The organism is Actinoalloteichus sp. GBA129-24 (assembly GCF_001941645.1).
Lineage (GTDB): Bacteria > Actinomycetota > Actinomycetes > Mycobacteriales > Pseudonocardiaceae > Actinoalloteichus_A > Actinoalloteichus_A fjordicus.
The window spans coordinates 57,672-288,357 of record NZ_CP016077.1; the positions used below are offsets into that span (position 1 = coordinate 57,672).

At 69.5% G+C, this 230,686-nt stretch carries 208 protein-coding genes, 8 tRNA genes, 1 other RNA gene and 1 pseudogene (2 of these 218 only partly in view); 117 read left to right on the forward strand and 101 right to left on the reverse strand.

The window, feature by feature from the left end; genetic code table 11:
* The 3 genes in view from UA75_RS00250 to UA75_RS00260 are tightly spaced (at most 32 nt apart) and all read left to right on the forward strand, a layout consistent with a single transcriptional unit that may run on beyond the window.
* A protein-coding gene (locus UA75_RS00250; RefSeq protein WP_157433915.1) for an ATP-binding cassette domain-containing protein crosses the window boundary here: on the forward strand, positions 1-800 show its 3' portion. Its footprint begins 409 nt before the window's first position; 800 of the gene's 1,209 nt are visible here — the last part of the coding sequence; its start codon lies off the left edge, out of view; it ends in the stop codon at positions 798-800.
* A 32-nt stretch (positions 801-832) separates the two neighbouring features.
* Positions 833-1,579, forward strand: coding sequence for an ABC transporter permease (locus UA75_RS00255; RefSeq protein ID WP_075743240.1), 747 nt, complete (start codon positions 833-835; stop codon positions 1,577-1,579).
* Positions 1,576-2,568: a glycine betaine ABC transporter substrate-binding protein gene (locus UA75_RS00260; RefSeq protein WP_075737841.1), complete on the forward strand. Its 993-nt coding sequence runs from the start codon at positions 1,576-1,578 to the stop codon at positions 2,566-2,568. Before UA75_RS00255 ends, UA75_RS00260 begins: the two co-directional genes overlap by 4 nt.
* Positions 2,569-2,952: 384 nt before the next feature.
* On the opposite strand, the gene UA75_RS00265 is transcribed toward UA75_RS00260, so the two are convergent.
* Complete coding sequence (locus tag UA75_RS00265) at positions 2,953-3,486, reverse strand: DUF6474 family protein (protein ID WP_198042887.1); 534 nt, start codon at positions 3,484-3,486, stop codon at positions 2,953-2,955.
* A gap of 172 nt (positions 3,487-3,658) precedes the next feature.
* Between UA75_RS00265 and UA75_RS00270 the strand changes: the two genes are divergently transcribed.
* Complete coding sequence (locus tag UA75_RS00270) at positions 3,659-5,371, forward strand: TM0106 family RecB-like putative nuclease (RefSeq protein WP_075737845.1); 1,713 nt, start codon at positions 3,659-3,661, stop codon at positions 5,369-5,371.
* A gap of 273 nt (positions 5,372-5,644) precedes the next feature.
* Here UA75_RS00270 and UA75_RS00275 read toward each other — a convergent pair whose 3' ends face one another.
* Positions 5,645-6,403, reverse strand: a complete 759-nt coding sequence (locus UA75_RS00275; RefSeq protein WP_075743242.1) for an SDR family NAD(P)-dependent oxidoreductase — start codon at positions 6,401-6,403, stop codon at positions 5,645-5,647.
* Positions 6,404-6,494: 91 nt separating this feature from the next.
* Entirely contained in the window at positions 6,495-7,457 is a 963-nt protein-coding gene (locus UA75_RS00280; protein WP_075737847.1) for an aldo/keto reductase, read from the reverse strand.
* Between the two features lie 116 nt (positions 7,458-7,573).
* On the opposite strand from UA75_RS00280, the gene UA75_RS00285 reads away from it, so the two are divergent.
* The 3 genes from UA75_RS00285 to UA75_RS00295 all read left to right on the forward strand — a co-directional run bounded on the left by UA75_RS00285 (position 7,574) and on the right by UA75_RS00295 (position 10,278).
* On the forward strand, positions 7,574-7,969 hold the full coding sequence (locus UA75_RS00285; RefSeq protein ID WP_075737849.1) for a MerR family transcriptional regulator: 396 nt from the start codon (positions 7,574-7,576) through the stop codon (positions 7,967-7,969).
* Positions 7,970-8,219: 250 nt separating this feature from the next.
* Entirely contained in the window at positions 8,220-8,762 is a 543-nt protein-coding gene (locus UA75_RS00290; protein WP_075737851.1) for a PepSY domain-containing protein, read from the forward strand.
* Between the two features lie 214 nt (positions 8,763-8,976).
* Entirely contained in the window at positions 8,977-10,278 is a 1,302-nt protein-coding gene (locus tag UA75_RS00295; RefSeq protein ID WP_075737853.1) for an alginate O-acetyltransferase AlgX-related protein, read from the forward strand.
* Here the strand turns inward: UA75_RS00295 and UA75_RS00300 are convergent.
* The 5 genes from UA75_RS00300 to UA75_RS00320 form a co-directional block, all read right to left on the reverse strand.
* Positions 10,244-11,704 (reverse strand): acyltransferase family protein, encoded by a 1,461-nt coding sequence (locus tag UA75_RS00300; protein WP_075737855.1) that lies wholly within the window; start codon positions 11,702-11,704, stop codon positions 10,244-10,246. The two genes, UA75_RS00295 and UA75_RS00300, sit on opposite strands and share 35 nt — an antisense overlap.
* A gap of 133 nt (positions 11,705-11,837) precedes the next feature.
* Positions 11,838-12,959, reverse strand: coding sequence for a hypothetical protein (locus UA75_RS00305; RefSeq protein WP_075737857.1), 1,122 nt, complete (start codon positions 12,957-12,959; stop codon positions 11,838-11,840).
* A gap of 4 nt (positions 12,960-12,963) precedes the next feature.
* The gene (locus UA75_RS00310; protein WP_075737859.1) at positions 12,964-16,719 is read right to left on the reverse strand and encodes an FkbM family methyltransferase; all 3,756 of its coding nucleotides are present in this window, start codon (positions 16,717-16,719) and stop codon (positions 12,964-12,966) included.
* Positions 16,712-17,935, reverse strand: coding sequence for a hypothetical protein (locus tag UA75_RS00315; RefSeq protein WP_075737861.1), 1,224 nt, complete (start codon positions 17,933-17,935; stop codon positions 16,712-16,714). Before UA75_RS00315 ends, UA75_RS00310 begins: the two co-directional genes overlap by 8 nt.
* A 281-nt stretch (positions 17,936-18,216) precedes the next feature.
* The gene (locus UA75_RS00320; protein ID WP_075737863.1) at positions 18,217-19,761 is read right to left on the reverse strand and encodes a hypothetical protein; all 1,545 of its coding nucleotides are present in this window, start codon (positions 19,759-19,761) and stop codon (positions 18,217-18,219) included.
* A 301-nt stretch (positions 19,762-20,062) separates the two neighbouring features.
* On the opposite strand from UA75_RS00320, the gene msrA reads away from it, so the two are divergent.
* Positions 20,063-20,737 (forward strand): peptide-methionine (S)-S-oxide reductase MsrA, encoded by a 675-nt coding sequence (msrA, locus tag UA75_RS00325; protein ID WP_075737865.1) that lies wholly within the window; start codon positions 20,063-20,065, stop codon positions 20,735-20,737.
* Between the two features lie 116 nt (positions 20,738-20,853).
* On the opposite strand, the gene UA75_RS00330 is transcribed toward msrA, so the two are convergent.
* From UA75_RS00330 to UA75_RS00340, 3 genes are all read right to left on the reverse strand, one after another.
* On the reverse strand, positions 20,854-21,114 hold the full coding sequence (locus UA75_RS00330; protein ID WP_075737867.1) for a Txe/YoeB family addiction module toxin: 261 nt from the start codon (positions 21,112-21,114) through the stop codon (positions 20,854-20,856).
* Positions 21,111-21,362, reverse strand: a complete 252-nt coding sequence (locus UA75_RS00335; protein WP_075737869.1) for a type II toxin-antitoxin system Phd/YefM family antitoxin — start codon at positions 21,360-21,362, stop codon at positions 21,111-21,113. Before UA75_RS00335 ends, UA75_RS00330 begins: the two co-directional genes overlap by 4 nt.
* 183 nt (positions 21,363-21,545) lie before the next feature.
* Complete coding sequence (locus tag UA75_RS00340; protein WP_075737871.1) at positions 21,546-22,331, reverse strand: hypothetical protein; 786 nt, start codon at positions 22,329-22,331, stop codon at positions 21,546-21,548.
* A gap of 1,123 nt (positions 22,332-23,454) precedes the next feature.
* Between UA75_RS00340 and UA75_RS00350 the strand changes: the two genes are divergently transcribed.
* On the forward strand, positions 23,455-27,222 hold the full coding sequence (locus tag UA75_RS00350; protein ID WP_157433916.1) for a S8 family serine peptidase: 3,768 nt from the start codon (positions 23,455-23,457) through the stop codon (positions 27,220-27,222).
* 31 nt (positions 27,223-27,253) lie between these two features.
* Here the strand turns inward: UA75_RS00350 and UA75_RS00355 are convergent, their stop codons facing one another.
* The 3 genes from UA75_RS00355 to UA75_RS00365 all read right to left on the reverse strand — a co-directional run bounded on the left by UA75_RS00355 (position 27,254) and on the right by UA75_RS00365 (position 29,091).
* Positions 27,254-28,372, reverse strand: coding sequence for an acyltransferase family protein (locus UA75_RS00355; RefSeq protein WP_075737877.1), 1,119 nt, complete (start codon positions 28,370-28,372; stop codon positions 27,254-27,256).
* Positions 28,373-28,462: 90 nt separating this feature from the next.
* Positions 28,463-28,534 (reverse strand) — tRNA-Gly (locus tag UA75_RS00360).
* A gap of 89 nt (positions 28,535-28,623) precedes the next feature.
* The gene (locus UA75_RS00365; protein ID WP_318533280.1) at positions 28,624-29,091 is read right to left on the reverse strand and encodes a PPOX class F420-dependent oxidoreductase; all 468 of its coding nucleotides are present in this window, start codon (positions 29,089-29,091) and stop codon (positions 28,624-28,626) included.
* Positions 29,092-29,258: 167 nt separating this feature from the next.
* Here UA75_RS00365 and UA75_RS00370 point away from each other — a divergent pair, with 167 nt between their 5' ends.
* Complete coding sequence (locus UA75_RS00370; RefSeq protein WP_075737879.1) at positions 29,259-29,702, forward strand: DUF983 domain-containing protein; 444 nt, start codon at positions 29,259-29,261, stop codon at positions 29,700-29,702.
* 225 nt (positions 29,703-29,927) lie between these two features.
* Positions 29,928-30,791 (forward strand): DNA-formamidopyrimidine glycosylase family protein, encoded by an 864-nt coding sequence (locus UA75_RS00375; RefSeq protein WP_075743244.1) that lies wholly within the window; start codon positions 29,928-29,930, stop codon positions 30,789-30,791.
* Positions 30,792-31,098: 307 nt separating this feature from the next.
* Here the strand turns inward: UA75_RS00375 and UA75_RS00380 are convergent, their stop codons facing one another.
* Together UA75_RS00380 and UA75_RS00385 are read right to left on the reverse strand one after the other, a co-directional pair.
* Positions 31,099-31,974: a DUF4328 domain-containing protein gene (locus UA75_RS00380; RefSeq protein ID WP_198042888.1), complete on the reverse strand. Its 876-nt coding sequence runs from the start codon at positions 31,972-31,974 to the stop codon at positions 31,099-31,101.
* Between the two features lie 37 nt (positions 31,975-32,011).
* Entirely contained in the window at positions 32,012-32,359 is a 348-nt protein-coding gene (locus UA75_RS00385; RefSeq protein ID WP_075743245.1) for a rhodanese-like domain-containing protein, read from the reverse strand.
* 106 nt (positions 32,360-32,465) lie between these two features.
* On the opposite strand from UA75_RS00385, the gene UA75_RS00390 reads away from it, so the two are divergent.
* On the forward strand, positions 32,466-33,266 hold the full coding sequence (locus UA75_RS00390; RefSeq protein WP_075737883.1) for an SAM-dependent methyltransferase: 801 nt from the start codon (positions 32,466-32,468) through the stop codon (positions 33,264-33,266).
* Positions 33,267-33,587: 321 nt separating this feature from the next.
* Here the strand turns inward: UA75_RS00390 and UA75_RS00395 are convergent, their stop codons facing one another.
* The 10 genes from UA75_RS00395 to UA75_RS00440 form a co-directional block, all read right to left on the reverse strand.
* The gene (locus tag UA75_RS00395; protein WP_075737885.1) at positions 33,588-34,523 is read right to left on the reverse strand and encodes a hypothetical protein; all 936 of its coding nucleotides are present in this window, start codon (positions 34,521-34,523) and stop codon (positions 33,588-33,590) included.
* Entirely contained in the window at positions 34,520-35,035 is a 516-nt protein-coding gene (locus UA75_RS00400) for a SigE family RNA polymerase sigma factor (RefSeq protein ID WP_075737887.1), read from the reverse strand. The genes UA75_RS00395 and UA75_RS00400 overlap by 4 nt, the downstream gene beginning before the upstream one ends.
* A 186-nt stretch (positions 35,036-35,221) precedes the next feature.
* Complete coding sequence (locus tag UA75_RS00405) at positions 35,222-36,841, reverse strand: cation acetate symporter (protein WP_075737889.1); 1,620 nt, start codon at positions 36,839-36,841, stop codon at positions 35,222-35,224.
* A complete protein-coding gene (locus tag UA75_RS00410) occupies positions 36,838-37,188 on the reverse strand; it encodes a DUF485 domain-containing protein (protein ID WP_075737891.1) in 351 nt (116 codons plus the stop codon). The genes UA75_RS00405 and UA75_RS00410 overlap by 4 nt, the downstream gene beginning before the upstream one ends.
* Positions 37,189-37,577: 389 nt before the next feature.
* Positions 37,578-39,395, reverse strand: a complete 1,818-nt coding sequence (locus UA75_RS00415) for a cation acetate symporter (protein WP_198042889.1) — start codon at positions 39,393-39,395, stop codon at positions 37,578-37,580.
* Between the two features lie 187 nt (positions 39,396-39,582).
* Positions 39,583-40,008 carry a hypothetical protein gene (locus UA75_RS00420; protein WP_232237577.1) on the reverse strand — a complete coding sequence of 142 codons (426 nt, stop codon included), beginning with the start codon at positions 40,006-40,008 and terminating at the stop codon, positions 39,583-39,585.
* The gene (locus UA75_RS00425; RefSeq protein WP_075737893.1) at positions 40,005-40,829 is read right to left on the reverse strand and encodes a LytR/AlgR family response regulator transcription factor; all 825 of its coding nucleotides are present in this window, start codon (positions 40,827-40,829) and stop codon (positions 40,005-40,007) included. The genes UA75_RS00420 and UA75_RS00425 overlap by 4 nt, the downstream gene beginning before the upstream one ends.
* A 102-nt stretch (positions 40,830-40,931) precedes the next feature.
* Complete coding sequence (locus tag UA75_RS00430) at positions 40,932-41,837, reverse strand: S49 family peptidase (protein ID WP_075737895.1); 906 nt, start codon at positions 41,835-41,837, stop codon at positions 40,932-40,934.
* 300 nt (positions 41,838-42,137) lie between these two features.
* Positions 42,138-43,535, reverse strand: a complete 1,398-nt coding sequence (locus UA75_RS00435; RefSeq protein WP_083682818.1) for a sensor histidine kinase — start codon at positions 43,533-43,535, stop codon at positions 42,138-42,140.
* 111 nt (positions 43,536-43,646) lie between these two features.
* Positions 43,647-44,861, reverse strand: coding sequence for a cytochrome P450 (locus UA75_RS00440; RefSeq protein ID WP_075737897.1), 1,215 nt, complete (start codon positions 44,859-44,861; stop codon positions 43,647-43,649).
* Between the two features lie 258 nt (positions 44,862-45,119).
* Between UA75_RS00440 and UA75_RS00445 the strand changes: the two genes are divergently transcribed.
* The 3 genes from UA75_RS00445 (at position 45,120) to UA75_RS00455 (ending at position 47,560) form a co-directional block, all read left to right on the forward strand.
* Positions 45,120-45,563 carry an SgcJ/EcaC family oxidoreductase gene (locus tag UA75_RS00445; protein ID WP_075737899.1) on the forward strand — a complete coding sequence of 148 codons (444 nt, stop codon included), beginning with the start codon at positions 45,120-45,122 and terminating at the stop codon, positions 45,561-45,563.
* A 177-nt stretch (positions 45,564-45,740) separates the two neighbouring features.
* Positions 45,741-46,568, forward strand: a complete 828-nt coding sequence (locus tag UA75_RS00450; RefSeq protein WP_075743248.1) for a glycerophosphodiester phosphodiesterase — start codon at positions 45,741-45,743, stop codon at positions 46,566-46,568.
* Positions 46,569-46,594: 26 nt separating this feature from the next.
* Positions 46,595-47,560 (forward strand): DUF5926 family protein, encoded by a 966-nt coding sequence (locus tag UA75_RS00455; protein WP_075737901.1) that lies wholly within the window; start codon positions 46,595-46,597, stop codon positions 47,558-47,560.
* 208 nt (positions 47,561-47,768) lie between these two features.
* On the opposite strand, the gene UA75_RS00460 is transcribed toward UA75_RS00455, so the two are convergent.
* From UA75_RS00460 to UA75_RS32370, 5 genes are all read right to left on the reverse strand, one after another.
* The gene (locus tag UA75_RS00460) at positions 47,769-48,575 is read right to left on the reverse strand and encodes an ESX secretion-associated protein EspG (RefSeq protein ID WP_075737903.1); all 807 of its coding nucleotides are present in this window, start codon (positions 48,573-48,575) and stop codon (positions 47,769-47,771) included.
* 674 nt (positions 48,576-49,249) lie between these two features.
* A complete protein-coding gene (locus tag UA75_RS00465; protein ID WP_075737905.1) occupies positions 49,250-50,059 on the reverse strand; it encodes an ESX secretion-associated protein EspG in 810 nt (269 codons plus the stop codon).
* Between the two features lie 3 nt (positions 50,060-50,062).
* Positions 50,063-51,379: a hypothetical protein gene (locus UA75_RS32365; RefSeq protein ID WP_157433918.1), complete on the reverse strand. Its 1,317-nt coding sequence runs from the start codon at positions 51,377-51,379 to the stop codon at positions 50,063-50,065.
* 18 nt (positions 51,380-51,397) lie between these two features.
* Positions 51,398-52,015, reverse strand: coding sequence for a DUF3558 domain-containing protein (locus UA75_RS00470; RefSeq protein WP_075737907.1), 618 nt, complete (start codon positions 52,013-52,015; stop codon positions 51,398-51,400).
* A gap of 12 nt (positions 52,016-52,027) precedes the next feature.
* A complete protein-coding gene (locus tag UA75_RS32370; protein WP_075763680.1) occupies positions 52,028-52,366 on the reverse strand; it encodes a hypothetical protein in 339 nt (112 codons plus the stop codon).
* 320 nt (positions 52,367-52,686) lie between these two features.
* Here UA75_RS32370 and UA75_RS00480 point away from each other — a divergent pair, with 320 nt between their 5' ends.
* Positions 52,687-54,162, forward strand: a complete 1,476-nt coding sequence (locus UA75_RS00480; RefSeq protein WP_075737911.1) for a UvrD-helicase domain-containing protein — start codon at positions 52,687-52,689, stop codon at positions 54,160-54,162.
* A gap of 339 nt (positions 54,163-54,501) precedes the next feature.
* Here the strand turns inward: UA75_RS00480 and UA75_RS00490 are convergent, their stop codons facing one another.
* Both UA75_RS00490 and UA75_RS00495 read right to left on the reverse strand, forming a co-directional pair.
* Positions 54,502-55,062: a ferritin gene (locus UA75_RS00490; protein WP_075737915.1), complete on the reverse strand. Its 561-nt coding sequence runs from the start codon at positions 55,060-55,062 to the stop codon at positions 54,502-54,504.
* Positions 55,063-55,238: 176 nt separating this feature from the next.
* Positions 55,239-56,468, reverse strand: a complete 1,230-nt coding sequence (locus tag UA75_RS00495) for an arginine deiminase (protein ID WP_232237578.1) — start codon at positions 56,466-56,468, stop codon at positions 55,239-55,241.
* A 94-nt stretch (positions 56,469-56,562) separates the two neighbouring features.
* On the opposite strand from UA75_RS00495, the gene UA75_RS00500 reads away from it, so the two are divergent.
* Positions 56,563-57,177, forward strand: coding sequence for a DM13 domain-containing protein (locus UA75_RS00500; protein WP_232237579.1), 615 nt, complete (start codon positions 56,563-56,565; stop codon positions 57,175-57,177).
* 95 nt (positions 57,178-57,272) lie between these two features.
* On the forward strand, positions 57,273-57,491 hold the full coding sequence (locus tag UA75_RS33660; RefSeq protein WP_198042890.1) for a hypothetical protein: 219 nt from the start codon (positions 57,273-57,275) through the stop codon (positions 57,489-57,491).
* Between the two features lie 43 nt (positions 57,492-57,534).
* Here the strand turns inward: UA75_RS33660 and UA75_RS00510 are convergent, their stop codons facing one another.
* The 3 genes from UA75_RS00510 to UA75_RS00520 form a co-directional block, all read right to left on the reverse strand.
* On the reverse strand, positions 57,535-58,359 hold the full coding sequence (locus tag UA75_RS00510) for a CPBP family intramembrane glutamic endopeptidase (protein ID WP_404799957.1): 825 nt from the start codon (positions 58,357-58,359) through the stop codon (positions 57,535-57,537).
* A gap of 16 nt (positions 58,360-58,375) precedes the next feature.
* Entirely contained in the window at positions 58,376-59,146 is a 771-nt protein-coding gene (locus UA75_RS00515) for a DUF2470 domain-containing protein (RefSeq protein WP_232237580.1), read from the reverse strand.
* A gap of 314 nt (positions 59,147-59,460) precedes the next feature.
* Positions 59,461-60,645 (reverse strand): homogentisate 1,2-dioxygenase, encoded by a 1,185-nt coding sequence (locus tag UA75_RS00520; protein ID WP_075737921.1) that lies wholly within the window; start codon positions 60,643-60,645, stop codon positions 59,461-59,463.
* A gap of 68 nt (positions 60,646-60,713) precedes the next feature.
* Here UA75_RS00520 and UA75_RS00525 point away from each other — a divergent pair, with 68 nt between their 5' ends.
* The 7 genes from UA75_RS00525 (at position 60,714) to UA75_RS00560 (ending at position 71,871) form a co-directional block, all read left to right on the forward strand.
* Positions 60,714-61,580: a hypothetical protein gene (locus UA75_RS00525; RefSeq protein WP_265737131.1), complete on the forward strand. Its 867-nt coding sequence runs from the start codon at positions 60,714-60,716 to the stop codon at positions 61,578-61,580.
* Positions 61,581-61,782: 202 nt separating this feature from the next.
* Positions 61,783-62,988, forward strand: coding sequence for a fumarylacetoacetase (gene fahA, locus UA75_RS00530; RefSeq protein WP_075737925.1), 1,206 nt, complete (start codon positions 61,783-61,785; stop codon positions 62,986-62,988).
* 17 nt (positions 62,989-63,005) lie between these two features.
* Complete coding sequence (locus tag UA75_RS00535) at positions 63,006-63,707, forward strand: IclR family transcriptional regulator (RefSeq protein WP_083683872.1); 702 nt, start codon at positions 63,006-63,008, stop codon at positions 63,705-63,707.
* 211 nt (positions 63,708-63,918) lie between these two features.
* The gene (locus UA75_RS00540; RefSeq protein ID WP_075737927.1) at positions 63,919-65,484 is read left to right on the forward strand and encodes a cytochrome ubiquinol oxidase subunit I; all 1,566 of its coding nucleotides are present in this window, start codon (positions 63,919-63,921) and stop codon (positions 65,482-65,484) included.
* A gap of 213 nt (positions 65,485-65,697) precedes the next feature.
* Positions 65,698-66,705, forward strand: a complete 1,008-nt coding sequence (gene cydB / locus UA75_RS00550; protein ID WP_075737931.1) for a cytochrome d ubiquinol oxidase subunit II — start codon at positions 65,698-65,700, stop codon at positions 66,703-66,705.
* Positions 66,702-70,535 carry a thiol reductant ABC exporter subunit CydC gene (gene cydC / locus UA75_RS35015; protein WP_157433919.1) on the forward strand — a complete coding sequence of 1,278 codons (3,834 nt, stop codon included), beginning with the start codon at positions 66,702-66,704 and terminating at the stop codon, positions 70,533-70,535. Before cydB ends, cydC begins: the two co-directional genes overlap by 4 nt.
* Before the next feature lie 175 nt (positions 70,536-70,710).
* Positions 70,711-71,871, forward strand: coding sequence for a GAF domain-containing sensor histidine kinase (locus UA75_RS00560; protein WP_075737935.1), 1,161 nt, complete (start codon positions 70,711-70,713; stop codon positions 71,869-71,871).
* A gap of 94 nt (positions 71,872-71,965) precedes the next feature.
* Here the strand turns inward: UA75_RS00560 and UA75_RS00565 are convergent, their stop codons facing one another.
* Positions 71,966-72,598 (reverse strand): response regulator, encoded by a 633-nt coding sequence (locus tag UA75_RS00565; protein WP_075737937.1) that lies wholly within the window; start codon positions 72,596-72,598, stop codon positions 71,966-71,968.
* A gap of 134 nt (positions 72,599-72,732) precedes the next feature.
* Here UA75_RS00565 and UA75_RS00570 point away from each other — a divergent pair, with 134 nt between their 5' ends.
* A complete protein-coding gene (locus UA75_RS00570) occupies positions 72,733-73,269 on the forward strand; it encodes an Hsp20/alpha crystallin family protein (RefSeq protein ID WP_075737939.1) in 537 nt (178 codons plus the stop codon).
* Between the two features lie 684 nt (positions 73,270-73,953).
* Here the strand turns inward: UA75_RS00570 and UA75_RS00575 are convergent.
* Positions 73,954-74,532, reverse strand: coding sequence for a macro domain-containing protein (locus UA75_RS00575; protein WP_232237581.1), 579 nt, complete (start codon positions 74,530-74,532; stop codon positions 73,954-73,956).
* 203 nt (positions 74,533-74,735) lie between these two features.
* On the opposite strand from UA75_RS00575, the gene pheA reads away from it, so the two are divergent.
* Both pheA and UA75_RS00585 read left to right on the forward strand, forming a co-directional pair.
* Positions 74,736-75,737: a prephenate dehydratase gene (pheA, locus tag UA75_RS00580; RefSeq protein WP_075737943.1), complete on the forward strand. Its 1,002-nt coding sequence runs from the start codon at positions 74,736-74,738 to the stop codon at positions 75,735-75,737.
* A gap of 5 nt (positions 75,738-75,742) precedes the next feature.
* A complete protein-coding gene (locus UA75_RS00585; protein ID WP_075743253.1) occupies positions 75,743-76,360 on the forward strand; it encodes a histidine phosphatase family protein in 618 nt (205 codons plus the stop codon).
* 277 nt (positions 76,361-76,637) lie between these two features.
* Here UA75_RS00585 and UA75_RS00590 read toward each other — a convergent pair whose 3' ends face one another.
* Both UA75_RS00590 and UA75_RS00595 read right to left on the reverse strand, forming a co-directional pair.
* Entirely contained in the window at positions 76,638-76,988 is a 351-nt protein-coding gene (locus UA75_RS00590; RefSeq protein ID WP_075737945.1) for a metallopeptidase family protein, read from the reverse strand.
* Positions 76,978-78,231, reverse strand: a complete 1,254-nt coding sequence (locus UA75_RS00595; RefSeq protein ID WP_075737947.1) for a septum formation family protein — start codon at positions 78,229-78,231, stop codon at positions 76,978-76,980. The genes UA75_RS00590 and UA75_RS00595 overlap by 11 nt, the downstream gene beginning before the upstream one ends.
* 262 nt (positions 78,232-78,493) lie before the next feature.
* Between UA75_RS00595 and UA75_RS00600 the strand changes: the two genes are divergently transcribed.
* The 3 genes from UA75_RS00600 (at position 78,494) to UA75_RS00610 (ending at position 81,050) form a co-directional block, all read left to right on the forward strand.
* Positions 78,494-79,129 carry a hypothetical protein gene (locus UA75_RS00600; RefSeq protein WP_318533281.1) on the forward strand — a complete coding sequence of 212 codons (636 nt, stop codon included), beginning with the start codon at positions 78,494-78,496 and terminating at the stop codon, positions 79,127-79,129.
* A 4-nt stretch (positions 79,130-79,133) separates the two neighbouring features.
* Positions 79,134-80,297 (forward strand): glutathionylspermidine synthase family protein, encoded by a 1,164-nt coding sequence (locus UA75_RS00605; protein ID WP_075737949.1) that lies wholly within the window; start codon positions 79,134-79,136, stop codon positions 80,295-80,297.
* Between the two features lie 282 nt (positions 80,298-80,579).
* Positions 80,580-81,050: a DUF350 domain-containing protein gene (locus tag UA75_RS00610; RefSeq protein ID WP_075737951.1), complete on the forward strand. Its 471-nt coding sequence runs from the start codon at positions 80,580-80,582 to the stop codon at positions 81,048-81,050.
* Positions 81,051-81,147: 97 nt separating this feature from the next.
* Here UA75_RS00610 and UA75_RS00615 read toward each other — a convergent pair whose 3' ends face one another.
* On the reverse strand, positions 81,148-81,834 hold the full coding sequence (locus tag UA75_RS00615) for an endonuclease (protein WP_232237582.1): 687 nt from the start codon (positions 81,832-81,834) through the stop codon (positions 81,148-81,150).
* A gap of 303 nt (positions 81,835-82,137) precedes the next feature.
* On the opposite strand from UA75_RS00615, the gene UA75_RS00620 reads away from it, so the two are divergent.
* Positions 82,138-82,707: a helix-turn-helix domain-containing protein gene (locus tag UA75_RS00620; RefSeq protein ID WP_075737953.1), complete on the forward strand. Its 570-nt coding sequence runs from the start codon at positions 82,138-82,140 to the stop codon at positions 82,705-82,707.
* Positions 82,708-82,815: 108 nt separating this feature from the next.
* On the opposite strand, the gene UA75_RS00625 is transcribed toward UA75_RS00620, so the two are convergent.
* A complete protein-coding gene (locus UA75_RS00625; protein WP_075737955.1) occupies positions 82,816-83,703 on the reverse strand; it encodes an LLM class flavin-dependent oxidoreductase in 888 nt (295 codons plus the stop codon).
* A 239-nt stretch (positions 83,704-83,942) separates the two neighbouring features.
* On the opposite strand from UA75_RS00625, the gene UA75_RS34855 reads away from it, so the two are divergent.
* From UA75_RS34855 to UA75_RS00635, 3 genes are all read left to right on the forward strand, one after another.
* Positions 83,943-84,074, forward strand: a complete 132-nt coding sequence (locus UA75_RS34855) for a hypothetical protein (protein ID WP_257787494.1) — start codon at positions 83,943-83,945, stop codon at positions 84,072-84,074.
* Between the two features lie 3 nt (positions 84,075-84,077).
* Positions 84,078-85,025 carry an HAD family hydrolase gene (locus UA75_RS00630; RefSeq protein WP_083682822.1) on the forward strand — a complete coding sequence of 316 codons (948 nt, stop codon included), beginning with the start codon at positions 84,078-84,080 and terminating at the stop codon, positions 85,023-85,025.
* Positions 85,026-85,180: 155 nt separating this feature from the next.
* Positions 85,181-86,113, forward strand: a complete 933-nt coding sequence (locus UA75_RS00635) for an NAD-dependent epimerase/dehydratase family protein (RefSeq protein WP_075737957.1) — start codon at positions 85,181-85,183, stop codon at positions 86,111-86,113.
* A 266-nt stretch (positions 86,114-86,379) separates the two neighbouring features.
* Here UA75_RS00635 and UA75_RS00640 read toward each other — a convergent pair whose 3' ends face one another.
* From UA75_RS00640 to UA75_RS00660, 5 genes are all read right to left on the reverse strand, one after another.
* On the reverse strand, positions 86,380-86,748 hold the full coding sequence (locus UA75_RS00640) for a DUF2304 domain-containing protein (RefSeq protein ID WP_075737959.1): 369 nt from the start codon (positions 86,746-86,748) through the stop codon (positions 86,380-86,382).
* 4 nt (positions 86,749-86,752) lie between these two features.
* On the reverse strand, positions 86,753-87,439 hold the full coding sequence (locus UA75_RS00645) for a glycosyltransferase family 2 protein (protein ID WP_075737961.1): 687 nt from the start codon (positions 87,437-87,439) through the stop codon (positions 86,753-86,755).
* 132 nt (positions 87,440-87,571) lie between these two features.
* Positions 87,572-89,191: a lipopolysaccharide biosynthesis protein gene (locus UA75_RS00650; RefSeq protein WP_157433921.1), complete on the reverse strand. Its 1,620-nt coding sequence runs from the start codon at positions 89,189-89,191 to the stop codon at positions 87,572-87,574.
* Positions 89,192-89,432: 241 nt separating this feature from the next.
* Entirely contained in the window at positions 89,433-90,338 is a 906-nt protein-coding gene (locus UA75_RS00655) for a glycosyltransferase family 2 protein (protein WP_232237583.1), read from the reverse strand.
* 946 nt (positions 90,339-91,284) lie between these two features.
* Entirely contained in the window at positions 91,285-93,279 is a 1,995-nt protein-coding gene (locus UA75_RS00660) for a DUF6541 family protein (protein ID WP_075737966.1), read from the reverse strand.
* A gap of 187 nt (positions 93,280-93,466) precedes the next feature.
* On the opposite strand from UA75_RS00660, the gene lhgO reads away from it, so the two are divergent.
* From lhgO to UA75_RS00680, 4 genes are all read left to right on the forward strand, one after another.
* Complete coding sequence (gene lhgO, locus UA75_RS00665; RefSeq protein ID WP_075737968.1) at positions 93,467-94,660, forward strand: L-2-hydroxyglutarate oxidase; 1,194 nt, start codon at positions 93,467-93,469, stop codon at positions 94,658-94,660.
* Between the two features lie 701 nt (positions 94,661-95,361).
* Complete coding sequence (locus UA75_RS32380) at positions 95,362-95,523, forward strand: hypothetical protein (RefSeq protein ID WP_157433922.1); 162 nt, start codon at positions 95,362-95,364, stop codon at positions 95,521-95,523.
* Positions 95,524-96,458: 935 nt separating this feature from the next.
* Positions 96,459-97,646 (forward strand): UDP-galactopyranose mutase, encoded by a 1,188-nt coding sequence (gene glf / locus UA75_RS00675; protein WP_075737972.1) that lies wholly within the window; start codon positions 96,459-96,461, stop codon positions 97,644-97,646.
* 3 nt (positions 97,647-97,649) lie between these two features.
* Positions 97,650-99,668 carry a glycosyltransferase gene (locus UA75_RS00680; RefSeq protein ID WP_083682823.1) on the forward strand — a complete coding sequence of 673 codons (2,019 nt, stop codon included), beginning with the start codon at positions 97,650-97,652 and terminating at the stop codon, positions 99,666-99,668.
* A gap of 178 nt (positions 99,669-99,846) precedes the next feature.
* Here the strand turns inward: UA75_RS00680 and UA75_RS00685 are convergent, their stop codons facing one another.
* From UA75_RS00685 to UA75_RS00705, 5 genes are all read right to left on the reverse strand, one after another.
* Positions 99,847-100,101 (reverse strand): hypothetical protein, encoded by a 255-nt coding sequence (locus tag UA75_RS00685; RefSeq protein WP_075737974.1) that lies wholly within the window; start codon positions 100,099-100,101, stop codon positions 99,847-99,849.
* Between the two features lie 257 nt (positions 100,102-100,358).
* Positions 100,359-101,306 (reverse strand): glycosyltransferase, encoded by a 948-nt coding sequence (locus UA75_RS00690; RefSeq protein ID WP_075737976.1) that lies wholly within the window; start codon positions 101,304-101,306, stop codon positions 100,359-100,361.
* Positions 101,303-102,121 (reverse strand): ABC transporter ATP-binding protein, encoded by an 819-nt coding sequence (locus UA75_RS00695; protein ID WP_075737978.1) that lies wholly within the window; start codon positions 102,119-102,121, stop codon positions 101,303-101,305. The genes UA75_RS00690 and UA75_RS00695 overlap by 4 nt, the downstream gene beginning before the upstream one ends.
* Positions 102,122-102,136: 15 nt before the next feature.
* Complete coding sequence (locus tag UA75_RS00700) at positions 102,137-102,997, reverse strand: ABC transporter permease (RefSeq protein ID WP_075743258.1); 861 nt, start codon at positions 102,995-102,997, stop codon at positions 102,137-102,139.
* A 121-nt stretch (positions 102,998-103,118) separates the two neighbouring features.
* On the reverse strand, positions 103,119-103,706 hold the full coding sequence (locus UA75_RS00705; protein WP_075737980.1) for a bacterial proteasome activator family protein: 588 nt from the start codon (positions 103,704-103,706) through the stop codon (positions 103,119-103,121).
* Between the two features lie 361 nt (positions 103,707-104,067).
* On the opposite strand from UA75_RS00705, the gene UA75_RS00710 reads away from it, so the two are divergent.
* Entirely contained in the window at positions 104,068-105,267 is a 1,200-nt protein-coding gene (locus tag UA75_RS00710) for a cysteine desulfurase-like protein (RefSeq protein ID WP_075737982.1), read from the forward strand.
* 359 nt (positions 105,268-105,626) lie between these two features.
* Positions 105,627-106,289 (forward strand): class I SAM-dependent methyltransferase, encoded by a 663-nt coding sequence (locus UA75_RS00715; protein WP_075737984.1) that lies wholly within the window; start codon positions 105,627-105,629, stop codon positions 106,287-106,289.
* Between the two features lie 241 nt (positions 106,290-106,530).
* Here UA75_RS00715 and UA75_RS00720 read toward each other — a convergent pair whose 3' ends face one another.
* A complete protein-coding gene (locus UA75_RS00720; RefSeq protein ID WP_075737986.1) occupies positions 106,531-107,517 on the reverse strand; it encodes an NAD(P)H-quinone oxidoreductase in 987 nt (328 codons plus the stop codon).
* Between the two features lie 582 nt (positions 107,518-108,099).
* Here UA75_RS00720 and UA75_RS00725 point away from each other — a divergent pair.
* The 4 genes from UA75_RS00725 to UA75_RS00740 all read left to right on the forward strand — a co-directional run bounded on the left by UA75_RS00725 (position 108,100) and on the right by UA75_RS00740 (position 112,427).
* Complete coding sequence (locus UA75_RS00725; protein ID WP_075737988.1) at positions 108,100-109,620, forward strand: M28 family peptidase; 1,521 nt, start codon at positions 108,100-108,102, stop codon at positions 109,618-109,620.
* 422 nt (positions 109,621-110,042) lie between these two features.
* The gene (locus UA75_RS00730) at positions 110,043-111,191 is read left to right on the forward strand and encodes an endonuclease/exonuclease/phosphatase family protein (protein ID WP_083683874.1); all 1,149 of its coding nucleotides are present in this window, start codon (positions 110,043-110,045) and stop codon (positions 111,189-111,191) included.
* Positions 111,192-111,882: 691 nt separating this feature from the next.
* Positions 111,883-112,314, forward strand: a complete 432-nt coding sequence (locus UA75_RS00735; RefSeq protein ID WP_157434533.1) for a MarR family winged helix-turn-helix transcriptional regulator — start codon at positions 111,883-111,885, stop codon at positions 112,312-112,314.
* A gap of 28 nt (positions 112,315-112,342) precedes the next feature.
* Positions 112,343-112,427: transfer RNA gene (locus UA75_RS00740), tRNA-Ser, on the forward strand.
* Between the two features lie 184 nt (positions 112,428-112,611).
* On the opposite strand, the gene UA75_RS34255 is transcribed toward UA75_RS00740, so the two are convergent.
* From UA75_RS34255 to UA75_RS00755, 4 genes are all read right to left on the reverse strand, one after another.
* Entirely contained in the window at positions 112,612-113,229 is a 618-nt protein-coding gene (locus UA75_RS34255) for a hypothetical protein (RefSeq protein WP_232237584.1), read from the reverse strand.
* Positions 113,172-114,089: an FtsK/SpoIIIE domain-containing protein gene (locus UA75_RS34260; protein ID WP_232237585.1), complete on the reverse strand. Its 918-nt coding sequence runs from the start codon at positions 114,087-114,089 to the stop codon at positions 113,172-113,174. Before UA75_RS34260 ends, UA75_RS34255 begins: the two co-directional genes overlap by 58 nt.
* Positions 114,090-114,303: 214 nt before the next feature.
* A complete protein-coding gene (locus UA75_RS00750; RefSeq protein WP_075737990.1) occupies positions 114,304-114,726 on the reverse strand; it encodes a hypothetical protein in 423 nt (140 codons plus the stop codon).
* 112 nt (positions 114,727-114,838) lie between these two features.
* A complete protein-coding gene (locus UA75_RS00755; protein WP_232237586.1) occupies positions 114,839-115,621 on the reverse strand; it encodes a GntR family transcriptional regulator in 783 nt (260 codons plus the stop codon).
* A 67-nt stretch (positions 115,622-115,688) separates the two neighbouring features.
* Between UA75_RS00755 and UA75_RS00760 the strand changes: the two genes are divergently transcribed.
* From UA75_RS00760 to UA75_RS00775, 4 genes are all read left to right on the forward strand, one after another.
* Positions 115,689-116,132: an NUDIX hydrolase gene (locus tag UA75_RS00760; RefSeq protein WP_075737992.1), complete on the forward strand. Its 444-nt coding sequence runs from the start codon at positions 115,689-115,691 to the stop codon at positions 116,130-116,132.
* A gap of 360 nt (positions 116,133-116,492) precedes the next feature.
* Positions 116,493-116,627: transfer RNA gene (locus UA75_RS32385), tRNA-Ser, on the forward strand.
* A 491-nt stretch (positions 116,628-117,118) separates the two neighbouring features.
* Entirely contained in the window at positions 117,119-117,343 is a 225-nt protein-coding gene (locus tag UA75_RS00770; RefSeq protein WP_075737996.1) for a DUF2188 domain-containing protein, read from the forward strand.
* Between the two features lie 185 nt (positions 117,344-117,528).
* The gene (locus tag UA75_RS00775; RefSeq protein ID WP_075737998.1) at positions 117,529-118,767 is read left to right on the forward strand and encodes a hypothetical protein; all 1,239 of its coding nucleotides are present in this window, start codon (positions 117,529-117,531) and stop codon (positions 118,765-118,767) included.
* A 366-nt stretch (positions 118,768-119,133) separates the two neighbouring features.
* On the opposite strand, the gene UA75_RS00780 is transcribed toward UA75_RS00775, so the two are convergent.
* On the reverse strand, positions 119,134-119,430 hold the full coding sequence (locus tag UA75_RS00780; RefSeq protein WP_075738000.1) for a hypothetical protein: 297 nt from the start codon (positions 119,428-119,430) through the stop codon (positions 119,134-119,136).
* Positions 119,431-119,560: 130 nt separating this feature from the next.
* Positions 119,561-120,628: a histidinol-phosphate transaminase gene (gene hisC, locus UA75_RS00785; protein WP_075738002.1), complete on the reverse strand. Its 1,068-nt coding sequence runs from the start codon at positions 120,626-120,628 to the stop codon at positions 119,561-119,563.
* Between the two features lie 303 nt (positions 120,629-120,931).
* On the opposite strand from hisC, the gene UA75_RS00790 reads away from it, so the two are divergent.
* The 7 genes from UA75_RS00790 (at position 120,932) to UA75_RS00820 (ending at position 127,897) form a co-directional block, all read left to right on the forward strand.
* A complete protein-coding gene (locus UA75_RS00790; RefSeq protein ID WP_075738004.1) occupies positions 120,932-121,639 on the forward strand; it encodes a dienelactone hydrolase family protein in 708 nt (235 codons plus the stop codon).
* Between the two features lie 89 nt (positions 121,640-121,728).
* Positions 121,729-123,810: an acetoacetate--CoA ligase gene (locus tag UA75_RS00795; RefSeq protein ID WP_075738006.1), complete on the forward strand. Its 2,082-nt coding sequence runs from the start codon at positions 121,729-121,731 to the stop codon at positions 123,808-123,810.
* Between the two features lie 67 nt (positions 123,811-123,877).
* Positions 123,878-123,968, forward strand: a tRNA-Ser gene (locus UA75_RS00800).
* Between the two features lie 37 nt (positions 123,969-124,005).
* Positions 124,006-124,078: transfer RNA gene (locus tag UA75_RS00805), tRNA-Arg, on the forward strand.
* 1,292 nt (positions 124,079-125,370) lie between these two features.
* The gene (locus UA75_RS00810; RefSeq protein ID WP_075738008.1) at positions 125,371-126,624 is read left to right on the forward strand and encodes a thioester domain-containing protein; all 1,254 of its coding nucleotides are present in this window, start codon (positions 125,371-125,373) and stop codon (positions 126,622-126,624) included.
* A gap of 425 nt (positions 126,625-127,049) precedes the next feature.
* Positions 127,050-127,223 (forward strand): antitoxin, encoded by a 174-nt coding sequence (locus UA75_RS00815; RefSeq protein WP_075738010.1) that lies wholly within the window; start codon positions 127,050-127,052, stop codon positions 127,221-127,223.
* Positions 127,220-127,897: a putative glycolipid-binding domain-containing protein gene (locus UA75_RS00820; RefSeq protein ID WP_083682825.1), complete on the forward strand. Its 678-nt coding sequence runs from the start codon at positions 127,220-127,222 to the stop codon at positions 127,895-127,897. The genes UA75_RS00815 and UA75_RS00820 overlap by 4 nt, the downstream gene beginning before the upstream one ends.
* A 214-nt stretch (positions 127,898-128,111) precedes the next feature.
* Here UA75_RS00820 and UA75_RS00825 read toward each other — a convergent pair whose 3' ends face one another.
* From UA75_RS00825 to UA75_RS00835, 3 genes are all read right to left on the reverse strand, one after another.
* A complete protein-coding gene (locus UA75_RS00825; RefSeq protein ID WP_075738012.1) occupies positions 128,112-129,311 on the reverse strand; it encodes a thiolase family protein in 1,200 nt (399 codons plus the stop codon).
* 296 nt (positions 129,312-129,607) lie between these two features.
* The gene (locus UA75_RS00830; RefSeq protein WP_075738014.1) at positions 129,608-131,476 is read right to left on the reverse strand and encodes a fibronectin type III domain-containing protein; all 1,869 of its coding nucleotides are present in this window, start codon (positions 131,474-131,476) and stop codon (positions 129,608-129,610) included.
* A gap of 17 nt (positions 131,477-131,493) precedes the next feature.
* Positions 131,494-132,480 (reverse strand): prephenate dehydrogenase, encoded by a 987-nt coding sequence (locus tag UA75_RS00835; RefSeq protein WP_198042892.1) that lies wholly within the window; start codon positions 132,478-132,480, stop codon positions 131,494-131,496.
* A 244-nt stretch (positions 132,481-132,724) separates the two neighbouring features.
* On the opposite strand from UA75_RS00835, the gene UA75_RS00840 reads away from it, so the two are divergent.
* The 5 genes from UA75_RS00840 to UA75_RS00860 all read left to right on the forward strand — a co-directional run bounded on the left by UA75_RS00840 (position 132,725) and on the right by UA75_RS00860 (position 134,982).
* A complete protein-coding gene (locus UA75_RS00840) occupies positions 132,725-133,213 on the forward strand; it encodes a tRNA adenosine deaminase-associated protein (RefSeq protein ID WP_075738016.1) in 489 nt (162 codons plus the stop codon).
* Entirely contained in the window at positions 133,206-133,685 is a 480-nt protein-coding gene (gene tadA, locus UA75_RS00845; RefSeq protein WP_075738018.1) for a tRNA adenosine(34) deaminase TadA, read from the forward strand. The genes UA75_RS00840 and tadA overlap by 8 nt, the downstream gene beginning before the upstream one ends.
* A gap of 118 nt (positions 133,686-133,803) precedes the next feature.
* Positions 133,804-134,019: a CsbD family protein gene (locus tag UA75_RS00850; protein WP_075738020.1), complete on the forward strand. Its 216-nt coding sequence runs from the start codon at positions 133,804-133,806 to the stop codon at positions 134,017-134,019.
* A 188-nt stretch (positions 134,020-134,207) separates the two neighbouring features.
* Positions 134,208-134,828 carry an RNA polymerase sigma factor gene (locus tag UA75_RS00855; RefSeq protein ID WP_083682826.1) on the forward strand — a complete coding sequence of 207 codons (621 nt, stop codon included), beginning with the start codon at positions 134,208-134,210 and terminating at the stop codon, positions 134,826-134,828.
* A gap of 67 nt (positions 134,829-134,895) precedes the next feature.
* Positions 134,896-134,982 (forward strand) — tRNA-Ser (locus tag UA75_RS00860).
* Between the two features lie 268 nt (positions 134,983-135,250).
* On the opposite strand, the gene UA75_RS00865 is transcribed toward UA75_RS00860, so the two are convergent.
* A complete protein-coding gene (locus UA75_RS00865; RefSeq protein WP_075738022.1) occupies positions 135,251-136,885 on the reverse strand; it encodes an LLM class flavin-dependent oxidoreductase in 1,635 nt (544 codons plus the stop codon).
* A 37-nt stretch (positions 136,886-136,922) separates the two neighbouring features.
* On the reverse strand, positions 136,923-137,582 hold the full coding sequence (locus tag UA75_RS00870) for an FMN-dependent NADH-azoreductase (protein WP_075738024.1): 660 nt from the start codon (positions 137,580-137,582) through the stop codon (positions 136,923-136,925).
* A 119-nt stretch (positions 137,583-137,701) separates the two neighbouring features.
* Here UA75_RS00870 and UA75_RS00875 point away from each other — a divergent pair, with 119 nt between their 5' ends.
* The 4 genes from UA75_RS00875 to UA75_RS00890 all read left to right on the forward strand — a co-directional run bounded on the left by UA75_RS00875 (position 137,702) and on the right by UA75_RS00890 (position 142,822).
* Positions 137,702-138,214, forward strand: a complete 513-nt coding sequence (locus UA75_RS00875; protein WP_075738026.1) for a MarR family winged helix-turn-helix transcriptional regulator — start codon at positions 137,702-137,704, stop codon at positions 138,212-138,214.
* 304 nt (positions 138,215-138,518) lie between these two features.
* The gene (locus tag UA75_RS00880) at positions 138,519-138,911 is read left to right on the forward strand and encodes a GNAT family N-acetyltransferase (protein WP_075738028.1); all 393 of its coding nucleotides are present in this window, start codon (positions 138,519-138,521) and stop codon (positions 138,909-138,911) included.
* Positions 138,912-139,147: 236 nt separating this feature from the next.
* On the forward strand, positions 139,148-141,880 hold the full coding sequence (locus tag UA75_RS00885; RefSeq protein WP_157433923.1) for an endonuclease/exonuclease/phosphatase family protein: 2,733 nt from the start codon (positions 139,148-139,150) through the stop codon (positions 141,878-141,880).
* Between the two features lie 453 nt (positions 141,881-142,333).
* Entirely contained in the window at positions 142,334-142,822 is a 489-nt protein-coding gene (locus UA75_RS00890; RefSeq protein ID WP_198044214.1) for a hypothetical protein, read from the forward strand.
* A 304-nt stretch (positions 142,823-143,126) separates the two neighbouring features.
* Here UA75_RS00890 and UA75_RS00895 read toward each other — a convergent pair whose 3' ends face one another.
* The 3 genes from UA75_RS00895 to UA75_RS00905 are packed head-to-tail and all read right to left on the reverse strand — an operon-like array spanning position 143,127 to position 146,234.
* Positions 143,127-143,975, reverse strand: a complete 849-nt coding sequence (locus UA75_RS00895; protein ID WP_083690604.1) for a DeoR/GlpR family DNA-binding transcription regulator — start codon at positions 143,973-143,975, stop codon at positions 143,127-143,129.
* A gap of 13 nt (positions 143,976-143,988) precedes the next feature.
* Complete coding sequence (pdxA, locus tag UA75_RS00900; RefSeq protein WP_198042894.1) at positions 143,989-144,993, reverse strand: 4-hydroxythreonine-4-phosphate dehydrogenase PdxA; 1,005 nt, start codon at positions 144,991-144,993, stop codon at positions 143,989-143,991.
* Positions 144,990-146,234 (reverse strand): nucleotide-binding domain containing protein, encoded by a 1,245-nt coding sequence (locus UA75_RS00905; RefSeq protein ID WP_075738032.1) that lies wholly within the window; start codon positions 146,232-146,234, stop codon positions 144,990-144,992. Before UA75_RS00905 ends, pdxA begins: the two co-directional genes overlap by 4 nt.
* 156 nt (positions 146,235-146,390) lie before the next feature.
* Between UA75_RS00905 and UA75_RS00910 the strand changes: the two genes are divergently transcribed.
* The 13 genes from UA75_RS00910 to UA75_RS00970 all read left to right on the forward strand — a co-directional run bounded on the left by UA75_RS00910 (position 146,391) and on the right by UA75_RS00970 (position 159,234).
* Positions 146,391-147,947 (forward strand): ABC transporter substrate-binding protein, encoded by a 1,557-nt coding sequence (locus UA75_RS00910; RefSeq protein ID WP_232237588.1) that lies wholly within the window; start codon positions 146,391-146,393, stop codon positions 147,945-147,947.
* Between the two features lies 1 nt (position 147,948).
* Positions 147,949-148,884: an ABC transporter permease gene (locus tag UA75_RS00915; protein WP_157433924.1), complete on the forward strand. Its 936-nt coding sequence runs from the start codon at positions 147,949-147,951 to the stop codon at positions 148,882-148,884.
* On the forward strand, positions 148,881-149,780 hold the full coding sequence (locus UA75_RS00920; RefSeq protein WP_075738036.1) for an ABC transporter permease: 900 nt from the start codon (positions 148,881-148,883) through the stop codon (positions 149,778-149,780). Before UA75_RS00915 ends, UA75_RS00920 begins: the two co-directional genes overlap by 4 nt.
* Positions 149,777-150,583 (forward strand): ABC transporter ATP-binding protein, encoded by an 807-nt coding sequence (locus UA75_RS34265; protein ID WP_075738038.1) that lies wholly within the window; start codon positions 149,777-149,779, stop codon positions 150,581-150,583. The genes UA75_RS00920 and UA75_RS34265 overlap by 4 nt, the downstream gene beginning before the upstream one ends.
* Positions 150,580-151,428 carry a dipeptide/oligopeptide/nickel ABC transporter ATP-binding protein gene (locus UA75_RS34270; RefSeq protein WP_075738040.1) on the forward strand — a complete coding sequence of 283 codons (849 nt, stop codon included), beginning with the start codon at positions 150,580-150,582 and terminating at the stop codon, positions 151,426-151,428. The genes UA75_RS34265 and UA75_RS34270 overlap by 4 nt, the downstream gene beginning before the upstream one ends.
* A complete protein-coding gene (locus tag UA75_RS00935) occupies positions 151,425-152,378 on the forward strand; it encodes an aldo/keto reductase (protein ID WP_075738042.1) in 954 nt (317 codons plus the stop codon). The genes UA75_RS34270 and UA75_RS00935 overlap by 4 nt, the downstream gene beginning before the upstream one ends.
* 23 nt (positions 152,379-152,401) lie before the next feature.
* Entirely contained in the window at positions 152,402-153,169 is a 768-nt protein-coding gene (locus UA75_RS00940; RefSeq protein ID WP_075738044.1) for an HpcH/HpaI aldolase family protein, read from the forward strand.
* Positions 153,166-154,350 carry a sialidase family protein gene (locus UA75_RS00945; RefSeq protein ID WP_075738046.1) on the forward strand — a complete coding sequence of 395 codons (1,185 nt, stop codon included), beginning with the start codon at positions 153,166-153,168 and terminating at the stop codon, positions 154,348-154,350. The genes UA75_RS00940 and UA75_RS00945 overlap by 4 nt, the downstream gene beginning before the upstream one ends.
* Positions 154,347-155,288 carry a phosphoglycerate dehydrogenase gene (locus UA75_RS00950; RefSeq protein WP_075738048.1) on the forward strand — a complete coding sequence of 314 codons (942 nt, stop codon included), beginning with the start codon at positions 154,347-154,349 and terminating at the stop codon, positions 155,286-155,288. The genes UA75_RS00945 and UA75_RS00950 overlap by 4 nt, the downstream gene beginning before the upstream one ends.
* A gap of 27 nt (positions 155,289-155,315) precedes the next feature.
* On the forward strand, positions 155,316-156,476 hold the full coding sequence (locus UA75_RS00955; RefSeq protein WP_075738050.1) for an enolase C-terminal domain-like protein: 1,161 nt from the start codon (positions 155,316-155,318) through the stop codon (positions 156,474-156,476).
* Positions 156,476-157,882 carry an Nramp family divalent metal transporter gene (locus UA75_RS00960; protein WP_075738052.1) on the forward strand — a complete coding sequence of 469 codons (1,407 nt, stop codon included), beginning with the start codon at positions 156,476-156,478 and terminating at the stop codon, positions 157,880-157,882. Before UA75_RS00955 ends, UA75_RS00960 begins: the two co-directional genes overlap by 1 nt.
* A gap of 379 nt (positions 157,883-158,261) precedes the next feature.
* A complete protein-coding gene (locus UA75_RS00965) occupies positions 158,262-158,603 on the forward strand; it encodes a hypothetical protein (RefSeq protein ID WP_157433925.1) in 342 nt (113 codons plus the stop codon).
* A 79-nt stretch (positions 158,604-158,682) separates the two neighbouring features.
* Positions 158,683-159,234, forward strand: coding sequence for a DUF3558 domain-containing protein (locus tag UA75_RS00970; protein WP_198042895.1), 552 nt, complete (start codon positions 158,683-158,685; stop codon positions 159,232-159,234).
* A 208-nt stretch (positions 159,235-159,442) separates the two neighbouring features.
* Here the strand turns inward: UA75_RS00970 and UA75_RS32390 are convergent, their stop codons facing one another.
* Positions 159,443-159,739 carry a hypothetical protein gene (locus tag UA75_RS32390; protein WP_157433926.1) on the reverse strand — a complete coding sequence of 99 codons (297 nt, stop codon included), beginning with the start codon at positions 159,737-159,739 and terminating at the stop codon, positions 159,443-159,445.
* A gap of 738 nt (positions 159,740-160,477) precedes the next feature.
* Here UA75_RS32390 and UA75_RS32395 point away from each other — a divergent pair.
* Positions 160,478-160,651 carry a hypothetical protein gene (locus UA75_RS32395; RefSeq protein ID WP_157433927.1) on the forward strand — a complete coding sequence of 58 codons (174 nt, stop codon included), beginning with the start codon at positions 160,478-160,480 and terminating at the stop codon, positions 160,649-160,651.
* Between the two features lie 341 nt (positions 160,652-160,992).
* Here the strand turns inward: UA75_RS32395 and UA75_RS00975 are convergent.
* The 4 genes from UA75_RS00975 to UA75_RS00990 form a co-directional block, all read right to left on the reverse strand.
* Positions 160,993-161,077, reverse strand: a tRNA-Ser gene (locus tag UA75_RS00975).
* Positions 161,078-161,266: 189 nt separating this feature from the next.
* Positions 161,267-162,298, reverse strand: coding sequence for an ABC transporter permease (locus tag UA75_RS00980; RefSeq protein ID WP_083682828.1), 1,032 nt, complete (start codon positions 162,296-162,298; stop codon positions 161,267-161,269).
* A 14-nt stretch (positions 162,299-162,312) separates the two neighbouring features.
* A complete protein-coding gene (locus UA75_RS00985) occupies positions 162,313-163,815 on the reverse strand; it encodes a sugar ABC transporter ATP-binding protein (RefSeq protein ID WP_075738058.1) in 1,503 nt (500 codons plus the stop codon).
* Entirely contained in the window at positions 163,812-164,846 is a 1,035-nt protein-coding gene (locus UA75_RS00990) for a sugar-binding protein (RefSeq protein WP_075738060.1), read from the reverse strand. Before UA75_RS00990 ends, UA75_RS00985 begins: the two co-directional genes overlap by 4 nt.
* 434 nt (positions 164,847-165,280) lie before the next feature.
* Between UA75_RS00990 and UA75_RS00995 the strand changes: the two genes are divergently transcribed.
* From UA75_RS00995 to UA75_RS01045, 11 genes are all read left to right on the forward strand, one after another.
* Positions 165,281-166,252: a glycoside hydrolase family 43 protein gene (locus UA75_RS00995; RefSeq protein ID WP_083682830.1), complete on the forward strand. Its 972-nt coding sequence runs from the start codon at positions 165,281-165,283 to the stop codon at positions 166,250-166,252.
* A 259-nt stretch (positions 166,253-166,511) separates the two neighbouring features.
* Positions 166,512-166,606: signal recognition particle sRNA small type (ffs, locus tag UA75_RS01000), an RNA gene on the forward strand.
* A gap of 206 nt (positions 166,607-166,812) precedes the next feature.
* On the forward strand, positions 166,813-169,038 hold the full coding sequence (locus tag UA75_RS01005; protein WP_083682831.1) for a DNA polymerase III subunit gamma and tau: 2,226 nt from the start codon (positions 166,813-166,815) through the stop codon (positions 169,036-169,038).
* Between the two features lie 371 nt (positions 169,039-169,409).
* On the forward strand, positions 169,410-169,772 hold the full coding sequence (locus tag UA75_RS01010) for a YbaB/EbfC family nucleoid-associated protein (protein ID WP_232251145.1): 363 nt from the start codon (positions 169,410-169,412) through the stop codon (positions 169,770-169,772).
* An 83-nt stretch (positions 169,773-169,855) separates the two neighbouring features.
* Positions 169,856-170,464, forward strand: coding sequence for a recombination mediator RecR (gene recR, locus UA75_RS01015; RefSeq protein ID WP_075738066.1), 609 nt, complete (start codon positions 169,856-169,858; stop codon positions 170,462-170,464).
* A complete protein-coding gene (locus UA75_RS01020) occupies positions 170,461-171,132 on the forward strand; it encodes a uridine kinase (RefSeq protein ID WP_318533282.1) in 672 nt (223 codons plus the stop codon). Before recR ends, UA75_RS01020 begins: the two co-directional genes overlap by 4 nt.
* 131 nt (positions 171,133-171,263) lie before the next feature.
* Positions 171,264-172,958, forward strand: coding sequence for an ABC transporter substrate-binding protein (locus UA75_RS01025; protein WP_075738068.1), 1,695 nt, complete (start codon positions 171,264-171,266; stop codon positions 172,956-172,958).
* A 40-nt stretch (positions 172,959-172,998) separates the two neighbouring features.
* Positions 172,999-174,009 (forward strand): ABC transporter permease, encoded by a 1,011-nt coding sequence (locus UA75_RS01030; RefSeq protein WP_075738070.1) that lies wholly within the window; start codon positions 172,999-173,001, stop codon positions 174,007-174,009.
* Complete coding sequence (locus UA75_RS01035; RefSeq protein WP_075738072.1) at positions 174,009-174,944, forward strand: ABC transporter permease; 936 nt, start codon at positions 174,009-174,011, stop codon at positions 174,942-174,944. Before UA75_RS01030 ends, UA75_RS01035 begins: the two co-directional genes overlap by 1 nt.
* Positions 174,945-174,946: 2 nt before the next feature.
* The gene (locus UA75_RS01040) at positions 174,947-175,942 is read left to right on the forward strand and encodes an ABC transporter ATP-binding protein (RefSeq protein WP_075738074.1); all 996 of its coding nucleotides are present in this window, start codon (positions 174,947-174,949) and stop codon (positions 175,940-175,942) included.
* 128 nt (positions 175,943-176,070) lie between these two features.
* Positions 176,071-177,120: an ABC transporter ATP-binding protein gene (locus tag UA75_RS01045; protein ID WP_232237784.1), complete on the forward strand. Its 1,050-nt coding sequence runs from the start codon at positions 176,071-176,073 to the stop codon at positions 177,118-177,120.
* 131 nt (positions 177,121-177,251) lie between these two features.
* Here UA75_RS01045 and UA75_RS01050 read toward each other — a convergent pair whose 3' ends face one another.
* Together UA75_RS01050 and leuA are read right to left on the reverse strand one after the other, a co-directional pair.
* Complete coding sequence (locus UA75_RS01050) at positions 177,252-177,482, reverse strand: hypothetical protein (protein WP_083682833.1); 231 nt, start codon at positions 177,480-177,482, stop codon at positions 177,252-177,254.
* A 286-nt stretch (positions 177,483-177,768) separates the two neighbouring features.
* Positions 177,769-179,571: a 2-isopropylmalate synthase gene (gene leuA, locus UA75_RS01055; RefSeq protein WP_075738078.1), complete on the reverse strand. Its 1,803-nt coding sequence runs from the start codon at positions 179,569-179,571 to the stop codon at positions 177,769-177,771.
* A 305-nt stretch (positions 179,572-179,876) separates the two neighbouring features.
* Here leuA and UA75_RS01060 point away from each other — a divergent pair, with 305 nt between their 5' ends.
* A complete protein-coding gene (locus UA75_RS01060) occupies positions 179,877-180,161 on the forward strand; it encodes a hypothetical protein (RefSeq protein WP_075738080.1) in 285 nt (94 codons plus the stop codon).
* A 129-nt stretch (positions 180,162-180,290) separates the two neighbouring features.
* On the opposite strand, the gene UA75_RS01065 is transcribed toward UA75_RS01060, so the two are convergent.
* Both UA75_RS01065 and UA75_RS01070 read right to left on the reverse strand, forming a co-directional pair.
* The gene (locus UA75_RS01065) at positions 180,291-180,914 is read right to left on the reverse strand and encodes a nitroreductase family protein (RefSeq protein ID WP_075738082.1); all 624 of its coding nucleotides are present in this window, start codon (positions 180,912-180,914) and stop codon (positions 180,291-180,293) included.
* Between the two features lie 177 nt (positions 180,915-181,091).
* Positions 181,092-182,333 carry a glycosyltransferase family 39 protein gene (locus UA75_RS01070; RefSeq protein ID WP_232237590.1) on the reverse strand — a complete coding sequence of 414 codons (1,242 nt, stop codon included), beginning with the start codon at positions 182,331-182,333 and terminating at the stop codon, positions 181,092-181,094.
* A gap of 185 nt (positions 182,334-182,518) precedes the next feature.
* Between UA75_RS01070 and UA75_RS01075 the strand changes: the two genes are divergently transcribed.
* The 4 genes from UA75_RS01075 to UA75_RS01090 all read left to right on the forward strand — a co-directional run bounded on the left by UA75_RS01075 (position 182,519) and on the right by UA75_RS01090 (position 187,016).
* Entirely contained in the window at positions 182,519-183,784 is a 1,266-nt protein-coding gene (locus tag UA75_RS01075; protein WP_075738084.1) for an aspartate kinase, read from the forward strand.
* Positions 183,785-183,804: 20 nt separating this feature from the next.
* Positions 183,805-184,890, forward strand: a complete 1,086-nt coding sequence (locus UA75_RS01080) for an aspartate-semialdehyde dehydrogenase (protein WP_075743273.1) — start codon at positions 183,805-183,807, stop codon at positions 184,888-184,890.
* Between the two features lie 177 nt (positions 184,891-185,067).
* A complete protein-coding gene (locus tag UA75_RS01085; RefSeq protein WP_075738086.1) occupies positions 185,068-185,520 on the forward strand; it encodes a Fur family transcriptional regulator in 453 nt (150 codons plus the stop codon).
* A gap of 44 nt (positions 185,521-185,564) precedes the next feature.
* Entirely contained in the window at positions 185,565-187,016 is a 1,452-nt protein-coding gene (locus UA75_RS01090) for a catalase (RefSeq protein ID WP_075743274.1), read from the forward strand.
* Between the two features lie 440 nt (positions 187,017-187,456).
* Here the strand turns inward: UA75_RS01090 and UA75_RS01095 are convergent, their stop codons facing one another.
* Complete coding sequence (locus UA75_RS01095) at positions 187,457-187,660, reverse strand: hypothetical protein (protein ID WP_157433929.1); 204 nt, start codon at positions 187,658-187,660, stop codon at positions 187,457-187,459.
* Positions 187,661-187,898: 238 nt separating this feature from the next.
* Here UA75_RS01095 and UA75_RS01100 point away from each other — a divergent pair, with 238 nt between their 5' ends.
* The 4 genes from UA75_RS01100 (at position 187,899) to UA75_RS01115 (ending at position 191,422) form a co-directional block, all read left to right on the forward strand.
* Positions 187,899-188,459, forward strand: a complete 561-nt coding sequence (locus UA75_RS01100; RefSeq protein WP_075738090.1) for an NADPH-dependent FMN reductase — start codon at positions 187,899-187,901, stop codon at positions 188,457-188,459.
* Positions 188,460-188,749: 290 nt separating this feature from the next.
* Complete coding sequence (locus UA75_RS01105) at positions 188,750-189,175, forward strand: organic hydroperoxide resistance protein (RefSeq protein WP_075738092.1); 426 nt, start codon at positions 188,750-188,752, stop codon at positions 189,173-189,175.
* 79 nt (positions 189,176-189,254) lie between these two features.
* Positions 189,255-189,746, forward strand: coding sequence for a Dps family protein (locus tag UA75_RS01110; RefSeq protein WP_075738094.1), 492 nt, complete (start codon positions 189,255-189,257; stop codon positions 189,744-189,746).
* 485 nt (positions 189,747-190,231) lie between these two features.
* Positions 190,232-191,422, forward strand: a complete 1,191-nt coding sequence (locus UA75_RS01115) for a carbohydrate-binding protein (protein ID WP_075738096.1) — start codon at positions 190,232-190,234, stop codon at positions 191,420-191,422.
* A 193-nt stretch (positions 191,423-191,615) separates the two neighbouring features.
* Here UA75_RS01115 and UA75_RS01120 read toward each other — a convergent pair whose 3' ends face one another.
* From UA75_RS01120 to UA75_RS01135, 4 genes are all read right to left on the reverse strand, one after another.
* Positions 191,616-193,499, reverse strand: coding sequence for a prolyl oligopeptidase family serine peptidase (locus UA75_RS01120; RefSeq protein WP_083683882.1), 1,884 nt, complete (start codon positions 193,497-193,499; stop codon positions 191,616-191,618).
* Positions 193,500-193,923: 424 nt separating this feature from the next.
* The gene (locus UA75_RS01125; protein ID WP_075738100.1) at positions 193,924-194,364 is read right to left on the reverse strand and encodes a hypothetical protein; all 441 of its coding nucleotides are present in this window, start codon (positions 194,362-194,364) and stop codon (positions 193,924-193,926) included.
* Complete coding sequence (locus tag UA75_RS01130; protein ID WP_198042896.1) at positions 194,364-195,323, reverse strand: trypsin-like serine peptidase; 960 nt, start codon at positions 195,321-195,323, stop codon at positions 194,364-194,366. The genes UA75_RS01125 and UA75_RS01130 overlap by 1 nt, the downstream gene beginning before the upstream one ends.
* A 613-nt stretch (positions 195,324-195,936) precedes the next feature.
* Positions 195,937-197,475: an alpha/beta hydrolase gene (locus UA75_RS01135; protein WP_075743275.1), complete on the reverse strand. Its 1,539-nt coding sequence runs from the start codon at positions 197,473-197,475 to the stop codon at positions 195,937-195,939.
* Between the two features lie 82 nt (positions 197,476-197,557).
* Between UA75_RS01135 and UA75_RS34860 the strand changes: the two genes are divergently transcribed.
* A complete protein-coding gene (locus UA75_RS34860) occupies positions 197,558-197,680 on the forward strand; it encodes a hypothetical protein (RefSeq protein WP_257787495.1) in 123 nt (40 codons plus the stop codon).
* Between the two features lie 314 nt (positions 197,681-197,994).
* On the opposite strand, the gene UA75_RS01140 is transcribed toward UA75_RS34860, so the two are convergent.
* Positions 197,995-198,071, reverse strand: a tRNA-Pro gene (locus tag UA75_RS01140).
* Between the two features lie 46 nt (positions 198,072-198,117).
* A complete protein-coding gene (locus UA75_RS01145; RefSeq protein WP_075738104.1) occupies positions 198,118-199,080 on the reverse strand; it encodes a metallophosphoesterase in 963 nt (320 codons plus the stop codon).
* A gap of 160 nt (positions 199,081-199,240) precedes the next feature.
* On the opposite strand from UA75_RS01145, the gene UA75_RS01150 reads away from it, so the two are divergent.
* Both UA75_RS01150 and UA75_RS01155 read left to right on the forward strand, forming a co-directional pair.
* Positions 199,241-199,711 (forward strand): GatB/YqeY domain-containing protein, encoded by a 471-nt coding sequence (locus UA75_RS01150; protein ID WP_075738106.1) that lies wholly within the window; start codon positions 199,241-199,243, stop codon positions 199,709-199,711.
* Between the two features lie 438 nt (positions 199,712-200,149).
* Positions 200,150-200,911 (forward strand): EI24 domain-containing protein, encoded by a 762-nt coding sequence (locus tag UA75_RS01155; protein ID WP_083682836.1) that lies wholly within the window; start codon positions 200,150-200,152, stop codon positions 200,909-200,911.
* A gap of 85 nt (positions 200,912-200,996) precedes the next feature.
* On the opposite strand, the gene UA75_RS01160 is transcribed toward UA75_RS01155, so the two are convergent.
* Complete coding sequence (locus UA75_RS01160) at positions 200,997-203,549, reverse strand: penicillin-binding protein (RefSeq protein WP_075738110.1); 2,553 nt, start codon at positions 203,547-203,549, stop codon at positions 200,997-200,999.
* 263 nt (positions 203,550-203,812) lie between these two features.
* On the opposite strand from UA75_RS01160, the gene UA75_RS01165 reads away from it, so the two are divergent.
* On the forward strand, positions 203,813-204,115 hold the full coding sequence (locus UA75_RS01165; protein ID WP_075738112.1) for a WhiB family transcriptional regulator: 303 nt from the start codon (positions 203,813-203,815) through the stop codon (positions 204,113-204,115).
* Positions 204,116-204,144: 29 nt separating this feature from the next.
* Here UA75_RS01165 and UA75_RS01170 read toward each other — a convergent pair whose 3' ends face one another.
* The 3 genes from UA75_RS01170 to UA75_RS01180 form a co-directional block, all read right to left on the reverse strand.
* Entirely contained in the window at positions 204,145-205,314 is a 1,170-nt protein-coding gene (locus UA75_RS01170) for an ArsA family ATPase (RefSeq protein WP_075743276.1), read from the reverse strand.
* A gap of 5 nt (positions 205,315-205,319) precedes the next feature.
* Positions 205,320-206,324 carry an ArsA-related P-loop ATPase gene (locus UA75_RS01175; protein ID WP_075738114.1) on the reverse strand — a complete coding sequence of 335 codons (1,005 nt, stop codon included), beginning with the start codon at positions 206,322-206,324 and terminating at the stop codon, positions 205,320-205,322.
* 107 nt (positions 206,325-206,431) lie between these two features.
* A complete protein-coding gene (locus tag UA75_RS01180) occupies positions 206,432-206,683 on the reverse strand; it encodes a hypothetical protein (RefSeq protein WP_075738116.1) in 252 nt (83 codons plus the stop codon).
* A 111-nt stretch (positions 206,684-206,794) separates the two neighbouring features.
* Here UA75_RS01180 and UA75_RS32400 point away from each other — a divergent pair, with 111 nt between their 5' ends.
* From UA75_RS32400 to UA75_RS01195, 4 genes are read left to right on the forward strand one after another with little or no spacing between them, the layout of a single operon-like run.
* Positions 206,795-206,950, forward strand: a complete 156-nt coding sequence (locus UA75_RS32400; protein ID WP_157433930.1) for a DUF4177 domain-containing protein — start codon at positions 206,795-206,797, stop codon at positions 206,948-206,950.
* Positions 206,951-206,957: 7 nt separating this feature from the next.
* Positions 206,958-207,431 (forward strand): RidA family protein, encoded by a 474-nt coding sequence (locus UA75_RS01185; RefSeq protein WP_075738118.1) that lies wholly within the window; start codon positions 206,958-206,960, stop codon positions 207,429-207,431.
* 19 nt (positions 207,432-207,450) lie between these two features.
* Entirely contained in the window at positions 207,451-208,065 is a 615-nt protein-coding gene (locus UA75_RS01190) for a hypothetical protein (RefSeq protein WP_075738120.1), read from the forward strand.
* A 55-nt stretch (positions 208,066-208,120) separates the two neighbouring features.
* On the forward strand, positions 208,121-209,917 hold the full coding sequence (locus UA75_RS01195; RefSeq protein WP_075738122.1) for a hypothetical protein: 1,797 nt from the start codon (positions 208,121-208,123) through the stop codon (positions 209,915-209,917).
* Positions 209,918-209,947: 30 nt separating this feature from the next.
* On the opposite strand, the gene UA75_RS01200 is transcribed toward UA75_RS01195, so the two are convergent.
* Both UA75_RS01200 and UA75_RS01205 read right to left on the reverse strand, forming a co-directional pair.
* Positions 209,948-210,862 carry a Gfo/Idh/MocA family protein gene (locus tag UA75_RS01200; RefSeq protein ID WP_075743277.1) on the reverse strand — a complete coding sequence of 305 codons (915 nt, stop codon included), beginning with the start codon at positions 210,860-210,862 and terminating at the stop codon, positions 209,948-209,950.
* 100 nt (positions 210,863-210,962) lie between these two features.
* Positions 210,963-211,424, reverse strand: coding sequence for a hypothetical protein (locus UA75_RS01205; protein WP_075738124.1), 462 nt, complete (start codon positions 211,422-211,424; stop codon positions 210,963-210,965).
* 32 nt (positions 211,425-211,456) lie between these two features.
* Between UA75_RS01205 and UA75_RS01210 the strand changes: the two genes are divergently transcribed.
* Together UA75_RS01210 and UA75_RS01215 are read left to right on the forward strand one after the other, a co-directional pair.
* A complete protein-coding gene (locus UA75_RS01210; RefSeq protein ID WP_083682837.1) occupies positions 211,457-212,335 on the forward strand; it encodes an NUDIX hydrolase in 879 nt (292 codons plus the stop codon).
* Positions 212,332-213,153, forward strand: coding sequence for an MBL fold metallo-hydrolase (locus tag UA75_RS01215; RefSeq protein ID WP_075738126.1), 822 nt, complete (start codon positions 212,332-212,334; stop codon positions 213,151-213,153). Before UA75_RS01210 ends, UA75_RS01215 begins: the two co-directional genes overlap by 4 nt.
* 103 nt (positions 213,154-213,256) lie before the next feature.
* Here UA75_RS01215 and dnaN read toward each other — a convergent pair whose 3' ends face one another.
* The 4 genes from dnaN to UA75_RS01235 form a co-directional block, all read right to left on the reverse strand.
* A complete protein-coding gene (gene dnaN / locus UA75_RS01220; protein ID WP_075738128.1) occupies positions 213,257-214,372 on the reverse strand; it encodes a DNA polymerase III subunit beta in 1,116 nt (371 codons plus the stop codon).
* A 184-nt stretch (positions 214,373-214,556) separates the two neighbouring features.
* Positions 214,557-215,876 carry an MFS transporter gene (locus tag UA75_RS01225; protein ID WP_075738130.1) on the reverse strand — a complete coding sequence of 440 codons (1,320 nt, stop codon included), beginning with the start codon at positions 215,874-215,876 and terminating at the stop codon, positions 214,557-214,559.
* 392 nt (positions 215,877-216,268) lie between these two features.
* Positions 216,269-216,943 carry a Crp/Fnr family transcriptional regulator gene (locus UA75_RS01230; RefSeq protein ID WP_069845948.1) on the reverse strand — a complete coding sequence of 225 codons (675 nt, stop codon included), beginning with the start codon at positions 216,941-216,943 and terminating at the stop codon, positions 216,269-216,271.
* Positions 216,944-217,101: 158 nt separating this feature from the next.
* Positions 217,102-217,347, reverse strand: coding sequence for a hypothetical protein (locus UA75_RS01235; protein WP_075743279.1), 246 nt, complete (start codon positions 217,345-217,347; stop codon positions 217,102-217,104).
* A gap of 225 nt (positions 217,348-217,572) precedes the next feature.
* Here UA75_RS01235 and nth point away from each other — a divergent pair.
* From nth to UA75_RS01255, 4 genes and pseudogenes are all read left to right on the forward strand, one after another.
* A pseudogene (gene nth, locus UA75_RS01240) lies at positions 217,573-218,244 on the forward strand (endonuclease III); the annotation flags it as partial.
* A gap of 188 nt (positions 218,245-218,432) precedes the next feature.
* Positions 218,433-219,029 (forward strand): TlpA family protein disulfide reductase, encoded by a 597-nt coding sequence (locus UA75_RS01245; protein ID WP_075738132.1) that lies wholly within the window; start codon positions 218,433-218,435, stop codon positions 219,027-219,029.
* Entirely contained in the window at positions 219,029-219,778 is a 750-nt protein-coding gene (locus UA75_RS01250) for an NUDIX hydrolase (protein WP_075738134.1), read from the forward strand. Before UA75_RS01245 ends, UA75_RS01250 begins: the two co-directional genes overlap by 1 nt.
* Positions 219,775-220,959, forward strand: a complete 1,185-nt coding sequence (locus tag UA75_RS01255) for a MarP family serine protease (RefSeq protein ID WP_075738136.1) — start codon at positions 219,775-219,777, stop codon at positions 220,957-220,959. Before UA75_RS01250 ends, UA75_RS01255 begins: the two co-directional genes overlap by 4 nt.
* Before the next feature lie 33 nt (positions 220,960-220,992).
* On the opposite strand, the gene UA75_RS01260 is transcribed toward UA75_RS01255, so the two are convergent.
* The 3 genes from UA75_RS01260 to UA75_RS32405 form a co-directional block, all read right to left on the reverse strand.
* Positions 220,993-221,952: an alpha/beta fold hydrolase gene (locus UA75_RS01260; RefSeq protein WP_075738138.1), complete on the reverse strand. Its 960-nt coding sequence runs from the start codon at positions 221,950-221,952 to the stop codon at positions 220,993-220,995.
* A gap of 14 nt (positions 221,953-221,966) precedes the next feature.
* On the reverse strand, positions 221,967-222,533 hold the full coding sequence (locus UA75_RS01265; RefSeq protein ID WP_075738139.1) for a phage holin family protein: 567 nt from the start codon (positions 222,531-222,533) through the stop codon (positions 221,967-221,969).
* 158 nt (positions 222,534-222,691) lie between these two features.
* Entirely contained in the window at positions 222,692-222,835 is a 144-nt protein-coding gene (locus UA75_RS32405; protein ID WP_157433931.1) for a hypothetical protein, read from the reverse strand.
* A 314-nt stretch (positions 222,836-223,149) separates the two neighbouring features.
* Here UA75_RS32405 and UA75_RS01270 point away from each other — a divergent pair, with 314 nt between their 5' ends.
* Positions 223,150-223,962 (forward strand): sulfite exporter TauE/SafE family protein, encoded by an 813-nt coding sequence (locus UA75_RS01270; RefSeq protein WP_198042897.1) that lies wholly within the window; start codon positions 223,150-223,152, stop codon positions 223,960-223,962.
* A gap of 409 nt (positions 223,963-224,371) precedes the next feature.
* On the opposite strand, the gene UA75_RS01275 is transcribed toward UA75_RS01270, so the two are convergent.
* The 3 genes from UA75_RS01275 to UA75_RS01285 form a co-directional block, all read right to left on the reverse strand.
* Entirely contained in the window at positions 224,372-225,076 is a 705-nt protein-coding gene (locus UA75_RS01275; protein WP_075738143.1) for a hypothetical protein, read from the reverse strand.
* Entirely contained in the window at positions 225,073-225,468 is a 396-nt protein-coding gene (locus UA75_RS01280; protein WP_075738145.1) for a YbaB/EbfC family nucleoid-associated protein, read from the reverse strand. The genes UA75_RS01275 and UA75_RS01280 overlap by 4 nt, the downstream gene beginning before the upstream one ends.
* A 73-nt stretch (positions 225,469-225,541) precedes the next feature.
* Positions 225,542-226,279 (reverse strand): oxidoreductase, encoded by a 738-nt coding sequence (locus tag UA75_RS01285; RefSeq protein WP_075738147.1) that lies wholly within the window; start codon positions 226,277-226,279, stop codon positions 225,542-225,544.
* Positions 226,280-226,409: 130 nt separating this feature from the next.
* Between UA75_RS01285 and UA75_RS01290 the strand changes: the two genes are divergently transcribed.
* The 3 genes from UA75_RS01290 (at position 226,410) to arfB (ending at position 229,482) form a co-directional block, all read left to right on the forward strand.
* Positions 226,410-226,688: a hypothetical protein gene (locus UA75_RS01290; protein WP_075738149.1), complete on the forward strand. Its 279-nt coding sequence runs from the start codon at positions 226,410-226,412 to the stop codon at positions 226,686-226,688.
* A gap of 190 nt (positions 226,689-226,878) precedes the next feature.
* Positions 226,879-228,894 (forward strand): acetate--CoA ligase, encoded by a 2,016-nt coding sequence (gene acs / locus UA75_RS01295; protein ID WP_075738151.1) that lies wholly within the window; start codon positions 226,879-226,881, stop codon positions 228,892-228,894.
* 162 nt (positions 228,895-229,056) lie between these two features.
* Positions 229,057-229,482, forward strand: coding sequence for an alternative ribosome rescue aminoacyl-tRNA hydrolase ArfB (gene arfB, locus UA75_RS01300; protein WP_075738153.1), 426 nt, complete (start codon positions 229,057-229,059; stop codon positions 229,480-229,482).
* Positions 229,483-229,652: 170 nt separating this feature from the next.
* Here the strand turns inward: arfB and UA75_RS01305 are convergent, their stop codons facing one another.
* Entirely contained in the window at positions 229,653-230,444 is a 792-nt protein-coding gene (locus UA75_RS01305; RefSeq protein WP_075738155.1) for a carbon-nitrogen hydrolase family protein, read from the reverse strand.
* A gap of 11 nt (positions 230,445-230,455) precedes the next feature.
* Positions 230,456-230,686 carry the 3' portion of an N-acetylmuramic acid 6-phosphate etherase gene (murQ, locus tag UA75_RS01310; RefSeq protein WP_075738157.1) on the reverse strand. Its footprint extends 708 nt past the window's final position, so 231 of the gene's 939 nt are visible here — the last part of the coding sequence; its start codon lies off the right edge, out of view — the gene reads right to left on this strand; it ends in the stop codon at positions 230,456-230,458.

Genomic DNA, 230,686 nt, shown 5'->3' on the forward strand with positions numbered 1-230,686 from the left:
GGGCCAGGACCGAGGAGATGCTCGACCTGGTCGGCCTCGAGGTGGGCGAGTTCATCGGTCGCTTCCCTCGGCAGCTCTCCGGCGGTCAACAGCAGCGGATCGGCGTGGCCAGGGCGCTGGCCGCCGATCCGCCCGTGTTGCTGATGGACGAGCCCTTCGGCGCGGTCGACCCGATCACCAGGGGAAACCTGCAGGACGAGCTGATGCGGCTCCAGGCCGAACTCGGCAAGACCATCGTCTTCGTCACGCACGACTTCGACGAGGCAGTCAAGCTGGGCGACCGGATCGCCGTGCTCGGCGATCAGTCCAGAATCCTCCAGTACGACACCCCCGAGGCGATCCTGGCCAACCCGGCGGACGACACGGTCGCAGGCTTCGTCGGCGCGGGTGCCTCGCTCAAGCAGCTCACGCTGCTGCGGGTGCGGGACATCGAACTGGAAGAGGTGCCGACGGCGACGGTGGAGGAGACTCCGGAGGCGCTGTCGGCCCGGCTGGGATCGCGGCAGGGCGCCGTGGGGCTGGTGCTGGACCGGCGACGCAGGCCGATCCGCTGGGCCACTCGGCGTGAACTGAGCAGGGCGGGCACGCTGGCCACGGTGGGACGGCCGGTCGCCGACAGCGTCGACCGGGCCTCCACCCTGCAGGACGCGTTGGAGGCGATCCTGACCGACGACGACGGTTACGCCGTGGTCACCCGGTCGCGGGGCGAGTACGCCGGGGTGGTCGGCATCGACACTCTGATGGCCACCATCCGGCAGCTGCGGGAGCAGCACGAGGGTGACGACGGGGCCACGTCGTGACCACGGACGTCGCACAGGGTGCGACGCCGGAGATGGACTCGGGCTCGCGGCGCGCGGATCGGCTTCGGCTGTTCATCGAGCCTGCGATCGTGTTGGCCTTGGTCGCCGGAGTGCTCGTCTGGGCGTTCACCAGGGAACTGGACGACATCGAGGCCCGCAACATCAACTTCCCGGTGCTCCTCTCGCTGACCTGGGAACACATCCAGATCACCGTCATGGTGACCTTGATCGTGCTGCTGGTGGCGGTGCCGCTGGGGATCCTGGCGACCAGGCCGTGGGCCAGGTTCGTCGCACCGGTCATCTTGATCATCGCCAACATCGGTCAGGCCGCACCCGCGATCGGCATCCTGGTGTTGTTCTTCCTGTGGACCGGGCAGACGGGGTTCTGGATCGTGGTGCTCCCCACCGCGCTCTACGCCCTGCTCCCGGTGCTGCGCAACACCATGATCGGCATCCAGCAGGTGGATGCCAGCCTGCTGGAGGCCGGTCGAGGCGTCGGCATGTCGAGCTTCACCGTCCTGCGCCGTATCGAGCTGCCCCTGGCCGTCCCGTTCGTGCTGGCGGGCCTGCGCACCTCCCTGGTGCTGGCCGTCGGCGTCGCGACGCTGGCGTTCTTCGTCGGCGGCGGGGGACTGGGCGAGCTGATCGACGCGGGCTACAAGCTCGGCAGGCCGTCGATCCTGGTGGTGGGTGCGACGCTGGCGATGGCGTTGGCATTGCTGGTGGACTGGCTCGGCGGGCTCGCCGAGCGGCTGCTCGGACCGAAGGGACTGCGATGAGTCGGACGCGTAACCGCGTCGCCCTGTGGGGGACGACGATGCTGGCCTCGGTGTCGATGCTCGCGGGCTGCGGGCTCAGCTCCGGCGCGGCCCTGGCCCTGGAGGTCGGGCCGGGCTCGATTGAGGCGAATCCCGCGTTCGAGGGGGCCGTCTTCACGGTCGGTTCGAAGGACTTCACCGAGAACTGGCTGCTCGGATACATCACCTTGTTCTCGCTGTCCGCCGCAGGGGCCGAGGTGCGGGACCTGACCAACATTCAGGGCTCGAACAGCGCGCGGGACGCTCAGGCGGCCGGGCAGATCGACATGATGTGGGAGTACACCGGCACGTCGTGGATCTCTTACAACGGCAACGTCGATCCGATCCCGGACGCCGTGGAGCAGTACGAGGCGGTGGCCGAGCTGGACCAGCGGGAACATCAGCTGGTGTGGACGGCGATGTCCCCGGTGGACAACACCTACGCCTTCGCGATGAACCGGGAGAACGCCGAACGCCTCGGGGTGGAGACGCTCTCTGATCTCGCGGTGCTCGCCGAGGAGGACCCGGCCGAGGCCACCTTCTGCGTCGAGACCGAGTTCGCGAGCCGGAACGACGGGATGCCGGGGGTGCTGGAGACCTACGGGTTCACCGTTCCGCCGGAGAACATCAACACCCTCGGCATCGGGCCGATCTACCAGGCCACCGCCGACGGCGAGGTCTGCAACTTCGGCGAGATCTTCAGCACCGACGGCCGCGTCCTCGGGCTCGACCTGGTGGTGCTCGAGGACGACCGGCAGTTCTTCCCCCGCTACAACGCCTCCGTCGTGGTGCGGGAGGAGGTCATCGACGAGTACCCGCAGGTCAGGGAGGTACTCGACCCGGTGGCCGAGCGGCTGAACAACGATGTGATGCGGGAGCTCAACGCGAAGGTCGACGTGGAGGGCCAGGACCCGGACCAGGTGGCCAGGGACTGGCTCATCCAGGAGGGCTTCGTCACGGCGGCCGGGTGAGGACACCGTGAACGGCAGCGGCCCGGCAGGAGCGCGGGTTCACATGGTCGTCGCAACGCCTCGATGTGAGGGGTTGCGACGACCATGTCGTTTTCGGGGGATGGTGGGTGTCCGGGTGACGGGGAGGCCCGCTCCTGCGGGAGATTCGCTCTCCGGGCGCCTCAGCCGGTCTTAGAGCGGGCTCCACTCGGTCGGGACTACCCCTGGCGGCGCCGGTCGTCGGCGCCGCGTCCGCGTCGGGCGTCCGGGCTGATCCTCCGACGGCTGCCTGCCCGGCACCTGGCCGAAGCAGGCGCCAGGCAGGCGCCAGGCAGGCGACGGACGCCAGCGGACGCGACAGCGGGCAGCAGGGTCTGCGGGCCCCTTGGTGTGATCGCGTCGTGGTCAGCCCGCCGTCGTGCGCGTGCCGTCGGAACGGGCCGATGCGGCGGGCCCGGCGCCGTCCGTGGTCGATCCGGGGCGCGTGCCGAGGCCGAACCGCCGCAGCAGTTCGTCCTCCACCTGCGCCAATTCGGCGTCTACTGCCCGGTGCGCCGCCCGCCGCCGTTCGCCGGGCATCCGCTCCGCTGCCCGGACTGCGGCGAGGAGCTGCCGAAGCCGGGGCTCGATTCCGACGGCGAAGCGGGCGTCCTCGTGCTTTCCGCCGTCCTGCTCGCGGAGCGAGGCGAGCGCCTCCGTCACGCCGACGATCCGTGCGTGCAATGCGGCACCCTTGCCACTGAACTCGGCCAGCCGCTCGACCGGGACGCCGAGCCGCCGGGCCCGCAGCCGATCGACGGCGTCGCGGGCCGAGGCCGCCGCGCCTGCGGCGAACGGCAGCAGCACCGGCGCCGCGACTGGGATCAGCACCTTCGCCAGACTCGCCAGCCGCCTGCCGCGTCCCTTCGAAGAGGGATCGTCCTTCTTTCGTCGTGCCATCGCCCTGAGCACCTCCGCCTTCCTGCCTGGAGCCCCCGTCCTGGAGCACCGGCTGGGACTGCCGCCTGGCGAACACCAGCTGGAGATCGCCAATCGTGCCAGATCAGGCCCCGGGCGCGTGCAACCTCGGGTATCGACCCGGCAGGCCGGGGCTTGCGCTTACGCTCGATGGGTGACGGACACGGTGCTTCTCGACGCGGGGGTGGTGACGCGGTGTCGACGTCGGGTTCATCTGGAGAACGACCCGACGATGACGGACACGCCCAAGGCAGGCCCGGACACGGCGGCCGAGCAGCGGATGGCCGACGCGGCCACCCACCGGGCGAACGTCGGCAGGCGGCTCGCTGACCTGCACCAAGCCGACTGGGTCGAGATCGCCCGCGACCTGCCGTCGAGCGTCAGAGCCCGCGCCACGCTCGACGCGATGGAGGCCGAGGCGTCGTTCATCTGGGGGGCGCAGCTGCCCGGCGACCCCGACCACGGGCGACGCGGCGGCATCGACCTGCTCGTGCGGGCCGACGGCCGTTATCTCCCCGTCCTGGTGGTTCGGCACAAGGTGAGCGATCCCGGTTCCGGGGTGCGCACCAGCCCGCTGGAGACCCCGACCTTCGCCGCCGCCCGGCCTGATCCGAGGCGCAAGGCGCGGCCGCAGGCCAGGGACCAGCTCCGGCTCGCCCACATCCACCGCCTGCTTCAGGCGGTCGAGGCTCGGCTGGTCGGGGACCGTGCAGAGCAGGATCGACCACGGTCGGGCAGGCGCAGGTCGGTCGGCAGCGCCGCGCCGGGCGGACGGAACCGTGCCGTAGGCGGTGTCATCGGGATGGACGCCGACGTCGTGGTCTGGCACGACCTGGAGGCACCCAACTGGCCGGGCGGCCGGACGGCGCTGGACGAGTACGACCGGCGGTTCGCCGACCGTCTCGCCGTCGCAGCGGCGGCTGCCGCCGGTGACGAGCCCCTGGCCCGGCCGTCGCGCATTCTCGAATGCCGTTCCTGCCCGTGGTGGCCGGTGTGCGAGCAGGCGCTGCGCGCCGATCGGGACGTCAGTCTGGTGGTTCGGGGCGAGGACGCGACGGCGTTCCGCTCCATCGGGGTGCGCACCGTCGACGGGCTCGCCGCCCTGGACCCGCAGGGCAGGCCGCCGGTGCCGTTGATGGGCGCCGGGTTCGGTGACTCCGTCGTGCTGGCCAGGGCGTGGCTGCGGGGTCTGTCGATGATCCGCCGAGTCCGTGACGTCCGGGTGCCGCGCGCCGACGTCGAGGTGGACGTCGACATGGAGAGCTTCGGCGACGGCGGCGCGTACCTGTGGGGCGCGCTGCTGTCCGGTTCCGACGTCGGCGAGCCCGCCGGGTACCGCGCCTTCGCGACCTGGGAGCCGGTCCCGACCTCGGATGAGGCCAGGTCGTTCTCCGAGTTCTGGGCGTGGCTGCGGACGATTCGGATGCGGGCCGCGGCGCGGGGCCTGACCTTCCGGGCCTACTGCTACAACGAGCTGGCGGAGAACCGCTGGCTGCTGTCCTCGGCGAGCCGATTCGAGGGCGTGGCAGGCGTGCCCGCCGTCGCCGAGGTTCGGGCCTTCATCCAGTCCGAGGAATGGGTCGACCTCTTCGCGATCGTCCGCGAGCAGTTCCTCTGCGCACAGGGGCGGGGACTCAAGACGATCGCGCCGGAGGCAGGGTTCTCGTGGCGAGATCCGGAGGCGGGGGGCGAGAACTCGATGCGCTGGTATCGCGACGCGGTCGGCTTGGACGGCCTCCCACCGGACGCGCGCCAGCGTGATCGGCTGCTCCGCTACAACGAGGACGATGTGCAGGCGACCTTGACCCTGCGTCGCTGGATGACCTCGACCGCCATGACGCAGGTGCCCTACGCGGGGGATCTCTGAAGTCGGGGGATCTCTGAGGCCGGGGGCATCGCCGTCGCTCGGGATCGCCCGGCTCCGCCCCGAGGGGCCTGCGGCCGGAATGCACGATGCCCCGACCGCGCGAGATCGCGAGCAGGCCCGCCACGGCGATCGGGCACCGCTCGGCGGCGCAGGTGCCCAGGCAGGCCCGAGGACGGTCGTGGTTGGTGCTGTCGATCGCCGACGGCGCCGCGTCGGCCTGCTGCGGCGACGCGGCGGTCCCGAGATAGATCAGTGTTCGGTCGGCGAGTCGCTTCAGCGCGGCGGCATCCGCAGCGCACCGTCGAGCCGGATGGTCTCGCCGTTGAGGTAGTCCTGCGCGATGATCGACAGGGCCAGCGTCGCGTAGTCCTCAGGGTGACCCATGCGCTTGGGGAACTGGAGGTTCGACTCCAGCTTCTCGCGGAACCCGGGCGTGATGCCTGCCATCATCGGCGTGCTGAGGATGCCGGGCGCGATGGTCATCACCCGGATGCCCAGCGAGGCCAGGTCACGGGCGGCGGGCAGCGTCATCCCCGCGACGCCGCCCTTGGACGCCGAATACGCGGCCTGCCCGACCTGACCCTCGAACGCGGCGACCGAGGCGGTGTTGATGACCACGCCCCGGTGACCCTCCTCGAGCGGCTCGGTGGCGGCCATCGCCTCGGCTGCCAGGCGCATCACGTTGAACGTGCCGATCAGGTTGATCTCGATGACCTTGCGGAACAGCTCCAGGTCATGGACGCCCTTGCGGCTGAGAATGCGACCGGCGTCGGCGACGCCCGCGCAGTTCACCGCGACCCGCAGCGGCAGGCCGGAACCCGTGGCCGTCTCGACGGCGGCCTGCACCTGTTCCGCGCTGCGCACGTCGGCGGCGAGGAACCGGACTCCGTCGACGGGGGCCGCCGCATCGACGGCCGAGGGCAGATCGAGGGCGAACACCGTGGCGCCGCCGGCCGCGAGGGCCCGTGCGGTGGCGCCGCCGAGCCCGGAGGCTCCGCCGGTGACGATCGCTGCGGTGTCCGTGATCTGCATCTGCTCTCCCTTGAGCCCGTAGGTCCGTCTGCCGGGACCGACCGAGAACGACACGAGATCCCCGTGCCGACCGGCGCGAGGCTCCGAGGACTCAGCGACGGCCGGGCGGACAGATCTGGTCGAGTTCGGCCAAGTCTGCCAGGGTCGGCTGCCAGTCCCCGGCGACGGCGTTCATCTTGATCTGTTCGGGCATGGTGGCGCCCGCGATCACCGAGGCTACTGCCGGTTGCGCGGCCAGCCAGCCGATCGCGACGTCGGTCATACTCAGATTGCGTTGATCGGCGAAGTGGCGGATCGCTTCGATCCGATCCCACGGCGCCTCGGCGAGCAGCCTGCCTCGGCCCGCGAGCCTGGTCCCCGGCTGGGTCTCCCCGCCTCGACGGTATTTTCCGGTCAGCAGCCCGTTGGCGAGCGGAAAGTATGGAATCAGGCCGATTCCGAACCGCTCGCAGACCGGGACCACCTCGCGCTCGGCCTCGCGCTCCAACAGGGAGTAGTGGTTCTGCGCTGCGATGGGGCCCGTGAGCTTCGCGGTCTCGGCGATCCACGCGGTGTCGGCGATCTGCCAGCCCGCGAGGTTGCAGTGCCCGATGTAGCGCACCTTGCCCTCATGGATCAGGTCGTCCAACGCGGACAGCGTCTCCTCCAGCGGCGTTGCCAGATCGGGTCGATGCAGCTGATAGAGGTCGATCCAGTCGGTGCCCAGCCTGCGCAGTGACGACTCGACGGCGCGTTTGATGTAGCGACGTGAGCCGCGTGAGCCGAAGTCGGGGCCGTTGACCCCTTGCATGTCCATGCCGAACTTGGTGGCGATCACCGCCCAGTCCCGGCGGCCGGACAGCGCCTGCCCCAACAGTTCCTCGCTGCGGCCTCGGGGGGCGCCGTAGACGTCGGCGACGTCGAAGAAGGTGATCCCGACGTCCATCGCCGCGTTGACCACCGCGCGGGTTCCGGACAGCGTCTCCGTGCTGGTCCCCGGTCTGCCTAGGTTGTTGCAGCCCAGCCCGACGACGCTGACGGTCAGGCCTGAGTCACCCAGTCGTCGTTGCTCCACGGCTCAAGACCATAAGGTGTCAGGTCTTCCGGCAGGTGCGGTGCCATCATTCCCGTGCGTGTATCGCCGCTGCCGCGGTCGATGAATGCGCGGGCCGTGAAGGAGGATCGAGTCTCGTGAGTGAGTACTACACGCCGGGCGAGGTGTCGGTTCGCTTCGGCATGAGCCACGACACCCTGCGCTATTACGAACGGGCAGGCCTGCTCACGGAGGTCGAACGCTCGCGGAGCGGTCACCGCCGCTACCGGGCATCGGATGTCGAGCTGTTGAACCTGGTCCGCTGCCTGCGTGAGACGGACATGCCCATCGCGAGGCTCCGAGAGTTCGCGGAACTGGTGCGGAGCGGCGAGCACACGATCCCGGAACGCGTCGACCTCTTGGAGACGCACGCCGCCAAGGTCGCCGAGCAGATCGAGGAGCTGCGCGGCAGGCACGCTGCGATCAACCGGAAGATCGGCTACTACCGGGGTGTGCTGGGCGAGTCGGGCGAGCGCACGGCGTCGGCGGGCTGACTCGACCGGCGAGGCGCATTCCGATCGGCGCGGACCGCCTGCGACGCGGGGGTGGGCGGCCGGCGCGCGGCCTGCTGCCGCAGCAGCCGCACGGTGAGTCCGCCGGAGCCGATCGGCTCCGCCGATGTCGGGGCGCGCATCCAGACCACGCGAATTCCTTAACTCGTCGTTAGGGATCACGCAGCGTGCCGCTAGGTCGATCTCCGCCAATGTAGTCATCACCAGCGGAGAAGCGACGAAAGGACATCTGATGCGCAACCCGAAGATCATGGCAGCGATCATCGGAGCCGCCGGGCTCCTGGCGATCGGCGGCACCGCCATCGCGTTGGACGACCGGAGTTCGAACGAGGTCAGCCCCAGCTCCTTCACCACCCAGCAGGTAGACGACTGGGACGACCGAGACGGCCGGGATGACCTGGACGACCGTGATGACCGCGACACGGGCGGCCGGGACGACGTCCGCAGCCCCGACGCGGCCGGGGGCTCGCAGATCTCGCGCACCGAGCCCGCCATCGGACGTGACGAGGCGGTACGAATCGCCGAGGAGCAGGCGCCCGGCGCCACCGTCGTCGAGGTCGACCTCGGCTCCGACGACGGCAGGCTCGAGTGGGACATCGAGCTGCGACAGGACCGGACGGAGTGGGAGGTCGAGATCGACGCCCAGACCGGTGAGGTCCTCGACGTCGAGCAGGACCGGGACGACGATGACGACGACGACCGGTACGACGACGACCGCGACGACGACGACAGGTACGACGACGACCGCGACGACCGCGACGACTGGGACGACTGATCGACTCCGGTGCGGGGCGCGGCACCGTCTGCGATTCGGAGACCGACCGCCGCCGAGGCTCTCCCCCCGAGAGCCTCGGCGTGGCCGCTTCGGCGTCGCCGACCACGGGCGGTTCATGGACACCGCCCGCCCCGACGTCCGCGAGAAGGCAGCGATCAGGATGGACGCGACCGAATCGACCGAACCGTTCCGAGTCCACCGTTAGGGTGTTGACATGTCCAGGCAGCGGAGCGATGAGACCGCGCCGATTCCTCGCGTGCGACTCCCCGAGGTCCACGAGGCATGGCTGCCTCGGGAGCACGACCTGTACCGCCCGCGCCACGGCGGCCGCCAACTCCTGGCGTTGCTGGCCGCCCTGCTCTTCTTCGGCGCCCCGGTGTTCAGCTACCTGTTCGGTGCCAGAGCGACCGAGATCGAGAACCGGGCGCTGGTCGACTTCCCGAACGTCATGCACGGCTGGGGCTTCTTCACCGAGTTCCCGCAATGGTCGATCGACTACCTGCCGTTCCGGCAGTCGGCCATCACCATCGCCGACGGTGTGAGCCACACGCTCTTCGGCGAGTCCGTGTCACTGGACGGCGCAGGGGACGACGCGGGCAGCGGCCCCATCGCGCCGAACGGCGGTGGTGATCGCAGGGTGGTCTATCCCAAGGCGATCGAGGGCCTGGACGACTGGATGTACCTCGGCGCCGACGTCGACAGCAGGTGCAACAGCGAGCGCTCGCTCGACGAGGTGATCGACGCGGTGCAACGACTCAGGACGGGCATCGAGGCATCGGGCCGGGAGTTCGTCCTGGTGATCGCACCGGACAAGACGACGATGGTTCCGGAGAACCTGCCTGCCGACTATGCGGGCCGGGACTGCTCGACCGAGGTCGGCGCCGAGTTCTGGGAGCGGATCCCCGCCGAGACGGGAGCGATCGACCTTCGTACGCCGTTGGCGGAGGCTGGCGATGCCCTGGGCCGCCCCGCCTATTACCCACTCGACTCGCATTGGATGGACGAGGGTGCCATCACGATGCTGACGAGCGTGGCCGAACACCTTCGTCCGGGGTCCACGGCCGCAGTCACCACCACCGAGGACGCGCTCTGGCACAGCGACGCCGATCTGCCCGTGCTCGTCGGGCGGCATGCCGAGCGCGCCGGGATGACCTATCGGATCCGACCGGACGGCGTCACGGACAACACCCACGGGCTGAACTACAACCTCGACCAGCCGGAGCACTTCGGCATCGGGCCGCTCGCGGGCATGGTCACCGAGCGAACTGCGATCATCGGTGACTCGTTCCTCGCTGCGGCCAGCCGTTACGTCTCCGGATTCTTCAGCGACGTGACCTTGCAGTACTACGGAACGCTGAGTGACGACCCTGACTCGGTGATCCAGATGCTCGTTGAGCAGGACGTGATCGTCATCGAGGTCGTCGAACGCAACCTGGTCGGCGGCACCGCACCGTTCCTGGACAGCGCGACGATCGGTCGCATCAACGCGGAGTTGGCTCGGAACCCGATCTCCTGACCGCTGCGGTCCCCTCGTCGGCGTCCCGGCGGGACGCCCGGCGGTCGCGACGACGTTCCCACCTTCGATGCAGTCGTACGGGCGGCATCTCGACGCAGCGGTGCAGGAGTTCCGTGGCGACCACCACGGCGGTCATCGAGACGAGGATCGCCAGGCCGGGACCGAATCGCGGAGTCATCAGGCCCATGATCGGATAGATGCAGGCGGTGTGGACCAGGTAGACACTGTAGGACCGTTTCGACAGCGCCGAGATCATCGGCGCGGTCGCCAGGCGCCCGCTGCTGTTCATCACCAGCATGACCACCAGGACCAGCAGGAGCAGAGTGCGAGTGTGTGCGACGCCGGTGGTGATGTAGTCCTGGAGCAGGTCGGCGCTGAGGAACAGCCCGAAGTGCGCCAGGCCGAGGCCGACGGCGGCCGGAAGCGGGATGCGTCGGGAGTAGGCGAGCGCGATGAGCTGGCCGATGAACAGTACCGGCAGGTAGCTGGTGAACATCCCGATGCGAAAGGCGATGATGCCCTCGTGCGCCGCCGCCCAGGACTGGGCGACCGAGATCAGCGCCGCCCCCAGCAGCGGCGGAAGCCACGCCCACCGACGTAACAACGGGATCGTGCAGGCGATGTAGGTGTAGAAGAGCAGCTGCACGACCAAGGTCCAGGTGACGCCGAGCAGGACCACCGAAGGCTGTTGGAAGTAAGTCGTCAGCGTCAGGTTCGTGAGGATATCGGCGGGTCCGCCCGTCGAATCGCCCTCCGGGCTGACCAGTTCGGCCTGTACCAGGAAGTACATCGCGATGGTCACCAGCCACATCGCGGGCAGGATGCGCACCAGTCGCCGTGCCAAGAACCGGGTCGGCGACTCACGATCGGCGACCCTCGTGATCACGATGCCGCTGATCAGTAGGAATGAGCCGACACCGACGAAGGACAGGTTCAGGTTGAGATTCAACGGGGTGGTGAGTCCGCGATGCACGATGGTGTGACCGGGCCACAGGATCTCGTTGGACCCCAGCCAGATCGCGAGATGGGTGTACACCACGGCGACGGCCATGAGCACGCGGAGCAGATCAAGCCCGGCGTGGTAGTCCTTTCGCCGCGAGCGCGGGGTCGGCACCGCTTCGGCGCGGGCCTTCCCATCGCCCTCGTCGGCACCGTTCTGGTCGGTACGTGCCCTGCCGGTTCCGGCCAGGGCGGGGATCACCTCGGTGATCGCGTCGTCGTCGATGCCACCGCCTCGGGCGCGTCCCGGCCGGGTGCCCGCGCTGACGGCCTGTCGTCGAGGACCCGAACTCGGGGCTCGTACCGGAGGTGTGCCGGGCGTACGCGCGTCGACGACGCGGGGGATCGCCTCGGTGATCGCGTCATCGGGACGTGCCCGAGGTGCTCGGCTCCCCTCGTCGCGCGCCTGGCCTGGCCGGGCGGTCATGTCGGCGCTCCCTCAACGGTGAGACCGGCCCGGCGCAGACGAGGCCTCCTGAGCCTCGACACCGGGGACGGCTGCGGACATCGGCGCGGTGGCGATCGCAGCCGTCTGCCCGCTGCGTGAATGATCTCGCCGATCATGACCCTCCCGACAGCCGGCCTCGGTCGAGGAGTCGTCGCAGGCTGGTCTCGATGAACCGGTGATACCCGTCCGCCGCCGCCAGGGTCGCTCCCACGCCGATCGCCACGGCCACGACGGCGGGCAGGGTGGCCAGCGCGGACTGGCTTGCCCACCCGATCGTCGGAGTGAACAGCAGCAACGCATGACGGCGGTCGAAGAACCAGCGGAACACTCCGTGCTCGCCGAATCTCGGCGGATGCGTGAGCAGCAGCAGGAAGAGCAGCACCGCGAAGACGGCACTCAACGGGTACCACCAGTGCAGCAGTTCGCGGTAGGAATGCTCTGCCCAGGCCATCACCTGGAAGGTGGTCATGCCCAGCAGCACGCCGAGCCAGAGCGGGACGGTGGAGTATCGGACTGACCAGGCGATCTGGCCGATGATCAGCACCGGCAGCAGGAACGCCAGCAGGCCGAGTGACCGCAGCGGTCCCTCGGGGGTGCCCACCCCGATGAACACCGGCACGGCGCACAGAAGGATCTGCCCGAGGATTGCCCACGCCGGATGGAGCCGGGCGAGGGGGCGACACAGCACGGCGACGATGAGGAACACCAGCACCGAGGTCAGCACCGCCACGAAGGGCACGGCCTCGACCGAGGCCGTCACCGGCGCGATCAGCAGCGCGGCCGCGAGGAGACTGCCGCCGTCCGGATCGGCACCCGCAGGCGCCGTGTAGACCTCCCCGCCTGCCAGGACGACCAGGAAGGCGATGCCCGCAGCGAGGGCGGCGAGGGCATAGAAGGTGACGAGCATGCGCGCCGCGAGACGCCCGAGTGACTCCAGGTCCAACGAACGCCCGCCGAGGTAGCCCGCGATCAGCAGCAGCAGTGCGATGCCGACGAAACCGAAGTCGGAGCCGATGCCCAGCGGCTCGTTCACCCACCGCCGCAGCACGACGACGAGATCGAACGCCTCACCCTGTCGGTTCGGCCATAACGCGACGAGATAGCTGTACAGGACGAGGACGACGGCGACGGTGCCGAGAACGCTCAGCCCCGACGCGTCTCGGGCCGTCGTCGCCGTCCGTTCAGTCCGCTCCGAGACGGGTCCGGTCTTGGACTGAGTCTCCGCCGCCGTCATCAGATCAGGACGCCGACGGGTCCAGCCACAGCGTCGAGAACCCCGTGGCGCTGCCGCGCGCGTCGTCGATGATCATCGCGTCGTCGGGGAGCGCCTCTCCCGCGACGTCGCGAATCCGATAGCCCAGCTCTCGATACTCGGCGAGCACCGATTTCGGGTCGTCCGTCAACTCCTCGATCTGCTCCGGGCAGAACTCACAGACGACATGCGGCCGGTCGCGGGTCAGGATGTCCCGAAGCCCCGCGAGCGCCCGATGATCCCGGCCCTGAAGATCCACCTTGATCAACGAGATCCGTGCCTCGATCACCTCTGCCTGCGAGCCGAGCGCCACGGCGGGCACCGTCAGCGAATGGTTCTCCGCCCACTCGCTGACCCGGAAGTCACCGCTGTTGTCGGCGTCGGCGGCGAGCAGGGACAGCTTCGTCGAGGTGTCCCAGGCGGCGACCGGGAGCACCACCACACGTTCGGCCGCAGAGGGCGCGAGATTCGCGCTGATGTTGCGGCGCAGGTACTCGACCGTGTCGGGGTTGGCCTCGACGGCGATCACCCGATGCTGCGGGTACTGCGTGAGCAGGCGCAACGAGTGGTAGCCGACGTGCGCGCCGACGTCGAGGAAGGTGCCCTCACCCGCCAGCCGAGCGATCAGTCGGGCCTCGTCCAGCTCCCAGCTTCGGTGATACCGAATCCAGGGCAGGACGACCTCGTCCGTCGGCATCAGCAGCGCGCCCGCATCGCAGACCACGACCTCCGACCCCGTCGGGACGGCACTGTGCCTGGCCGAGATGAGCGCGTGCAAGGCGTCGAGGTCACGCTGAGCCTGGGCCAGTTCGACGTCGAGGTGATCCGCGCGACGGTCGCGCTCGGCGAACATGGTGAACGACTGCTCGCCCGTCTCGTCGACACGCCTATGCAGTCCTTGCAGTTCAGCGGAGTGCCCGGCCTGGGTAGAGCCGAGGGCGAGACGCTCCTCCTCGGACCGCTGCGCCTGCTCGTCCAGCCTGGTCTCCAGCTTGCGCAACACGTCGTCGTGACCGCGCAGCGCCGTGCCGAGTCGGTTCGCGACGGCTCGTACCTCGGACTTCACGTCCTCGTCGCCGACGATCTGCCGCTGGTGGAGTTCGGTCAGCTGGGACGTGATGCCGTCGATGCGATCATGCGCGGCCTGCAGGCTGCTCTCCACACCGTCGGTGACGGCGCCGAGGACTCGACGCTGATGGACGTCGTAGTGATCGACTGCGCGCAGCACCGCGCGCCGAAGTGCAGGCGCCAGCGGATTCCGTGACGGCATCTCCGTGTCGGCTCGCCAACGCAGGGCCTCTCTAGCCCGGTGCAGCGGCTCCATCGGACCAGGTTCCCGCTCCTGGGTCGGCTGCGCAGTGCCCGAGCCTCGGCCGCGCCACGTGGCGTAGGCGCGCTCGAGCTGCTCCCGCATCCAGGTCGCGGTGGTGTCGAGACTTCTGGTCGCCAGCAGGTGCGCGCGGGCGGCCACTCCGCGGCGGCGGGCCTCCTCCGGGTCGTCCACCACCTCGCGCATCGCCTCGGCCGCAGCGTCCAGGTCGGGCTCGGCCCAGATCGCTGAGGCATGATAGGGCTCGCAGCGCTCGCCGACCGGGACCGTGGTGAACGGAATCGGCCACCCGGTCTCCGCCGTCATGAACTCGGTCGTGCTCGAGTAGTCGGTGGAGATCGTCGGGAGTTCCAGCATCATCGCCTCGGCGACGGTCAGCCCGAAGCCCTCGCTGCGATGCAGCGACACGTAGCAGTCGCTGTCGGCGTACAGGGCGCGCAACTCGGCGACCGACAGGTAGCGCTCCAGCAGATCGATCCGCGCATCGGCACCCGCCAGGGAACGCAGCCGTTCGGCCGCCTCCGGGTGGAGCGCGCCGTTGATCGCCTTGATCGTGAGCCGGACGTCCTGTCGATCGGGGAAGGCACGCTGGAATGCCGTGACCAGGCCCCAGGGGTTCTTCCGCTCACCGACGCTGTTGAAGTCGAAGGCGAAGAGGAACCGAACAGGTTCGCCCTCCTCACGATCCCGCCGGATCGGAGCACCGGTGTCGCGCACCGGAACCGGGATCGTGTGCACTGGGACGGGGGAGTGTCGGGCGATGGCCTCTCGACAGAAGTCGCTCACCGTCCAGATCTCGTCGACCATTCCGAAGGAGGCATGCAGAGATTCCGGAAAGTCCTCCAACTCCCAGGCCCACAGACCGATGCGATAACGGTCGCGCACCGCGTTGGGATGGGTCGCGCTCACCGCCGGAATCTGATCGGCGTTGACGCAGATCAGACTGACCGGGAATCGCGGATCGCCCAGGGTCTCCGGTGCGTCCAGGTCGGTCCGGTTCGAGACGAGCTCGTCCTCGACGACCGCGGCGATCGGGACGTCGGCGCGACGGATCGCTTCGTGCACGATCCTGGCCATCTCACCGAGCCCGAGTTCAGCCGTCAGGTAGCCGAGCAGGTTGACGCCGAACCGGTCCAGGGGAGCGCTCGTCTTGGGCGAACTGGTGGGCAGCGCCCACTCGGCGATCTGCTTCTCCTTGGTGCCGGAGTTCAGACACCAGTGCCGGTAGCCCTCGGCGTCGGCGCCCCACGGCTGGGGGAAGGCCACCTGAAGGTCGGGCCGGGACTGCCAGACGGCCATCGTCCATCTGCTCAGCCCCGCCGAGGCCTGCTGTGCATCCTCCGGCGCCGTCAGCCAGTCCCGGAACGCCTTGCCGCCGTCGACGCCGAATGCATGCGGCGGAGCGGGCGGCAGCGGTTTGCGGCTCGGCGTGCCGGTGGCGCGCTCCGACTTGATCCAGCCCGCGCGGAACACCCGGCGCATGACCGGCGTGATCCGTGCCCCGTCGCCGAGCGTGTTGTAGCGATAGGGCACCGACTCCACCGAATCGGCGTAACCGGCGGCCAGCAGCGCCTGTCCGTAACCGTCGCAGAGGGCCCGCAGCGCGGGGTGATCAGAGAGCAGGGTGCGGGGCTTGCGTGCGCAGTGAAAGGTCAGCAGCCAGGGCTTCTCCGGTCGGTAACCGCTGAAGTGGAAGAACCGCAGCGGTCTGCCTGCTGCGGTGTATCCCCCATCGGGGCCCTGTTCGATCGGCCGCTGCCAGACGTTCCAGTACGCCACGTTGAGACCGGGATCGCGCCAGATGTGGTGCGGGAACAGCGCGGGCGCCTGATCCACCCAGCGCTGATCGGTGAAGAGCTGCTTCTCGGGAGCCGCGATGGCATCGTGTCGCAGGCGGGAGGCCCAGAAGTCCAGGAACCCCTCCGAACCCGCGCCGACGGCGATGAAGCCGAGGTTGTAGATCCCGGTGCCCATGATCACCGCATCGTCGGGCTCCAGGCCGTCCTGGGGGATGGGCTCCAAGGTGTGCGGCGTGAGCACGATGGAATTCGACGCGGCGAGCTCGACCACCTCGCCGAACGGGCTGAACACCTGGATGTCCGGATCGAGGTACACGGCGACGTCGGCCCTCTGGCGGAGTGTGCGCAGCAGGTAGGGCTTGACCGCGGTCGCCAGCTCCATGACCGTGTACGAGGTGGCCATCCGCAGATAGTCCTCGTCGTCGATGCCGAACCAGTCCGGGCCGACGATGGTCGCGTGCTCGTCCTGCTCCTCGCCGGGTTCACGATCGATCACTGCGATCACGAAGCCGTGCTCGGGGTGATGCTCCCGGAACGACCGGGCTAGCACCCGCGCGGCGGGCAGATAGTTCTTCGCGACGATGGTGCAGGCCAGTGCCGTGAGTTCACTCATTGGGCACCTGGGACACCATCTGCTGCGTCAGGACCTCCTGGTGCTTGTCGCTGACTGCCTGCTCGCTAGGGCCGCTGACCTGGATTCGGACCAGCAGGTCATCGCTGACGTAGTGCGTGCGGACCATCGAATCCTCGTCCTCCGGGGCGGCCCGCCAGGCCTCGTTGACGCCGGGCACCCCGTCTCGGAGTTCCAGGCCGTAGTTCTCCTGCAACGTGGTGAGTTCGTCACGGCTTGCCGCTGCGGACTCCGCGTCGGCCATCTCGACGACGAAGACCACCACCTGGGTGCCGTCGTCGAAGTGGGAGACCAACGCGCGTGCATCGGCTGCGCCGCCCGTGGTGAAGACCCCGTCCTCGCCCTCGGTGAGGGTCTGGATGCTCTGGATGCCTGCGTAGTCGGCGATCTCCGCCTTGTCGAGCTCTTGCGCACCACCGATGTCGGCGGGCAGCAGCGGGTCGCGCGGCTCGCGCTCCTCCTCCGACGTGGGTGCGGTGGAGGGATCGGCGGTGTTGGTCTGGTCGGTGTCGCCGCCTGCCTGCGGGGAGCCGTCTCCTCGGCCCCAGAGCATCCAGGCGCCGAACGCGATGCCCGCCAGTACGACCACGGCCGCGATGATCGCCACGATCTTCGGCGCCTTGCCGCCGCCGTCGCTTTCGAAGGCCTCCGGCCCCTGCCGGATCCAGTTGTCCGAGGAGTTGCTCGCCATCGGGGGCAGATCCGAGCCGGCCCACGGCGGCTGGCTGTCGCCGCCCGCCCAGGGCGGCTGTGTCACGCCCGGGGGCGGCGCGTTGTAACCGCCCTGCGGGAAGCCGCCGGGCGGCGACTGCGGGGGCGGGCCTGCGGGATAGCCCTGCTGTGGATAGCCGCCCTGCGGTTGTTGTTGATTGAGGCCGCGTACGACCTGGGTTCGATCGGCGTCGCTCTGACCGCCCGCCTGGCCACCCGCCTGCTGGCGCCAGTCCTGCCGGACCACCTGTGTGGCATCGCTCGGAGGGGTGGCGCCGCCCTGCCGTTGATCGTTCTCTGAATTGGGGCCTATCAACTGAGTCGACTCCATCGACGAGGGGGCCTCGTGGCCGGTGCTCTGGGGGGTGCCTGTGACGCCCTGGCCGCCTGCCTGCAGCTGGTCACGGCGGGCGCGATATTCCTCGGCGGAGATCCGGCCCGTCGCGAGATCCGCGTCCAGCTTCTGCGCCTCTTCCTGCCAGGTCACCCTGACACCCCCTTTCCTCACACGTCAAGCATGCCTATTGTCCACACCCCACCAAACCCGCGATGAGGCCGCGATCGGGTGTCACCAATCTGTGATGAGCACCCGGTTAGAGGTGACTCTCAGTGCTTCAGTTCCAGTGCCGGGTAGCTGCATCGAGCCGATCCGGTGGTTCGTTCACTCCATGTCGCGCCGCGATGCGGGCGGACGTCACCGTTGTGGTGTCGAGACGACACGTGACGCAGCCCCAGGAGCGAACGCGATCAGTGAGAGCGGGACAGCCGTCAATTCTGCTCCAGCGCCTGCATGGTCTCATCGGCGAGGGTGCGGAACGCTGTATCGACCGGTTCGCCCTCGCCGTTCGTCGGCCCGGCCACGCCGATGCGGACCACGTACTCGCCCGAGACGTAGACGGCCCGATGGATGCTCTGTTCCTCGCCCACCTGCTCGAAGATCCGGACCTGGGCGGGAACCCCTTCCATCGCGACGGCCGAGAGTCCGAGTTCGGTCTGACCGAAGCTCAATGCCTCGGCGCCGGCCAGCGCCGCATCGGCCGTCGGGGCGACCCCGACGAGGACGCCGAACGCGTTGTCGCCGTCCACCGAACCACGGAAGAAGATCTCGGCGATGCCGTGATCGCCGAGTGCGGCGGCCTCGCTCTCGCCGAGCACCCCGGCATTCACCGCCGCTTCGCGGCTCATCGCCTCGGGATGCGGGGCAGGCGCGCCTGGCAGGACGGGGAAGTTCGGCTGGGCGTCGCCCGCCGGCGGCGGTGCAGCCTCGTCGCCCTGGCCCTGCGCCTGCCCCTGGGGCGGGACCGTCGCATCGCCTGCCCCGGAGCCGTCCTGGCTGAAGAACCAGAATGCGCCCGCCGCGAGCACCGCGACGACGACGATTGCGACCACCAGCATCGGCAGGAGTTTCCGCCGTGGTCGGGCGTTCTGCGCGTTGAAGACCTCCTCGGCGCGGCCCGCGTAGGGGCCCTGCCTGCTCGACTGATCGGGGCTCGGCAACGCCAGAGCCTCCTGGTCGCTCTGATGAACGCTGGGGTGGTCCTGCATGACCGCGCCGAGCCTGGCGCCCAGCGTCTGCGCCTGCGGTGCCCCGTCGGACGGTGCCGAGGGTCCTGTCGCCCGCACCTGGGGATCAACCGCGCCGGGCTGCCCGGGGGGCGGCGTCGTGGCGGGTGCGGTGGTGCCGGTCACGGGTGCTCCCGTCGTCACGTGGCCGGGGGCCGGGTGCTCCTGGACCTGCGTGGCCGGAGTGGGGTCTCCCGGAACCTGCGCCGACGCGGCGGCTGTCGTCGCGGACGATGAGTCGCCGGGCGTGGTCGGCTGCGCCGATACAGCGGCGTCGTTCTGGCTGGTCGCGCTCTCCTGCCCGGTCGTCTTCTGAGCAGGCGGCTGCGCTGCCGGGTCCTGCTGCGGCTGAACCTGTTCTGTCCGCGCCTGCTCGATCTGTTCCTGCTCAGCAGGGGCCGGTGCCTCGGCGGAGCGGTCCGCCTCGGGTGCGCTCGTGCCTGACGTGGCCGAGGCGGCGGCTGCGCTGCCCGCGAACGCCTGGGCGATGGACGCCGTGCCCGCGCCTGCCTTCGACGTCGTCGATGCCGCCTCCTGCGTGGGGGAACCCTGCGCGGCGGTCTGCGTGTCCGTCGAGAGTGCGGCGATCGGCTGATTGCGGAGCGTGAGCTGGGTGTCGAAGGGCGAGCCTGCTCTGCTGCCTGCCGCGATGGACAGGACCGCGTCTCGTTGATCCTGATGCTCGCTCTGCGAGATGTCGCCTGCAGCGAGAGCGGTATCGAGTCTGCGCAACTCGTCCTGCCAGGTCATGACTGTGCTCCTTCGCTGCTTCCACCGAACCTGTCTGTGAAACGGCCCGGGTTGTTCATCGCCTATTCAAACTTCGATATAAGCAACCGACGTCGTGATGTGATCGAGATCAAGGTGCCGCGGTTTGTCGGATCATCTTGTCCATCGGGTCGACAGTTGTCGAGAGACGATGTCGAGCCTTGCCCCTGCGCGGTCGGACCGGGGACGGCCGTCGGTCCGCCAAGAAGATCACAGCAGGTCAGGCCGGAGCAGGGCGCACGAGGGTGCCGGGAGGGGTGCAGACGGTGCGTACAGTGGTGGTATGGCGTTGTTCGGCGGAGCCAAGGGACGGATCGTGTCTTCTGACGAGGCGTTGCCGGGTCGTGACACTCCGTTGACGATCACTGGGCGACACACGGTGTTCCCGGATCGTCAGATCGCCGGGCCCTTCCCGGAAGGGCTGCAGACAGTCGTGTTCGGGATGGGTTGTTTCTGGGGCGCCGAACGGATCTTCTGGCAGACGAAGGGCGTCTGGTCGACCGCGGTCGGGTACGCAGGCGGCAGCACGCCGAATCCGACCTACGAAGAGGTCTGCAGCGGTCGTACCGGCCACACCGAGGTCGTTCTCGTCGTCTTCGACCCGGCGGTGATCTCCCTGCCCGATCTGTTGCGGGTGTTCTGGGAGGGCCACGACCCCACACAGGGCATGCGGCAGGGCAACGACGTCGGCACCCAGTACCGCTCGGCGGTCTACACCTCGGACGAGTCACAGCAGGCAGTGGCGACGGCGAGCCGCGACGAATACCAGCGCGCGCTCACGTCGGCGGGACACGGCTCCATCACCACGGAGATCGCGCCGCTCGCCGACTTCTACTACGCGGAGGATTACCACCAGCAGTACCTCAGCGACGCCAAGAACCCCGGCGGCTACTGCGGGATCGGGGGCACGGGTGTCGCCTGTCCGGTGGGGCTCGGCGGAGCCGGGGCGCAGCACTGACCCTAGGTCCGTGCGGCGGGGTCACTGCAGCCGCCGCCCGGGCGGTCCTGGTGGCCCGGGCAGCGGCAGAGCCAAGCCGGACCTCGGCAGCGTCGGCGAGGTCAGACCTGTCCTCATCACCTGCTGTAGTGGTAACGGCAGGCCGCGATTCGGATCTCGTCGTCGGCGATCCGGTAGACCAGTCGATGCTCCTCGGTGATCCGTCGCGACCAGTAACCGTGGAAGCCGTGCTTCAGCGGCTCCGGCTTTCCCATCCCCTCATTGCCGTGACGAGCTATGTCCTTGATCAGATCGTTGATCCGTTTGAGGACCTTGCGATCCTCGGTCTGCCACCAGAGGTAGTCGCCCCACGCCGACTCGTCCCAGACCAGCTTCATTCGGCGAGTTCGTGCTGCGTCCCGCCGCCCGACTCCAGCCGTTCGATGGCGGTGAGCAGGCGTCGCGCGTTCTCCGGGCTACGCAGGAGGTAAGCGGTCTCCTTGAGCGACTGGTAGTCGTCAAGGGAGACGATCACCACCGGGTCGTGGCCCGCGCGGGTGATCACGACCTCCTCGCGGTCTGCGACCACTGCATCGAGCGTCGCAGCGTAGTTTGCCCGAGACTCCGAGTAACTCATGGTCTTCATGAGCCCACCTCCTAGTATGTACAAGATAGCGTACGCCCGATGTGCTCGTGGTGCCAACGGCGCCACGAGCGGACGGTGGGCGGGGCCACACGGTGGCTGCGGCGAGCCCGGTGAGAGCGGCCTGCTCGTGCCGGTATCGAGAGAGTCGCTGATTTGCCCGACGGAAGCCGCGTCTTCTCTCCGTCAGGCCGCGCCCTCCAGGACGACGAAGAACTCGCCGATCTCGCTCTCGCAGGATGCCGTCACCCTGGACGGATGATCGTCGGGGTCCAGATCGACGCAGGTCCAGTCCGTGGCCTGCCCGCCGTCGTCGAACCGGGTGATCACCTCGCGGGCGGCGACGCAGCCGACCTGGTTCGCGGGCGCCGTGCCGTTGACCTCCGACGGCAGCCCCGCCTTCGTGACGAGCTGCCGCAGTTCGCCGTCGAGAACGGGCAGCCCGCCGCACTGGACGTCCTCGGCCGCTGGCTGGACGCGGTGCAGGATGCGGGTGGTCACGATGGTCAGGTTGACGTCGTCGTCCTGGCCGCAGAGCACTCCCTGGGTCGCCGCCGCCGTCGAGTCTGCCGCACACGTCCAGCCGTCGATCATGGCGCGTTGCCCGACACCGTGGGCGCCGCTTCGGTGGTATTCGTCGGCGATCAGTCGGGCCTCGGCACAGTCGACGCTGCGCCCGTCCTCATCCGCCAGCGCGGTGACGGCGAAGTCGGTGTCGTCCGGGGCGCGTACGGTCTCGCAGACCAGATCCGGGCCGGTGGGCCGCACTTCCACTGCTGGGCGCCGTGCCACCGGAACCGACGCCGACGCGCTGATCGACTCCATCGCGGAGTCGACCGGCAAGCTGCTGATCAGCTCGGCCGACGACCGTTGTTCGGAGTCCGGCTCGGCCGGCCCGAACTCTGCACAGGAAGCCGCCGTCAGGCAGCCCGCCGCCAGAATCGCGACTCGCCACCACATCCAGGTCGACATCGTGGTCTCCTCACTGATCGGGCATCGATCAGGTTAGAAGATAACCATCGGCGTCGGCGGGCCGTCGATGCGCGATTCGTCGCATCCCGGCGAGAATGTCAGTGAACCTGCAACCTCAGCTGCGGATTCTGCGTACTACCGGCAGTCCACGATCACCTTCGGTGATCGGGCGATCTGTCGGGAGTGTGCATGCAGGCAAGACGATCATCATGGAGGCCGCCACGGGTTGGCGGGAGGGGCGGTGTCCTCCTCCCCTTCCCGAACTCGATGGCGCAGCATGCGGAATCGACGCCGCCGTCGGGGTCTTCCCGGAACGCCGGGGACCCTCACGCTGGTCACCGATGACAGGGTCCCGATCCGCACTGGCGCCGACGAGTCCGTTCAGGTGCTCGGCGTCGAGCCGGGGCCGGGACGCGAGACCGTCGACTTTGGGGACCGATCGGTCGAACGCACCCGGAGTCGTCCTTCTCGGTGCTGGGATCGGATGCGGAGCATCAGCTGTCCGTGCGGGCGGATCGCGAGCTGGCCAGCCTGCGCGTGGGCACTGGTTACCGGGTTGACTGGGTCTTTCGAAGTGGTCCGGTCGACGGCGAGTCCGCGATGCTGCCGCTGATCGATCTTCGCTACGACCTGGCGTTGAGTCTGCGTCTCGTTGCGGGTGCATGCGGCCGACGAGGGTGCGGGCGACTCCTACACGGAGACTCTGATCGCGGCCTACGAGGTTCGCTGAGGTGAGGCGGGCGCCGGCATCACGGCTCGCTACCGCATCCGTACCGACACCCGGCCCGAGGGTCGGTCGGGCGTCCTTGATCAGTTCGTGATCGAGCCACAGGAGTGACGGCTGTTCGAGAACGTGCCGGCGGTCGATCGCTGACGGAGTCTCCCCCCGTCTCCGATTGCGGCGGGGTGGTGCAGGACAAGATTCGATCACGGAATAGTTGCTGATCAACGGCCTGGCTGTGGTCGATCTCCTCATCGGAAGGCCCGGCAGATCGGGCCGATGGACGGAGCCGTCGCCGCATCCGTCGAATCGGCAGTGCAACCTCGCTCTCTGTCGTTACGTGTGGTGACTGCAAGTTCGCGATCACGCCCTCGTGGTCGCGGCGATCAGTCAGGAGCTGATGTGCAGGGAAGACGATCAACTAGTCCGCCCGTGGTGGTGGGCACGGCCTGCGCCGTATTCCTGGGGTTGGCGGTGGCGGCATCTCCGACTGCGGTCGCGCAGGTTGACGGGCAGGCACCGAGCGCGGCGCCCGGTGGCACGCCGGGGGTCATCACCCTCGTCACTGGTGACACGGTCGCGGTTCGCACCGACCCGGACAAGTCCGTCCAGGTGACCGGCGTCGAGCCGGGGCCGGGGCGCGGCTCGATCGAGTTCACGCGGCTGGAGATGAACGGCGAGCATTTCGTCTATCCGTCGGATGCCCTCGGGCTGTTACGGGCAGATCGCTTGGATGAGGCGCTGTTCAACATCTCGCTGCTCGCCGAGCAGGGATTGCACGAGCCGGACGTCGACTCGGTCCCCTTGCTCTCTACCTCGGAGGCCGGGGTGAGCACCTTCTCTGCGGCACCTGTCTGGGCGGAGGTGACCCGGTCTTTCCCCGACCTGGGCGTGACCGCGTTGGCGGTCGAGAAGACCGAGGCGGCCGACTTCTGGAGCGAGTTGCTCGCAGCCGAGCCCCGGGCTGAGGAGTTCTCCGCCGCGGCGGGTCCGGTGGAGAAGGTCTGGCTGAATCAGCGGTTGCAGCCTTCGCTGGATGAGAGCGTCGGCCTGGTCGGCGCCCCGTCGGCGTGGGAGGCCGGGTTCAGTGGCGAGGGGGTGCGGGTGGCGGTGTTGGACACCGGATACGACCCGACTCATCCCGATCTCGTCGACAACGTGGCCGGGGCCGAGAATCTGATCGAGCCTGGGGCGGAGGTCACCGACCCCGTCGGGCACGGCACGCATGTCGCCGCGACGATCGCGGGTTCCGGTGCGGCGTCGGACGGCCGTTATCGGGGTGTCGCTCCGGATGCCGAGCTGCTGCACGGCAAGGTGTGCGAGCTCGACGGCTGCCCGACGGACGTCATCATCGCCGGGATGCAGTGGGCCGTCGATCAGCAGGCCTCGGTGATCAACCTGAGCCTCGGCAGCTACCCCTCGGACGGCACCGACCCGCTCTCGCAGGCCATCGACGACCTCACCGCATCCTCCGGTGCCCTGTTCGTGGTCGCGGCGGGCAACCGGGGAGGAGATTCCACCGTGGAAGCTCCCGGTGCGGCCGACTCTGCGTTGACGGTGGCGGCCTCGACCAAGCAGGACGAGCTCGCCGAGTTCTCCAGCCGGGGACCGCGGTTGATCGACTCGGCGGTGAAGCCAGACATCGCCGCTCCCGGAGAAGACATCACCGCCGCCAGGGCGGCGGGAACCGATCTCGGGGGGATCGTCGACGACCAGCATGCCAGGTTGTCGGGTACGTCGATGGCGACACCGCACGTGGCAGGTGCCGCCGCGATCTTGGCCCAGCAGCGCCCGGACTTCTCGGCAGCCGAGCTGAAGTCCGCCTTGATGAGTTCGGCACAGCCGTTGGACGACGTCTCCGTCTACGGGCAGGGCGCTGGGCGCCTCGACGTCGCTCGCGCGGTGGATCAGACGCTGCGTGCTCAGCCTGCTTCGTTGTCGATGGGCAAGGCATTGTCTCCCGTCGAGGAGGCCGAGCCGGTCACGATGCCGGTGACCCTGCACAACGACGACACCGAACCGGTCGAGCTGGCACTGAGCATCGAGGCGGCGGCCGATGCCGCACCCGCTCCGGAGGGCCTGTTCGACGTCGACGTCTCGACGATCACAGTTCCCGCGCAGGGTGTGGCGGAGGTGGATGTCACCGCAGACTTCGCCGCCTCGGCGGAGGCACCCGGACCGAAGGGCGCCAGACTGGTCGGTGCCGGGCCCGACGGTCAGACGATCCGGGTGGCCTTGGGTGCCGACATCGGACAGGACGAGGCACGGCTCGATTACACGGCGATCAACCGGGCGGGTGTGTCAGGTGACAATGTTCAGGCCATGGGCTTCGCGCAAAGCGTAGAAACCGGTGAAAGCTATACCATTGGAGGCCCTTACTCAAGCATTGTGGTGCCCAAGGGTCGATATCGTGTGGTTGCTCAGGTGACCGATGATCTGGTCCTGCCGAGCGGATCTTCGTACACAGAGGCGTTCACCTATCTGGCCCGAGAGGTGACGCTCGACGATCACTTCACCGTCACACTTGATGCGCGGGCTGGCGAGCCGGTCGAAACCGAGCTTGACGACCCAGAACTCCGACTCACTCCGCAGATGGTGCCATCCTTCGGCATCCGGTCGAAGGTCGGCGCTGCGCCGGCCTCCCTATCTGGGGCCATCCCCCACCCTGGGCGGGACTTCGTGGTCCCAGCCGAACCGCTCGACGGGCTCGGGATGTACTCCACCTCGCTGTGGGCGCGGCCAATGCTGACGGGCGCGACCACCGATCCAGAGCCACTGTCCGTCGAGCTGTCTGAATTGGTGGTGAGCGACCCCGCCGACCGGTTCATCGGCGAGCTGACCGCTCCCGTGATCGATGTCGGCGCAGCGGAGGACGTGGCCGAAGTGGAGGTGGCGGGAGCCATCGCGCTGCTCACTGTTCAGGGAGTCCCCGGCGAGGAGGTCGCGGCCCGGGTGACCGAGCTGATCGAGGCAGGCGCCGAGGGCGTTCTCTACAACGGATTCCAGGATGTCGAGTACGACTCGGCGTGGCAGGTGCCGGTTCTCCAGGTAGACGACTTTTTGGGGCTCCTGCGCGATCGGATCGCCGAGGGACCGACTGAGTTCACCATCATCGGCCGGGAGCAGGGGTCGGTTCGGTACCTGCTGCACGACGAGACCGAAGGCGTTGGCCTGCAAGGCATCACCTGGTCGCACCGGAAGGAGGACCTGACTCGGGTCCGCATGCGGGTACACGCGCCGGCCTCGGAGGGCGCCGCCGTGTCGGTGGCCTCTTTCGCGGACTTCGGTGATGGGCTGGTCGGGCTGGACTCTGTCGTCTACGCCCCTCTTGAACAGGGCCTCTACGTGACACCGGGCTTCGAATGGTTCCACAGCGCCCGGATCGGCACCGATGACGCGTACCAGCCTGTCGGCATTCACGAGACACTGCCGGCCCGGTATGAGGCGGGCGGCGACTATGAGGTCGATCTGCTTTCGGGCCCCTACGGCGTCGACCTGGGGGTGCCGCACCGGGACAGCGTGACCTACGAGCCCACGCCGTTCGTGGCCCGGACGGATGATGAGATTCGGATCGACCTGCCGGTGTTTCAGGCGAATTCGCCGAACGGATCGATCGGCGTCGTGGAATCCTGGGCCAATACCGGTGAGACGGTGTTGATCAGTGATGGCATCGAGAGCGGTCGATCGAACAGCCCCGGTATGGGCGTATTCGAGGTGCCTGCGCAGGATGCGGAGCACCGGCTCACGGTGCGGGCGGATCGCGAGCTGGCCGGTCTGCGCGTCGGTACCGGGTATCGGGGTGACTGGGTCTTTCGTAGTGGTCCGGTCGACGGCGAGTCCGAGGTGCTGCCGTTGATCGATCTTCGTTATGACATGGCATTGAGTCTGCTGCACACCGCGCAGGCTGGTGAAGACGTCACCTTCGGCGTCGCGGCCGGTTATCAGGCCGGCTCCACCGCCGACGCTGCCGGTGTTGCGGACTTGCGGGTCGAGTTCGCGACCGATGGCGAGGCCTGGCAGGAGGCCGTGGTCACCGAGGTGGATCAGGGCTGGACCGTGACGGTCCCCGGCCAGCAGGCGGGGCCTGTGTCGCTGCGTCTGCATGCGGCCGACGAGGGTGCGGGCAACTCCTACACGGAGACGCTGATCGCGGCCTACGAGGTTCGCTGAGGTGAGGCTGACGTCGTCTCGGCGGGGGTCCTCACGACCCTGCCGAGGCGGCGTCCGCCCGACGGGCGGCCCGGTCGCGTTCGCGGCGTCGATACCAGTCGTTCACCGGCAGCTCGACCAGTCGATAGAGCAGCTCCGCGCAGACTGCGGAGACCAGCACCGCCGCCAGGACTGCGACGCCTGCACCAACCCGCGGGCTGAGGGCCGCCAGCACCGCGAAGCCGACCGGCATGTGAATCAGGAAGATCGAGTACGTCCGCTTCGCCACCTCGCGCACCGCTCGCGACCGGGCCAGACCGCCGCTCGTGCCGAGCAGCAGGACCGTCAGCAGGATCATCATCAGCAGCGTCCGCTCGACCGGCTCGCCGTACGGGATGGTCTCGTGGTTGAGCCCTCCCCAGATGAAGAGCAGATAATGCCCGCCGCCCACGGCGAGACCTGCGGATGCCCGCAGCCGCCCGGAGCGCACCAGCGAGATGCACTGGCCGATGAACAGCACCGGCAGGAAGGTCGCCATCGTCCTGAGGTGGTTCAGCGTCGCGGTGGGCGTCTCCACCGTCAGCGCAAGCGCGATCGCGATGATCACTCCGGCGATGACCGGGCCGAGCCACGGTCGTCCGCGTCCCGGCCGGATCATCGCGGCCGTGAACAGATAGAAGCTGAACTGGAGGGTGAGTGTCCAGGCCACCGGGAGGACGACGTTCTGCTCGGTCAGGAAGTGGTTGGCCAGGGTCAGACTGCCGATGAGGGAGTTGCCGTTCGCCGTCATGTCGGGATTGCCGCCGGGGAAGAACCCCGCCAGCACCAGCAGCCAGCTGACCACCACGGCGATCCAGAACGCGGGGAGGAGTCGGAACGCCCGCCGCGCCAGAAACTGTCCCGGCGTCTCCTTCTCGGTGACATAGCTGATGACCAGGCCGCTGATCAGGAATAACGACGACAGGCCGACCATGCCGAGGTTCGGCAGGAGCCGGAGCGATGCCATCGTGTCGTTCACCGCGTCGCGGAAGTCGAGTGGGAGTCCGCGAGTCGCGGTCCAGTCCATGAAATGGCGATAGACGATGAACAATGCTGCGACGGCTCGTAAGACGTCCAGGCCGTAGAGGTATTGCCGCGTCGATGCCGGATTCGGGGACGGTGGAGTGCTCACCTGTAGATCCCTCCGGGCGCGGCATGCCTTTCATCTGTGCCCGCTGACGCGAAAGAGGCTCGATCGAATTCGATCGAGCCTCTTGTCACGAGCGGACGACGGGATTCGAACCCGCGACCCTCACCTTGGCAAGGTGATGCGCTACCACTGCGCCACGTCCGCACGATGTCCGCCTGCGGGGGTGAACCCCGTGTGGTGACAATACTCTAGCCCGCCCCGCACCGGACGTCTGCACCGGGTCGGTGATCGGCTCAGTCGTGGGCCTTCGGCCCCGCCCGGTCGACCGTGACCCGCAGAATCACCCGCTGCTGGGTGCGCATCGCCTCGCGATACTCGGCCCAGTCGGGGTGTTCGCCGGAGACCTGGCGGTAGTACTGCTCCAGCAGCGGCATCGCCTCCGGAAGTTCGAGGACCTCGGCTCGGCCGTCGATCTGGAGCCAGCCGCCGAAGAACTCGTCCGGCAGCACGCACAGCCAGACTCGGGCGTCGCGTCGGACGTTGCGGACCTTGTACGTCGTCCGCCGCGTGCTGATCAGCACACGGCCGTCCTCGTCGACGGCCGTGAGGACCGGAGACATCTGCGGGGTTCCGTCGGCCCGTGCGGTGGCCAGCACCGCCCGATGCTGCTCGCGAATCTTCGCCAGTGCGACCTCGTGCTCCACGTCGGCCTCCGTCTGCTCGTCGCCGCGCCAGAGCAGGCGCTGCTCATCCTCCTCCACCCTCTCAGATGAGAAGATCGGCGAGGCGGGTCTTCGAGGCCGCCGCGAGCGCTGGGCGAGTCGCTGCCGACGCGGTACGGTGGGTCTACGCACGGTAATCGACCCCGACTACTTCGTTGTCTCTTGGTGGTGGGTGGCCCCTGCCGCCACTGCCCGCTGGAGGCGGCATGAACAAGATGGTGCGCGGCGCCGACGGCCGGATGTGGAGCATCCAGGGCGAGATGGAGTGGACGCATCCTCTACAGCTCGACGAGTTCGAACACGACGTGAGTGGTGGTCGAGGTCCCGGCATCCTGTTGTCGATCGTGCTCGGTGTGCTCGTCCTCATCCTGCTCCTCTGGCAGCCGCCCGAGGTGATCGTCCCCGCGTGGCTGATCCTCGCGCTGTTCCTGGTCCTGATCTTCTTCCCGGCCCGGTGGGTGCTGCGCAGGCCGTGGACGCTGGTCGCCGAGACCCGGCCCGGCGCTGATGACGAGGAGCATCCGCAGGAACGGTGGGTGGGCGTGGTGCGCGGGGTGTTCCTGGTGCGCCAGGAGGCGGCGAAGATGGCCAGGCACATCGAGGTGTATTCCGAACCGGATCAGGACGGCACGCTGCAACCGGTCGACTGACCTGGTCGGTCTTCGGGTGCGGGCCGCCTCACTTCGCCTCCGTGCGACCGGCCCGCTCGGCCCGGTCGCCTGCGGTGGTGGGACTCGCTGCCGTCGAGCGCCTTCGCGCAGGCACCGCCCACCTCGCCGTCCTCGGGCTGCCTGGGGGCTCGCTCCGCACCGCCGTCGGTGCACCGCCCTGGTCATCGCCGGGTGCGCAGCGCCGGGTGGGCGCACACTGGGCAGGTGCCTGAGCTTCCGGAGATCGAGGCGATCGTCCACTACCTGCGGGAACATGCGGTCGGGCGGACGATCAACCGGGTCGACATCGCGTCGCTGGCGGCATTGAAGACGGCCGCGCCGCCGTGGACCGAGCTGCACGGCAGGCCGGTGCGGCAGGCCGACCGCCACGGGAAATTCCTCGATCTCGACTGCGACGGTCTGCACCTGGTGATCCACCTGGCGAGGGCGGGCTGGCTGCGCTGGGCGGACGTGCTCGCCGCCGCCCCGCCGAGGCCTGGTCGGGGTCCGCTGGCCGTCCGAGTCCACCTGGGCCCGCCGGGCAGCGGGCCGGGATTCGACCTCACCGAGGCCGGAACCAGGAAGGGACTCGCGGTCTGGGTGGTGCGCAGCCCGTCGGAGGTGCCGGGGATCGAGAATCTCGGGCCGGATGCGGCGACTCTCGACCAGCCGGGGCTGGCCGAGGTGCTGCGTGGACACACCGAGCGACTCAAGACCGTCTTGACCAGGCAGTCGATCCTGGCGGGACTGGGCAATGCCTACTCCGACGAGGTGATGCACGCTGCGCGGCTCTCGCCTTACGCGACAGCGGGCCGCCTGACGGCGGAGGAGATCGACCGGCTGCACGCCGCGCTGGAGATGGTGCTCTCCGACGCGGTACATCGCTCGATCGGTCTGGAGGCGGCCCGGCTCAAGAGCGAGAAGCGCTCCGGTCTGCGGGTTCACGGGCGTACGGGGCTGCCCTGCCCGATCTGCGGTGACACCGTGCGGGAGGTGTCCTTCGCCGACCGCTCGTTCCAGTACTGCCCTACTTGCCAGACCGGGGGGCGGACGCTCGCCGACCGGCGACGTTCGCGGTTCGTCAAATAGCGCGCGGCGGCGGGTGCGAGCCCTCCAGCCTGGATCGATGAGTTCGGTGCGCGGGCTCGCCACCGCCCGGCCTGGCTCGAAGGCGACCGGCAAGCCTGCGCAGACCGGGGACGGACGCCTCAACGGGCGATCGACGAGACGTCGCCTCCGAGCCGGTCTTTGATCCCTGCGCGGGGCCGGGCGTGGTGACCTGCGGCGGCGTCGTCGGTCACCATGCCGCCGTCATGGCAGCTCAGCCACGCCGATCCCCGCCCACGACGGAGCGGGATCGAAGACAACCTCTCCGGCGTGCGGAGCGCTTCCGCCGTCAGCGGACCTGACCGGGCTGTCGGGGCCTGCGCCTGCCGGACGATGCCGAGTCATCCTGGACTCGCACCACGTGAAAGCGAGCCGTGTTCCGTACGTCGATCGGGTCCAGGAAGCGCGACACCCGCCGGATCAGCCGAACGGAGAGCACCGCCACCGCTGCTGCGGTCAGATTCAGGGCCAGGTGCAGCAGGACGCCGTCGGCCATCGCCTGGGCGCCCTCGCGGAACCGCCAGAGGACGACGACGAGACCGAGCAGCAGGTTGATCGACCACACGGCCCACCAGAGCGCCACCAGTCGGGTCGGCCGAGGCCGCTCGTCCGGCGGTCGCAGGGCGGCGGTGTGCTCCAGCTCGGCCAGCACCGAACCGGGAACCACGAGGTTCATCCCCGGTATCAGAAAGCCGAGGGTCGCCTGCCACACGGGCCTGGACGGTCGGACCGCCGCCAACTCAGCGGCCGCCTCTCTGGCCCGGACGAGCCACAGCAGGCACGCGCCGAGGGCGCCGATGCTGAAGACGAGGGCCAGCAGCGCGCCGGTCTGTACTGCGGTGTCGGAGAGTCGCACCGTCTGTACGGTCAACGCCCCGCGCAGGCCCGCCGCCAACAACAGGTATCGCCAGGCCTCGGCGGCTGCGGCGAGCACCAGCAGCACCGCCGTCGCCCAGAGCATGCGGATCGCGGGCACCGCGACCAAGCGGGCACGGGTGCTCGCATCGAGGGTCGGTGTCGCCATGGTCGGCACCGAGGTCGGCGCGCGCCAGCCCAACAGCGGCAGGCCCCAGCGCGGCGGAGCGGGATAGGAGGGCGGTCCCTGGTACACCGACGGGGGCGCGGTTCGCCGCCGAGGGTGATCCTGATCGGGTGGGACGGCCACCCACCTCATGCGCTGCCCTGGTCGCGGGTGCACGCCGTCAGAGGATCTCTGCGTCGTTCCCGGACTCGGACACGACCGACCGGCCCTCCGCCGACCAGGCCTTCATTCCGCCGTCGACGTTCACCGCGTCCCACCCGTTCTGATTCAGGTAGGCGGTGGCTCGAGCGGATCGGCCGCCGGATCGGCACACCACGAAGACGTCGTTGTCCGAGGGCAGTTCACCGAGCCTGGCTCCGAGCTCGCCGAGCGGGATGTGCAGGGCGCCGGGCGCGTGACCTGCCTGCCACTCGTCGTCCTCTCGGACGTCGAGCAGGACGACGTCCGGGTTGGGCAGCTCGTCGGGAAGATTGCTGATCGCCACACTGGGCACCTGTACTGGTTGCACGAGTCGATGCTGCCACGAACCGGGGTCGGCGTGCTGTGAGACGGGTCTGCTCACCAGTGTCCGGTACGGCTCTTGTGGTCCGGGCAGTGTCGGCGACACTGGGCCGATGGAACCAACCCCGTTCGTCGGGCCGGATTTGACGACGCCGAATCCGACACGGATCTATGACTACTCGCTCGGCGGCGCGCACAACGTCGCCGCAGATCGGACAGTCGGCGACGCCATCATCGCGGCGACGCGGAACGGGCGGCAGGTGGCGCGGGCGAACCGTGACTTCATGCGACGTGCCGTGCGGCACTGCCTGACCGACGGGGTCACCCAGTTCCTCGACCTCGGTTCCGGCATCCCGTCGGTGGGCAACGTGCATGAGATCGCCAAGGCAGCCGACCCGTCGTCCCGCGTGGTGTACGTGGACAACGAGGCGGTGGCGGTCAGCCAGACGCGCGCGGTGCTGGCAGGCGTGGATCGCACGGCGATGGTGCAGGCGGATCTGCGGAACGCGGCCGCCGTCCTCGAGGCCGCCGAGACCCGCGGACTCATCGACTTCGATCGGCCGGTGGCCTTGATGACGGTCGCCGTCCTGCACTACCTCGGCCACGAGGAGGACGTGCTCGCGGTGCTGGCGCCGTACCACCGGCTGCTCGCGCCGGGCAGCTACTTCGTCGTCTCCCACGCGACCGCCGACGGACGCGAGGAGGAGGCGGCCGCCGTGGCCGCCCGCTTCGAGGCCACCACGCACCAGATCCACTATCGCAGCCGGACGGAGGTCCGGGAGCTGTTCGGCGGGTTCAGCCTGGTGGACCCGGGGGTGGTGTGGACCTCGGAATGGCGGCCGGACGACGACTCGGACGACGACACTCCGCCGAGCGACTCGGCCTGCTGGGCCGGGGTGGGACGCCTCGACTGAGGGGACGAGCACGGGGCGGGCTCGCCAGGCCTGCCCGACCCGTCCGTAGCCGTCGATGCCTGCGCAGGCACCTGGGGATCACGCGGGGGAGTGAAGGCTCAGGCCCACGCGGATCAGTGCTCGGCCGGCCGGCCACGTGGATCAAGACCTTGCAGTCGAGCAGCTGCTGATCGAACTCGGGGACGGCCTCGCGCGGCGAGACGGTGCAGACCGGTCGTCGCCGCGCCCTGCTGTGCTGAGATGGACGACGCCTGTCCTCCCCTCCAGGAAAGGGGAGGACAGGCGCGGCGCTGGAGATCCCGGCTCTGCCGGGCCCTCTGCTCAGCCCATTTCGGCCAGCGCGAGGCCCACCGCCGCCAGCTCCTCGGTGGTCAGCGGCACGACTCCCGTGCCCGCGTCCTCCGGGAGGCCCCCCATGGCGGGATCGTCGGCGGACGATTCGAAGTCGGTGCTGAGGTGGCCGTCGGCGTCGATCGAGACGGAGTAGTTCGCGGGGTGGAAGACGTCGACCCCCTGACTGGGGGAGTTCGCGTTGTAACCGCCGCTGACGACGCCGTAGATCTGCACCACCGTCCCGTCGTCCAGGGTCATCCGCTGAGCGACGACCTCGCACGACGGCGCTCGGCTGACCTTGTCCGCTGCCGCGCGGTCTGCCGCCTCCGTCGGACTGCCGTGGTGCGGCAGCGCCTCCAGGTAGATCGATCCGGGCGTCTCCGTGCCGACCAGGTCCATGTTGACCGCGACACGCGGCGACTGGTACTTCTCGCTGTACTCGGTCGTCGCGAACGTGATGGCAGGCTCGGACTCCGGCTGCTGGTCTACCAGCGCGGCCCGGAGCAGGGGCTCGATGACGCCGGCCGAGGGGATCTCCACCTGCGGGAGCGGACCCAGGTCGGCGGGAACCTCGTCCCCGTACTGGTCGAGCAGCGGGCATCCGTCGACCAGCGTCCAGCCCGGCAACGGCTCCACGGCAGCCTGTTCCCGCTGGGGTGATCGCTGGTAGTCCGTCTCCTCGCCGTTGCTCGCGGGTGTGAAGAGCCCGCCGCCGAAGCCCCCCGCCAGCACGGTGCTCAGTCCGATGCCTGCCACGACACCGGCGGCCCCGAGCAGCGTCGCACCGCGCCGGACCGCCGCCCGCCGCCTGCCCTGCCTCATCACCTGATCCACGCCGACCTTCGGCATCGGGGCAGGTCCGTCGACGCTGTCGCGCAGCGCCGCTCCCATCGCCTCCTCGTCGTCCCAGACGTTCTTTCTCACTGGATCCCTGCTTCCTGCGGCCGACCGGCCGACTCGTACGCCCGGCGCAGCGCATCCAGCCCGCGCGCGGTCTGACTCTTGACCGTCCCCGTGGAGCACTTCAGTGCCTGCGCCGTCTGCTCGACGGAGAGGTCCTGGACGAACCGCAGCACCAGGGTGGCGCGTTGCCGATACGGGACCCGTTGCAGCGCCGCGATCAACTCACGACGTTCGTCCCGGCCGCCGGGCTCGACATCAGGTCTGTCGGGCGGTTCGGCCACCGGCCGTTCTAGCTGCCTGCCACGCCTGCGGGCGTCGAGGAAGAGCCGCGTCATGGTCGTGCGCAGGTAACCGGACGCACTGTTCCTGCGGGCCCAGGACCATCGGGCATAGACCCGGACGAATGCCGCCTGGGCGATCTCCTCTGCCTCCGACCAGTCGCCGCACAGCGCGTACGCCGTTCGTCGTGCCGTGTCGAAGCGCGCCGTGAAGAACTCGGTGAAGTCCTCCACGTGCTCGTCGCGTCCGCGCACCGATCTCCTCCTGGCTGTGCTGAACCTGCGGTCATGTCCACTACGCGGATTCCGCCGGGAAGGTTGCACGAATCTCGAAGATCATCGATGAACGTGGAGTCGAAGCTGGTCGCCGAGGACCGGGCGAGACGGCCGAGGGCCCGACCGCGCGGCGGCGGTCGGGCCCTCGTGGACGGGTGAGAAGGATCAGTGTTCGGTGGCCTTCTCCGCACCGAGGCCGGTCAGCGAACGCACCTCCATCTCGCTGTACTTCGCCGGATCGGCGGGACTCTTGGACAGGACGGTGCCCAGCCAGCCGAGGAAGAACGAGATCGGGATCGAGACGATGCCCGGATTGGACAGCGGGAAGAGATCGAAGTCGGCCGAGGGGAACATCGCGCTGTCGCTGCCGGATACGGCGGGAGAGAAGACGATCAACGTGATGGTGATGGCCAACCCGCCGTACATGCTCCAGAGCGCTCCGGTCGTGTTGAAGCGGCGCCAGAACAGCGAGTACAGGATCGTCGGGAGATTCGCCGACGCCGCCACGGCGAAGGCCAGTGCCACCAGGAAGGCGATGTTCTGCCCGTTGGCCACGATGCCGCCGAGGATGGACACCACGCCGATGACGACGGCGGTGATCCGGGCGACCCGTACCTCTGCCGCCTTGTCGTCCGCCGCTCCGCCCTTGATCACGTTGGCGTAGATGTCGTGCGCGAAGGAGGCCGACGCGGTGATCGTCAGGCCTGCGACGACGGCGAGGATGGTCGCGAACGCCACGGCCGCGATGAAGCCGAGGAGCAGCGGGCCGCCGAGTTCCGCCGCCAGCAGCGGCGCCGCCGAGTTCACACCGCCAGGGGCGTCCTGGATGCGCTCCGGTCCGACGATGGCACCCGCGCCGTAGCCGAGCACCAGGGTGAACAGGTAGAACAGGCCGATCAGCCAGATCGCCCACTGCACGGAGCGGCGGGCCTCCTTCGAGGTCGGCACGGTGTAGAAGCGCATCAGGATGTGCGGCAGCCCGGCCGTGCCCAGCACCAGCGCCAAGGAGAGCGACAGGAAGTCGATCCTGGTCAGTGCCGAGGCGCCGTAGGCCATGCCGGGATTGAGGACGTCCTCGGTGCCTGCGGCGTCGACCGCCGCGCCCAGCAGGCTCGACAGGTTCATCCCGTACATGCTGAGCACCCACACGGTCATCACGGCGGCGCCCGAGATCAACAGGGCCGCCTTGATGATCTGCACCCAGGTCGTGCCGCGCATCCCGCCGATCAGGACGTACACGATCATCAGCGCACCGACGATCGCGATGACCAGTGCCTGCCCGGCGCCGCTCTCGATGCCGAGCAGGAGGGCGATGAGTCCGCCCGCGCCTGCCATCTGGGCCAGCAGATAGAAGAAGGACACCACGAGCGTGGAGATGGCCGCGGCAGTGCGCACCGGTTTCTGCTTCATCCGGAAGCTCAGCACGTCCGCCATCGTGTAGCGGCCGGTGTTGCGGAGCAGTTCCGCCACCAGCAGCAGCGCGACCAGCCAGGCGACGAGGAAGCCGATCGAATACAGGAAGCCGTCATAGCCGTTGACCGCAATGGCGCCCGCGATGCCGAGGAAGGATGCGGCGGAGAGGTAGTCGCCGGAGATGGCGACGCCGTTCTGCGGGCCGCTGAACGCTCGCCCGGCCGCGTAGTAGTCGGCGGCGGTCTTGGTGTTGCGGCTGGCCCGAAGCACGATCACCAGGGTGACCGCGACGAAGAGGCCGAAGATGCCGATGTTGAGCCAGGGGGATCCGATGTCCCCCTGCGCGAGGATCACGGTGTCGGCGTCGGTCATCGGTCGCCTCCCTCGGCTTCTTCCCGAATCCGGTCGGCGAGCGGGTCGAGCCTGCGGTTCGCGAAGCGCACGTAGAGGGTCGTGATCAGGAAGGTGGAGACGAACTGGAGCAGGCCGAACACCAGGCCGATGTTGATGTTGCCGATGACCTTGATGCTCATGAAGTCATGCGCGAAGTCGGCCACCAGGACATAGAGCAGATACCAGGCGAGGAACAACGCGGCCATCGGGAAGACGAAACGGCGAAGCCTGCGGCGCAGATCGACGAAATCCGGACTCTCCTGGATGGTGCGCCAGGCGTCTGGACCGGGCGGCTCCGGGGGTAGGGGTGGCGGTGTCTCGCTCACAGAACCTCCCTGCTGGCTTGGGTGTCCCACATGGTTGTGTCGCGTTGATCACATCGGAAGCCGCCAAACGGGGGGCTTACTCGCCTGACTCGGAGGAATCTGACAGCACAGGGTGTTTCCATCTACGCTGCGTTACGTGATCGCGGGCAAGTCATCACTCTTTGGATGCACCGGTTTAAATCCGACGAGTGAGGGTGTTCGCGGTGGTTCGCGCCGCGGCGCCGGGCGAGGAGGTCGGACGACTGGTCCTCCTCGGCAGGTCGATGCCGTGGATCGCCGCAGCCGACGGAGCCACGACGACCCTGTCTCAGCCCGCCCGGTTCCCGCCCCGTCGTGCCTGTTCTCGCCGTCGCCGCCCGCGTGCCGACGTGCGTGGCCCTCGGACCCGGTCAGTCCTCGCCTGCGGGCCGGTGATGTCGAGGCCCGTTCGACCGAGGGGGGTCCTCCCTCGCCGGATCGTCGACGAACCCGAACCGCTCCAGGTCCCGATCCCTGATCAGACCGAGCCGATCCGGCGCGTGCATCCGCAAGAGGATGCGCGACACCTCCGATGACACCTGACGGGACGTCGCCCGGCTCACCACGATCATCGTCAGGAACGCGATCGGCACCGTGATCAAGGCGGGCTGGGCGGTCACCGAGCTCAGCCAGCCCGCCGACGCAGGCTCCAGGATCACCGTCAGCGTCACCGCCAGGACGGCGAGTCCACCACCCACGATCATTCCCGTCGCCGCGCCGGTCGCCGTCAGGCCGCGCCACCAGATGCCCAGCACGAGCAGCGGGCAGAAGGTGGACGCGGACACGGCGAAGACCATGCCCACCGTCTGGGAGATGCTGAGATTCGCGAAGTACATGACCGCGATCAGCGGCACCAGCGCGGAGATCACGGTGGCGAGCCGGAAGTCGTTCAGTGCCCCGCGCCGCAGGACGTCGGTCGCCAGGACGCCCGCCACGCAGCTCACCAGCCCCGAAGCCGTCGAGATGAAGGCGGCGAACGCGCCTGCCGCCGTCACCGCGCCGAGCAGCATTCCCGGCCAGCCCGCCAGCATGGCGCCCGGCAGCAGCAGCACGGCCGCATCGGTGGTGCCGGTGACCAGTAGTTGCGGGACGTACAGGCGGGAGAGCGCGCCGAAGATCGTGGGGAACAGATAGAACAGCCCCAGGAGCATGAGGACGAACAGGGTCGTCCGGCGGGCCGCTCCGCCGTTGGGATTGGTGTAGAAGCGGACGAGGATGTGCGGCAGGCCCATGGTGCCGAGGAACGTCGCGAAGATCAGCGAATAGGTGGCGAAGAGGCTCGGTCCTCCGCCGTCCTGCGGGGTCAGCCAGGAGGCGTTGTCCGTGGGCGCACCCAGCACCACCGGCACGTCGGAACCTGCCGGGAAGGTCAGTTCGGTGTCCGCTCCGACGCTGTGCTCCCCCGGCGCCCAGTAGACGGTGCCCGCCGCCCGCTGCCCGCCCACCACCCCGTCGGCGTGGAGATACAGCGGCCGGGAGACGTCCAGCGTCACGTCGGTGCCCACCGTGATGGCGGTCGCCGCCTCGAACCGAGGCGGCAGCGGCTCGGCGAGCCCGCGGCGAGTGCCCTCCTGATTCGCGACGAACACGATGACCAGGAGGAATGCCGGTAAGGAGATCGCGAAGAGCTTGACCCAGTACTGCACGGCCTGCACGAGCGTGACGGCTCGCAGGCCGCCGCTGAGGACGTTGACGGCCACCAGGAGGGCCACCAGCGCGGTGCCCGCCCAGAACGGCAGCCCGGTGACCATCCGCAGGGTCAGCCCGGCACCCTGGAACTGGGGGACGACGTAGAGCCAGCAGATGACGACGACCGTGAGGGTCGCCAGCCTGCGCAGGCCGGTGGAGCCCAGCCGAGCCTCGGCGAAGTCCGGGAGCGTGTAGGCGCCGGATCGGCGCAGCGGCGCGGCCACGAACATCAGCAGCAGTAGATACCCGCCCGCGAACCCGATCGGATACCAGAGGGCGTCGACGCCGTCTTTGAGGACGAGCCCGGCGATGCCGAGGAACGACGCGGCGGAGAGGTACTCGCCGGAGATCGCCGCGGCATTGCGTTCCGCGCCGATCGTCCGGCGGGCCACCAGAAAGTCCGAGGTCGTGTGCACGGACCGAGAGCCGAAGATGCCCAGGGCGAACGTGACGACGGCCATCACCACGATGCCGACGGTCGCCCAGGGAATCAGCTCCACGGCATCGCTGCCTGGTCAGCTGGGCGGCAGGCGGCCGCGACATCGGAGGCCGTCCCGGCGAGGGCGGGCCGATGTCGGACGAGGAGTTCCATCGACCAGCCGGATGATCCGAGTCCGCGCCGTCCCGACTCGGCCCGGCCCCGCCGCCGATGCGACGCGCTCACCGTCGAAGGGCGACGCGGCGACATCAGTTCTCCACCATGTCGACGAAGTCCCGCTCATGTCGCTCGGCCTGCACGCTGTAGGCATAGCCGACCGCGATGAGCAGCGGGAACGGCAGGACGCCCAGCAGTACCCAGGAGAGTCGGATTCCGCCGACCGACAGCGTCGCGAACGCGGGGAAGAGCCAGAAGAGCACGGGAAGACTGCCGAGCAGTCCCAGGGTGAGCAGCGTCAGTCGTAATGCGGTGCGGAGCTGCGCGCGGATGAGATTGCGCACCAGCGCCTCACCGACGCTCGTCTGCTCCTCCAGTTCCGAGATCTGTCGCAGCGGGCGGCGGGTGGCGCGGCGATCCGCCAGCACCACCTTGACCCGGCGAAGGCGGCGACCCGGCGGCGCCTCCAACGTGTCCGGGTCGGGCAGTTCCGCCCGATCATCGTCCGGGGGGATCATCGACCCGGACCGAGTCCTCGCTTGGGCGACCGGACCAGCCGGTCCTTCAGCTCCCTGGTGTGTCTGCGACTCACCGGCAGCTCGATGGCCGTCTCCCCGCTGCCCAGCCGCACGGAATAGCCCGACGAGGACATCTGGAGCTCGCTCACCAACGACAACGAGACCAGATAGGACCGATGAATACGGGCGAAACCGACCTCGGACCAGCGTTCCTCAAGCTGAGAGAGCGGAATGCGCACCAGATGACTGCCGTCGACGGTGTGCAGGCGCGCGTAGTCGCCCTGCGCCTCCACATAGCGGATCGAGGAGCGCGGGATCAGTTTCGTGGTGCCCGCGAGTTCGACGGGAATGACCTCGTCCTCGGCGGGGGTCACCGTGCCGGGGCCGCTCTCCGGTTTGCGCAGACGCTCCGCGCGTCGCAGCGCCTCGTCGACTCGCTCGGCGTTCGGCGGCTTGACGAGGTAGTCGGTGGCGCCGACGTTGAACGCCTCAAGGGACTGGTTGTCATAACCGGTCACGAAGATGAGCGCGGGGGGCACCCGGAATGCGGTGAGCACCTTGCCCAGCTCCATGCCGTCGAGCCCCGGCATCGCGATGTCCAGGAACACGACGTCCACCGGAGACAGACCCGCCCTGGAACGTTCGCGCAGTTCGGCGTCGTTGCTGCGGAGGACACGAAGGGCATCGGCCGAGTCGAAGGCGGTGAGGATGCGACGTACCCGATTATTGCGACGCAGACAGTACAACAACTCGTCCAGGCCGCGATCCTCGTCGTCGACCGCGAGGACGATGAGTCCCGTGCCGTTGTCTTGAGTGCTCACTATGCCTTCATTTCCTGCCCAGACGTGTCGTGGCCGTCCATGACCGAGCGTCTACTCGACAGTGTGACAAGGCGCCTGCGGCCCTGACCATTCCAGGCTCCTCTACAGCCCGAACCGGTTCCACATCGCGCGCTGTTCGAGACCTTCGATCACCTGAAGCAGCCCGGTCGCCGGATTCGAACCGCCGAGGGACAGGTTTGCTCCGCTGCCGATGCCGAGCCGGGAGAGGAGGTTCCGCCTGGGCTCGGCGACGGAGATCTCCGCCTTGGGGAACCGACGGGAGATCACGTCGCGCAGTGTCCCGACCTCGTCCACCAGGCCGAGTTCCCTGGCCTTGGCCCCGGTCCACACCTCGCCGGAGAAGAGCTCCTCCTCGCTGCCGTTCAGGCGGTCGCCGCGCCGCTCGCGGACCCACGCGGCGAACTGCTCGTGCAGATCCGCCTGCAGTCCCGTCAGCCACTCCACGTCCTCCGCCTTCTGCGGGGAGAACGGATCAAGCCGAACCTTGTGCGCGCCTGCGGCATGAACTCGCCGCTCCACGCCGATGCGCTCCAGCAGCCCGGTCAGGCCGAATCCGCTGCTGATCACTCCGATCGAGCCGACCAAGGACGTCGGATGCGCGTAGATCTCGTCTGCCGCGCAGGCCAGCCAGTAACCGCCGGATGCGGCGACGTCTTCACAGAAGGCGAGCACCGGAACCGGCCTTCCTCGGTGGGCCTTCTTCTTGGCGAGCCCGATGATGCGGTCCGCGATCAACGCCGACTGGGTGGGAGATCCACCGGGCGAATTGATCTCCAGTACCACCGCAGCCAGTCGGTCATGGGCGAAGGCCCTGGTCAGTGCGGTCTCCACCGTGTGGAGGCTGAGTGCGCCCCTCGCCGTGGGGCCTGGGTTCGGCGTGATGACGCCGTGCAGCCGGATCACGGCGACCACCGGTGCACGTTCCCCGCGTTCGCCGAGTCTGCCCGGCAGCGGAAGGCGGGCGGCCAGTTTGTCGGTCACGCTCATGACCCGACCCTAGCTCGAAAGTCGACGGATGATCGAGACCTTCTGTCCGGTCGCGCGTGGTTCGTCCTCGGTACGTCGTCTGGGTGACTCCCGAATGACTTGGGCGGCTGGCTGGTCCGCTCCGATCGCGAGGCCCGTGGCGGCACGCGAGACACCTCCCCTTTCGACGAGGCCGAGGACCATCGGATGCCAGGATGCCCCGATCGACGACCCGAGACGTCCCGTTCGTTCACGGCGTCTGGACGGAATCGCGCCGCCGTCTCCGACGACCCCGACGGTCTCGGCCGCAGCCCCGCCTTCTCAGTCGCCGCTGCGCTGGATCAGCGCGGCCATCCGTGCCTTGGCGTCCTCGGTCGCAGGTTCACCGGGAACCGCCAGCTCGGTCCTGGTCCGCTCTGCGGGCTCCGCGTCGGACACGGGTTCGTCGGCGACCGAGGCCTGCGGTGGGTCCACCTCGTCGACCGGCGTCTCCGGAACCTCGTCGGCCTCCGGCGCTGTCGGCAGCGGCCGAACCCCGGGGCTGAACTTGGGCACCCGCATCGTGACCCGCATCCCGGCGCCGAGGTTGGTCTCCACGATCAGGCCGTACTCATTGCCGAACACCGACTGCATCCGGTCGTGGATGTTGCCGAGGCCCACGTGAGCACCGGAGAGGTGGGCGTTGGTGAACTCCTTGTTCAGCCGGTTCGGGTCCATGCCGACGCCGTCGTCCTCGACGCTGATCAGGGCCTCGGTGCCGTTGTCGGCCGCCTCGACGGTCACGGTCCCCCCGCCCCGCTTGCTGGCCAGTCCGTGACGCACCGCGTTCTCGACCAGCGGCTGCACGACCAGGAACGGCACCACCACCGGCAGCACCTCGGGGGCGATCCGCAGCTGGACGCGCAGTCGGTCCTCGCCGTAGCGGGCGCGTTCCAACGTCAGATAGCGGTCGACGTTGCGCAGTTCCTCCGCCAGCGTGGTGAACAGTCCGGTCGCGCGGAACGAGTATCGGGTGAACTCGGCGAAGTCCTGGAGCAGATCCCGCGCCTCCTCCGGATCGGTCCGGATGAAGGAGGAGATCGTGTTCAGCGCGTTGTAGATGAAATGCGGCGAGATCTGGGCACGTAAGGCCTGCACCTCGGCCTTGGCCAGCCGTTCTCGCGACTCCTGGAGTTCGGCCAGCGCCAACTGGGTGCAGACGTAGTGCCCGAGTTCCTCGGCCGCGTTGATGAGTCGCTTGCCTCCGGTGTCGGCCACCACCACCAGCGAACCCTTGATCTCGCCTTCCACCAGCAACGGGATGATCGAGGCGTGCCGCATCGGGCAGGCCTTGTGCGTGCAGTCGAGATCGGCGTGGTCGACGTGGGCGCGCTTGCCGTCGGAGACGACTTCGCCGACCTTGTCTGCCAGGTCGTCGTAGTGATAGTTGGCCTCGCCGTCCCAGCTGATCAGGCCCGCTCGGTCGGTGAGGCCGACGGCCACGCACTGCAGCAGTTCGCGGAGGTGCGGAGTGGCCCGGTTGGCGGCCTCCTCGGTCAGCCCCTCCCGCAACTCCGGCGCGGCCTGGGAGACCCGGTGCAACGCCCGCAGCGTGGCATCCTCGACAGAGGTGCTGACGCGACGGGCGCGACAGAGCATGACGAACATGCCCAGCACGCCGATCACGGCAAGCGTCGTGAGCACTGTGCGATCGGTCAACAGCTCACTCACGGGTCCCATGCTCCGATGATCGGTGCCGACGTGGCAATCCACTCAGGTTTTGTCGCCCGAATGGAGCAATCCACGATGCAGGCCCGTGCGGTACCCGCCTCGTCACCAGGGACTCTCCAGTCATCGGCTCACCGGAAGATCATGCAGACCTCTGATGACGAACTCGTCGCGTCGCCGAGGTGTGCCTGCCGACGACAGCGTCGGGAGCCTGCGTAGCAGGGCTGCCAGCGTCGCGGTCACCTCGATCCTGGCCAACGGGGCGCCGAGGCAGTAGTGGATGCCGAGGCCGAAGCCGATGTGCGGGTTGGGATCGCGCCCGACGTCCAGCCGATCGGGCTCGTCGAAGACCAGCGGATCGCGGGCGGCGGCGCCGAGCAGGGCGGCGATCCGCTCGCCGGGGGCGAGGACGACACCGGCGATCTCGACCTCGTCGACGGCGGTGCGTTCGAAGAGCTGGAGCGGCGAGTCGAAGCGGATCAGTTCGTCGGCGGCCGTCGACAGCAGCGAGGGGTCATCCAGCAGCCGTCGCCACTGCGCCGGGTATCGCAACAGCGCCGACACGCCGTTCCCGACGACGTTCACCGACGCCTCATGGCCGGCCATCAGCAGCAGTACGGCGGTGCCGATCAACTCATCCTCGGTGAGCCGGGCGCCGTCGGCGTCGGTGACCGCGACCAGGTCGGACACCAGGTCGTCGCCCGGCGTCCTCCTGCGCAGCGCGACCAGTTCGCGGAGGTAGTCGACGAACTCGCGGGCGGCCTGCTCCGCTGCCTGCCTGCGTTCCTCGGCCAGGTCGAACTCGTACATCTTCACGATCGCGTTCGACCACGGCTGGAGGAGCCCTCGATCCGACTCCGGCACACCCAGCAGCTCGGCGATCACCGCGACCGGCAGCGGCGCCGCGACCTCGGCCAGCAGATCACCGGAGCCGGTCGAGTCGATCCGCTCGGCCAGCCCGGCGACCAGCTCGTCGGCGAGCTGCTCGACCCACGGCCGCAGCCGCTCCACATGGCCGCGGCCGAAGGCGGCCGAGACCAGTCGACGCAGTCGGGTGTGGGTCGGCGGCTCGTTCTCCAGCAGGGATGTCTGGTGGAGCAGGTTGAACGCACCGAACTCGGCGGCGGGCTCCGCGTCGGTCCAGATCCGGCCGAGGGACCGATGCCGCAGCACGGCGGACGCGGCGGCGTGCGTGACGGCGAGATGCAACCCCATGCCGTCGTGGCGGTGCACCGGTCCGGCCGAGCGCATCGCCGCGAAGGTCGGATACGGGTCGGCCAGGAAGGTCGGATCGGTCGGGTCGAAGGGCTGCGCGGCGGCAGGCTGGGCGGCGCTCATCGGGACACCGTAAGCCGCCGACCGCTCAGTCTCGGCATCGGTCAGCCCAGCTCACAGTGCTGCGGGCAGGTAGGCATGGCCGCTCAGGCGTTGTTGCATCCCTTCGGCGCCTGCCTGTTGGTTTCCGAGGATCGGTTCCTGTCCGCGGCATGAGGTCTGCGCAGTTGCCGTGCCGGGCGCGGTGGAGGGCGGCCGTCGACCGTGCCTGCCCGATCGCCCGTTGACCTGAACCAAGGTTCAGATGTTTGGCTCGCTCGTATGCCTGCAGAGAGCGTCGCCGCGCCCGTCGTCCAGGACGAGACCGTCGATCACCGTGCGGACCTCGCCGCCGTCACCGAGGTGATCCACGACGTCGAGACCGCCTTCAACACCAACGACCCCGACCTCATGACCGCCCACTTCACCGAGAACGCCTCGGTCGTCAACGCCATGGGAGTGCTGCTGGCGGGCCGCCTCGAGCTGCTGGCCGCGAATCGTCGAGGTCTCGCCGGGTTCCTTCGCGACGAGTACGTCCGCTACGACGTCGGTGACGTCGTCTTCCTGCGGCCCGACATCGCCATCGCCCATAAGACCGCGAGGGCGACCACCGCCGAGGGCGAGCCGCTCGACGTGAAGCCGACGATGATCGCCCTCTACGTCCTGGTCAAGGAGGCGGGCCGGTGGTGGGTGGCGGCCAGGCAGAACACCCTCGTGCCCGCGTGACCATGCCGGACTCGGCTGCTGCGGTGACGGAATGTCGGGGGCTCGCCGGTCGCGATTGAACACCAGCCGACCCAGGTGGGCTTCGGCGCCTCGCACTCGCGGGAGTGCCATCCGGGGTTCGCAGGCACGTCGGTGAAACGCCACCTGTCCGCCACCTCGGCGGCGGAGGATCTCGCTGTGTCGCCAGCCGTCGTCGCTCATCGCGGCGCATCAGCCGATCGCGCCGAGCACACCCTCGCCGCCTACACGCTGGCCGTGGAACAGGGGGCCGACGCACTCGAATGCGATGTCCGGCTCACCAAGGACCGGCACCTCGTCTGCATCCACGACCGCAGCGTCGACCGAACCTCGTCGGGTCGAGGTCTGGTCAGCGAACTCACCCTGGCCCAGCTGTCCGCCCTGGACTACGGCAGTGGGCAGCCCTCCGCCGCGCCGTCCGCCCCTGCGGATCGGTCCGGCGGACGGCCCGCCGCCTCCGCGACCGGGCTGCTGCGATTCGAGGAGCTGCTCGACCTCGTGGTCACCGCGCCTCGGCCGATCCGGCTGTTCGTGGAGACCAAACACCCGGTCCGGTTCGGCGGGCTCGTGGAGCGGGCCCTGCTGCACACCCTCGCCCGGCACGGCCTCACCCGGCCCGCGTCGAAGGACGACTCGCCCGTGGTGATGATGTCCTTCTCCTCCCGTGCGGTGCGGCGGGTCCGGGCACAGGCGCCCGCGCTGCCGACGGTGCTGCTGTTCGACCGCCTCAGCCGTTCGACTCGCGACGGCACCCTGCCACCCTGGGCCGACTACACGGGTCCCGGAATCCACCTGCTGCGGTCCGATCCCGACTACGTCCGGCGGGCCGAGGCGCAGGGAAACCCGACCTACTGCTGGACGGTCGACGAGCCTGCCGACATCGAGCTGTGTGACCGACTCGGCGTTCGCTTCCTCGCGACCAACCGGCCTGCCGCCACCCGGTCCGCCCTGCGCCCTGCTTCGTCGACTACCGTTCCCCACGCGTAACGAGGGAATCACGGGAGGGGCGCCACGTGGCCAAGCGCACAGCGATCAAGCGTAGGGATCGGGCGAGTGCCCGCGAGGATGGACTCAACCCGCGCAGGCCCTGCGAATGCGGTTCCGGCAAGCGGTTCAAGGCCTGCCACGGCACCGACGGCGGCGCGGCTGACGTGATCATCACCAGGCCGTTCGAGGGGCTCGCCTCCGAGTGCGAGCTGATCGCGCTGCGCGAGTTCGTGCCCAGCGCCACCGCAAGGCTGCCGCTGATCGACGGCGTCTCCGCCGTGGACGTGACCCTGGCCTCCGTGCTGCCGATGGCCGCAGCGGCCATGCGGCGCAACGACGACCAGGCGCTGGTCGGCCTCCAGGTCCAGACCCGATCCGGCGACCTCAGCCGCGACCTCGCCCGCGCGGTGCGCTGGGTGGCCGAGGCAGGCGTCGGCGACATGCTGCCCGTGGTCGGACCGGATGACGACCCGGCCGGACCGCGACTCCAGGACCTGCTGACCGCCGACGCGCCGCTGGACGTCGAACTGCACTCCGACTTCGCCTGGTGGATTCCCGAGGGCACCGAGGCGACCCCCGAGGTCACCGTCTCGCTGGAACGTGCCAACGAGGCGATCATGCCGACCGAGCGTCTCGACGGCCCCGGCATCCGCGCGGCGTACTGGGTCGACGCGGGCGAGAAGGCGCACCTGCGCTGGGTCCGTCCCGAGCCGGAGGAGAAGCTGCTCGCCGCGATGGCCCGACTCGCCGCCCGCGACGCGCTCACCTTGGGCGAGGGCAGCCGCTACGCGGGTTCGTTCCGGGCACACGGCCTGCTCGTACCGGTGTGGGATCTCGACCGCGAGCTGCACGCGCGCGAATGGGAGCAGCCCGCTGCCGACCTCGGTGACCGGTTGACCGAGGCACTCGCCACCCTGGACGACACACCGCTCAACGAGTCCGAGCGGCGCGCGCGGGCGGGGCTGATCGGCAGGCAGATCACGCTGCGCTGAGCGCGGTGGGATGCGACCTCGTGGTCGGCCGGGCGCGGATCAGGCCCGGCCTGCAGGCCGCGTCTCCTCGACGGGCCGAGAAGTCGCAGGCCGAGCGGCGAGCAGCGCCCGCCAAATCGTGCCCGGTCGATCCGGCCGGCCCCTCGCCCGTCGGGGCCGGGCGGCCTGCATCGATCTCGGTGTGCCGTGGGCCGAGCCTCGTCGCTGATCAGATCCGGGGCCCGATCGAGGACAGCAGGATCTCCACCTGACCGATGAGCATCGTCCGGTCGGCGGGTGCGAGGGTGAACCACTCCCGGCCGTCCGGTTCGGTTCTGTGCTGTGTCAGATAGCGGCCGTCGGCGGTGTCCAGGAACTCGACCCGGTACGCGGCATCGGTGGTCCGGCAGGCAAGCGGGTCGAAGCCGGTGGCACTGATCTGTCCTTCCCGCTCACGCGGTGCCGTGAGAACCCGCTCCAGCACTTCGGCATCCTCGTGGCGCAGCCCTGCCGAGGCAATCGCCGACGGCAGCCTCGCCGTGTCGAGAATCCCCTCGTCGGTGGCCCGCTGGATGTAGTGCGAGGGGAGCCGCACGACCGTGCCCTGCCCGGCCTGCACCGGCGGCAGCACCTCGATGACGACTCGGGCCAGCGATGTCGGCCGGATTCGTTCGATCGTCATCGACAGGTCCGTCTCGGTGGTCCCCGATGACTCCGACTGCGTGGCCAGCACGGCGAACTCTCCGCTCGCGGCGGCGATGGCGTTGAGCCTGAGGCTCTTCACCAGGAAGGAACCGGTCACCGAGCGACTGGGCCGGTGCAACGCGTGGAAAGCCGTCGCCAGGAAGGGGATCGGCTCGCCGCGATCGAGCAGACCCATCGCGTCCAGCTCGAGCCAGGCCTCGCGGTGCGAATCGCTTCGTTCGGCGTCGGGCGCGCCGAGGTCCGATGCGGGTGTGAGCGGGGCGATCGTCGTCCGAAGCCGGGTGCGGAGCGCGTCCACGGCGAGCGCGGACAGAGTGAATCGTTCTGCCATGGCGCTCATCGACTCGCCGGGGGAGCATTGCCGAGTCGTGCGGAGTCCGCCGCCTGCGCCGCACTCGCGGTGTCGATGCCGCGCGTGATCTCGACGAGGCGACCGGGATGCTGCAGACGGTCGCCGGGCACGGGCAGCCTGTCTCGGGCGGGCCTCGGGCCGGTCGGTTCGGGCGATGCTCGTTCGCGGGGGATCTCGCAGGCGTCAAACACAGTCACAGTGCTCGCCTCCCGTGGCGTACTCCGGGCGGCCGACCAACAGCCCGTACGTGATCTTCGACCGAAGCTATCAGCCTGCGAGTAGCCGATCAGGCACACTGCGAAGTCAGGCCGCAACATCACACCTTCAGCGCAGTGCAACGCTGGTGAAGTGGGCTCGGCGGTGTTCGGTCGACAGCTGCCCGCCTCGTCGACGACGGCCCCGCCTGCCGGGCCGTTCCTGCTCTCGCCCAGGCGGCGGCATGATGCCCCGCCTGCCGACACCGCCCGACCGACTCCGTTCGGCAGATCGTGCGCGATCAGAACCGACCGAGGGGCGGCCCCACAACGACGAACGCCGGTTCAGGGACGCTCGCCTCTCTGGCGGGTGCGCCGGGAGCGTCGTCGGAGCCTGGCGGTGGTCGGTCCCCCGGCTCCGAGTCTGGGTGATCCGGCCGTGCTCGAGTCCAACGAGAATCAGCGCCGAGGTTCGACCGTGGACAACAGCGCGTCGACCTGGCTCGCGAGCATCGCGCGGTCCGACGGAGCGATCGTGAACCAATGTCCACCGTCGTGGGACGGCTTGTGCTGCATGAGATAGCGACCCTCGGCGGTGTCCAGGAAGTCCACCCGATACGCGCCGTCGATAGTGCGTCCCGTCAGTCGATCGAAGCTGGTCGCGCTGATCTGGCCCGCCCGCAGGCGTTGCGCGGTGAGCGTCCGCGCGACGACGTCGGCCTGCCCTGGTCGAAGTCCGGTGGCGGTCATCGCCGATCGCAACGCGGCCGTCGACCGACCACCCGCCTCGGCCGCCCGCAGGACGTCGTCGGACGGCAGACTCACCGACACCCCACGACCTGCGGGAACCTGCGGAAGCACTTCGACGACGGCGCGGCCCAACGACGTCGACCAGATCCGCTCGATGGTCAACGGTCGCTCGGCCTCCGTGCTGCCCGCAGGCTCCGTCTGCGTCGCCAACACCGCGAACTCGCCGTTCGCCGCCGAGACCGCGTTGGCCCCGGTCGTCCGGTCGATCATGTAGGCGCCGTACACCGCGCGCATCGGTCGGGACAACGTGGCGAAGGCATCCGCGAGAAACGAGACCGGCTCGCCGCGCTCCAGCAGACCGAGCGAATCCAACTCGGCCCATGCCCTGCGATGCAGGTGGCGGCGTTCCTCCGCCGACTCGCCGAAGCCGACGGTGTAGAACAGCGGCGGAAGTCGCGTCGTCAACCGGGTTCGCACGGCGTCGACGGCGAGCGCGGTCAGTGTGAATCGTTCAGTCACTTCTCATCTGTCCCTGGGTGGTGCCTCGTCGCCGAATACAGGCGGTGCGACCTTGGTGCCGTCGGTGAAGATGTCGTCCATCTCGATGAGGTAGTCGGCGCGCTTGTGTTCCTTGTCCTCATCGCCTTCGCTGTTGCGCCCGCCTGCGCCACCGCCGCCTGCCACCCCGCCGCCGGGCATACCGCCTGCGCCACCGCCGGTAGGCCCGAAGCCACCGGGCATGCGGCCGCCACCGGTGCCACCGACGCCGGTGGCACCCCCCGGCCCGAAGCCGTTGCCACCGGGTCCGCCGCTGCCTGGCCCGAATCCGCTGCCGCCGGGTCCGAATCCACCGGGAGCACGTCCGCCGGCGGGGCCCCCGAATCCACCGTGCCGTCCACCGACGGGGCCACGCCCGCCGATGCCGCCAGGCCCGTTCCCGCCGATGTTGCCGCTTGGCCGGCCGATGCCGCCAAGCGGCGGGAGAAGACCGCCGCCAGGTGGTCCGCTGGGACCGGGGGCGCCGATGACCGGTGGTGGGATCGGTTGTCCAGGTGTAGGCGGCTGCGGGACGGGGTAATGGAAGTCTGGCCCGACCGGGGGAGGCCCGGTCGGCGGCCGATACTCCGGCGTACTGCCGTTCCCGCCGCCGGATCCACCGTCAGAACCGCCACCGGGAATGTTGGATCCGCCCCTGCCACCGGTGTCGGTACCGCTGTTGGCATCGGTACCGCCGTTGGGCAGCGAAGAATCTCCGAACGTGGCAGGCATGCCGTCGTCGGCTCGGCCCAAGTTCGGCTCGGCGATGGTCACGAGCGTGTTCGGAGGGGCTTCAAATCCGCGCGAGGATGCCAGGTTGGCGTTCGTGTTGGACTGATAATTCTCCATGATCTCGCGTGCGCGCTGGTTCTCCTGGTCGTACGCATTTCGCTGGTCGGTATATCCGGTCATCCCGGGCACGACCGTGTCAAGGAAGTCTTTGCTCGGCTCCGGTGAGCCGGTGGGTGTCAAGAATTTGGCCGTTGCCTGGTAATTCGCTTGAAGTGCCGTTGCGCTCGCGATCTGACGGGCTTGGCTGTCGGCTTCAAGTGCATAGACTGCTAGTGGCGAGACGGCCCCACGCGATTTTTCCCCAGCGACACCTTGGTGAACCTCGTTGGAAGTCGAAAGCGACGACTCGATGTATTGTCCAAGTTCCAGGAATCGGTCTGCTATTCCTTTCCAGGAGACTTCCATGTCTTCCGGGCTCGCACCTGCCGGATCGGAGTTCAGGGCTGCTGAAATTGCCTGGGCGTTCGTGTGGTCCCACGTTCGGTCGCTCGGGTTGGCTTGGTATGCCATTTGACTCCCCCCTTCTGGCTACTGCCCCAGGTTCTCGACCGCTGCTTCGGCTACTTCGGACGCCCATTCACATGCATCAAGGTCGTCCATTCCTCCACGGTCTGCGCTGACGACCAGAAGCTGATCGTCGGAGAGTCCCAGTAGAATCTCGCAGCTCAACTCGGTTGCGACGATCTTCGTTCTGATAGCCGGATGCTCGGCAATTTCTACCGGCTCGAATACCTGATACTGGTCTTCCTGTGCATAAATAGCTGACAGGGTGGTTCCTTCTTCTTCGGGGAACAGGGATACGGTTTGTCGCGTCTCGGTATTAGTCCACCGGCATAGCGTGGTCCCGAGTTCTGTTGTGTCTTCCACTCCTTCGGCGGCAAATCCGAGTTCGGTGGCCTGATCTGCGGTGAGTAGATCGCATGGAAGGGTGTCATCGATGTTCTTGGGGTTTGCAACTCGGGGCACCAGCGGGTCGAATTTTGTTGCCTCTGCAGTCTCGCTGGCGCGTTCCCCTGCTGTCTCTGATGTTCCAAGTGGGCTCGGCCGTGCATCTCCTTCGCTTTCCTGTCCGCACCCTGCGAGCGTGAAGATGGCCCCGGCTGCCAATGCGAGGTAGATCGCACTCCGGTTTTCAATTGTCCTCATGGCGAGTATCCTTCAGATCGCGAGGTTTGGCCCGGCGACGGTAGGCCTGTCGGCGATCTCTATGGCGTCTGCCGAAATTGCATTCAGTTCTTCGGCGCTATGATAGTTGAGCAGTGCCTTCTCCAGTGCTTCGATCTGTTGTTCGATCGCCTCCCGGTATGCAGTCGCGGCCTGGAAGAGTGACCCGGTGTTGGTGTCAACAGTCATCTTGCGCATCTCGTCGGTGGCATGGCTGCTGACTCCATCGGACCCACGGAAGCTGATTCGGGACAGCTGGCTTGCACTAGTGAGGATTTCTGTGACCTTCAGCGACGCCTCGCGAAGATTCGCCAGAATCTGTGGGGCGTTCAAGGTCGATCTGGTAGCCGTCGGACATGCGTGTCCTGTCCTCCCCGTTGCGTGCTCGTAGGCGGGCCGTCCCCACGGTCCCGTCCACGATCTTCGTCTCGAAGCTAGCAGTCGCTCAGTAGTGCGTCTGCCACACTCCGAAGTCAACCCGCAAGATCACACATTCAGCGCAGTCCGCGCGTCCGAACGGTCGGCTAGGCGTGCCGAGGGCACCTAGCGGGGATGCCCGGTGACCGGAAACAGGGCGGGCCGCCTGCCGTCGTCAGGCGCTACCGGCATGATCACCCTGACCAGCCAGGGCCGACCAGGAGAGGCGAGTCGCGATGGCCGATGCCGACGAGTCCACCGGGCACGGCGACGCGGGAGGGTTCCGACTCGACCCGGCGCAGGACGCGGCGGCCGAGCCCGTGCCAGGGGGGCGGGAGCTGTTGACCGGCGGTCCGGGAACGGGCAAGACGCTTGTCGCTCTGCACCGGATTCACCGGTCTTGGCGGGGTGATCGAGCGGGCAGGCTGTTGTTGACGACCGACACGTCGGCCGGAGCAACGCGACTCGCCGACGGGCTGGTCCGGCTCGCGGGCCGGGAGATCCTGGACCGGGTCGACGTACTCGATGTCGACACGGTCGCTCGACGAACCTGCGTCGGCATCACCGGCCGAGCCGTCCGAATCGAACGGGACGAGCCCACCCGGTGGGCGCACGTGCTGCAACGGGCTGCGGAGCTGGACGACGCCGAACGCAGGCGGTACACCCCGGACTTCCTGGCGGCCGAGTACCGGCTGGTGATCGTCGGGCGCGACCTGCGACGGCTGGACGATTACCTGACCGCCTCGCGAGCCGATCGGGGCGTGGTCCTCGACGGACCGGCGCGAACCCAGGTCTGGCGACTGGCGACGGCGTTCGAGGAACTGCTCGCCGGGCGGGGTGTGGCGAGCCGGGATCGGACGGCTGCTCGCGCCGCCGAGTTCGCCGAGGCGGCGCACGGCCCGGCGGCTCCGAGGGTGGGCGGCTATCGACACATCGTCGCCGACCTGGCACAGGAGTTCTCTCCCGCGCAGTGTCGGCTGCTGCGTGCCCTGGTCGCTGACGAGACGGGAAGTCTGCTGCTGTGTGTGGACGATCGGCAGCGGATTCACGCGCCGGGCGATGCGGCAGGTGCGTTCGCGGCTTCCGGGCGGCTGCTGCGCCTGAGCACCGGTCATCGGAATACCCGAGAGATCATCGAGTTCGCCACCTCGGTGCTCGATCCGGACGACGCATCGCCGAGCACCGGCGAGGTGACTCGAACCGACCAGACCGGCCCCGAACCGATCCTGTGGGCGTTCGACTCGACCACGGAGGAACGTGATGCCGTGGTCCGAGTCGTGCGGCGGTGGCGTACGGAGGTGCTCGCCGACCAGCCGCCGTGCGCGGTGCTGACTCCGTCGACGCGACTGCGGGACCAGGTGGATCGGCGGTTGCGTGCCGCGCGGGTGGGCACCGTCGTCCTCGGCTCCGATGAGGACATCGAGGAGAATCGGGCGGTCAGGGTCGGCGTCCTGACCTCGGCGGCAGGCCGAGAGTTCTCGCGTGTCGCGCTCTCCGGCATCGGGGCGGAGTCCGTGCCGCCTGCCGAACTCCTCGACCACATCGATCCGGGAGACCGTCCCGAGTTGCTGCGTCGATGGCGAGCTCTGCTCTATACGGCCTGCACGCGGGCGCGGGACCGCCTGCTCGTCACGTGGACGGGGGAGCCGTCCGCTTTGCTTCCGCAGCCGGCCGCGCCGGAGACCCGGTCCTCACCGTCGGAGCAAGACTGACCACTCTGTCGTAGCGGGTGGGCAGCGGCGGCAGCCGGTCCGGCGACAGTGCGTCCACCAGTCCGGAGATGGTCGGTGCCCCGGCGTTCGCAGCGTGCGTCGTCTCGGGTGACCGGGTTGCCTGCGTCGGGATGAGGCCTTCGGCCCGAGCCGCCGTCGACCCGGTCGCGTCGGGCGCCCACAGACGGTCTGTCGTCCGGCCGCACGGTCCGATGGCGGACGTCTGTGCCGAGGAGGACTCGGCTGCGTAGGTCTCGCCAGGCGCCCGCACTCCCGCAGGGGGTGAGCTGCCGGGCGCGGGCGACGGCGAGTGCTCGGGCTGCGAAGCCCGGTTCCCGATCAGAGCGCCCCGCCCGCAGCCTGGGGTGCGGTCGGGTCCGCGCCTGCGTCGCCGACGGTCTCGCGAGCCAGGAAGTTCTCCACGTCGAAGAGGTTGCCGTTCGAGCGTTCCACGACGTTGAGGAGCGTGGACATCTGCGAGACCTCTTCCACCTGCTCCTTGAGGAACCACTGCATGAACTGCTCGCCGAGGTAGTCGTCCTCCGACCTCGCGGCCTTGGCGAGCGCCACGATCTCTTCGGTGACCGCACGCTCCTGTTCGAGCGCCAACGCGATCAGTTCCCGGACCTCGCCGAACGAGTTTCGGACTGGTCCGACGTCGGGGATGGTCACCTCGATGTCGTTGTCGAGCAGATAACGGACGATCATCAAGGCGTGGTTCCGCTCCTCCAGCGCCTGCTGGTAGAAGTGCCGCGCGAGCTGCGGAAGGTCGCGGGCGTCGAACCACACGGCCACCGCGATGTACTGCTGCGAGGCGGTGAACTCGTTGCGCACCTGATCTTGTAGCAGGGTATGGAAGTCGGTTGCCTTTCGCTGAATCTGCTTCGCCGTGATAGCCATGATTCAAGGATAAACCTTCTTTGTCACTCGGGCGACCGCATGAGAAGCAGCTCACGACTCCACTGATTGCCGAGGAAAGGCTAGCCGAAGTTAGCCCTGCCTGACCTTACCTGGCAGGTCAGGGGTGGTTGGAAGCAGTTAGCCCTATTGTCTCAGCTATTCGAAAAGGCGCGAGATCAGCTGATCTGATCCCGCGACAACGGGCAGGACATGCAGCGCGGTCCGCCGCGACCGCTGCCCAGTTCGTATCCGGAAATGGGGAGCACCTCGATTCCGTTCTCCTCGAGTCGGGTATTCGTCTCCACGTTGCGTTCATAGGCGACCACGACGCCCGGTGCCAACGCGAGGGTGTTGTTCCCGTCGTCCCACTGCTCGCGTTCGGCGGTGACCGGGTCCAGTCCGGTGTCGATCACCCGGAGTCGCTCGATGCCCATCGCCTCGGCTGCGGCGGCGAGGAACGGTACGGGACCCGCCACCGCAAGGCCGCCCTCCTCGGTCGGGCGCAGCGGATAGGCCGACAGGGTGTCCTGGATGGCGGGGTACATCACCACCGCGTCCACGTCGACCATCGTGCACACCGTGTCCAGGTGCATCGAGGCCCGTCGCTGTTCGATGGGCACCGCCAGGACCGTGTGCGCCAGGCCGTCGGCGAAGACGGATCTCGCGAACGACTCGGCCCCGGCAGGCGTGGTGCGCTCGCCGACGCCGATGGCGAGCACACCGGGAGCGAGCAGTAGCACGTCGCCGCCTTCCACCGGCGCGGAGTGTGCGCCGTAGGCGCGGCCCGCCGAGGCGAACCGGGGGTGATAGGCGTAGATCACATCGGTGATCGAGGTCTCGCGCCGCCGAGCAGGCATGGTCAACGAGGTGATCGCCACCCGGTCGGCGACCCATACCGAGGAATCTCGGGTGAACAGCAGGTTGGGCAGCGGCGTGACGGCGAAATCATGCGGATGCCGCATCCGGCGCACCAGCGAGGCGCCCTCGGAGGCGGGGAGTTCCTCAAAGGTCATGCCACTCGTCAGGACGTCCACCAATGCGTCGGCGGGCAGCGACGTCAGGTGGGAGCGAAGCGCGTCGGCCAGTTCCAGGCCGAGCCGGTGCTCTTCGACTGCTGCGTGAATCCCTGCCGTGCGTGCACGTTCGTCGACCATGGTGTCGGTGAGCAGCTCGGTGAGCAGCAGCACCTCGACACCTCGAGACCGCAAGAGATTCGCGAATGCATCGTGTTCGTCTTGGGCTCGATCCACCCAAGGGATCCCGTCGAACAACAACTGGTCGTTGTTGCGGGGGGTGAGGCGCTTCAGTTCACTGCCGGGTCGATGCAACAGGACCGAGCGGAGCCTGCCCACCTCGGAATCAACACCGGCCAGCGGGGACAGGGGAGTGGGGACCTGGAGGTTCACGTCGACCAGCCTAGAAGGAAACGGAGCAAATTGCTGCTCTGACCCGGTCCTCATAGCTACAATCGTTGCTATCAGAACGGAAGGCCATCGATTCATGAAACATTCAGACGGTCCGAGGCGCGGTTTATTGCGTCGCTTGATGCCGATGATCGGAGTTGGTTTGTCGGTGGTGGTGCTGGCGGTCGGGCTGTGGGCCTTCCAACCGTGGCGGCTGTGGACGTCGAGCACTGTCGACGAGGCGCGGCCGACGGTCGGCCCCACCTCGACATCGTCGATGCCGATCGAATCCGAAGAACCGATGGCGGGGTCGTCCGCAGACCCGGTCGAGCCCGAGCCGGAGACCGCCGGACCCGCCACCCCCACGGAGCCGATCGTGCTGGCGACCGGGGAGTTCGTCTCCCAAGAGCACGAGACGAGCGGCACGGCCGAGGTACTCGAGCTGCCCGACGGTTCCAGGATCGTTCGGCTGACCGGCCTTGCCTCCAGCGACGGCCCGGACTTGCGGGTGGCGCTGACCGACCAGGAGGCGGGTGGTGACTGGTTCAAGTACCGCGACAACAGGTATCACGAGCTCGGCGTGCTCAAAGGGACACACGGCAATCAGAACTATCCACTGCCCGGTGATCTGGACATCGCCGGGCTGCGTAGCGTGGTGATCTGGTGCGAGCGGTTTTCCGTTGCGTTCGGCTCTGCGGCGGTGGACCTCTGAACCTCGCCGCCGAGGCAGCGCGACGTCGGATCAGATGCGCCGAAGCCCGACGATTGGCGGTGCTCGTCGTGGGCTAATCCGAGGCGGTGCTACTGGTGACAGACATCGACGACCTGGCCTTGGCTGCGGCACGGCGTCGGCTGGGAACCACCGCAGTCGACGAGACGGTGAATGCGGCGCTCCGACTGGCAGGCGGGTTGCCCAGGCCCGATGAGACCCAAGCCGTCGTCGGTGACGTCGGCTCCGAGGCGGGTCGCTCGCCAGGGCGACTCGCCGAGGACGTTCTCGATCCTCGGGCAGGCACCGGTCCCTGACTCAGTGGTTCGACGCAGGCCTCGGCCCGATGCCGGGGCCGAGTCACCGCAGCCAGGAGATGTCGTCGGCGAGCAGCGCATAACCGACGAAGGCGACGATGTCGATCATCGCGTGGCCGATGACCAGCGCCCACAGCCGATTGGTCCGCTGCCAGTACCGGCCGTAGATCAGACCCATCACGATGTTGCCGAGGAAGCCGCCGAAGCCCTGATAGAGGTGATACGAGCCGCGCAGCACGGCCGAGACGAGCAGCCCTGCGTTCTCCGACCAGCCGAGCTGCCGCAGCCGAGTGAGCAGGTATCCGACGACGAGGATCTCCTCGGCCCAGGAGTTGCCCAGCGCCGACAGCACGAGCACCAGGCTCCGCCACCACTGTTCGTCCAAGGCCGACGGCACCACGGTGAGGTTGATGCCGAGCGCCCGAGTGCCGAGGTAGAAGGCCAGCCCCGGTACCCCGATCAGCGCCGCGAGGCCGAGCCCGTGCATCAGGTCGCGACCTGGCCTGGCGCGGTCGAGGCCGATCCGCCGCAGCGCGATGCCGCCGCGCCAGATCAGGTAGACCCCCAGCGCCCCCCAGGAGAGGAGTTGCAGCACGCTGGTGAGCTGTCGGGCGAAGTCCAACAGGCCCAGCGCGGCCTGCGGGACGTTGATCGCCACTTCCTGCTCGTTCAGCGGCTCCGGTCGCAGCAGCCGGTCCAGCAGGGAGAGCAGACTCCGCAGTCCGGAGAGCCCCAACGTCGCGGTGAAGACGATGACCAGTTCGATGACCACCGCACGGCGTTCGGCCGGATCGGCGATGACCGCCGGATCGTCGGGCCGTCGCGGCCTGAACCAGCCGAGCAGGGGACTGGGCGAACCGGAGGGCACGTCGGAGACCCCTAGCTCAGATCTGGCGGGCGAGGAACGGACAGCCGACGAGCCTGCGCAGTTCCGCGGAGAGCTCGGTGACGTCCCGCACCGGCCTGGCGAAGGCCAGCCGCACGTCGTGATCACCGTTGTCGTCCTCGATGCGCAGCCGCAGCCCGAGCCGGTCCAGACCCAGCGGCCGCACTCGACCGCCCCTGATCTTCTCGGGGAGATGCCGGGCGAGCATGTCGACGACGTTGCGATGTGCGCCTTCGAGGTGCCGCAGCCAGCCCGCCTCGAAGCGACAGAACGGGTCCGGCGTGGCCGAGGCGAACTCGGCGACCTCGAGCGGGCCGCTGCTCTCCGCATCGGCGAGGACCAGCGAGGCGACTCGTAGCCGGAGGACGACCATGTCGTGCCCGACGTCGAGCAGCCGGGGATCGGGTCGGGATTCGGCGATGTTCACCGCGACCGCGCGGGCCGCTGTCTCGGGCAGCACGCTCAGCAGGCCGCTGATCCACAGCAGCCCTCGTACCGGTTCGCGTAGGGCGACGGGTGCGGTGTCGGCGACCTCGATCATCGCGGCGAGCTCGCCGCCCGCTCCGTGCAGGGCCAGGCCGACCAGCGGATGCCTGCGCGAGAGGAGTGCGGACACGGCGCCGTCGGGATGAACGTGATGCAGCACGGGATTCACCCGGGCCGCGCTCTCGATCGCGGGCAGGATGACGGCGCGTCCTCGGGTCGCCATCGACCTGGCCCGCTCCGCCGCAGTGGGCGACGGCGGCCTGCGACTCGTGTTGATGTCCACTCTCGCCTCCAGGACTCTGCGTCGGTGTACGGCCCTCACGTCCGCCGAGAGTGAGGATCAGCGTAGATGAGCTGCCTGCGACGACGCCGTGGTTCGCCGGGTCCGCGATCGGGACGGTGACGAGGATCGACGGCAGGTTCTTAGGGGAGCCTAAGTTATTTCTGCTCGGGATGGAAGCTCGCCACGCCGGCTCTCGACAAGGAGGGGCGAAGCGGACGAATACGTGCTCCGCCGTCTAGCCGACCTCGCCTTACCCTTCGACGGCGGCCTCGGTGCGCTGCGATCGACCCGACCGGGTGACCGCGGCGCCGTCGCTAGTCCGTCCAGTCCGGCCCTCGCCTGGCCCAGGACCAGGCGTAGCGAGGGTCCTCGCAGGCCTCGGCCGCCTCGCCGAGCTCCAGCGGGCGGAAGGTGTCGACCATGACGGCCGTCTCGTCGAAGTACTCCACGCCGAGCGAGGCCTCCACCGCACCCGGCTGGGGGCCGTGGGTGCAGCCTGCCGGGTGCAGGGACAGTGACCCGAGGCCGATCCCGGACCCCTTCCGCGCCTCGTAGTCGCCGCCCACGTAGAACATCAGCTCGTCGGAGTCGACGTTCGCGTGGTTGTAGGGCACCGGGACGGCCTGCGGGTGGTAGTCGACCTTGCGCGGGCAGAACGAGCAGACCACGAAGTTGGGGCCCTCGAAGGTCTGGTGCACCGGCGGCGGCTGATGGATCCGGCCGGTGATCGGCTCGAAGTCGCGGATGTTGAAGACCCACGGGTAGAGGCAGCCGTCCCAGCCCACCACGTCGAACGGATGCCTGGCATAGGTGAGACGGGTGAGTCCCGCTCGATGTCTGACCAGTACGGGGACGTCGTCGCCGTCCACGAGCAGGGGGCTGTCCGGGCCGCGAAGGTCTCGTTCCGAGTACGGCGAGTGCTCCAGGAACTGGCCCTTGGCCGACAGGTGACGGCGCGGCGGTCCGATGTGGCCGGTCGCCTCCAGGATCAACATCCGCAGCGGAAGTTCAGGTTTCACCCGATAGGTGCAAGAGGTGGGCAGCACGACGTAGTCGCCCTCGCCGACGGCGAGCGCACCGTAGATCGTCTCGACCGTGCCGCGTCCGGACTGGACGTAGATCAGCTCGTCCCCGACGGCGTTGCGGTACAGCGGACTCACCGAGTTCGCCACCACGAAGCAGATCGAGACGTCCGCGTTATGAAAGAGTTGCCTTCGATGCGTTACGGCATCGGAGTCGCCTGCATCGGGCCAGCTCAGGGCCTGGGTGCGGAAGTGTCGCGGCTTCAGCGGCAGGTTCGGCGTGGAACCACGACCTGTCTCCTCGACCGTCTCCGCGTTCACGACGGCGGTGGGAAGATGGCGGTGGTAGAGCAGCGAGGAGTCGGCGGAGAAGCCCTCGACACCCATCAGTTCCTCGGCGTACAGGCCGCCGTCTGGCCTGCGGAATTGGGTGTGTCGTTTAGGGGGAATCTCGCCCACGGCGCGGTAGTGCGGCACGATCTGCTCCCGGCGTTCGTTATACGGACACCTTTGTTCATTCTGTGGTACGCACTAGCCTCGCAGCCGTGTCAAGCGCCGTAGAACTCCATGCGCCCGGTCCGCGCGGTATCCCACCCCTGTTGGCGAGGTTGGTCGATGACGCCGCACTGTTCCCACCTGGCAGCGCGAGCATGCCGGATGCGGTACGCCGCCACCTCGAGGCCAGGGCAGGAGGAACGGCCGGTGTGCTGGGTCTGTTCCTCTGTCCGGCATCGAGGCTGTCGGAACTGATCACCGAGCTGATCAAGGCCAAGCCCATCCGCCCGGTCGCCCTGTCATTGGTGATCGACACCGGCCTGGGAGGTGTGCCCAAGGCCGTGTCGATCGTCGAGTCGCGCAGCGAGCTGCTCGCGTTGCGGATGGTCGAGATGCCCGCTCCCTCCGATCTCGACGCCGTGTGGCTGGAGCGGGTCTCGGAGTTCGTCCCCGAGGACGTCATCCGGGTCATCGAGCCCCGTCGCGGCGGGGCGGGCTGGCTGGAGAGCGTGCGGCGGGTGGCGGAGCACGGGTCGTGGCCGAAGCTGCGGTGCGGTGGTCAGACGATGGAGGCGTTCCCCGGCGCCGATCAGGTGGCCGACTTCCTCGCCGTGGCCAGCACGACCGGCCTTCCCTTCAAGGCCACCGCAGGCATGCATCACGCAGTGCGCCATACCGACGAGCAGACCGGCTTCACCCACCACGGATTCCTCAACCTGATCGTCGCCACCGCGCGGTCGTTGTCGGGCAAGGACGTGCGCGAGGCACTGCTGAGCACCGATGCCGAGACGCTGGTCGGTGAGGCGAAGGCACTCGGAGACGAGGCGGCCGCCGCGGTCCGGTCGGTCTTCGCCTCCTACGGCTCCTGTTCCCTCACCGAGCCGGTCGAGGACCTGGAACAGCTCGGCCTCCTGTGAGGACCTCGCCCGCCGTGCGCGCGGTCTCCGCGTGCGGGAGGACGGCGCAGGCCGAGGGCGCTGCTCGGCCGTCGGCCGACGGGGGCAGTGGCAGGCACGACGGCGGTGGACCGCCGTGTGCGCGATCACGCTCTGAGCGAATCCGAGAGGAATCGACGAAAAGAGGTATCCACGATCTGGCCTCTCGAGAGAGGCTGAGCAGGTGAGCTGGATCGACGTGCCCGGATTCCACGCCGCCGCACCGTTCGGGCCGCAGACCCTGCCCTACGGGCTGGTGCGGGTGGACGACCGCTGGACCCCTGCGGTCCGAGTGGGTGACCACGTGCTGCCCTTGCGCGGACTGGCGGGTGCGCTGGGGCCTCGGCTGGCGGGTCTGGTCTCCGAGGACTCCCTCGATCCGCTGCTCGCGCGGGAGGCGGCGATCTGGCGTGAGCTCCGCGAGCGGCTGCAGGAGCTGACCGGCGGGTCGACGGCGCCGCGCGGCGCGCGGCTGATCTCGCTCGACGAGGTCCGGTCCGCCCTGCCCTTCACCGTCGGCGACTACGTGGACTTCTACTCCTCGCGCCACCATGCCGAGAACGTCGGCCGCATCCTGCGCCCGGATTCGGCGCCGCTGCTGCCGAACTGGACGCACCTGCCGGTCGGCTATCACGGTCGGTCGGGAACGGTGGTCGTATCGGGGACCGACGTCGTCCGTCCGCACGGACAGCGTCGCCCGCCGGGCGCCGAGCTGCCCGTCTTCGGGCCGAGCACCCGGCTCGACATCGAGGCCGAGGTCGGCTTCGTCTGCGGCGGCCCGGTCGGGGGCAGGCTCTCGACCGCCGAGGCCGAGGAGCACGTCTTCGGCGTGGTGCTGGTCAACGACTGGTCGGCCAGAGACATCCAGGCCTGGGAGTATCAGCCGCTGGGGCCGTTCCTCGGGAAGTCGTTCGCCACCTCGATCGCGGGATGGATCACCCCGCTGGCCGCCTTCGACCACGCCAGGGTGTCGCCGCCCGCACCGCCGCATCGGCTGCTCGACTATCTCGTCGAGGACCGGCAGGCCGGGTTGGATCTGCGGCTGGCGGTCAGCTGGAACGGCACGGTCGTCACCCGGCCTCGGTTCGCGGAGATGTCCTGGTCGTTCGCCCAGCAACTCGCCCACCTGTCGGTGAACGGCGCTACGGTGCGGCCGGGGGACCTCTTCGCCTCCGGCACGGTGTCCGGGCCGCTCCGGTCCGAACGCGGCTCCTTCCTGGAACTGAGCTGGGGCGGCGCCGAGCCCGTCGAGCTGGCCGGCGGCGCGCGACGAACCTTCCTGGAGGACGGCGACTCGGTGGTCGTCACCGCGACGGCTCCGGGCCCGGAGGGTTCGGTGATCGGACTCGCCGAGGTGGCGGGCACCATCCGACCTGCGGCGTCGGCGTGAGCGTGAGGACTGAGGCGATGGTGGCACCGGCCGCGCGGCGGCGACCTCCCGGCGGGTCGACGACACCGGCAGAGGGCGACGACGTACCGGCGGGCAGAGAACGCTCGCTGACCCTCGAACGCGGGCTCGCCCTGCTCCAGGCGGTCGCGGACGCGGAGTCCGACGCCCCGAGCATCAGCGACCTGGCCACGGCCATCGGCGCCAGCCGGGCGGCGGTCTATCGGATGCTCGGACCGCTGCAGGCTCGTGGGCTGGTCCGTCGTGAGGGCTCCAAGGTCCGGCTGGGGCTGGGGGTGCTGCGGCTGGCCAACCGGGTGCTGCCGCAGGTGCGTTTCGCCGCGCTGCCGTCCTTGCGGATCCTGGCGGAGCAGGTGGGCGCGACCGCGCACATCACCGTCGCCGACGGGATGGACGCGCAGGCCGTCGCCGTCGTCGAGCCGTCCTGGACGGCCTTCCACGTCTCCTACCGGGTCGGCACCCGGCATCCGGTGCGCTTCGGCGCGGCGGGCCGGGCGATCGACCTCGCACCGCAGGACGCGGCCTGGGTGGTGTCCTGCGGCGAGCTCCAGACCGGTGCGCACGGGGTGGCGGCACCGGTCATGGGCGTCGACGGGCTGCGCGCCAGCGTGGGCGTGGTGGCGCTGGCCCCGCTGGACGCCGAGGTGGTGGGTCCGCAGGTGTTGCGGGCCGCCGAGGACATCGCCGCAGCCCTGAGCTGACGAGGGCCGCCCGCGCGGTCCGTTCCGCGCAGGCGGTGCCGAGGGGCGGCCGGTCGACCTTGCGGGCGGTGTACGGACGACCGGGGCCGCCTGCGCGCCGGTGATCGAGCGGCCCGAGACGGGACCTTGGTCCCGTCCGGACGGGACTCTCGAACCTGAAGATCACTCATACACCGCGGCTAGGTTCGCCACGTGCCCTGAAGGAGGCAGCGTGGAGATCCTCGACGTCGCACGGTGGCAGTTCGGCATCACCACCGTCTACCACTTCCTGATGGTGCCGTTGACCATCGGACTCGCCCTGCTCGTCGCGATCATGCAGACGGCCTGGCATCGCACCGGAGACCCCAGGTATCTGGCGATGACCAAGTTCTGGGGCAAGCTGATGCTCATCAACTTCGCCATGGGCGTGGTCACCGGCATCGTCCAGGAGTTCCAGTTCGGGATGAACTGGAGTGCCTATTCTCGGTTCGTCGGCGACGTCTTCGGCGCCCCGCTGGCGATGGAGGGCCTCGTCGCCTTCTTCGTCGAGTCGACCTTCCTCGGACTGTGGATCTTCGGCTGGGATCGGCTGTCGAAGCGACTGCATCTGGCCTCGATCTGGGCCGCCGCGCTGGCCACCGTCGCCTCCGCCTACTTCATCCTCGCCGCGAACTCCTGGATGCAGCATCCCGTCGGGGTGGAGATCGGACCGGACGGCGACCCTCGGCTGAACTCCATCTGGGAGCTGTTGACCAATTCCACCGTGCTCGCCGCCTTCCCGCACACCCTGGCGGGCAGCCTCGCGGTGGCGGGCACCGTCCTCATCGGAATCTCGGCCTGGCACCTGGCCCGCAGGCATCGGGACACTCCGATCGACGACCCGGACCGTCGGGTCTGGCACACCTCGTTGCGACTGGGCGGCTGGGTCGGCTTGGCGTCGTTCGCCGCGGTGGCGGTGTCCGGCGACTTCCAGGCCAAGCTGATGTTCGAGCAGCAGCCGATGAAGATGGCGGCGGCCGAGGCGCTCTGCGAGACCGAGGAGCCCGCCGGATTCTCGATCTTCGCCATCGGCGACCTCACCGACCCGAGCTGCGACAACGTCGTCAGCGTCACCGTGCCCGCCCTGCTGTCCTTCCTCGCCGAGGGCGACTTCGAGAGCGAGGTCCAGGGCATCGAGGACCTCATTCCCGCCTACCAGGAGCAGTACGGGTCGCACTATCCCGACGATCCCCGGCTCGGCGAACTCGCGGGCATGCCCATCGACTACGTCCCCTCGCTGCCGGTGACCTACTGGGGCTTCCGATTCATGATCGGCTTCGGGACGATCGCCGCCGCCGCGGCTGCTGCGGCACTCTGGTTCACCCGAGGCGGCCGGGTGCCCCGGTCGCGGTGGTTCGCGCCGGTCGCCCTCGCCTCGATCGCCACCCCGTTCCTCGCGAACACCTTCGGCTGGATCTTCACCGAGATGGGCCGCCAGCCGTTCGTCGTGGTCCCGAACCCGACCGGGGTGGACGGGGTGTACATGTTCACCGCCAGCGCCGTCTCGGCGGGCGTGTCACTGGGTGAGGCGGTGTTCTCCCTGGTCGCGCTGACGCTCGTGTACGCGGCACTCGCGGTCGTCGAGCTGTTCCTGCTGATCAGATACGCCAGGGCAGGTGTCGGCGGGGTGATGCGGCCGCCCTGGGAGAAGCCCGATCCGCCCGACGACGACCCGTCCGGCCCCTCGGACTCCGGGGACGACGACGGGGACGGCGACGCGAAGGGAACGGGGCAGGATGTCCTCTCCTTCGCCTACTGAGCCCGGGATCGTCGAATCACGATCCCGCCGGGATGCGGCCTGCGAACGTGTTCGGGCCGGGCGGGTCCGCGTCGGGACCGGTGCACGTCCTGCGCACCGCAGATCCACCCGCGCCGGATCCTGCCGCGCCGGATCGTCCGCCATCGGGGCCGGTCCGCGACGTCGAACCGATCGCCGCCACCCGCATCGCACTGTTCGAGCCGGGAGTTGACCATGGATCTGCCCACCGTCTGGTTCTTCCTCATCGCGACGCTGTGGCTCGGCTACTTCTTCCTCGAGGGATTCGACTTCGGCGTCGGGATGCTGCTGGGCATCGGAACCAGGGACGAGAAGGAACGTCGGGTCCTCATCAACACCATCGGTCCGGTCTGGGACGGCAACGAGGTCTGGGTGATCGTCGCCGTCGGGGCGACCTTCGCCGCCTTCCCCGACTGGTACGCCGCGCTGCTGTCCGGGGCCTATCTGCCGGTGTTGTTCGTCCTGCTGAGCCTGATCGGTCGGGGTGTCGCCTTCGAGTACCGAGGCAAGGTGGACAGCGTCCGATGGCGGCGCAACTGGGATCGGATCATCCAGATCGGGTCCTGGGTGCCGCCGCTCGGTTGGGGATTCATCATCACCGCGACGGTCACCGGGCTGCCGATCGACGTCAACGGCGATCTCCGCGGCGGACCGATCGACCTGGTACGCATCGAGACGCTGCTGGGCGCCCTCGCGCTCGCCGGGTTCAGCCTGCTGCACGGCGCGGTGTTCCTCGGATTGAAGACCGACGGCGACATCCGATGGCGGATGCAGCGGTTCGCCCGTCGCTACGGTGCCCTGCTCCTGCTGCCCGGTGCAGCTCTGCTCGCGATCGTCCAGATCCGGCATGGCTCGGCCTGGACGGCCGTGGTCGCCGGGGTGGCGGTCCTCGCCTCGGTCGGTGCCCTGCTTCTGTTGCCGAGGGGAAGAACCGGTCAGGCCTTCACCTTGTTGGGAGTGATGCTCGCCGCAGTGGTGGTGGTTCTGTTCGGATCGCTGTATCCCAATGTCATGCCGTCCACGATCGACTCGATGTTCACCCTGACGGTTGCCGAAGCAGCCTCCAGCCCCTACACACTTAGCGTGATTACTTGGGTCGCCGCATTCGGGACGCCTGCGGTGCTGATCTACCAGGGCTGGACCTACTGGGTGTTCCGACGTCGGATCAGCACCGCGCACATCCCCACGGTGCGCGTGCCGTGAGGGCGTCGACCACGGGCGTGGCGGCCGTGTCGTCGGGGGACGCGGCCGCTCAGTCCACCCGAGGAGCACGGGCGAAGGCACGGGCGGGCGGGCGCGGGCCGGTGGCAGGGCTGGCGCTGCTGCCGAGTTCGACGCGGCGGGCGCTGCTGCTCACCGGCCTGCTCGCGGTGGGCAACGCGGTCGCGCTCGTCGTGCAGGCGGTGGCGATGGCCGAGGCACTCGGAGCCGTGGTCACCTCGGGTGCTCCGGCGGCCGAGCTCACCGGCACGCTGTGGGTGTTGGGCGTCGCCATCCTGGTCAGGGCCGGCTTGAGCTGGGCGACCGAGTCCGTCGCCGCCCGTGCCGCAGGCGCGGCACGGCGTGAGCTGCGAGGTGCGCTGCTCGACGCGGCGCTCCGGATCGGGCCGGAGTGGATTCACGGCGGCGGGTCGAACTCCGAAACGACCGGGTCCGACGCGACGGCGGCAGGCGGCAGGCCCGGGTCGACGGTGCGGGGCGGCGCCGCGCATCTCGCCTCGATCGCGACCACCGGTCTGGACGCGCTGGACGCCTACTTCATCCGGCTGCTGCCTGCGCTCGTCACGGCGGCGGTGGTGCCGCCGCTGGTCGGCGGTTGGATTCTGCTCACCGACCCGCCCTCCGCGGTGCTAATTTTGCTGACCGTCCCGCTGATCCCGCTCTTCGCGGTTCTGATCGGCCGTTTCACCGAGGCGCGGTCGGCCAGGACGGCCGACGCCGCCTCGCGGCTGTCCGACCGGCTGCGGGAACTGGTCAAGGCGCTGCCGCTGCTCACGGCGTTCCGCCGGGCGGAGGCCCAGGCTGCGGTCGTGGAGCGCGTCGACGAGGAGCACCGGCTGGCGGGAATGGCGACCCTGCGCGTCGCGTTCCTCTCGGCGTTGGCGCTGGAGTTGATCGCGTCCATGTCGGTCGCACTGGTGGCCGTCAACATCGGACTCCGGGTGGTGGCGGGCGACGTCGAGCTGACGACCGCGCTGGTCGTGCTCATCCTGGTGGCCGAGTGCTACCTGCCGCTGCGGGCGGCCGGGGCGGCGCATCATGCCGCCGAGGACGGCGTGGAGGCCGTCCGCCGCGTCCACGACGTGCTCGACCTCGCCGACTCGCTCGCGCCGGAGCCGAGACCCGGTACGCCCGCCCCGGCCGGGGCGGATGCGGTGTCCGCCGCCGCGACCCGACCGACGGGTGGCGCTTCCGTGACCAGACCCGCAGCCGGACCCTCGGCGGGGATCACGGCCGACATCGACGTCGCGACCACGTCGGCTTCGACGGCCCACGCGGGGGAGCCCGTCGTCGCAGGTTCGGGGCTCGCCGCTGACGGCTCACGGAGTGTCGCCGCGGAGGGGACGGGTGTGCTCGCCGCGGAGGAGCGGGATGCGCTCGCCGCGGAGGAGCGGGATGCGCTCGCCGCTGAAAAGTCTGGGCGGCTCGCCGCCGAACTCGCCAGGCACGGCCTTCGAGTCGCAGGTCTCCGGGTGCGCAGACGGGATCGAGACGCGCCCGACGGACTGAGCTTCCATGCCGAACCGGGCAAGATCCTGCGGCTGGATGGGCAGAACGGCATCGGACCCAGCGGCAGCGGAAAGTCGACCACCTTCGCCGTGCTGCTCGGGCTGCTGCCCGCCGACTCCGGTGAGGTGTGGATCGGCGACGTCGAGGTGTCGGGCTGCGACATTCGGGAATGGCGACGCACCGTGGCCTGGGTTCCGCAGCGGCCCCGGTTCACCGAGCCGACCGTCGCCGAGGAACTGGCCCTGGCGACGGTCGACCAACCGGGCGGACCGCCGAGTCAGCGAGAGCTGATCGTGGCCGCCCGAGCAGCCGCCGCGGGCCACCTGCTTGGCCGATCCACCACGGCCCTCTCGCTGGGGGAACGGCAGCGGGTGGCGGCGGCTCGCGCGTTCCTGCGGATGGCCCGAGGTGCGCGGCTGCTGTTGCTCGACGAGCCCACTTCGCACCTGGACGCCGCCACTGCGGGCACGGTGGCCGCGAGCATCCACCGGTTCGCCGCCGAGGGCGCAGTGGTGGTGCTGGCGAACCATCGGCCGACCGACGCCGGCACCGCCGTCGAGGCGACGCGCCCGGTGGCCGCGGCCGCCGCACCTCGGCCCGCGCAGCCGGGCAGGCTCTGGGACCTGCTGGACCGTCGGTGGGCGGCGGCCGTGGGGCTGGGCGCCCTCTCCGTTCTCGCCGGAGTGGCGCTCACCGGCGCCGCCGCCTGGCTGATCGCCACCGCCGCCGACCATCCGCCGGTCCTCACCCTCACCGTCGCTGCGGTCCTGGTCCGCACCTTCGCCCTGTCGAAGGCGATGCTGCGGTATCTGGAGCGGCTGTTCACGCACGATGCGGCGTTCCGGCTGGCGGGAAGACTGCGGGTCTCGCTGTGGCGATCGTTGGTGCACTCGGGCCCCGCGCAGGTGAATCACCGGGGCAACGCCGAGGCGCTGCGCACCCTCGTCACGGACGTGGACGTCGTGCGCGATCTGGTGCCCCGCGTGCTGCTGCCACCGTTGGTCGCCGGGGTCGTCGGCGTCGCCGTGGTGATCGCGCAGTGGTCGCTGCTGCCTGCGGCGGGCGCGGCCATGGCCGTCGGTCTGCTGATCGCCTCGGTCGGCGGCGGGTGGGCCGCGGCGGCGGTGCAGCGGCGTGGCATCGCGGTGCCCGCCGTCCTGCGCAGGCGGGTGGCCGACGGAGTGCTCGGACTTCTCGACGGCGCGGCCGACCTGATCGCGATGGGCGCCGATCGGCACCGCCGCGATGCGCTGGACCGTGCTGATCGAGAACTGACCAGGGTGAGCAGGCGGGAGGCCGTCGGCGTCGGCGCGGCGGCCGCCGTGGTGGGGACGGCGACGGGTGCCGCCCTGCTGGTGTGCCTCGTGGCGGCCGCCGACGCGGTCGCGGCGGGTGCGCTGAGCGGACCGTGGGCCGCCGTGGTGGTGCTGGTCGCCCTGGCCGCAGGCGAACTCGTCGCGACCGTGCCCGCTGCCTGGCAGCAGGCCGACGTGCTGCGCAGTGCGCAGGGCCGACTCCTCCCTGCCGAGAGCCTCGATGTGACCAGGCCGCGCGGGGACACCGCACTGCGACCGACCTCGGACACGGCCGAGGTGCGACTGGTCGAGGTCGACGCCCGGTGGCCGGGTGCGGCCGAGCCTGCGCTGCGCGGCGTGACGACGGAGCTGCCGCCGGGCTCCAGGGTCGCGGTGCTCGGCCCGTCCGGTGCGGGGAAGTCGACGCTGCTCGCGCTGCTGCTCGGCTTCCTTCCTGCGGAGCAGGGCATGATCAACCGTCCCGCCAGGGTCGCCTGGTGCCCGCAGGACGCCTCGCTGGTCTCCACCAGCATCCGAGAGAACCTCCGGCTGGCGGACCCGACCGCGGACGACGAGCGACTGCGGGCCGCCCTGCGATCGGCGGGACTGGCCGACTTCGTCGACCGGCTGGACACCGTCGTCGGCGGGGACGGAATCGCGTTGTCCGGTGGCGAGGCGGGCAGGCTGTCCTTCGCCAGGACGCTGCTCGCGGCGCGGGAGGCCGACCTGGTGCTGCTGGACGAGCCGACGGCATCGCTCGACGCCGAGGCCGCTGCGCGCATCCGTACCGCGATCCGTTCCGAACTGGCCGAGCACACCGTCGTGCACGTGACCCACCATGTCGAGGAGGCCGAGGACGCCGATCTCGTCCTGGAGGTGCGCGACGGCACGGTGCGTGCCTATCCCGAGCTGAGCGCACTCGCGTTGTCCAGCCAGCCGCTCTCGATGGAGATCGGCCTGCACAGCGGCCCGGTGGTGGTCCCGGTGCAGCAGCCGAGGGCGGACTAGTCGAATGCGACTGTCGAGCCGGGCGCGAGGAGCTGCCAGGGAGTCCACCGGGGCCACCGCCGCTGCTGGATTGGGGGCGGCCCCGCCGTCGGGCGACGACGCGGCAGCCGCCCGCCCCGTCGCTGCTCGGGCGGCCTGCGGGGATCGCAGGCGGGCTCCTATCCTGAGCACGACCATGGACTCGTCTCTCGCGGGCCGCACGCTCGCCGCCGCGACCGGGATCACCACCGCCGCGCTGGCCGGTGACGATCCGGACCTCGTGCTGCCGCTGGTCGTCGAGCAGGCCGCCGCGCTCACCGGCGCCGACCTCGGTCTGGCGATGGTGCGTTCGTCGGACGGGACGCTGACGGTCGAGGCAGCGCACGGTGGTGTCGACGGCGGCACCCTCGAGGGTTCCTCGTCGGTGGGCGACCCCGTCGGCGCGGTGCTGTCGGCGCGGTCGACGGCGGCCAGGGTGGCGCGTGGCGGCGTCCCGGTGGTGGTCGACGAGCTGACGTCCGACCCGAGGACCGCGCCGTTCGTGCCGAAGGCGCTGCGCGGATACGGACCCTTCGCGGTGGCACCCTTCGGCACCAGGGAACGGCGGCTCGGCGCGCTGGCCGTATACCGCAGACGCGGAGCGGCAGGCTTCTCCGCCGAGTCGGTGGAGGTCCTCACTGCGTTCGCCGCCCAGGCGGGGCTGGCTTTGGTCCTGGCGGAGGGGACCACTGCCCGACGCCGGGTGGCGGTGTACCAGGAGCGCGAACGCATCGCGCGGGACCTGCACGACGTGATCGTGCAGCGGCTCTACGCGGCGGGCATGCAGCTGGACCTGCTGGGCAGGGGCCTGGCCGGGCGGTTGGAGTCGGGTGAGGCGCAGCGACTCGCGGAGACCGTGGACCAGCTGGACACCACCATCGGGGAGATCCGGGCCACGGTGCGCGCACTGCGTTCGGCGGACCCGGCCGAGTCCGCCCCCAGCGGCCTCGCCGACTCGGCGCGGGCGGAGGCGGCGACGGCGGGAGAGCTGCTGGGCGTCGCCCCGACCCTGGAACTGACCGGCCCGGTGGACGACGTCCCGAACACGGTGGCCGACCACGCCAGGGCGGCCCTGCGAGAGGCGTTGTCCAACGTCGTGCGGCACTCCGGAGCGGGGCGCGTGGTCATCCGGCTGCGGCGAGACGAGCACGGGCTGCGCGTGCAGGTGGTCGATGACGGCTGCGGCATCCCGCCCGGTGTCACCCGGCGAGGCCTGCGGCATCTGGAGGAGCGGGCCGCGTCGGCAGGCGGGCGCTGCACGGTGGTCTCCTCTCCCCGATCGGGAACGGATGTGACCTGGACGGTTCCGCTGCCGTGACGGCCAGCGGGCGCGACGACGACTCGGTCCGGGTCGACGATGTCCGCCGTGCCGCTGGAGAGCGGCCGAGCCGATGCGCAGGCGGCGGGAGGATTCAGCGTGCCTGTCGGCGAGCCAGCCAGGCGGCGGCCTGCGTCCGCCGTTCCATGCCCAGCTTCGCCAGCACCGCCGTCACGTAGTTCTTCACCGTCTTCTCGGCCAGGAACAGGCGCAGGCCGATCTGACGGTTCGTCAGCCCCTCGCCGATCAGTTCCAGGACGCGACGCTCCTGCTCGGTCAGGACGGCGAGTTCGTCGATCGGCGCCGGTCGACGGAGTCGGTCGAGCACTCGGGCGGTGGTGACCGGATCGAGCAGGGATCGGCCCGCCGCGACCTCGCGGATCGCCGTCACGAGATCCTGGCCCCGGACCTGCTTGAGGAGATAACCCGCCGCTCCGGCCTGGATCGCCTCGACGAGCAGGTCTTCGTCGTCGAACGCGGTCAGCACCAGGCAGGCGGGCGGGTGCCGGCTCGCGCGCAGCTGCCTGCAGAGGGCTGAACCGTCCCCGTCCGGCAGGCGCATGTCGACCAGGGCCACCTCGGGCCGGGCCGCCGATGCCACCACGAGCGCCTCGCCGACGCTGCCCGCCTCGGCGACGACCTCGATGTCGGACTCGGCGGAGAGCAGGTCCCGCAGTCCGCGCCGAACCACCTCGTGGTCGTCGACGAGCAGCACGCGGATGGACACCTGTCCACCGTACGGAGTGGCGATCGGGCTCCGACATCAGCTCGAAGAATTTCGCGGAGTCGGGAACACCGGGCAAAGTTGAGTCGTTGAGGCTCATGTAAAGCGAGTGCAGCAGTGCGAGAAGGGATGAGTCCATGGCCATCATCACGCGAAGGTCCGGCTGGGAGACGTTCGGCGGCCGGGGCCGCGAACTCGACGCGACGTTCGATGCGCTGGTCGGCAGGGCGTTCGGCGCCGCGCAGACCCGCCGCGCCGACTACTTCACGCCAGCCGCCGACGTCAGCCGCGACGGCACCGACGTCCTCATCACTCTGGAACTGCCCGGTGTGGACATCGATTCCGACGTGGCGGTGGAGGTCTCCGCGGGCAGGCTCCTGATCAGCGGGAGCAGGCGTGCGGCGCGCGAGACCGACAAGGGCGACCGCATCGCCAAGGAGATCCGCGTCGGGGCCTTCCGGCGGGAGTTCACGATCCCGGAGCACGTGACCCCCGATCAGGTTGAGGCCTCCTACGACCGCGGCCTGCTTCAGGTCCGGGTCAGCCGCATCGTCCGGCCGGAGCCGACCACCACCAGGGTGACGGTCCGACAGGGCGCGACGGTCGAGGCGCCCGCCGACGGCGAGCAGTCCTCGGGCCAGGACGGAGCGGCCGTCGTGCCGAGCGGCGACTGAGGTGCGGTGGCTGCACTCGCGGCGGAGTCGGCGCGCAGCGCCGACTCCGCCCTGGGCGGCCGCATCCGCCGGCCCTCCGGGGTCGCCGGCCCTCCGCATCCGCCGGCCCTCCGGGGTGCTCCCGACGACGGCGTCGAGCTTCCGGGCCCGGAAGCTCGACGCCTGCTCGGCCGCCGTGCCAGGTCAGGGCCGGTGAGAAGCAGGCCCGGCAACGGCGGGCCGGAGTCTGGGGTGACAGCCGAGTCCCGCCTGAGCGGCGGGTGCGCTGCTGACGGCCGGGTCTGCGATCCCGGTCGGGTCTCCGGTCGCGTTCTGAGAGCCGGGCAGGACTGGACTGGTCGGCAGGAACACGGCAGGGCCGACGACCGGACTCGGAGCAGCAGGCGCGGACGTCGCCCCGGTCGCGCGTGATCGGTCGGCGCGAGGCTCAGCCTCAGATCGGCCGTACCCGGCTGAGCGGCGTCTCCCCGGAGGTCCCGCCGGACGCAGCACGACGGCCCGGCAGCTGTGCTCTGAACGCCTGCGGCCCTGGTCGTGAACCGGCTTGAGCGGGACTGTTAGAGCGGCACCTGCACCACGGAGAGACGGCCCGGCGCAGTCAGCGCCCGCCGTCCTGTCCGACAGAGCAGTCCTGTCCGACAGGGCAGTCGCTCTGCGCAGGTCTACCGATCACGGAGCCCGTGCTCAGCGTCGTAGGGCGAAGACCTCGTCCCAGGCCGCCGCCACCTGACGCGCGCAGGTCGCCGGGTCCACTCCGCCGATCCCGGTGCCCAGTCCAGGCATGGCGATCGTGCGGACGGCCCGTCGGACGGGGATGCCCTGTTCCAGCGCGCCCTCCGCCCACAGCCGCAGGATCGCCCGTGCGGCGAGATAGGGATGCACCGTGTCGGCGGCGAGCTGCTCGCCGGGCTCTCGCATCGTGGGTGCGCTCACCAGCCATCGAGGCGATCCCGCGCCGGTCGGCACGAGCAGTGCCTCGCCGACAGGGAGTTCACCGCCGTGATAGGCGAGCACGGCGCTGCGTACGTTCTCCTCGGCCATCGGGAACGTTCGCGCGTACAGCGCGTCGATACCGCCCCGCATCCAGCCGTAGGAGTTGGCCGGACTGACCACGGCGTCGGCTCCGACGTCCAGCACGGAGCCCACGTGCACGGAGATCCCCGGCCTCGTGGCGGCGATCTCGTGCCAGGCGTCGGCGAGCCCTGACTCGACCGCGCACAGGACGAGGTGCAGGGCCTGTTGATCTACCGAAGTGGTGCCCACCGAACCGACGGTCACCCTGCAAGCATTACAGGACACCACCGTCTCACGTAACCTGGGCGCCCGACCGGATCAGAGTGATCTAGGTCCTGTCACCGTGGGTGCCGATTCCCTGGCAGTGCGTCAGGGCGTATCCCCCGATCGGGCAGAGCGGGTCGCCGTGGTGCAGGGCATCCAGCGTCGAACCCTGCCCGTAGGGTGGCCTGGTGCGGCGCATCCTCTACCTCGGCCCCGAGGGCACCTTCACCGAACAGGCAGCCAGGACACTCGTGAGCCGGGTCTACCCGGACTCCACCTTCGGTGCCGATCCGACCGCCCTCTCCGGCCAGGCCCGGTCCGACGTCGACCTGATCCTGGAACCGGCCGTCACGGTGCGGGCTGCCATGGTCGAGGTGTCCGCAGGGCGGGCGGAGGCGGTCGTCGCGCCCGTGGAGAACTCCGTCGAGGGCTCCGTGCCCGCCACTCTCGACGCACTCGTCGCCGCCGATCCGATCGTCGCGGTCGCCGAGACGGTGCTGCCCGTCCGGTTCAGTGTCCTGGCCGCCCCGGGAATGACGGCGGAGCAGGTCCGCACGGTGGCGACGCATCCGCATGCCGCCGCCCAGGTCCGGGAATGGCTCGCCCGTGAGCTGCCGGACGCCGTCGTCGTGTCCACCACCTCGACCGCTGCCGCCGCCGTCGAGGTGCTCGCAGGCCGCGCCGACGCGGCCGTGACCGCGCCGCTGGCGGCCGAGCGATACGCGCTCGACGTGCTGGCCGCCGACGTGGCCGATGTTCGGGACGCGGTCACCAGCTTCCGCCTGCTCCGACTGCCCGGCAGGATGCCCGAGCCCACCGGCGTCGATCGGACCTCGCTGGTGGTCACCGTCGACGACCGGATCGGCACCCTCGCCGATCTGCTCACCGAACTGGCCACCAGGGGCGTGAACCTCACCAGGATCGAGTCCCGGCCGACAAGGAGCAGACTCGGGAGCTATCGCTTCTTCCTGGATCTCGACGGCCATCTCGCCGAGCGGCGGGTCGCCGACGCGGTCGCCGCGCTGCGTCGTCGTAGTCAGGAGGTCAGGTTTCTCGGATCATTCCCGCGAGCGCTTCCTTCGGGATGCGCGGTCGCCGCCGTGATCTCGCCGCCGGAGTCGGTCTCCGATGCGGCCTTCGCCGACGCGGCGGCCTGGGTTCAGTCGCTACAAGAGAGGAGTCGGGCATGAGCGGCCTGCGATTGATGCTGGTCAGGCATGGGGAGACTGAGTCGAATGTCCGACTCGCCCTCGACACCGTCCCGCCAGGACCGCCGCTCACCGACGAGGGCTTCCGACAGGCGGAGCGACTCGGCGAGGACCTGGCCGTCGAACCGGTGACCGCCGTCTACGCCAGCCGGGCGTTGCGCGCCCAGCTCACCGCCGCTCCGGTGGCCGCCCGACATGATCTCGACGTCGAGGTGCTGGACGGCGTGCACGAGGTGTTCGTCGGCGACCTCGAAGGCGCCTCCGATCTCGCCTCGCTGGCCCGCTTCGCCGAGGTGTACGCCCAGTGGCAGGAGGGCGACCTCGGACGGGCGTTCCCCGGCGGGGAGAGCGGCAGGCAGGTCGTCGACCGGTTCCTGTCGGTGATCGACAAGCTCAAGACCCTGCATCGGACCGGGACGGTGGTCCTGGTCAGCCATGGGGCTGCGCTGCGGCTGGTCGGCGGCTGCCTCGCCGAGAACGTGACCGGTTCGCTGGCGAATGCCACGCATCTGCCCAACACCGGACGCATCGTCATGAGCGAGGACGACGCCGCGACGTCGGGATGGCGTTGCCTGGAGTGGACCGGCCACGAGATCTCGGTCTGAGCGTCGGAACACCAGTCTCGACCCGCGCGCCCGGCCTCGGTCTCGCGGCGGGGGTCTCTCGGCGGGTGCGAAGAGCAGCAGGCGACGGGGGTGCGAGTCGCGGGACGGTGAGCTGACGACGGCGCGCCTGCCTGCACCACCGGTTCGGCAGGCGGCCGCAGGGCGCGCCCTCGGCGCGCTCGACCCGCTGCGATCGACCCCGGCAGCAGGTCCTTCGCCGGGACGTCCCCGCGTCGCTGACGACCCCGGCCCAGAGTCCCCACCGGGCGGCGGCGGCTCAGCCCCAGCCGAGTTCGTGCAGCCGCTCGTCGTCGATCCCGAAGTGGTGGGCGACCTCGTGGACGACGGTCACGGCGATCTCGTCCACCACCTCCGCCTCATCGGCGCACATCGCCAGCAGCGGTTCCCGGTAGACGGTGATCCGATCGGGCAGCACGCCGCCGTAGGTCGAGTCCCGTTCGGTGAGGGCGATCCCCTCGTAGAGTCCGAGCAGGCTCGGCTCCTCCGGGTTGTGGTCCTCCACCAGCACGACCACGTTGTTCATCGCCCGGGCGAACTCGACCGGGATCAGGTCGAGCGCATCGGACACGAGTTCGTCGAACCGGCTCCGCGACATCTCAACCGCCATCGCCGGTGCCTCCCTCGGCGCCGGTGTCCTCGCCGCCCTCGCCGCCCTCGGGATCGGTCTCGTCGGGTTCCTCGTCGGTGTCGTCACCGTTCTCGTCCGACTCGGGCGCCCCGGACTCGTCCGGGTTGCCGTGCATGGGCGGCCCGGTCGGATTGGGCAGTGGCGCGCCCGGCGTGACGGTGTTCTCCTCCGGGGCGGCCTCCTCGTCGCTGACCTCGAACTCGCCCCGCACGCTGCCGGTGATCGGCGCTATCCCGCTCTCATCGGGCAGCACCGCCGCCACGTAGCACTTCACGTGTCGGGTCCCTGCCTCCCAGCTCTCCAAGGGGAGCAGGTCCCAGGCGTAGATGAGCCCCTGTTCACTCACCGGCCCGCCCGCGTAGTCGGTGGAGGCCTGCCTGCACAGCGGTTGCAGATACTCGTCCTGTTGGGCGTCGGAGGGGTGCACGTCGAAGCCCTCGGAGAGGTCGTAGACCTCGATGATCTCCTGAGAGTGCGGCTCGGCGCAGTCGACCGGGTCGGTGACGGCGCCGCCGTTGATCCCGAGGCACACTCCCGGCTCGTGCACGTTGGCCTGGTCCAGGGTCGCGACCTCGCCGACGATCGGATAGAGCCCGCCGGAGGTCGCGGGCCACTGGAGCCCGCAGTGCATCGTCCGGTCGCCCTCCTCCCAGCTCTCGGCGCTCGGCGTGAACGCGTTGACCCGGAACCGGCCGTAAGGGTCGAGCAGTCCGTCGAGGTAGTCGGCTGCCTGCGGCAGGCAGTGGGTGTCCTTGAGCGCCAGCCAGATGTCGGTGTCCGGGAACGGCGCGTCCTCGCCGTAGGGCTCCGGCTCGTCGGCGGAGTCGGACGGATCGGTGCCGGGCTCGCCGTCCTCGACACCGCCCGCACCTGCACCGCCGCCCTCGGGCTCCGTGCCGTCAGCGCCCTCGTCGTCCGCAGCGTCCTCGGCAGGGAGCGTGGCGAGGTCGATGGAGCCCGAGACCTCGAAGAGATGTGGCTCCGCGCAGGTCACGGGGCGGATGTCAGAGGCATCGGACTCGGCCCAGGTCAGGCACTCACCCGGCTCGGTCTCGAAGAGCAGCGCCGCCTGCTGTGGTTGTTGAGGACCCGCTCCGGGCCGGCCGCCGCCACCGCCCGGCCCGCCGCCCGACCGATCGCCGGGGAGCAGGGAGAGCGCTGACGCCGTCAGGACGATCAGCGCGCCTGCGGCGGCGCCGATCATCACGAGTCGCGTGTTCATCGCGCCGGGTCTGGGCCGCGATGATTCGGGAGTCTCGGTTGCATCGGACATCGTGTCCATCATGCCTGGCGGCTGTCCGTCGTACGGTAGGTGGCGGAGGAGGACGCGACACCGCTTCTTGCTCCATTCGGGTGAAACATGTTTCCTGTAATCAGGAGTTGACGTCTCAAGTGCCTGTAAGCGGTCCTCGGACGTGGTGAACGGACACGGGACCGAGCGGCTCTCAAGGGTCAGCTGTGTCTGGATTTCGGGGGAGTGACTGATGACCAACGGCGACGAGAACAGAGTCGACGGCCCACAGGAACCGGCCGACGCTGCTGCGGGCGGACCACCGAAGCCCCGGCCTCGGATGTCGGGCGGCGGGCCGGGGCGAGGGCGGATCCGGCACCAGGAGGCAGGCACCACCACGCCTCGCGAGCCCACGCTGGCCGAGAAGCGGGCCCGCCTCGCCGCGGAGCGCAGGCAGCGGGAGGCGGAGGAGCAGGAGTTCCAGGAGTCCGAACGCAAACGGAAGCTCCGCAAGCGGGTGATGATCGGCGGCGGCGTGACCCTCGGCGTCGTGGCCCTCATCGCCGTCGCCTATGCCTCGCGTCCCCAACCGGTGACGGCGTACTGCGTGGACGAGAACGGCGTGGAGGCCGAGGACGAGCGGGTCTGCGACCCGGCGTACGCCCAGCAGCAGGGCGGCACGGTCGGCCCGAGCGGCATCATCTTCCTGCCCGGTTTCGGCGGCGGGGGAAATCAGTACCACTACAACTACGGCGGGACCCCTGGGGCCGGGGGGACGGTGAGCGGGGGGACTACGGTTCGTCCTGACAATGCCGAGATCCGGAGCAAGTCCGGGTCCACGATCCAGCGCGGCGGCTTCGGCACGGGCCGCGGCAGCGGGGGGAGCTGACACGGTGCACCGCGAGACCTCGACGCCACGGCCGGACTGGCGGGAGCGAACGGCCGAGCAGGGCCTCGTCTTCGGCACTCCTTCACGCGGGCCCGGCGGCGCCCCCCGGCCCTACTGGGACGAGTCGGTGCACTACGTCTTCAGCCTGGACGAGGTCCTGTCGATGGAGGCCGACGTCGAGCTGCTGCACTCCATGTGTCTCGAGGCGGTGGACAACGCGGTGATGACCGACCGGTACCGGGACTTCGGCATCTCCGAGGAGGCCTGGCCCGCCGTGGTCGAGTCGTGGCGGCGCCGCGATCCGCATCTGTACGGCCGGTTCGATCTGCGTTACGACGGCAGCGGTCCCGCGAAGATGCTCGAGTACAACGCGGACACGCCCACCTCGCTGCTCGAGGCGGCGGTGCTTCAGTGGCACTGGCTGACCGACACCCGCGAGGGTGACGATCAGTGGAACTCGATCCACGAGAAGCTGGTCGAGCGCTGGGGCGAGATCGCCGACATGCTGCCGTCCAACGAGGTCCACTTCAGCTGGTCCTCCGGGGACACCAGCGGCGAGGACCACGTCACCGCGGCCTACCTGCAGGAGACGGCCGCCGAGGCGGGACTGAACACCATCGGGCTGGCCATCGAGGACCTCGGCTGGGACACGCTGCTCGAACGCTTCGTGGATCTGGAGGAGGCGCCGATCTCCACCATCTGCAAGCTCTACCCGTGGGAGTGGGTGGTGGACGACGTGTTCGGCAAGCACGCGATCACGTCGCTGCCGGAGACGCTGTGGGTCGAGCCGCTGTGGAAGATGCTGCTGTCGAACAAGGCGCTGCTCGCCGTGCTCTGGGAGATGTATCCCGGCCACCCCAACCTGCTGCCCGCGTTCCTCGACGAGCCGGGTTTCCTCACCGAGTACGTCCGCAAGCCTCGACTCGGCAGGGAGGGCGCGAACATCAAGATCGTCGCGCCGGGGATCGAGCAGGAGACCGGCGGGGTGTACGGCGAGGAGGGCTTCGTCTACCAGCTCTTCGCGCCGCTGCCCGAGTTCGACGGGATGCGGCCCGCGTTAGGCGCCTGGGTCGTCGGCGATCAGGCGGCCGGGCTCGGCATTCGCGAGACGGTGGGCCTGGTGACCGATGACGGGGCGTCGTTCGTTCCACACCGCATTCCCGGCTGAGCCGGCTGCGGACACGGCATGACGGACTGGGCCTGGGATCTTCGGCATCCCCGGCCGAGCCGGATCTCGATGATGATGCGACGATCGTCATCGCGGTGCGACAAATCAGGCGAACGGCTGCTCGCGGATGTCCGCCTCGGTGCGCCGTTCGACCCATGATCATCATACCTGGTGATGATCTTTCGCCGTCTCCCGGCGAACCGCTTGCAGACGAAGACACTCGATGATGACGAACCATCGGCCGGGACGAACCACCTGGCTGGTTCGAGGAGGTAGAACCCGGTGGCCACCACCAACGTCGCCCAGACGAGCCTTGCGTTGCAAGAAGGCTTCCTCGGTTTCCTCGGCGCGGGCGTCGGCGCCATCGCCCTCTACGCCATCCTCGGCCTGCTGCTGATGCTGGTCGGCTTCTACGCGATCGACCTGACCACCCCCGGCAAGCTGAGCGAGCTGGTCAGGGCGGGCAAGCCCAACGCGGTCGTGCTCACCGCCGCCGGACTGTTCAGCATGGCCTTCATCGTGGTCGTCGCGATCTTCAACGCGTCCGGCGGATTGCTGGAGGGCCTGCTGGCCGCGCTGGTCTTCGGCCTCGTCGGCATCGTGGCGCAGGTGCTCGCGGTCCGGGTTCTGGAATGGGTGGCAGGCATCCAGATCGGACAGCTCATCCACGCCGACGCGCTGACCCCCGCCAGCTTCGTCGTCGGTGCCGCACACCTCGGACTGGGCCTCGTGGTCGCGGTCGCGGTCGCCTGAGCCTCCCGCGCGGGTGCGTCGGGACTCGGGCGCTCCGGGACTCGGCGGTCAGGGCGGACGCGGACCTCGCTCGGCGGGTTGTGCGAGACGGCGCCGGTCAGGCCGGCTCGGTCACCCGCGCGACGAGGTCGCGCTCGAGGGTGGCTCGTACCAGGGCGGCGGCGAGCCTGGCGTAGTCGTCGGGCTCGACCAGCCTGGCGAGGCGGTCGGGATCGGTGGGCAGCCCCAGTCGTTCGGCGCCCGCCTGTGCCTTGCCGTCGAAGTACGGACGGAGTTCCGGCCACACGGCCTGTGCCTCGCGGCAGAAGACGTCGGCGCCGACCGGGCCGAGCCGAGGGAACTCGCGGATCAGCTCGGGCATCCTGGCCGGATCGCGTGCTGCGGCATCCCGCAGTCGACGCAGGTCGTCGTGGTATCGCTCCCGCATCAGCTCGGCGCCCCGATGCAGCGCGGTGGCGGTGCTCTCGTCATAGCGCACGTATCGAGCCCGCCCCAACGCGTGGATCAACTCTCGCCTGCTCGACTCGCGCACGGCCCGTGGCGTGCCCATCCCGCTGTCGGCGATCTCGCGGGCGGCGGCCACGGCGGTGTTCGCCCGGATCGGCACCGACACCAGCTCGGCCAGCATGAGCAGTCGATAGAGCGCGGCAGGCTTGTCCGCGACTCGGATGCCCGCCTCCTCCGCATAGGTACGGCCCGCCTCGGTCAGCAGTCGGTCGACGAGCTCGCGGTCCCCTGCGGCGGCCTGGCCGGAGCCGTGGCCCGCCTGCTTCTTCTTCGCCATGCCTACCTCCTTCGAGTCTCGCCTCTGGGGCTACCCGCCACACTCTTGGGCGACACCCGTGCAGGTCAGGCCGCCTGGTGGCGGTCGCGCGGAGCTGCTTCGGCCGGGCGGCCTCCTGGTGCTCGGGTGCCGGGAGCCGGGCCCGCCGAGCCGTGACCTCGGTAGGCGGGCGAGGCGGAGCGGGGGATGCCTGACGGGGCATCGGACGACAGGCAGGCGCCGCCCACCCGGTCGGCGGCGGGCCATCGGGCGGGGCCGGTCGGCGGCGGGCCGATCGGCGGTTGCTGACGTAGCCTGCAAGGCATGTCCGTCGACGTGTCGGAACAGGCGCTGGCCGGTCTCGGTGCGCGGGTGCGCGGGCTGCGGACGCGTCGAGGCCTGAGCCGATCACAGCTCGCCGCACGCAGCGGCCTGAGCGAGCCGCACCTGTCGCGGCTGGAGAACGGGGAGCGGCTGCCCTCCCTGCACATGCTGGCCAGGCTGGCCGCCGGACTGGACGTTTCGCTGGCCGAACTGCTCACCGATCAGCCGCCGGGGCCTGCTGCGGTCGTCATGCGGGGCGACAGCGTGCCGACGGTCTCCGCAGGCGGACTGTCGACGCAGGTGCTCACCCCGAGATCGGTCGTTCCGGGGATGTACGCCACTCGCTACCAGCTCGAACCCTCCGCCGAGACGACTGATCTCCTCATCCACGACGGCAACGACTGGATCTACGTGCTCAGTGGAGCACTGCTCATCGACTTCGGGACGGATTCGATCAGTCTCGCGCCGGGGGACAGCGTCAGCTTCAGCTCGCGGGTGCCGCATCGGCTGCGCGCCGAGAACGGCAGGCCAGTGGACTTCCTGGCCATCGGCCATACGCTCACCAGCTGACGCCTGATCGCATCGGATGTCGGTGCGGCGACCTGAGGGGAGCAGGCGCCGACCTGATCCGCCTGCGGGCCCGCGTGGCAGGGCGGCCTCTCGCGTGGCCGCGACGCATCACCAGGTGTTCGAACGCAGCGAGGGCAGCACCTCGGCCGCGATCTGCTCCAGCACCGATTCATTGCCCGCGTACACGCCGTCGGACCGGGGCCAGTGCGCCACGACGTCGGTGAAGCCCAGTTCGTCCGCGCGGCCGACCACGTCGCGAAACTGCTCCACGCTGCCCATCGAATAGGAGGTCGCGGAGTCCACGCTCAGGTACCGATCGATGCTGTCCTGCCTGCGACCGGCGGCGTCCAACGCCTCGCTCATCCGCCGCGAGAGCACGTCCACCGAGCGCCACCAGTCGGCTCGGTTCTCGGTCCGGTCGCCGTTGGTCAGCCAGCCCTGGCCGAAGCGGGCGGCCAGCCGCATGGATCGGGGCGCGTTGGCCGCGATCAGGAACGGGACTCGAGGCTGCTGCACGCACCCCGGTGTGCTGCGTGCCTCGACGGCGTGGAAGTGCGTGCCCTGCCAGGTGGTCTTGTCTCGGGTCAGTACCGCGTCGAGTAACTCGACGAACTCCTCGAACCGGTCGGTCCGGTCGCGGGGCGTGCCGTGGTCCGTGCCGAGGACCGAGAGGTCGAAGCCGGTGCCGCCCGCGCCGATGCCGAGTTGCAGCCGCCCGTCCGAGACGTCGTCCAAGGCGGTCACCTCGCGAGCGAAGGCGACCGGATGTCGGAAGTTCGGCGAGGCGACGAGCGTGCCGAGTCGGATTCGGGAGGTGACCATCGCCGCCGCCGTGAGGGTCGGCATGGCGCCGAACCACGGCTCGTCCACCAGAGAACGCCAACCCAGGTGATCGTAGGTCCAGGCATGATCGAACCCGTAGGTCTCGACGGCCCGCCACTTGGGTTCGGCGATCCACCACCGGTACTCGGGAAGGATCACGATGCCGATTCGCACGCGGGCTCACGTTACGGGCCGCGCAGCCGGTTGCAAACCACCATCAGACGATCACCCGATGAGAGCAGAGCCGCTGCGGACTCGGCCCATGGCACCGGACCAGCCGTGACCAGCGGTACTCGTTCGCGCCTCATTGGGCCTATCGGGTGTAGCGGAATGAGACCGACTAACGAAAGTGACCGCAGACACGATACCCCAAGTGGATACCAAGCCGATGTCCATTGGGGAGGTACAGCCGAATGGCGCTTCGACTGACCGCCATGCTCGCTGCCTTCGTGTTCGCAGTGGTGGCCGCGTTCGGGTTCGTCCTGTTCAATCTCGTCGACTCCGCACCGACGGTCAGCATCGAACTCGTGAGCAACGAGGAGTGACCTATGCCGAGGTGGGGCGGCCACGGTGTGGTGGACCTCTCCGGCTCGGCGGCGGCGTGGACCCGGCGGCGGCTGCGAGTAGCCGACGAGCTGCGGTATCCAGCCGCTGATCAGCCTGATGGCGGGCACTATGACGGAGTGCGAACCCCCAGACTCGTCGCCTCGGACATCGACGGAACACTGCTCGATCCGTTGGAGCGACTTCGGCCGAGAACAGCCGACGTGATCGGAAGACTGAGTGCGGCAGGCGTGCCCTTCGTGCTCGCCACCGGACGCTCCCCGAGGTGGGTGACCCCGATCAGCAGGCTCATCGGCGTCGCAGGCCCGGCGGTCTGCGTGAACGGTGCGGTGATCCTCGACACCCGTGATGATCGAGTCGACCGCGTGTACACCCTGGACCCGATTCTGCTGGGCGACCTCGGCGAGGCGCTGCAGACGGTGCTTCCCGGCTGCGGCCTCGCGGTCGAGCGCGTCGAGGGCGAGGGACGGGCCGACTTCATCGAGGAGTTCCGTGCTGGGCCGGGCTACCTGCACCCCTGGCCGGAGTCGCTCCTCATCAGGACGTCGGTCGCCGAGCTGTTCGCCCGACCTGCGGTGCGGCTGATGGTCAGACACGACTCGCTGAACAGCACGGAGATGGTCGACGCCGTGACGGCGCTCCTCGGCGACGCGGTCGACGTCACCTTCTCCACCGACCTGGGTCTGATCGACCTGATGCCTGCCGGGGTGACCAAGGCGAGCGGTCTCTCGGAGGTCGCCGCCGGGCTCGGCCGCACCGCCGAGGACGTCATCGCCTTCGGCGACATGCCGAACGACCTCGCGATGCTGAGCTGGGCCGGGCACGGGGTGGCCATGGCCAACGCCCACCCCGCCGTACTGTCGGTGGCCGACGAGGTGACGGCGAGCAATGCCGAGGACGGCGTGGCGAAGGTCCTCGAACGCTGGTTCTGAGCGAGCAGGCTTCGCGCGGTGCCTGCCGGACCGGCTGCGGCGCGGCGCGCGTCCGCATCGTCGCCGACGGCGTTCGACCGCCTGGGCTGCGCAGAGCGCTCGCGTCGTTACGATGACCGAGTAATCCGCCGCCTCGGAGAAGGATCTGTCAAGCCATGCGCGTTCTGGTAACCGGTGGGGCCGGGTTCATCGGCTCCACGCTCGTCGACCGGCTGCTCGCCGATGGTTGCGAGGTCGCCGTCGTCGACGACCTCAGCCGGGGAAGGCGGGAGAACCTCACTGCCGCGCTCGACACCGGCCGCGCCACGCTGCACGAGCTCGACATCGTCGATCCCGAACTGATCGAGCTGGTCGCTCGCGTCCGTCCCGAGGTCGTCTTCCACCTGGCCGCGCAGATCGACGTCCGGGTCAGCGTGGCCGATCCGCTGCTGGACGCGCGACAGAACGTGCTCGGCACGATCACCGTCGCCGAGGCGGCTCGACGCGCCGAGGTGCGCAAGGTGGTCTTCTCCTCGTCGGGCGGCTCGATCTACGGCACGCCGGACACGCTGCCCATCGCCGAGACGGTCCCCGTCGATCCGCAGTCGCCGTACGCGGCGGCGAAGGTGTCCGGCGAGGTGTACCTGAACACCTACCGAGGCCTGTACGGGCTCGACTGCACCCATCTGGCGTTGTCCAACGTCTACGGGCCTCGACAGGACCCGCACGGTGAGGCGGGCGTCGTGGCGATCTTCGCCGAGTCCCTGCTCGCGGGCCGCCCCACCAAGGTGTTCGGCGACGGCGGCAACACCCGTGACTACGTGTTCGTCGGCGACGTGGTGGCCGCCTTCGCCGCTGCGGCGGGCGAGTCCGGCTCCGGCAGGCGTTACAACATCGGCACCGGCGTCCAGACCTCCGATCGTGGCCTGCACACCCTGGTGGCCGCCGCCGCAGACGCACCGGACACCCCGGAGTTCCATCCGGAGCGACTCGGCGACCTGCGTGCCTCGGCGCTGGACTCGACCGCCGCCCAGCGTGAGCTGGGATGGAAGCCTGCGGTCGACGTCGCCGAGGGCGTGCGTCGCACGGTCGAATACTTCCGCCGCTGAGTCGGCTCCCCCGGACAGATGCTGGCGGGGCCGAGTTCTTCTGCCCGGCACCTCTGCCTGCCGAGTTCGGCGACCGGTCGTCTGCGGCACCCAGCACGCCTGCGCGACGTCGGGGGTCGACCGGCCGGGCCGCCGCGGCCGCGAGCTGCGGGGAGCATGTCGGGCCGTCGGCCCGCGAGGGACCGGTACGGACGCGGAAGCGGGGACGACCGACCTCGGTCGTCCCCGCTTCTCGACGTCTGGTTCGTGCGACCACCCGCCCCGAGTCAGGACGCGCTCGGGACGTTCTTCTCCTCGTGGTCCAGCGCGGGCGGCTCGGCCGACTGGACCGCGATGGCCCGGGCCAGGCGCGCGTGGCGGAGTTCCAGCTCCTTGAAACGCAGGTAGGTGTTGACCATGGCGAAGGCGAAGGCCACCACCAGGCCGTAGAGCAGCAGGTCGGTGCCGCGACCCACGCCGACGAGATCGGCCACCACCGTCAGGGCGTCCGGCCACAGGACCGCGAGCACTCCGAAGAGGATGAACAGCACGAAGCCGATCTTCACGCCTGCTGCGGTACGGGTGGTGCCGTGGTTGCGCAGGAAGAACACCATCAGCACGAGTACCGCGCCGATCAGCAGAATCTGAATGATCATGAAGTCACCGCCTCGAACTGCGCAGGGCGCTGTCGAACAGGATGTTGACGCCGTTGATCAGGGACTGACCCTTGGCCATCGAGTACTCGGTGTAGATGATGGTCACCTTCTCCTCGGCGACTCGCCAGCCCTTGTGGTCGATGATCGCCATGATCTCGGAAGCGTGTCCCATTCCGTTGATCGTGATGTCGAGGCCCTCGGCCACCGTCTTGTTGAAAGCGCGAAGGCCGTTGTGCGCGTCGGTGAGCTTCATCCGTCGGGTACGCGGGCTGAGTGCGACGACGGTCTTGAGCACCACCCGCTTGATCCACGGAATGTGGCTGGTGTCGCCGTGGAAGCGGGTACCGACCAGGATGTCGATGGGCTCTTCGCGGAGCCGGTCGATCATCCGGACCACGTCTTCGACCTGATGCTGCCCATCGGCGTCGAAGGTGACGAAGAATCGGGCTCCCGGCTGGGTGCGGGCGTATTCGATGCCGGTCTGCAACGAGGCGCCTTGGCCGAGGTTCACCGGATGGCGCACCAGATGCGCGCCGGACTTGCGAATCTCGGAAACGGATGCGTCTCGGCTGCCGTCGTCGACGCAGACGATGTTAGGGAAGGTCAGTCGCGCCTTCTGCACGACGTCGCAGATCACCTGAGCCTCGTTGTAGACAGGGACGATCAGCCAGACATCGTCGTATTCAGACATGCCAGAGCTCCCGGGTCGTGGAGAAGATGTCGCGCCTGGACTCTCAGGCTGCCTGTCGAGGCGCCAGGCCGCTCTGCGCGAGGCGATGTGAGCTTACTCCAATGGGGTCGAGGGTCTTGACGGCCGCCCCGATCATTCACTCGGTAGCGGGCGTGGCCGATGGTGCGAACGCAGCCGACGGGCCAGCCCCACTCCGGTGAGCAGCACCACGACGAGCGGGCCCGCGAGCTGCGCGATGACGGCAGCGGTGATGGGGTCGCCTGGCAGCGCCAGCAGGCCGATGAGCAGCAGCGTGCCCAGTACCCAGGCCAGTGACACCGTCTGGTGCATTCCCATCGCCACCAGCGCGGGCTGGAGGATCTGCGCCAGCATCAGCAGCACCGTGGAGAGGCCGAGCAGGCCCATCACCCCTGCCGACGGCAGCGTCTGTGCGCCGAAGAAGGTCACCACCAGCCACGGTCCGACGAGCGCGGAGAAGACCGCGCCGGGCAGGCCGACCACGCCGACCGCGATGAGGATGATGCCGACGCGCTTGCGCACCACGTCGTACTCGCCGTGCACGGCGGCCTTGGTGAGTACCGGCAGCAGCATCGCCTGAATGGGGCTGAAGAGCAGCAGGGGGATGCGAGTGAGGACGAAGGCGAAGCCGAATGCCGTGGCGGTGGCCCGGTCCTCGACGAGCCTGCCGTTGACCACCAGCGGTGCGAGGTTCGCGACGAGCTGGGCGAGCAGCGTCGCGACGCCGAGGAAGACCAGTCCCTTGGCGATCCGCCCGACCGTGTGACCGGCGACGACCTCGGCGACGGCCGTGGCATGGTCCACGGACTGCCGGCTGGTTCCGGCGTGGGTCGCCTCGTCGGCCGACGCCGTGGGCGCCGGGATCTGATCCTCGCGGGTCAGGTCGGCCGTGACCTCGGCTGCCGTGTCGGCAGGCACCTCGGCGCCGGGCACCCCGACCGTGAGTCCGCTCTGTGGGCGAGTCCCCGCTGCCTGCGCACCGGATGCCGACGATTCGGTCGTCGACGGCTCCACCGCCGGGGGCGGGCTGCCTGCCGCGACGGCGGCCGAGGCCAGGTGCTGCCCGGCCTCGGCCTCGGGATCGGCGGGGGGCGCGGTCGGTGCGGCACCCGCGCGGGGATACCGCGAGAACTCCCGGCGAAGCCAGGGCAGCGCGACCAGTGCGGCGAAGCCGCCACCCGCGACGAAGGCGAGGCCGAACAGCGACTCGGTACTGAGGCCGAGCAGCACGATGACGACACAGCCGATCAGCCGAGACAGACCCTCGGCGGCCAGGGAGGCCGAATAGCCGGTGAACTGCTGGCTGGCGCCCAACAGGCCTCGGGTGAGGAACATGGCGGCGGACATGGCCACCGACAACAGCGTCAGGACCAGCAGCATGGGGTTGCCGCCCAGCAGCCGATCGATCAGCAGTGGTGACGCGGCGAGCAGCACGACGACCGTCAGACCGGCCAGTGCCAGTCCCAGCAACCCGATGCGTCGGATACCCGACCGAGGGTCCACTCCCGTCGCCAGACCGCTGCTGACGACACGGTTGGTCTCCTGTTCGAGCGAGACGAACAGGCCGGGCCCGATGATGCTGACCATCATGTAGAGGGACTGGAGGGCGACGGTCTGGGCGGGGGGCATGGTGTTGCCGACGATCGCCAGGAAGCCGAATCCCGCGATGCCGACGATCACCAGCCCGATCCCCATCAGGATGGCGGATCGAGAGGATCGGACTGATCGAGTCACGGCGACAGCTTAGAGCCTGTTTTTGATCCGCCTGAAGTCGTGAGCGGGGATCAGCGTGGATGAGCTGCCAGGCGGAGGAGAGAGCCATAACGGAGTTATGGTGACCGACGACAGCGCCGCAGATCGCCACGCTGGCCCCGCGCAACTCCGAAAGTGGGGATCAAAAACAGGCTCTTAGATGTGGCCTCACCCCGGCGGACCCGGTGGACGTCTTGCGGCCGCGCACGGCGTGGTGGCGGGGTCAGACTGGCCTGCTGGGCCCGAAGGCATGCCTGCTGAGGTTGCGCATGCCCTCGCGGTGTCGGTTCTTCACGGCTTTGGGCAGCAGCGACAGGGCGTGCAGCCGTGAGGAGACGTGAGTCCTGGCGACCTTGGCCGCGCGGGTCCAGCCCTGTCGCTGGAGCCTGCCCGCGACGTCGAGGAAGTAGTTGCGCTCCTCGATGAAGCGGGTTCCCGCCATGGCACGCCAGGAGGAGTCGCTCGCCCGGTGCCGTCGGTACTGGAAGCACACCGTGTCGTCGACGACGAGCTGATCTCCGCGTTGAACCAGGTCCATGACCAGGGCGAGATCCTGGACGACGTTCAGTCCCTCGCGGAATCCGACCGTCGTGATCGCGTCGGCTCGCCAGGCCAGCGAGGGAAAGTACAGCCAGTTGCCTCGCAGGAGGCTGACCGCCAGGTCTTCGCCGCAGAAGATCTGCCTGCCGTGTCCCTTCGGGGAGTACAGCCTGCGCTTGGCCTCGTCGACCAGTGTCTTCGCGGGCTCGCCGTTCTCGTCGATCAACTCGACGCCGGGCTGGATCACCGAAGCGTTCGGCTGGGCCTCATGGGCTGCGCGCACGGTACGCACATAGTTGGGCAGCATCACGTCGTCCGCGCCCATCACCACGACGAGTTCGTGCTTGATGAGCCCGATGCACTTCTGGAAGTTGCGGTTCGCGCCGAGGTTCTCCTCATTGCGCAGGTAGGTGATCCGGTCGTCCCCCAGCGACGCGAACCAGCCGGGGATCGAGTCGTCGGGGTAGCCGTCGTCGACGACCGTCAGCCGCCAGTCCTGGTCGTCCTGAGCGAGCACGCTGCGCACGGTCGTCTGCATCAGGCCGACGTCGCCGTAATACGGAAGCATGATGTCGAGAGGAGAGGCCACTGCGCCACTGTATGTGATTGACGAACCGGATGCTGAGAAAGTCGAATGGGAACAAGATCGATTTCACTTGGCCATCACGTTGATTTGACGTCGATTTAGCCTCGTGCGTTGGTTTAGGTCATCGATGTAGTGGCAGCTGGCTCGAAAGTGTGGACGAGATGAGTTCGGCGTGGACCACTCCTCGACACGAGCGGTCCGTGAATGCGTCGGGCGGGCGTCGGCCCGGCGATGCGGGTCCCTGTCGATCTCGACCCCGAGTGGGTGACGGGCCGCCGCCATGCCCAGGCCCGCTCGGGGACGGCTCGCTGGTCAGGCGCCTCACCAGCATGAGAGCAGGCACAGTTCCGCCGCGTTCCTGCCGGCCTCGCGGGGCGTGCGGGATCACGTCGAGCCCGCACGTCGTCCGAACGCCCCTGCGCAGGCCCAGGGAATCGAAAGGGAGCGGCCGTCGGTGAAAGAGCCGGAGAATCGCCCGTTATTTCCGATTCGGATACCGATTCGGGTGACGTGATGCCGATTTCGCGTCGTTTCGGTGATCCCGGGCTGGCCGTGTGACCGGGGTGAGATCAGGCCCCGGTGTGATTTCCTCCACTCGAACGTGTTTAATCGCCGACGGGATGACGGTCAGCAACGAATACCTGTGGTGGATTCGACCGTGTGCGTGGCGCGTCCGGAGACATCTGACGGTCCACAACGGATAATCCCGCTCGCGATGAATGCGGATGACGAGCCGCCGCCAGGTCGTTCGCCGTCCGGCGGCCCGAAGCGGCTCGAGCAGGCCCGATCTCAGGCGGCGTTCCGGTCGCCGATGCCCTGCTTCCCCCGGCCGGTCAGGCGCGGCCTCTCGCGCATGACTTCGTCGAACGGAGGCGGTTCACCCGCACGGCGGCAAGCGGGCCGCCGCCGGATCGAGCGGCGGCGGCCCGCCTGTTCCTGACGGGGCAGCTCAGCTCGCGCAGGCGGTGATCCGGTAGAGCTGCAGGTCCCCGTCCTCGGCGACGAGCTCGAAACCGGGTGACTCCGGCGCGTTGTCGATTCCGGGGTAGTTCGCCTGTCGGGAGTCCCACGGCCAGAAGTAGTCCGGCGAACCCTTGATCAGATACTCGACGCCCTGATCCTGCACAGCTTGGCAGGCGCGTGGGTCTTCGCCCACGTCGGCGAGATGAGCGGCGAGGTACTCCTGATCCTCGCTCCACTCGAAGACAAGGTGCGGATACAGGACCCGACGGCCCTCCGTCGCCCACAACAGCGCGCTGCCGTCCCACGGCTGGTTGGCGACCGTCGCGTCCGAGGGGACGATCGCGGCCACCTCCTCGAAAAACCGGCGCTCCTCGGCGTTCACCAGGTTCATCGCCGGGTCGGGGACGCCCTCCGGGTAGAGGCGGGCGATGAGGTGCGGGTGGTCACGCGCGTACATGCCGCCGGTGAGAATGACCAACAGGACGCCGAGCAGGAGCGTGACCGGGCCGCCCGTGCTGGTCAGTCTGCCGACCGCGCCTCGGGAGGACCACTGGTGATCGGCGGCGGCCTTGCGGATCGCGGTCGCGATGCTGATCAGTCCGAGCAGCGCAAGCGGGACCGAGGTGATCGGCACCATCGCGGCGAGTCGGTGCGCGTCGTTGTACCAGACGGCGGTGAGCAGCATCGACAGATCGGTGTCCAGCGCGGCGGCGAACATGTAGAGCACCGCCGTGATGACGTGGGAGTAGACGAGCCAGCGATGGACGCCGGATCGCCAGGCCGACACCAGGCCGACGATCACGATGGCGGAGAGCAGCCAGGTCGCTGATCGGCCGGCGAGGCCGCCGAAGAGGACCTCGCCGAAGGCCTGGGCAGGTGTCTCGTAGGCGGGCCAGTCGTGTGAGCTGAGTTCGGCGTACATCGCCGTCGACCGGAAGACCGCCCAGCCCGTGAGGGCGAGTGCCAGCGGGACGATCACGACGGCGCAGGCCAGGACGTACCGCTTCGCCGTCATCAGCACCCGAGCCCGCCGGAGGATGGCGATGGCCACGGGGGCGATGCTCAGCGCGATCAGGCTGAACACCGAGTTCGGGTGGGCGAGGCCGCCGCCCGCCAGTGCCGCCAGGAGCAGCAGGACCGCCTGGCCCCGGCCCAGGGTCACCCGTTCGATCAATCCAGTCAGCGCGACCACGGCCGCCAGACCTGCGGGCAGCACCGCCAGACCTGCCAGGTTCGGCCAGATCACCCCGAAGCCGAGCAGGTTCCACGGGAATGACGCGAAGCCCATGCTGATCAGGCCGGTCAGGGCCATCGCGGGCATGGACGGGCCGGTGACCACCCGGACCAGCAGGAGACAGGAGAGCGGCCAGGCGATCAGCGCGATGACGGCCGCGGTGATGTTCGCTGCGGTGACCACGCCGACGCTGGTGAAGGGCTCGACCAGCGCGGCGAGGGCGTGGAAGACCGCCGGATAGAAGCCGCCGTCGCCGTTCGGATCGGTGGTGCCCCCGACGGCGAGGGTCGACGCGTTGCCGTCTTCCAGGATGAAGGTGATGGCGTTGAGGTGGAAGACGGCGTCGAAGGACTGCACGAGCCGGTCCGGCGAGCCCATGCCCACAGCCACGGTCACGGCGCCGATCGGGACCGCCAGCAGGATGCCCACCACGGCGGCGATCCGCACCGAGCGCGGATCATTCTCGGTGGCGAGCGGGGCGGGCCTGCGGCGAGCCAGCAGGAGGCGGATCACGACCGCCACGATCGAGGCGAGGATCGTGCCGCCCGCGACGACCAGCGGGCCCCAGGTGATGCCTGCGGCCCCGGCCGCGACCGCGATCGTCCCGATCAGCGCGAGGCTGCCCAGCGGGGCCGCTCCCCAGGCCGGAATGCCGCGAAAGCCCGCCGCATAGGCGAGGAGCAGACCGGGCGCCAACAGCCAGCCGAGTGCGATCAGCGCTGTCGGGACGGCTTCCAACCAGCTCATTCGTCAAGTCCCCATTGCCTTGGCGGCACGGCCTCTTTCCCCCAGGGCGTGCCGCGTGTGTTCGGCGAGATCGTCGTCGGGCCGCACTGCGTGCCATGCCGTCGGTCGGATTCTAAGCCGGCAGGCTGGATGGGCGATCGGTGCACAGCGTGAGTGGTACAGCCAACCGGGTGAACTGGAGCGGGGAATGTCGCACATCGTGGTGATCGGGGGCGGCATCGTCGGCTTGGCGGTCGCTCGTGAACTCGCCCTCCGACGGGGCTGCCGGGTCACCGTCCTGGAAAAGGAACATCGGTGGGCGCACCACCAGACGGGGCACAACAGCGGCGTGGTCCACGCCGGTCTCTATTACCCGGTGGGCAGCCTCAAGGCGCGGATGTGTCGGGCGGGGAACCGATCCATCGTCGACTACGCCCGATCCCGAGGCGTCGAGGTCAGGAGAACCGGCAAGCTCGTCGTCGCCGTCGACGAGTCCGAGCGTCCCCGGCTGCATGCCCTCGCGGAACGGGCCGTCGCCAACGGAGTGACGGCGCGACTGATCAGTGCAGGTCAGGCGCGGGAGTATGAACCAGAGGTCGACTGTGTCGCCGCGTTGCACGTCGCCGACACCGGCGTGCTGGACTACTCCGCGCTCAGCATGGCCATGGTCCGGGAGCTGGCCGATCACGAGGTCGAGCTGCGCCTGGACAGCGCGGTGCTCGGGATTCGGGAGGTGCGAGGCCGGGTCCAGGTCGCCACCCGGCACGGCGTCGACGCCTTCGATGGGCTGGTGAACTGCGCCGGACTGCACAGCGACGTCGTGGCGAGGATGGCCGGGATCGTGCCCTCGGCCAGGATCATCCCGTTCCGGGGCGAGTTCCACGCGTTGCGCCCGGAGCGGCGACACCTGGTGCGGGGTCTGATCTACCCGGTTCCCGATCCGACGCTGCCGTTCCTCGGCGTCCACCTGACCAGAGGAGTCGACGGCTCGGTGCACGCGGGCCCGAACGCGGTGCTCGCCCTCGCCCGCGAGGGTTATCGGTGGCGGGACGTGTCCGCGCGTGATCTGGCCGAGGTGGCGTCCTTCGCAGGCAGTTGGCGCCTGGCACGACGACAGCTGCGTACCGGGGCTGCCGAGATCCTCCGATCGTTGTCGCGACGTCGTTTCGCCCGCAGTCTGGCCCGGCTGGTCCCCGCGATCGAGGTCGCGGACCTCGTCCCGGACACGGCCGGGGTACGGGCGCAGGCCGTGCTGCCGGACGGCAGGCTGGTCGACGACTTCCTCGTGCAGACGGCGCGCCGCCAGGTCCACGTACTCAACTCTCCCTCACCTGCGGCGACCAGCGCGTTGGAGATCGCCCGGCACCTCGGGGACCGCGTCGCGGAGGCCGTCGGGTCCTGACCAGCCCGCGTGCGCGGCGGCCGCTGCCGAGCCGCGCCCGATCGACGCCGCCCCTGCCTGCCCGGGGGCGGTCGGCTGCCGACCGGGTGGCGGCCTGATCATCGAGGGACCGGCGACCGTTCCGCCTCCGCTGATCACCCGCACTCGCGGGGCCGGATCGGGCAGGGCCGGGCCATCACCGTGGGTAATTCCGCCCGGTTCCGCAGGCCGCGATCCCACCGCCTGTCGTCGAGCCCGGCGCCTGCTCCGCCGATGTCCTGCCCGCAGTTCACCGGATGGCCGACGTCGATCCGGGCGACTTTCTTCGGCTGATGCGGTCTCGGACTCCTCGGCAAGCCGATCTTCCAGGAACCGGAAGGTGGTGCGGCCTGTTTCCCGACGTCGTCCCGCCCGTGCCTCGGGTGATCCACAACGCATTGGCTGCTCGAAGCGAACGGGGGCGGAGCTGATCGATCTCGCGTATTCCATCACCGGTTCGGTCGGGCGGTTCGGTGCGGCTGCGATCCTGCTCCGATCGCAGCCGACACGACACGCCGCATCACGTTGTCGATCGGCATGTCTCGGTGATAACGCGGGTGGCCGATGGATTCGCGTGCGGGTGGACGACCGTTCGGCATCGGGGAACGAGTGGCTTCGCGGCAGGCCGCCTCGGGATTCTCCGGTGTGCTCCGGTGTCGCATTCTCCCCGCCATCGTCGTCCGGTGATGCTCAGCGGCACGCAGATCGGCCGCATCGTGCCGGAGTGCTGCGGCCTGCCTGCGGTCCTGGCAGCCCTGGCCTGCGGGTTCGTGCCCGACGAGCTGTCACCGTCCCGTCGGTACGAGGCGCGGACCGCAGCCGGGCGGGCAGACGATTCCTCGTGATCCGTCGTCGGGGAGATCGGATCGGCGGCAGGCCGTCGATCTGCATCGAGGTCACTCGTCGCCCGCTGTCCGAGTTCTCTTCCCGGCAGGCGAGAAAACCTGGCGTCCCGGGAGCGGCCCGCGCCGTATTCGTCCGTGCTACCGGGCCGGGCGAGTCGATCCGCCTGCGTCGTGCGCTCGCCTCGGTGAGTTCATCGGATGGAAGAGTGGGCATCGTCATCCCCGGACCGACCTGCCTTGCGCGGATGCCCGCGCGAACTCACGACTCGACGCCCGCCTGCGAATCGGAGTCACGGCGGTGAATTGCGGGACGCTGCCTGCGGCGGAGTGGTCGTCATTCTCCGGGGTAAATCATCTGATGAGCAACCGCTGCCTGGCGTAGTACTCCGGCCCGAGCGCCGGATGGACCGACGGGTCGGTGTCGGCCCCGTTGTCCGGATCGAGTGCGCCGCTCTTCTTCGGGTAGCGGATATTCCTCGCGCATTGATTGTCACGGAAGGTGATCGTTCGAGTGCTCCGCGGCCGGTGAGGTCGCGGTGAAATAGGCGATCAGTCGAATCGGAGTCCTGGGCGGTGGTTCGTCGGGACCGCCGACGATCGATCGGTGATCGTGTCGAGATCGGTCGATTCGAGTCATCAGACGGGTCGAGGAGGCCCGTCCGCGCCCTGTCTTCCTCCGGTGCGTCATCGCTCTGTGCGTCGTCGTCTCGGCGAGGACTCGGGTAGTCCATCGGTCGGATGCCGATCGCGGCCGGGCGGGTGATTCGGCAGGTGACGCGGCAGATGGCCTGCGATCTCCGTGGACATGGGCTCCCTCGGCGCGGCCGCTGTGCCGGAGCCCTCGACCGCCGCGCGGGGGCACCCGTCCCGGCGCCGGGCCCGTGAGGAGACGGTGGGTTCATGCGTCGACGACGCTATTAGTACTCTCGACGACCGTGAGCTTTGATGGCTATGACTTGATCGTTGTGGGTTCGGGTTTCTTCGGTCTTACGGTTGCCGAGCGGGCCGCCACCCAGCTGAACAAGCGGGTACTGGTGCTCGATCGCCGTGAGCACATCGGAGGCAACGCGTATTCTGAGGCCGAGCCCGAGACCGGGATCGAGGTGCACCGCTACGGGGCACACCTGTTCCACACCTCGAACAAGCGGGTGTGGGATTACGTCAACCAGTTCACCGACTTCACGGATTACCAACACCGGGTGTTCACGATCTTCCAGGGCCGGGTTTTCCCGATGCCGGTCAACCTGGCGACGATCTGCGAGTACTTCGGTGAGTACCTGACGCCGGAGCAGGCCAAGGCGCTGGTCGCCGAGCAGGCGGGCGAGATCGACACCAAGGAGGCCTCGAACCTCGAGGAGAAGGCGATCTCGCTGATCGGTCGCCCGCTGTACGAGGCGTTCGTCCGGGGCTACACCGCCAAGCAGTGGCAGACCGACCCGAAGAACCTGCCCGCCGCGATCATCTCGCGCCTTCCCGTTCGTTACAACTTCAACAATCGGTACTTCAACGACACCTACGAGGGTCTGCCCGTCGACGGGTACACCGCGTGGCTGGAGAAGATGGCCGAGCACGAGAACATCGAGGTCCGGCTGGGTGTCGACTTCTTCGACGTCCGCGACCAGCTGCCCGAGGGCGCTCCGATCGTCTTCACCGGCGCGCTGGACCGCTACTTCGACTACGCCGAGGGCGCGCTGTCGTGGCGGACGCTGGACTTCGAGCAGGAGGTGCTGCCGATCGGGGACTTCCAGGGCACCCCGGTGATGAACTACGCCGACGAGGACGTCACCTACACCCGCATCCACGAGTTCCGGCACTTCCATCCGGAGCGGGAGTACCCGACCGACAAGACCGTCGTGGTGCGCGAGTTCTCCCGGTTCGCCGAGGAGAAGGACGAGCCGTACTACCCGATCAACACCGCCGAGGACCGGGCCAAGCTGGAGAAGTACCGCGAGCTCGCCAAGCAGGAGGCGAAGCAGCGCAAGGTCCTCTTCGGTGGCAGGCTCGGTACCTACAAGTACCTTGACATGCACATGGCCATCGGTTCGGCGCTGAGCATGTTCGACAACCGCATCGCCCCCTACTTCACCGAGGGCCGCTCGCTCGACGGCTCGCTGGAGGACTGAGACGTGACCGAGCAACCCGGGCCGCCGAAGGCGACCCGTCAGCACGATCCCGCGCCCGCCGACGGCGAGGCAGGGGAGTCCGTTCCCGCCGCCGACGCCGACGTCATCGACAGCAAGGTCAGTGATCAGACCTCGGTCCGGGTGAGCAGCCGCTCCGGTGTCCAGCCGGCGCAGGTGCTGCAACGCCTTATCCTGCCGAGGGACGAGGACCCGCTCGACGTCCGTCCGCTGTACCTCGACGAGCCGGAGAATCTGCACACGCACGTCTCCGGCAGGCACGCGGTGACGGTGCCCCCGTCGGCGAAGGTGTCCTTCGCGGCGTACTTCAACGCGTTCCCCGCCAGTTACTGGAAGCGGTGGACGCGCGTCGACGAGGTGACGCTCCGGCTGTCGGTGAAGGGCACGGGGCGCGTCGACCTGTACCGCTCGAAGCCCAGCGGCGACATCGTCCACCTTGAAGGCCACCCGGTCCGCAGCGCCAAGGCGTGGAGCACGGTGGAGATCCGGGTCAGCCTGGCGCCGTTCGAGGACGGCGGCTGGATCTGGTTCGACATCTTCACCGACGACTCCCCGCTTCAGATCAAGGACGCCGCCTGGACCACTGACGAGGACCTGCCTCGGCAGAAGATGGCGATCGGCATCACGACCATGCGCCCCGTCGACGCCGTGATCGCGCTGCGGGCACTCGGCGAGGACCGGGACGTCCTCGACGTCGTCGAGAAGGTCTTCGTCGCCGACCAGGGCAACGTGAAGGTCCGAGACACCGAGGGCTTCGCCGAGGCGGCCAAGCTCCTCGGCAGCAGGCTCCAGGTCATCGAGCAGGAGAACCTCGGCGGCTCTGGCGGCTTCACCCGAGGCCTCTACGAGGCGATCGAGCACACCGACGTCGATCAGGTCATGCTGATGGACGACGACATCCGCCTCGAACCGGACTCGGTGCTTCGCTCCAACGCCTTCACCAGGGCGCTGGCGCAGCCGGTGGTGGTCGGCAGCCACATGCTGAACCTCCAGGCGCGGGCACGGCTGCACAGCATGGGCGAGGTCGTCGACCTCAACACCTGCTTCTGGCGTCCCGCACCGGGCGCCGTCGTGGACCACGACTTCGGCGAGGAGTCGCTCCGCGAGACCCCGGAGCTGCACAGCCGGATCAACGCCACCTACAACGGGTGGTGGATGTGCAACTTCCCGCGCGAGGTCATCGAGCGCACCGGGTACCCGCTGCCCCTGTTCATCAAGTGGGATGACGCGGAGTACTCGCTGCGGGCGGCCGAGCACGGCTTCCCGACGGTGAGCCTGCCCGGTTCGGCGGTCTGGCACATGCCGTGGACGGACAAGAACGACGCCACGGACTGGACGGCCTACTTCCACACCCGCAACCGGCTGATCCTCGCCGTACTGCACAGCCCCTACGACGTGCGGCGGACTCTGCTCAAGCAGGGCCTCAAGCTGTCGCTGCGGCATCTGCTGTCGATGGAGTACTCCACCGTCGCGGTGCAGCAGAAGGCGATCGAGGACTTCCTGGCGGGGCCGGACGGCCTTGTCGAGTCGTTGCGCACGGCGTTGCCGGAGGTGCGCACGCTGCGGAGCAACTACAGCGACGCGCAGGTACTGCCTTCGTCGCGCGAGTTCCCGCCGCCGACCTTCGACATGGTCCGGGCCGAGACGATGCTGAAGCCGCCGGTGAACCCCGTGGTCATCGCGGCGCGCGCCTCGAAGGCGCTGCTGCACAACCTTCGCGCACCGGAGACGGCGGCCAAGGAACGGCCGCAGATGAACGTGCCGTCGAGCAGCGCGCTGTGGTTCCTGCTGGGCTCGCTGGACAGCGCGACCGTGTCCAACGCGGACGGCTCCGGGGTGGCGTTCCGCCGCCGCGACCCGGAGGAGTTCCGCAGGCTGGGTGCCCAGGTGATCAACAACTACCGGCGCCTGATGCGGGAGTGGCCTCGGCTCAAGCGTGCCTACCGGGACGCCATGCCGGAGCTGACCAGCGCCGACTCGTGGAAGCGGGTCTTCGGCGACTGACGCCGACACCGGCGGCGACGGCCACCGACGGCCGAGGAGACCGCCGCCGCACGACTAGAGGGCGGTCGTGACCGGAGAATTCCCGGTCACGACCGCCCTTCGTGCACTTGGGCGGCGCCGGGGCCCGGATGTCCCCGGCGTCGACACCGCCCGGTCACCGTGCCCGGCACGGACGGGCCTAGTCGGTCTTGGCAGGCCTGCCGTAGGCGGCGGTTCCCCGGCCCAGCGCACTGAGATGCGCGGTCACCAGCTGAGCGAAGTTGACGATGATCTCTCCGCCGTCCTGCGTCGGCACCGCCTCGGTCGCGCCGTTCTGGACCAGCTCGACCAGCCGGGTACGCAGGGCCTGCGCGGCGTCGTCGGACACCGCGATGGTGAGTGGACCGCTGCCGTTGACGGGATGCAGGATCAAGGCCTGCCCAGGCGTGCTCATGGCTCCATCAGACCGGACCGGTCTGCCGGGGGCAGCAGTTTTCACCGTGGGCGCAACGGTCCGGGCGTGCGTGCCCTGCGGACGCGCCGGTCTCGACGGCGGGGGACACGCCGACCCGCGGCCATCGCGGCTCCTGACGCGTCGGCGGCGGCAGGCCTCGCGTCGATCGCCGGGCCGTCCACGCGGTCGACGACAGACGACGAGACCGCCTCGTCGCTGCGGACGAGACGGCCTCGCTGCGGTGCGGACGCCGCAGATCACTTGCGGAAGAAGTGCTCCCGACGACCTTGCCGGACGAGCTTGAGCCACTGGCCGAACGCCTTGGGGTCGCGACGGACGGCCAGGAAGTACAGGCCGAAGCGGAAGACCTCCAGCAGGCCGAGCCTGCGCATTCCCGGCTGCGACAGCAGGTAGCCCCGGTTGCGGTAGGTGTAGTAGCGCTTGACCGGGTCCTCGGGGTCCTGCGCGTGGAATCGGCCGCCGAGCATCGGCTTGAACTCGGCCGAGCCGTCCGGATGCACGAAGGTCGCCCGGAGCGAGGTGCCGAACGGCAGGCCGGAGCGCACCACCCTGCGGTGGATCTCCACCTCGTCGCCGCGGAAGAACAGCCGGTAGTCGGGCACGCCGACCACGTCGAGCGCGCTCGCGCGGAACAGTGCCCCGTTGAAGAACGAGGCGATGCCGGGGAGGAATGTGGTGCCCAGCTCGCGCCTGCGTCGCTTCCAGGTCAGGCCGCGCCGCAGCGGGAACGCCAGTAGATCCGGATCGTTGATGTTGACCACGACCGGCGACACGACGGCCAGCCTGCGCTGCTCGGCCTCCGACATCAGGGTCTCCAGCGCGGTCTCGTCGCCGGGCCTGCCGTCGTCGTCGCCCAGCCACACCCACTCGGCGCCCAGTGACAGGGCGTGCAGCATGCCGAGCGCGAAGCCGCCCGCACCACCGAGATTGCGGTGCGAGACGAGGTAGGTGGTGGGCAGCGGGCAGGACTCCACGATCGCGCGCGCGGGCTGATCGGGTCCGTTGTCCACGACGATGACGTGGTCGGGGCGATGGGTCTGCGCCGCGATCACCTTGAGCGAGTCGGCGAGCAGCTCGGCGCGATGTCGGGTGACGATGACCGCGACCACTGATCCCGGCGGCAGGGTCGAGGCTTCTCCGTCGTGCTCATCGGCACTGGCGGACGAGGGAGTGCCGTGTGTCATTCCTGCTCACCTGCACCGTTCACCGTGACCGGCGAGCTGATGCGCGCCAGAGTCTCCGGGGTCAGGCTCTCGAACGGGTCCTTGCCCTTGTAATGGGTGAGGACCTCGCGCAGCGAGCCGTGTTCGCGGATACGACCCTTGTCCATCCAGATCGCCGTGTTGCACAGTTCGACGAGGAACTCGTCGGAATGTGAGGCGAAGACGAGCATTCCGGATCGCTTGACCAGATCATTCAGTCGGTCGCGAGCCTTCTCCAGGAACGCGGCGTCGACCGCGCCGATGCCCTCGTCCAACAGCAGGATCTCGGGGTCGATGGAGGTGACCACGCCGAGTGCCAGCCGGACCCGCATACCGGTGGAGTAGGTGCGCAGCGGCATCGCCAGATAATCGCCCAGCTCGGAGAACTCGGCGATCTCGTCGGTCCGCTTCTCCATCTGCCTGCGCGACATTCCGAGGAACAGCCCGCGAATGATGATGTTCTCGTAGCCGGAGATCTCCGGGTCCATGCCCACGGCGAGGTCGAAGACCGGCGCGACCTTCCCGACGATCTGGGAATGGCCCCTGGTCGGCTCGTAGATGCCGGTCAGCAGCCGCAGCAGGGTGGACTTCCCTGCGCCGTTGTGACCGACCAGCGCCACGCGATCGCCGTCGCCGAGCGACAGGTTGATATCGCGCAGTGCTTCGATCTGCGGCACCTTCGTGTCGGTGCCGATTCTGCCGCCCGCCTTGTTGAGCACGGCCTTCTTCAGAGAACGAGACTTCGCGTCGAAGATCGGGAAGTCGACCGAAGCGTTCCAGACGTCGATGCTGACCACTTGTTACGGCCTCACTCAGACCCAGTAGGACACACGGGCACGGTAGTTGCGCAGGATGACCAGGGCAGCCCCCCAGCCGAGGACGGTGATGCCGCCGACGATGGCCCAATGGTGCCACGAGGCCCACTCGCCGAGCATCGGCTGCCGGATGATCTCCAGGAAGTGCAGGAACGGGTTCAACTGCACGACCCAGAGCTGGGCAGCCACTTCCTCGCTGCGGTCGGCGATGATGTCGTAGTTCCACACGATCGGCGTCATGAAGAACAACAGCTGCATGAGACTGCCGGTGACGGGCGGGATGTCCCGGAACCGGGTGGAGATGATGCCCACCAGGATCGCCATCCACATCGCGTTGATCGCCAGGACGGCGAACGCGGGAACGGCCATCAGACTGTGGAAGCCGAGCGGCTTCGGGAAGATGAACATCAGGATGACGTAGACGACCAGGTTGTGGGCGAAGAACAGCATCTGTCGCCACACCAGTCGATACACGTGCACCGACAGCGGCGCCGGGAGCTGCTTGATCAGCCCCTCATTGGCGATGAAGACCGAGGCACCCTCGTTGACGTTGCCCGCGATGAAGTTCCACACGATGAAACCGACCGTCAGATACGGCAGGTGTACCGCGAGGTCCTGATCGAACAACGTCGAATAGAGCACGCCGAGGGCGAATGCCGTGACGGCCATGCTGATCGTGATCCACAGCGGGCCGATCACCGAGCGGTTGTAACCCTGCTTGATGTCCTGCCAGCCGAGGTAGCCCCACAACGGGCGCTGCTGCCATCCTCGGCGCAGGTCGCCGAAGGCACGGCTCCAGCTTCGGTAAGAGGGCTGGGGCGGCTCGGTCGTACGCTCACGCGTGCTGGTTGCCTGCACGGGGGAGAGAGTACCGGCGACGGTGTGTGTGGTCCGTCGCCGGTAGGTCACGCTCCCGTTACTCCCTCAGATCACCAGTTCGGGTGACCCTTCAGCCCTGTGTTGCGATGTTCCGCCGCATTCACAGGTACTGACCCATGCCCCGCAGGGGGCTGGACTCACCCGGCTCGGTGGCTTTGGTGCCCGGCGGCAGCGCTCCGCGACGCATCTGCTCGAGTTGCGCCCTGGCCGCCATCTGCTGGGCGAACAACGCGGTCTGGATGCCGTGGAAGAGGCCCTCCAACCAGCCGACGAGCTGGGCCTGGGCGATTCGCAGCTCGGCCTCGGACGGCACCGACTCCTCCTCGAAGGGCAGGGACAGCCGCTCCAGTTCGCGGACCAGCTCCGGTGCCAGCCCCTGCTCCAGCTCCTTGATCGAGGAGACGTGGATCTCGCGGAGCCTGCTGCGGCTCGCCTCGTCGAGCGGCGCCGCCCTGACCTCCTCCAACAGCTGTTTGATCATGGTTCCGATGCGCATCACCTTCGCGGGCTGCTCCACCAGGTCGGCGATCTGCTCCCCGTCGTGTTGACCGAGTTCGTCGGCGTCGGCCTCGACGCCCTCCTCGGTCTCCAACGGCAGGCCGTCGTCGCCGATGAGGACGACCCGGTGCCGCTCGTCGGCATCCACCTGGTCGGGGTGGCCCTGTCCGTTCTCCCTCTCGCGACTCATGTCCCCATCCTGGACCCGGCACATATCGGGCGTGTCAAGAGCCCGACCGGAGTCGCCTCGCCGCGCCGCCTGCGGCCGTGTCGACGTGTCGTCGGTCTCACCACCCGCGTCCTCGTGCTCCCGCGCACCGTCTACCGGCCCGGATGCTCCCTGTCGTCTGCCTGCGGCGGTGCTCGCAGCGGGCCTGCTCCTGCCGGGCGGCTCGCTCGGGCGGCCGGGGCGGCGGATCACGTCCGAGCCGGGCCGCTCGAATCGGCGCGGGCCGGGAGCGTGGGCGCCCGCTCGCGGCGTGTACTTTCCGCGGGTCCACCGGTCCTGACCCGCGCAGAAGCCGTCGGCAGCGGCTCCGTACGGTGTTCGTATGGCGTTCGACGTCGCACGAGTGCGCGGACTGTTCCCCGCGCTGGGCGATGGCTGGGTGCATCTCGACTCGCCTGCGGGCATGCAGGTGCCGGAGCAGGTCGCCACCGCCGTCGCCACCGCACTGCGCGCTCCCGTCTCCGGTCCCGGCGGACTGTTTCCTGCGTCACAACGCTCGGCGGCGATCGTGGAGGCGGCACGTCGCTCGATCGCCGACCTGGTGGGGGCCAACCCGGCCGGGGTCGTCCTGGGGCCGAGCGCGGCGGTGCTGCTCCAACGGCTCGCCGAGGTCGTGTCGGAGAACTGGGTGCTGGGCGACGAGGTCATCGTCTCTCGGCTCGACCACCCGGCGAACGTCGCGCCGTGGCGGCGGGCCGCTCAGCGCAGCGGGGCGGCCGTCCGGTGGGCGGAGGTCGACATCGAGACATGCGAGCTGCCGGAGTGGCAGTACCGCGAGCTGATCGGGGAGCGGACCCAGGTGGTGGCCGTGACCGCGGCCTCCGGCGCGGTCGGCACCAGGCCGGACATCCGTCAGATCGCCGAGTTCGCCTCGGCCGCCGACGCGCTCGTGGTGGTGGACGCCTCCTTCGCCGCACCGTTCCTGCCGCTGGACATCACCGCGATGGGCGCCGACGTGGTCGCCGTGTCGGCGACATCCTGGGGCGGCCCGCCGGTCGGGGCACTGGTGTTCCGAGATCCGGCCCTGCTGGACCGGTGGTCCTCGGTCTCCCTCGACCCGGCCGCCCGAGGCCAGGAGCGCCTGGAGCTGGGGCCCCATGCCTATCCGCTGTTGGCGGGACTGGTGGGCTCCGTCGACTATCTGGCGGCCCTCGACGACACGGCGAAGGGGCCGAGACGCGAGCGGCTGTTGACCTCGCTCGGTTCGGTGAAGGCATACCAGGCCGGGCTGTTGGCGAGCCTGACGACCGGGTTACGCGCCCTGCCGAGGGTGATGGTGATCGGCGATGCCATGCGACGCGTGCCCACGATGGCGTTCACCGTGAACGGGATCAAGGCCCGTGACGTCGTCGACCACCTGCTGCGCTGCGGGGTGTGCGCCTTCTCCGATCCAGGGACGCACGACGTCTTCGCGGTGTTGGGCGTCGGCGAGGTCGGCGGCGCGGTGCGGGTCGGACTCGCCCACTACACGACGGCCGTCGAGGTGGAGCGGTTACTCAGGGCGGTCGACGAACTCGCCTGAGGTGCAGTCTGCCTCGCCTCGGCGTCCGCTCCCTCGCATTGCGGCGTCGCCTCGGCCGTGTCGGCCCGCAGGCCCCGCCTGCTGGATCTCGTGACCTGCACCGGCCGCCGCGCTCACCGGCCCGACCGTGCCGCCTGATCGCTGTCGTTGATCCTTTCGTGGCGTTGCCATAGTGGGATCCGGTTTCGCTGGGTGTGCCTCGGTGCGCATAAGCCTGCCTGCGTTGATGCTTCTGGGCGCATCCCCGATCAGATGATGGTCGTCGCGCCTGATGGTGCGATTGAATGGCGTGGTCAGGCCTGCGGCGTCGACCACGGGCATCGAGGGGCAGTGGCGTGCGACACGGGGGCAGGTGATCGGTGGACGACTCCTTTCACCAGGCAGTCGCCGACCTCGCCGCCTGGCAGCGCCTCGGACCCCTGTTGACCGATTATCTGCCCTTTCCCGCAGGCTCTCTGCGCCCGACCGCGATCGTCGCCCTGCTGGACGAGGTGCTGATCGGCGATCGCAGTGTCGTGGTCCAGTGCGGCAGCGGCTCCTCCTCGATCCTGTTGGCCAGGCTGCTGAGCAGGCGGGGCTTCGGGAGGCTGCTGGCGCTGGAGCATGACGAGCGGGCGGCGGCGTTCGTCACCAGCCAGTTACGGCGAGAACGGCTCTCCGAGGTGGCGAGGGTGGTGCACACGCCGTTGACTGCTCATCCGGCCGCCCTCGGCGGGCTCGCCTGGTATGAGCCGTCGGTCGTCTTCGAGATGGTGACGACCTTCGTCGACCGCAACGGCCTCGTCGACCTGCTGCTGGTGGACGGCCCGCCGAGCGCGGATCGAGGCCCGAGTCCGGACCTGTCGCGGTATCCCGCGCTGCCGGTGCTCCGGGGCGCGTTGTCGCCCGGTGCGACGGTGCTGGTGGACGATGCGGATCGGCTGAGCGAACAGGCGGTGCTCGACCGCTGGTCGCGGGAGTTCGGTCTGCGGTTCCGCCACGACGAGACGGCCGGACTGGCCGTCGCCGTCGTGCGGATCTGACCGACCGAGCCTGTGCAGGCGACGGGCGCGCGAGCCGTATCGACGAGGAATGCCGCAGTGCCCCGCAGACGCGTTTCTGGCGGTGACGTCGGTCCGTGGGCGTGCCGGGCAGGGCTGTCGCGCCACCCGATGCCGATGCCGCCCGGCTCGGAGCTCGCCCGGTGCGTCCACGACCGCCCGCCTGCATTCCGCTGCGGACGCGCGTGACCGTGCCTGCCGACCGGACGCCCGCAGTCGGGAGTCAGCGGACCAGCAGCAGCTTCCCGACGACCCCGCCCGCCTCCAGCAGCTCGTGGGCGCGGGCGGCCTCGGCCAGCGGCACGCGATCCTGCACGACCGGCCGAATCCGCCCGTCCTCGACCAGCGGCCACAGCCGCTCGACGACCTCCGCGACGATCACCGCCTTGCCGCTCGGACCGGACACCGGGCGGGACCGCAGTCCCGTCGCGCTGATGCTCAGCCGCCTGGGGAGGAGCGCGGCGAGGTCGAGTTCGGCCTTCCTGCCGCCCTGCATCCCGATGATCACCAGCCGCCCGTCGGCTGCGAGGACGTCGATGTTGCGACTCAGGTACTTGGCACCCATGTTGTCCAGGACGACGTCCGCGCCATGCCCGTCGGTGGCCCGATGCACTTCGGCGACGAAGTCCTCCTGCCGGTGATCGATCGCGATGTCCGCGCCGAGTTCCCGGCATCGCGCGACACGATCGGCCGAGCCTGCCGTCACCGCGACCGTCGCGCCGAGGGCCTTGCCGAGCTGGATGGCGAAGGTGCCGATGCCGCTCGCGCCGCCGTGCACCAGCAGCACGTCGCCTGCCGTCAGCCTGCCGACGCCGACGATGTTGGACCACACGGTGCAGGCGACCTCGGGCAGTCCCGCCGCCGTGACCAGGTCGACGCCCTTCGGAACCGGCAGCACCTGGCCTGCCGGGACCGCCACCCGCTCGGCGTAGCCGCCGCCCGCGAGCAGCGCACAGACCTCGTCGCCGACCTGCCAGTCGGTCACGTTCGCGCCGAGGGCGCTGATCACACCGGAGCACTCCAGGCCCGGGATCAGGGTGGCGCCCGACGGCGGGTCGTAGAAGCCCTGTCGCTGCATCAGATCGGCTCGGTTGACCGCGCTCGCCGCGACATCGATGACGACCTCGCCCGGTGCGGCGCTCGGGTCGGGCTGTTCGACCCATTCCAACGTGTCGGGGCCGCCGGGCTCCCGGATCATGATCGCTCGCATCCCCTGACGCTAGTTGCTCCGGGCTGACCGAGCGTGCCGACGCCCGCCGAGGTCCGTATGAAGTCGATGAACCGGCCGGAGTCGCAGTGATCGCCGCCCATGACCTTCGATCCGTGACGCGTGCGCGGTCTCGCGCTGCGCACCCTCCGGCTGGCGGCGCGCAGGCGACGACACCGGACTCCTCGAACTGATCGTCTGCGCCGAGTCCGGCATCCACCCACCGTCGGAGCTGTTGTCTCGCCGAACCCTCGTTCGCTCGTCGTCGGCCGCAGGCTCGGCTGTCTGCCAGGGACGGGGGAGTTCATGCTGCGGGGCGGCCCGACCGTCGAGCAGCGGTTGCGGCTCACCGCCACCTGGTTCCAGACCTCTCGGCCAGCCTGGACGACGGAGGTCACGGGATTCGCGGGCTGCGCGGCGATTCTCGGGGTGCGGACACGGCACGACCACCCTTGACTCGCCCAGATCCACCGACGAAGGTGACCAGCGGTGGCCGAGTCCGTCCCCCAGCGTGACGTCGACGGTGCGGCCGCCGTCCACTGCCGGGTCCTACACCTGTACTGGTCACACTGAGGGGAATCGTCTATGTCGATCACCAGAAGCGGCGCCAGACCCGCCGCCGTCGTCCTCGCCGCTTGTCTGGGTCTCGGGCTGGTGGTCTCGCCCGCCGTCGCGGATCAGCAGGACACTTTCGCGGTGCGCTCCCTGCCGCAGGACGTGGCGAACTCCGTCAACCTGACGGGCGTCAACCGCCACCTGATCGCCTTGCAGCGGATCGCCGAGCAGAACGGCGGCACCAGGGCAGACGGGGAGCCGGGCTACGACGCGAGCGTCGAGTACGTGGTGGGCAGGCTCCGGGCCGCGGGCTACGACGTGAGCACCCCCGAGTTCGACTACGAGCTCTTCGTCGCCACGACGGAGCGGCTCGCCGTGGCAGGGGAGAGCGTCGAGGTCGAGGCGCTGGAGTACACGCCGAGCACCGCGGAGGGCGGGATCACCGCGCCGCTGGCAGTGCTGCCCGCAGGCTCGGAGCTGGGCTGCACCCCCGAGGACTACGCAGGCGTCGAGGCAGCGGGCAGCGTCCTGCTGATCCGTCGGGGCGAGTGCGACTTCGCGCTGAAGGCGCGACTGGCCTCTGAGGCGGGCGCGGCGGCGGCGCTGATCGCCAACAACGCGGAGGGCTCGCTGAGCGGCACGCTCGGCGACCCGTCGCTGGCGACCATCCCGACCGGTGGAGTGACGCGCGCCGAGGGCGACGCACTCTTCTCCCAGGCGGGCGACGAGGTCGACTTCGAGCTGATCGCGGGCTTCGAGACCAGGACCAGCCGCAACGTCATCGCCCAGACCCGCACCGGCCGGACCGACAACGTGGTGCTCGCCGGGGCACACCTCGACTCGGTGTACGCGGGCATCAACGACAACGGCACCGGCTCGGCCGGTCTGCTCGAGACGGCGATCCAGCTTGGCGGCGCGCCCGACGTCGACAACGCGGTGCGCTTCGCCTGGTGGGGCGCGGAAGAACTCGGACTGCACGGCTCTACCGAGTACGTCCGCTCCCTGGACTTCGAGCAGCAGCTGGACATCGCGCTGTACCTGAACTTCGACATGATCGGCTCGCCGAACGCCGGCTACTTCGTCCTCGACGGCGACGGGTCGGAGGGTCTGTCCGCACCGGGTCCGTACGGATCGGCGCAGATCGAACAGGCCTTCGTCGACTACTTCTCCGACGGCGGCGTCGAGACGGAGGGCTCGGACTTCAGCGGGCGATCCGACTACGCCGAGTTCATCGCGGTTGGCATCCCCTCCGGTGGTCTGTTCACCGGCGCGGAGGGACTCAAGACCGAGGAGCAGGCCGAGAAGTGGGGCGGTGTCGCGGGTGAGGCCTACGACCCGAACTACCACTTCCCGGAGGATGACCTCGGCAACGTCGACCGGGTCGCTCTGGAGCGCAACGCCAAGGCCGTCGCCTACGTGACCGCGGCATACGGCGAGAGCACCGAGACGGTGAACGGCGTGCCGCCGCGCGCCGAGCGGGCTGCGGTCCGGGCGGCGACGCGTTCGACGGCGTCCTCGCCCGCCGACCGGGCGGACCTCGTCACGAGCTGAGCCTGCTCGAGACGCCGGGCGCGGGACTACCCGGTCGCGGGACGCGACGATGACGGCTCGGCGCCGAGAATCCTTCCGACTCGGCGCCGAGCCGTTTCGCGTCGCCGCCCGATCGCCGTCCCTGCCATCGTCGGTGATCGAGTGCCGAGGAGCACATCGCCCGTTCACCTCCGTGTCCTCCCGACGTCGCGTCGTTCTGTCAGGGTCAGGCCGCGACCGGGTGGGTCGCCTGCGTGCGGTCGAGCGGCCTCGGGCGGGTGGAACAAGGGCAGGGAGTGGCCGTGGGTCTCCGAGTCAGGCGCGGCGCAGTGGGATCTGCGGCGATACTCAGTGCCGTGGCGATCAGCATCGGAGCGGCCGCGGGCGGTGCGACCGCCGTGGCGTCGACGGCGTCGTTCTCGGCAGGCCCGGACACGAGCACCATGGCGGCCGACGGCGCCGCCCGCCCGACGCTGCCCGGCGCGACGCGGTTCGCGACCTTCAACGCCTCGCTGAATCGGCCCGCCGACGGCGAACTGCTCGCCGACCTGAGCGCTCCCGGTGACCAGCAGGCCGCCCAGATCGCCGAGGTCATCCAGCGGAATCGGCCCGACGTCGTGCTGCTCAACGAGTTCGACCACGTCGAGGGCGGTGCGGCCGTCGAGGCCTTCCAACGGAACTACCTGGCCGTCGGGCAACAGGGCGCGCGGGGAATCGACTACCCCTATGCCTACACGGCGCCGGTGAACACCGGGGTGCCCAGCGGGTTCGACCTCAACCGAGACGGCGAGATCGGCGGCCCCGACGACGCACTCGGCTTCGGCGCGTTCCCCGGTCAGTACGGCATGGTCGTCCTGTCCCGCCACCCCATCGACCTCGACGCGGTGCGCACCTTCCAGAACTTCCGCTGGCGGGACATGCCCGGTGCGCTGCTGCCTGACGACGTCGAGACCCCGGAGCCGTCGGACTGGTACTCGCCGGAGGCGCTGGACGTACTGCCGCTGTCGTCGAAGTCGCACTGGGACGTGCCGATCCGCATCGGCTCGCAGACGGTGCACTTCCTGGTCTCCCACCCGACACCCCCTGCCTTCGACGGTCCGGAGGGGCGCAACCGGCTGCGCAACCACGACGAGATCCGATTCTGGGCCGACTACGTCACCCCCGGCCTCGGCGAGTACGCCTACGACGACCAGGGTGGACGGGGCGGGCTGCCTGCGGGCGCCCGGTTCGTCGTCGCGGGCGACCAGAACGCCGACCCGATGGACGGCGACGGCGAGCCCGGCGCGATCGCGCAACTGCTGGACGCCCCCACGCTGGTCGATCCGTGGCCGGGCAGCCTCGGTGCGATTCGTGCGGCCTGGGAGCAGGGCGGCGCCAACCGGGAGCATCGCGGCCTGTCGTGGTTCGACACCGCCGACTTCAACGACGAGAGCCCCGGAAATCTCCGAGTCGACTACGTGCTGCCCTCTCGGCGGCTGGTCCCGGTGGGCAGCGGGGTGTTCTGGCCGCTGCCGGAGTCTCCGCTCAGCAGACTCAACTCGGCCTCTGACCACCACCTCGTCTGGGTCGATGTCCTGGCTTCTCGGGGCTGAACCGAGGCCGGTGCCGAGGCGCGTCGCTGCTCGGCCGGTCGCGACTCGGACCCGTCCCGGTTCGTCACCGGGCGCGCGGTGTCCCGCCGTGCGTGCGATGCGGTGCGAACGGGTGCCGTCGCGGCACAGCACCCGAGAGTGCGGGGTGGCGTCGTCGACCCTGGGGCCGACCGCGCTGCGAACCGGATCACCGGTAGCGGAGCGGGTTGAGCAGGGCGGTTCGGTGTCCGGATGCGCTACGCCAGGCGGGTGAACCTTTCGGCCCGATGCAGGCGGAGCCCTCGAGGGGGTCGTCGACCCTGCCTCGGCCGGGAGTTCATGGCGGGCCCGAGCGGCGTGACAGGCATGGAAACGCCTCGGCGACCAGGGCCGAGCCGGCCGAGCTGTGCTGGTACGGCTTGCCTGCGGGGCTCGCGGGCAGGCCGCGGTCCGCACTGCCCGTCACCCTGCGTGGGCTCGACGAAGAGATCGTCCGCACGCGGACCGGGAGCAGGCGGGCAGCCTCAGCCGCCTGGCCCCCTGCTCCATTCGTTGAGCTCCGTACCCTCGACCCGAGCCAGTTCATGTGCGGAGAGTAGTTGAACGGTGACTGTGAGCGGAGGTGGATCGTCCGGTTCCGAGCCGGAACCAATAACCTGGGGTGGTGACATCTGGAACGCAGGTCGAGCCGAAATGGCTCGACGACGATGAGATGCGGGCCTGGCGGAACTACGTCGTCGGCAGCTCCCTGTTGGAATACCACCTGCATCGCGAGTTGCAGGATGCACACGATCTGGCCTTGGCCGACTACGAAATCCTGGTCCGGCTCTCCGAACGAGCCGACCGCCGGATGCGGATGAGCGAACTCGCAGCCGAGGTGGCCTCCTCGAAGAGCCGGGTGTCGCACCAGATATCGCGCCTCCAGCACGCGGGCCTGGTGCACCGGATCGAATGCCCCAGCGACGGCCGAGGCGTCTTCGCCGTGCTCACCGAGCGCGGCCATGACGTCCTGACGAAGGCCGCGCCGACCCATGTCGACGGTGTCCGCAGGCATCTGATCGACCTGCTCGACGGTGAGGAGCAGGCCGTCCTCGGTCGAGTCTTCGCGCGCGTCACGCAACGACTGGGCGGGGAGCGGGGCTGAGCGGGCATTGACTACTCTGCAACACAGAGGAAGCGTGGCAGAGCGGCCGAATGCACCCGCCTTGAAAGCGGGAGACCTTCACGGGTCCGGGGGTTCAAATCCCTCCGCTTCCGCAGGTCACGCGGAGTGCGGTGACCTCAGGCAGATCACCGCACCCGCCCCCGTGTAGCAACGGGTGTAGCAACGTCTTCAGGCCAGTTCGTCCGATAGCCGGGTGAGGGCCTGTCGCTTGTCGTCGAGCGAGACGTGAGCGTAGATGGTCATGGTGACGTTGATGGTCGGGGTTGTCGTGACTGGTCATGCCGCCTCACCCCGCACCACCGAGCCGGAGTCCGCGTCATCGGAGCGGACCGGGAAGGCGTGCACCGTCGCCGAGACATCCTCGGCCGAAGCGGGTCCGGTGACGTAGTCGACGAGTCGATCCAGGTCGGTATCGGTGACGTGGAACGCGCGGACGCGGAGGGGTTCGCGTCGGTCGGTGTACTTCACCCACGCCACGCCCGGAGTCGTCTCTGAAATCTCGTGAGCAGCCGCGCCACGTTCCCGGACGCCGTCGCCCAAGACCATGTCCACCTGGCCGGGTTCGTCGACTCGCAGGGCGATCCGGGTGGGGAAGAGATGCCGGAAGGAGAGGACGTCCTTACGAGGGTCTTGCAACTCGCCGATGACGCAGACAGCGGGTGCGCGGCCTTGGGAGGTGATGGTCTGCAAGGCGGAGTTGGCGCGTTCTTTGAGTTTGCGGTCGGTCTGGTAGGCCACGACATCGGCCAACTCATCGACCACCAGGAGCAGGAACGGCTGACCGCAGTCGACAGACCACCCCCGCCGCTGGCCCCGGAACGACTCGGCCCGCTGCTTCACCTCGGCCGCGACCTCTTCCAGCAGCTCGACGGCGGCAAGTCCGTTGTCGAACACCAGGCGGTGGAACAGGTCGGGGGCCCTGCCGAGTTCCATCCGCCCTTCGGGTCGATCCTGTAGACCCGGACCAGTCCCGAGCGCAGGAGTGGGGCGAGGGACCAGAGCAGGGACCAGACCACCGAGGCCTTACCCGCCCCGGTCGCGCCGACGGCAAGGATGTGGGAGCCGAGGAGTCGGAGTAGCCACGGGCGGCCGGACTCGGTGAGTCCGACGGGGACTCGTTGTAGGTCGCGGGTGGTGAATCCGGCGGTGGTCTCGGTGGTGTTCGGGAGCGCGGGTGTGGACATCGGCCAGGCCAAGGGGTCGCCGTGCAGCAGGTCCAGGACGATCCGGCGAGGACCGATCACCCGGACGCGACAGGACCGGGCGCCGAAGGAGTGCGCGAGTGCTTCCGCGCAGGTCTCGAACTCGCCGGGAGCCTGCCCGTGGAGCAGTTGCACGGTGACCCGGTCGCGCCACCCGTCGGCACGGACCCGAACGAAGGTCGGGACGTGGGTCTTGCGTTCCACCGTGCGTTCGAGGTGGCAGAACCGCATCGTCCGATGCCATACCGGTGCGTACACGGTCAGCCGTCGCCACTCCGTGCGCACCTCGCCGAGGACCAGGCGCACGAACGACGGCCGGAACCGCCACCACCAGCCGAGCAGCACCAAGGCCAACACCGCACCGAGGACCAGGGCGACGGTCCAACCCCACCACGGCCCGACCACGACGAGCACCAGGACCACGAAGGCCACGACCGGATACCGGGCGGCCTTCCGCAGGACGACTGTCACCAGCCACACCGCGAGGCCGACGGCCAGGAACGGCACGGCCAGGACTAGTGCCCATCGGGGCGAGTGGGTCCACCACGGCACCGAGGCCGGGCGACTTCCAGGGGTGCGGGGTCGATCCACCTGCTGCGTTCAGGCATCCCGACCACCCCGCCCCGTGGTGTTCACGGCCGGGCCGAAGTTGAGTGGCAGCCACCCGAGGCAGCGCAGGCAGGTGGTGTGGCCGGGGCGAACTTGCCGAACTTGTGGCAGGCAGCGGGTAGGACGACCAGACGCGGTGCGGTGGGCATGAAGGTCGTCACGCCGCCACCCGCCCGGACTCGCCGGACTGACCGCCCTTGCCACCGGCAGGCTTGGCCCCGGTGTTCGCCGAGTGCATCGACGCCGCCCGCAGACTGAACGCCACCCGACCGTTCTGCTCATAGGCCGTCGCGGTCAACCCCTCGAAGAACGCCGGGCGAAACGGCGTCCCCGGCAACACCTCCGGCGGGACCGGCTGCACGTCCGCAGCGATCTTCACCACCACGCCGGTGTTCCGACCGTTCGCCGACGGGTCGGTGACCTGCACGTTCCACACCGGCTTGCCGCTGACCTTGTCCTTGGCCGGCCGCCGCTGACCGTTGTCGAAGTCCATCCCCTGTTCGACACCCAGCACGAACGCCCCCTCCGGGAACACGTCGTCGAAGGGCACCGCAAACCGGTAACCGTTGGGCACTGCCATGAGCGCTCTCTCCCTACTCGAACTGTCGGCTAGTCGTCTAGGTAAGAAGAAGTACATAGACGTCTAGAGGAGCTGCGATGAGTTTGTCGGGTTGTTCGCTACTGCAATCGGTCTAGCGTGCGGGGAAGTCGTACTCCAACACGAACGCCGAGGCGGCCTTCACCGTGTCGCAGACCTCCACCGCCGTGCCCTCGGCATCGAAGGCCGTACGGGTCAACGTGATCACCGGGGTGCCCGCACCGAGGTCGAGAGCCTTCCGCTCGTCTGGAGTCGGCATCCGTGCCGAGACCTCTTCGACGAATCTGGCCAGGGTGTGCCCGGCGTCCTCGATTCGACCGTAGATGCCACCAGGGCCGGTGTCCGTCGCGGCGATCGGCGTCCCCTTCGCGATCGACTCGGGGATGAACGACGTCGCGATCTCCACCGGACGCCCGTCGGCCAGGTATCGCCGGGAGCGGACGACGATGCGATCCCCCTCGGTCAGTCTCAATCGTCGTGCGATGTCGGCACCGGCCGGTTCGTTGGTGACTCGGATGCGGTCCACCTGCGGCTTCTGCCCCGCCGCCTCGGTCTCGGCGAGGAACGCGGACTTCCCCGCGTCGCGGTGACGTCGGGCGAACCGATCCGATGCCAACCGCCGTACCGGCGGAGCCGACCGAACGAACACGCCCTTGCCGTGTTCGGGGATGACCAGGCCCTCACCGCGTAGCTCCTGGACAGCCTGACGTACGGTCATCCGAGCAACGCCGAAGTGCTCGATCAACGCACTCTCCGACGGCAGCTTCTCCCCTGCCGCGAGCCGGCCGGACTTGATCTGCTGCCGCAGGATCGCCGCGATCTGCCGGTACGGTGGCCGGTCGTCCGTCCTGTCGATACCGTCCAGATCGAGCATCATCACTACCTCGCATAGACGACTAGAGCAGTATCATCCCACAGCGAGAGCCACCGAGGACAGAGCCCAAATGGTCGACACGCCCCGCCATTCCGTCAGCGTCGCCGGAGTCGTCACCCGCGACGACGGCAAGATCCTCGTCATCCGACGGGCGGACAACGGACGGTGGGAGCCACCCGGCGGAGTCCTCGAATTGAATGAGACCTTCGAAACCGGTGTACGCCGCGAAATCCTCGAAGAGACCGGCATCGAAGTCACCGTCAATCGACTCACCGGCGTCTACAAGAACATGACCCGCGGCATCGTGGCGCTGGTCTTTCACTGCACACCCACCGGGACGCCGACCGAGGACACCGACGGCGAAGCTCGCTCGATCGCCTGGATGACCGCCGACGAGATCACCCAGACCATGACACCCGCCTATGCCGTCCGCGTCACTGACGCCATCACCCAGTCGACGCCCCAGATTCGCGCGCACGACGGCACGTTCCTGATCGACGCGACACCGTCTTGATCTGATGCCTTGCCGAATCCGGCTCTAGGGGATCAAGGCGCCGCCTGCGGCGGCGCGCTGGACGGTCACCTTGGGTAGGCCGGGCGTCCGGCTCAGCCCTGCGGGCGCGCTGACGCGCGTCCTCGGTCTGGCCGACGCCCAGCCGCCCGCTGCCGGAGATGCGCCACCGCAGACGACGCGCGGGAAGGCCGAGCAGGACCCAGCTTCGACTCCAGTCCGACAGAGCGCCGAGCCGGTCAGCCTGGCAATGCCGGTCATGGCGCTCGGCTGCCGCGACGGCTCCGCCGCCTTGCCACCGGATACGGCTACCGGATCGAGCTGAAGGTGTAGCAACCGGTGTAGCAACGCATCGAGACGGACGCGGACGTGCGCGTACCGGCGTCCAGCGAGAACAGACACCGCCGGACGCCGATGAACAGGCCGATCACCAGCGACGCAGCCTTGAAAGCGGGAGACCTTCACGGGTCCGGGGGTTCAAATCCCTCCGCTTCCGCGGGTCACCGCCGGTACTCCTTGCCCGAGTGGCGGGGTGTGGGCCCCGGCGGTCTCAGTTCTCGTCGCAGTTCGTTCCCTGCGGTCGGCTGATCCGGTCGGTGATGTCGCGGCAGCAGACATCGACCGGTCTCCGCACCGGGGGTGGATTCGAGGAGCGGACCGCGTCCGCCCCCATCGTGAGCCCCGGCGGGCGGTTGCTGCCCTCCGTTGCCCGACGTCCTCCAGCGACGCGTCTGCATCCGGTCGTGCTGCTGCTACGTCGCGGAGCATGGCAGGCGACGCATCTCAGAGCGTTCGGCTGCTGCGGTGCCTCCATCGCCCACTCCCGCACGTCTCTGGAGGCCTCGGCGGCGGGCGGGACGATGTCGGACTTCGTTGCAGTCGTCGAGCAGTCAGGCCGCCTGCTGTGAATCCGACGACCGAATCGGGTAGCCCAGTGGTTGCCGGTCGCGACACGGGCCGGCACGGATGTGAGAGAGGAGTGTGACGGCATGACTCAGCGCAAGCGATACAACGTCGTCCCGCACGGTGCGGACTGGCAGGTCAAACGCGGTGGCAGAGTGCTTTCCGATCACCATCTCAAGACTGCGGCAGTACACGAGGGCGTCCGGGCCGCACGAGCCGACCAGGACAGCCAGCTGTTGATTCGACGTCGTAATGGGACCATTCAGGACAACCGCACCTACGGCCACGATCCGTTCCCGCCGAGGGGTTGACCGAGCCGGCTGCCTGGCAGACGTGACCCGTGAGTCCCGTCGTCGGCGAGGCTCGATCCTCCGTCGAGCGGGCCCGGAGGCCGCCTGCCAGGCCGCCTGCAGCGCGCCCCGTCGGGTGCTCCCCTACCTCGTGATCCGGGGCGTCCCGGATTCCTTCGGCCTGTCGGCGATCTTGACTGGGCGGCATGAGAATCAACAGCCGATCCCGTCGTCGAGTCAGGCGGAAGGCGGTGCTGCTCCCCGCCCTCTTGGCCGGTACGGCGGTGCTGGCTCCCGTCGCGGCGGCCGAGACGAGCCTCGCAGGCGATCCGGGGCAGCCGACGGACCCCATTCGATTGACGCTGCCCGCTCCGACCGGGGACTCTGACATCGGCTCTATGGAGCTGCACGTGGTCGACGAGACGAGGAATGATCCATGGGTTCCTGAGGTTCCTTATCGGGAGCTGATGGTCAGCGTCTGGTATCCGACCAAGGTAGCCGGTAGTGACACCGCACCATGGATGCCGCCGAACTCTGCGGAGAAGCTCCTGGCGGACGTGGAGGAGCGCACCGGGCTGCCGATGGATCAGGTCCGGCTCCCGGAGACGAGGGGACAGCTCGGCGTCGCAGTGGACGAGGTGCCTGGCGGACGACCGGTGGTGCTCTACTCGCCGGGCTCCGGGATGCCCAGAGCCGTGGGGACGTCCGTCGTGCAGGAACTCGCCAGTCACGGCTACGTCGTCGTCACCGTCGACCACACCTACAACGCGCGGCACGTCGAGTTTCCCGGTGGGCGAGTCGTTTCCGCGATCGATCTCGGTGACGACTTCGGCGTCCAGGCATCGGTTCATGCCGAGGACCTGAGCTTCGTCGTCGACGTGCTGACCGAGATCGTCGAGGACGGCGCCTCCGACGCCGTGCGCGGGAGGTTGCCCGACGGGCTCGGCGCGGCACTGGACCTCGCCGACATCGGGGTGCTCGGTCATTCCCTCGGCGGTTCTGCGGCCGCCGCAGCGCTGCACGGCGACGCGAGGTTCGACGCGGCGATGTCCTTGGACGGCCCGGTGTTCTCCCCGGTGGTCGAGGAGGGATTCGACGAGCCCTTCCTGCTTTTCACACAGCGGACCTACGAGGTCCCGAGCTGGTGGGAGTCCTGGGATGCCGTCTGGCCTCGGCTGCGTGGGAACGCCTGGCAACTCGATCTCGTGGACGCCAGCCACAACTCCTACACCGACTACCAGTTCCTCTATCCGCAGATCGAAGACGCCTTCGGGCTGCCGCCCGGGGGTTTCGTGCAGCAGATTGGCACGATCGATCCGGCGGACTCCTTCGACGCTCAGCGAGCCTACGCGCGCGCCTTCTTCGATCAGGAGCTGCGGGGGATTCCCGACGGGCTGTTGAACGGGCCGTCGCCGTTGTATCCGCAGGTCGAGTTCCTGCGCTGACTGACGGCCGACGGCAGCCGACCGGTTCCCGACCGGACGGGGCGGCTCCACGTCGGTCGAGGTCCACCGATGCCGATTCGCACGGTGGCAGCCGAGCGTCGACTGTGCCCGGCGATCCGTCCACCGAGGAAGCGGAAGAGCGGACTGCCCGCGCGGCGCCCGCCTGGCGGTCGGGTTCGAGCACCGTGGTGAAGACCGGCAGGAGTGAGCCTGAGCACCCCGCCGGGGGCTGTCTCGCTCATTCGGCGTGGAGCCGCGCCATTCGAGGCGCGCAGGCAGGCCGATGAGGGGCGAGCAGGGAAGACGACGGAGGGCGGGCGCGTGACGGCGCCCGCCCTCCGTCTGAGTCGATCCGTCGCCTGCCTGCTACTCCGACTGTTCCCGGAGCGCGAAGTTCAGCTCGCCGTCCACGTCCTTATGGGCGTCGAGCAGTTTGTCATCGAGGATGTCCGCAGCACGAGGGTCGAGGAACACCGAGGCGCCTGCCTGCGCAGGCACCGTCTGATCCCCTTCCTCCGCCGCGGCGACGAGCGCGAGTTCGAGAGCGGTCTCGGTCGCGGTCTCCTGGCTGGCCGTGATCCGCAGTCCGCCGTCCTCCGGCGCTCCGTGGTCGGCGAGCAGCGTGCGAATGGTCTCCGCAGCCGTGTCCGTGACGGTGAGCATGATCAGCTCCTTTCGACAGAAACACTGTTCTGCCTCTGGGTCGCGTCTGCCCACCGTAGCCGTTATGGGCCGGTCAAGAGGGCAGGCACGGGCCGAGCCGCCTGACCGGGGACGATGGTGGGCAGCTCGCTCAGCCGGTGAAGGATCGGGCGGCGGCGAGGAAGACGTCGTTCTCCTCAGGCGTCCCGATCGTCACACGGGCACCGTCGGCCGCGAACGGGCGTACGACGATCTTGTGCGTGAGGCAGTGCTCGTTGAAGGCCTCGGTACGTTCGCCCAGCGGGAGCCAGACGAAGTTCGCCTGGGTGTCCGGAACGGTGTAGCCCGCCTCCGTGAGGGCCGTGCGCACACGCTCCCGCTCGACCACCAGGGCGGCACAGCGGTCCATGAGCTGATCGTGGGCGCGCAACGAGGCGATGGCCGCCGCCTGGGCGGGCGCGTTGACGCTGAAGGGGACGTAGACCTTGCGCAGCGCCTCCGCGATGGTGCCGGTGGCGTAGCAGTAGCCGACGCGAAGGCCTGCGAGTCCGTAGGCCTTCGAGAACGTCCGCAGCACGGCGATGTTGTGTCTGCCCTTGGCGAATCGCTCCTCGGCGAGGCGGATGCCGTCGGGCACGTCGGGGTCCGTGACGAACTCTCGATATGCCTCGTCGAGCACCACGAGGGTGTCTTCGGGCACTCGATCCAGGAACTCCTCGAGTTCCGCCCGGCGGACGGCGGTTCCGGTCGGGTTGTTCGGATTGCACAGGAAGACGAGCCGAGTGGCGGGCGTGATGGCCTCGGCCATCGCCCGCAGGTCGAGCCCGAAGCCTGCGTCGAGCGGAACACGCACCTGACGGGCGCCCACGACGTGGGCCAGCACCGGATAGGCCTCGAAGGAGCGCCAGCCGAAGAGCACCTCGTCGTCCCTAGTGCAGGTGGCCTGCACAAGCTGCTGACAGAGGCTCACCGAGCCGCAGCCGATCGCGAGCTGCGGGGCGGGCACGTCGAGAAAGGACGACAGCTCCGCGACCAGCGCGGAACCGAAGTTGTCCGGATAGCGGTTGATCTCGCCTGCTGCGGCCGCGACGGCCTCGACGACGCTGGGCAGCGGCCCCTGCGGCACCTCGTTGCTGGCAAGCTTCACCGCACCGGGGATGCTGCGACCGGGCACATAGCCGGGAAGCTGCTCCAGGTCGGCGCGAATGCGCACGGTCATGGCGGACTCCTCGCTTCGACTCCCGGCACTGCCGGCCCTACGCTGCCCGACGCGCTCGGCGGGCGGGTCGGCTACCGAGACGAGGTTAGCTCTTTAGTGTCACGTAATAACCCGGTCGGCCGTCGACCGCCGAGGTCAGCTCGACCTGTTCGCCCGTTTTGCGGTCTTTCTGCCCGGGTGGTAGAGAGACTTGCGCTGAGTGTGTTCGTGATAGTGACTCGGAGTCGATATCGCGAGGCGGGAACAGGTCCGTTCCGTTGGTCACGTTGACGGATGTTCACCCCCGCGTGATTGGCTGACGCCATGACGCAGACGCGGATCGAGACCATCGCGCTGACCGACGGCAGTGACATGCGAGTCACCGTCGCGGAACCCGAGGACACGCTGCGTGGCGGCCTGGTGCTCTTGCATGATTCCTCCGGGGTCGACGAGCGGCTGAATGGGCTCGTTGCGGCGCTGGCCGTAGAGGGCTGGTTGACCGTCGCACCGCATCTGACGCCGTCGCCGGGCGCGCGGCAGGACGCCGAGCAGACGACACCAGAAGATCATGACGGGGATTCCGGCGTGGCCGATGCAGGCCAACAGGTGCTCGGCGACGTGGACGCCGTGTCGGTCTGGCTGGTGGACAAGGGTGTGCAGGCCGACCAGATCGGCCTCCTCGGCTTCGGTTTCGGCGGTGTGGCCGCCTTCACCGTCGCCGCGACCCGCTCGGTGGGTGCCGTGGTCAGCGTGGGCGCGGGCGGGATCATCGAGCCCGTCACACCCGGGATGGCCCCGTTGGCCGACCTCGCCGCCGAGCTGAGCTGTCCGTGGCTGGGCATCTACGGCGATCAGGATTCGGACGTCCCCGTCGACCAGGTGGAGAAGCTTCGCGAGGCCGCAGCAGGCGCTCAGGTCGCCATCGACGTGGTCAGCTTCGCGGAGGAAGGCCACCGATTCGACGAAGATCAGGACGCGGCGGCCGAGGCCTGGCAGCGCACCCTGAACTGGTTCGACGCACACCTTCGCTGACGATCCGCCGGTCGGCAGACGTTGCGGTCGCCGCTGTCGCGGCGGAAGGATCTTGGCGGATCAGCGGACATCGGCTAGGACGGTTGACTATGGCGGCAGACGAAGTCGAACCGAGGGTGCTGTGGCGACCGGACCCGGAGCGGACGGCAGGCAGCACCATGGCCGGCTTCCGGCGATGGCTGGCGGCCGAGTGGGACCAGCGCGGCGACGGCGGGCAGCCGCCTGCGGGACCTGACGAGCTGTACCGCTGGTCGGTGACCGACCTGGCCGGATTCTGGCGTGCGGTGGCGGACTTCTTCGAGGTGCGCTTCCACCAGCAGCCTGCGGACATCCTGCCCGACTCGACGATGCCGGGCGCCCGATGGTTTCCCGGCGCCACCCTGAACTACGCCGAACATGCCCTGCGGCGGGGTCCCGGCAGGCAGAACAACGACCTGGCCATCGTGGAGGCCCGCGAGGACGGGCGGATCGAGCGCTACACCTTCGGCGAGCTGCGAATCCACGTCGCCGCCATTCGCGCCTACCTGATCGACCTCGGAGTCCGTCGCGGTGATCGAGTGGTGGGCCTGCTGCCCAACTCGGCCCACGCGGTGGTCGCCTTTCTGGCCTGCGCCAGCCTCGGCGCGATCTGGTCGTCCTGTTCGCCTGACTTCGGCGTCCGAGCGGTGACTGATCGCTTCCAGCAGATCGAACCGGTGGTGTTGATCACTGTGGACGGGTACGCGTACGGCGGTAGAGGGTTCGACATCCGCGAGACGGTCCGGCGGCTGCGTGCCGAGATACCGAGCCTGCGCGGCACCCTGCTGATCCGGCGTCTCGACCGACAGGCAGACCTGCCTGATCAGCCGCATCCGGTGATCGAATGGTCGGAGGCGTTGCAGCGGTACTGGGGTGCACGTCCGCAGTTCGACCCGGTGCCCTTCGACCACCCGCTGTGGGTGCTCTACTCGTCGGGGACCACCGGCCTGCCCAAGGGCATCGTGCACGGCCACGGCGGCATCCTCCTGGAACACCTCAAGGCCCTCGGCCTGCACTCCGACCTCCGGTCGGGGGAGCGGTTCCTCTGGTACACCACCACCGGCTGGATGATGTGGAACTTCCTGGTCTCCGGCCTGCTGGTCGGGGCGACCGTGGTGCTCTACGACGGCAGTCCCGCGTATCCGGACACCGCGCGGCTCTGGGAGCTCGCCGAGAAGCATCGGGTGACCTACCTGGGCACCTCCGCCGGGTATCTCCAGGCGTGTCTCAAGAAGGACGTCCACCCGGCGGCAGGTCGCGACCTGAGCAGGCTTCGGGCGGTGGGCTCGACCGGTGCCCCGCTGTCCGTGGAGGGCTTCGACTGGGTCGCGCGCGAGCTGGGACCGCAGGTGCAGCTCGCCAGCGTGTCCGGCGGAACCGACCTGTGCACGGCGTTCATCGGCGCCTGGCCGGATCGCCCGGTGTGGCTGGGCGAGCTGTCCGGCCCGTTGCTCGGCGCGGCCGTCGAGTCCTTCGACGAGGCGGGCCGCCCCGTGCTGGACGAGGTGGGCGAGCTGATCCTCACCAGGCCGATGCCCTCGATGCCGGTGGCCTTCTGGAACGACCCCGACGGGGCGCGACTCTCCGCCGCGTACTTCGAGGACTTCCCCGGCGTGTGGCGGCACGGCGACTGGGTCCGCGTCACGCGCCGGGGATCCTGCGTGATCTACGGACGCAGTGACTCGACCCTGAACCGGGGCGGCGTGCGGATGGGCACGGCCGAGTTCTACCGCGTCGCCGAGCACGACGACGGTGTCCTCGACTCCCTGGTCATCGACACCAGTGGCGCGGGGGAACCCGAGGGCAGGCTCCTGTGCTTCCTGGTGCTGGCGCCGGAGGCAGCCGAGGAGGACGTGGTCGCCCGACTGCGAGTCGCACTGCGCCGGGAGCTGTCGCCTCGCCATGTTCCGGATCTCTTCGTCGTCGTCCCCGCCGTTCCTCGGACGCTCAACGGCAAGAAGTGCGAGGTGCCGGTGAAGAAGATCCTCGCGGGGACGCCCGTCGAGCGGGCGGTGAGCCGGGACGCGCTGAGCAATCCGGAGGCGCTGGAACCCTTCGAGCGCATGGCGAGTCAGGCACGAGAGACATCTACGCAGGTCCCGGCCTCGGTGCCGCCGGTGAGTCTGGCGTCGGAGCCGCCATCGGCGCGGTAAGGGGGTACCGCTTTGCTTCTCCCCCATCGGGCTGTGTACTGTATGCCCAGACGGTAACGAGGTCCCGGGAGGCTTCGCCTAGTCTGGTCTATGGCGCCGCACTGCTAATGCGGTTGGGGGTTTAAGCCCCCTCCCGGGTTCAAATCCCGGAGCCTCCGCGCTGGTGGTTGAACCTGACCGCCGACAACTGAACATGCGCCCGTAGCTCAACGGATAGAGCATCTGACTACGGATCAGAAGGTTTGGGGTTCGAATCCCTACGGGCGCGCGTCTGGTTGAGACAGCAGAAGCCCCCGCCGATTCGTCGGTGGGGGCTTCTCGCTGTCCAGGTGGAGATCGCGCCGCCCTGTCGAAGGCCTTCCCGCCGCCGGGCATCGCACTGTGTTCTGCGTCATGTCGGTCCCGCCTAATCGCGCCGGGCCCGCCCGGTCCGTGAATCTCGCGCGACCGACGCCGGGTGTCCGAGATCACCGACTCGCATTCCTCGGCGCGTGATGCCGGGCATGAATGGTCGGGCCTTCGCTCTCGGGCCGCCGCCGAACCCCGGATGATCTTGTGGCCGGGATCTCGGTGTTCTCCCGCCTTCCGATGTGCTTGATGATCTGAACCGGCCCGAGGCGATCTCGACCAGATGCCTGCCGACGTGTGCGGCGTCACGATTGCGGGGTGTCCCCCGCTTGCCCGGTGACTCGCCGCGATGTCGGCGCTGAGGTTGTCGATGTCGACAAACGTGACTGGCGAGTGGATCGATCGGAGTCGTTGATCGAGTTCGAATACCTCGGCCTGCTGCTCCGATCAGCGGAGCAGCGGCCGCTATTCGTCAACTTTGGATGATGCGTATCCGAAGTCGGCGGAATCCTTCTAGTTGACCGTCGCCAGGGTGATGATCCGTCGGGAACCGGCTGCCGTCACGGTGCAGGAAGCAGCGCCCGCCGAACGTGTGGCGTGGATCTGTAACGCAGGCCCATTGGTGGCATTCGGTATCGGGTTGCCGACCCGCCCTTGCCGGGCCGACAGTCGTCCGTCTGCGCAGTATGGGTGTGACCAGGCGATGCGTGGTGAACGGCAGTGGTCGACGAGGTGATCAGTCGCCGACGGCGCATCGGCTCTCGCCTGTGGCGGTGCCCGGGGAGGTCTGCCCGTCGCCCTCTCGCATTCGTCGACGATCGTCGATAGCGTCGGGAATGTTTCAGCTGCGGCGCCGGATTTATCAGTTCGTTATCATTTGGCGGCTCAATTCGAGCTTGCGCTGCGGCGGTGCTTTCGGCGCGTGGGCATCGGCGGTAACCGACGGCAACGGTTTGCCGCCCGGCGGTCCCGCTTAGCACCCCCCGTTCTGCCGCGAATTCGGGTGGGAAGTAAAGTCCGCGTGTCCCTCGATTGTGGACGGCGATCGCCACGCACCCTGTCTCCCGATCTGGTCCGAGTCCTGGGTTCTCACACCAGGTGGACGTCGGCTTCGTGGAGTCGGTGTCGGGCGGATGTCGCGGTTCGACGACGAGGACGCCTCCGCCGGCGGTCGGCGGTTTCTGGACCCCAGGTCCAGGCGAAAGGAGAGATATGGGAATCCGGATGCGTGTCGCGCAGGCCGGCGCGGCGCTTCTCGGCGCTGCGGCCATTCTGGCGACCACCGCGCTGCCTGCCTTCGCGGCCACTCGCGGCGAGCTTCTCCCCGCGCCCAACCCCGATCCCGACCGTGGAACGCGGGTGAGCCTGGAGGAGGGCGGCGACCAGATCACGCGCCTGCTGAGCCTCGGCCTCGACGACGGCACGATCCTGCGCACCTACTGCGTGGAGCTGACCGTGGGCGCGCAGACCGGCGCCCCGATGGTCGAGGTTCCCTGGGACCAGTACCCCACCGACGTGGAAGGTGCCACGTTCGACGAGAACCGGGAGAACGTGCTGTGGATTCTCCAGCACTCCTTCCCGAGCCTGCCGGTGGACGCCCTCAATGAGGAGCTGGGCACCGATCTCGACCAGCAGGAGGCCATCGGCGGCACGCAGGCCGCTATCTGGCACTACAGCAACGGCGCGCAGCTCGACGGCGACAACGACGCCGACGTCATCGCGCTGTTCGACTACCTGACCGGCGAGGCGAACGTCGGGATCGGCGAGCAGCCCGCTCCCGCCCTCCAGTTCAGCCCCGCCGAGGTGCAGGGCGAGGCGGGCGGCCTGGTCGGCCCGTTCTCCCTGGAGACCACCGCCGAGACGGTCGAGCTGGCCGTGGACGCCCCCGAGGGCGTTCAGCTCGTCAGCAGGTCTGGTGACGCCGAGCCGGTCGCGATCCTGGACGGCGACGTCGCCACCGCCGACCTCGGCGAGCTGTTCCTCGACGTCCCGGCGGACGTCGCCGAGGGCAGCGCCACCATCACGGCGAACGCCACCGCCACGGTCGACGCGGGCAGGCTGTTCATCGGTGACGAGACCGCGAACTGGACCGATGTCCGTCACGAGGTCTCGCGTCGCGAGATGCGGACCCAGTCGCTGATCGTCGCGGAGTCGACTCCGACCCAGCTCGATAGCCAGGCCACCGCCGAGTGGATCGCGGCCGCTCCCACCACCGAGCCCACCCCGCCCGGCGAGACCACCACCCCGCCCGCGCCCAGCGAGCCCGGCGAGACCACCACCCCGCCCGCGCCCAGCACGACCACGCCTCCCACCACGGAGACCGACGTCGAGGGCGTGAACGACGAGGACGATCTCGCCAACACCGGTGCCTCGATCTGGCTGCCGATCATCATCGGCGTGGTGCTCGTCGGCGGCGGCGCAGGCGCCCTGCTGATGATGCGTCGCAAGAAGACCGGTGAGGTCTGATCCGACTAGGCCGAACCGGTGAAGTTGCGAGCCGGTTGCCGGTTCGCTTCACCTGAGTGATCCGGGGCCGCTCCTCCGAACGGAGGAGCGGCCCCTTTTCTCTGTTTCCCACTCTTTCGTGGCATTCGACCCGACTGGCTGACGCGGCGTGGTTACCCACCCTGGTGAGCGTCCCCTGCTCGGCTCAGCGCCCTGGGTCTTTCGGAGTAGCGTCGGCCGAGTGCTCTGGTCAGCGACCTGCCATGGCGGATTGGGTACCGGGGTGCGCGGCCAGGTTGCTCGTGGTTCGTCGACGAGATCGGGGCGCTTCCGGCGGGCTTCATCCGTATAGGTGGAGGGCCTTGGATTCGGGTACTCTCCGGCTCCAGAGCCACGCGCTTCGCCTGTGACAGCCCGGCAACGGGCCAGAAATAGGAGGGGTGTCAATGGGCTTGGACGACATGAAGAAGAAGGCGCAGGACCTCGGCGAGCAGCACGGCGACAAGCTGAGGGAGGGCGCCGACAAGGCAGGCGAGTCCGCCAAGGACAAGCTGGGCCATGAAGAGCAGGTCGACAAGGTCGTCGACAAGGGCAAGGACTACATCCCAGGTGAAGAGTGAACATTCCTGACACGACGGAGCGGGCCCCCGGCGAGCCGGGGACCCGCTCGTCGAACGCTGAGGCCGCCCCGTCCGCCCTGCCTGCTCGGATGTTGACCTGGCAGGGCGCCGACGGAGGCAGGCTGGAGTCCGCGCGCGTGCTGATCAGCGGCAGGCGACTGCGTGCCCTGGGACAGATCATCGTCGCGGGCACCGATGTCGCGCCTGCGGTGACGGTGTCCTACGAGCTGCACCTGGACGACCGGGGCGGCGTGCGCAGGCTGCTGGTGCACTCCGTCACCGCCGAAGAGGAGCGCCACCTGTCCATCAGCCACTCTCACGAGGGGATCTGGCTGGTCGATCGCGGCGACAACCTCACGGCAGGTGAGCAACGGGTCGAGCGGACGGAGTTGGACGGGGCCGTCGACATCGACCTGGCAGGCTCGGCGCTCTTCGCCACGATGCCGATCAACCGGTTGGGGCTGCGTGCCGAGGCCGGTGCGCACGACGTGCCGATGGCCTTCGTGAGCCTCCCGGATCTGGCGGTGGAGCCGGTGCGCCGCCGCTACGAGCTGGTCCGTGCCGACGACACGGCGACGGTGGTGGCCCTGACCTCGGGCGGGAACACGGTCGAAGTGGTCGTGGACGCCGACGGCTTCTCCCTCGATCACCCTGGGCTGGCTCGCCGGATCTGAGCAGGTCCGCCGCCTGCGCGCGGGAGAAGACGAGGCGCGGTGTTCGTCGGCGCCACCAACTCCTGTGGAGCACGGCACGCCGACGGCTCCGCCTCGGACTCGACTCGCGCCGTCGTGCACCAGGCGAGAGCCCAGGACGCCGAGCCGTACCCCGGCCCGCCCCGGCGGCAGGCCGAGGAGACCGGGGCAGTCGCGTGGGCATCGGACCGACCGGTCACGACTCGACGGCGATCGCGATGCCCTGGCCGACGCCGATGCAGGCGGTCGCGATGCCCAGTCCGCCGCCGCGCACTTGAAGGTGACGACACAGGTCGACGACCACGCGCGACATCGAGGCGCCGATCGGATGACCGTAGGACAGCGCGCCACCATGCACGTTGACCCGCTGCGGGTCGATCTCCGGCAGGCCGTTCAGCACCGAGAGGACCATCGCGGCGAACGCCTCGTTGACCTCCCAGAGCACCACGTCGTCGATGGCGACGTCGAGCCGGGCGAGGAGCCTGCGCACGGCGGGGATCGGGGCGAGGGAGAACTTTTCGGGCGAGACGGCGGCCACCGCGCTGCCCAGCACCCGGCCGATCGGCGTCAGCCCGAGTCGCGCCGCGCTCTCCTCAGTGCCGATCAGGGCCGCCACGGCGCCGTCGTTGAGCGGAGCGGAGTTGCCCGCCGTCACCGGGCCGTCCGCCGAGAAGACCGACGGAAGGCCCGCGAGCTGCGCCTCGGAGGTGTCGGCACGCACCGACTCGTCGCGACGCACGGTGTCGCCGTCCGGGGTGCGGACCGCGAAGGCGAATCCGTCGTGCACGCCCGCGTCCCAGGCGGCCACGGCACGTCGATGCGACCGCAGGGCGTAGTGATCCATCGCCGCGCGGTCGATGCCCAGCCCGACGGCGACCTGCTCCGCTGCCAGCCCGAGCGGCACCGTCCACGCGCCGGGCATCCTCGGGTTCACCAGCCGCCAGCCCAGGGTGGTGGTGGCGGTCTCCAGCCGATCCGGCAGCGCTCTGGTCGGCCGGGGCACGACGAACGGTGCCCGGCTCATGCCCTCGACACCGCCCGCCAGCATCAGGTCGGCGTCGCCGGTCGTGACGGCGCGGGCCGCCTGAACGATCGACTCGCCACCAGAGCCGCAGAGGCGGTTGAGCGTGACGCCGGGAATCGTGGCAGGCAGCCCGGCGAGCAGCGCGGCCATCCTGGCGACGTTGCGATTCTCCTCGCCCGCGCCGTTGGTGTTGCCGTACACGACGTCGTCAAGCTGCTCGGGATCGAGCGGCCCGCCCGTCTCCGCTCCGTGTCTGCGCAGGAGTTCCACCAGGGGGAGCGCGGCCAGATCGTCCACTCGCACGCCGGCGAGCGCACCCCGATAACGGCCGAAGGGGGTGCGGGCGGCGTCCAGGATCAGTGCGCTTCGCATGACCTCATCGTCCCGGAGAAGCCGACTTCGCGGGTGATCACGCGCCCAGGCGCAGCAGGCGGCTGGCGTCTCGACCCGCTCGGGCGGAGTCGCCGCATCCGCTCCTTCGGCGTGGTCTCCGGCGTGGTCGGGGGGCGCTTCCGTCGTCCAGCAGGCCGAGCCGCCCCACCGTCGTCGGACCCGGCAGGCATCGAGCCGACAGGCATCCGACATCGCAGCGGACCGAGCAGCGCCGGAATCGATCTCGGACCGAGTCCGCCTCGGGCACCGGAGCCCGATGGCGTGCGCCACGATCCTCAGTCGGTGAGCCGCAGTTGAACGATCGGCGCGACCTCCAGTTCACCGGCGGTGAGGCCGTGCACCCAGGTCCGCAGGATCAGCGTGTCGTGCGGATGATCCGAGACGTCCACGGTGAAGCTGTGCAGGCCGCCGACCATCGGGCCGTCCTCATGAGCGGGCACCCGGAGCAGCACGCCGTCGTTCGCGAGCACCTCGAAGCCCGCTGCGGGGAGCACTTGACTCGTCCGGCCTTCCTGGCGTCGCCCGTCGATGAGGATCGTGATCTCCAGTTCTCCCCGAGGCACCGACGCACCCGGCGACTGGATGTCGATCAGTTCGCCGTCACTGCGCACCATGGCAGGCGCGGTGGGCAGTTCTGGTGTGCTCGGCGGCGCCTGATGCAGCGGGTACGCCTCAGCAGGCTGACGGGGCGGGCCGGACCACACATGGAGCAGGCCGGTCAACGGCGGCAGGTCCTCGGTCGAGGCGGCGGTGAGGATCGCCGGATCGGCACGCAACGTGTCCACCGGCAGGTCGGCCCGAGTCCACACTCGTCCGGGTTCCGTCGACGGGATCTCCTCGAGCTCCACGTCTTCGCCGTCGAGGTGCAGAATGCCGTCCTCCTCCACGGTGTGCGTACTGACGAATTCGACTCGATTCGCCGCTGCCAGCAGGTGCGGGCTGTTCTCGACCGGCGTCGGCACCGGTTCGCCCAGCACGTCGCTCATCGACACGACGTCCATCCGGACGTCCTCGTCGACCGCGCTCATGCCGATCAGGTCGAGGCTCGGCTCGGCGCCGTTCCAGTTGCTGAACGCGAGACTGAGATCCGCCGTCTCCCACGGGAGAAGGACCGGAACGCTGGTCACCTCGATCCCGTCCTGAAGCACCACCAGCCGGGTGTCCTCGATGCGAAGCTCCCACAGACTCCGGACACCGGTGGCGGAGGAGAAGCCGTCGAGCTGTTCGACGTCGTTCCCCTCGGTCATCAGTCCCGGCGCGACGCTGAGCCTCGGCCCGTCCCTGGTCAGGATCAGCGCAACGCTGCCGGGTGGCATTCCGCCCGCGGTATCGACCTGCCGGTCGGACGGTGCCGTCAGGAACTCCGCCCCACGATTCCCGTATCCGGGCGGGGTCAAGGCGATCGACAACCCCACGGTCTGCGAGTTGCTCATCCAGTGATTCGCGGACACCCCGCCCGAGCGCAGCAGGATTCGGCCGCGGATGCCGTCCCGGTCCGGTGCTTGCAGGACGAACGGGGCTCGATGGCGCAGCGACGACCTGCCGCACGGCGTCCCGCCGGTGAGACCGCCCTCGGGGAGCCGACGTGGCGGACACTCCAGGCTCGTCACCTGCCAATGGTCGCCGTCGAGGGTGTGTTCGTCGAAGTCATGGGTGACGGCGAGGCCCGCCAGGTGCGTCTCGCGGTGCGCCTCGGCCGGGCGTGCGGTGGCACGGACCGGATCCGATCGCTCGCCCAGCGCGTTCACCGACCGGACCTCGACGGCGTACGGGGTCTGCGGGTCGAGATCACGGATCTCGGCGGCGGGGGAGGCGACGAGCAGTTGCCCCGTCTGTCCGCCGCCGCTCCAGCCCAGCTCGTAGCCGCTCGCCGCAGCCGGGTCGCCGCCGCCGGGCAGTGCCGAGCCCCAGCGCACTCGCAGGCTCTCGGCATCCCAGGAGTCGATCTCCAGCGAGTCCGGCGGAGCCGGAGCCGGGTGGTCCGGCCGGTAGTCGACCGCCTCGGCCTGCTCGGCGATCAGCGGGTTGGTGTTGTCCCACGACGGCGCGGAGACGGCGTCCACCTGATCGCGAAGCAGGAAGACGGCACCGCCCAGCACCACGAGGGCCGCGATCGGCAGGAGGACTACGGGACGTAGACGCATCAGCTCACCGGATCTCGTCAGTCTCGCCGGGGGAGGACTCCTCGAAGCACGTCCCCGTGGACGGTGCGCACCCGCCCGCCCGCCTCGCCGAGGGCACGTAGCTCGGCCGGTGCGTCGGGATCGAGGAACTGCACCTGGAACTCGCCGGTGGGCAGGGTCTTCGACTCGATCCACTGCGTTCGCGACAGGTGTCCGTGATTGATCGTGGCGGCCAGCGAGCCGGTCGTGGCCAGCGAGCCGCGCGCGACGCCGAGTCTGCCCAGCGCGTCGTCGATCGCGGCGAGCAGTTCGTCGCGGTTGCCCTCGCACATCGCCTGGACCAGGGCGGGCCTGCTGCCCGCGACCCTGGTGCCGTCGAAGAAGGAGCCCGCCGCCAGGCTCATCGCGAGCCCGCCGCCGCCGCTGCCGACCGAGGCCAGCACGGCGGCCAGGACATGCGGGAGATGGGAGATGCGCGCGACGGCCGCATCGTGTTCGCGGGCCGATGCAGCGACGACCTCCGCGCCGCAGGCCAGGGCCAGGCGGGCCGTGCGCAGCCAGTGGGCGCGGTCGGTGTCGTCCTCGGTCACCAGCAGCCAGGGCGCGCCCTGGAAGAGCTCGGCGGAGCCGCCTGCCCAGCCGGACACCGAACTGCCCGTCATCGGATGACCACCGACGTAGGGTGCCTCGGGCAGTCTGGCCTCGATACCGGCCGCCACCGGCCCCTTCACGCTGATCACGTCGGTCAGTCCGCAGTGCGGCGCGAACCGGGCGACCTGGCGCAGGACCGTGTCGAGCGCGGTCAGCGGGACGGCGATGACCAGCAGAGCGTCGTCGCTCGACGCACGGCGGAGCGCCTCGTCGACATCGGCGGCGACGTCGAAACCCTCGCTGCGAGCGGCCTCGGCGTCGGCAGCCGAGGCGGTCGCCCCGTAGGCCTGCCAGCCCGCCGCGTCGGCGGCTCGTAGTACCGATCCGCCGATCAACCCGAGTCCGATCACACACACCGCAGGCACGCCGGTCATCTTCCCCCGTTCGCGGGCGTTGTGTGAAGGGAACCCACATTCGACCCGGCGAACGACCGTCGTCTCGGCTGCCCTCGACCAGCCGGGCCCGGCGGCGTCGCGAGGCCGTGACGGCGGTCGTCGCAGGTGGCGCCCCGGTCGGCTCGTCCAGTACCCGTCCTCGGCCGATCGGCGTGGTCCCCGTCCGGGTTGTCTAGGACCGATGGTGCTTTCGTGTGACGCCGGGTGGGCATACCGTGGTGTCATGTCGGTGCAGGAGCCGATCCAGGGCACCGCCGTGGCGGTGCTTCGGGAAGACGGCCAATGGCGGTGCATCCGGATGCCCGAGTCGGCCCTGCTCGACCTGGACACGGCGATCACGGAGCTGCGCAACACGCGGTCGACGGGCGCGGCATTCGCACTGCTGAACGTCGACGACGAGTTCTTCATCCTGCTGCGTCCTGCTCCCGGCGGCGTGTCGATGCTGCTCTCGGACGCGACCGCAGCCCTCGACTACGACATCGCGGCGGACGTCCTCGACCTGCTCAGGGTCGACCTCCCCGACGAGGATGACGAGGAGCTCTGGCCGGAGGGCGACCTCTCGATCCTCGCGGACCTGGGCTTGTCCGACGGCGAGATGACGGTGATCGTCGAGGAGGACGCCTATCCCGACGATCAGCTGATGATGATCGCTCAGCGCTGCGGCTTCGCGACCCAGCTCGGCACCGCGTTGGAGAACCGGGAGAGTGTCTGAGCTCTACGAGCGCGAGTCAGATCGAGAACTGATCCGACTGGCCGTCGCCGAGGCCGCCCGCGCGGCCGAGACCGGTGACGTCCCCATCGGGGCGGTGGTGGTGGACGGGCGGGGCAGGCTGCTGGCGGTCGCTCGTAACCGACGTGAGGCGACCGGCGACCCCACCGCCCACGCGGAGATCCTCGCGCTGCGTGCCGCGGCTCAGGCGCACGGCGACGGCTGGCGGCTGGCGGAGTGCACGCTGGCGGTCACCGTCGAGCCGTGCGCGATGTGCGCGGGGGCGGTGGTCGCGGCGCGGATCGGCAGGCTCGTCTTCGGCGCATGGGAGCCGAGGACCGGTGCGGCCGGGTCCCTGTGGGACGTGGTGCGAGACCGCAGGCTCAATCACCGGCCCGAGGTGGTGGGCGGGGTCTTGGAGTCGGAGTGCGCCGCGCTGCTGGACCGGTTCTTCGCCGACCGCAGGCGGGCTTAATTGGTGACGAATTTCACATCTTCGTGATGCGGTCTCCTCGCTTGGGCACCCGAGAGGCAGAGGCGGGCGTCACCCGGCGCCGAGGCCTAAACCGCGATTCGAGCGAGGGAGTCACCCGATGAGCGTGTTCGACAAGGCCAAGCACCAGGCTCAGGAGGCTGCGGGCAAGGCGAAGGAGGCCTTGGGTCGAGCCACGAACAACGAAGACCTGGAGAACTCGGGTAAGCGGGACAAACTGGAGGGCCAGGCCAAGAAGACCGGCCAGGAGGCCAAGGACAAGGCTGCGGGCGTCGTCGACGACGTCAAGGGCAAGTTCGACGGTGGCAACCGCTGAGTCGCTCGGCATGGTGATCGCCTGCCGCGCGTGACCACGGTTCGGCGCCGAGATCGCTTCTCGCGCCGCTGAGCCGAACGCCGCGTGCGCATCTCGCCCGGCGAGCACGCTGCGACGCTGCCACCATGAGGCCCGTCCCACGACGGTGGGGCGGGCCTTTCTGTGCGCGACCTCGGGGGTGGGCGAAGATGGCCGAGCATCGGGGCGGCGCGGCAACGGATCTTCCTGCCTGCGACGGGGTCGACCCGGCTGGCGAGTCGGCCAGGGGCAGCGGACGATCGGGACTGACCGACGCGGAGTTCGCCGTGCTGCTGCGCAGGCATTCCGGCCAGGTGTTCGGGCTCGCGCTGCGGATGCTGGGGGATCGGACCGAGGCCGAGGACGTCACTCAGGACGTGTTCCTGATCTGCTGGCGGAAGCTCGCCTGCCTCGTCGAGCCCGAGGCGATCGGGGGCTGGTTGTTCCGCATTACGCAACGGCAGTGTCTTCAGGTGTTGCGTCTGCGGCGTCGACGTCGCACCGAGCCGTATGCCGAGCTGCCGGAGCAGGGCGTCGTGTCCTGGCTGGACGGGAATCGATGCTGGGCGCAGCCGGAGCGGAGAGCGGAGGCCAGCGCGCAGCTTCGTGACCTCGGGGGCGCGGTGGGCGCCCTGTCCTCGCCGCAGCGAGCGGTGTGGCTGCTCATCGAGGTCGACGGCGCCTCGCACGCCGAGACCGCACGGCTGCTGGACCTCGACGAACAGGCCGTGCGGGGCAGGCTCTGCCGGGCGCGGAGTCGGTTGGCCGACGCACTGCGGGCCTGGCGCTGACCGCCGCAGGATGTGATCACGGCCCCCCGTGTCGATGCGAGCATCGGAGTTCGTTATTCTGGCGCACGGTAGCGTGTCCGAGCGGCCTAAGGAGCACGCCTCGAAAGCGTGTGAGGGTTTACCCCCTCCGTGGGTTCAAATCCCACCGCTACCGCTCGTGAACAGGCAGAACGCCGGGTGAGTCGATACTGACTCACCCGGCGTTCGTCGTCAGGTCTCAGTCTGGGTCTGGAGACTCGCCTCTGCCGAGCGTGCTCCACTGCTCGACCAGTGCGGCGGCCAGGCTCGTGATCGCCCCCTGCCGACTTCCGAGACCCTTAGCCGCCGTGTCCGCCCGCTTCGCAGCGGGCGACCGGGCCGGCCTCGACGGTGCGTGAACGATCGAGCCCGCCCGACGTGCTGCCTCGCCGAGGCGGACGAGATCAGGTGAAGCCGAGGCGGGCCAGCGGCTCCACGAGTTCGCGTTCCTCATAGGACAGATGGGACAGCAGCGTGTCGGTCAGCAGATCGACACCGGCCTGGAGGTTCTTCATTCCGTTCGCCGGATCGGCGACGAAGGCGACCAGCGCGCGATCCAGCCCTTCGAGCACGTCGTGGATGACGTGGTGCTCCTCCTTCAGCCGGTCGATGACCGGGGCGAGCCGGGGGTCCGCCTTCCGCAGGTGCGGGAACACGCTCACGTCCTCGAGGGTGTGATGCGTGGTGACGACCCGGCAGTACGACTCGCAGTAGACGCCCAGGGTCCAGTTGTTCTGCCGCATCGTCATCGTGTTGATGTGCGACCGGGCGCTGCCTGCGTCCAGCGTTCCCGCCGCGACCTGCTGGACGAGGTCGCGAATCTGGGCGAGCTCCTGGCGGAGGTGGTCGTGCACGTCGACGAGATGCCTGCCCGCCGCCTGCTCGTGCGCGGTGTAGCGCCGGTCAGGATCGGGTGCGGGCCCGGTCGGCCTGGTCGACTCGTCCCAGGCACTGCGGCTGCTGTACCGGACGCCGTCGTCCGGGGTGGGCGTGACGGCGAGGCCGCCGCCCGAGGAGGCGCGGGCGGGCGGGGTCGCCCTCGGCGGCGCCGAGTCGCGCACGGGGGTGTGCTCGGTTCGTGCGGCGTCGCCTCCGTCACCCCGCCCGCTGTCGGGTCCGCCCGGCGCCCGGCCGTCCGACGACGATCGGACGAGGGTGCGTTCGGCTGCCACGAGTTCGCGCACGGCGGGGACAACCTCGGCGGCGAACCGGCGGATCTCCTCCGGAGAGTCGGTAGCGAGGATGTAGGTGCTCATCCCCTCCGTGAGCGTGAGCTCGGCCAGCTGCTCGGCCCAGACCGATGCCGGTCCGTGCAGGAACGTGCCGTCGTCGCGTCCGAAGGTGCCCGCGATGTTGTAGAGCCGGGTGATCTCCGCAGGTGATCGGCCCGCCTTGACCGCGGCCTCGTCGATCACCGTGTTCATCGCCGACAGGGTCTCCGGCGCGGCATAGGGGCTGCTGGGGAGCCAGCCGTCGGCCAGTCGGCCGGTCATCCGCAGCATCCGAGGCTTGTAGGCGCCGAGCCAGATCCCGACGTCATGGGCGGGCGCGGGCCCCGACCGCCCGCCGGGCACCCGGTGATGACTGCCCGCCACCCGCACCCGGCCGCCCTCCGGCGCCCAGATGCCTCGGATGATCTCGATCGCCTCCTCCAGGGCGGTGACCCGCTCTGCGACGCCGAGCGTGGGGCCGCCGATGGAGGCGATCGCCTCGCCCGATCCGCCCGCGCCGAGGCCGAGCTCCACCCGCCCGCCGCTGAGGATGTCCAGGCTCGCGACGCTGCGGGCCAGCACCACGGGCGGTCGCAGCGGCAGGTTCGCGACGTTGGGCGCCACCCGCAGTGTCTCGGTGCCTGCGGCGATCACCGAGAGGAGCGTCCAGGCGTCCAGGAACTTCGACTGGTACGGATGGTCCTGCACCGTCACCAGGTCGAGTCCGACCTGTTCGGTGAGCTGCGCAAGCTGGACGACCTGGACGGCCCGCCCGGCGTTCGGGGTGAGGAACGTCCCGAAGCGCAGGTCGTGCCCGTAGTCGGTCATCTGTCTCTCCTTCGGCTGGCGGGTGGTGTCTCACACGTCAGACGGACGCGCCTGCGATCCGGTCTGCCAGCGAACGGCCGTGGGTGCGAGCCAGGTCGCGTGCGGCGTCGCGGGACGCCTTGGCCATGTCGACGAGCCCCTCCATACCGGGGGTGACCTCGGCGAGGGTGAGCTCCGCAGCGCTGACCTGGAGGTCGAGCCCGAGGACGTCGGACAGGGCACGGACCATCCACGGCGTGGCGTGGTCCCAGCCCTCCTTGGGCGTCCCAGGACCGTAGCCGCCGCCCTGTGCGGTGATGAGCACGGCGGGCCTGCCCGCGATGGCCTCCTCGCCGCCGGGGCCGAGCCTCGGGTCGGTGAGGATCAGGTCGACCCACGTCTTGAAGTGCTGCGACACCCCGTAGTTGTAGAGCGGCACGGCGAACAGGTACGCCTCGGCGGCCACGAGTTCGTCGGCCAGCGTCGTCGCCAGCGCGCGGGCCGCCCGCTGGTCCGCGCTCTGCTCCTCGACGGGCACGAAGCCCGACAGGGCGGCCGAGGCCCACACGTCCGAGGGGATCGGGTCGGCGGTGAGGTCGCGCCGCACGACGGGCAGGCCCGGCCTGGCGTCCTGCCAGACGCTCTGTGCGGCGTCGGCGATCTCCCTGGTCACCGAGCCCTCGGGACGGATGCTGGCATCGAGACGGAACAGGGACATGGACGGCTCCTAGGTCATCGAGATTGATCTGCTGTGCAGATGTGTTGTCTATCAGACGTTATCCTACGCAGAACATATTCCCATCAGATGGATGCCTTCGCGGGGGTAAGCTGGCTCTCATGGCGACTCCTGCCGCAGCGGAACCGGCTCGCGATGACGCGTGCGATGCCGCGCTCGAAGACGACCTGGGCTGGGCGCTCGGCGTCGTCTTCCGCTCGCATGTGAAGGCGGCCCACGCCGTTCTGGAGGACATTCCCGGCGGCCCGCGCGGTCACCAGGTACTGGCCTCGGCAGTGCAGGACCTCGGAGGCAACCAGGGCGCGCTGGCGGCTCAGCTCGGCATCGATCGGACCGTGCTGACGTATCTGATCGACGACCTGGAGAAGATGGACCTCGTCGAACGCCAGCCGGACCCGGCGGATCGGCGCAGCCGCCGAGTCGTCGCGACGCCGAAGGGCCGTGCGTTGTGGACGGACCGACAGGCAGCGCTGCGGCATGTCGAGCTGCGGGTGCTCGGCGCGTTGGGCGAGGACGCCGCACTCTTCCGCACCCTGCTGCAACGGCTGGCGACGCATGCCAACGGACTTGACCCGGTCGCCCACACCTGCGAACTGGTCGAAGAACTGCAGTAGCCGTTCGTCGTCGAAAGGGCGGCGAGGTTCTGATCCGGACCCGACGATCTGCGGATCTCGACGGCTGCGTGACGATGCTGGCGGACGTGCACCGTGCCGACGGCTATCCGACGGTGTGGCCTCAGAGCCTGACTTTAATCCCCACTTTCCTGTTGCGCGGGGCCAGCGCGGCGATCTGCGGCGTTGTCGTCAGTCAACATAACTCCGTTATGTCTCCTTCCTCCGCCTTGCAGCTCATCCACGCTGATCCCCGCTCACGACGGAGGAGGATCAAAGACAGGCTCTTAAGGACCCGGCCGGCTGGGTGCGGTCGCCGGGGCTGCTCCTCGGCTCCTGGGTGGCGTGCGGGCCCGTTGCGGATGAACTGCTCGGCCATGTCGCGCTGGTCGCTGCGGACGAGGAGATCGCGGGGCGGGCCTGGCTCCGACACGTGGGCCCGTCCGGCGCGCGCCCGGCAGGCATCAGCAGGCTCTTCGTCTCGCCCGCCGCCCGAGGCCGGGGTGTCGGGGCGCTGCTGCTCGACGCGGCCTGCGCCCACGCGCGTCGACACGGACTCCATCCGGTGCTCGACGTGATCGCTCGCGATAGAGCGGCCGTCGCCTTGTACACCCGGTACGGCTTTCGCCTGCTCGACGCGGTGCCGGTCGACCTCGGCGGCGTCGAAGAGACTGCCCGCTGCCTCGCCCTGCCCGGTTGAGTCCCTGCGCTGCTGTCCGGAACCGCATGCGGGGCCGCCCGGGCGTCGCCGCGCCAGGTCATCGGCATTGTTCGTGACTTGATCACAACGATCCGGTAGCGGCCGGTGCATCAGTTTCTGCGTAGTCTTCCTCGCGTTCACTCGCAAGGGTGAAGATTCCTCGACCCCTAGGAGCCAGGCCGTCGGCCGCCGCACGTCTGGCGGTGCCCCGGCTCCTCCCCGATTGGGAGGATCGAGTGAGTCTCTTGTCTTCATCCCGGCGCCGGTCTCGGCGCCGAGCCTGCGTGGGCGCGGCGGCAGGCTTAGCCGTCGCGGCGGGCCTCGCGCTGGTGCCGGTCGCCTCGGCGCAGTCGGTCGACGTCGTGATCGCCGAGGTCTACGGCGGCGGCGGCAATTCCGGGGCCACCCTGACCACCGATTTCGTCACCCTCGGCAATCGAGGGGCCGCCGAGGTGGCGGTGGACGACTGGAGCGTGCAATACCTGACCGCCTCGCCCGGACCGACGTCCCGATGGCAGGTCACCTCGCTCACCGGCAGCGTGGAAGCGGGCGGCCGCTTCCTAATCGCCCAGAGTCGGGGTGCGGGCGGATCGGTGGAGCTGCCCGCACCGGACGCCGTCGGCTCGATCCCGATGTCGGCGAGCACCGGCACCGTCGCCCTGGTGAGCGACGTCGAGCCGCTCACCTGCCGCACCGTTGCCGACTGCGCCGAGGACGAGCGGATCGTCGATCTGGTGGGCTGGGGTTCGGCCGAGGTCCGGGAGGGCACGCCCGCACCCGCGACGAACAACACCTCGTCGGTGAGGCGGGACGCCGAGCTGACCGACACCGACGACAACGCCGCCGACTTCACCGTCGGCACGCCTGCGCCGGTGAACTCGGCAGGGGAGGCGCCGGGCGAGGCGGAGGAGCCGGAGGTGCCGCCCGGCCCCGAGGAGCCGGGCGAGCTCCGAATCCACGACATCCAGGGCGTCACCCGTACCTCGCCGCATCTCGGTGACGAGGTCGAGGGCGTGCCGGGAGTGGTCACCGCCGTCGGCTCCGTCGGCTCGGCCCGCGGCTTCTGGTTCCAGGACGTCGACGGCGACGGCGACGAACGGACCAGCGAGGGCCTCTTCGTCTTCACCGGTGACACGACGCCGGACGTCGCGGTCGGCGACGAGATCCTGGTCTCCGGCCGGGTCGACGAGTACCGGGCAGGCGGCCAGGCAGGCGCCGCCCAGTCGATCACCCAGCTCGCCGCGGCACGGTGGACGGTGCTCTCCGGCGGAAACCCGCTGCCCGAGGCCGAACTGCTGGACGCCGATGCCGTGCCGCTCGCGCAGGCACCGTCCTCGGGCGGCGACATCGAAGGGCTGGAACTGGAGCCCGCCGAGTACGCGCTCGACTTCTACGCCTCGCGGGAGAGCATGGTCGTCCGGGTCGTCGACGCGCCCGTGGTCGGCCCGACCGACGCCTATTCCGCGCTGTGGGTGACCACCAAGCCGGACCAGAACCGCAGCGAGCGCGGCGGGACGGTCTACCAGGGCTACGACGACGCCAACACGGGCAGGCTGAAGATCGAGTCGCTCATCCCCTCCGACGAGCGGGCCTTTCCGATCGCCGACGTCGGCGACGAGTTGGCGGGCGTCACCGAGGGACCGCTGTACTACTCGCAGTACGGCGGCTATCTGATCAGGGCCACCAGCCTCGGCGAGCACGTCTCGGGCGGACTGACCAGGGAGGTCACCAGGTCCGCCGAGTCCTGGGAGCTGGCGGTGGCGACGTACAACGTCGAGAACCTCTCGCCCGCCGACGACCAGGAGAAGTTCGACCGGCTCGCCTCGGGCGTGGTCGAGAACCTGGCCTCGCCCGACATCGTGGCTCTGGAGGAGATCCAGGACGACAGCGGTCCGACGGACGACGGCGTCGTCAGCGCGGCGGCGACGCTGGATCAGTTCGCGGCGGCGATCGTGGCGGCAGGCGGGCCGGACTACGAGTGGCGCCAGATCGACCCGAACGACAAGCAGGACGGCGGACAGCCCGGCGGCAACATCCGAGTGGCCTTCCTCTTCGATCCGGAGCGGGTGTCCTTCGTGGACACGCCGGGCGGCGACGCCGACACCGCCGTCGCGGTGACCACCGACGAGGACGATCGTGCGGCGCTCAGCGTCTCGCCGGGTCGGATCGATCCGGCCGACGCGGCCTGGGCGGACAGCCGCAAGCCGTTGGTCGGGCAGTTCCAATTCGAGGATCGCAACGTCTTCGTCGTCGCCAACCACTTCGCCTCCAAGGGCGGCGATCAGGCCCTGCACGGCCGCTTCCAGCCGCCGAACCGATCGTCGGAGGTGCAGCGGCTGGAGCAGGCTGCGGCGGTCCGAGGCTTCGTCGACGAGGTGGCCCGGGTCGACCCGGCCGCGAACGTGCTGGTGGTGGGGGACCTCAACGACTTCCAGTTCTCCCCGGTGCTCGGCACCCTCACCGAGTCCGACGTGTTGATCAACCCGATGAACGGCCTGCCCGCGACCGAGCGTTACGGGTACGTCTTCGACGGGAACTCTCAGGCGCTGGATCACCTGCTGGTCAGCGGAAACCTGTCGACCCGGGCCGATTACGACCCGGTGCGGATCAACGCCGAGTTCGCCGACCAGGCGAGTGACCACGATCCGCAGATCGTCCGGTTCCGGCCGCTGTCCGGTGATGCCGAGATCGACGCCGCCGAGGAACAGGAGTACTACGGCTCCGGAGGTAGTGGTGGCGACGACGACGGGGCGGACGGGGAGGAACCGGTCGACCAGGCCACGCCGCCCGGCGGGGCGCCCGGCACCCAGCCGCCCGCCCTCGCCGGAGCCACCGGGCTCGCGAACACCGGCGCGGCGGGCACGGTGTGGCTGGTGGTCGCCGCAGTGGTCCTGCTGGCGGGCGGTGGAACGGCACTGGTGCTGACGCGCCGCAGGAAGCCCGGCGCGGATGAGCAGGCGGGCGAGTGAGCAGTCGGGGCCGTCCGTCGGGATGACCCGGGCGGTGAGATGACACGGAACGGGCCTCGGCGATTCATGCCGGGGCCCGGTCGCGTGTTCGGCGGGCGGGCGCCGGACCCCCTCCTGGCGGTGTGGTTCCGCGCGCTCGGGTCTACGCAGGCCGGGCGTGCCGTACGTTCGGCGCGCTCGGGAAACCGGCTCGCTCCGCAGTGCGCGGCGGACGCGGGCAGCGCTCGGGCGTGGCCGGAGGTCGTCGGGTGTGACTGGCGGGTCCGTGCCGACGGGACCGGGCGTTGCTTGGGCCCCAGTACTGGGCCGATCGGTGGACTGTGATCACACTCTGGGGTTGCATTGCAACGCGCTGACACGGGATTGCGATGCACAGCGTGGCGAGGATTCACCGGACCGAGTGCGCGGAGTACTCGGTCTCTGCCGCCGCAGCGACCTGGAGGACGGTGCATCATGCGCGACCAGTCGTTCGACCTCCGCACGTGTGGGCAGCCCACCCGATCCGGGCGGCCGTGTCGGTCGAGGCTGCACGGTTACGACCTCGCGTGTGGAATTCACGCCGACGAACACGACCGGGCGCTCGCGGCGGCGTACGGACGCGGCTGGCGGGAGGGGTTCTCCGCCGGACAGGACTCCGGTTCGCGATCGATGAAGGGCGTGGTCGAGCGCCTGCGGCAGGATCTCGCGGAGTCCCGACGTCGACTCGACGGGGGCAGGCGCTCCCGACAGGCCCAGGGACACCAGATCGTCGAGGTGGGCGGAAATGCGTACTGCTGGCGGGGAACGCCTGCCTTGAAGCTGGGTGATCGCGTGCTTCTGCCGGAGAACCACGTCAGCAGACTGAAGTACGGGCCCGGCCCGTTCGAGGGCGTCGTCAGTGCGCTGGACAGTTCCTACGAGGGGGAGCTGGGCGACATCCTGCGGCGTTCGGTCGGGCTGTAGTACCGGTCGCGTCGGCAGGGCCCTGCCCCGGCGCTCCGGCGTCGACCAGCCGGACTCCTTGCCCACGATGAGAGGTGCGGAGATCACCAGGCCCAGGGGAGCAGACGTCGTTCCCCCGGAATCGGTCTCCCGCCGGGGCAGGATGCGGTGCCGAGCCGTCGAAGGCCGAGGCTCGGCATCGGCCCAGCCGAGAACCCGTCTCGCCGGCGACGCGCCGTTCGCGCCCAGGCCGATCGGTCGGATCGCGGCCCGTCGCCGATCCGGGAGGCTCGGCGGATCTCCGGCGAGTCGACGGCCGGGACGGTCAGTCGACCTGTTCCGCAGGCTCGGCGGCCTGCCTCCGGTCGGTGCGACCCGCTTCGCCGCGTGCCGGGACGGCGACACCATCGGCATCGGCGACCACTACGGTCACTCCTCTGTCGCGGAACGGCTCGAGGTCGGCCTCCCGCGCGGAGAGGTCGGTCACCAGCGTCCATTGCGAGGGCATCGGAGCCCAGGCGTGGAAGGGTCGTCGGCCGATCTTGGCGCCGTGGGCGAGCAGGTAGACGCGGTCGCTGCGACGGGCCATGAGCTCTTTGAGCCGGGTCTGCCGGATGTCGGCCTCGCAGATGCCCTCCTGCGCGGTGACGCCGTCGGCGCCGAGGAAGACCCGGTCGAAGGTGCGGCGTTCCAATGCGGCCTCGGCGAGCGGCCCGATGAAGCCGAGGCTTCTCGGCCGGAGCACGCCGCCGAGGCATTCCACCGTCACCGTGTCGGAGACGGCGAGTTCCTGCAGGGCGGTCATCCCGGTGGTGACCACGGTGAGCGCGGGAACCGAGTGCAGTTCGTGCGCGAGCGCGCCGGTGGTGGTGCCCGCATCGAGCAGCACCGTCTCCCCGGCGCCGATCCGGCTTGCCGCCCAGCGCGCGATGGCCCGCTTCGCCTCGAACTGCTCGCCGACCCGTTGGCGCAGGCTGGACTCGGGATGCGCGACGAGCGCCATCGCGCCGCCGTAGGTGCGGGCGAGTGCCCCGGATCGTTCGAGCTGGGCGAGATCGCGGCGGATGGTCGACGCGGTGACGCCGAAGTGCGCGGAGAGCTCGTCAACGTTGGCAAGGCCGTTGGTGGCCATCTGGACGATGGATTCCCGACGGAGCTCGGAATCACGGGGCACGCGCTCGTCCCTCTCAGCTGACGGCGACCGGCGCCAGGTCGGCTGCCTGGCGTAGCGCCTCGATCATGCTACCGACCTCGGCGGTGCCGGTACCCGCGATGTCGAAGGCCGTGCCGTGGTCCACCGAGGTGCGGATCACCGGCAGGCCGACGGTGATGTTGACGCCTGCCTCGATGCCGAGCACCTTCACCGGCCCGTGGCCCTGGTCGTGGTACATCGCCACGATCAGGTCGTAGTCGCCACGGCCTGCCAGGAAGAAGGCGGTGTCGGCGGGGAGCGGTCCGCGCGCGTCGATGCCGTCGGCACGCAGCCTCTCCAGGGCGGGCACGATCTTCTCCTCCTCCTCGCCCTCGCCGAACAGGCCGTTCTCGCCTGCGTGCGGGTTGATCGCGCACACGCCGATCACCGGGCTGTCCACGCCGGAGGCGCGAATCGCCTCGTGGCCTCGGCGGACCGTCCGCTCGACCAGGCCGGGCTCGATCTTGGCGATGGCGGCGATCAGGCCGATGTGGGTGGTGACGTGGATGACCTTGACCTTCGGCGTCGAGAGCATCATCGACACCTCCTCGGTCCCGGTCAGCGCGGCGAGCATCTCGGTGTGGCCGGGGTAGAGGTGACCTGCGGCGTGCAGGGCCTCCTTGTTCAGCGGCGCGGTGCAGATCGCCTGCACCTTTCCCGCCAGCGCCAGCTCGGAGGCGGTCCGGATGTACTGGTAGGCGGCGTCGCCCGCGGTCGCGCTCAGCACGCCCCAGGGCAGGTCCGCAGGAAGCAGCCCCAGGTCGATGACGTCGATGCGACCGGGGGTGAACCGGGCGTCGTCGACCGACTCGACCGCGACCACCTCGACCTGTGCGTCCATCAGCCGGGCGGCGTCACGCAGGCGCTGCGCGTCCCCGATCACCAGCGGGCGGCACCGTTCGTACACGGTCTGGGTGGCGAGCGCGCCGACGACGACCTCTGGGCCGATGCCGGCTCCATCCCCCATGGTGATGGCGATCACGGGCGTTGGGGAGCTCACGGGTCCTCCTGATGATCGGTATGACGAAGATGACGGGCGATCGTGAGCAGGCTGTCCGGGCCGCCGTGGCTGCCGGGACGGGTCACGATCTCGTGGTGGGTGTCGGTGCGTGCGTGCACGGCGCCCGGATGGACCTGGCCGAGCAGATCGAGGCGGGTCACGCCGAGGGCGTCGAGCACCCGGCGGGCGGTCTCGCCGCCGGTCAGCGCGAGGCGGACCGGCGTGTCGTGCTCCGCCAGCGCGCTTCGGACGATCGCGGCGAGGTGGTCGGTGATCAGCCGGCCCGATCCGGGGTCGATCTCGTCGGGCGCGACCGCCGCCTGCCGGACGGCGAGCACGACGCAGCCGTGGTCGAGCCGTGCTCGGACGCACGAGCCGGTCTCGCGTCGGGTCGTCGGATCGACCAGGACGACCGCCGCGCCCGCGTGCTCGAGGATCTCGACCTGCCTGCGCGCGCCGGGCTCGGCGGAGCCGACGACGACCAGGACGGCGGCCGAGGGACGGGCGGCCGGGCTGTCGCCGCAGGCGCGCACGGGCGCGGGATCGGGTTCGGCTGCGGACCGGAGCCTGCCGAACGCCGCCGCCAGGCCTGCCGACCCGACGGCGATCACGTCGGGGACGCCTGCGCAGGCGGCGGCGATCAGATCGAGGTCGGCGTCGGTCTCCGCGTCGCACACCGCGATGTGTCGGGTCCTGGCGGCTTCGGCCAGGCCTGCGACGAGTCCGGCTGAGCGGACCGTGTCGAGGCCGAATCGGTCGGTCGGCAGCTCGCCGAGCGCCTCCTGAATCGAGGAGGGGCGCGGTTCTCCCGGTCCGGGAACGGGCGAGTGTGCGGCGAACACCACTCGGCCGTTGACGGTGGCCCGACCTGCGGCCGGCAGCGCGGGCGTGCAGACGATGAGGCTGTCGCGTCGATCGCGCAGGCCCCAGACCATCGGTGCGACGTTTCCGCGCAGCAGCGAGTCGATCTTGAGGAACAGCGGTCCGGAACGCGGGGTCAGGGCGCCGACGGCCGACCGGGCCTCGTCCGGAGTGGACTGTCGGATGTCGAGGTCGATCGCACACGGCCCCGTCGCAGTGGACCCCTCGGCCGCGAGATCTTGCGCGAAACGCGCAATATTGCCGACCGGTGGCGCGAGCCGCACCGAGGGTTCATCGTGACCGCCGCTCAGGGCGAGTGCCGCTTCAGCTGCGCCGCTGAGGTCATCACACAAGGCCAGGCGTGGTCTCCCTGGTCTCATGGACACCTCCTCTCGGCCCGATCTGTCACGTGTTCTGCGCGAATCACGCTATCGGTGTTGCGCATATCACGCAAGCGTGCCTAGGGTGGCGCTCCAGCAGGTGGTGCTCCACGGGCGACGGCGCCCGAGGGCAACGGAGGTTGGCGAATGCAGACAATGATGTCCCGGAGAACGCTGCTCAAGGCATTGGGCGTCGCAGGCGGCGCCGTAGCCGCAGGTGCGCTCTCCGGATGTGCGGGTCCTACCGGCGGACCGCCGCCCGGCTCGGTGACGCTCGGCCTCAATCGGTCGCTCGTCTCGCTCGACAACAAGCTCAACCAGTTCGACGCCGCGGTCACGGTGCAGCGTGCGGTCCGGCAGGGCCTGACTCGCATCGGCCCGGACCTGGCACCGATCCCGGTGCTGGCCGATCGCTTCGAGTTGACCGCGCCGACCCAGTGGACGGTGCGGCTGCGGGAGGACGTGCGCTACTCCGACGGCACTCCGCTGGAGATCGCCGACATCGAGACGGCGCTGGCGATGTACCAGCAGGTGAGCGGCTCTTACCTGGCCGCGTTCTTCCCGGAATGGCCTGCGGTCGTGCCCATCGACGAGCGCACCTTCACCCTGGAGACGAACCGCCCGCTGCCCGTCCTCGACTACCTGATGGCCAACGTCCTGATCACGCCTGCGGCCGCCAACGTCCCCGAGGAACTCCAGTCCGGCGTCGGCAGCGGCCCCTACACCGTCACCGCCTCGAACCGGGGCACCGGCGACTACACGCTGCGCCGCAACGAGAACTACTGGGCCGACCGACCTCGGGTCGACCAGGTGCAGGTCCGGTTCATGCCGGAGGAGTCCAACCGCGTGGTCGCGCTGCGCTCCGGCGAGATCGACATCATCGACACGATCAGCCCCGACTCCGCCGAACAGCTGCGCGGGCTCGCGGACATCCAGATCGACCACGTCAAGGGCACCCGGCTCAACCAGCTCTTCTACAACTTCCGCAAGCCCGAGGACCATCCGCTGTCCAGGGCGTCCGTTCGCCAGGCGCTGTCCTTCGCGGTGGACGGCAGACGGCTCGCCGAGGACATCCTCGCCGGCTCGGTGGAGGCCGCCCGCGGGCCGGTGGCCGAGACGCTCAACGGATCAGTCGTGTGCGGCGAGTACACCTACGACCCCCGGCGGGCCAAGCAGATGCTGGAGGCCGAGGGGATCGCCGACGGCGATCTCAACCTCACGTTGATCTGGGAGACCGGCGAGTTCGCCAGCGACACCACCGTCATGGAGGCGGTGGTGCAGATGCTCGGCGACGTAGGCGTGTCGGTCCGGCTTCGGCAGTTCGAGCCCGGCGGCGACATCTCGGAGTGGCGGCAGGGGCGCGGCGGCGACTGGGACATCCTCGGCAACGGCTATGCCTCGCCGGTGGGCGCCGCGCTGCCGATCCTGCAGGGGATGTACGGCGGGACCCCGGAGCGAGAGCGCACCCGCGACACCTATCACGGCTACGTCAACCCCGAAGTCGTCGCGCTGCTCGACGAGGCCTACGCGGAGGTCGACCCCGACCGGCGACAGGTGATCACCGCCGAGCTGCAACAGGTCGTGTGGGACTCCTGGCCGAGCATGTGGGCCTTCGTCCCGAACTCGGTGCTCGCCTACCGGACTCGAATCAGCGACGTGGGACTGGAACCGACCAACTCCTACGAACTCGCGCGCATCGGGCTGGAGGCGTGAGGTGATCCGATACGTCCTGACCCGACTCGGCCAGAGCGTCCTGGTCGTCATGCTCACCGTCTCCACCGTCTTCGTGCTGATCCGGATGGCGCCCGGCGACCCGGCGACGGCCTTCGCCGCGCCGAACGCCACCACGGAGGACCTGGCCGAGATCCGCACCCAACTCGGCCTCGACGGCTCCATCCCCTCCCAGTACCTGACCTTCCTCGGTCAGTTGTTCACCGGGGACCTGGGCACCTCGTACTCGTTCCGCGCGCCCGCCTTCGAGGTCGTGCTCGACCGGGTGCCCTACACGATCACGCTGGCCCTGGCGGCGATCCTGTTGACCGCGCTCATCGCGCTGCCACTGGGCATCTGGATGGCGAGCCGAGCCGACACCACGCGGGAGACCGGCGCGAACATCGCCACCGTCGCGGCCCAGTCCATGCCGGAGTTCTGGAGCGGCATCATGCTGCTCACCGTCTTCTCCGTCCTGATCCCGGTGCTGCCGTCGTCCGGCTTCACCACCTGGGGCGGGCTGGTGCTGCCCGCGGTCACCGTCGCGCTGCTGCAGATCGCGTTGATCTCCCGGCTGGTTCGTCGCGAGATGGTGACCAACCTGACCTCGCCCTATCTGACGGTGGCCCGCGCACACGGCTTCGGCGAGCGTCGGCTCGTCTGGGGCTACGCGCTCGGCAACTCGATCATCCCGGTGCTCACCGCGCTGGGCACCCGATTCGCCGCGATGCTCAACGGCGTGGTCGTGGTGGAGGTCGTGTTCGCCTGGCCCGGTGTCGGCTCGCTCGTCGTGCGGGCGTTGGAGACGCGCGACTATCCGCTGATCCAGGCGACGGTGCTGGTCACCGCCGCGCTCGCGATCCTCGTCCAGCTCCTCATCGACCTGGTGTACCCGCTGCTCGACCCGCGGGTTCGGCTCGGAAAGGCCACGGCGCGATGACCACGACCTCACCTGAGACCCGGCCGAGCCGGGTGACCGCCCGACAACTGCGCGACGCGGGCGTCGCCCGCCGCGCGCGCACCGCCAAGGCCAAGATCCGTATCGGCGCCGTGCTCACCGCGCTCGTCGTGCTGCCGATCCTGCTGGCCGACCTGCTGCCGCTGCCGGATGCCAACGAGCAGGACCTCGGCAGCCGCCGCCTGCCGCCGCTGACCGACGGGCATCTGTTCGGCACCGACCAGCTCGGCAGGGACCTGCTGGCCAGAGTCCTCGACGGCGGCCAGGTCTCCGTCCTCATCGGCGTCCTCGCCGTGGTCGTCTCCGGCCTGATCGGCCTCGTCGCCGGGGCGGCGGCAGGTTACTTCGGCGGCTGGGTCGACGCGGTCGTCTCCCGGCTGCTCGAAGCGCAGATGTCGTTGCCGCTGCTGATGATGCTGCTGCTCGTGGTGGCCCTGTTCGGTCCGTCGATCCCGGTGATCACGGCCGTCATCGCGATCGCCCAGTGGCCGGAGGTGGCGAGGCTGACCCGTTCGATGGTGATGGTCGAACGTGAGAAGCCGTACGTGGACGCCGCCCGCACCCTCGGACTGACGCACTCCGGCGTGCTGTTCCGGCACCTCGTGCCGAACGTCATCCGGCAGACCAGCCTCGTCGTGCTGCTACTGCTGGCGCAGGCGGTGCTCTTGGAGAGCGCACTGAGCTACCTGGGCGCCGGGCCGGAGCGCCCGTACGCCACCTGGGGTCGGCTGATCTCCGACGGACAGGACTACGTCACCACGTCGTGGTGGCTGGTGACACTGCCCGGTCTGATGATCGTGCTGCTCGTGGTCGGCGTGAACCTGCTCGGCGACGGGCTCCGCGACCGCCCGCGCGCGAAGAAGGGAGCCACGACATGAGCAGGCTCGTGGAGATCGAAGACCTTCAGATCGAACTGGTCACCGCGCACGGGGTGGTGCGCGCGGTCGACGGGATCTCACTGCACATCGACGCAGGCGAGACCGTGACGCTGATCGGCGAGTCCGGCTCCGGGAAGTCGACCACGGCGATGGGCCTGCTGCGGCTGCTGCCTGCGGAGCTGGCCGTGCTCTCCGGCAGGGCGCTGCTGGCAGGCCATGACGTCGTGGCCGATCCCGCGTCGATCGCCGCACTCCGAGGCCGGGTCGTCGGGCTGATCCCGCAGGACCCGATGACCGCACTGAGCCCGGTGGAGACGATCGGCCGCAGGCTGACCGAACTGGTGCGACTCCACAACCCGGGCACCAGCCGCCGGGCGGGTCGGGACCAGGCCGCGACGCTGCTGGACCGCGTGCGCGTCCCCGATCCCGCGTGGCTGCTCGACCGCTATCCGCACCAGCTCTCCGGCGGTCTCCAACAGCGAGTGCTGATCGCCTGCGCGCTCACCGGCGAGCCGGAGCTGCTCGTCGCCGACGAGCCGACCAGCGCCCTGGACGTCACCGTGCAGGCGGGCGTGCTCGAGGTGCTGATGGAACTCCAGGAGCGGACCGGCGTGGCGATCCTGATGATCACCCACGACATCGGCGTGGCCCGCCTGGTCTCCGACCGGGTGCACGTGATGCGGGCGGGTCGGTTCGTGGAGAGCGGAGAGGTCGAACAGGTGGTGGACGCCCCGAGCCATCCCTACACCAGGGAACTGCTGGCCTCGGTGCCTCGGCTCGTCGCGAAGGAGGAACGGGCATGAGCGAGACCCCGATCCTGTCCGTGCAGAACCTCGTCGTGGAGTTCCCCGGCACGGGCGGCGCGATCCGCGCGGTCTCGGACGTCGGATTCGACCTGCACCGGGGCCGCACGGTGGGCGTCGTCGGCGAGTCCGGCTGCGGCAAGAGCACCATCGCGCGCAGCATCGTCCGCCTGCAACGGCCCACCGCCGGCCGCATCCTGCTGGACGGCGTCGACATCACGCAGCTGTCCGAACGCAGGCTGCGGCCGATGCGGGCCAGGGTGCAGATGATCTTCCAGGACCCGTACGCCTCGCTCGATCCGCACTTGGACGCAGGCGACATCGTCGGCGAGCCGTTGAAGCTGCGCGGCGTCCGCAACGCCTCGGAGCGTCGACGCGCGGCGGCCGAGCTGCTGGCGCGCGTCGAGCTGCCAGCGAAGGCGCTCGGGCGGCGGCCCGGCGAGTTCTCCGGCGGCCAGCGGCAGCGGATCGGCATCGCCAGGGCCCTGGCCTGCCGTCCCGACGTCCTGGTCTGCGACGAGGCCACCAGTGCGCTGGACGTCTCCGTGCAGGCCCAGGTCCTTCGGCTGCTCCAGGACATCCAGGCCGAGACCGGCGTGGCCTACGTGGTGATCTCGCACAACCTCGGCGTGGTGCGCGAGCTGAGCGACGAGGTGCTGGTGATGCGCCGGGGACAGGTCGTCGAGCACGGCCCGACGCATCAGGTGCTCACCGCGCCCGCCGCCGAGTACACCCGCGTGCTGCGCGACGCGGCACTTGATCCGGCGGCGATCACCGGTCGCAAACCACGACACCTGCTGGCCGCGATCCGCGCGGGCGGCTCCGAAGAGGAGAGGATCGCATGACCATCGGCACACCCAGGCTGGTCCTGGGGACGATGACGTTCGGGGACACCGTCTCGGCGACGGACGCCCAGCGGCTGCTCGACGCTGCGCTCGACGCCGGGATCACCGACGTCGACACCGCGAACGGCTACGCCAAGGGCACCACCGAGGAGCTGCTCGCGCCGCTGATCGCCGCGCGCCGCGACCGGATCACGCTGGCCACGAAGGCGGGCATGCCGCATCCGGACGCAGGAGATACCTCGCCGCTGTCGCCTGCCGGTCTGCGGGCGAGCGTCGAGGGGAGCCTGCGCAGGCTCGGCGTCGACCACATCGACCTCTTCTACCTGCACCAGCCGGACGCCGCCGCCCGGGTGGAGGACACCATGCGGGCCGTCGCGAAGCTGGTCGAGGAGGGCAAGATCCGCAGCCTCGGCGTGTCGAACTTCGCGGCGTGGCAGATCGTCGAACTGAACCGGGTCGCCGACCAGCTCGGCACGCCCCGCCCCGTCATCGCCCAGCAGCTCTACAACCTGCTGGCCAGGCGGATCGACGAGGAGTACGCCGCGATGGCCGCCGCGACCGGGATGGACACCGTGGTCTACAACCCGCTCGGCGGCGGCCTGCTCACCGGACGACACCGCTTCGAGAGCACCCCCGGCAGCGGGCGGTTCGGCGACTCCGTGCTGGCCGGGATGTACCGGCAGCGCTACTGGGATGCCCAGCTCTTCGAGGCGGTCGACGCGCTGACCGCGATCGCGGACCAGGCCGGTCTGCCGCTCACCGAGCTCGCCCTGCGCTGGCTGCTGTCTCGCCCGGTCGTCGACGCCGTCCTGCTCGGCGCCTCCCGGCTCGACCACCTCACCTCGAACATCGACGCGCTGGGCCGAGGCCCGCTGCCCGACGACGTCGTCGCCGCCTGCGACGAGGTCGGTGCCCGGCTGCGTGGACCCATGCCCGCCTACAACCGCTGAGAACGAACAGGAGCCCCACTTCCATGAGCGCACTCGACTTCGCCCGCCGCATCCGAGGCCGGGAGCAGGCCGTCGGCTACTGGGTCGTGCTGGACGATCCGATCGCCACCGAGCGGCTCGCCCGACTCGGCTACGACTACGTGGCCGTCGACGCCCAGCACGGCCTGGTCGGGTACGAGGGCATCCGCAACGCGATGCTCGCCATCGACGCGGGCGCGACCTCCGCCGCGATGGTGCGGGTCGAGCAGAACGATCCCTTCGCCATCGGCCGGGTGCTCGACGCGGGTGCCACCGGCGTCATCGTCCCGCTGATCGACACGGCCGAGGATGCGGCGGCCGCCGTGCGCTCCACCCGTTACCCGCCGCACGGGCGCCGGTCCTACGGCCCGATGCGGGCTCAGCTCCGCGTCGGCCCGACGCCCGCCGTCTCGGACGAGGCCACGCTGGTCCTGGCGATGATCGAGACGCCGGAGGGCCTGGCCAACGTCGCGGAGATCTGCGCGACGCCGGGCCTGGACGGCGTCTACGTCGGCCCGTCCGACCTTCGACTCGCGGTCGGCGGCGCCACCTCGACCGACCCGGCCGTCGACGGTCCCTTCGAGGAGGCCGTCACCAGGATCGCCGAGGCCGCCGCAGCCGCCGGGATCGCCGCGGGCATCCACACTCCCGGCGGCGAGGTCGCCCGGCGTCGACTTGCCCAGGGCTACACCTTCGCCTCGGTGGCCTGCGACCTCGTGCACCTGGAGCAGGCGGCGAAGGCCCACCTGAGCGCCGCGCGAGGCGAGCAGTGAGCACCCTGCGCGAGACGGGGCCGGGGCTGGCGGAGGCAGGCCTCGTCGCCCCGGTCGCGCAGTCCCATGCGGCGAACCTCGCCGTGCTGCCCGACGGCGACCTCGGCTGCGTCTGGTTCGGCGGCACGCAGGAGGGCGTGCACGACATCCGGATCTGGTTCGCCCGGCTGGCCCAGGACGGCACGACGTGGTCCGACCCGGTCGCGTTGACCGACGACCCGGAGCGCTCCGAGCAGAACCCGCTGCTCTTCCACGCGCCGGACGACAGCCTCTGGCTGTTCTGGACCGCGCAGCACGCAGGCAGGCAGGACACGGCCGAGGTACGCGTCCGCCGGTCCACCGACAGCGGTCGCAGCTGGGACGAACCGCGTGTCCTGCTGCCCGCCGACGAGGTCGGCGGCGTGTTCATCCGCCAGCCCGTGCAGGTCACCGCCGAGGGCACCTGGCTGCTGCCGTCCTTCTCCTGTCGGGCGCCCGCGACCGGGACCTGGTCCGGTGGCGAGGACACCAGCGCGGTCTACGCCAGCACCGACGGCGGGACGAGTTGGAGCCGACACGACGTCCCCGGCAGCCGAGGCGCGGTGCACATGAACGTGCTGCCCGCCGAGGACGGCTACCTCGCGCTCTATCGGAGTCGCTTCGCCGACGCGATCCACGCCAGCACCTCGCCGGACGGAGTGCGCTGGACCAAGCCCGTGCCGACGGCACTGCCCAACAACAACTCCTCGGTGCAGGCGACCCGGCTCCGCGACGGCAGGCTCGCGCTGGTCTACAACGCGAGCAGCGCGGCCGACGCCAGCCATCGTCGCGCGGGCCTCTACGACGAGGTCGACGAGCACGGCGCGCTGGGCGGTCGGGAACGGCCCGCCGTGGCCGTCGACCGGGACACCTCCGGGCAGGCCGAGGATCGACAGGCCTTCTGGGGCGCACCCCGGGCGCCGATCGCGCTGGCCACCTCGGCCGACGACGGACGCAGCTGGCAGCGGCATCCGGACCTGGCCCAGGGCGAGGGCACCTGCCTGACCAACAACTCCCGCGACGGGCTCAACCGCGAGCTGTCCTACCCCTCGATCGTTCAGGACGCGCGGGGTCGGGTGCACGTCGCCTACACCCGGCACCGCTCGTCCATCCGGCACGTCCGCATCGAACCGGACTGGCCGGGCTGGCAGGAGACACGATGAGCCTGACCCTGATCACCACCCCGACCTTCGGCCGCTACTCCTCGACGCCGTGGGACCTGCTGCGCGACGCCGGAGTCCACGCCGAGCGTCCTCGCGACGACGGGCCGCTGCCCCGCGCCGACCTGCTGGATCGAGTGCCTGCGGCCGAGGCGTTGATCGTCGGGCTGGACCCGATCGACCGGGCGGTGTTCGAGGCCGCGCCCCGGCTGAAGGTCGTCGCGAAACACGGCGTCGGCTACGACAACATCGACCTCGACGCCGCCCGCGACCACGGTGTACGGGTGGTCTACGCGCCCGGCAGCAACTCGCGGGCCGTCGCCGAGCTGACCTTCGGCCTGCTGCTGGACGTCGCGCGCGGGATCTCGGCGAACGACCGAGCGGTCCGGGCGGGCGGCTGGCCGAAGACCTTCGGCGTCGAACTGGCGGGCCGCAGCCTCGGCGTCGTCGGATTCGGCCGGATCGGCAGGCTGATGGCCGGTTACGCCGCCGCCTTCGGGATGACCGTCGTGGCACACGACCCCTTCGTGCCCGCCGACGGCTTCGGCGACGTCACCTCGGTCGACCTCGACGCCGCGATCGACAACGACGTGGTCAGCCTGCATCTGCCCGCCGTGCCCGGCTCCGGTCCGCTGCTCGATCGCACCCGGCTGGAGTCGATGCGGCCCGGCGCGATCCTGCTCAACGCGGCCCGAGGCGGACTCGTCGACGAGGCGGCGGCGGCGGAGCTGCTGCACAGCGGGCACCTGGCAGGCGCAGGCTTCGACGCCTTCGCCGTCGAGCCGATCGGCGACAGCCCGTTGTCGACGGCGCCGAACGTGGTGCTCACCGCGCATATCGGAGCGTGCAGCCGGGAGGCCAACAAGGCGATGGGCATCGCCGTGGTCGAAGGCGTGCTGAGCGTGCTCGGCGGCGGCGAGCCGCGTCATTCCGCCTTCTAGAAGGCCAGAACACCGAAGAGGACCAGCATGAAGATCGAGCGCATCAGGATCGACAAGGCCAAGTTCGACATGGTCGACTTCGCCAAGCACCCGACCGGCTTCTCCCTGGTGTACGAGCCGGGCAGCCGCAAGCCGACCAGCGCCTACGCCATCCGCATCTACACCGATGAAGGCGTGACCGGCGGCTACGTCGGCGGCAACGCGATCGCCGCCGCGCAGGTGCGCATGTTCGGCGACTACCTGATCGGCAAGAACCCGTTGCAGCGCGAGCTGATCTACAACGACGTCAAACGGCAGCTCCGCAAGTTCGACAAGATGGGCATGGGCTTCGTCGACATCGCGCTCTGGGATCTCGCCGGACACGCGCACGATGCCTCGATCCGCACGCTGCTCGGCGGCTGGAAGACCCGGCTGCCCGCCTACGCCTCGACCGCTGCGGGCGACCGCAACGGGGGACTGGACAGCCCCGAGGCCTATGCGGACTTCGCGGTGGCCTGCAAGGACCTCGGCTACCGGGCCTACAAGCTGCACGTGTGGGACGAGTACGAGGTCGCCGAGGTCGTCCGGACCATCACGAAGGTCCGCGAGGCGGTCGGTCCCGAGATGGACCTGATGCTGGACCCCGGCTGCAAGCTGGAGACCTTCGCGCACGCGGTCCAGGTCGGCCGCGCCTGCGACGAGGCGAACTTCCTGTGGCTGGAGGACCCGTACAAGGACACCGGCATCTCGATCTTCGGTCACAAGCGGCTCCGTGAGCTGATCCGCACCCCGCTGCTGCAGACCGAGCACGTGCGGGGACTGGAGCAGCACGTCGACTTCGTCGTCGGCGGCGGAACCGACTTCGTGCGGGCCGACGCCGAGTACGACGGCGGCATCACCGGAGCGGTGAAGATCGCGCACGCCACCGAGGGGCTCGGACTGGACGTCGAGCTGCACACCCCCGGCCCGGCACAGCGGCAGCTGATGGCCTCGCTGCGCAACACCAACTACTACGAGATGTCCTTCGTCCACCCGAAGTCGAGCGAGATCGGCCGCAGCCAGCTCGTCTACGCCGACGACTACCGCGACGGACTCACCGCCATCGACTCCGAGGGCTGTGTGCCGGTGCCCGAGGGCAACGGACTCGGCGTGACCTACGACTGGGACCTCATCGAGGCGAACACCGTCGAGACAGTGGAATTCTCCTGATGACCAGTACGACGGCCGGACCGGAGCAGCGCGATCTCTACGCGCTGCGTGCCGAGGACGTGCAGGAGCCGCCCACCACCTTCCGGGGTCGGCTGCGGTATCTCGGGCCGGGGATGATCCTCTCGGCGGCGGTGGTCGGCTCCGGCGAGCTGATCCTCACCACCTCGCTCGGTGCCCGGGCGGGCTTCGCCCTGATGTGGCTGATCATCGTCGCCACGACGGTGAAGGTCTGGGTGCAGATGGAACTCGGGCGACTGACCGTCTTATACGGACGGCCTGCGCTGGAGGCGTTCAGCGACGTCGCGCCCCGGACTCGGCGAGGCAGCTGGATCAACTATCTGTGGATCGGCATGGACTTCGCCAAGATGTTCCAGCGCGGCGGGATCATCGGCGGGACGGCGGCGGCCTGCTCGATCCTGTTCCCGATCGTCGGCGAGCCGTTGAGCCGGGAGTCCACCACGGTCTGGTGCGTGGTGATCGTGGTGGTCACGATCGCGATCCTCCAGAGCAGCAAGTACTCCATCGTCGAGACCGCCTCGGTGATCGCGGTGGCGATGTTCACGATGATCACCGTCGGGCTCGCCGTGGCCCTGCCCTTCACCGAGTTCGGCTGGAACATGGGCGACATCGCGGGCGGGTTGGAACTGGCCGTGCCCGTGGGGGCACTGGGGCTGGCCGTCGCGATGTTCGGCTCCACCGGCGTCGGCGCCGACGAGATGACCACCTACACCTACTGGTGCATGGAGAAGGGCTACGCCCGCTGGACCGGGCCTGCCGACGGCACCCCGGAGCGGGATCGGCGGGCCGAGGGCTGGCTCAAGGTGATGCGGTTGGACGTCGCGGTGTCCTGGCTGGTCTGCACCGTCTGCACGGTGGCCTTCTACATCATCGGCGCGTCCGTGCTGCATCCGCAGGGCCTTGTGCCCGAGGGCAACGAGATGATCACCACCCTGTCGCGGATGTACACCGACACCATCGGCGGCTGGGCGGAGATCGTGTTCCTGCTCGGGACGATCGCCGTGCTGTTCTCGACCAACATCGGCTCGACGGCCAGCGTCCCGAGGCTCTGGACCAACACCCTGGGCATCATCGGAGTCCTGGACTGGAAGAACCCCGAGGTGCGCCGCAAGACGATTCGGCTGCTCACCTTCTGCTTCCCGCCGCTGTGGGCGTCGTTCTACCTGTTCGTCCAGTCACCGGTGCTGATGGTGCAGATCGGTGGCATCGGGTCCGGCATCTTCCTGGTCGCCGTGGTCATCGGTGTGTGGTATCTGCGGGCCAAGGAACCGGACAAGCGGTTCCGGCCCAATCCGTTCATCACCGGGGCGCTGGTGGTGAGCAGTATCGCAATCATGACCCTGGGGGTGTACTCGGCGTTGGAGGTGTTCGGCATCTCGATCGGATAAGGCGGGCCGGGGTTCACCTCCCCGATGCTGAACACTCAGGAGAGGCCTCCGGCGACGGGGGCCTCTCGTACTTTTCACCAGCTTCTCCGGGGCTCGAGCGTGTCCAGTTCGCTGCGGGGAGCATGGCGAGTGCCGACACCGACGTTCGCAGGTGCCGAGAGCAGCCGTAACTCGTGCACGGGCGGTTGCCTGCGCAACGGCCAACTGGTCATACGCAGGCACCGGGTCGCCCGACTGCGCCAGATGTGTGATCTTGGCCGTCGGCTGCAGACAGTGGCAGACACGCTACGGAGTGCCTGTTAGCTTCGATGCGGAGATCGTGGACGCCGACCGTGGGGACGGGCCGCTCACGAGCACGCGACGGGGAGGGGCGGCACTCATGTCTGACGGCTACGAGATAGACCTCGAGCGAGCGCCACAGATTTTGGCGAATCTGAAAGAGGCGCGGTGGGAGGTTATGCGGCTCCTCACGGCCGCTGGCCAGCTCGCAGCAATAAGCTTCCGCGGATCTGACATGGTCAGCAGGCATGCCACGGCCGAGATGCATGCGTTGACATTGGACCCGGCCAATGGATCACTGTTCCAGGCGGTGGAGTCGTATTTGCAGGCAATTGATGATCAGATTGCCAGCCTGGAGCAAACGCTCCTGAACTATCACACAATCGAAGAGCTCAACTCGATTACTGGTGTTCCCATAGGAATGTCAGAGGTGGGGGATTGATGGTAGTGATAATCCGATACCTCTAGGATGTATGGTGAATAGGACTTCGCGAGGTTTCCTTGCCTCATTTTTCATCACGATGGTGACAGTCTCTATTGGTGGGTGTGCACAAGAGCAACAAGGCAATGCTTCACCCACTGAAGTGGAGGTCAATGAAAGTATGTCGACCGAATCACCTCTTCCTGTGGAAGCTTCTTTGGCTCCAGGTGTCCCAAGCCCGAAGAATATCGACGGCTTGGCTCCATGCGATTTTCTGACATCGGATCAGGCGGCAGACTTGGACCTTCCCGCCGCAGGGCAGGAGGGTGCAACGCTGGCTGGATCTCCTGAGTGTCGGTGGGGGGATGTCAACGTAGGACTCACGGTGGCAATCTACGTTGAGACACACGATCTCAACCTATCTGGAATATATTCCCAAGAAGACAGTTTTGCGGTCTTTGAGCCCACGGAAATTGCCGGGCACCCAGCGGTCATGACCAGCCGGGTTGAAAGTAATTTCGGTTGCGATACTTACTTCGGGGTGAACGATGATCAACTGATCGTGGTAAGTGCCAACGTTGGCAGTCGCGATGACCTGGAGCCGTGCGAGTGGGGATCAAGCGTTGCCGCTGCAATGGCCGAGAACCTTTAATGTAAAGATGATTTAATCTCGAGTGTCTTTGAAGGGGGAGATGGTGAGTTATCAGCCGAAGTCAAGTCATTATAGTTGGGATCACACCAATGCTCAGGCGATCTCGGCTGCACTGAAATCCGACCCGGATGGCGCAGATCCCGGGCTCATGAAAAGCACTTGGGATCACATAGCTGATCGATTCCTGGCAGTGGGAGAGTACATCGAATCATCGATGGCTGTCTCCCGGGAACTGTATCATGGTGCTGCTTCTGACCAGTTCAGGAATTCTTCCTCGCCTCTTGCTGTGTATGCCATTGAGGCCAGGGATCAGGCGGCCCAGGTGGCGATGGCAATCCAGGCGCAAGCTGCCTATCAAGCGGTGGCGAAGGCGATCGTTCCCATTGGATCGCCGAAGCCCGAAAAAGGATTTATTGATTCCATAACCTTTGGTCTCAATGGCCATAATGATGAAGTGAAAAAATACGATGAAGAAAATCAGCGCGCACGCGATGTGATGACTCATTACCAATCCAGTACAAATTCGACTCTTGTCGCATTGCGCGGTTTTGATCCCCCTGTGAATACGCGTGTCACCATCGCCGACCCCAGCCTACGTCGGGCTGATGACGGGATGCCGTCGACGTTCGGGGATTCTTCGCTGCCCGGTGGTGGCACCGACGGCGGTGGGTCCGGCGTGCCCGGTGGCGGGTCCGAGGGCGGCTCCCATGGCGGGAGTCACGGCGGGGGCGATTACGGCGGCGGCTCCGGTGGGTCTGGTGGCAGGGGCGATGGGCCCGGCTATTCGGCTCCGCCGACGTCTCCGCCCACGGCTCCGCCCACGATCGGGCCTGACTTCAATAGTCCCGGTCCGGTTCAGCCTTCTCCGATCGGTGCGCCGCTCGGGCCGCCGAACGCTGGTCCGCCGCCCGGATACTTCGGTCCGCCCGGCGGCGGCCCTGTCCCGCCTAGCGGTTTCGGTGCGCCGCACGGCCCCAACGGCAACGGAGCCAACCCCGGTGGCCGAGGACCCGGCGGCGTTGGCGGTCACGGCCCGGGTGGCCCTGGTGGCTGGCCCGGCGGCTTCGGCGGTCTTGGCGGCGGACCCGGTGGCGGTCGGATCCCCGCAGGTTTCGGGCCTGGCAGCGGCGGTGGTTTCGGGCCTGGTAGCGGCGGACCCGGCGGTGGCTTCGGGCCCGGTGGGTCTTCCGGCGGCGGGCGGCTGCCCGGCGGCTTCGGGCCCGCAGGCGGTGGCGCAGGCGGGATGGGCGGCGGTGTGGCAGGCGGCGGCGGTGCTGGTGGCCGTGGTGGCGCTGGCGAGGAGGACAAGGAACACCAGCGCGCCGACTACCTCATCGAGATGGATGACGTCTTCACCGACGGCACCAAGGTCGCACCGGCCGTCTTCGGCGACGAGCCTCCCTCGGGGATCCGGTAGGTCGTCGCGGAGCGAACCGCGGCGGTGTCCACGTACCTGATCGACCGTACGACCGGTATGAACATGGCGTCGGCGAGGCGGTTCAGGATCGCGAAGTCGCGGCATCCTCGGCGGCACCGTCCCCGCCTGAACGGAGACGAGGCGTCATCACGTGGGTGTGCCGCGCAACTCTCCAGCACGGGTGTGGTGCCGTGCCGTCCTCGAATGCCGACGCGGTGATGTTCCCGGAAAGGGAATTCGTCTGCTGGCCCGCTGCGGGATGTTGCCCCGCATCCATGGCGCCAACCTCGAAAACCAGCAGTGGCCCGAGCGCATGGATACGCTCGGGCCACTGGTCTGGGCGGAGGATACGGGATTCGAACCCGTGAGGGTTTTAGCCCAACACGATTTCCAATCGTGCGCCTTAGGCCGCTCGGCCAATCCTCCGAGAGAGACTCTACCCGATCGGGTCTGCAGGCCGTAAACCGCCCCGGACCTGCACGGATGCGGAGGCGCTTGCCGGGCACAGTCGAGCCTCGCTGACCTCGGGTGCGTTCCTGGCCATCGGTTGAGAGTTGTCCCACCGCAGCGGGACGGCCGTGCGGCGGGCCCGCCAGGCAACGGGCCCGCCTTGGGTCAGCCTGTGGGCACCACCGACCGCCGGGAGCGGTACTCGTTGAGCATCACCGCGAGGATGATCACCGCGCCTTGGATCGCCTGCTGCCAGTATGCGCTCACCTGGAGGGCGATCAGGCCGTTGGTGATGACGCTGAGCAGCACCGCACCGAGCACGGTGCCGAGGATGGTGCCTCGCCCGCCGAAGAGGCTCGCGCCACCGATCACCACGGCACCGATGGCGGTCAGCTCGTAGCCGACCCCGGCGCTGGGCTGGGCGACCGAGAGTCGGGCGGTCTCCAGCAGGCTCGACAGCGCAGCCAGCGAGCCCGCCGTGGCGTAGACGAAGAGCTTGACCCGTTCGACGCGGATGCCGGACAACACGGCGGCGGGCTCGTTCGAGCCGGTGAAGTAGACGTGGCGGCCCAGCGTGGTCCGGCTCAGCACCAGATGCGCCGCCACCGCGACCACGGCCGCGATCCACACCGGGATCGGGATGCCCAGCCAGGAGCCCTGGCCCAGCGCCAGGAACGGCGGGGCGAAGCCCGTCTGGGTCGAGCCGCTGGTCAGGCCCAGCGCCAGTCCTCTGGCGATGCCGAGCATGCCCAGGGTGATGATGAAGGGCGGCACCCTGGTCAACACGATCAGCACGCCGTTGAGCACGCCGCACGCGAGGCCGGTGAGCAGCGCGAACGGGATGGCCACCACGTAGGGGAGATCCGCGACGATCACCCAGTATCCGGTGGCCACCGAGGTCAGCGCGACCACCGAGCCCACGGACAGGTCGATACCGCCGGTGGCGATCACGAAGGTCACTCCGACGGCGATGATCACCACGAGAGCGGCCTGCCTGGCCACCACCACGAGGTTGTCCAGCGTCACGAAGCTGTCGGTTCGCACCGCCAACAGGACCAGTAACGCGATCAGCACCAGCACCAGGCCGGACTCCCGCGCCCGCAGCGCCCGCTGCCAGAAGGGCGCCGCCGAGGGGGTCACCGCCTGCTCGACCCGGGCGGGAGGGTCCGGTGGTGTCTCGGACTTCGTCTCAACCATGGATGGACTCCTCCTCAACCGGCGGATGCCGTGGTCACACCGGTGGCCAGCGCCACCACCGTCTCCTCGGTGGCGCTCGCCGCGTCCAGCTCGCCGACCGAGCGTCCCTCGTGCAGGACGACGATCCGATCGCTCATGCCCAGGACCTCCGTCAGCTCGCTGGAGATCAACACGATGGCGACGCCCTCGGCGGCCAGGCCTCGGATGATGCGGTAGATCTCGGCCTTCGCGCCGATGTCCACGCCTCGGGTCGGCTCGTCGAGCAGCAGCACGGTCGGGTTCACCGCCAGCCACTTGGCCAGCGCCACCTTCTGCTGATTCCCGCCGGAGAGTGCCCCGGTGATCGACCCGACGTCGGGGCAGGCGATGCGCAGGTCGGTGCGGAACCGCTCGCCGAGTCGTCGCTCGCGCGCCGCTCGGAACCACCCGCCCGGCGCCACCTGCTCCGGGACCGTCACGGAGATGTTGTTTCCGACGGACTTGTCCAGGAACAGCCCGGACAACGCGCGGTCCTCCGACAGATAGCCCAGACCCGCGCGCACCGCCTGCCGGGGATGTCTGAAGGTCACCGAGGCGCCGCGCAGCCGGATCTCCCCCTCGAAGCGGGCGGCGCCGAACACCGCCTTGGCCGTCTCCGTGCGGCCGGAGCCGACCAGACCCGCCAGGGCGACGATCTCGCCCGCGCGCACGCGAAAGGAGACGTCGTGGACACGGGTCCCGCTGCGCAGTCCGCGCACCTCCAGGACCACCTCGTCGCGGGCCGCGTCGGAACGTTCGCCGTAGAGCCGGGTGATCTCCCTGCCCACCATGCGGGTCACCAGCGCGTCCGAGTCGGTCTCGGCCACGGCAAGGACGCCGTTGTGTCTGCCGTCCCGCAGCACGGTGACCCGATCGCAGACCGCGAAGATCTCCCGCATCCGGTGGCTGACGTAGATCACCGACACGCCGGAGTCGCGCAGCCTGCGCACCACGTCGAGCAGCAGGTCCACCTCGTCCTCGGTCAATGCCGAGGTCGGCTCGTCCATCACCACGATGCGGGCCTTCGCGGCCAGCGCCCTGGCGATCTCGACGAGCTGCTGTCGAGCCAGCGACAGGGTGCTCACCTCGGCCCACGGGTCGACCGCGACGCCCAGTTCGGCCAGGGCCGCCGTGCTGCGCCTGGTCATCTCGGCTTTGTCGAGGAACCCGAGCCGCGTCGGCTCGGCCGCCACCAGGATGTTCTCGGCCACCGAGAGGTCAGGGGCCAGGGTCAGCTCCTGGTGGATGACGGCGATGCCGTTGGCCTTGGAGACCCGAGGATCGGTGATCCGGATCGGCTCGCCGGACAGCTCGGTGGTCCCCGCGTCGGGGAGCACCGCACCGGCGAGGATCTTCAGCAGCGTCGACTTGCCCGCGCCGTTCTCGCCGACCAGGCCCATGACCTCGCCCGCGCGGACCTCGAAGTCCACCTCGTCCAGGGCTCGCACGCCCGGATAGGTCTTCACGACCCCGGTCATGCGCACGGCCGGGCTCGTCATGAGACGACCTGTTCGAAGTCGTCCAGCGTCTCGAGGGTGACCGCGACGACGCCGGTGTCCAGTTCGGTCTCGTCCGGCGTCTCGCCGTTCGCCATCGCCACCAGCATCTGCAGGCCTGCGGCCGACATGCCGTAGGGCCGCTGGGAGACCAGGAGCTGGATGCACTCGGCCCGCATCAGGTCTCGGGACTGCGGAATGGCGTCGAAGCCTGCCACCAGCACCTCGCCGCAGCGGTTCTGCTGCTGGAGCGCGACGGCCGCGCCGGGGGCGTCGCCGCCGTTGACCCCGATGATCGCTCGGACGTCCGGGTGGACGGACAGGATGGCCTCGGTGCGACTGGTCGCCTGCGCGAGGCTGTCGTTGGACTCCTCGATCGCGACGATCTCCATGTCCGGCTCGGCCTCGATCACCTCGCGGAGACCGGTGAGTCGCTGTTGGGAGTTGACCGCGCCGAGCGAGCCGACGATGACGGCGACCTCGCCCTCACCGCCGAGTTCTTCGACGAGGTTCTCGCCGAAGGTGCGGCCCGCCTGGGTGTTGTCGGTGCCGATATAGCCCTGCACGTCGCTGTCGGGAACGGGGGAGTCCCAGGCGATCACCTGAATTCCTGCATCCCGGGCGGCGGAGATGGTGGCCTGCACCGAGGCGGGGTCATTGGGGGATATCGCGATTCCCGCAGGTCTCCGGGATACGGCCGCCTCGAACATCTGCACCTGCTGACCGACGTCGGTCGTCTGCGGGCCGATGAACTCGGCGCTGACGCCTAATCGTTCCGCAGCGGCGGACATCCCCAGTCTCGCGTCGTCCCAGTACGGGTTGTCCAGGGATTTGGGCAGGAAGATGTAGAGATCCTCCGAATCACCCGTGACGTCGGGAATGCCCAATTCGGCGGCCAGGTCCGCCGCGTCCTGTTGACTCGCGTCATCGGGGATCGCATCACGCTGTTGTGCCAGATAATCGGAATTGGAGCCGCAACCGGTCGCGACGAGGGCGACCAGGACGACGGAAACCGCGAGCGGGAACGGTCGCACCCTCGCACATCCCTTCGGTGACCACGCTGTTCCGAGATATCGGATGCTGTCCGAGATACTGTCGCAAAGCTAGGCCAGTCGTGAGTGGTCGTCAAGAACCGGATTCGCGGTCAGGACTATGCGGCTAGGCCGTTCGGCCGAGCAATCACGTCGTCGGGCCTGCTGGGAACGCGGGAACAACGCAGGGACACGGTGCGGCGTGCTGCGGGGCGAGCCGGCTGGACGTCGGGTTCCGGTCCGCTGTGACCGGCGCACGCCGCATTCATCCCGGGATTCCGACACGGATTGGTCGCGGCAGGGGTGCCCGGTCGTCATACCGACGGGCTAACCGTCTCACTCATCCGGCTCTTGTCCTGCGACTCGGGACCCGGCTGATCTCCCAACGGGCGAAGGTGAATCGCGAGGTGATCGGTCCGGTGTGAAGGAGCTGCTCGATGCACGAACGACGTCGAAAGCCCGCGGTGCTGCTCACCGCCCTACTGCTCTGGGCGGGAGTAGTCATGTCGGATGCCGCTGCGGCCGAATCCGCAGGCTCGGCACGTGGTGCCGCCGTCTCTGATGCTTCGCCACGCGGCGTCTCGGTATCTGATGCTTCGGCACCCGATCCCTCTGTGCCGCAGGACTCCGAGTACGTCTTCACCACCTTCCACTACGACAGCGAGACCGATCTGCACATCTATCGGTCCGCCGACGCACTGAACTTCGAGGCGCCCGCCGCGCCCGCCTACACGCCGACGAACAGTCTGCTGCGGGACCCGAGCATCATCAGGCATCGAGACGGCCGCTTCTACGTCGTGCACACCACCGGCTGGGACACCACGAACTTCGCCATCGCCGTCAGCAGTGACCTGCGCTCCTGGCAGCACCTGACCACCGTCGAGGTACCGGTCGCAGGCACGAACAACACCTGGGCGCCGGAGTTCTTCGTCGACCCGGTGGACGGCTCGGTGAGCGTGATCGTCTCGCTGGCGGCCGAGTACCGGACGGCCTTCCGGCCTTATGTGTTCACGGCGCTGGATTCGTCGCTGCGGCGGTGGAGCAGCCCGGCGGCCATGGCGGGCATCGCGCCGAACTACATCGACACCTTCGTGGTCTACCACCAGGGCGAGTACCACGCGTTCACCAAGAACGAGACCGACAAGCGGATCGAGCACGCCGTCTCGCCGAGGCTGGCGGGGCCGTATGAGTTCGTGCAGACCGGCGACTTCGCGGGCTGGGGACGGGCCGAGGGCCCCGCGATCACGACCCTGCCGGACGGCCGCTACCGGATCTACATGGACGCCTACACCTCGGACCGGTTCCTCTACAGCGACAGCTCGGATCTGTACGAGTGGACGGCGCCGCGAGAACTGCCGGGCGGGCTCTCCGGCTTCGTTCGGCACGGCACCATCCTGCGGCTGAACTGAGCGGCCGGTCGACGCGCGGCGAGGCGCCCGGTGCTTCGGGCGGCTCGCCGCACCGATGGTTCGGCGGCTCGCCGCTGTAGCGATCGGTCGGCTCGGCGTTGTAGCCATTGGGCGGCGGCGTTGTAGCCGCTGGGCGGCCCGCCGCTCTACCCGCTGGGCGGCCCGCCGCTCTAGCCATTGGGTGGCCCGCCGCTCTAGCCATTGGGCGGCCCGCCGCCCCCCGCCGCCCCGCCTCGCCGACGAAGGTCGCTACACTGTTCGAGGACCCCGTGCGGCGTCCATCCTGTGAACTCCCCCAGGGCCGGAAGGCAGCAAGGGTAAGCGGGCTCTGGCGGGTGCACGGGGTCCCCTTTGCGTCTTCACGCCGTTCTCGGCCACGCCGTGCGCCCCGTTGTCCGGGTTGCGCCGTGGCGGGCATCACCCGCCGGGATTCGGCGCTCCGGCGACGGCCGTCGCCGAACTCCGAGTCACGACACGACGACCGTGCGTGCCTCCCCGCTCTCGTCGCCGGTCGACAGGCTTGTCACAAGCCTGTCGGAGCGGCCGCGTAGCCTCGTCGTGTGGCGCTGGCCCTTTACCGCAAATACCGTCCGGCGACCTTCGCCGAGGTCGTCGGTCAGGAGCATGTCACCGAACCGATCCGCACGGCGCTGTCAGCGGGCCGGATCAATCACGCATACCTGTTCTCGGGGCCGAGGGGCTGCGGGAAGACCTCGAGCGCGCGCATCCTGGCGCGCTCGCTGAACTGCGTCGACGGTCCCACCCCCGACCCGTGCGGAACGTGCTCCTCCTGTGTGGCGCTGGCCCCGGAGGGCTCCGGCAACGTGGACGTCGTCGAGCTCGACGCCGCCAGCCATGGCGGGGTGGACGACGCGCGTGAACTCCGGGACCGGGCCTTCTACGCGCCCGCCGAGTCCCGCTACCGCGTGTTCATCGTCGACGAGGCGCACATGGTCACGACGCAGGGCTTCAACGCCCTGCTGAAGATCGTGGAGGAGCCCCCGGAACACCTGATCTTCATCTTCGCGACCACTGAGCCGGACAAGGTGCTGCCCACTATCCGCTCGCGCACCCATCACTACCCGTTCCGGCTGATGCCGCCCGCCACCATGCGGAGCCTGCTGGAGCGGATCTGCGCGGAGGAGGGCGTCGCCGTCGAGCCCGCCGTCTACCCGCTGGTGATCAAGGCGGGCGGCGGCTCCGCACGGGACACCCAGTCGGTGCTCGACCAGCTTCTCGCGGGTGCCGGGCCGGCGGGGGTCACCTATCAGCGTGCGGTCACCCTGCTCGGGGTCACCGACGCCGCGTTGATCGACGAGATGGTCGACGCACTGGCCGCCTCGGATCACGCCGCCGTCTACGGGACGGTGGACCGGCTGGCCGATGCGGGACACGACCCCCGCCGCTTCGCCGCCGACCTGTTGGAACGGCTTCGGGACCTGGTCCTGCTCCAGGCGGTCCCGGACGCCGCTGCGCGCGGCCTGGTGGACGTTCCGGCCGATCAGCTCGCTGTGATGATCCGCCAGGCGCAGCAGTTCGGCGCGGGCACCCTCGCCCGGTTCGCCGAGGTCGTGCACGCCGGGCTCGGCGAGATGCGCGGCGCCACCGCGCCGAGGCTGCTGCTCGAACTGCTGTGTGCTCGGATGCTCCTGCCCGCCGTCTCCGACACCGAGGCGGCCGTGTTGCAGCGGCTGGAGCGGGTGGAGCGGCGGATGACCGTCGCGGCTCCGGTCGCCGACACCGTGAGCCCGGCTCCCCGCCCGGCCGCCGCCCAGCCGCCCGCCGCAGCGCCGCCGCAGACCGCGCAGCCGCCCGCCGCGCCGAGAGTCGTCCGTCCGTCGGAACGCGTCGTCGCAGGGCAGCCGCCCTCGGACGCGGCTGCGGACGTCGACGCCGCGCGGGCCGACGAGCCGCCGCGCCCGGCCGTCCAACGGCCGACGATCCAGCGTCCTGCGGTCGAGGCCCCGGCCGAGCACGCCGGTCCGACTCGATCGAGCGGGCCTGCGGCCGAGGCGACCGCGCCGGACGTCGTCGAGTCCGCGCCCGCCGCGCCCGTGGCGGAGCAGTCCCCGCAGGCGGCGGAGGCCGCAGGCGGCATCGACGCCGCCGCCGTCCGGCGAGTCTGGACGACGCTGCTCGGTGCGGTCCGGGACCGGAGCCGAAGCCTGGCCGCGATGCTGTCCGACGCCACGGTCCATGCCGTCCAGGGCAATCTGCTCGTGCTCACGCACATGTCCGCCCCGCTGGCCCGGCGCCTGGCGGACAGCAAGAACTCCGAGGCGATCGCCTCGGCGGTGAACCAGGTCCTCGGCGGGGCGTGGCAGGTGCGCTGCGCACCGACGGACGAGGTCGGTTCGATCGCGCCGGGCCAGTCCCCGCCGAGTCAGGCCGCGCCGCCCGTGCGGGAGGCGCCGCCGCGCCGCGAGGTGCCTGTTCGGCCGTCACGATCGCCGGGGGGCGAGCAGCCCGCAGGCGAGGCGCGCCCTCGCCGGGTGGACACCGTCGACGCGGACGGGGTGCCGCTGCCACCAGAGCCGCCGGACATGGAGCCGCCGGAACCCGACCCCGCCGACTCCCGGTTCGCCGCCGAGCCGACTCGCCCTCGGCCCGACCCCGCCCCGCCGGATCGCCCCCGGGAGGCTCGTCCGACGGCCGCCGCCGGATCTGGCGACACCGGATCGAACACCGTCGGATCGGCCGCAGGGTCGGATCGGCCGCAGGACCCGATGCGACAGGCCGAACAGCTGCTCACCCAGGAGCTCGGTGTGAGCAGGCTTCGTACCTGACAATCGCCCGGCGGCGGGCAGGCGAGCGGTCGGCTTCGGCCTGTCGAAGACGGTTCTCGTCGGTCTCGTATGCCAGGCTCGTTCCCGACTGATCGACTGCTCGGCGGGCGTACCCCGGCGGGCACGGGCTTTCGACGACCGGGCCGGTCAGGGGTACCGGCGGCGACTCGACGGCGGCGGTACCGCCCCGTCCTGCCGCCGCTGACCGCGCGAGGCTCGTCGAGAACACGGCAGGGCGCACCGAGGGCGGCCGGTGCAGGGCGGCGCCATCGCCACGCCGCATCGGAGCGCGCAGAACACGCCGTAGGCTGACGAGCAGTCCCCGCCCGTCGTGGAGAGGAACCAGACAAGTGCAGCCCGGTGGACCCAACATGCAGCAGATTCTTCAGCAGGCACAGCGAATGCAGCAGCAGGTGCTCGCGGCTCAGCAGGAACTCGCCGAGGCCGAGGTCACCGGCAGTGCGGGCGGCGGCCTGGTGACCGCGACCGTCAACGGCTCCGGCGAGCTTCAGACGGTGAACATCGATCCGAAGGTCGTCGACCCCGACGACACGGAGACGCTCGGCGACCTGGTCGTGGCGGCGGTGCGAGACGCGAACCGGCAGGCCCAGGAGCTGGCACAGCAGAAGCTCGGCCCGGTGGCAGGCGGACTCGGCGGTCTGGGCGACCTCGGCGGCCTCGGTGGTCTCGGCGGCGGAACCGGCGGCCCGGCACTGCCTGGATTCCCCCAGTAGCCGACAGCACAGCAGGCACGTCGAAGGCCTTCCTCGGCGTTGTCGTCGCCTCGCGCCAACAGCCAGGTTAAGGAGAGGTCGGGTTGTACGAGGGTCCGGTTCAGGATCTGATCGACGAGCTGGGGCGGCTGCCCGGCATCGGTCCCAAGAGCGCCCAGCGGATCGCCTTCCACCTGTTGTCCGCCGAGCCCGCCGACGTGACTCGGCTGCAAGAGGTGTTGCAGCGGGTCAAGGAGGGCGTGGTGTTCTGCGATGTCTGCGGCAACGTCTCCGAGGAGCAGACCTGCCGGATCTGTCGGGATGTGCGGCGGGACCCCAGGGTGGTGTGCGTCGTCGAGGAGCCCAAGGACGTTCCCGCCGTGGAGCGGACTCGCGAGTTCCGGGGGCGCTATCACGTCCTGGGCGGCGCGCTGGACCCGCTGTCCGGAGTCGGTCCGGACCAGCTTCGGATCCGCGAGCTGTTGGCCAGGATCGGCAGCTCGGTGGACGGGGTCGAGGTGAACGAGGTGATCATCGCGACCGACCCCAACACCGAAGGGGAGGCCACCGCGACCTACCTGATCCGCATGCTGCGCGACTTCCCCGGTCTGACCGTCACCAGGCTGGCCTCCGGCCTGCCGATGGGCGGCGACCTGGAGTTCGCCGACGAGCTGACCCTCGGCCGGGCGCTGTCCGGACGCCGCACGGTGTGACCGACAGCGGGGAGGCCGACCGTGAGCGGACCGGGCGCACCGACGGCGATGGTCCGGCCTTCCCGGCGGACCGGGTGGCCGGGCTGATCGACGCGGTGCTGCGGCGCCCGGCCAGGCTGGGTCGGGTGCGAGTGCTGGCCGTCGACGGGCCCTCCGGATCGGGGAAGTCCACCCTGGCGGATGCGATCCTCGCCGCCCTGCCTGCTCGCGGAGTCGTCGGCGGCCTGGTGCGTTCGGACGACTTCGCCACCTGGACCGAGCCCGAAGGCTGGTGGGACCGGCTCGAACACGGAGTGTTAGCGCCATTGCGGGCGGGCAGGCCGGGAGGTTACCGGCGCATCGAGTGGACCGATTCGGGACCACAGCCGGGCGGATCGGTCGAGGTGCCGATTCCCGAGGTGTTGGTGCTGGAAGGCGTCACGACGGGACGACGTGCCGCCTCGGAACTGCTCTCCCTGCTGGTGTGGATCTCCTGGGGTGATGAACAGCACAGACGTGAGCGAGCGGTGGCCAGGGACGGTGAGGTGATCCGCACGCCGATGCACGGCTGGCAGCGCTTCGAACGTGCCTGGTTCGCCGAGGATCGGCCGTGGGAACGCGCCGACGTCCTCGTGACGGACGGCAGTTGGTTGACTCCGCACGTTTCATCGGATCGTCACAGACAGTGAGGGTGACCGGCGAAATCCGGTGGCATAGTTCAGCGTGTCGGGATCGTGACCCGGTCACGCTACGGATCGGTAGCGCCTAAGGGTTATCGTCTGCGACCAACTGTGAGTTAGCCCGAACACTGAGGTGCGTGATGGCCACATCCCGAACGGCCCTGAGGTCGCGGCTCCTACGGCTGAGCGCCGTGGGCCTCGCCGGAGCCCTTGTCCTGTCCGCCTGTGCAGAGTCGGAGCGAACCTCCGACGGTGACACGGGTGGCAGCACGGGCGACACATTCGTCTTCGGTGCCGCCGGGGCACCCGCGCTGTTCGACCCGTTCTTCGCCAGCGACGGCGAGACGTTCCGCGTGTCGCGGCAGATCTTCGAGGGCCTGGTCGGCTTCGAACCGGGCGGCGTGGACGTCGAACCCGAGCTGTCCACCGACTGGGAGTCGTCGGAGGACGGCCTCACGTGGACCTTCAACCTCGAAGAGGACGTCACCTTCCACGACGGCACCCCCTTCAACGCCGAGGCGGTCTGCTTCAACTTCGACCGCTGGTACAACCAGGAGGGCACCGGGCAGAACCCGGCGATCTCCTACTACTGGAACAACACCTTCGGCGGCTTCTCCGACGGTGCCTCGCCCTCGCTGTTCGAGTCCTGCGCAGCAGAGGACGAGAGCACCGCGGTCATCCAGCTCACCAGGGCCACCGGCAAGTTCCCGGCGATCCTCGGCCTGCCGTCCTTCTCCATGCAGTCGCCCACGGCGCTGGAGGAGTACGACGCGGACGACGTCCAAGCGGAGGGCGACAGCTTCGTCTTCTCCGAGTACGCCCGTGAGCACCCGACCGGCACCGGTCCGTTCCAGTTCTCGTCCTACGACGAGGGCAACGCGACGATCGAGCTGAACCGCTACGCGGACTACTGGGATGCCGACGCCGCGGCACAGGTCGAGAACCTGATCTTCCGGATCATCCCGGACGAGACCACCCGGCGCCAGGAGCTGCAGTCGAACGGCATCGACGGCTACGACTTCCCCAACCCCGCCGACTACCAGACGTTGCAGGACGGCGGCTTCCAGGTCGAGGTCCGCGATCCGTTCAACATCCTCTACCTGGGCATCTCCCAGAAGGAGAACGAGAGCCTGCGTGACTTCCAGGTCCGGCAGGCCATCGCGCACGCCATCGACCGCGAGGAGCTGGTCGCCGCGACCATGCCCGCGGGTGCCGAGGTCGCGACCCAGTTCTACCCGAACACGGTCGAGGGCTACGCGGACGACGTGCAGACCTACGAGTACGACCCCGACCTGGCCGAGTCGCTGCTCGCCGACGCGGGTGCGTCCGACCTGACGGTGGAGTTCCACTGGCCGACTGAGGTCACCCGGCCGTACATGCCGAGCCCGCAGAACATCTTCAATGCGGTCTCGGAGGACCTGGAGGCCGTGGGCATCACCGTCGAGGCCGTCAGCACCCCGTGGAACGGCGGGTACACCGAGCGCACGAACCAGGGCGACGCGCAGCTCTTCCTGCTCGGCTGGACCGGCGACTACAACACGGCCGACAACTTCATCGGCACCTTCTTCACCGATCTGGAGGGCCAGTTCTTCACCGGTGAGTCGGAGGGCGGCGAGGAGCTGTCCGAGGCGCTCCAGGCCGCCGATGCAGAGCCGGACCCCGACGCCCGTGCGGCGCTCTACGAGGACATCAACCGCAACATGATGTCCGAGTGGCTGCCCTCGATCCCGCTGTCGCACTCGCCGCCCGCGATCGTCGTCGGACCGAACGTCGAGGGCCTGATCACCAGCCCGCTCACGGCGGAGGAGTTCAACACCGTCACCGTGACCGAGTAGATCAGCTTCGACACCGAACCCCACCACCAAAGGCGAACGCGTGCTCCGATACACCGTTCGGCGGCTGGCACAGCTGGTGCTGGTCATCGCCGTGCTCTCGGTGCTGCTGTTCGGCTGGCTTCGGATTCTCCCGGGAGGGCCTGTCTCGGCCCTCCTGGGAGACCGATCCACCCCCGAATCCGCAGCGCAACTTCGAACCGAGCTGGGCCTGGACCAGCCGATCTTCGTGCAGTACTTCAGCTTCCTGGAACGTGCCTTCACCGGGAACTTCGGTACCTCGACCGGCGTCCAGCGCGGCGTGCCCGCATTAGAGGTCTTCCTCCAGCGGTTCCCCGCGACCCTCGAGCTGGCGTTCATGGCGATCCTCATCGCGATCGCGGTGGGCATCCCGGTCGGATACCTCGCGGCGCGTCGGCGCGGCGGCTGGCTGGACAACCTGAGCGTCGGCTGGTCGCTGATCGGCATCGCGGTGCCCGTGTTCTTCCTGGCGTTCCTGTTCAAGTGGATCTTCGCGGTGGAGCTGGGCTGGCTGCCCGCCTCCGGGCGGCAGAGCACGGGGCTCGACGCGACCAGGATCACCGGGTTCTACATCCTCGACGGCCTGATGACCAGGGAATGGGATGCGGCCTGGGATGCCTTCCTGCATCTCATCCTGCCCGCGGTCGCGTTGTCGACCATCCCGTTCGCGGTGATCTTCCGGATCACCCGTGCCGCCGTGCTCGACGTGCTGGACGAGGACTACGTCCGCACGGCGCGCTCCAAGGGGCTGGCAGGCTCGGTGATCCGACGTCGGCACGTGCTGCGCAACGCGATGCTGCCGGTGGTCACGACGATCGGGCTCCAGACCGGCGCGCTGCTCTCGGGAGCGGTGCTGACCGAACGTGTGTTCAACATATCCGGGCTCGGGCAGGCGTTGGCGCTGGGCTTCGAGCGTAAGGACTTTCCGGTGCTTCAGGTCGTGATCATCGCTGCGGCGATGGTGTACGTGCTGGTGAACCTGGTGGTCGATCTGTCCTACGCGGCGATCGATCCCCGGATCAGGACGCGGTGATGGCGATCGGCAACGCTCGCAAGGAGCGAATCGACTCTCTGGCCGAGGCGGGTCCCGCCGACGCGGGGACCAGTCTGTTGGCCTCGGCGTGGCGGCGACTTCGTCGCAGCCCCACCTTCCTGGTCGGTGTGACGATCATCGGCCTGTTCGTGCTGCTGGCGCTGCTCGCGCCGCTGCTGGCCCCGCATGACCCCGGTGCTCGGCTGCTGGCCGACCAGGTGTCGGCGGCGACGAACAGCATTCCTCCCGCGCAGGACGGCCATCCCCTCGGCGGCGACCAGAACGGCCGAGACCTGCTGTCCCGGCTGTTGCTCGGCTCCCAGCAGACGCTGCTGGTGGCGCTGTTCGCCACGTTGATCGGCCTCGGCGGCGGGCTCACGCTCGGCACGCTGGCAGGCGCGTTCGGCGGCTGGGTGGACTCGCTGGTCATGCGGATCGTCGACGTGATGCTGTCGGTCCCGTCGCTGCTGCTGGCCGTGTCGATCGGCGCCCTGTTCGCGGGGCAGACGCAGTTCACCGTCATCCTGGCCGTGGCGATCGTGCAGGTCCCGGTCTTCGCCCGGCTGCTGCGCGGCGCGATGCTCGCGCAGCGATCCAGCGACCACGTCCTCGCGGCGCGGGCGCTGGGTGTCAAGCGGGGCGCGATCGTGTTCCGGCACATGTTGCCCAACGCGCTCGGCCCGGTGATCGTCCAGGCGACGTTGGTGCTGGCGGTCGCCATCATCGACGCCGCCGCGCTCTCCTTCCTCGGGCTCGGCGCCGCCAACGACGCCATCCCAGAGTGGGGACAGATGCTCGGTGGGGCGCAGACGATCATCGACACACATCCACACCTGGCGTTCTATCCAGCGAGCTGCATCATCCTGGTGGCGCTCGGCTTCACCCTCGTCGGTGAGTCGATGCGGGACGCGCTTGACCCGAAGAGGCGGCGGTAAGGATGGCACTGCTCGAAGTTCGCGATCTCTCCGTCACGTTCCAACGCAAGGGTGAGAAGCCCTTCACCGCGGTCGACGGCATCAGCTTCGACGTGGAACCCGGCCAGACCGTCGGCCTGGTCGGCGAGTCCGGCTGCGGCAAGTCCGTCACCTCGCTGGCCATCATGGGCCTGCTGCCCCAGCACGGGGTGACGGTCGGCGGCAGCGTCGAGTTCGAGGGCACCGATCTGCTTCGGCTCAGCGACCGCCAGATGGACGAGCGGCGCGGTCGGGATCTGGGAATGGTCTTCCAGGACCCGCTCTCCTCGCTGAATCCGGTGGTCCCCATCGGGCTCCAGGTGACCGAGGTCTTGGAGCGGCATCGAGGCATGGCCCGCAAGGCGGCCAGGGTCGAGGCGGCCGAGCTGCTCGACCGGGTCGGCATCCCCGACCCGAAGCGCAGGCTCGACGAGTATCCGCATCAGCTCTCCGGGGGCATGCGGCAGCGTGGGCTGATCGCGATGGCCCTGGCCTGCAAGCCGAGGCTGCTGATCGCCGACGAGCCCACCACGGCGCTCGACGTCACCATCCAGGCGCAGATCCTGTCCCTGCTGGCCGGACTGGTCCGCGACACCGGGACCGCGCTGATCATGATCACCCACGACCTCGGCGTCGTCGCGGGCCTCTGCGACGAGGTGAACGTCCTCTACGGCGGACGGATGGTGGAGCGGGCGGGCCGACATCGGCTGTTCGCCGAGCCGCGACACCCGTACACCTCGGGGCTGCTCGCCTCGATCCCCCGGCTGGACTCGACGCGCGGGGAACGGCTCACCCCCATCGAGGGTTCGATGGCGGACAACCTGCCGTGGCACTCCGCCTGCGCCTTCGCCCCGCGTTGTCCGAACCGGCTGGACGTGTGCGAGCAGACCACGCCCGCGATGGAGTCCGACGGCGATCGGCTGCTGCGCTGTCACAACCCGATCAAGCGGCGGAACGAGAAGCAGGAGGTGGCCGGATGAGCACCGCCAGCACCACCGCAGACCCGGGTCCGGCGACGGACGAGACGGCGGCTGCGCAAGATGCCGACCAGTCGGAGGTCCTGGTCTCCGTCGAGGACCTGAAGGTTCACTTCCCGATCAAGCGCGGCATGATCCTGGACCGCACCGTCGGCTATGTCTACGCGGTCGACGGGGTGGACCTGACGATTCGCCGAGGCGAGACCTACGGCCTGGTCGGCGAGTCCGGCTGCGGGAAGTCCACGCTCGGCAGGGCTCTGCTGCGGCTGGTGGACGAGACCACGGGGCGGGTCGTCTTCGACGGCACCGACCTGTCCACGCTCAAGGGCGAACCGCTCCGGCGGATGCGCAAGCGGATGCAGATGGTGTTCCAGGATCCGCTGTCCTCCCTGGACCCGCGTCAGTCGGTCGAGTCGATCCTCGTGGAGGGTCTTCGGGCGCACGGCCTGGACAAGAACCGCGAGGAGACCCACAACCGACTGCTGACGCTGCTCGCGGCGGTCGGCCTGCCGGAGAACGCACTGCGGAAGTATCCGCACGAGTTCTCCGGCGGTCAGCGGCAGCGGATCGGCATCGCCCGCGCGCTGACGGTCAACCCGGATCTCATCGTGGCCGACGAGCCGGTCTCCGCGCTGGACGTCTCGGTGCAGGCGCAGGTGATCAACCTGCTCGGCGACCTTCAGCAGGAGTTCGGCCTGACGTACCTGGTGATCGCCCACGACCTCGCGGTCGTGCGGCACATCTCCGACCGGGTCGGGGTGATGTACCTCGGCGGGATCGTCGAGGAGGCCACCTCTAACGAGCTCTACACCGAGCCGCTGCACCCGTACACCCGCGCGTTGTTGTCGGCGGTTCCGGTGCCCGACCCGGCGTTGGAGGACCGGCGGGAGCACATCCTGCTCTCCGGCGACCTGCCCTCGCCCGCCGCACCGCCCAGCGGCTGTCGGTTCCACACGAGGTGTCCGTGGCGGCAGGAGACTCGGTGCGACACCGAGCGTCCCGCCCTGCGGGAGCTGGCGCCCGGCCACCGGGTCGCCTGCCACTTCGCGGAGGACATCCGCGACGGCAGGATCAGTCGTCACGAGGTCACGCCGGAGGCGATCGATCCCGATCTCGCGCAGAGCTCGACCGACTCGCCGTTCGGACCAGCCTCGGTCACGGAGGCGTTGGACCACCACTGATCGGCTGATCCAGAAGCACACACAGATGACGCCCGACCCGGGCCAGCCGGGTCGGGCGTCACTGTGTTTGGGTCCGGTGGCCACCGGGAGGAGAAGGGGTCCGCCGATCTCCTAGGCGGAGCGACCGGCGATCAGGACGGCACCTGGGCATCGGCGGTGATGAGCTTCTGCGCGTCGGAGGCGCGGTCGAGGGCCTGCGCCAGGCCGACGGCGTCCGCCGGACCGAGGACGGCGGTCTCACCGGGCGGGGTCACGACCGCGACGCGGTCGCCCAGCACGAGGACGGTGAGCTGTCGGGCCCGGCCTGAGGCGTCCGAGCAGTCGACCCACCAGCGCAGTGTCTCGTCCGATCCGGCGTTCATGCCGTCTCCATTCATCGCTAGTAGGGCCGCAACAGAACCAGAATTGTATTCACAGTACTGGCGTCCGGTGTCATGGTGATCGTCCGGTCGGTGTCTCGGCCCGCCCTGATCAGCAGAATCGACCGCCGTCGCAGGCGCGGGCCGCCGCGAGTCGACGAGGCCTCGGCGCTGATGCCGCCGGATGCCGGGGACCGGTGTCCACAGTGGATGTCCAGCCCGCCTGCATCCGACGTGGCAGGGCATTCCTGGCCGTATCGGAGTCGGTGTCTCCCGGCGGCCGCGACGGTCAGCGGTGCGCGCGGTTGACGGCCGAGACGACCGAGCGCAGCGCGGCCGTGACGGTGGAGGTGTCCACGCCGACTCCCCACAACAGCCGGTCGCTGACCGCACATTCCACATAGGACGCGGCCTTCGCGTCGTCCCCGCCGGTCAGTGCGTGCTCCACGTAGTCGAGGACCCGGACGTCATAGCCGATCGTCGCCAGCGCGTCGACGAACGCCGAGATGGGACCGTTGCCGGTACCCGTGATCTCGCGCTCCTCGCCGTCGACCACCACGGTCGCGGTGATGTGGTCGTCGTCCCCGCCGCTCACCTGGTGCCTGCTCAGTCGCAGCGGTGCCGTCGGCTCCAGGTACTCGGTGGCGAAGACGTCCCACATGGCCTTCGGGTCGACCTCGCCGCCCTCGGAGTCGGTGACCGCCTGCACCAGCTTGGAGAACTCGATCTGGAGCCTGCGCGGCAGCGACAGCTGGTGCTCGGTCTTCATGATGTAGGCGACGCCGCCCTTGCCGGACTGCGAGTTGACCCGGATCACGGCCTCGTAGCTGCGGCCGACGTCCTTCGGGTCGATCGGCAGATACGGCACGGCCCAGCGGAAGTCGTCGATCGACGTGCCCGCCGCCTCGGCCTCGGCCCGCAGCGCGTCCAGCCCCTTGTTGATCGCGTCCTGGTGGCTGCCCGAGAAGGCGGTGTAGACCAGCTCGCCGCCGTAGGGGTGCCGCTCCGGCACGGCGAGCTGGTTGCAGTACTCGACCGTGCGCCGTACCTCGTCGATGTCCGACAGATCGATCTGCGGGTCGACGCCCTGGCTGAACAGGTTCAACGCCAGCGTGACCAGGCAGACGTTGCCGGTCCGCTCCCCGTTGCCGAACAGGCAGCCCTCGATGCGGTCGGCGCCTGCCTGGTAGCCCAGCTCGGCGGCGGCCACTCCGGTGCCCCGGTCGTTGTGCGGATGCAGGGACAGCACGATCGAGTCCCGCCGGGCCAGGTTCCGATGCATCCACTCGATGGAGTCGGCGTAGACGTTGGGCGTGGCCATCTCGACCGTCGCGGGCAGGTTGATGATCGCGGGCGCCTCCGGCGTCGGCTGCCAGATCTCGATCACGGCGTTGCAGACCTCGACGGCGTAGGACAGCTCCGTGCCGGTGTAGGACTCGGGCGAGTACTGGAAGCGGAACTCGGTCTCCGGGTACTTCTCGGCGAACGCGGCGACCAGCTCGGCGCCGTCGGTCGCGATCTTCTTGATGCCCTCCCGCTCGCTGCGGAAGACCACCCGGCGTTGGAGGATCGACGTCGAGTTGTACAGGTGCACGATCGCCTTGTGGACGCCCTCGACGGCCTCGAACGTCCGCTCGATCAACTCGGGCCGGGCCTGGGTCAGCACCTGGATCGTGACGTCGTCCGGGATCGCCTCGTCCTCGATGATCTCGCGCACGAAGTCGAAGTCCGTCTGGCTCGCCGCGGGGAAGCCGACCTCGATCTCCTTGTAACCCATCCGCACCAGCAGGTCGAACATCCGGCGCTTGCGAGCAGGCGACATCGGGTCGATCAGGGCCTGGTTGCCGTCCCGCAGGTCGACCGCGCACCACTGCGGAGCCGAGCGGAGCGTGACGTCCGGCCAGGTGCGGTCGGGCAGCACGATCGGCTCCACCTGCTCGGCGAAGGGCAGGTAACGATGGAAGGGCATCGAGCTGCCCCGCTGCGGATTCCAGACGGGCTGATCGGCGGGCGCCGGTCGCGACGGGACGCGCAGGCGGCTGCGGCCGCTGCTGAAGGCGTCGGGCGCGGAGATGTCGGAGTGGCTGGTCATGACGGGGTGTTCTCCTACTGATGCCGGGTGCGACGACCGACGGCCTCGAACTCCGCGCCGGGGAGCCGGTCTGGTCAGACCCCGTCGCGGCGGCGAAGCAGGAGTGCGCGAGCCACGGACGAGAGGCTAACCGACCGGGCCGTCCGCGCGAAACCCCGTGGTCCAGATGGTGAGAGCAGTCGCACGACGGCCTCGGCTGGTCGAAGCCCTCGACCGGTCCTTGCGACCGCGCTCGGGCAGGCGGCACGAGCACTAGGCCGAACGGCGGAGTGTAAGTCGATCCGCCAGTGAGAAACACTCATCTCATGGCGGCATCGAAGCGTGGAAGCAGTGGACTGGCCGGGTTGATCAATGCTGTCGGCTTCGTCCTGGCAGCCGTGCTGGTCGCGAACGTCCTCCTCATCCTGCTCAACGTCGACACGAGCATCGAGGTGGTCGCGCTGATCGGCAATCTCGCGGACTGGCTGGCTCTGTGGTGGCCCGGCCTGATCCAGGTCGACGACGCGACCCTGCAGGTGTTGGTCGACTACGGCGTCGCGGCGCTCTTCTGGGTGGTGGTCGCCGGGATTCTGGCGCGCGCGTTCGGCTGAGCACGGCGACCCGACGGGGGCGCGGGGCGAATCGCGCCCTGAGCTCGCCGAGCAGGCACCGAGGCCTCCCGCGTCCCGTGTTCGACCAGCCGCCAGGGCACCCGTCCGCTCGGCATCGACGCCCGGTCGTCAGAACGCGGGTGTGCCCCAGGCCTCGCCGGAGACGAGTTCGTCCAGCGAGCGGCGTCGACGGGGCTTCGCATCGCGTTCCCGCAGGTCGATCGGGCCGGTCTCCGGGGGCGCCACGCGGCCCAGCGCGATGGCCACCCTGGGCTCGACGCTGTCGGGCAGCCCGAAGGCCTCGGCGATGGCCTCCGCGTCGAATCCGGCCATCTGGTGCGCGATCATGCCCTCCGCCACCGCCTGCAGCACGAGGTTCTGGGTGGCGAGCCCCAGGCCGTACTCGGAGTAGGGGAGCGGGTGGCCTTCCTCGTCGAGCACGACGGCGATGCCGATCACCAGCGCCGAGGCGGCAGGCGCCCAGGCCTTGTTCCCCCTGGAGAGCGAGTCGGCGATCCGGTCGAAGGTCTCGCTGCCGCGAATCCCGACGAGGTAGCGAGCAGGCTGACTGTTACCCCAGGACGGTGCCCAACGCGCGGCCTCGAACAGCGGCCGCAGCTGCTCCAGCTCCAACCCGGCCGTCGGATCGAGGTTGCGCGGGCTCCACCGGTCGGCGATGAGCGGGTGCAGTTCCACGCTGCTCTCCCCTCGGCGATCGGAGTTCCCGATCGGCGGTGTGCTCGACTCGCTCACCTGGGCAGTCCTTCCTGCTCGACGGACCTGGCGGGGCCAGCGTAGCCATGGGCGCGGCGGGGCGGCGACGTCGCTCACTCTGCGGAACCCGCAGGCACGAGCCCGCCTGCGGCCATCCCAGACTGAGGGGCGATCTTCCGGAGCCCGGCATCTCGGGGCCTCCCCGGTCGCCGGAACTCAGATCGCGTACGGCCAGGCGACGAGTGCGTAGGCACCGAACCAGGAGCCCGCCAGCGCCGCAGCGGCGACGACTGTCAACGCGGTGCCGGGTCGTCGTCGACCGAGGCCGATGGCGACGGGGATCAGCAGGGTGAAGGCGGGCAGCAGCAGCCGCGCCTTGGAGTTCATCAGGCCGTTGGAGCCGATGTCCATGACGAGTACGCCCGCGCCGTAGACCACCAGCGGCCATGGCAGCCGCATCCGCACCGCGACCACGGTGGAGACGATCCCCGCGATCAGCAGGGCGATCGTGCCGATCTCCAGCACGGACCGGCCGCTCGCGAGCACCTCGGTGGTGAAGCGCAGGGTTGCCGCGCCGCCGTCGAATCGGGAGTCCCAGCCCTCCTGCTGCACGTCGAACCAGCCGGTCGGGGAGCCGGTGCGCAACGCGACCCAGCCGAGATAGCCGAGCATCCCCAGGGGCGCCAGCAGCCCGGCGGCCCAGGGCCGCCAGCCGTCTCGGCGATGCAGCACGGCGACGAGAGCGGCGAGACCGACGGCCAGGATCAGGGCGGCGGCCGTGGGCCGGACCAGCCCCGTCGCAGCGCAGCACAGGCCGGCCAGCAGCCAGCGTCGCTCGACGACCCCGACGAGCGCCCAGGCCGCCAGCGCGCAGAACAACGCCTCCGAGTAGGCCATCGACAGCGCGATCGACAACGGCGTGCAGGTGAAGAGCGCGATCAGGATCAGTCCGACGCGGCGCGAGTCCGACACCGAGGCGGCCAGCCGCATCAGGGCATAGGCGCAGGCCACGCCGCTCAGCAGACTGACAAGCAGCGCCGTGGGGACGGGCTGGCTGCCCGGCATGGCGTCCAGCAGTCGGATCAGGGCCGGATAGCCGGGGAAGAACGCCGTCGAGGTGTCCTCGGTGCGCCTGCCGAAGGCGTCGTACAGCTCCGGCGACACGTCGGAGTACCCGCGAGTCGCGATGCTCAGGTACCACTGACCGTCCCACGCGGTCCGCGCGTCGATCGGTGACACTCCGTGTCGATCAGCCGCCCAGCCGAGCACGATCAGGCCCAGCTGGCGAAGTGCGAGGTAGACCACAGCGGGCGCCGCGAGCATCGCGAACCGGGCCGGTCGGGGATGCGCCGTCGCCCAGCCGGACAGCCGCTCGGCGATCGACGGTCTGCCCTGCTCAGACCCCGGACTGCGGGTGGGGTCCGAGCGTGCGTCTTCGGCCGTCGACGTGGCGGACAAGCCGGTCCTCCCCAGGGTCGGTTGATCAGGGGGTCAAGGCTAGTCGGAGGCCTTGGAACTCGGGTTATCCGTGAATTCTCTGTAGGCTGACCTCGCAGCGGAGCGACCCGTGGGGGCTCGATGCTGTTCAGGTCGAGTCGACATCCGGGGTCGCATCAAGGCTGATCTTCAGGAGGTTCGAAGACGTGGCGCTCGTCGTCCAGAAATACGGCGGATCCTCTGTGCAGAGCGCCGACCGGATCAAACGGGTGGCCGAGCGCATCGTCGAGACCCGCAACGCGGGCAACGATGTGGTCGTCGTGTGTTCGGCCATGGGCGACACCACGGACGAGATGCTCGAACTCGCCAAGCAGGTGTCCCCGAATCCGCCGGAACGCGAGATGGACATGCTGCTCACCGCCGGTGAGCGGATCTCCAACGCACTGGTCGCGATGGCCATCCACGCGCTCGGCGCGGAGGCCAGGTCGTTCTCGGGTTCCCAGGCAGGCGTGATCACCACCCCGGTGCATCAGAAGGCCAGGATCATCGACGTCACCCCCGGCCGGGTCCAGCAGGCCCTCGGCGAGGGGGCGATCGTCCTGGTCGCCGGGTTCCAGGGCGTCGCGCAGGACACCAAGGACATCACCACCCTCGGCAGAGGCGGCTCCGACACCACGGCCGTCGCGCTCGCCGCGGCGCTGAACGCCGACGTCTGTGAGATCTACACCGACGTCGACGGCGTGTTCAGCGCCGATCCTCGGATCGTGTCCGACGCCAAACACCTTCAGACCATCACCTACGAGGAGATGCTGGAGATGGCGGCCTGCGGCGCGAAGGTGCTGATGCTTCGCTGTGTCGAGTACGCCCGCCGATACGGCGTACCGGTGCACGTCCGTTCGTCGTACAGCAACAAGCCCGGCACCGTGGTGTCCGGCTCAGTGGAGGATCTGACCGTGGAACAGGCGATGATCACCGGCGTCGCGCACGACCGCTCCGAGGGCAAGGTCACCGTGGTCGGCGTGCCCGACACGCCGGGTGTGGCAGGCCGGATCTTCCGGGTCGTGGCGGACGCCGAGATCGACATCGACATGGTGCTGCAGAACGTCTCCGGCAGCTCTTCCGGGCGAACCGACATCACTTTCACCCTGTCGAGGGACAACGGCCCGACGGCGGTCGCCGCGTTGGAACGGCTTCAGGCCGAGGTCGGCTTCGAGCAGGTCCGCTATGACGACCGGGTCGGCAAGGTGTCGCTGGTCGGCGCGGGAATGCGCTCGCATCCCGGGGTCACCGCGACGTTCTGCGAGGCGCTGGCGAACGCGGGTGTGAACATCGAGATCATCAACACCTCGGAGATCCGCATCTCGGTGTTGATCAGGGACGACGATCTGGACGTCGCGGTCAGGGCGATCCATGAGGCCTTCAAGCTCGGCACTGACGAGGAAGCCGTCGTGTACGCGGGTTCGGGTCGGTGAGGGGAGTAGTGAACAGTCAGGTGACACAGACGACTGACGGCGACACGGGGCGGCCGACGCTGGCCATCGTCGGCGCGACCGGCGCCGTCGGCTCGGTGATGATCGACATCCTGGACAGTCGCGAGTCGGTGCCGTGGGGTGAGATCCGGCTGATCGCCTCGGCGCGTTCGGCAGGCAAGAAGATCACGGTGCGCGGGCGCGAGCTGACGGTGCTGGCGCTGGCCCCCGAGGTCTTCGACGGGGTCGACGTCGCCTGCTTCGACGTGCCGGACGAGGTCTCGGCCGAGTGGGCGCCCGTGGCGGCCTCCCGTGGCGCGGTGGCGGTGGACAACTCCGGCGCCTTCCGCATGGACCCGGAGGTGCCGCTGGTGGTGCCGGAGGTCAACGCGGACGACGTCGCCAGGCGGCCCAAGGGCGTCATCGCCAATCCCAACTGCACCACGTTGTCGATGATGGCCGCGATGGGCGCCCTGCACCGGGAGTTCGGACTCCGCGAGCTGGTCGTGGCGTCGTACCAGGCCGTCTCGGGTGCAGGCCAGGCAGGCGTCGACCGGCTGTACGCGGAGCTCGCCGCCGTGGCGGGCAAGGACGTCGGCGTCCGCGCCGGGGACGTCCGGGAGGCACTGACGGCCGCAGGCCTGGTCCAGGCCGACTCGCCGTTCCCGGCGCCGTTGGCGCTCAACGTCGTGCCGTGGGCGGGCTCGCTCAAGGACGACGGCTGGGCGTCGGAGGAGATCAAGGTCCGCAACGAGTCGCGCAAGATCCTGGGCATTCCGGATCTGAAGGTCTCGGCGACCTGTGTCCGGGTGCCGGTGGTGACCACCCACTCGGTCGCGGTGCACGCCGTGTTCGAGCGTCCGGTGACGGTGGCCCAGGCCCGCGAGGTCTTCGACGCGCAGCCGACGGTGGTGTTGATGGACGACCCGGCGAACGGCGTCTACCCGACGCCTGCCGACGTCGTCGGCGGCGATCCCACCTACGTGGGGCGCATCCGGCAGTCGCTGGACTTCCCGAACGCGCTCGACTTCTTCGTCTGCGGCGACAACCTCCGCAAGGGTGCCGCCCTCAACACCTACGAGATCGCCGAGCAGGTGGTGGCGGACTGACGTCTGCCGCACCGCCGGCGCGAGGGTTCCTCAGGTCGGCCGCCGGTCCTCCCGGCGGCCGACTTCTCGTCTCGGCTCCGCGGCGGTCCGCCGGGGGGACCGCCCGCCCGTCCGATGCAGATCAGAACCACCCATTTTCTTGACTTGTTCCAGTTTAGGTGGTGGACTGTCGGTCGTATGGCTCCCACCACGGCACCCAGGCAGGGCCGCAACGCGGCTCCCGACCCGCGCGACGCACTGCGCGGCGTCGGTCTGCGGGTGACGGCTCCTCGGCTGGCGGTGCTCGAATGGCTGGCCCGGCATCCGCATTCGACCGCAGAGCAGGTCGCCACCGCTGCGCGATCTCGGCTCGGTGTGGTCTCCACCCAGGCTGTGTACGACGTGTTGCACGCCTGCACCGCTCACGGTCTGCTCCGGCGGATCGAGCCTGCGGGACACCCGGCCCGCTTCGAGACCCGCACGGGCGATAATCATCATCATCTGGTCTGCAGGCAGTGCGGACGCACTGCCGATGTCGACTGCGTACATGGTGACTCGCCATGCCTGGAGCCCTCGGACACGGCGGGTTTCGTCGTCGACGAGGCGGAAGTCGTCTTCTGGGGCCTGTGTGCCCCCTGCTCGGCCGGTTGACGGCCGGGCAGTCTCACCCGGAAGCGAACAAGGAGGTTGGGCGCGTGACCGACGCACGCTTCACCACGAACAACGTGGGCATCCCGGTGGCGAGTGATGATCACTCGCTGACCGCGGGCCCGAACGGCCCGATCCTGCTGCAGGATCACTACCTGATCGAGAAGAACGCCCAGTTCAACCGCGAGCGCGTGCCGGAGCGGGTCGTGCACGCCAAGGGCGGCGGCGCCTTCGGGTTCCTGGAGATCACCGAGGACGTCAGCCAGTACACCAAGGCCGCGCTCTTCCAGCCCGGCGTCAAGACCGAGGCCCTGACCAGGTTCTCGACCGTCGCCGGTGAGCTGGGCTCCCCGGACACCTGGCGTGACCCGCGCGGCTTCGCGATCAAGTTCTACACCAGCGAGGGCAACTACGACCTGGTCGGCAACAACACGCCGGTCTTCTTCATCCGGGACCCCATCAAGTTCCCCGACTTCATTCGCTCGCAGAAGCGGCGGGCCGACAACGGTCGTCGGGATCACGACCAGCAGTGGGACTTCTGGACCCTGCAGCCGGAGTCCGCGCACCAGGTGACCTGGCTGATGGGCGACCGGGGCATCCCCAAGACCTGGCGGCACCAGAACGGCTACGGCTCGCACACCTACCTGTGGGAGAACGCGGGCGGCGAGAAGTTCTGGGTCAAGTACCACTTCAAGACCGACCAGGGCATCGACTTCCTCACCTCCTCCGAGGCGGCCACGCTCGCGGGTGAGAACGCCGATCACCACATCGCCGACCTCTGGGACGCCATCGTCGCGGGCGATCACCCGAGCTGGACGCTGCACGTCCAGGTGATGCCGTACGAGGACGCCGCGGACTACCGGTTCAACCCCTTCGACCTGACCAAGGTGTGGCCGCACGGCGACTACCCGCTGATCAAGGTCGGTCGCCTCGTGCTGGACCGCAACCCGGAGAACTACTTCGCGCAGATCGAGCAGGGCGCGTTCGAGCCGACCAACCTGGTGCCGGGCATCGGACCGTCGCCGGACAAGATGCTGCTCGGCCGGATGTTCTCCTACCCGGACGCGCACCGCTACCGGATCGGGCCGAACTACGCCCAGCTGCCGGTAAACCAGGCCAAGTCCCCGGTGAACTCGTACGCCAAGGACGGCGCGATGCGCTACTCCAACCCGAGCGACCCGGTGTACGCGCCGAACTCCTACGGCGGACCGCACGCTGACGCGCAGAAGGCGGGCGAGACCAGCGCGGCGTTCGGCGTGACCGACGAGATCGTCCGGTCGGCCTACCGGCTGCACGCCGAGGACGACGACTTCGGTCAGGCAGGCACCATGGTCCGGTCCGTGCTCGACGACGACCAGCGGGCTCGCCTGGTGGCCAATGTCCAGGGCCACCTGAGCAACGGCGTCTCGAAGCCGGTGCTGGATCGGGCGCTGCAGTACTGGCGGAACGTCGACAAGGGGCTGGGCGACAAGATCGCCGCCGCCTTCGACGGAAGCTGACTTGACCCCCTCGATCCTGTGGGACCCCCAGCCGCAGGATCGAGGGACCTGAAGGACGGCGTACTGCCGTCCGGCGGCCCGGCGAGCTCCCCCCTCTCGCCGGGCCGCACCTTCCGTCTTCGTCACCCGCAGGACGGGCGAAACCCGGCGGCCGCCGATCTCTTCGAGCCCCGCACTCGCTTCGATCGGTGTCGGAACCGCAGGTCAGGGCTCGCGGGGCTCCCCGAAAGTGGTGGAAATCCCGACGCTCCGCGCGGGATCTTCACTCTTAACGGTGAAATCATGCCCATTCTTTAGGCTGAGTGAGATTCGCCATACGCTCTTCGTGTTCGAGTGCGGGAACGGCTCGGGCCGAGCGGCCACGCCGTCGCCGCGTCCGCGAGATCTTCGGCCCTCGCATCGCCTGCCGCCCGAGACCGATTGCCGACCTCGGCCCCGATTCAGGCCAGCGGCTGCAGGCCCGGCAGGTAGCCGGACTCCTTGCACCAGGGGCAGGGCCGCAGGTGATGGACGGTGCGGCCCACGTTGCCGAGCAGCGCCAATGCGGGCTCCACGATCTGGCCGCTCCCCTCGCAGCTCGGGCAGACGGTGGAGAGCTTGGGCCGCGGGTCCGGCAGGGTCGACTCGTAGTGCTCCTCGCTCACCCCTGCACAGTAGGCCCGGGTCTGCCCCAGCCCCAATCCTCGGGTGGGGCTGGCCGCCAGGACGTCGCCAGGCGATCCACGGCGAACATGAAGGGCATTGTCGCCGGGCGAGATCGGGCCCGAAGGCTTGACCTGCAGTGAGCTTGAGGTTTTAGGCTGTGGGGGTGAGCCGAACCGTGTCGATCGCCGTGGGCGATACGTCGAGTCCCGCACACCCCGCCGACCGGGCGCGACCGGCGTGACCATCCGGGTGGTGGGCATCGGCGGATCCATTCGCTCGGATTCGCAGTCGGAGCGCACCCTGAGCGCGGTCCTCGCGGGCGCCCGGCAGGCAGGCGCGGAGACGACCACCCTCGCCGGAGCCGACCTGGTGCTGCCCTTCTACGACCCCTCGGTGACCGACCGCACGGACAGCGCCCGACGGCTGGTGGACGTCCTGCGCAATGCGGACGGCGTGATCCTCGTGTCGCCGGGGTACCACGGCACGGTGTCGGGGCTGGTGAAGAACGCCCTCGACTACGTCGAGGACCTGCGTGGCGACGCACGACCGTATCTCGACGGCCGCGCCGTCGGCTGCGTCGGCACCGCACAGGGCTGGCAGGCGGCGGTCAGCACGCTGACGGCGCTGCGGTCGATCGTGCACGCGCTGCGCGGCTGGCCGACTCCGCTCGGCGCCGCCCTGCACGCGGGCGAGGTGCGGTTCGACGAGGACGGCGGCTGCACGGACGCCAAGACGGCGGGCACCCTGCACACCATCGGCGAACAGGTCGTCGACTTCGCCCGACGGCGCCACGGCTGACCGATCGGCGGCGCCTTGGCCGCGCAGGCAGGCTCCGCCTGGGACGGGCCCCGCGCGACCGGCGCGCGGGGCCCGGTACTGACTGGCGAGAGGGTGCTGCGGAGCGTGGTCGATGCAGGCCGAGCCGATGCGTCACGCCTACGCCGCGCCGTCGATGTCTGCCGTCGGCCTCTCGACGGCCTGACGAACGCATAATCGCGCGGCCGGACGGGTACCCCAGCTCCAGCGCAGGAGGCCGGTGGTCGGCCCGTGCGAGAAGGATCCTCGTCCAGCGTCGGGAGGCCGTCACGATGACCCCGCTGTACATCGCAGAAGCCGTGTCCATCGGACAGGGCAGGGACGGCGAGGTTCGGTCCTCGGACGGTGTGATCGACGAACGACTGGCCAGTCCGACCGAGCTGGGCGGCCCCGGCGGCGCCGCGACCAATCCGGAGCAGCTCTTCGCCGCGGGCTACTCCGCCTGTTTTCACAGCGCTCTGCGTGCGATGGCGGCCAAGTCCGGCACGCCGCTGCGAGCCAGCGAGGTGACGGCACGGGTGGGCATCGGCAAGGACGAAGCCGATGGTGGCTTCCAACTGTCCGTCACGCTGGAGGCGAAGCTGCCCGAACTCAGTCAGGCCCAGGCTGACGAGGTCGTCGAGGCCGCGCACAAGCTCTGCCCCTACTCGAAGGCAACGCGGGGCAACATCGACGTCACGGTGTCCGCCGTCGCCTGATCCAAGGCGGCAGACGTCCGTATCCATCGTGGGCATCGTGAACTCCACTGAATCCGTCACGAGAAGGTGTGAGGACCCAATGACCAAGAACTCGATCACCAGCCCGTTGACCAGCCCGCTCGGTGACGGTGAGCGTGACGTGACATGTCATGCCCTCCAGGCCACCCTGCTCGAGCTGATCGACCTGCATCTGCTGGCCAAGCAACTGCATTGGAACGTCGTGGGAGCGAACTTCCGCTCCGCGCATCTCCAGCTCGACAAACTCGTCTCGGTCGCGCGGGACTTCGCCGACGACGTCGCGGAGCGGATGTCGGCCCTGGCCGTGTCGCCGGACGGCCGGGCCGCCACGGTGGCCCAGGGCAGCGGGCTCCGCCATGTGCATGCGGGCTGGCGCAGCGTGGAACAGGTGGTCGGCGATGTCGTCGAGGCGCTCAGCGAGATCGTGCATCGCCTGCGCGCCCGCATCGACGAGACGGAGAAGACGGACCAGGTGACCCAGGATCTGCTCATTCAGATCACCGCGAAGCTGGAGAAGGCCCGGTGGATGTGGCAGACGCAGCAGCAGAAGTAGGCGCCAATCGAACGAACGACGAGCTTTCGGGCCGGACGCGATCGCGTCCGGCCCGAATCGTATGCGGGGCCGCCTGCCGGGCGTCGGCGTGTCCGACGTCTGCGGTGACGGTGTTCCGCAGTCCCGGCGGTGGGAGTCCGTCGGTGACGCCGTAGCCGCGTGACGGGATGCCCGCGCGGCGGCCGACTCAGTGCGGCCGACTCGGCCGACGACACGACCCCCGACCCGGCCCTGAGCAGCGGAGGCGCGGAGCGCCGTTCCCGTGCAGGCGCGGGGCACGGTTCGGCTGCACCCGCGATGCACCCCGTTCTGCCCCGACGTGCCGGGTACCGCCGTCCGTTCGGGCAGCCGAACCTGCCCTTTCCGGCGCCATGGCGGCAGGCCGCGCAGTCCTGATCACAGCACCCTTGACATGGCCGACTGGTCTAGTCCATTTTCGTGATGCGGATCACCTCCGCGTCCGGACTGCCTGTCAAGGAGACGACATGCGTACTCGGGTCCGAAGTCTCATCGCCTCGGCAGCGGGGGTCCTGCTCCTCCCCCTGGTCGGAGGCGGGCCTGCCGTGGCCGATCAGCCGACCATGCCCGGTGTCACGCAGGCCTGCGAGGCCCCCGCCTGGAACGCTGGCACGGTCTACGTGGCAGGCGACCTCGCCTCGCACGCCGGTTCGGAGTGGCGCGCCAAGTGGTGGACGCAGGGCGAGACGCCGGGAACCACGGGCGAGTGGGGCGTCTGGGAGAACCTCGGTCCCTGCGGAGATCCGGGCGACCCGGGCGACCCGGGCGATCCCGCCGATCCGGGGGCCATCGCGGTCGCGCCCTACCTCTACTACGGCTGGGGAAACCCGCCGAGCGCCGTCGAGGTGATGAACGCGACCGGCGTCGAATGGTTCACGATGGCCTTCATCCTGTCCTCGGGCAGCTGCACCCCGTCCTGGGACGGTCAGCGGCCGCTCACCGGCGGCATCGATGAACAGCGCATCAACGAGATCCGGGCGGCGGGCGGCGACGTCATCCCGTCCATCGGCGGGTGGAGCGGGAACAAGCTCGGCGAGTCCTGTCAGGACGCGACCTCGCTGGCCGCCGCCTATCAGCAGGTCATCGACGCCTTCGATCTTCAGGCGATCGATCTCGACATCGAGAACACCGAGTTCTACGGCGATGCGACGCAGCAGCGCAACATCGACGCACTGGCCATCATCGCCAGGGACAACCCGGATCTGCTGATCTACATCACCATGGGCACCGCCGTCTCCGGTCCGGACGCCAACGGCCTCCGGCTGATCCAGAAGGGCGCGGCGGCCGGGCTGGACGTCGACGGCTGGACGATCATGCCGTTCAACTTCAACGGCGGCACGGAGATGGGCCAGGACTCGATTCGCGCGGCCGAGGGCCTGCAGAACGCCGTCCGCGCCGCTTACGGATACTCCGAGACCGAGGCTTACCAGCGCATCGGCATCTCCTCGATGAACGGCACGACCGATCAGGGCGAGATCGTCACCCAACGACATTTCCGCGAGATGCTCGGCTACGCGCAGGAGCACGGACTGGCCCGGCTCACCTTCTGGTCGGTCAACCGCGACCGGCCCTGCACGGGTGGCGACGCCTCGGCATGCAGCGGAGTCCCGCAGCAGCCCTGGGAGTTCACCGGCATCCTCGCCGAATATCTCGACTGATCTCCTCCGGCCTTCGCTGATCCGGTCCTGCAGCCCGCATTGCTCGTCCTGTCGGGCGATGCGGGCTCGGCGGACCCGGCACGCCCGCCCCGCGTCCCTGCGCGCGCCAGGCGGGAGTGATTCCGGGTCGCTGCCTCGTCACCGTCGGATTCGACGGCGGTGACGAGGCAGCCACGCCTCGAGCGCTCGTCGCTCAGGCGACCGGAGAGGCCAGGCCGAGGGCCCGCCGGGCGAAGTGCACCTCGGCGACCCATTGCCGCAACGACTCCGCCACGACCAGCGATCCGTGGCCCGCATCGAAGCGGTACACCTCGTAGGGCACACCGCGCTGCGCCAGCCGGTCGAGGTAATTGTCGATCTGACGGATCGGGCAGCGCGGGTCGTTCTCGCCCGCCAGCACCAGCACCGGAGCGCGAACTGCGTCCACATAGGTCAGCGGCGAGCACTCCTGATACCGGTCGGGCACCTCGGTGGGTGACCCGCCGAACAGCGCCCGGTCGAAGGCGCGCAGCGGCTCCATCTCGTCCTCATAGGCCGCCAGGTAGTCGGCGACGGGGACTGCCGACACGCCTGCCGCCCAGCGCTCCGGCTGCGTGCCCAGCGCGAGCAGCGTGAGGTAGCCGCCCCAGGAACCGCCCTCCACCACGCACTTCTCCGGGTCGGCCAGCCCGGTGCGCACCGCCCAGTCGTGGACCGCCGCGACGTCCTCCAGCTCGGTGAGACCGGGCCTGCCCTCGATGGCGTCCCGCCACTCGGACCCGTACCCGGTCGAGCCCCGATAGTTCACGTGCACCACCGCGAACCCCGCGTCGACCCAGAGCGCCCGGTTCGCGGAGAACCGGTCCTCGTCCTCGGCGTGCGGCCCGCCGTGCAGGCTGAACAACGTCGGGAGCGGCCCGTCCGGCGCGTCGGCGGGGCGGGTCACCAGTGCGTGGATCTCGCCGCCGGGGCCGGGCACGAACGCGTCGGTCAAGGCCACCGACGGCGGCGCGGGCTCGCCGGGAGGTGTCAGGACCACCTGGTCGGTGCCGTCGGTGAACAACGCACGCACCACGGAGGGAGAGTGGGAGCTGGACCAGCCGTACTCGACCGTTCCGTCGGGGCGCACGGCAGCGGAGCCGACCGTGCCCGGTCGGGTGTTCAGCCGGGTCAGCGTCGCGTCGGCGATGTCGTAGCGGTACAACTCGCCGCGCGCCCGGTACTGATGTGAGATGAGCAGCGAGCGGCCGTCGGGGTACCAGTCCGCGGAGAGTTCGCCGGGCAGGTCCAGCCGCAGCTCCGACTCGGTGTCGGTGTCGAGATCCCAGATCAGCAGCTCGGGCCTGCCGCGCCGTTCGTGCGACACGAGCAGCCGCTGATCACCGGAGATCGGCGAGAACACGATCGCGTCCAGTCCCTTGCCCTCGCCGTCCCACTTCTCGGCCAGAACCGTGCTGTCGCCCGCCTCGGATCCGTCGCCCAGCCGCAGCACCCGCAGCGCCGGATGCCGGGAGTCGCCGTGCTCGGAATGCGAGATCGCGAGCAGCGTCTCGTCGTAGGACAGCGCGGCGGCACCTGCGTCGTGCTCGCTCTGGTAGACGACGGCCGCGCTGCCGCGGTCGCCCTGGACGCCTCGGCTCACCCAGATCGTGGTGCCGTCGTCGGTCGCCGTGGCGGAGGCGACCACGTCAGTTCCGATCTCCAAGCCTGCCGGGTAGCCGTCGTGCACCCCCGGCAAGGCCTGCTGCGCCTCCTCAGCGGGCGCCCGCCCGCTGAACGGTTCGACCATCCACTGGCCGAATTCGTCGCCGTCGGTGTCGGCGAACCACCAGATCGTCTCGCCGTCGGGACTCAGCGTGGCGTGGATCGTGCCGTTGGGACGGTCGGTCACCTGGCGATGGGTGTCCGTGGCTCGGTCCCAGGCATAGACCTCCCAGACACCACTGACGTTGGAGACGTACAGGTTCCGGTCGGGCGCCAGCCTGGCCCAGTCCGGTGTCGAGTTGCGTGCCGAGGTGAATCTGGCCCGCCATCGGGCCTCGGCCTCGGGGTCGGCGAAGAGCTGTTCGGGGATCTCGGCGTGGGGATGGGTGCTCACCACCCCGATACTGCCGGACTCGAAGCCGTCATCGGAGTCCGCCCGCGTGGATGATTGCCGCAGCGCTGGTCCGAGACGCGGTTTGAAGAAGGACACCGGCGGCAGGGGGAGACGGCCGTGCTCTGCGTGGCCAAGGCAGCATGCGGGAGAAGCGAGTACTCCGCCGTCGGATCGGCCCGACCCCCGCGAGAGGGACGCGACCATGGCATTCGCGCGGACCCGAGTTCGGTACCGTCGCACGAGTCGTCCACCTTCCGTGGCGGACGACCTCGGGCGGTCGACGAGCCGTCGTCGAGACCGGCGTGTCGTCCGATGTCGGCCACGCCGTCCCGGCGGGCCGTCGTCATGCCGCGCCGAGTCTCAGGAGGGAGCGCTTCCCGACCCGGCCCGCACGTTCGGTGCGGCACTCAGCCTTGAGCCGTCGTCACTCGACGACGATCGTCACCGAGGTCGTCTCGGCCCGATCCGCCCGTACCTCGTCGCTCGTGCCGCTCAGACCGTCATGGGCTGCCAGGGCGTCCGGATTCGTCTCGGAGTCGCACGTCGTCGAGAAGGTGTAGGCACCGGCGGGCAGCGTCCAGGTGAAGGCGCCCTCGTCGTCGGAGATGACGGCCATCTCCGGGATCTCGGTGGCGCCGTCCACGGCCGTCGGGACGATCAGGCACCCCGGCACCGCCGCGCCCGTCGTCGTCTCGACCCGGCCCTGGAAGGTCGCGGACGTGCGAACGCCCGAACCTGTGTCGGTGTCGGTGTCCGACACCGGCCGCGCCCCGGAGTCGGATCCCCCCGAACATGCCGCCGTGATCACGACGGTGAGCAGGACGAGGACGGCGCCGGCGAGCGGACGGCGATGCCGGGGCGCCATCACCGCACCCCGTCGATGAACTCGAACAGACTCTGAGTGATGCGAGTCCCCTTGTTGTAGTCGACCTGCGGTGTGCGGCCGTTGGAGTGAATGGCGATCGCGCTGAAGGCATCATTGTAGACCGGCGAGCCGCTCTGGCCGCCGACCGTGTCCACCGTGTAGTGGAGCTTGTTGCCGAGGGACTGTCGAATCGGTCCGCCGTGAAACCACATCGTGCCCGCGGGCTTGTCACCCGGATAGCCGCGAATCGTGATGTGGGTGCCGTCATAGGAATTCGACTGCCAGCGGAAGCCGAACCAGCCGGTGGTGTTGCCGATCGTGCAGTTCAGCTTGATGACGCCCCAGTCCTGGTTGGTGTTGCTGCTGTCGATCCAGGTCTGGTCCGTCCAGAGCTGAGTGCGTCCGCAGCTCCCGTACGGGAGTGAACTGCCGTTGCGGCCGGGAAACACCTGGACGTTCGTGTAGAAGTCGCCCGCGCTGCCGGTCCCGCCGGGATGGAGACAGTGACCTGCGGTCAGAACGGTGTCGGACGAGACGAGGAAGCCGCTGCAACCGCCACGTCCGGTCGCGGTGGTGTGTACGACGGCTCGGCTCGGGAAGGTCGTGGTGACGCTCACCTGAGACCGCTGATCAGGATCGAAGATCGACAGCGGCTGGCTCTCGCCCCCGCTCGACGCGGGTGGTGCGCCGTCGAAGGAGACGCCCGTCCCGGCGTCGGCGAGATCGCCGGTTCCGGTGAAGAAGGGGCGGTCTGCGGCCCATTCTGCACGGCGTGTCGGCAGATCGAGCGGACTCAGTACTCGGCCGTCGATCTGCTGTCCGACCGGTTGCGCGACACCGAATTCCGGTTTATTCGAATCGGCTTCCTCGGCGGCCAGAGCGGTGGTCGTCCCCGAGGTGAGTGCCACGGTCAGAGCCGTGCATAAGATCATCGACGCAGAACGAAGAGAACTCTTCATAGCCAGGTATCCCCCAATACTCGGCAGTGTGTGATGCAGCGTCCGATCGATCGGAATTCGAGGGACGTCCCCCTGCACCATTGATCAGAGTAGCGACGTCCGCCGGTCTGGACAAGGCCCGATCTTCTTATTCGACCGCGCTGTGGAGTCATCGGCGTGCGAATGGTTGATCGAGGCGGTACGGAAGGCGGATTCGGCGTGGCGAGCGTCGCACGCGCTTGATCGTGATCTGTCGTGATCAGAACCCTCGTGGACGTCTCTGCGCAGCGGCAGGTGTCTGATGAGTCGTCGACGTCGGCGAAGCCCGTGGTGCCGGGGGTTCGACACGGTCGCAGGGTGATGGGTCCGGCGGCTGTGATCGAGTGATGGTCGCCGTGATCGCGTTCGCGGTGATCAGCCGGTCGCTGCGACTGCTCCCGCCGCCGTCGTTCGAGGCCACGGTGCCGACAGCGCGACGTCGTCATCCGGGCCGTTCGGGCCGGTCGGGCAGCAGGCGGCGGATGCGAGCCGCAGGCACCCCGTGCGGGGTGAGACGAGCTCGGCCATCTCATCGCACCCCGCACGTCTTGGTCCGCTGCTCCGTGGTGTGGCGGCGTGTTCCGCCGCCTGCGGTTCAGGCCGCGTCGCAGGTCAGGTTCTTCTGGGGCATCGTGCCGTCGACGAGGTATTTCGTGGTGATGTTGAGTGCGCAGGGGTTGTCGCCGAGGACGTAGACGCCGTGGCCGCTTCCGTTGACGCTGACGAGTCGGGATCGGTCGCCGAACTTCTCGTCGAGGAGTTCGCCGCCGCGCAGCGGGGTGACCGGGTCGCGTTGGTTCTGCACGATGAGGACGTTGGTGGGGCCGTCGTCGTTGACTGCCACCGGCGGTTCGAGCGGTTCCTGCCAGTAGGCGCAGGGCGTGATGTTGGCGGCGGCCGCGCCGTAGAGCGGGTGCTGCTCGCGGTCTTCTGCGACGGCGCGCTGGTAGGTCTCGACGTCCTCGGGCCATTCGACGTCGTTGCAGGTCACCGCGAGGAAGACCGAGAAGTTGTTGTCATTCTCCGAGGTCGCCGCCGTGCCTGCCTGCAGACCGACCGCAGGCACGATCTCCTCGGCGTCGCGCAAAGCCTGCGCGGCCTGCGTCGCGTCACCGGATTCGAGCAGCGACTGCCAGGCCTGCGCCGTCGTGCCGTACGACGACTCGTCGTAGAGCGTGACGAAGGCGAAGAGCCGGAAGAAGCTGCCGTCCAGCCCGGGCATCGGGGTCTCGTCGAGTCGTTCGGCGAGGGTGAAGTAGGTCTCGCGGACCTCCTCGGGCGTGCTGCCCAGGCCGTAGCTGTCGTGCCGGGCGGCGGCCCAGTTCGCGAAGTCCGGGAACGTCTCCTCCATCCCCAGGGCGAATCGGCGCATGCCGTCGTGGTCGAGGTGGGTGTCGCCGATGTTGCTGTCGAGCACGACCCGGTCCGCAGTCGCCGGGAACATCGAGGCGTACGCCGCGCCCAGCGCGGTCCCGTAGGAGAACCCGAGGAAGCTGGCCTTCTCCTCGCCGAGCGCGGCCCGGATCTGGTCCAGGTCACGGGCCTTGTTCGCCGTCGACAGGTGCCGGAGTCGTCCTTCGTCGTCGTTCGCGGCGCACTGCTCGGCGACGCCCTGGGCGATCCTCGCCTGATCGACGACCGCCGCCTCGTCCACCGCATACGGCGGGATGTTGGCGTTGTACTCCTGATCGTCGGTGAAGCCGCAGCTCACCGGCGCCGAGTGCCCGATCCCTCTGGTGTCCATGCCGATCAGGTCGTAGCTGTCCATGACGCCGGCGGGCAGACCCTGAGAGGTGAGGAGCAGGGGCAGGTCCAGGCCGGACCCGCCGGGACCGCCGGGGTTCAGCAGCAGGACGCCGCGTCGCTTGTCCGGGTTCGCACTGGCCAGCCGGGAGATCGTGATCTCGATCTGCTCACCGTCGGGGTCGCTGTAGTCCAGGGGCACCGGCACGGTGGCGCACTGCAACTGCGCCAGATCGTCCGGAACATCCTCGGGACACGTACCCCACTGCAGCTGCGTCGTCCGCTCATCACCCGGCTCGGCGGCCACCGCAGGCACCCCGACCAACGTCCCGGTGAGTCCGAGCACGGCCAGCACGGTCGTTCCTCGGCCGACAGCACGTCTTCGATTCACGTGTTCACACTCCTGACAGTCGGTTCTGCTGCCGGCACTGCACACCGTGACGCTGGGGCATAGTCAAGGTCGGCACGCCTGCGTGGCACACCGGACCGAGCGCCGTGGGGAGCCCCTGGCCGAGGCCGTCGGGCCCGCAGGCCCGCTAGGCGACCTCTTCACCGTGGTCCGGGTCGTCCACCTGCTCGCGGGCCCGCTGCCGTGATCGCGATGTTCCTGCCGTCGGCCAACGGCTGCTTCCGGCGCCCTTGATCGCCGCAGGAGTGCGATCGGCGGGGAACGCCTCGGCCGCAGCCCCGGTGCCTGGCCGTCGGCGCTGAGCCGACCGACAACGCGAGGGACGGCGGCTCATAGGACGGAGTGCATTCCACGGCTCGTGTTCGTCCTGGACGGCCTTCTCCAGACGAAATGAGGGGCGAAGGCCGGACCTGTCTCTCAGACTTCTCCTAGAGACAGAACAAGGGCGGGTCCGCATGCAGCGGACCCGCCCTCATCTATGCTCTGACCTGGCCTTTCGGCTGGTCGGGGTGACAGGATTTGAACCTGCGACCTCTTCGTCCCGAACGAAGCACGCTACCAAACTGCGCCACACCCCGCCCGCCGCACGATTTCCCAGGGGGTCATCGTTCGACGAGACACAGTCTAGCTGATGTCCTGCCCACTTCCGAAACCGGCAGGTACCTGGGTTGCTCGGACGCTCGGATGGTCGGGGGACTCACGGGGCACGAGGGTCAGCAGACTCGCTTCCGGCCTGCACGCGAACCGCGCCGGAGCGTAGGGCGAAGTGCCCAGACCTGCGGAGACGTTCAGCCAGGTGTGTGCACCCCACCGAGAGACCCCTCGGGCCCGCGATCGGTCGATCCCGCAGTTGGTGACTAGCGCCCCGTAACCGGGAATGCGCAGCTGGCCGCCGTGGGTGTGCCCGGCAAGGACCAGGTCGTAGCCGTCGGCGGCGAAGGAGTCCAGGACGTGCGGCTCCGGCGAGTGGGTCACGCCCAGCCGAAGCCTCGCCTTCGGGTCGGGGATGCCCGCGATGTCGGCGTAGCGGTCCCGCCGAAGGTGCGGATCGTCCACGCCGGCCGCCACGATCGTGTTGCTCTGCACGCTGAAGGTGCGCCTTCGGTGCGTCAGGTCGAGCCAGCCGCGCTCGGTGAGAGCCGCCCGGAGGTCGCGCCACGGCAGCGGCACGCCGTGAATGCGCTTCGCCGTTCGGGCGGGAAGCAGATAACGCGCGGGATTCTTCGGCTTCGGTGCGTAATAGTCGTTGCTGCCGAAGACGAAGACGCCACGTCGATTCAACAGCGGGCCCAACGCACGCAGCACCGAGGGCACCGCCGCCTGATGTGCCAGGTTGTCCCCGGTGTTGACCACGAGGTCCGGCTCCAGTTCGTCGAGCGCGGCCACCCACCGCTGCTTCGACTGCTGGTTCGGCATCATGTGCAGGTCGGAGATGTGCAGGACGCGGAGTGGTCGTGCGCCGGGGGACAGGACTGGCAGCGTCGCGTGCCGGAGGGCCCACGCTCTGCGCTCGATTCCGACGGCATAACCGAGGGTGGCGACGCCGAGCGCTGCGGTCCCGATCAGGGTGCGGCCGATGGTGTTCATCCCGCTCAGCCTAGAAGGCTCGACGCGGCGACGCCGAATCCCGGCGTCCCGGCGAAGCAGCCACTCGCCTCGGTCGCGACCCGCACTGCGGGCCCAGAGCGGTCGAGGCTCGGGCGGAACTCGTGAGCAGCGCGCAGGCCCGACCGATAGGTTCTTCCCCATGGCAGAGCTGAAAGCACGACTGAGGGCGGAGCTCGTCACCGCGATGAAGGCACGAGAAGCCCTCGTGGTGTCCACCCTGCGGATGGCGCTCACGGCGGTGACCACCGAGGAGGTCGCGGGGAAGAACGCGAGAGAACTGACCGACGACGAGGTGCTCAAGGTCCTTGCCAAGGAGGCCAAGAAGCGCGATGAGGCAGCCGAGGCCTTCGCGGCGGCCGGGCGCTCCGAGAAGGCCGAGACCGAGCGCGCCGAGGGCGAGGTGCTGCGTCGTTATCTGCCTGCCCAGCTCGATGACGCCGAACTCGCCGTCATCGCCGAGCAGGCGGTGGCGGAGGTCACCGAGGCGCTCGGCGAGCGTCCTGGCCAGCGTCAGATGGGCCAGGTGATGAAGATCGCCTCGGCGAAGTCGGCGGGTAGGGCCGACGGCGGTCGGGTGGCCGCAGCGGTGCGAGCACTGCTCCAGGGCTGACCTTCGCGATGGACCGACGCTGTCGCGGATGACGCCGAGCTCGGCCGCCGGACGACCACGTCGGCGGCGTCCTTCCCGCTCGCAGGCGGCCGAACGGCCCCGGGCACCGGGCTTCGCTTCGATGCGCAGGACTCCGACGACGTAGTCGTCTGCAGGCCGGGGCCGTCCGAAACGTGCTCGCCTGTGTACTGCAGCCGGGGAGTGGAACGGTCGCACGCGATGCGTCGGCGATCGTGGCCTCAGCGAACCGTCGGGGCCGGCCGGCGGCGGGCACCGCGTCCTGCGGTGAGCTGCTGCCGGTCGGGCGGGGCCGTCCGGGACCCGTCGGCGGCCTGCCCGCGGCTCAGTGCGCGGCCGGACCTGCCGCGCGTCGATGTCTGATCGCCGAGGTTCTCGTCTTGATACGCATCAGACGATCACTGACATAGTCTTCCGCCCGTGATCCGCCCTGTGCGAGACGCGTTCACCGGCCTGGGAATCGCAGGTCGCGGCTACGCGCTCATCTTCAGCTCACGCCGCCATCTGCTTCGAGGCGCCGTGCCCGCCCTGCTGACATCGCTTCTCTACCTCGCCCTGTTGATCACACTCGTGATCTTCAGCGGCGACATCACCGCCTGGCTGACCCCGTTCGCAGACGGCTGGGGTGAGCCGCTGCGGTCGCTGACGCGGATCACCGTCGGGATCGTCGCCTTCGCCGCCGTCATCGCGCTGGCCCAGACCATGTTCCTGACGGTGACGCTTCTGATCGGCGGACCGATCTACGAGTCGATCTCCGAGGAGATCGACGAGCAACTGGGCGGGGACGTCGGCGAGTCGCAGACCGGCTGGTTCAGCTCCCTGGTCGCAGGCCTCGGCGACGCCCTTCGGATGCTGCTGCGCTCGTTGATCTGGGCCGTCGTCCTGCTGTGCCTCGGCTTCATCCCGATCCTCGGCCTGATCGTCCCGCTGCTGGCGGTCCTGGTGGGCTCCTGGCTGCTCGCGCTGGAGATCACCTCGCTGCCCATGGGCCGACGGGGCATCGGTCTGGTGGACTGCCGCCGGACGATGCGACGACGGCGGATGCTCGCCCTCGGCTTCGGCCTGCCCAACTACCTGCTGATGCTGATCCCCTTCGCCGCGCTGATCGTCACTCCGGCGGCGCTGGCAGGCGGGACGGTCCTCGCCCGCACGCTGCTGGACGAGGAGACCGTCGCCGCCTGAGACTCCAGGGCCGCCGGGCTCAGTCGGTGCGACCGTCACCCGCCTGCCGTAGTCGGGTCGCCTGCTCGGGCGGCGCCGTCCATCGTCACCCGTCCGGGCCCTGCGCCGGCGGCTGGTCGCCCGGCGGGTCGATGTCGGGCGGCGGCTCGCCAGGGGGCGGCTGCTCCGGTGGTTGCGGCGGCTGCGTCGGGGGCGGCGGCGGAGGTGGCGGCGCGCTCGGCGGCGGTGGCTGTGGCGGTTGTCCGCCGTCACCGCCGCCCGGCGGCTGCGTGGGCGGCGGGGCGCTGCCCGGCGGCGTACTCGGTCCGGCGCCCTGCGAGGGCGGTGTCTCGGCCGACTCCGACGCCCGGCCGGTGCTGACCGAGATGGTGATGGTGTCTCCCGGCATCGCGAAGCCCTGCGGCGACTGACTGATCACGATGCCCCGAGGCTGTGCGTCGTCGACCGACTGCTCAGAGACCGAGAAGTCAGCCTCCTCCAGGACCCTCCTGGCCTCACCGGAGTCCATGCCGACCACGTCGGGGGCATGCGAGTCCCCGCCGCCGTCGGCGTACCTCGGGTCGAGCTCGGGAAGTTCGGCGACCGGAAGCGACTCGTGAATCGGCGTCATCGCCGAGAACCAGGTCCTCGCCGGGACACGACCGCCGAAGATGTTCCCGCCGCCCCCGCACAGCCGAGGCGGCTCGCCGTCGCAGATGCCCTGGATCTCCCGGCCGTCGTTGAAGGTCAGGACCGCGCCCGCCATCTGCGGGGTGGCCCCGATGAAACCGGCGGAGTAATAGTCCTGCGCGGTGCCGGTCTTGCCCATCATCGGGCGCGTCCAGTCGACCGCGTTGGCTGCGGTGGTGGCGGTGCCGTCCGTATGGTCCTTGGCGAGTCCGTGGAACAGTCCGTCGGACAGCTTCTCGTCGACGGCCTGTTCGCAGGGCGCCTCGGTGATCGGAACCGGATTGCCGGAGCGATCGAGGACCTCCTCGATCGGCGAGGGCGGACACCACACGCCGCCGCTGACGATCGTGGCGGACACGTTCGCCAGCTCCAGCACGCTCGTCGGAGTGAAGCCGAGGGTGAAGGCTCCCATGTTGTGCTTCTTGAGGAAGTCGCCCTGCGACATGTTCCGGTCTTCGGTCTCGGCGTCGATGTCGACCGGATCGCCTCGGTGGTTCACCCCCGCCATGCCCTCGCGCATGCCCAGCCGTTCGGCCATGTCGATCGACGCGTCCAGGCCCACGCGTTCCTGCAACATCACGAACGACGTGTTGGGAGACTGCGCCAGCGCGTCCTGCAGGGACATCGCGGCGGGATAGCCGTTCTCACCGTAATTGGAGACCGTGTATCCGTCGCCGTTGTTGATGTAGGTCATCGCGGTGTAGGTCTGCGGTGCCTCCACCTCGTTGTAGATTCCCATGCCCTTCTCCAGGGCGGCGGCCGTGGTGAACACCTTGTAGATCGAGCCCGCGCCGAACTTGGTCATGTCGCTGGGCAGGGCGTACATCGTCTCGCCCGACTCCAGATCGAGCCCGTAATCGCGATTGGCTACCAGCGCGCGGACCTTGTGGCTCTCGGTACCGGGCTCCACGATCGCCATGACGTTGGCGATGCCGGGCGTGTCCTTGGGGACCTCCCGCATCGCGGACTCCTTGGCCCCGTCGTTCGCGGCCTGGTCCAGCGTCGTGCGGATGGTGTAGCCACCGCGTCTGAGCTGGTCCTTCGAGAAGCCCGCCCGCTGCAGATAGTCCAGGACGTACTCGCAGAAGAAGCCGTCGTTGGGACCGGCGCCCACGCAGTCGTTCGGCGGCCTGCCCAGTGGTTCGGCCAGCCCGAGCGGCTCGGCGAGCGCCGCCTGCTCCTCCTCGGGAGTGATCCTGCCCTGCGCGGCCATCAGCTCGATCACGACGTTGCGCCGGACCAACGCCTCCTCGGGGGCGGTGCCGGGATTGAGCGCGCCGGGGCTGTTCACGATGCCCGCGAGCATCGCGGACTGGGCGATGGTCAGCTGATCGGCGGTGGTGTTGAAGTAGGTCTGTGCGGCGGCGGCGATCCCGTAGGTCTGGTTGCCGAACGGCACGACGTTCAGATATCCGGCGAGGATCTCCTCTTTGTTCAGGTGCTGTTCGAGCTGGAGCGCGATCCTGATCTCCCGCAGCTTGCGAGCGGGCGTCTGTTCCTGCGACTTCGCCTGTTGTGCCGGATTGCCGTTGGACACGACATGCACCAGATAGTTCTTCACGTACTGCTGGGTGAGCGTCGACCCGCCCTGCGCGATCGACCCCTCCATCTGATTCGTGATGGCCGCCCGGATCGTCCCGCGCCAGTCGACGCCCTCGTGGTCGTAGAAGCGCTGGTCCTCGACTGCCACGATCGCGGCCTTCATCGTGTCCGCGATCTCGTGCGGTTCGACGATCACGCGGTACTGATCGAAGAGGTAGGCGATCTCGGCGCCGTCGGAATCGGTGATCGTGGTGAGCAGCGGCGGGTCGGTGCTGACCAGGTCGGCCGAGATGCTGTCCACCGTGTTACTGGCCTGATTGGACACCATGCCCAGGCCGCCTGCCACGGGAAACAGCACACCCGCCGTCAGCACGCCTGCCAACGCACAGAAGCCGAGGAGCTTGAGGAGCCGAGTCCTGAGGTGCACGGACCCAACAGTACTGCGGTACGGGCGGTGTGCTAATGGACCAACGAGCGCATGCCACCCGAATAGATGACTAAGGGTGCCACTGTGAGTTACCTTGAGTAATTGTTGAGGTACCCGGTGATTTAGATGGAACCGGCGGGCTCTACAGTCCGTCAACGTCTCACGACAGGGAAACGCAGAACGTGACACTGATGTGGAACGTTGCTCACAGCGGGTGCCGGGGGGTGCCCTAAAGAGTCGGAAGACGGTAGGAGCTGGGGGACATGATGTTCGACCAGGGGGACTGGCGGATCAAGGCGGCGTGCCGCGACGAGGACCCGGACCAGTTGTTCGTACGTGGAGCGGAACAGCGTAAGGCCAAGCTGGTCTGCCTCGGCTGTCCGGTACGTACTGAATGTCTGGCCGAGTCGCTGGACAACCGGATCGAGTTCGGTGTCTGGGGCGGGATGACGGAACGCGAGCGGCGTGCGCTGCTCCGGCGCCGTCCCGACGTCCTCTCGTGGGCGGAGCTGCTTCAGGAAGCGCGACGCAATCACTCCGACATGGAGGAGTACCAGGTCTCGTAGGTCCGTTCGGGCTCGGCGTCGCCACGACGTCAGCCTGCGGACTCGGCCGAGGCCAGTCGGTTGCCGATCTCATGAAGACCGGTGAGATCGTGCACGTCGTCGGGAAGCGCGGGGACACCGACGACGGCCACCTCGGGGTGTGACTTGGTGAAGCGGGACAGCAGCCGCAGCTCACGCTCGGCCAGCGCCACGCGGTCCGCGTGCAGCCGGAGCACGGCTTCGGCCAGCGGGCTGCTGTTCTGCCGCGCCAGGTCGTCGGCGGCCGACAGCGAGGTCGTCGCGGGCAGACTCGCGATGATCGGATGGGTTCGATTGATCACCAGGCCTGCGAGCGGCATCTGTTCGCCCGCGAGCCGGTCCACGAAATAAGAGGCCTCCCGCAACGCGTCCGGTTCGGGAGTGGCGATCACCAGAAACGCCGTCCCAGGTGACCGCAGCGTGCGGTAGGTGTGTTCGGCACGTTCGCGGAAACCGCCGAACATACTGTCGAATGCCTGGACGAATGCGGAGGCATCGGCGAGGAGTTGACCACCGACGACGGTGGACACCGCCTTGCTGAAGAGCGAGAACCCCGCGCCGACCAGTCTGCGGATACCGCGCCCGCCTGCCCTGGCGGGCGCGGAGAGCAGCCTGATGAGCTTGCCGTCCAGCACCGTGGACAGCCGTTGTGGAGCGTCGAGGAAGTCCAGTGCCGAGCGGCTCGGCGGCGTGTCGACGATGATCAGATCCCAGGAGCCGTCCTGGGTGAGCTGGCCCAGCTTCTCCATCGCCATGTACTCCTGCGTACCGGAGAAGGACGTGGAGATCGTCTGATAGAACGGGTTGGTCAGGATGGCGTCGGCCCGCTCTCGGCCTGCGTGGGCGAGCACCATGTCATCGAAGGTGCGCCGCATGTCCAGCATCATCGCGTGCAGTTCGCCGCGGGGCTGGTAGCCGGGGATGCGTACCTGTCTGGGCTGGTTGGACAGCTCCTTCAGCCCGAGTGACTGGGCGAGCCTGCGCGCCGGGTCGATGGTCAGCACCACCGTCCGTCGCCCTCGGTCGGCCGCGCGCAGCGCCAGCGCCGCAGCGGTCGTGGTCTTGCCGACCCCACCCGAGCCGCAGCAGACCAGCACCGTCGTCGCCGGATCGTCGATCAAGGAGTCGACGGCCAGCCCCGGTGGGCGGCGGCGCGGTCCTCTTTGCGGTGCGTCCGGCATCTGATTCACCGAACTCCCTGGTCTCGCAGTGCCCTGGCCAGCTCGAACAGCGTCGTCCGGTTGATCCCGTCGGTGAACTCGGGCAGTTCGAGCGTCGGAAGGTCGGGCTGTTCGAGCTCGAGCCGCGCCCTGGTCGCGGACTGCACGCCGATCGCGTGTTCGATCGTCTCCGCCACGAGATCCTCGATGGTCGCCTCGTCCAGGTTCAGCCCGGCCGATTCGAGTCCGGCGCGCACTCTGGCGGGATCGACCCGGCCGCCTGCCGCCGCCGTGATCGATCGGACAGGCAGCCGAGGCGGACGCACCCGGTTGACCAGCACGGCACCCGGCCGGAGGTCTGCGGCGTCGAGTTCCGCCACCGCCTCCAGGGTCTCGCGCACGGGAAGCTCCTCCAAGAGACTCACCAGGTGCACCGCGGTGTCGCCGGAGTGCAGCAGTCGCACCACGCCGTCGCTCTGGCTTCGAATCGGGCCGACCTTCGCCAGGTCCGCCATCGCCCGAGTGACGTCGAGGAACTTGACCACTCGTCCGGTCGGCGGCGCGTCCACCACCACTGTGTCGTAGACGTGTCGTCCGCGCTCGTCGATCCGACGCACGCATTCCTTGATCTTCCCGGTGAGCAGCACGTCACGGAGACCGGGCGCGAGGGTGGTCGCGAACTCCACCGCGCCCATCCTGCGCAGCGTCCGACCGGCGAACCCCATGTTGTAGAACATCGTGAGGTACTCGAGCAGCGCGGCCTCGGCGTCGATGGCCAGCGCGAGGACCTCGCCGCCGCCGGGGCCGGTCGCGAGGTGCTCTTCGGAGTAAGGCAGGGGCGGCGTTCCGAAGACGCCCGCGATGCCCTGTCGGTCCTCGACCTCCACGAGCAGCACCCGGCGGCCTCGGTCGGCCAGTGCGAGGGCGAGGGCAGCCGCCACCGTCGTCTTGCCCGTGCCACCTTTACCGGTGATCACGTGCAGTCGGACTCGGGCAAGCTGCTCTGTCCATCCGGCGGTCGACGCCCTCACGCGGTCAGCCTAAGGGGGTCGGGCAGTGGGTCGGGAACGTGTGCGTCCCTTTCCCTGACTCGTGTCTCGCCTGTTGGTGAGGTTTCAGTCGTCGATCAGGGCATCGGCTACTCGGCGAGCGTGATCACCGTCACGGCGATCGCGGTGGCCGCGACGAGTCCCCAGGCGAAGGTCGGCGACAGCACGGTGGCGACCAGAGCCACGCAGACCGCGAGGAGGGCGAGCGAGATTCCCCCAGCTCGCAGCACGTCGATCCGCGTACTGCCTCGTCGATCCCGTGCCTGGGCCATGGCTACCAGCACCAAGATCAGGCCCCCGACCACCATGAGTCCGGTCGCAATGATCCGCCACGTCTCCACTCCTCAACGCTAGCCGGATGCGAGACGCCGCAACGCGTCCGAACGGCCGTGTCGATACACCCATTCGTGGGGAGGGCACCGCGAGCTCGGATCAACAGATACCCTCCGTCAATGACAAAGTGGGAGTACGCCACGGTCCCGCTCCTGATCCACGCGACCAAGCAGATTCTTGATCAGTGGGGCGCGGACGGCTGGGAGCTGGTGACGGTTCTGCCCGGCCCGACCGGTGAGCAACTCGTCGCCTATCTCAAGCGACCGAAGGGGTGATGGTCGGGTGACCGAGCAGCATCGGCAGTCCTGGACGGCACGTCTGGCCGAACTCGGCATCGAGCTGCCGCCCGTCGCGGCGCCGGTGGCGGCCTACGTGCCCGCCGTGCGATCCGGTTCGCAGGTCTACACCTCCGGCCAGCTGCCGCTGGTGGACGGATCGCTCCAGGCATCCGGCAAGGTCGGCGCCGAGGTCAGTCCGGAGGAGGCCAAGGCCTACGCGAGGACCTGTGGGCTCAACGCGCTGGCCGCCGTGCATGCACTGGTGGGACTCGACTCGGTTGTCCGGGTCGTCAAGGTCGTCGGCTTCGTCGCGTCGGCCGAGGGCTTCACCGGCCAGCCCGCAGTGATCAACGGAGCCTCAGAGTTGTTCGGCGAGGTGTTCCCCGAGACCGGCGGCCACGCGAGATCGGCGGTCGGGGTGGCCGAGCTTCCGCTGGGCGCCCCGGTCGAGGTCGAGATCATCGTCGAAGTCGCCTGAACCTGAACGGAGAAACCCGGTGGTGGGGACGCCCCAGACGCTGTGCCATGAGCTGCTGTTCCGGTTGGCAGGCAGGCTGGACGACGACGAGCTCTGGCGATACCGGGACTGGTTGGACGGCGGCGCCGAGGCGGTGATCGCCCGTGCCCTGCCCCGGACACTGTTGCACGATCGGATCGGTCTGACCGCCGAGGAACACCGGCTGCTGACCGAGGCGCTGGTGCCTGCCGGAGCCTCGCCTGCCCTGTTGGCAGGCGTGCTCTCCCTCGAATCCGAGCCGCAGACCAACTTCCGATTCACCTCCGTCACGCCGTCGGGCACGAACGCGGGCGACTCGGCCGCCGTCGTGCTCGGTGCGGTGCTGCGCGGTCGGGCCAGCATCGGCGAGGTGCGTTCTACGTGGCGGATGACCGGAGAACCGGCGGATGATCCTCGTCGGGTGCTGCTGGTCAGCGCCGCCGCCGAGCACGTCCGGCTGACCGCCGAGCTGCAGCGAGTGCTGCGGGCGCTCGGCGAGCACGACCCCTGTGTGGAGGTGGCGCTGCCGGAGCAGCGGCTGCCCTCCTATCACCGGGCCGCCTGGGCCGACTCCGAGGTGGTCCTGACCGGACCGGCGCGTTTGACCCACGCTTGAGCAGCTCACGCTCGATACCCGTCGTTGCCCGGCGGGGCGGAAGGAGAGATCCGGCATGGCTGACACCTCGCTGACCAGGGAGGGGCTCGGCGGCCAGGCGCTGGACGTGTCGAGCCGCATCCACGACCTGTTACTCGCGATGGCGGGGCGCATCGACGACGACGCCCTCGTGCGTGCTCGCGAGCTGCTCGCCCTCGGCGAGTTCGATCGCGCGACCGACTTCCTGACGGGTTGTCTGGTGGCGGGCGCGGTGCCCGTGACCATTCCGGAGCGCGACGAGCTGTCCTCGTTGCTGGTCGAGGTCCGGTCTCCTCCTGCGCTGGCCGCACGGCTGAACCTCATGGAACAGCTTCCGTCGACTCAGCACCGGTTCACCTCGGAGTCCGAGCCGATCGCCGAGCTGACCGAGGTCCTCTCCCGGCTTGCGGGCAGGCTGCCTGCCCTGAACTGGGTGCGCTGTGTCTCTCGACTGACCCCCGCCGGACCCACGCCTGCGGGCGGGACGCAACGGGTGGTGCTGGCCGAGGTGGGGCGGTCTGGGTTTCCGCACGCCTTGGCGTTTCTGCTGAGCCAGGAGCTGCTGGATCTCGGCGTGTCGGCGATCGTCGACACCTGGCGAGAGGGCAGCGGGCTCTCGGACTATCACGCGCAGGCGTTGTCCGCCGCCGTCGAGGTTCCGCTGCCCACCCCCGCCGTCGGGCCGGGACCGTCCGCCGCCGCGTCGCCGAGGAGCTACGTGGCAGCCGAGCCCGCCGTCGCGCCCGCGCCCCCGGCGCCGCCGTACCCGTCGGACGCGGAGTCGCCGAACCGCAGCACGGGCGACTCGCACTGGCGTTCCACCACCGGATCTCGGGGCACCGACTGGTCCTCTCGTCGGTCCACGCGGTCCGCCGCCACCGCGGATCAGGTGATGGAGTCTCCTCGGGAGTCCTCCCGCTCCGCCGGAAACTCCGAGAGCGGCGGGGCCGAGGCAGCCGATGACGACGGCGGTGGTGCCGATCGACCGTCCTGGATGCCCCGTACCGCGCCGAGACCGGACCCCGCCGCGTCGAACGACGTCGATGAACGCTCCGTGGCCGTGGAGCCCGTCGTCGATGTCGCGGCCGACGTCGACGATGCGGCCGATGTGGTCGCCGAGGTCGTTCGGCTGCCGAGACCGGACGAGGCAGGCGTCTCCGACGCAGAGATCGACGGATTCGACGGCCCCGACGCCGTGGTCGAGACCCGGTCGCGCAGGTCGTCCTGGGCTCGGCGGCAGCCGTCGGTCGTCACGCCGGACACCGGGCCGGAACTCGTCGACGAACCCGCCGGGAGCGCCTCCGGTGCGATGAGCGACGAGCCGACCCGGACCTTCTCCACCGCCGAGACCTTGACGGATCGGGACTCCGACGTCGCGGCCGACTCGGGGTCCGTCGTCGACTTCACCGGAGACCCGGCTCGTTCTCCCGGCGTGGAGCGGCCCTTCGCAGACGACCCCGTCGAGTCCGACCCGGGCGCCGACTCGTCGAGCGCCGGGCCCTGGAACACCGGGCCCGCTGAGGCGGAGTCCGCCGACGGCGGCGCGGACTCGAACGGCGGTGCGGACTCCAAACTGACGGAGAAGGAACGTGATCTCCTGCGCAAGCTGCACGAGGAACTCGCGCAGCGTGAGCAGGGCGGCTCCAGCGAGGAGCCGTCGGCGGAGCACGGCGGCTCCTCGACGTCCTCCGGACGCAGGCACGCCGTGAGCAACGTCGAGCAGACCGGTCCGATCACGCGGATCACCGGGATGGACGGCATCTCCCATACGGCGACCGCAGGCGTGCCGCACCGACCGAACAACGGCTACCCGCCCTTCCAGGCGCCGAACTGAGGGGAGACGCCTCCAGCCGGGTCGCCGGGCTCAGGCGTGGGCCAGTTCCCGCGCCGACGCGAGGATGCGTTGCAGATGCAGGCCCCTGCGCACGTCGCAGGGGTGTTCGTGCAGCCCGCTGTGCACCATCGCCACGAAGTCGTCGAGCAGCGCCGCGTAGCTGGTCGCGGGCTCCATGGTGGTGCCCCGGAACTCGCGGTGGCCGTGTTCGCCGAACACCGTGAGCTCGTTGATGGACGGGCGCACCGGGGTGTGCAGCGACAGGGACGCGGTGCTGCTCGCACCGCTCTGGTGCTCGAGGACGAGCTGCCACAACCCCGCAGGCGTGCGGTGCGCGGCAGCGACGCCGGTGACCGGCCCCAGCGCCGCGTCGATCAGGTCGACCGCGTGCGGTCCGATGTCGAGCAGCCCGCCGTCTTCGGCATGGCGCCAGCGTGAGCCTGCGAAGCGATCGTTGAGCAGGCCGCCGGAGAGCCAGCGGACCGAGCCGCCCTGCCAGCCGGGAAGCTCCGCGATCTCGCCGAGCCAGGACCGGACGTCCGGCGCGAATCGCCTGGTCAGCAACACGAGCGTTGCGAGGTCGTTGTCGTACGCGGCGTCGGCGAGCCGCTCGGCGGCGGCCAGCGACGTGGCGAGCGGCTTCTCCAGGATGAGATGCCTGCCGCGTCGCGCCGCACTCTCCGCCAGTTCGGCCTGCACGTCCGGCGGCACCGCGAAGGCGACCGCGTCGACCGAGTCGAACAGCGCGGCAGGGTCGTCGGCGACCTCGGCGCAGTAGAGCCCCGCGATCTCGGCGGCGGCGGCAGGCCTGCGCGCCCAGACCGAGGTCAGTCTGGTGCCGGGGTGATTCGCGATGCCCGGAGCGTGCACCGCCCCGGCCCAGTGGCCCGCGCCGATCAGCCCGACCCGAAGCTGCTGATCCGTCGTCTGCTCTCGTGCTTCCACATCATCATCCTGCCGGTCCGCGTCCTCGAACGACACCGCGTGTGGGGAGTCGTCTCGGCGATCTCGGGACGGCTCCGCGGCGACGGCGTGCGCGCCGCCCTCACCGACCGGGCTCCCACCAGGCGGCAGGAACGAGGATCTCGAAGCCGTCGTCGTCGCGCAGCCGAAGTCCCGTCTCGGTCCGCTCCGCCCGCAGATCCTCGGCCACCGCGACCGGCACCGGGATGGCGAGCCCGTGGAATCCCCGCTCGCCGAGACGCTCACCGATCCACACGGTGCTGGTGGCGCTGACCAGGCTGCGTGCGGTGCGCAGCTCGACCGTCGGCATGCTCGGCGCGGAGTCGGCGGCAGAATCGGTGTTCGGGTCCGGCCTGATCCCGGGGTCGGTGACGACCAGTTCGATGTTCTCGCTCCGCCACGGCACCAGGATCGCGAGTCCGAGCAGGACGGTGAGGATCGTGCCGAGCACGCTGCCCGCGATGATCAGGGCGATCCGGCCGAGACACCCTCGGACGCCCGGTCTCGCCACCGGCGTCGCGATCTCCTCGATCTGTTCGCTCACCCGCCCATGATGGAGGGTCATAGAGTGGCGGAGTGCCGGAACTGCCCAAGGACTTCTTCCTCCCAGCCGAATTGATGCCCGACGTCGTTCCGTCGCCGCCTGCCCGGCCGAGGGACGCCGCGACGATCGTCCTGGTGCGGGACGGCCAGGCCGGCCTCGAGGTCTTCCTGCTGCGCCGCGTCACCACGATGGCCTTCGCGGCAGGCATGAGCGTCTTCCCTGGCGGACGGGTCGACCCGAGGGACTCTGATGTGTCGGTCGCCTGGGCAGGCCCCGAACCAGCCTGGTGGGCGCAGCGGTTCGGCTGCTCGCCTGAGCTGGCCAGGGCGGTGGTCTGCGCGGCGGTCCGGGAGACCTTCGAGGAGACGGGGGTGCTGCTGGCCGGGCCTGCCGCCGACCGACTGCTCGCCGACACCTCCGGTTATGCGGAACACCGGGCCTGCTTGGAGAGCCGAGACCTCTCGCTGGCCGAGTTCCTCGCCGAGGAGCGGCTGGTGCTGCGTGCCGATCTGCTGCGACCGTGGGCCAACTGGGTGACTCCGATCGTCGAGCCTCGTCGCTACGACACCCGGTTCCTGCTGGCGGCTCTTCCCGTCGGCCAGCGGGCCGACTGGGCGACCTCCGAGGCGGACACCGGCGGCTGGCAGCGTCCGGCGGATGCGCTGCGGTCCTGGGAGGCCGGGGAGATCGCCCTGCTGCCGCCGACGTGGTACGTCCTTGCGGAGCTGGCCGAGTGCGACTCGGTCGAGACGGCTTTCGCCGCAGAGCGGACGGTGGACCGCATCGTTCCGAAGATCATCAGGGATGGTGCCGTGCTGCGGCTGCTGATGCCGGGCGACCCCGACTACGGGGAGGATGCCACGACGGTCGAAACCGGGTCGGCCTCCGCGGGCGGGACGGTGCCGAGATGACCGTCTCGACGAGCGGAGCCTGCGCCGACGGCGCGGCCTATGGAGTGTTGCGGCCCGTCACCGCGGTCGCCTCCGTGCTGCTGGCCCGCAACCCCTCCCCGATGACCTTGGCGGGAACCAACACCTGGGTGCTCCGGGCGCCAGGTGCTGCCGACTGCGTGGTGGTCGATCCCGGCCCCGACGACGAGGATCATCTCGATCGCATCGCGGCCGCCGGGCCGGTGGCCGCCGTGGTGCTCACCCATCGGCATGCCGACCACTCCGACGGAGCGCCGCGCTTCGCCGAGCGGACCGGGGCGCCGCTGTTCGCGGCCGATCCGGCCCTGCGCCTCCCGCTTGCAGGCGGGGAGAACGGCCTGGACGACGGACGACTCCTGCGGGCCGCAGGCCTTCGACTACGCGTGCTCGCGACGCCTGGGCACACCTCCGACTCCCGCTGTCTGCTGATCGAAGGCGACCACTCGGTGCTCACCGGCGACACGGTCCTGGGGCGGGGTACCACGATCGTGGCCCATCCCGATGGCCGCCTCGTCGACTACCTCGACTCGCTGCGCAGGCTGATCGACCTGCCTGCAGGCACGGTCGGGCTGCCCGGCCACGGACCGGAGCTGCCGGACGTCAGTGCCGTCGCCTCGGCCTACCTCGACCATCGCCTCCGGCGACTGGACCAGATCCGCGCCGCGCTGGCCGAACTCGGGCCGGACGCGACGGCACGTCAGGTCGTCGAGCTGGTCTACGCAGACGTCGACCGGGATCTCTGGCCCGCTGCCGAGTGGTCGGTGGAGGCGCAGCTCGTGTACCTGCGAGAACACGGCTGACCACTCGGGAAGGCAGGTTGGGCGGCGCCTGCGTTGCCGTGGCTGTCGGTCTCGCCTGGCCTGCCTGCCCACTACGCGAGCAGGCACCCGGTGCGGACGACGGTCAGTGCCCGCCGCCTCGGGACGGCGCGACGAGATAGGTCAGTTCGACCTCGTCATGCCGCGCCTCACCGGTGAGCACCGTGCCCCGCCGATCGATGTCGGGCACGGCCAGCCGGACCTGCTCGCCTGCGAAGGCCTTGAGCCCGTCGGCGAGGTTGCGAGCCTGGAAACGTCGGGTCGGCCTGCCGCCGTCGACGACCGCCTTCACCATCTCCTCCGACTCGCCGGTCTGCGAGTCGACCCCGCGCACGCGCAGCTCGGCGTCGCCGACCTCGAGACTGATCAGACCGTGGGGCCCGGTGTAGGGCAGCGCGCGCCGGACCGCGCCTGCGAGCACGTCGGCCTCCACCCACGCGGTGGTGTCGGGTGTCACCGACAGCAGACGGTCGGTGCTGGGGAACGGGGTGGCGAGGAGGGCCGTGATCAGACCGGACCGCTCCCAGGTGAGCGCGGCACGGTCTTCGTCGGCATGCAGCCCGACCTCGGCACCGTCGGGGATCCGTCGCAGGATCTCGGCGAGGGTGTTGGCGGGCAGCAGCACGTCGATCGGCGTCGTGTCGACCGGTCGCCACGGCAGCCGGGCCGTGGCCAGCCGAAATCGATCGCTGGCCATCAGGACGAGTCGATCACCCTCGGATGCGATGCGGACCCCGGTGAACACCGGCAGCGCGTCGTCGCGGGATGCGGCGGCGGCCACCGGCGCGAGTGCCGCCCGCAACGCGCCGCCCGCGACGACGCCGAGCCGGGCAGGCGGAGCCGGCACTCCGGGATGGGTGTCGAGATCGAGCAGCGGCAGCGCGAACCTTGCCTGCGGCGTGCGGACCGCCAGCCGCGAGCCTTCGACGACGAGCCGGATCTCCGGGGTGTCGACGGTGCGCAGGGTCTCGGCCAGCGGCTTGGCCGGGACCAGGACCTCGCCGTCGACATGACACAGGGCGGGCGCCCAGAGGCGGATGCCGCGCTCGCGATCGGTGCCGGAGAGCGTGACGCCGTCGGCGTCGCCACGCAGCACTATCCCGGTCAGCACCGGTTCGATCACGCGGGTGGGCAGCAGTCTGGTCACGTCGGCGACGGCGGAGGCCAGGCTCGCGGTCGGCGCGGTCAGGTCCAGGTCCATCCGCGAAGACTAGGCAGGAGGTACGACGATCCGAGCCACGCGAGCCACACCTGTGCGGAGCTGGCCCGGCGGACGGGCGTCGTGCGCCGTCGGCCCGCCCCGGCGATGCGCGCCGGACTGCACACTGTGGATCGAGTCTGCCTGAGGACCGAGTGCGCCGAGAACCGCCGAGGGGATGTCGGGATCAGACGGACTGCGGCGCCGAGGCACTCGGGTCGGCGTCCGGCGCACCGGCGCCCGCCGCCTGACCGGGTCTCGGGGTGGCGGTGACCACCGTCGTCCCCTGTCGTTCGGGCGGCCTGCCCGAGACCGTGTGGCGGAGCAGCCAGACGATCAGCGCGATCACCACGCCTGCGGCCGAGGCACAGAGGAAGGCGACGGGCGGACCCGCGCTCTCCACCAGGGCGCCGCTGATGCTCTGGCCGATCGCCAGCCCCAGCGTGACGGAGGTGATGACCCAGCCGAACGCCTCTGCGGCGGCGCCGGGCGGGGCCGCCGCCTCGATCGCCAGCGAATGCGCGGTCGACTGCGGCGTGATCAGGGTGCCGACCAGGACCATCACCATGGCCAGCCCGATCAGTGATGTCGGGATCGCGAGCAGCGCGCTCAACAGCGCGAAGCCGCCCAGCAGGACGGGCAGCCGGAGATACAGCGGGCGCGGCCACGGGCGCATGCCGTACAGCACTCCGAACAGGACCGAGCTGACCGACCAGAGGCTGAGGAGCAGGCCGCCGACGCCGGGATGTCCTGCTGCGGTCGCCGAGGCCGGGACGGCGACCTCGATGAAGCCGATCACCAGCCCGAAGCCGAGGGCGGTGAGTGCGACGGTCCGCACCGCAGGGCGGGCGAACGCCCCGAGCAGGCCGCCGCTGTGCGCGGGTGCGGTCTCGCGGCTGCCCCAGGCACGCACGGTGCGCGTCATGGCGAAGGCGACGGAGCCCAAAAACTGCGTGGCGACGCCGATGACCAGCCCGGTGCCCGGCCACGGCGCGGTGACGAACAGTCCCGCCAGGCCCGGACCGAGGATGAAGAAGACCTCCATGCTGATCGCCTCGTACGAGTAGGCGGCGGTGCGCGCGGGACCGGGCGGCAGCAGCCGATGCCACAGGGCGCGCGAGGCGCTGCCGACCTGCGGCTGGCTGAGCCCGAGTGCGAGGGCGCATCCGACGAGCGTCGGGACCGGGGCCCGCAGCTCGATCGCGGCCACCTCCAGTACCGCCAGAGCGGCGAACACCGTCGAGAAGACGAAGAGGGGCCGGGTGGGACCGAAGCGGTCGACGATCCGGCCCTGCGCGACGGAGCCCATCGCCACGCCGATCAACGCCGCGCCGGAGACGAGTCCTGCCGTGGCGAACGAACCGGTCTGACTCTGGGTGTAGAGCAGCAGCGAGATGCCGACCATGGCGATCGGCAGCCTGCCGAAGAGCGCGGCGATCACCGGACCCGTGGCTCCGGGGGTGGTCAGTGCGCTCCGGTAGTCGGCAAGGCTGGCTGCATCGGACACCTGCCTAGTGTGCCGCAATATGGTACGAACGTACCAGTAAATAACGAGGTGTGTTCAGTCACGAACAGCGGTAGGCTGACGGCCCAGCCGTGCTCAAAGTCTCGAATCGATAACACTCCCCGGATTTTCTCTCCCTCGGACGCAACGTCTGACCGGGTTTTCACGTCTTCTGAGAAAGAAGACATCCGGACCTCGTGAGAGCCCGCTCTCGCGTCTACGGCAGGATCTCCTCTGTAGGGACCTTCCTTCGGCCGAAACGGATCGGGGCCGTCGCCGGAGGGTGGGGGAGCGTGGCTCGTCGGGGGACGGGCTACGCCAGAGAACGGAAGGACCGGTGCGCCACGTCGGGGGTGGCGCCCGGTCCTTCCGTTCTTCTCTGGTTCTCTCGTCGCCTACCGTGCTCGTCGAGCCAGCCGCTCCGGGTCCAGGATCAACACGCTCTTGCCTTCCAGGCGCAGCCATCCACGGTGCGCGAAGTCGGCCAAGGCCTTGTTCACCGTCTCCCGCGAGGCGCCCACGAACTGGGCGATCTCCTCCTGGGTCAGGTCATGGGTCACCCGCAGCAGCCCTGCCTCCTGGCTGCCGAAGCGCTGTGCGAGTTGCAGCAGCGCCTTGGCCACCCGGCCTGGCACGTCGGTGAAGATGAGGTCGGCGAGCATGTTGTTGGTCCTGCGTAGCCTTCTGGCCAGCACACGCAGCAACTGCTCGGCGATCTCCGGCCGCTTGCTGATCCATTCCCGCAGCGCGGGTCGGTCCATGCTCAGCGCCCGCACCTCGGTGACAGTGGTCGCCGTGGACGTCCTCGGACCTGGATCGAAGATCGACAACTCTCCGAACATGTCTGAGGGACCCATGATGGCGAGCAGGTTCTCTCTGCCATCCGGCGATTTCCTGCCGACCTTCACTTTGCCGGACTGGATGATGTAAAGCCGGTCGCCTGGCTCACCCTCAGTGAAGATGACGTGGCTACGGGAGAACTCCACCGGCTCCAGCGTCTGAGTGAGAGCCTCCACGGCTCCAGGCTCAACACCCTGGAAGATGCCCGCACGGGCCAGGGTCTCGTCCACCTCGTCCCTCCTGTCGAGACGCGGCGGTCACCGCAAGGCGGACACTCTCCGTTACGAGTGCCAGCCTGGTGCCGCCGATCGCTCCGTGCAGTCTAACTGCGCGGTAACAGAGACCGCGTTACCTGCGGTCTGTAGTGCGCGGCGGCCGGGTCTTGGAGTCAGCGGGGCCTGCGGGCCTTGAGCCTGCCGGAACGGCCCTTCCTGCGGAGTCGGAAGAGTTCGAGTGCGCGGCCGATCCCCTGGCCTGCCAGGGCGCGAACCTCGTCGGGACGGGCGTTGTCCAGGAGCTCCTCCACGTCGTCCTCACGGACCGAGACGTTTCGGATGCCGGATTCGACGCGCTCCATGAAGAGCGCGAAGAACATGATCACGAGCGGAACGGCGATGACGAACCAGGCAGTCATGATGTTTCGATAGTGACTCATCACGCTGGGTGGCGTCGTTCGGGGTCCGCCGAACCCGCCAGTGGGTGATGGTTTTGCCCCCGGATGGTGGAGGCAGGACATGGCAGCCGACCCCGCCCGTAGGCTGTGGGCGTGCAGACCAGTGCTTCCCGCGCTCAGCCCGTCGCCGGGTCGGGAGGTCGGGCGCCCGAGAGTCGCCTCGCGCTCGTTCGGCGGGCTCGCCGGATGAACCGCTCGCTGGCCGAGGCCTACCCGGACGCGCATTGCGAACTGGACTTCCGTACCCCGCTCGAGCTGGCCGCCGCCACCATCCTCTCCGCTCAGTGCACCGATCGGCGCGTGAACGAGGTGACGCCGACCCTGTTCGCGGCCTATCCCGATGCTGCCGCCTACGCGGGCGCCGATCGAGCGGAGCTGGAGGAGATCCTCCGGCCGACCGGCTTCTTCCGTAACAAGACGACCTCGTTGATCGGGCTCGGTACCGCGTTGGTCGAACGTTTCGACGGCGAGCTGCCGTCGACGTTGGCAGAGCTGGTCCGGCTCCCCGGCATCGGGCGCAAGACCGCGAACGTGATCCTCGGCAACGCCTTCGACGTGCCTGGAATCACGGTGGACACCCACTTCAGCAGGCTGGTGCAGCGCTGGGGCTGGACCACCCTCACCGACCCGGTGAAGATCGAGCACGCGATCGGCGAGCTGATCCCTCGACGCGAGTGGACGATGCTCTCCCACCGGGTGATCTTCCACGGACGCCGGGTCTGCCATTCCCGTCGACCCGCCTGCGGCGCCTGCCTGCTCGCCCGATCCTGTCCGTCTTTCGGAGTCGGCACTGTCGAGCCGGAGCAGGCCGCGCGCCTGGTCAAGGGGGTCGAGGCGCCCCACCTGCTTCGGCTGGCCGGGTTGGGCGACGCGTCGGTCGAGGAGGCCGCGACCTCCGCGAAACCCGTCGAGCCTGCGGCGGCATCGCCCGCGAGGGAGCCTGCGGCGGAGACGCCTGCGACAGACTCCGGGCCTGGGCCCGCGCGAACGACAGGTACCGGCGAACCGACGGGGGCCGAGGACCCGGACCCGACCGGTGACCAGCGATGAATGCGAACATCCGGTGGTCGATCCTGGTACTGGCGCTCGCGGTGGCGGGTGTGGTCGCGCTGTGGCCCCGCGACGAGGGCTTCGGCCCGGCCGCGAACCCCGATCGACAGGCACAGGACGCAGGCGGCTCCGCCGACCAGTTCGATCAGGAGCCGCCCACTGCGGTGCGAGCCGCCGACCTGAGCGGGATCGAGGTCACCGATCTCGCGGACGGCACGACGCAGGATCTCGGCGAGCTGGTGGCCGAGGGACCGGTGCTGTTAAACGTGTGGGCGACGTGGTGTGCGCCCTGCCTGGAGGAACTGCCGGTGCTGGCCGAGTACGCCCAGGAGCCCGATGCCATCCCGGTACTCGGCATCCAACGGAGTAGCGATCTCGACGCCGGCCGCGATCTCCTGGCCGAACTCGGCGCCGAACTGCCCTCGGTGCACGATGCGAACGATCTGGCGATCCGGGCGCTGCGCGCGCCGGTGATGCCTGCGAACTATGTGGTGGATGAGGCGGGCGCCATCCATCCGGTACATCCGCCCGCGCCGTTCGAGGACACCGAACAGGCGCGGCAAGCCGTGGCGCGTTATCTGGAGCAGAGTTGATGACTCAGGAAGGTCGGGGACGCACCCAGTCCAGGCGTGGTGGGCCGCTGGTGGATCCTGCGCAGGGTCCTGGCTGGTTGAGCAGGTTGATCGCCTCCAGCGGACGCGTGGATCCCGCCATGCTGGCCTCGGTGCCGCCGCCCAGCGAGGACAGCCCACGGCCTGCCTCGGTGCTGGTCCTGTTCGGCGAGGACGGCGCGGGCCCCGGCACCGGGCCCGACGTGCTGCTCCTTCGCCGAGCCGACGGCCTGACCCATCACCCCGGACAGGTCGGCTTCCCCGGCGGAGTGGCCGAGCCGTCGGACAACGGTCCCGTCGAGGTGGCGCTGCGGGAGGCGGCGGAGGAGGTCGGCGTTCTGCGTCAGGGCATCACCCCGGTCGCCCTGCTCCCGGAGCTGTACGTTCCCCGCTCGAAATTCCTGGTCACGCCCGTGCTGGCCCACTGGTCACAGCCCTCGCCGGTGGCGCCGGTCGACTTCGGTGAGACCTCGGCGGTGGCCAGAGTCCCCCTCGGTCACCTCGCCGACTCCACCAATCGCTTCCAGGTGCGGCATCCCTCCGGCTACGTCGGGCCGGCCTTCCTGGTTCCGGGAATGCTCGTCTGGGGCTTCACCGCAGGGCTCCTGTCGAGCCTGTTGTCCCTGGGCGGCTGGGCCGAGCCCTGGGATGCCACCGATGTCCGTGATCTCGCGGACGCCTGGCGCGAGGTGGACGCGGGCCCGACACCGGACGGCGAGGGGGTCTGGTGAACTGGATCGACGCCGCCGTCATCCTGATGGCGGTGCTCGCGGCCGTGTCCGGCGTCCGACACGGCATGGTCGTCGCGGTCTGCGCCTTCGCCGGGGTGATCCTCGGCGCCGTCGGCGGCGTGCTCCTGGCTCCCGCCCTGGCCGATCTGGTCGACGCGCCCAACGCCAGGCTGCTCGTGGGCCTGGCCGTGGTGCTCGGGCTGGTCGTGCTCGGCGAGGTCCTCGGCGTCTACCTTGGCCGGTCCATCAAGAGGCGGATGACCTCGCCGAAGCTGAGCTGGGTGGACAACGTGCTCGGGGGCGTGGTGCAGGGGCTGGCGGTCTTCGTCGTCACCTGGCTGATCGCGCTCCCGTTGACCTCGGCGGGCACCGTGCCGTGGCTCGCGGGCGCCGTCAACCAATCGAGGGTGCTCGGCGCCGTCGACGCCGTGATGCCGCCCGCCGCCCGCGCGCTGCCTGACGAGCTGCGGAGACTGCTCGACGGCTCCGGCTTCCCCGGCGTCCTCGAACCGTTCTCCCGGACTCCCGTCGCGCAGGTGGAACCGCCCGACCCGGCGTTGCAGAACAGCCGGACCGTGCAGACCGTGCGGGAGAGCGTGGTGAAGGTCCACGGCACGGCGTCGTCCTGCTCTCGGGTGCTCAACGGCTCCGGATTCGTGGTGGCCCCGCAGCGGGTGATGACCAACGCGCACGTCGTGGCAGGCGCCGAGCAGGTCTCCATCGAGGTCGGGGAGGCCCGGCTGCCCGCGACCGTCGTCCTGTACGACCCGGAGAGCGACATCGCGGTGCTCGACGTGCCCGACTTCTTCGGGACTCCGCTGGAGTTCGTCGAGGCACCTGCGGCCGCCGAGGACAACGGCATCGTGCTCGGCTATCCGCTCGGCGGGGATTATCGGGCGTCCGCAGCTCGGGTCCGGCAGCTCTTCAACCTGCGTGGCCCCGACATCTACGACAGCACGACCGTCACCCGCGAGGTCTACACGGTGCGTTCCGATGTCCGCAGCGGCAACTCGGGCGGACCGCTCATCGACGTCGATGGCCGGGTGCTCGGGATGGTCTTCGGTGCGGCCGTCGATGACGAGGAGACCGGGTTCGTCCTCACCAACGAGGAGATCGCCGACGAGGTCGCCGCAGCGCCGGGGCTGACCCGGCCCGTCGACACGGGGGGCTGCTCCTCGTAGCCCACCGTCGTCGGCGCCGGGATCCCGGGCCGGTCAGTCGTGCAGTTCGCCGGTCAGGAATTTGATCAGCAGGCGGTTCGTGGCGTGCGGTGCCTCCTGGTGGGGGAAATGTCCCACCTCGGGCAGCTCGCGGTAGATCGAGTTGGGCCCGGTCCAGGCGGTCGAGGCGGCTGACGTGCTCGCCCGCATCCACGGGTCGAGCCTGCCCTGCACACGGAGGACGGGGACCGGCAGCCTGCGGTCCACCGCCTCGGCGAACCGGCCGCCCTCGCCGCGCAGCTGGGAGCGCACGGCCCAGCGGTAGTACTCCAGCGCCGAATGCGCCGCGCCGGGAACGAGCATCGCGGCCCGATTGCGGCGGACGACCTCCTCGAACTCGGGTGCCGTCTGCCACTTCGGACCAGACCAGGAGCGAATCAGTCGCTCGACGGTCGCCGCGCCGTCCTTGGTCAGCCAGGCCTCCGGCAGGGTCGGGAGCTGGGCGCGGAAGAGATGGCCTGCGGCGGTGAGCTGAGCCCGTTCGGCCTGCCGCCACGGCCGGGTGAGGCCGAGCGCCAGCGCGCGGCGCAGTGCCAGCGGATGCGGCGCCGACAGGACGCTCAGCGAACTCACGAGCCGAGGATGCAGTGCCGCCGTCGTCCAGGCGAGCAGGCCGCCCCAACCGTGTCCGACCAGGGCGGCACGTCGCTCACCCATGGCCTTGATCAGGCCTGCGAGGTCGCCTGCCAGCGTCCAGCCGTCGTAGCCCCTCGGCGGTTTGTCCGAGTCTCCGTAACCGCGAAGATCGACCGCGACCGCGCGGAATCCGGCGTCGGCCAGCGCGAGCAGTTGGCCGCGCCATGACCACCAGAACTCCGGAAAGCCGTGGACGAACAGCACCAACGGGCCCTCGCCCGCCGAGGCGATGTGCAGCGAGATTCCGTTCGCCGAGACGTCGTGGTGCGTCCACGGTCCGCTGACGCGGGTGGTCGAGGGATCCGGGAGCGGGCGCACCGGATTGCGGACGCTCAGCGGACCGACTCGGGTCGGCGCCCGCCCAGGTGGTCCTGGACGTCGGGACCCGTCGAGCCCGGCCCGTCTCCGGAGTCCATCGGGTCGTTCCGGCCGGGACGCAGTGCGGATGCGGTGTCGCGGACGGAATTGATGGTGCGCTCCGGCTTGCGAATGCCGCGGACCTTACGGAAGCCGAGGAAGGCGAGTGCGCCCGCCGCCAACAGCATCAGCAGGAACACGATGCCGAAGCCCGCCCAGCGGGGCAGCCAGACGGACAGCAGCTCCGCAGCGGTGAAGAACAGGAAGAACGAGCTGAAGGCCAGCACGGTCAGCGCGAGGATGAAGAAGACGCTGCCGCGCAGCCCCTTGCGCACCTCGGCCGAGATCTCCTGCCTCGCCAGTTCGACCTCGGCCCTGATCAGGGTGGAGAGGTGCACACTGGCCTCACGGACCAGGCCGCCCAGCGAGCGGTCACCTGGGCCCGCGTGGGTCTGATTCTCCTCCGACAGCGGGATGGAGGGGATGGGCGGCAGGCCCTCCCAGTCCTGGTGTCTCTTGGGGTCGTGCCCTGCGCTGCTCACCGAGCCATCGTCCCATGGAGCCGACCGCCTGCCGTGATGACACGGGACAATCGCGTCGATCTACTCGGTCGTCCGGCCGTGATCAGGGCCGATCATCCTGTGCCGAGTGCAGCGGGAGTGACCGCGCGCGCCTCGTCGAGGCGCCGGTAACGGCGGACTCACCACCGCAGCACGACGGCCGAGGCCACGGCGGCGAGCCTCGCGGCGATCAGCACCGACGCCTTCGCGCGTTCGGCCTGCGCGTCGGCCGACGCCGGCTCCGCCGTCAACAGGGCCACGCCGAACAGGGACATGGCGCTCACGTCGGCCCAGCGCAGCCCGACTCGATGCTGCGGCGATGCCCGGTTTGACGGCGGGCCAGGAGAAGCCGGTGGTGCCGACCAGAAGTCGGTCGATCGACGGACGCCGTGGCGCGCCGCTGGTCACCTTAACCGTCGACCGTGGACCGAACACTCGGGTGATCTACGCGGTCTCGGCCGGGCGTGTCCTCGCGCGTCGTCGCCGTCCGTACTGGTCCTGCCCTCGGCGCGCTCGTCCTCGCCCATCCGGTGATCAGCCGCGTGGCGTGCGTCATCGAGGCGAGGATCGGGGCAGACGACCGGCGTATGTTGCTGGCGTGTCACAGCAGAATGAGGAGACCGCCGCCCAACCCGGCCTGGCCCGATGGCCGATCCTGGTCGTCATCGGGCTCATCGCAGGCGCGCTGTCGGGTCTGTTCGGCATCGGCGGCGGGGTGGCGATCGTGCCTGCCCTGGTGGCCTGGTGCGGGCGAGATCAGCGGTACGCGGTGGCGACCTCGCTGCTCGCGCTCGGCCCGCTCGCGGTGGCGGGGGTGATCGGCTATTCCGCACACGGACAGGTCGATCTGCGCATCGCGCTGCCGCTGGCGGCGGGCTCGATGGTCGGTGCCTGGCTCGGGGCGTTCCTGCTCACCAAGATGCCGTTGGCCTGGCTGCGTTGGTTCTTCGCACTCATCGCCGTCGCGACCGCACTGCGGATGCTGATCGACCCCGGCGTCTCGACGGGCGTCGTGTCGCACGAGTGGTGGCGACTTGCGCTGCTGCTGCCCGTCGGGGTGCTGATCGGCGTGATCGCCGCGCTGGCGGGGATCGGTGGTGGTGCGGTGATGGTCCCGGTCATGCAGATCGGCTTCGGCATACCCGCCGCCCTGGCCAAGGGAACCTCGCTGCTGGTCATCCTGCCGACGTCGATCCTGGGCGGCTGGCGCAACCTGCGGCACGGCAACGGCTCGCTGCGCGACGCCATGTGGATCGGCTGCTCCGGAATCCTCGCGACGCTGGCCACCACGCAGTGGTCGGTCGTGATGAACCCGCTGCTGTCCGACGTGCTGTTCGGGCTGTTGCTGGTCTTCGTCGCGGTGCGCACGGTGTGGCAGGACATCCGGCGGCTGCTGCGACGGCGCGGCTGATCGTGGGAACCGGCGCGCGGCCGACGTCGTGCGCGGATCGACGCTCCCCGGCGCAGGATCGGCAGGCCTTGCGAGGCGGACCGGCCGCTGTGCATCCGCCCGCAGGCGCAGTGCGCCATGCGCGCCGATCGGGACGGCGCACCGTGTTGTGTCGTCAGACGTGCCGATTCGGGCCGGATCGGTTTCGATGAGGCCGGGCCACCGGCGCCCCGACTCGAATCCACCAGAGGTGTGGCTCGCCAGGTGCCGTGACCTGGCCGCTCACGACCGTGGTCGTCGCGCGGCGTCTCGCTCCGCACGCTGTCGACGTCGACGCTCCTGCCTCTCCGCGTTGATCTTCTCGATCTTCTCCTTCAGACGCCGATCTGCCTCAGCGCTCTCCGTTCGCTTCGCGACCTCCTTGAGCCCCTCATAGCCGCCCTTGATCGCTCCGTAGTCGTCCCCGGGAACTGTTGATCGTCGGCTGCGGGCTGACGTCGGAGAACGTCGCATTCCCCGGTGCCTGGGCGTTCTGGAAGAAGCTCCCGATCTGCGTGCCGATCTGGTGCGTGCCGCTGCCGAGCTCGTCCAGTCGCGTGAGCAGATTGGACAGCGCTGTCCCCAGCTTGTCCATCCACTCCCGGACCTTGTCGGCCCACTTCAATGCGATGCGGACTCCGTCGGCGATCATCCCGCCGACGGCGATGCCCGCCGTGAGCAGAGCGGCGATCCCCCACTTGACGAAGGCTTCGGCGATGTCGCCGCAGACCTGGGCGATCAGATCACGCACGATGCCGCGCACCGCGCCCACCACGACGCCTGCGCCCTGCACGGCGCCCGCCATGCCCGCCGCCGCAGCGCCGACCTGCTCGATGCCCTCGTAGGTGGACGCGGTGGCGTCGAGTGCGTCCTTGCCGAGGTGAACGGTTCCTGCGCTGATGCTGAGGACCCCCTTGACCAGGGCTCCCTGTGCGACGCGGCCGATGGCGAGGAACTGCCCGAAAATCCCGAACGCGTTGTTGTCCAGCGTCTCATCGGCGGCGCCATCGGCTGTGTCCATACGAGTCGCGAGGTCGAGGATCTTGCCTGCATGGGCGCGGATGAGCTCCGGCTCGGCGTCGAATGCCTCGCTCATGATCGCCTCAGGAAGGAGCCGCCGAAGTCCTCGTCATCGTCCCCCGAGGATTTCGGCGGCCCTCCCGCCTGCTCGTCTGTACCGTCGCCCGCGTATCCCTGCGGGAGCTGAGACTTGACGAAGTCCAGGGTCTCGCCCTCGCCGAAAACATCCTGCATGACCTCGACGACCTTGCCCCGCCGCGCCCGCTGAGCCCGTCGGGCACAGTCGAGGATCGCGGCGGAGAGGCTGCGCGGATCCTGGCCTCGGACAGCGTCGGTCAGTCGGAGATCCAGCAGGCTGCCGCTCGGGTTCACTCGGACGGTCACCGTGCCGTCCGGTGAACTCGCGGTGCCTGCCACCGGACCGATGTGATCCGTGACGTCGTCGGCTTTCGCTCTGGCCTGTTCCAAAGTCGCATCGGGTACCGAGTCCTGTTCAGCCTGTGACGGAGCTGAGCTCGGATCGGTTCCTCGGTTGGAGGATTCAGCCCTGCGCCTCCGCGATCGACTTCCCTTCGCGTGCACCCGCCTCGATCGCGGCGCAGCAGTGCTTGATCCATGCCGCGATGCCGCCGGGCTCGCCGCTGGCGAAGCCGAGAGCCGCCGCCCGATACTCGGACAGCCTGCGTAGGTGAGCGACCTCCGGCACGCCCAGCCCCTTGGGGTCCAGGCCGGTGCCGATCGCGGTGAGTCGGGCGGCCGCCCTGGCGACGATGCCGTCAGCGGTGCCGAAGGCACTGAGGGTCAGCAGCTCACCGTGCACGATGGACACCAGGACGGGGCCCGGGACCGAGGTGCCGCCGGTGACCAGCGTGGCGAGCAGGTCGAACCGCGCCGAGACCGACGGGTCGGCACGCGGCCTGCCGAGGAGGTCCGCACGCTCGGCCGGAACCAGGTCGGCGGCGGCGAGCAGATGCAGTCGCGCCAACGCCTGCAACGGGGCGCGCTGCCAGGTGCCCAACAACATCCCGATCGACTCGGCGACCCGAAGCGAGCCCGCGGTCATCGGATCGCTCACCGGGCCCTCGGCGGGCAGGTCGACGTCAGCGCCGTCGATCGCGGCCGAGGCGCGGGCGGCCCGGACGGAGGCCTCGGCCGCGGAGACGGGCCACCCGCGCCGGTTGGCCGGATGCGCGTGCACCGCATCGACGGCCTCCCGCGCGGCCGAGACCGACTCGGCGACTCCGGGCAGATCGAGCAGAGGTCCTAGAGGATCGTCCACGGGCGCGGACAGTACTCACCGGCCGAGAGCGTCGAACGGTATGGGCACATCGTCGGTGTCGGATCGGACCGGGCTCCCGCCCTGTGCGGGCGTGACCGGTCGTCGTCGGGGCGCTTCTCCACCGCCCGCCGTGATCCGTCTCGAGGTCGTGACGGCGCACGAGGCGCGGGAGGCTAATCGCGCCCAGGGCGGGTTCGCCGCCGAGAACGCCGACAAGCTGCTCGGATTCGCGGACTACTCCGGGAGTGCGGCCGACCCCGACGCCTGGGAGGCGGCGGCGGAGGAGGCAGCCTCCTCGGTCGACATGGCCACCGCCGAGGAGGTCACCGGCCGCCCCGCCCACACCTTCGCCGACCAGGCGCGCGATCACGTCGACGACTTCCGTCGAGCCGAGCCGGAACCGTCCTGAGCTGCCTGTCTTCGTGGGCCCACCGCCGTGTCGATCCGGCGGAGCGGGTGTCGCGCACCAGTCCGGCAGATCAGCGTGCAGCGGGGCACTGGTCTGGACCTCTGGGTACTTGTCCTGTCCCGAAAGCCGCGTTCGGTCTACGGTCAGCACCAACAGATGTTCGTTCGATCACTCAGGGAGGTCCTTCGCGATGACCCAGCAGACCGGTGCTGCCGAGTCCGGGCCCAGCAGCGCCGCAACCCTGGACAACCTGCTCAGCGAGAACAGGACGTTCCCGCCCAGCGAGGAGTTCGCACTCGCCGCCAACGCGACTCAGGCCCTGTACGACGAGGCGTCGGCCGACCGGGAGGCGTTCTGGGGCGTCCAGGCCGAACGACTGCACTGGGACACCAGGTGGACGCAGGTCCTCGACTGGTCGAACGCGCCCTTCGCGAAGTGGTTCGTCGGCGGAAGGCTGAACGTCGCCTACAACTGCGTCGACCGGCATGTGGAGGCCGGGCACGGCGACCAGGTCGCGATCCATTGGGAGGGGGAGCCCGGCGACACGCGGACGATCACCTACGCCGACCTGCGGCGCGAGGTCGCCAAGACCGCCAACGCCCTGATCTCGCTCGGCCTCTCCGCAGGCGACCGGGTCGCGATCTATCTGCCGATGATCCCCGAGGCCGTCTTCGCGATGCTGGCCTGCGCCCGGCTGGGGCTCACCCACAGCGTGGTGTTCGGCGGTTTCTCCGCCGAGGCGCTGCGCACCAGGATCGACGACGCCGAGGCGTCGCTGGTGATCACCAGCGACGGCCAGAATCGACGCGGCAAGGTGCTCGGCCTGAAGGAGAACGTGGACACGGCGGTGCGTGACGCCGACTCCGTCCGCAACGTCCTGGTGGTCCGCCGCACCGGCAATGAGGTCGACTGGGACGACAGCCGCGACGTGTGGTGGCACGACCTCGTCGACGGACAGTCCGAGGAGCACACGCCGGAGGCCTTCGACGCCGAGCATCCGCTCTTCATCCTCTACACCTCGGGAACCACGGGGAAGCCCAAGGGCATCCTGCACACCTCCGGCGGCTACCTCACCCAGGCGGCATACACCCACCATGCCGTGTTCGACCTTAAGCCGGACACGGACGTCTACTGGTGCGGCGCGGACGTGGGCTGGGTGACCGGCCACTCCTACATCGTCTATGGACCGCTGGCGAACCGGGCGACCTCGGTGATGTACGAGGGGACTCCCAACACGCCGCACGAGGGCCGCTGGTGGGAGATCGTTCAGCGTTATCGGGTCTCCATCCTTTACACGGCGCCCACCACGATCCGCACCTTCATGAAGTGGGGGAGCGAGATCCCGGCCAAGCACGACCTCTCCTCGCTGCGCCTGCTCGGCAGTGTCGGCGAGCCGATCAACCCCGAGGCCTGGATGTGGTACCGGGAGCACATCGGCGCCGCCGCGACCCCGGTCGTCGACACCTGGTGGCAGACCGAGACGGGCGGCATCATGATCTCGCCGCTGCCCGGCGTCACAGCCGCCAAGCCAGGGTCGGCGATGGGCGTGCTGCCCGGCATCTCGGCGAAGATCGTCGACGAGAACGGCGCCGAGGTCAGCAGGGGCGGCGGGGGATACCTGGTCCTGGATCAGCCGTGGCCGGGGATGCTGCGGGGTATCTGGGGGGACGAGCAGCGGTTCCGCGACACCTACTGGTCGCGCTTCCGTGACGAGTCCGGCCCGATCTACTTCGCAGGCGACGGCGCCAAGTACGACTCCGACGGTGCGATCTGGCTGTTGGGCCGGGTGGACGACGTGATGAACGTGTCGGGGCACCGAATCTCCACCACCGAGGTCGAGTCGGCGCTGGTCTCGCATTCCTCGGTCGCGGAGGCGGCGGTCGTCGGCGCGGCCGACGCCACCACCGGTCAGGGGATCGTGGCGTTCGTGATCCTCCGAGGCGGCGATGCCGACTCGGCGGATGAGGGAGCCGCGCTGGTCAAGCAGCTCCGGGACCACGTCGCGAAGGAGATCGGCCCGATCGCCAAGCCTCGGCAGATCCTGGTCGTTCCCGAGCTGCCCAAGACGCGCTCCGGGAAGATCATGCGGAGGCTGCTGCGCGACGTTGCCGAGAATCGCGAGCTGGGCGACGTGACGACCCTCCAGGACTCGTCGGTGATGAAGCTGATCTCCTCGGGGCTGGCCAAGCCCGGCGACGAGGGCTGATCACCGGGTCGTCTCGTCGGTGGAGGGCGTGCCTGCCCGGCCGGGTGCCAGGCTGGGGCGCCCTCTCCGCGGGTCCGCGCCGAAGCGGGTCCGGGCCTGCGGTGCGGCCGTCCGTGCGGTAACTCGGGTGACGGACGGCTCGCGATGGGGGATGCTGGAGACATGAACGAGGACCTGCCCATCGTCGGCTCGACGGCCATCCCGGCCGCCGAGCTGCGCTGGCGGTTCTCCCGATCTAGCGGCCCCGGCGGGCAGGGCGTCAACACCACCGACTCCAGGGTGGAGCTGTCCTTCGACCTCGCCGCGACGACGGTGTTCAGCCCGCCTCGTCAGGCACGGGCCCTCGACCGCCTCGCAGGCAGGCTCGTCGACGGCGTCATCACGATCACCGCCTCAGAGCACCGCTCTCAACTGCGCAATCGCGAGGCGGCCATGGCCCGGCTGGCCATGACCCTGCGCGACGCCGTCGCCCCCGACCCGCCGAGTCGGCGGCCGACGAGGCCCTCGCGTGGCTCGAAGCGACGGCGCGTGGATGAGAAGAAGCGGCGAGGCGACGTCAAGCGGCTCCGACGCAGCGTCGAGGACTGAGACCGGCTCGGACGGGCCTGCTCGGGCGGGCCGCCGACTGGGACGACACCTCGCAGCGCCTGGCGGAGTACCGCGCCGCTGCGTGACCGACCTGCGTCGAGCCCTGCGGGGAGGACGCTCCGTTCTGGCCCCGCTGCGCTGCGACCACGCCGTCGTGGGCCGACGGCCGGTCAGAACCGCCGGTTCGCCAGGACCGGAATCGTCTCCCTGGCCCGCTCCGTCTCAGCGACGTCCACCTCGGTCACCAGGAGCCCCGGTGCGGCGCCGAGCTGTTCGCGGATCTCGCCGAAAGGGGACACCAGACTGCTGTAGCCGATACCGGTGGGGGCTAGCCCCGCCGGTCGTTCGCCGGTCGTGCTCGGGTCTGCCTGCCCGCAGGCCAGCAGCCAGGACGTCGAGTCCAGTGCCCGCGCACGACACAGCAGCTCCCACTGCTCTCGCTTGCCAGGCCCCCAGCCCCAGGATGCGCCGACCAGCATGACCTGGGCGCCCTCGTCGGCCAGGGCATGAAAGAGACCGGGAAAGCGCAGGTCATAGCAGGTGGCGACCCCGAAGGCCACGTCGTTGACCGTGAAGGTGACCGGCCGTTCTCCCGGCGCGACCGTGTCCGACTCGGCGAAGCCGAACGCATCGAACAGGTGGATCTTGTCGTACGCCGTGTCGATCCCCGGCCCGGTGACCAGCAGCGTGTTGCGCACCCTGCCGTCGTCGGCGGGCACGAACATTCCGGCGATCACCACCACCCCGGCCGTGTTCGCGATGGCGCGCACCTCCGTCGCCCACGGCCCGTCCAGCGGCTCGGCGACCGGCCCCAGCGGGATGCCGAAGCGCGCCATCGTCGCCTCGGGGAACAGCACCACACGGGCCCCTTGCGCGGCGGCCTCCGTCACCGCCGCGCGAACCGACCCGAGATTGACCTTCGGGTCGGTGTCGGCGGTCAGCTGGCTCAGTGCGATCCGCACTGGTCCTCCGATCAGTTGGTGGGCTGCGCCAACGTCGTCAGTGCCTCCCGGACATGCCCGTCGGTCTGTAGCAGCGCCGTCCTGGCCTCGGCGACGTCGACTCCGGTGAGCAGCGTGACGAGTGCGGTCTTCACCTCGCCCGCCGCCTGTACCAGAGCAGTCTCGCAGGTCAGTTCGTCCGCGCCGGAGGCCTCTTGCAGGATGGTCAGCGTTCGGCCTCGCAGCTTCGCGTTGGACGCCAC

Bases quoted from the DNA above. Each gene is read 5' to 3' on its own strand.
- UA75_RS01010 (WP_232251145.1), top strand. From the start codon at position 169,410: ATGCAGCAGATTCTTCAGCAGGCACAGCGAATGCAGCAGCAGGTGCTC.
- UA75_RS01085 (WP_075738086.1), top strand. From the start codon at position 185,068: ATGGCTCCCACCACGGCACCCAGGCAGGGCCGCAACGCGGCTCCCGAC.
- UA75_RS00995 (WP_083682830.1), top strand. From the start codon at position 165,281: ATGCACGAACGACGTCGAAAGCCCGCGGTGCTGCTCACCGCCCTACTG.
- UA75_RS00470 (WP_075737907.1), bottom strand. From the start codon at position 52,015: ATGAGGACAATTGAAAACCGGAGTGCGATCTACCTCGCATTGGCAGCC.
- UA75_RS00500 (WP_232237579.1), top strand. From the start codon at position 56,563: ATGAAACATTCAGACGGTCCGAGGCGCGGTTTATTGCGTCGCTTGATG.
- UA75_RS00310 (WP_075737859.1), bottom strand. From the start codon at position 16,719: ATGAGTGAACTCACGGCACTGGCCTGCACCATCGTCGCGAAGAACTAT.
- UA75_RS01050 (WP_083682833.1), bottom strand. From the start codon at position 177,482: ATGAACGCCGGATCGGACGAGACACTGCGCTGGTGGGTCGACTGCTCG.
- UA75_RS32395 (WP_157433927.1), top strand. From the start codon at position 160,478: ATGGGCGGCGGTGTGGCAGGCGGCGGCGGTGCTGGTGGCCGTGGTGGC.
- UA75_RS00440 (WP_075737897.1), bottom strand. From the start codon at position 44,861: ATGAGCGCCGCCCAGCCTGCCGCCGCGCAGCCCTTCGACCCGACCGAT.
- UA75_RS00295 (WP_075737853.1), top strand. From the start codon at position 8,977: ATGTCCAGGCAGCGGAGCGATGAGACCGCGCCGATTCCTCGCGTGCGA.
- UA75_RS00835 (WP_198042892.1), bottom strand. From the start codon at position 132,480: ATGACCGGCGTGCCTGCGGTGTGTGTGATCGGACTCGGGTTGATCGGC.
- UA75_RS00920 (WP_075738036.1), top strand. From the start codon at position 148,881: ATGACCACGACCTCACCTGAGACCCGGCCGAGCCGGGTGACCGCCCGA.
- UA75_RS01115 (WP_075738096.1), top strand. From the start codon at position 190,232: ATGCGTACTCGGGTCCGAAGTCTCATCGCCTCGGCAGCGGGGGTCCTG.
- UA75_RS32400 (WP_157433930.1), top strand. From the start codon at position 206,795: ATGACAAAGTGGGAGTACGCCACGGTCCCGCTCCTGATCCACGCGACC.
- UA75_RS01215 (WP_075738126.1), top strand. From the start codon at position 212,332: ATGACCGTCTCGACGAGCGGAGCCTGCGCCGACGGCGCGGCCTATGGA.
- UA75_RS01110 (WP_075738094.1), top strand. From the start codon at position 189,255: ATGACCAAGAACTCGATCACCAGCCCGTTGACCAGCCCGCTCGGTGAC.
- UA75_RS00980 (WP_083682828.1), bottom strand. From the start codon at position 162,298: ATGGTTGAGACGAAGTCCGAGACACCACCGGACCCTCCCGCCCGGGTC.
- UA75_RS00935 (WP_075738042.1), top strand. From the start codon at position 151,425: ATGACCATCGGCACACCCAGGCTGGTCCTGGGGACGATGACGTTCGGG.
- UA75_RS00305 (WP_075737857.1), bottom strand. From the start codon at position 12,959: ATGACGGCGGCGGAGACTCAGTCCAAGACCGGACCCGTCTCGGAGCGG.
- UA75_RS00430 (WP_075737895.1), bottom strand. From the start codon at position 41,837: ATGAGCGTGACCGACAAACTGGCCGCCCGCCTTCCGCTGCCGGGCAGA.
- UA75_RS00265 (WP_198042887.1), bottom strand. From the start codon at position 3,486: ATGGCACGACGAAAGAAGGACGATCCCTCTTCGAAGGGACGCGGCAGG.
- UA75_RS00560 (WP_075737935.1), top strand. From the start codon at position 70,711: ATGGACTCGTCTCTCGCGGGCCGCACGCTCGCCGCCGCGACCGGGATC.
- UA75_RS00340 (WP_075737871.1), bottom strand. From the start codon at position 22,331: ATGTCGACCTGGATGTGGTGGCGAGTCGCGATTCTGGCGGCGGGCTGC.
- UA75_RS00570 (WP_075737939.1), top strand. From the start codon at position 72,733: ATGGCCATCATCACGCGAAGGTCCGGCTGGGAGACGTTCGGCGGCCGG.
- UA75_RS00460 (WP_075737903.1), bottom strand. From the start codon at position 48,575: ATGGCAGAACGATTCACTCTGTCCGCGCTCGCCGTGGACGCGCTCCGC.
- UA75_RS00830 (WP_075738014.1), bottom strand. From the start codon at position 131,476: ATGCGTCTACGTCCCGTAGTCCTCCTGCCGATCGCGGCCCTCGTGGTG.
- UA75_RS32365 (WP_157433918.1), bottom strand. From the start codon at position 51,379: ATGGCATACCAAGCCAACCCGAGCGACCGAACGTGGGACCACACGAAC.
- lhgO (WP_075737968.1), top strand. From the start codon at position 93,467: ATGTCGCACATCGTGGTGATCGGGGGCGGCATCGTCGGCTTGGCGGTC.
- UA75_RS00775 (WP_075737998.1), top strand. From the start codon at position 117,529: ATGAGAATCAACAGCCGATCCCGTCGTCGAGTCAGGCGGAAGGCGGTG.
- UA75_RS00955 (WP_075738050.1), top strand. From the start codon at position 155,316: ATGAAGATCGAGCGCATCAGGATCGACAAGGCCAAGTTCGACATGGTC.
- UA75_RS01040 (WP_075738074.1), top strand. From the start codon at position 174,947: ATGGCACTGCTCGAAGTTCGCGATCTCTCCGTCACGTTCCAACGCAAG.
- UA75_RS01195 (WP_075738122.1), top strand. From the start codon at position 208,121: ATGGCTGACACCTCGCTGACCAGGGAGGGGCTCGGCGGCCAGGCGCTG.
- arfB (WP_075738153.1), top strand. From the start codon at position 229,057: ATGAACGAGGACCTGCCCATCGTCGGCTCGACGGCCATCCCGGCCGCC.
- UA75_RS01125 (WP_075738100.1), bottom strand. From the start codon at position 194,364: ATGGCGCCCCGGCATCGCCGTCCGCTCGCCGGCGCCGTCCTCGTCCTG.
- UA75_RS00755 (WP_232237586.1), bottom strand. From the start codon at position 115,621: ATGATGCTCGATCTGGACGGTATCGACAGGACGGACGACCGGCCACCG.
- hisC (WP_075738002.1), bottom strand. From the start codon at position 120,628: ATGACCGTGCGCATTCGCGCCGACCTGGAGCAGCTTCCCGGCTATGTG.
- UA75_RS00595 (WP_075737947.1), bottom strand. From the start codon at position 78,231: ATGAACACGCGACTCGTGATGATCGGCGCCGCCGCAGGCGCGCTGATC.
- UA75_RS00840 (WP_075738016.1), top strand. From the start codon at position 132,725: ATGTCGGTGCAGGAGCCGATCCAGGGCACCGCCGTGGCGGTGCTTCGG.
- UA75_RS01045 (WP_232237784.1), top strand. From the start codon at position 176,071: ATGATCCTGGACCGCACCGTCGGCTATGTCTACGCGGTCGACGGGGTG.
- UA75_RS00535 (WP_083683872.1), top strand. From the start codon at position 63,006: ATGGTGGCACCGGCCGCGCGGCGGCGACCTCCCGGCGGGTCGACGACA.
- UA75_RS00910 (WP_232237588.1), top strand. From the start codon at position 146,391: ATGATGTCCCGGAGAACGCTGCTCAAGGCATTGGGCGTCGCAGGCGGC.
- UA75_RS00620 (WP_075737953.1), top strand. From the start codon at position 82,138: ATGTCCGTCGACGTGTCGGAACAGGCGCTGGCCGGTCTCGGTGCGCGG.
- UA75_RS00870 (WP_075738024.1), bottom strand. From the start codon at position 137,582: ATGTCCCTGTTCCGTCTCGATGCCAGCATCCGTCCCGAGGGCTCGGTG.
- UA75_RS00790 (WP_075738004.1), top strand. From the start codon at position 120,932: ATGACGCAGACGCGGATCGAGACCATCGCGCTGACCGACGGCAGTGAC.
- UA75_RS00810 (WP_075738008.1), top strand. From the start codon at position 125,371: ATGGGAATCCGGATGCGTGTCGCGCAGGCCGGCGCGGCGCTTCTCGGC.
- UA75_RS00730 (WP_083683874.1), top strand. From the start codon at position 110,043: ATGGCGGCCGACGGCGCCGCCCGCCCGACGCTGCCCGGCGCGACGCGG.
- UA75_RS00770 (WP_075737996.1), top strand. From the start codon at position 117,119: ATGACTCAGCGCAAGCGATACAACGTCGTCCCGCACGGTGCGGACTGG.
- UA75_RS01105 (WP_075738092.1), top strand. From the start codon at position 188,750: ATGACCCCGCTGTACATCGCAGAAGCCGTGTCCATCGGACAGGGCAGG.
- UA75_RS00710 (WP_075737982.1), top strand. From the start codon at position 104,068: ATGGCGTTCGACGTCGCACGAGTGCGCGGACTGTTCCCCGCGCTGGGC.
- UA75_RS00950 (WP_075738048.1), top strand. From the start codon at position 154,347: ATGAGCCTGACCCTGATCACCACCCCGACCTTCGGCCGCTACTCCTCG.
- UA75_RS00985 (WP_075738058.1), bottom strand. From the start codon at position 163,815: ATGACGAGCCCGGCCGTGCGCATGACCGGGGTCGTGAAGACCTATCCG.
- UA75_RS00780 (WP_075738000.1), bottom strand. From the start codon at position 119,430: ATGCTCACCGTCACGGACACGGCTGCGGAGACCATTCGCACGCTGCTC.
- UA75_RS00615 (WP_232237582.1), bottom strand. From the start codon at position 81,834: ATGGCGAAGAAGAAGCAGGCGGGCCACGGCTCCGGCCAGGCCGCCGCA.
- UA75_RS00480 (WP_075737911.1), top strand. From the start codon at position 52,687: ATGGCCGATGCCGACGAGTCCACCGGGCACGGCGACGCGGGAGGGTTC.
- UA75_RS01165 (WP_075738112.1), top strand. From the start codon at position 203,813: ATGATGTTCGACCAGGGGGACTGGCGGATCAAGGCGGCGTGCCGCGAC.
- UA75_RS00255 (WP_075743240.1), top strand. From the start codon at position 833: ATGGACTCGGGCTCGCGGCGCGCGGATCGGCTTCGGCTGTTCATCGAG.
- UA75_RS00640 (WP_075737959.1), bottom strand. From the start codon at position 86,748: ATGATCATTCAGATTCTGCTGATCGGCGCGGTACTCGTGCTGATGGTG.
- msrA (WP_075737865.1), top strand. From the start codon at position 20,063: ATGGCGTTGTTCGGCGGAGCCAAGGGACGGATCGTGTCTTCTGACGAG.
- UA75_RS00850 (WP_075738020.1), top strand. From the start codon at position 133,804: ATGAGCGTGTTCGACAAGGCCAAGCACCAGGCTCAGGAGGCTGCGGGC.
- UA75_RS01235 (WP_075743279.1), bottom strand. From the start codon at position 217,347: ATGACTGCCTGGTTCGTCATCGCCGTTCCGCTCGTGATCATGTTCTTC.
- UA75_RS00890 (WP_198044214.1), top strand. From the start codon at position 142,334: ATGCGCGACCAGTCGTTCGACCTCCGCACGTGTGGGCAGCCCACCCGA.
- UA75_RS00420 (WP_232237577.1), bottom strand. From the start codon at position 40,008: ATGATCCCCCCGGACGATGATCGGGCGGAACTGCCCGACCCGGACACG.
- UA75_RS00660 (WP_075737966.1), bottom strand. From the start codon at position 93,279: ATGAGCTGGTTGGAAGCCGTCCCGACAGCGCTGATCGCACTCGGCTGG.
- UA75_RS00290 (WP_075737851.1), top strand. From the start codon at position 8,220: ATGCGCAACCCGAAGATCATGGCAGCGATCATCGGAGCCGCCGGGCTC.
- UA75_RS00960 (WP_075738052.1), top strand. From the start codon at position 156,476: ATGACCAGTACGACGGCCGGACCGGAGCAGCGCGATCTCTACGCGCTG.
- UA75_RS01170 (WP_075743276.1), bottom strand. From the start codon at position 205,314: ATGCCGGACGCACCGCAAAGAGGACCGCGCCGCCGCCCACCGGGGCTG.
- UA75_RS00685 (WP_075737974.1), bottom strand. From the start codon at position 100,101: ATGAGCACGCCTGGGCAGGCCTTGATCCTGCATCCCGTCAACGGCAGC.
- UA75_RS00600 (WP_318533281.1), top strand. From the start codon at position 78,494: ATGACCAACGGCGACGAGAACAGAGTCGACGGCCCACAGGAACCGGCC.
- acs (WP_075738151.1), top strand. From the start codon at position 226,879: ATGACCCAGCAGACCGGTGCTGCCGAGTCCGGGCCCAGCAGCGCCGCA.
- UA75_RS00970 (WP_198042895.1), top strand. From the start codon at position 158,683: ATGGTGACAGTCTCTATTGGTGGGTGTGCACAAGAGCAACAAGGCAAT.
- UA75_RS00735 (WP_157434533.1), top strand. From the start codon at position 111,883: ATGCGGGCCTGGCGGAACTACGTCGTCGGCAGCTCCCTGTTGGAATAC.
- UA75_RS00635 (WP_075737957.1), top strand. From the start codon at position 85,181: ATGCGCGTTCTGGTAACCGGTGGGGCCGGGTTCATCGGCTCCACGCTC.
- UA75_RS01130 (WP_198042896.1), bottom strand. From the start codon at position 195,323: ATGAAGAGTTCTCTTCGTTCTGCGTCGATGATCTTATGCACGGCTCTG.
- UA75_RS00330 (WP_075737867.1), bottom strand. From the start codon at position 21,114: ATGAAGCTGGTCTGGGACGAGTCGGCGTGGGGCGACTACCTCTGGTGG.
- UA75_RS00590 (WP_075737945.1), bottom strand. From the start codon at position 76,988: ATGGCGGTTGAGATGTCGCGGAGCCGGTTCGACGAACTCGTGTCCGAT.
- UA75_RS00815 (WP_075738010.1), top strand. From the start codon at position 127,050: ATGGGCTTGGACGACATGAAGAAGAAGGCGCAGGACCTCGGCGAGCAG.
- UA75_RS00260 (WP_075737841.1), top strand. From the start codon at position 1,576: ATGAGTCGGACGCGTAACCGCGTCGCCCTGTGGGGGACGACGATGCTG.
- UA75_RS01150 (WP_075738106.1), top strand. From the start codon at position 199,241: ATGGCAGAGCTGAAAGCACGACTGAGGGCGGAGCTCGTCACCGCGATG.
- UA75_RS00390 (WP_075737883.1), top strand. From the start codon at position 32,466: ATGGAACCAACCCCGTTCGTCGGGCCGGATTTGACGACGCCGAATCCG.
- UA75_RS01145 (WP_075738104.1), bottom strand. From the start codon at position 199,080: ATGAACACCATCGGCCGCACCCTGATCGGGACCGCAGCGCTCGGCGTC.
- UA75_RS01250 (WP_075738134.1), top strand. From the start codon at position 219,029: ATGACTCAGGAAGGTCGGGGACGCACCCAGTCCAGGCGTGGTGGGCCG.
- dnaN (WP_075738128.1), bottom strand. From the start codon at position 214,372: ATGGACCTGGACCTGACCGCGCCGACCGCGAGCCTGGCCTCCGCCGTC.
- UA75_RS00795 (WP_075738006.1), top strand. From the start codon at position 121,729: ATGGCGGCAGACGAAGTCGAACCGAGGGTGCTGTGGCGACCGGACCCG.
- UA75_RS00760 (WP_075737992.1), top strand. From the start codon at position 115,689: ATGGTCGACACGCCCCGCCATTCCGTCAGCGTCGCCGGAGTCGTCACC.
- UA75_RS00750 (WP_075737990.1), bottom strand. From the start codon at position 114,726: ATGGCAGTGCCCAACGGTTACCGGTTTGCGGTGCCCTTCGACGACGTG.
- UA75_RS00705 (WP_075737980.1), bottom strand. From the start codon at position 103,706: ATGAGTCGCGAGAGGGAGAACGGACAGGGCCACCCCGACCAGGTGGAT.
- UA75_RS00490 (WP_075737915.1), bottom strand. From the start codon at position 55,062: ATGGCTATCACGGCGAAGCAGATTCAGCGAAAGGCAACCGACTTCCAT.
- UA75_RS00435 (WP_083682818.1), bottom strand. From the start codon at position 43,535: ATGGGACCCGTGAGTGAGCTGTTGACCGATCGCACAGTGCTCACGACG.
- UA75_RS00725 (WP_075737988.1), top strand. From the start codon at position 108,100: ATGTCGATCACCAGAAGCGGCGCCAGACCCGCCGCCGTCGTCCTCGCC.
- UA75_RS00645 (WP_075737961.1), bottom strand. From the start codon at position 87,439: ATGTCTGAATACGACGATGTCTGGCTGATCGTCCCTGTCTACAACGAG.
- UA75_RS00865 (WP_075738022.1), bottom strand. From the start codon at position 136,885: ATGACCGACTACGGGCACGACCTGCGCTTCGGGACGTTCCTCACCCCG.
- UA75_RS34265 (WP_075738038.1), top strand. From the start codon at position 149,777: ATGAGCAGGCTCGTGGAGATCGAAGACCTTCAGATCGAACTGGTCACC.
- UA75_RS00720 (WP_075737986.1), bottom strand. From the start codon at position 107,517: ATGCGAGCGATCATGATCCGGGAGCCCGGCGGCCCCGACACGTTGGAA.
- UA75_RS00335 (WP_075737869.1), bottom strand. From the start codon at position 21,362: ATGAAGACCATGAGTTACTCGGAGTCTCGGGCAAACTACGCTGCGACG.
- UA75_RS00940 (WP_075738044.1), top strand. From the start codon at position 152,402: ATGAGCGCACTCGACTTCGCCCGCCGCATCCGAGGCCGGGAGCAGGCC.
- UA75_RS34855 (WP_257787494.1), top strand. From the start codon at position 83,943: ATGGCGCTTCGACTGACCGCCATGCTCGCTGCCTTCGTGTTCGCAGTG.
- UA75_RS00875 (WP_075738026.1), top strand. From the start codon at position 137,702: ATGGCGACTCCTGCCGCAGCGGAACCGGCTCGCGATGACGCGTGCGAT.
- UA75_RS00905 (WP_075738032.1), bottom strand. From the start codon at position 146,234: ATGAGACCAGGGAGACCACGCCTGGCCTTGTGTGATGACCTCAGCGGC.
- UA75_RS01060 (WP_075738080.1), top strand. From the start codon at position 179,877: ATGGCGGCATCGAAGCGTGGAAGCAGTGGACTGGCCGGGTTGATCAAT.
- UA75_RS00630 (WP_083682822.1), top strand. From the start codon at position 84,078: ATGCCGAGGTGGGGCGGCCACGGTGTGGTGGACCTCTCCGGCTCGGCG.
- cydB (WP_075737931.1), top strand. From the start codon at position 65,698: ATGGATCTGCCCACCGTCTGGTTCTTCCTCATCGCGACGCTGTGGCTC.
- UA75_RS00825 (WP_075738012.1), bottom strand. From the start codon at position 129,311: ATGCGAAGCGCACTGATCCTGGACGCCGCCCGCACCCCCTTCGGCCGT.
- UA75_RS32390 (WP_157433926.1), bottom strand. From the start codon at position 159,739: ATGAGTCATCACATCGCGTGCGCGCTGATTTTCTTCATCGTATTTTTT.
- UA75_RS01035 (WP_075738072.1), top strand. From the start codon at position 174,009: ATGGCGATCGGCAACGCTCGCAAGGAGCGAATCGACTCTCTGGCCGAG.
- UA75_RS00690 (WP_075737976.1), bottom strand. From the start codon at position 101,306: ATGACACACGGCACTCCCTCGTCCGCCAGTGCCGATGAGCACGACGGA.
- UA75_RS00275 (WP_075743242.1), bottom strand. From the start codon at position 6,403: ATGCAGATCACGGACACCGCAGCGATCGTCACCGGCGGAGCCTCCGGG.
- leuA (WP_075738078.1), bottom strand. From the start codon at position 179,571: ATGACCAGCCACTCCGACATCTCCGCGCCCGACGCCTTCAGCAGCGGC.
- UA75_RS34270 (WP_075738040.1), top strand. From the start codon at position 150,580: ATGAGCGAGACCCCGATCCTGTCCGTGCAGAACCTCGTCGTGGAGTTC.
- UA75_RS01245 (WP_075738132.1), top strand. From the start codon at position 218,433: ATGAATGCGAACATCCGGTGGTCGATCCTGGTACTGGCGCTCGCGGTG.
- UA75_RS00855 (WP_083682826.1), top strand. From the start codon at position 134,208: ATGGCCGAGCATCGGGGCGGCGCGGCAACGGATCTTCCTGCCTGCGAC.
- UA75_RS01275 (WP_075738143.1), bottom strand. From the start codon at position 225,076: ATGAGCGAGGCATTCGACGCCGAGCCGGAGCTCATCCGCGCCCATGCA.
- UA75_RS00370 (WP_075737879.1), top strand. From the start codon at position 29,259: ATGAACAAGATGGTGCGCGGCGCCGACGGCCGGATGTGGAGCATCCAG.
- UA75_RS01025 (WP_075738068.1), top strand. From the start codon at position 171,264: ATGGCCACATCCCGAACGGCCCTGAGGTCGCGGCTCCTACGGCTGAGC.
- UA75_RS00965 (WP_157433925.1), top strand. From the start codon at position 158,262: ATGTCTGACGGCTACGAGATAGACCTCGAGCGAGCGCCACAGATTTTG.
- UA75_RS00320 (WP_075737863.1), bottom strand. From the start codon at position 19,761: ATGACCTGGCAGGACGAGTTGCGCAGACTCGATACCGCTCTCGCTGCA.
- UA75_RS00445 (WP_075737899.1), top strand. From the start codon at position 45,120: ATGCCTGCAGAGAGCGTCGCCGCGCCCGTCGTCCAGGACGAGACCGTC.
- UA75_RS00405 (WP_075737889.1), bottom strand. From the start codon at position 36,841: ATGACCGACGCCGACACCGTGATCCTCGCGCAGGGGGACATCGGATCC.
- UA75_RS00300 (WP_075737855.1), bottom strand. From the start codon at position 11,704: ATGACCGCCCGGCCAGGCCAGGCGCGCGACGAGGGGAGCCGAGCACCT.